The 202123-nt window shown below is 64.7% G+C and carries 169 protein-coding genes and 2 pseudogenes; 109 read left to right on the forward strand and 62 right to left on the reverse strand.

What is annotated here, in order from left to right; genetic code table 11:
* Nucleotides 1-76 precede the first annotated feature (76 nt).
* From KVP70_RS20450 to KVP70_RS20490, 9 genes are all read left to right on the forward strand, one after another.
* The gene (locus KVP70_RS20450) at nt 77-565 is read left to right on the forward strand and encodes a nitrous oxide reductase accessory protein NosL (RefSeq protein WP_229224964.1); all 489 of its coding nucleotides are present in this window, start codon (nt 77-79) and stop codon (nt 563-565) included.
* A 167-nt stretch (nt 566-732) separates the two neighbouring features.
* On the forward strand, nt 733-4446 hold the full coding sequence (locus KVP70_RS20455; RefSeq protein WP_217944016.1) for a nitrate reductase subunit alpha: 3714 nt from the start codon (nt 733-735) through the stop codon (nt 4444-4446).
* Nucleotides 4443-5999, forward strand: a complete 1557-nt coding sequence (narH, locus tag KVP70_RS20460; RefSeq protein ID WP_217944017.1) for a nitrate reductase subunit beta — start codon at nt 4443-4445, stop codon at nt 5997-5999. Before KVP70_RS20455 ends, narH begins: the two co-directional genes overlap by 4 nt.
* Nucleotides 5992-6666, forward strand: coding sequence for a nitrate reductase molybdenum cofactor assembly chaperone (gene narJ / locus KVP70_RS20465; RefSeq protein ID WP_217944018.1), 675 nt, complete (start codon nt 5992-5994; stop codon nt 6664-6666). The genes narH and narJ overlap by 8 nt, the downstream gene beginning before the upstream one ends.
* 10 nt (nt 6667-6676) lie before the next feature.
* Nucleotides 6677-7360, forward strand: coding sequence for a respiratory nitrate reductase subunit gamma (gene narI, locus KVP70_RS20470; protein WP_217944019.1), 684 nt, complete (start codon nt 6677-6679; stop codon nt 7358-7360).
* A 10-nt stretch (nt 7361-7370) separates the two neighbouring features.
* The gene (locus tag KVP70_RS20475; RefSeq protein WP_217944020.1) at nt 7371-8117 is read left to right on the forward strand and encodes a peptidylprolyl isomerase; all 747 of its coding nucleotides are present in this window, start codon (nt 7371-7373) and stop codon (nt 8115-8117) included.
* A 332-nt stretch (nt 8118-8449) separates the two neighbouring features.
* Nucleotides 8450-9424, forward strand: coding sequence for a GTP 3',8-cyclase MoaA (moaA, locus tag KVP70_RS20480; RefSeq protein ID WP_217944021.1), 975 nt, complete (start codon nt 8450-8452; stop codon nt 9422-9424).
* Nucleotides 9425-9478: 54 nt separating this feature from the next.
* Nucleotides 9479-11410, forward strand: coding sequence for a type IV pili methyl-accepting chemotaxis transducer N-terminal domain-containing protein (locus KVP70_RS20485; protein ID WP_217944022.1), 1932 nt, complete (start codon nt 9479-9481; stop codon nt 11408-11410).
* A gap of 24 nt (nt 11411-11434) precedes the next feature.
* Nucleotides 11435-12100 carry a response regulator gene (locus tag KVP70_RS20490; protein ID WP_217944023.1) on the forward strand — a complete coding sequence of 222 codons (666 nt, stop codon included), beginning with the start codon at nt 11435-11437 and terminating at the stop codon, nt 12098-12100.
* 13 nt (nt 12101-12113) lie between these two features.
* Here KVP70_RS20490 and KVP70_RS20495 read toward each other — a convergent pair whose 3' ends face one another.
* Complete coding sequence (locus KVP70_RS20495; protein WP_229224965.1) at nt 12114-12398, reverse strand: heavy-metal-associated domain-containing protein; 285 nt, start codon at nt 12396-12398, stop codon at nt 12114-12116.
* 177 nt (nt 12399-12575) lie between these two features.
* On the opposite strand from KVP70_RS20495, the gene KVP70_RS20500 reads away from it, so the two are divergent.
* Entirely contained in the window at nt 12576-13781 is a 1206-nt protein-coding gene (locus KVP70_RS20500) for an NnrS family protein (protein WP_217944024.1), read from the forward strand.
* A 3-nt stretch (nt 13782-13784) separates the two neighbouring features.
* Here KVP70_RS20500 and KVP70_RS20505 read toward each other — a convergent pair whose 3' ends face one another.
* Nucleotides 13785-14528: an SDR family oxidoreductase gene (locus tag KVP70_RS20505; protein WP_217944025.1), complete on the reverse strand. Its 744-nt coding sequence runs from the start codon at nt 14526-14528 to the stop codon at nt 13785-13787.
* 100 nt (nt 14529-14628) lie between these two features.
* Between KVP70_RS20505 and KVP70_RS20510 the strand changes: the two genes are divergently transcribed.
* A complete protein-coding gene (locus KVP70_RS20510; RefSeq protein WP_217944026.1) occupies nt 14629-15531 on the forward strand; it encodes an AraC family transcriptional regulator in 903 nt (300 codons plus the stop codon).
* A gap of 14 nt (nt 15532-15545) precedes the next feature.
* Here the strand turns inward: KVP70_RS20510 and KVP70_RS20515 are convergent, their stop codons facing one another.
* Entirely contained in the window at nt 15546-15983 is a 438-nt protein-coding gene (locus KVP70_RS20515) for a universal stress protein (protein ID WP_217944027.1), read from the reverse strand.
* On the opposite strand from KVP70_RS20515, the gene KVP70_RS20520 reads away from it, so the two are divergent.
* From KVP70_RS20520 to KVP70_RS20530, 3 genes are read left to right on the forward strand one after another with little or no spacing between them, the layout of a single operon-like run.
* Entirely contained in the window at nt 15982-16122 is a 141-nt protein-coding gene (locus KVP70_RS20520) for a hypothetical protein (RefSeq protein WP_217944028.1), read from the forward strand. The genes KVP70_RS20515 and KVP70_RS20520 overlap by 2 nt on opposite strands.
* A 52-nt stretch (nt 16123-16174) precedes the next feature.
* Nucleotides 16175-16582, forward strand: a complete 408-nt coding sequence (locus KVP70_RS20525; protein ID WP_217944029.1) for a carboxypeptidase regulatory-like domain-containing protein — start codon at nt 16175-16177, stop codon at nt 16580-16582.
* Nucleotides 16579-17220: a nitroreductase family protein gene (locus KVP70_RS20530; RefSeq protein WP_217944030.1), complete on the forward strand. Its 642-nt coding sequence runs from the start codon at nt 16579-16581 to the stop codon at nt 17218-17220. Before KVP70_RS20525 ends, KVP70_RS20530 begins: the two co-directional genes overlap by 4 nt.
* Before the next feature lie 10 nt (nt 17221-17230).
* On the opposite strand, the gene KVP70_RS20535 is transcribed toward KVP70_RS20530, so the two are convergent.
* Nucleotides 17231-18502 carry a putative glycoside hydrolase gene (locus KVP70_RS20535; protein WP_217944031.1) on the reverse strand — a complete coding sequence of 424 codons (1272 nt, stop codon included), beginning with the start codon at nt 18500-18502 and terminating at the stop codon, nt 17231-17233.
* A gap of 295 nt (nt 18503-18797) precedes the next feature.
* On the opposite strand from KVP70_RS20535, the gene KVP70_RS20540 reads away from it, so the two are divergent.
* Nucleotides 18798-19235 carry a universal stress protein gene (locus tag KVP70_RS20540; protein ID WP_217944032.1) on the forward strand — a complete coding sequence of 146 codons (438 nt, stop codon included), beginning with the start codon at nt 18798-18800 and terminating at the stop codon, nt 19233-19235.
* A 13-nt stretch (nt 19236-19248) separates the two neighbouring features.
* Here the strand turns inward: KVP70_RS20540 and KVP70_RS20545 are convergent, their stop codons facing one another.
* From KVP70_RS20545 to KVP70_RS20555, 3 genes are read right to left on the reverse strand one after another with little or no spacing between them, the layout of a single operon-like run.
* Nucleotides 19249-20313 carry an MgtC/SapB family protein gene (locus KVP70_RS20545; RefSeq protein WP_217944033.1) on the reverse strand — a complete coding sequence of 355 codons (1065 nt, stop codon included), beginning with the start codon at nt 20311-20313 and terminating at the stop codon, nt 19249-19251.
* A gap of 12 nt (nt 20314-20325) precedes the next feature.
* Entirely contained in the window at nt 20326-22896 is a 2571-nt protein-coding gene (mgtA, locus tag KVP70_RS20550) for a magnesium-translocating P-type ATPase (protein WP_217944034.1), read from the reverse strand.
* Entirely contained in the window at nt 22893-23288 is a 396-nt protein-coding gene (locus KVP70_RS20555; RefSeq protein WP_217944035.1) for a TraR/DksA family transcriptional regulator, read from the reverse strand. Before KVP70_RS20555 ends, mgtA begins: the two co-directional genes overlap by 4 nt.
* Nucleotides 23289-23459: 171 nt before the next feature.
* On the opposite strand from KVP70_RS20555, the gene KVP70_RS20560 reads away from it, so the two are divergent.
* The 5 genes from KVP70_RS20560 (at nt 23460) to fnr (ending at nt 28457) form a co-directional block, all read left to right on the forward strand.
* A complete protein-coding gene (locus KVP70_RS20560) occupies nt 23460-24995 on the forward strand; it encodes a sensor histidine kinase (protein WP_229224966.1) in 1536 nt (511 codons plus the stop codon).
* On the forward strand, nt 24992-25405 hold the full coding sequence (locus KVP70_RS20565; protein ID WP_217944036.1) for a response regulator: 414 nt from the start codon (nt 24992-24994) through the stop codon (nt 25403-25405). The genes KVP70_RS20560 and KVP70_RS20565 overlap by 4 nt, the downstream gene beginning before the upstream one ends.
* A complete protein-coding gene (locus KVP70_RS20570) occupies nt 25402-26874 on the forward strand; it encodes a hybrid sensor histidine kinase/response regulator (protein WP_217944037.1) in 1473 nt (490 codons plus the stop codon). The genes KVP70_RS20565 and KVP70_RS20570 overlap by 4 nt, the downstream gene beginning before the upstream one ends.
* Nucleotides 26864-27502, forward strand: coding sequence for a response regulator (locus tag KVP70_RS20575; RefSeq protein ID WP_026335377.1), 639 nt, complete (start codon nt 26864-26866; stop codon nt 27500-27502). Before KVP70_RS20570 ends, KVP70_RS20575 begins: the two co-directional genes overlap by 11 nt.
* A gap of 154 nt (nt 27503-27656) precedes the next feature.
* The gene (gene fnr / locus KVP70_RS20580) at nt 27657-28457 is read left to right on the forward strand and encodes a fumarate/nitrate reduction transcriptional regulator Fnr (protein WP_255575848.1); all 801 of its coding nucleotides are present in this window, start codon (nt 27657-27659) and stop codon (nt 28455-28457) included.
* Between the two features lie 5 nt (nt 28458-28462).
* On the opposite strand, the gene KVP70_RS20585 is transcribed toward fnr, so the two are convergent.
* The 3 genes from KVP70_RS20585 to KVP70_RS20595 form a co-directional block, all read right to left on the reverse strand.
* Nucleotides 28463-28861, reverse strand: coding sequence for a TraR/DksA family transcriptional regulator (locus KVP70_RS20585; protein WP_217944038.1), 399 nt, complete (start codon nt 28859-28861; stop codon nt 28463-28465).
* 32 nt (nt 28862-28893) lie between these two features.
* Nucleotides 28894-29733 (reverse strand): universal stress protein, encoded by an 840-nt coding sequence (locus KVP70_RS20590; RefSeq protein WP_217944039.1) that lies wholly within the window; start codon nt 29731-29733, stop codon nt 28894-28896.
* 94 nt (nt 29734-29827) lie between these two features.
* Complete coding sequence (locus KVP70_RS20595; RefSeq protein ID WP_020706417.1) at nt 29828-30295, reverse strand: Lrp/AsnC family transcriptional regulator; 468 nt, start codon at nt 30293-30295, stop codon at nt 29828-29830.
* A 118-nt stretch (nt 30296-30413) separates the two neighbouring features.
* Here KVP70_RS20595 and KVP70_RS20600 point away from each other — a divergent pair, with 118 nt between their 5' ends.
* A complete protein-coding gene (locus tag KVP70_RS20600; RefSeq protein WP_217944040.1) occupies nt 30414-33944 on the forward strand; it encodes an indolepyruvate ferredoxin oxidoreductase family protein in 3531 nt (1176 codons plus the stop codon).
* Here KVP70_RS20600 and torT read toward each other — a convergent pair whose 3' ends face one another.
* A complete protein-coding gene (gene torT / locus KVP70_RS20605; RefSeq protein WP_229224967.1) occupies nt 33945-35087 on the reverse strand; it encodes a TMAO reductase system periplasmic protein TorT in 1143 nt (380 codons plus the stop codon).
* A gap of 170 nt (nt 35088-35257) precedes the next feature.
* On the opposite strand from torT, the gene KVP70_RS20610 reads away from it, so the two are divergent.
* The 9 genes from KVP70_RS20610 (at nt 35258) to KVP70_RS20650 (ending at nt 46664) form a co-directional block, all read left to right on the forward strand.
* Nucleotides 35258-37069, forward strand: coding sequence for a CIA30 family protein (locus tag KVP70_RS20610; RefSeq protein ID WP_229224968.1), 1812 nt, complete (start codon nt 35258-35260; stop codon nt 37067-37069).
* A 12-nt stretch (nt 37070-37081) separates the two neighbouring features.
* The gene (locus KVP70_RS20615) at nt 37082-38194 is read left to right on the forward strand and encodes a sensor histidine kinase (RefSeq protein ID WP_262311710.1); all 1113 of its coding nucleotides are present in this window, start codon (nt 37082-37084) and stop codon (nt 38192-38194) included.
* Nucleotides 38191-38802, forward strand: a complete 612-nt coding sequence (locus KVP70_RS20620) for a response regulator transcription factor (RefSeq protein WP_217944041.1) — start codon at nt 38191-38193, stop codon at nt 38800-38802. The genes KVP70_RS20615 and KVP70_RS20620 overlap by 4 nt, the downstream gene beginning before the upstream one ends.
* Before the next feature lie 37 nt (nt 38803-38839).
* Entirely contained in the window at nt 38840-39814 is a 975-nt protein-coding gene (locus KVP70_RS20625; RefSeq protein ID WP_217944042.1) for a ribonuclease T2 family protein, read from the forward strand.
* 147 nt (nt 39815-39961) lie between these two features.
* Complete coding sequence (locus KVP70_RS20630; RefSeq protein WP_217944043.1) at nt 39962-40174, forward strand: hypothetical protein; 213 nt, start codon at nt 39962-39964, stop codon at nt 40172-40174.
* Nucleotides 40175-40178: 4 nt separating this feature from the next.
* Nucleotides 40179-43877, forward strand: a complete 3699-nt coding sequence (locus KVP70_RS20635) for a response regulator (RefSeq protein WP_217944044.1) — start codon at nt 40179-40181, stop codon at nt 43875-43877.
* Nucleotides 43878-43887: 10 nt separating this feature from the next.
* Entirely contained in the window at nt 43888-44715 is an 828-nt protein-coding gene (locus KVP70_RS20640; RefSeq protein WP_217944045.1) for a CheR family methyltransferase, read from the forward strand.
* Nucleotides 44708-45316 carry a chemotaxis protein CheB gene (locus tag KVP70_RS20645; protein WP_217944046.1) on the forward strand — a complete coding sequence of 203 codons (609 nt, stop codon included), beginning with the start codon at nt 44708-44710 and terminating at the stop codon, nt 45314-45316. The genes KVP70_RS20640 and KVP70_RS20645 overlap by 8 nt, the downstream gene beginning before the upstream one ends.
* Nucleotides 45306-46664, forward strand: a complete 1359-nt coding sequence (locus tag KVP70_RS20650; protein WP_262311709.1) for an ATP-binding protein — start codon at nt 45306-45308, stop codon at nt 46662-46664. Before KVP70_RS20645 ends, KVP70_RS20650 begins: the two co-directional genes overlap by 11 nt.
* 9 nt (nt 46665-46673) lie before the next feature.
* Here the strand turns inward: KVP70_RS20650 and KVP70_RS20655 are convergent, their stop codons facing one another.
* Complete coding sequence (locus KVP70_RS20655; protein WP_217944047.1) at nt 46674-46964, reverse strand: hypothetical protein; 291 nt, start codon at nt 46962-46964, stop codon at nt 46674-46676.
* Nucleotides 46965-47255: 291 nt separating this feature from the next.
* Here KVP70_RS20655 and KVP70_RS20660 point away from each other — a divergent pair, with 291 nt between their 5' ends.
* Together KVP70_RS20660 and KVP70_RS20665 are read left to right on the forward strand one after the other, a co-directional pair.
* Nucleotides 47256-48086: a ParB N-terminal domain-containing protein gene (locus tag KVP70_RS20660; RefSeq protein WP_217944048.1), complete on the forward strand. Its 831-nt coding sequence runs from the start codon at nt 47256-47258 to the stop codon at nt 48084-48086.
* A gap of 32 nt (nt 48087-48118) precedes the next feature.
* Nucleotides 48119-50347, forward strand: coding sequence for an acylase (locus KVP70_RS20665; protein ID WP_217944049.1), 2229 nt, complete (start codon nt 48119-48121; stop codon nt 50345-50347).
* Here KVP70_RS20665 and KVP70_RS20670 read toward each other — a convergent pair.
* From KVP70_RS20670 to KVP70_RS20680, 3 genes are read right to left on the reverse strand one after another with little or no spacing between them, the layout of a single operon-like run.
* A complete protein-coding gene (locus KVP70_RS20670) occupies nt 50332-50868 on the reverse strand; it encodes an HNH endonuclease (RefSeq protein ID WP_217944050.1) in 537 nt (178 codons plus the stop codon). The two genes, KVP70_RS20665 and KVP70_RS20670, sit on opposite strands and share 16 nt — an antisense overlap.
* Before the next feature lie 40 nt (nt 50869-50908).
* Nucleotides 50909-52084, reverse strand: a complete 1176-nt coding sequence (locus KVP70_RS20675; RefSeq protein WP_217944191.1) for a trans-sulfuration enzyme family protein — start codon at nt 52082-52084, stop codon at nt 50909-50911.
* Nucleotides 52085-52095: 11 nt separating this feature from the next.
* Complete coding sequence (locus tag KVP70_RS20680) at nt 52096-53463, reverse strand: pyridoxal-phosphate dependent enzyme (protein ID WP_217944051.1); 1368 nt, start codon at nt 53461-53463, stop codon at nt 52096-52098.
* 218 nt (nt 53464-53681) lie between these two features.
* Here KVP70_RS20680 and KVP70_RS20685 point away from each other — a divergent pair, with 218 nt between their 5' ends.
* The 3 genes from KVP70_RS20685 (at nt 53682) to KVP70_RS20695 (ending at nt 57417) form a co-directional block, all read left to right on the forward strand.
* Complete coding sequence (locus tag KVP70_RS20685) at nt 53682-54242, forward strand: thymidine kinase (protein ID WP_217944052.1); 561 nt, start codon at nt 53682-53684, stop codon at nt 54240-54242.
* Nucleotides 54243-54266: 24 nt separating this feature from the next.
* Nucleotides 54267-55241 (forward strand): alpha/beta fold hydrolase, encoded by a 975-nt coding sequence (locus KVP70_RS20690; RefSeq protein WP_229224969.1) that lies wholly within the window; start codon nt 54267-54269, stop codon nt 55239-55241.
* Between the two features lie 94 nt (nt 55242-55335).
* Complete coding sequence (locus KVP70_RS20695; RefSeq protein WP_217944053.1) at nt 55336-57417, forward strand: carbohydrate-binding protein; 2082 nt, start codon at nt 55336-55338, stop codon at nt 57415-57417.
* Here KVP70_RS20695 and KVP70_RS20700 read toward each other — a convergent pair.
* Nucleotides 57389-58780: pseudogene (locus KVP70_RS20700) on the reverse strand (MFS transporter). The gene KVP70_RS20695 and the pseudogene KVP70_RS20700 overlap by 29 nt on opposite strands.
* Before the next feature lie 111 nt (nt 58781-58891).
* Here KVP70_RS20700 and KVP70_RS20705 point away from each other — a divergent pair.
* A complete protein-coding gene (locus KVP70_RS20705; RefSeq protein ID WP_217944054.1) occupies nt 58892-59443 on the forward strand; it encodes a hypothetical protein in 552 nt (183 codons plus the stop codon).
* Between the two features lie 16 nt (nt 59444-59459).
* Here the strand turns inward: KVP70_RS20705 and KVP70_RS20710 are convergent, their stop codons facing one another.
* The 3 genes from KVP70_RS20710 to KVP70_RS20720 form a co-directional block, all read right to left on the reverse strand.
* The gene (locus tag KVP70_RS20710) at nt 59460-59894 is read right to left on the reverse strand and encodes a copper chaperone PCu(A)C (RefSeq protein WP_217944055.1); all 435 of its coding nucleotides are present in this window, start codon (nt 59892-59894) and stop codon (nt 59460-59462) included.
* Nucleotides 59891-60517 (reverse strand): SCO family protein, encoded by a 627-nt coding sequence (locus KVP70_RS20715; protein WP_217944056.1) that lies wholly within the window; start codon nt 60515-60517, stop codon nt 59891-59893. Before KVP70_RS20715 ends, KVP70_RS20710 begins: the two co-directional genes overlap by 4 nt.
* Before the next feature lie 79 nt (nt 60518-60596).
* Entirely contained in the window at nt 60597-60959 is a 363-nt protein-coding gene (locus tag KVP70_RS20720; RefSeq protein ID WP_217944057.1) for a DUF2946 domain-containing protein, read from the reverse strand.
* Nucleotides 60960-61197: 238 nt separating this feature from the next.
* Between KVP70_RS20720 and KVP70_RS20725 the strand changes: the two genes are divergently transcribed.
* The 5 genes from KVP70_RS20725 (at nt 61198) to KVP70_RS20745 (ending at nt 70239) form a co-directional block, all read left to right on the forward strand.
* Entirely contained in the window at nt 61198-63456 is a 2259-nt protein-coding gene (locus KVP70_RS20725; protein WP_217944058.1) for a carboxy terminal-processing peptidase, read from the forward strand.
* Nucleotides 63457-63799: 343 nt separating this feature from the next.
* On the forward strand, nt 63800-65278 hold the full coding sequence (locus KVP70_RS20730) for a catalase (RefSeq protein ID WP_217944192.1): 1479 nt from the start codon (nt 63800-63802) through the stop codon (nt 65276-65278).
* A gap of 78 nt (nt 65279-65356) precedes the next feature.
* Nucleotides 65357-67507: a gluconolaconase gene (locus KVP70_RS20735; RefSeq protein WP_229224970.1), complete on the forward strand. Its 2151-nt coding sequence runs from the start codon at nt 65357-65359 to the stop codon at nt 67505-67507.
* Nucleotides 67508-67559: 52 nt separating this feature from the next.
* Entirely contained in the window at nt 67560-68444 is an 885-nt protein-coding gene (locus KVP70_RS20740) for a phosphatidate cytidylyltransferase (RefSeq protein WP_217944060.1), read from the forward strand.
* A gap of 1 nt (nt 68445) precedes the next feature.
* The gene (locus KVP70_RS20745) at nt 68446-70239 is read left to right on the forward strand and encodes a bifunctional alpha/beta hydrolase/class I SAM-dependent methyltransferase (RefSeq protein WP_217944061.1); all 1794 of its coding nucleotides are present in this window, start codon (nt 68446-68448) and stop codon (nt 70237-70239) included.
* Here the strand turns inward: KVP70_RS20745 and KVP70_RS20750 are convergent.
* Together KVP70_RS20750 and KVP70_RS20755 are read right to left on the reverse strand one after the other, a co-directional pair.
* Nucleotides 70190-70801, reverse strand: a complete 612-nt coding sequence (locus KVP70_RS20750) for a CDP-alcohol phosphatidyltransferase family protein (RefSeq protein WP_217944062.1) — start codon at nt 70799-70801, stop codon at nt 70190-70192. The genes KVP70_RS20745 and KVP70_RS20750 overlap by 50 nt on opposite strands.
* Entirely contained in the window at nt 70798-71985 is a 1188-nt protein-coding gene (locus KVP70_RS20755) for a phosphatase PAP2 family protein (RefSeq protein ID WP_217944063.1), read from the reverse strand. The genes KVP70_RS20750 and KVP70_RS20755 overlap by 4 nt, the downstream gene beginning before the upstream one ends.
* Before the next feature lie 41 nt (nt 71986-72026).
* Between KVP70_RS20755 and KVP70_RS20760 the strand changes: the two genes are divergently transcribed.
* From KVP70_RS20760 to KVP70_RS20785, 6 genes are all read left to right on the forward strand, one after another.
* Nucleotides 72027-73151 (forward strand): hypothetical protein, encoded by a 1125-nt coding sequence (locus KVP70_RS20760; protein ID WP_229224971.1) that lies wholly within the window; start codon nt 72027-72029, stop codon nt 73149-73151.
* Nucleotides 73148-73882, forward strand: coding sequence for an SDR family NAD(P)-dependent oxidoreductase (locus KVP70_RS20765; RefSeq protein WP_217944064.1), 735 nt, complete (start codon nt 73148-73150; stop codon nt 73880-73882). The genes KVP70_RS20760 and KVP70_RS20765 overlap by 4 nt, the downstream gene beginning before the upstream one ends.
* 318 nt (nt 73883-74200) lie before the next feature.
* Nucleotides 74201-76009 carry a glycoside hydrolase family 16 protein gene (locus KVP70_RS20770; protein WP_262311708.1) on the forward strand — a complete coding sequence of 603 codons (1809 nt, stop codon included), beginning with the start codon at nt 74201-74203 and terminating at the stop codon, nt 76007-76009.
* Nucleotides 76010-76228: 219 nt separating this feature from the next.
* Entirely contained in the window at nt 76229-77419 is a 1191-nt protein-coding gene (locus KVP70_RS20775) for an acyl-CoA dehydrogenase family protein (RefSeq protein ID WP_217944065.1), read from the forward strand.
* Nucleotides 77420-77428: 9 nt separating this feature from the next.
* Nucleotides 77429-78568, forward strand: coding sequence for an acyl-CoA dehydrogenase family protein (locus KVP70_RS20780; protein WP_217944066.1), 1140 nt, complete (start codon nt 77429-77431; stop codon nt 78566-78568).
* The gene (locus KVP70_RS20785) at nt 78568-79020 is read left to right on the forward strand and encodes a MaoC family dehydratase (protein WP_217944067.1); all 453 of its coding nucleotides are present in this window, start codon (nt 78568-78570) and stop codon (nt 79018-79020) included. Before KVP70_RS20780 ends, KVP70_RS20785 begins: the two co-directional genes overlap by 1 nt.
* 7 nt (nt 79021-79027) lie before the next feature.
* Here KVP70_RS20785 and KVP70_RS20790 read toward each other — a convergent pair whose 3' ends face one another.
* The 3 genes from KVP70_RS20790 to KVP70_RS20800 all read right to left on the reverse strand — a co-directional run bounded on the left by KVP70_RS20790 (nt 79028) and on the right by KVP70_RS20800 (nt 85705).
* A complete protein-coding gene (locus tag KVP70_RS20790) occupies nt 79028-79966 on the reverse strand; it encodes a diguanylate cyclase domain-containing protein (RefSeq protein ID WP_217944068.1) in 939 nt (312 codons plus the stop codon).
* Nucleotides 79963-84537, reverse strand: a complete 4575-nt coding sequence (locus KVP70_RS20795; RefSeq protein WP_262311707.1) for a PAS domain-containing protein — start codon at nt 84535-84537, stop codon at nt 79963-79965. The genes KVP70_RS20790 and KVP70_RS20795 overlap by 4 nt, the downstream gene beginning before the upstream one ends.
* Nucleotides 84538-84637: 100 nt before the next feature.
* On the reverse strand, nt 84638-85705 hold the full coding sequence (locus KVP70_RS20800; RefSeq protein ID WP_217944070.1) for a phosphotransferase: 1068 nt from the start codon (nt 85703-85705) through the stop codon (nt 84638-84640).
* 250 nt (nt 85706-85955) lie between these two features.
* On the opposite strand from KVP70_RS20800, the gene KVP70_RS20805 reads away from it, so the two are divergent.
* On the forward strand, nt 85956-87734 hold the full coding sequence (locus KVP70_RS20805) for a hypothetical protein (RefSeq protein ID WP_217944071.1): 1779 nt from the start codon (nt 85956-85958) through the stop codon (nt 87732-87734).
* Between the two features lie 23 nt (nt 87735-87757).
* On the opposite strand, the gene KVP70_RS20810 is transcribed toward KVP70_RS20805, so the two are convergent.
* The 14 genes from KVP70_RS20810 to KVP70_RS20875 all read right to left on the reverse strand — a co-directional run bounded on the left by KVP70_RS20810 (nt 87758) and on the right by KVP70_RS20875 (nt 101506).
* Complete coding sequence (locus tag KVP70_RS20810; protein ID WP_217944072.1) at nt 87758-88012, reverse strand: hypothetical protein; 255 nt, start codon at nt 88010-88012, stop codon at nt 87758-87760.
* Nucleotides 88012-88575: a prepilin-type N-terminal cleavage/methylation domain-containing protein gene (locus KVP70_RS20815; RefSeq protein WP_217944073.1), complete on the reverse strand. Its 564-nt coding sequence runs from the start codon at nt 88573-88575 to the stop codon at nt 88012-88014. The genes KVP70_RS20810 and KVP70_RS20815 overlap by 1 nt, the downstream gene beginning before the upstream one ends.
* Before the next feature lie 40 nt (nt 88576-88615).
* A complete protein-coding gene (locus KVP70_RS20820; RefSeq protein WP_217944074.1) occupies nt 88616-89338 on the reverse strand; it encodes a hypothetical protein in 723 nt (240 codons plus the stop codon).
* Between the two features lie 2 nt (nt 89339-89340).
* Nucleotides 89341-90117, reverse strand: coding sequence for an ABC transporter permease (locus KVP70_RS20825; RefSeq protein WP_217944075.1), 777 nt, complete (start codon nt 90115-90117; stop codon nt 89341-89343).
* Nucleotides 90114-90824, reverse strand: a complete 711-nt coding sequence (locus KVP70_RS20830) for a type II secretion system protein (RefSeq protein WP_217944076.1) — start codon at nt 90822-90824, stop codon at nt 90114-90116. Before KVP70_RS20830 ends, KVP70_RS20825 begins: the two co-directional genes overlap by 4 nt.
* Nucleotides 90814-91287, reverse strand: a complete 474-nt coding sequence (locus KVP70_RS20835) for a hypothetical protein (RefSeq protein WP_217944077.1) — start codon at nt 91285-91287, stop codon at nt 90814-90816. Before KVP70_RS20835 ends, KVP70_RS20830 begins: the two co-directional genes overlap by 11 nt.
* The gene (locus tag KVP70_RS20840; RefSeq protein WP_217944078.1) at nt 91284-91973 is read right to left on the reverse strand and encodes a hypothetical protein; all 690 of its coding nucleotides are present in this window, start codon (nt 91971-91973) and stop codon (nt 91284-91286) included. The genes KVP70_RS20835 and KVP70_RS20840 overlap by 4 nt, the downstream gene beginning before the upstream one ends.
* Nucleotides 91970-93538, reverse strand: coding sequence for a hypothetical protein (locus tag KVP70_RS20845; RefSeq protein WP_262311706.1), 1569 nt, complete (start codon nt 93536-93538; stop codon nt 91970-91972). Before KVP70_RS20845 ends, KVP70_RS20840 begins: the two co-directional genes overlap by 4 nt.
* A 7-nt stretch (nt 93539-93545) precedes the next feature.
* Nucleotides 93546-94748, reverse strand: a complete 1203-nt coding sequence (locus tag KVP70_RS20850) for a type II secretion system F family protein (protein WP_217944079.1) — start codon at nt 94746-94748, stop codon at nt 93546-93548.
* Complete coding sequence (locus KVP70_RS20855) at nt 94748-96475, reverse strand: GspE/PulE family protein (RefSeq protein ID WP_217944080.1); 1728 nt, start codon at nt 96473-96475, stop codon at nt 94748-94750. Before KVP70_RS20855 ends, KVP70_RS20850 begins: the two co-directional genes overlap by 1 nt.
* A 23-nt stretch (nt 96476-96498) precedes the next feature.
* Nucleotides 96499-97980, reverse strand: coding sequence for a tetratricopeptide repeat protein (locus KVP70_RS20860; RefSeq protein ID WP_229224972.1), 1482 nt, complete (start codon nt 97978-97980; stop codon nt 96499-96501).
* Complete coding sequence (mshL, locus tag KVP70_RS20865) at nt 97977-99806, reverse strand: pilus (MSHA type) biogenesis protein MshL (RefSeq protein WP_217944081.1); 1830 nt, start codon at nt 99804-99806, stop codon at nt 97977-97979. Before mshL (KVP70_RS20865) ends, KVP70_RS20860 begins: the two co-directional genes overlap by 4 nt.
* 63 nt (nt 99807-99869) lie before the next feature.
* Nucleotides 99870-100787: an ExeA family protein gene (locus tag KVP70_RS20870; RefSeq protein ID WP_217944082.1), complete on the reverse strand. Its 918-nt coding sequence runs from the start codon at nt 100785-100787 to the stop codon at nt 99870-99872.
* A gap of 2 nt (nt 100788-100789) precedes the next feature.
* Nucleotides 100790-101506, reverse strand: coding sequence for an ABC transporter ATP-binding protein (locus KVP70_RS20875; RefSeq protein WP_217944083.1), 717 nt, complete (start codon nt 101504-101506; stop codon nt 100790-100792).
* A 178-nt stretch (nt 101507-101684) separates the two neighbouring features.
* Here KVP70_RS20875 and KVP70_RS20880 point away from each other — a divergent pair, with 178 nt between their 5' ends.
* From KVP70_RS20880 to KVP70_RS20955, 16 genes are all read left to right on the forward strand, one after another.
* Nucleotides 101685-103391, forward strand: coding sequence for a GspE/PulE family protein (locus KVP70_RS20880; RefSeq protein ID WP_217944084.1), 1707 nt, complete (start codon nt 101685-101687; stop codon nt 103389-103391).
* Between the two features lies 1 nt (nt 103392).
* On the forward strand, nt 103393-104628 hold the full coding sequence (locus KVP70_RS20885) for a type II secretion system F family protein (protein ID WP_217944085.1): 1236 nt from the start codon (nt 103393-103395) through the stop codon (nt 104626-104628).
* Nucleotides 104628-105164, forward strand: a complete 537-nt coding sequence (locus KVP70_RS20890) for a type II secretion system protein (RefSeq protein ID WP_229224993.1) — start codon at nt 104628-104630, stop codon at nt 105162-105164. Before KVP70_RS20885 ends, KVP70_RS20890 begins: the two co-directional genes overlap by 1 nt.
* Nucleotides 105165-105232: 68 nt before the next feature.
* Nucleotides 105233-105682 carry a type II secretion system protein gene (locus KVP70_RS20895; RefSeq protein WP_217944086.1) on the forward strand — a complete coding sequence of 150 codons (450 nt, stop codon included), beginning with the start codon at nt 105233-105235 and terminating at the stop codon, nt 105680-105682.
* A gap of 33 nt (nt 105683-105715) precedes the next feature.
* Nucleotides 105716-106270, forward strand: coding sequence for a pilus assembly FimT family protein (locus tag KVP70_RS20900; RefSeq protein ID WP_217944087.1), 555 nt, complete (start codon nt 105716-105718; stop codon nt 106268-106270).
* Nucleotides 106260-106826, forward strand: a complete 567-nt coding sequence (locus KVP70_RS20905) for a type IV pilus modification PilV family protein (RefSeq protein ID WP_217944088.1) — start codon at nt 106260-106262, stop codon at nt 106824-106826. Before KVP70_RS20900 ends, KVP70_RS20905 begins: the two co-directional genes overlap by 11 nt.
* The gene (locus KVP70_RS20910; protein WP_217944089.1) at nt 106823-107653 is read left to right on the forward strand and encodes a PulJ/GspJ family protein; all 831 of its coding nucleotides are present in this window, start codon (nt 106823-106825) and stop codon (nt 107651-107653) included. Before KVP70_RS20905 ends, KVP70_RS20910 begins: the two co-directional genes overlap by 4 nt.
* A complete protein-coding gene (locus KVP70_RS20915) occupies nt 107650-108084 on the forward strand; it encodes an agglutinin biogenesis protein MshP (RefSeq protein ID WP_217944090.1) in 435 nt (144 codons plus the stop codon). The genes KVP70_RS20910 and KVP70_RS20915 overlap by 4 nt, the downstream gene beginning before the upstream one ends.
* Nucleotides 108085-108094: 10 nt before the next feature.
* On the forward strand, nt 108095-111244 hold the full coding sequence (locus tag KVP70_RS20920) for a DUF6701 domain-containing protein (RefSeq protein ID WP_217944091.1): 3150 nt from the start codon (nt 108095-108097) through the stop codon (nt 111242-111244).
* A gap of 148 nt (nt 111245-111392) precedes the next feature.
* Complete coding sequence (locus tag KVP70_RS20925) at nt 111393-112331, forward strand: type IV pilus biogenesis protein PilM (protein WP_217944092.1); 939 nt, start codon at nt 111393-111395, stop codon at nt 112329-112331.
* Nucleotides 112328-112993 (forward strand): PilN family protein, encoded by a 666-nt coding sequence (locus tag KVP70_RS20930; protein ID WP_217944093.1) that lies wholly within the window; start codon nt 112328-112330, stop codon nt 112991-112993. The genes KVP70_RS20925 and KVP70_RS20930 overlap by 4 nt, the downstream gene beginning before the upstream one ends.
* On the forward strand, nt 112990-113787 hold the full coding sequence (locus KVP70_RS20935) for a type II secretion system protein M (protein WP_217944094.1): 798 nt from the start codon (nt 112990-112992) through the stop codon (nt 113785-113787). Before KVP70_RS20930 ends, KVP70_RS20935 begins: the two co-directional genes overlap by 4 nt.
* Nucleotides 113772-114158: an MSHA biogenesis protein MshK gene (locus KVP70_RS20940; protein ID WP_229224973.1), complete on the forward strand. Its 387-nt coding sequence runs from the start codon at nt 113772-113774 to the stop codon at nt 114156-114158. Before KVP70_RS20935 ends, KVP70_RS20940 begins: the two co-directional genes overlap by 16 nt.
* Nucleotides 114155-115954, forward strand: coding sequence for a pilus (MSHA type) biogenesis protein MshL (mshL, locus tag KVP70_RS20945; RefSeq protein WP_217944095.1), 1800 nt, complete (start codon nt 114155-114157; stop codon nt 115952-115954). The genes KVP70_RS20940 and mshL (KVP70_RS20945) overlap by 4 nt, the downstream gene beginning before the upstream one ends.
* Nucleotides 115955-116848 (forward strand): ExeA family protein, encoded by an 894-nt coding sequence (locus KVP70_RS20950; protein ID WP_217944096.1) that lies wholly within the window; start codon nt 115955-115957, stop codon nt 116846-116848. It abuts the gene before it with no gap.
* A complete protein-coding gene (locus KVP70_RS20955) occupies nt 116845-117891 on the forward strand; it encodes a tetratricopeptide repeat protein (protein ID WP_229224974.1) in 1047 nt (348 codons plus the stop codon). The genes KVP70_RS20950 and KVP70_RS20955 overlap by 4 nt, the downstream gene beginning before the upstream one ends.
* On the opposite strand, the gene KVP70_RS20960 is transcribed toward KVP70_RS20955, so the two are convergent.
* The 3 genes from KVP70_RS20960 to KVP70_RS20970 all read right to left on the reverse strand — a co-directional run bounded on the left by KVP70_RS20960 (nt 117888) and on the right by KVP70_RS20970 (nt 120602).
* Nucleotides 117888-118877 (reverse strand): HD-GYP domain-containing protein, encoded by a 990-nt coding sequence (locus tag KVP70_RS20960; RefSeq protein WP_217944097.1) that lies wholly within the window; start codon nt 118875-118877, stop codon nt 117888-117890. The genes KVP70_RS20955 and KVP70_RS20960 overlap by 4 nt on opposite strands.
* Before the next feature lie 16 nt (nt 118878-118893).
* On the reverse strand, nt 118894-120084 hold the full coding sequence (locus tag KVP70_RS20965; RefSeq protein WP_217944098.1) for a pyridoxal phosphate-dependent aminotransferase: 1191 nt from the start codon (nt 120082-120084) through the stop codon (nt 118894-118896).
* A 68-nt stretch (nt 120085-120152) separates the two neighbouring features.
* Nucleotides 120153-120602, reverse strand: coding sequence for a putative toxin-antitoxin system toxin component, PIN family (locus KVP70_RS20970; protein ID WP_217944099.1), 450 nt, complete (start codon nt 120600-120602; stop codon nt 120153-120155).
* 35 nt (nt 120603-120637) lie between these two features.
* Between KVP70_RS20970 and yaaA the strand changes: the two genes are divergently transcribed.
* The gene (yaaA, locus tag KVP70_RS20975; RefSeq protein ID WP_217944100.1) at nt 120638-121405 is read left to right on the forward strand and encodes a peroxide stress protein YaaA; all 768 of its coding nucleotides are present in this window, start codon (nt 120638-120640) and stop codon (nt 121403-121405) included.
* A 145-nt stretch (nt 121406-121550) separates the two neighbouring features.
* Here the strand turns inward: yaaA and KVP70_RS20980 are convergent, their stop codons facing one another.
* Nucleotides 121551-122351 carry an outer membrane protein assembly factor BamD gene (locus KVP70_RS20980; RefSeq protein ID WP_070272506.1) on the reverse strand — a complete coding sequence of 267 codons (801 nt, stop codon included), beginning with the start codon at nt 122349-122351 and terminating at the stop codon, nt 121551-121553.
* A gap of 89 nt (nt 122352-122440) precedes the next feature.
* Here KVP70_RS20980 and KVP70_RS20985 point away from each other — a divergent pair, with 89 nt between their 5' ends.
* Both KVP70_RS20985 and pgeF read left to right on the forward strand, forming a co-directional pair.
* Nucleotides 122441-123472 (forward strand): RluA family pseudouridine synthase, encoded by a 1032-nt coding sequence (locus tag KVP70_RS20985; protein WP_229224975.1) that lies wholly within the window; start codon nt 122441-122443, stop codon nt 123470-123472.
* Complete coding sequence (gene pgeF / locus KVP70_RS20990; RefSeq protein ID WP_217944102.1) at nt 123472-124260, forward strand: peptidoglycan editing factor PgeF; 789 nt, start codon at nt 123472-123474, stop codon at nt 124258-124260. The genes KVP70_RS20985 and pgeF overlap by 1 nt, the downstream gene beginning before the upstream one ends.
* Before the next feature lie 17 nt (nt 124261-124277).
* On the opposite strand, the gene KVP70_RS20995 is transcribed toward pgeF, so the two are convergent.
* Nucleotides 124278-124502 (reverse strand): hypothetical protein, encoded by a 225-nt coding sequence (locus KVP70_RS20995; protein WP_217944103.1) that lies wholly within the window; start codon nt 124500-124502, stop codon nt 124278-124280.
* Nucleotides 124503-124548: 46 nt separating this feature from the next.
* Here KVP70_RS20995 and phaC point away from each other — a divergent pair, with 46 nt between their 5' ends.
* From phaC to KVP70_RS21035, 8 genes are all read left to right on the forward strand, one after another.
* Nucleotides 124549-126285 carry a class I poly(R)-hydroxyalkanoic acid synthase gene (gene phaC, locus KVP70_RS21000; protein WP_217944104.1) on the forward strand — a complete coding sequence of 579 codons (1737 nt, stop codon included), beginning with the start codon at nt 124549-124551 and terminating at the stop codon, nt 126283-126285.
* Between the two features lie 201 nt (nt 126286-126486).
* Complete coding sequence (phaR, locus tag KVP70_RS21005; RefSeq protein ID WP_020706485.1) at nt 126487-127050, forward strand: polyhydroxyalkanoate synthesis repressor PhaR; 564 nt, start codon at nt 126487-126489, stop codon at nt 127048-127050.
* A 172-nt stretch (nt 127051-127222) separates the two neighbouring features.
* Nucleotides 127223-128602, forward strand: coding sequence for a GH1 family beta-glucosidase (locus tag KVP70_RS21010; protein WP_217944106.1), 1380 nt, complete (start codon nt 127223-127225; stop codon nt 128600-128602).
* A 56-nt stretch (nt 128603-128658) separates the two neighbouring features.
* Nucleotides 128659-129900 carry an ABC transporter substrate-binding protein gene (locus KVP70_RS21015; protein ID WP_217944107.1) on the forward strand — a complete coding sequence of 414 codons (1242 nt, stop codon included), beginning with the start codon at nt 128659-128661 and terminating at the stop codon, nt 129898-129900.
* A gap of 3 nt (nt 129901-129903) precedes the next feature.
* Nucleotides 129904-130788, forward strand: a complete 885-nt coding sequence (locus KVP70_RS21020) for a carbohydrate ABC transporter permease (protein ID WP_217944110.1) — start codon at nt 129904-129906, stop codon at nt 130786-130788.
* A 32-nt stretch (nt 130789-130820) separates the two neighbouring features.
* Nucleotides 130821-131759: a carbohydrate ABC transporter permease gene (locus tag KVP70_RS21025; RefSeq protein WP_217944112.1), complete on the forward strand. Its 939-nt coding sequence runs from the start codon at nt 130821-130823 to the stop codon at nt 131757-131759.
* A gap of 2 nt (nt 131760-131761) precedes the next feature.
* Nucleotides 131762-132847, forward strand: a complete 1086-nt coding sequence (locus KVP70_RS21030; RefSeq protein WP_217944114.1) for an ABC transporter ATP-binding protein — start codon at nt 131762-131764, stop codon at nt 132845-132847.
* A 146-nt stretch (nt 132848-132993) separates the two neighbouring features.
* The gene (locus KVP70_RS21035) at nt 132994-135414 is read left to right on the forward strand and encodes a TonB-dependent receptor (protein ID WP_217944115.1); all 2421 of its coding nucleotides are present in this window, start codon (nt 132994-132996) and stop codon (nt 135412-135414) included.
* A gap of 30 nt (nt 135415-135444) precedes the next feature.
* Here KVP70_RS21035 and KVP70_RS21040 read toward each other — a convergent pair whose 3' ends face one another.
* Entirely contained in the window at nt 135445-136455 is a 1011-nt protein-coding gene (locus KVP70_RS21040; RefSeq protein ID WP_217944116.1) for a LacI family DNA-binding transcriptional regulator, read from the reverse strand.
* Nucleotides 136456-136595: 140 nt separating this feature from the next.
* Between KVP70_RS21040 and rimO the strand changes: the two genes are divergently transcribed.
* From rimO to hisC, 7 genes are all read left to right on the forward strand, one after another.
* Entirely contained in the window at nt 136596-137987 is a 1392-nt protein-coding gene (gene rimO, locus KVP70_RS21045; protein ID WP_116990945.1) for a 30S ribosomal protein S12 methylthiotransferase RimO, read from the forward strand.
* A 275-nt stretch (nt 137988-138262) separates the two neighbouring features.
* A complete protein-coding gene (locus KVP70_RS21050) occupies nt 138263-138604 on the forward strand; it encodes a hypothetical protein (protein ID WP_217944117.1) in 342 nt (113 codons plus the stop codon).
* Nucleotides 138605-138683: 79 nt separating this feature from the next.
* On the forward strand, nt 138684-139856 hold the full coding sequence (locus KVP70_RS21055; protein WP_217944118.1) for a radical SAM protein: 1173 nt from the start codon (nt 138684-138686) through the stop codon (nt 139854-139856).
* An 11-nt stretch (nt 139857-139867) separates the two neighbouring features.
* Nucleotides 139868-141196: an aKG-HExxH-type peptide beta-hydroxylase gene (locus tag KVP70_RS21060; RefSeq protein WP_217944119.1), complete on the forward strand. Its 1329-nt coding sequence runs from the start codon at nt 139868-139870 to the stop codon at nt 141194-141196.
* Nucleotides 141189-142127: an alpha/beta hydrolase gene (locus KVP70_RS21065; protein ID WP_217944120.1), complete on the forward strand. Its 939-nt coding sequence runs from the start codon at nt 141189-141191 to the stop codon at nt 142125-142127. Before KVP70_RS21060 ends, KVP70_RS21065 begins: the two co-directional genes overlap by 8 nt.
* Before the next feature lie 40 nt (nt 142128-142167).
* On the forward strand, nt 142168-143337 hold the full coding sequence (locus KVP70_RS21070) for a cystathionine beta-lyase (RefSeq protein ID WP_217944121.1): 1170 nt from the start codon (nt 142168-142170) through the stop codon (nt 143335-143337).
* Nucleotides 143334-144398, forward strand: a complete 1065-nt coding sequence (gene hisC, locus KVP70_RS21075; RefSeq protein ID WP_217944123.1) for a histidinol-phosphate transaminase — start codon at nt 143334-143336, stop codon at nt 144396-144398. The genes KVP70_RS21070 and hisC overlap by 4 nt, the downstream gene beginning before the upstream one ends.
* A gap of 8 nt (nt 144399-144406) precedes the next feature.
* Here the strand turns inward: hisC and KVP70_RS21080 are convergent, their stop codons facing one another.
* The 3 genes from KVP70_RS21080 to KVP70_RS21090 form a co-directional block, all read right to left on the reverse strand.
* Nucleotides 144407-144775: a DUF4870 family protein gene (locus KVP70_RS21080; RefSeq protein ID WP_217944125.1), complete on the reverse strand. Its 369-nt coding sequence runs from the start codon at nt 144773-144775 to the stop codon at nt 144407-144409.
* 124 nt (nt 144776-144899) lie between these two features.
* Nucleotides 144900-145790, reverse strand: coding sequence for an alpha/beta hydrolase family protein (locus KVP70_RS21085; RefSeq protein ID WP_217944126.1), 891 nt, complete (start codon nt 145788-145790; stop codon nt 144900-144902).
* A 10-nt stretch (nt 145791-145800) separates the two neighbouring features.
* Nucleotides 145801-146769, reverse strand: a complete 969-nt coding sequence (locus KVP70_RS21090; protein ID WP_217944127.1) for an AraC family transcriptional regulator — start codon at nt 146767-146769, stop codon at nt 145801-145803.
* Nucleotides 146770-146820: 51 nt separating this feature from the next.
* Between KVP70_RS21090 and KVP70_RS21095 the strand changes: the two genes are divergently transcribed.
* The 5 genes from KVP70_RS21095 (at nt 146821) to KVP70_RS21115 (ending at nt 149963) form a co-directional block, all read left to right on the forward strand.
* Nucleotides 146821-147297: a low molecular weight protein-tyrosine-phosphatase gene (locus tag KVP70_RS21095; RefSeq protein WP_332844085.1), complete on the forward strand. Its 477-nt coding sequence runs from the start codon at nt 146821-146823 to the stop codon at nt 147295-147297.
* 112 nt (nt 147298-147409) lie between these two features.
* Nucleotides 147410-148771, forward strand: coding sequence for a serine hydrolase (locus KVP70_RS21100; protein WP_229224976.1), 1362 nt, complete (start codon nt 147410-147412; stop codon nt 148769-148771).
* Between the two features lie 9 nt (nt 148772-148780).
* Nucleotides 148781-149230, forward strand: coding sequence for a nuclear transport factor 2 family protein (locus KVP70_RS21105; RefSeq protein ID WP_217944129.1), 450 nt, complete (start codon nt 148781-148783; stop codon nt 149228-149230).
* A gap of 7 nt (nt 149231-149237) precedes the next feature.
* Complete coding sequence (locus KVP70_RS21110) at nt 149238-149666, forward strand: GNAT family N-acetyltransferase (RefSeq protein WP_217944130.1); 429 nt, start codon at nt 149238-149240, stop codon at nt 149664-149666.
* Between the two features lie 15 nt (nt 149667-149681).
* Nucleotides 149682-149963: a hypothetical protein gene (locus KVP70_RS21115; protein ID WP_217944132.1), complete on the forward strand. Its 282-nt coding sequence runs from the start codon at nt 149682-149684 to the stop codon at nt 149961-149963.
* On the opposite strand, the pseudogene KVP70_RS21120 reads toward KVP70_RS21115, so the two are convergent.
* Together KVP70_RS21120 and KVP70_RS21125 are read right to left on the reverse strand one after the other, a co-directional pair.
* Nucleotides 149907-150188, reverse strand: a pseudogene (locus KVP70_RS21120) (helix-turn-helix domain-containing protein); the annotation flags it as partial. The gene KVP70_RS21115 and the pseudogene KVP70_RS21120 overlap by 57 nt on opposite strands.
* Before the next feature lie 61 nt (nt 150189-150249).
* Entirely contained in the window at nt 150250-150447 is a 198-nt protein-coding gene (locus tag KVP70_RS21125) for a hypothetical protein (protein ID WP_217944134.1), read from the reverse strand.
* Nucleotides 150448-150507: 60 nt separating this feature from the next.
* On the opposite strand from KVP70_RS21125, the gene KVP70_RS21130 reads away from it, so the two are divergent.
* The 4 genes from KVP70_RS21130 to KVP70_RS21145 all read left to right on the forward strand — a co-directional run bounded on the left by KVP70_RS21130 (nt 150508) and on the right by KVP70_RS21145 (nt 153557).
* Nucleotides 150508-151461 carry a reverse transcriptase domain-containing protein gene (locus tag KVP70_RS21130; RefSeq protein ID WP_217944135.1) on the forward strand — a complete coding sequence of 318 codons (954 nt, stop codon included), beginning with the start codon at nt 150508-150510 and terminating at the stop codon, nt 151459-151461.
* A gap of 15 nt (nt 151462-151476) precedes the next feature.
* A complete protein-coding gene (locus KVP70_RS21135) occupies nt 151477-152790 on the forward strand; it encodes an ATP-binding cassette domain-containing protein (RefSeq protein ID WP_217944136.1) in 1314 nt (437 codons plus the stop codon).
* A gap of 66 nt (nt 152791-152856) precedes the next feature.
* Nucleotides 152857-153099, forward strand: coding sequence for an NAD(P)H-dependent oxidoreductase (locus tag KVP70_RS21140; protein ID WP_217944137.1), 243 nt, complete (start codon nt 152857-152859; stop codon nt 153097-153099).
* Between the two features lie 128 nt (nt 153100-153227).
* On the forward strand, nt 153228-153557 hold the full coding sequence (locus tag KVP70_RS21145; RefSeq protein WP_217944138.1) for a DUF3471 domain-containing protein: 330 nt from the start codon (nt 153228-153230) through the stop codon (nt 153555-153557).
* Between the two features lie 15 nt (nt 153558-153572).
* Here KVP70_RS21145 and serB read toward each other — a convergent pair whose 3' ends face one another.
* From serB to KVP70_RS21160, 3 genes are all read right to left on the reverse strand, one after another.
* Nucleotides 153573-154415: a phosphoserine phosphatase SerB gene (gene serB / locus KVP70_RS21150; RefSeq protein ID WP_217944140.1), complete on the reverse strand. Its 843-nt coding sequence runs from the start codon at nt 154413-154415 to the stop codon at nt 153573-153575.
* 71 nt (nt 154416-154486) lie between these two features.
* A complete protein-coding gene (mfd, locus tag KVP70_RS21155) occupies nt 154487-157939 on the reverse strand; it encodes a transcription-repair coupling factor (RefSeq protein ID WP_229224977.1) in 3453 nt (1150 codons plus the stop codon).
* Nucleotides 157940-158031: 92 nt separating this feature from the next.
* Nucleotides 158032-158970, reverse strand: coding sequence for a 5'-nucleotidase (locus KVP70_RS21160; RefSeq protein WP_217944143.1), 939 nt, complete (start codon nt 158968-158970; stop codon nt 158032-158034).
* A gap of 209 nt (nt 158971-159179) precedes the next feature.
* Between KVP70_RS21160 and KVP70_RS21165 the strand changes: the two genes are divergently transcribed.
* Both KVP70_RS21165 and KVP70_RS21170 read left to right on the forward strand, forming a co-directional pair.
* Nucleotides 159180-160157 carry a choice-of-anchor A family protein gene (locus KVP70_RS21165; protein ID WP_217944144.1) on the forward strand — a complete coding sequence of 326 codons (978 nt, stop codon included), beginning with the start codon at nt 159180-159182 and terminating at the stop codon, nt 160155-160157.
* A gap of 120 nt (nt 160158-160277) precedes the next feature.
* Nucleotides 160278-161411, forward strand: a complete 1134-nt coding sequence (locus KVP70_RS21170; RefSeq protein WP_262311705.1) for a GGDEF domain-containing protein — start codon at nt 160278-160280, stop codon at nt 161409-161411.
* 16 nt (nt 161412-161427) lie between these two features.
* Here KVP70_RS21170 and KVP70_RS21175 read toward each other — a convergent pair whose 3' ends face one another.
* Nucleotides 161428-162018 (reverse strand): DUF4337 domain-containing protein, encoded by a 591-nt coding sequence (locus KVP70_RS21175; RefSeq protein WP_217944145.1) that lies wholly within the window; start codon nt 162016-162018, stop codon nt 161428-161430.
* A gap of 166 nt (nt 162019-162184) precedes the next feature.
* Between KVP70_RS21175 and KVP70_RS21180 the strand changes: the two genes are divergently transcribed.
* Both KVP70_RS21180 and KVP70_RS21185 read left to right on the forward strand, forming a co-directional pair.
* Nucleotides 162185-163942: a methyl-accepting chemotaxis protein gene (locus KVP70_RS21180; protein ID WP_217944147.1), complete on the forward strand. Its 1758-nt coding sequence runs from the start codon at nt 162185-162187 to the stop codon at nt 163940-163942.
* A gap of 136 nt (nt 163943-164078) precedes the next feature.
* A complete protein-coding gene (locus tag KVP70_RS21185; protein ID WP_217944149.1) occupies nt 164079-164603 on the forward strand; it encodes a hypothetical protein in 525 nt (174 codons plus the stop codon).
* Between the two features lie 2 nt (nt 164604-164605).
* Here KVP70_RS21185 and KVP70_RS21190 read toward each other — a convergent pair whose 3' ends face one another.
* Both KVP70_RS21190 and KVP70_RS21195 read right to left on the reverse strand, forming a co-directional pair.
* Complete coding sequence (locus KVP70_RS21190) at nt 164606-165523, reverse strand: lipase secretion chaperone (protein WP_217944151.1); 918 nt, start codon at nt 165521-165523, stop codon at nt 164606-164608.
* 10 nt (nt 165524-165533) lie between these two features.
* On the reverse strand, nt 165534-166448 hold the full coding sequence (locus KVP70_RS21195) for a lipase family alpha/beta hydrolase (protein ID WP_217944152.1): 915 nt from the start codon (nt 166446-166448) through the stop codon (nt 165534-165536).
* Nucleotides 166449-166624: 176 nt separating this feature from the next.
* On the opposite strand from KVP70_RS21195, the gene KVP70_RS21200 reads away from it, so the two are divergent.
* Entirely contained in the window at nt 166625-167305 is a 681-nt protein-coding gene (locus tag KVP70_RS21200; protein ID WP_229224978.1) for a TetR/AcrR family transcriptional regulator, read from the forward strand.
* A gap of 1 nt (nt 167306) precedes the next feature.
* Here the strand turns inward: KVP70_RS21200 and KVP70_RS21205 are convergent, their stop codons facing one another.
* Nucleotides 167307-169004: a tetratricopeptide repeat protein gene (locus KVP70_RS21205; RefSeq protein ID WP_217944153.1), complete on the reverse strand. Its 1698-nt coding sequence runs from the start codon at nt 169002-169004 to the stop codon at nt 167307-167309.
* Nucleotides 169005-169016: 12 nt separating this feature from the next.
* Nucleotides 169017-171353, reverse strand: a complete 2337-nt coding sequence (locus tag KVP70_RS21210; RefSeq protein ID WP_217944154.1) for a penicillin-binding protein 1A — start codon at nt 171351-171353, stop codon at nt 169017-169019.
* A gap of 175 nt (nt 171354-171528) precedes the next feature.
* On the opposite strand from KVP70_RS21210, the gene glpD reads away from it, so the two are divergent.
* Nucleotides 171529-173073 (forward strand): glycerol-3-phosphate dehydrogenase, encoded by a 1545-nt coding sequence (gene glpD, locus KVP70_RS21215; protein WP_217944156.1) that lies wholly within the window; start codon nt 171529-171531, stop codon nt 173071-173073.
* A gap of 61 nt (nt 173074-173134) precedes the next feature.
* Here the strand turns inward: glpD and KVP70_RS21220 are convergent, their stop codons facing one another.
* Nucleotides 173135-174634: a peptide MFS transporter gene (locus tag KVP70_RS21220; RefSeq protein ID WP_217944157.1), complete on the reverse strand. Its 1500-nt coding sequence runs from the start codon at nt 174632-174634 to the stop codon at nt 173135-173137.
* Nucleotides 174635-174901: 267 nt separating this feature from the next.
* Here KVP70_RS21220 and ppnN point away from each other — a divergent pair, with 267 nt between their 5' ends.
* Nucleotides 174902-176272: a nucleotide 5'-monophosphate nucleosidase PpnN gene (gene ppnN, locus KVP70_RS21225; RefSeq protein ID WP_217944158.1), complete on the forward strand. Its 1371-nt coding sequence runs from the start codon at nt 174902-174904 to the stop codon at nt 176270-176272.
* A 60-nt stretch (nt 176273-176332) separates the two neighbouring features.
* Here the strand turns inward: ppnN and KVP70_RS21230 are convergent, their stop codons facing one another.
* Complete coding sequence (locus tag KVP70_RS21230; RefSeq protein WP_217944159.1) at nt 176333-177106, reverse strand: substrate-binding periplasmic protein; 774 nt, start codon at nt 177104-177106, stop codon at nt 176333-176335.
* Between the two features lie 125 nt (nt 177107-177231).
* Between KVP70_RS21230 and KVP70_RS34365 the strand changes: the two genes are divergently transcribed.
* The 3 genes from KVP70_RS34365 to KVP70_RS21245 all read left to right on the forward strand — a co-directional run bounded on the left by KVP70_RS34365 (nt 177232) and on the right by KVP70_RS21245 (nt 183316).
* Nucleotides 177232-177408, forward strand: a complete 177-nt coding sequence (locus tag KVP70_RS34365) for an IS66 family transposase (protein WP_229224979.1) — start codon at nt 177232-177234, stop codon at nt 177406-177408.
* 813 nt (nt 177409-178221) lie between these two features.
* Entirely contained in the window at nt 178222-179283 is a 1062-nt protein-coding gene (locus KVP70_RS21240; RefSeq protein WP_217944160.1) for a hypothetical protein, read from the forward strand.
* A gap of 178 nt (nt 179284-179461) precedes the next feature.
* Nucleotides 179462-183316: a hypothetical protein gene (locus KVP70_RS21245; RefSeq protein ID WP_217944161.1), complete on the forward strand. Its 3855-nt coding sequence runs from the start codon at nt 179462-179464 to the stop codon at nt 183314-183316.
* A gap of 318 nt (nt 183317-183634) precedes the next feature.
* Here the strand turns inward: KVP70_RS21245 and lysS are convergent, their stop codons facing one another.
* The 3 genes from lysS to prfB all read right to left on the reverse strand — a co-directional run bounded on the left by lysS (nt 183635) and on the right by prfB (nt 186975).
* Entirely contained in the window at nt 183635-185164 is a 1530-nt protein-coding gene (lysS, locus tag KVP70_RS21250; RefSeq protein ID WP_217944162.1) for a lysine--tRNA ligase, read from the reverse strand.
* 26 nt (nt 185165-185190) lie between these two features.
* Nucleotides 185191-185871: an HAD family hydrolase gene (locus KVP70_RS21255; protein WP_217944164.1), complete on the reverse strand. Its 681-nt coding sequence runs from the start codon at nt 185869-185871 to the stop codon at nt 185191-185193.
* Nucleotides 185871-186975 (reverse strand): peptide chain release factor 2 gene (gene prfB / locus KVP70_RS21260; RefSeq protein ID WP_217944166.1). Its coding sequence is split into 2 segments (ribosomal slippage): nt 185871-186893 and nt 186895-186975, totalling 1104 coding nucleotides; the frame shifts between segments, so codons are not numbered across the junction. Before prfB ends, KVP70_RS21255 begins: the two co-directional genes overlap by 1 nt.
* 267 nt (nt 186976-187242) lie before the next feature.
* Here prfB and KVP70_RS21265 point away from each other — a divergent pair.
* The 8 genes from KVP70_RS21265 to KVP70_RS21300 form a co-directional block, all read left to right on the forward strand.
* Complete coding sequence (locus KVP70_RS21265; protein ID WP_217944167.1) at nt 187243-189258, forward strand: bifunctional 2',3'-cyclic-nucleotide 2'-phosphodiesterase/3'-nucleotidase; 2016 nt, start codon at nt 187243-187245, stop codon at nt 189256-189258.
* Nucleotides 189259-189269: 11 nt separating this feature from the next.
* On the forward strand, nt 189270-189794 hold the full coding sequence (locus KVP70_RS21270) for a tetratricopeptide repeat protein (RefSeq protein ID WP_217944168.1): 525 nt from the start codon (nt 189270-189272) through the stop codon (nt 189792-189794).
* Nucleotides 189795-190013: 219 nt separating this feature from the next.
* Nucleotides 190014-191171 (forward strand): ABC transporter substrate-binding protein, encoded by a 1158-nt coding sequence (locus KVP70_RS21275; RefSeq protein ID WP_217944170.1) that lies wholly within the window; start codon nt 190014-190016, stop codon nt 191169-191171.
* 79 nt (nt 191172-191250) lie between these two features.
* Complete coding sequence (locus KVP70_RS21280; protein WP_008447933.1) at nt 191251-192141, forward strand: branched-chain amino acid ABC transporter permease; 891 nt, start codon at nt 191251-191253, stop codon at nt 192139-192141.
* 3 nt (nt 192142-192144) lie between these two features.
* Entirely contained in the window at nt 192145-194094 is a 1950-nt protein-coding gene (locus KVP70_RS21285) for a branched-chain amino acid ABC transporter ATP-binding protein/permease (RefSeq protein ID WP_217944172.1), read from the forward strand.
* 12 nt (nt 194095-194106) lie between these two features.
* Entirely contained in the window at nt 194107-194835 is a 729-nt protein-coding gene (locus tag KVP70_RS21290; protein ID WP_217944174.1) for an ABC transporter ATP-binding protein, read from the forward strand.
* 102 nt (nt 194836-194937) lie between these two features.
* On the forward strand, nt 194938-196641 hold the full coding sequence (locus KVP70_RS21295) for a ShlB/FhaC/HecB family hemolysin secretion/activation protein (RefSeq protein ID WP_217944175.1): 1704 nt from the start codon (nt 194938-194940) through the stop codon (nt 196639-196641).
* 93 nt (nt 196642-196734) lie between these two features.
* Nucleotides 196735-202123: two-partner secretion domain-containing protein (locus tag KVP70_RS21300; RefSeq protein WP_229224981.1), on the forward strand; the 5389-nt coding region annotated here is incomplete at its 3' end.

Raw genomic sequence — 202123 nt, forward strand, 5'->3', positions numbered from 1 at the left:
GTCATGGACCGGCGCGCCGGCCGCGACGAATAATGGTCGTGCGACCCAAGCCGGGGCCGCGTTGAAAGGAAGCCTTATGCGTATCAATCTGAACTACCATCCCGCCTGCCGCGTGGCGCTGGCGCTGCTCACCGCCGTCGCCACCGGCGCCCTGTGGCACAACTACGGCCCGGCCGATGCGATCTCGTGGGCGCCGCCGCCCGATGCGCGCTGCGATGCGCCGCCCCCGCTGGCCGGCTACCCTGGCCGCGAGATTGCCGGGCAAATCCGCTACGACAGCGGGCTGGTGCTGCGTTTCTGCAGCCTGGACGCCATGTTCGCCCAGCTGGGCGCGATGGAGCATCCCGGCCTGGTGCGCAATGTGTACGTGCGCGACGGCGACGGCCGCTGGCTGGCGGCCAGCGAAGCGCGCTACGTCCGCCACACGGGCGCTGACCGCCGCGCGGCGGCGACGCTGCAAGCCTATGCCGGCGGCAAGGCCTCGCCGGCGCCCGGCGCCCGGGTGCTCGACTACCAGCAATTGCTGACCGTCTGCGCCAGCCGCGAATGCTACCGCGCACAGTGAACTAGTCACTTCGGCATAGTCCGCCTAGTCCTTCTCACGCCGCCCGGCCACCATCTTGCCGATTCCCACCAGGCTCTGCGCTGCTTAGACTGCAATCATCGTCGAGTCCATGCATGTTGCATGCGACCGCATGCCCGGCTAGCGCCGGGTGCAAGTTAGGAGGCAGCATGAGTCACTTTCTGGATCGCCTGAAGTTCTTCAATAAAACGGTATCGACCTTCTCCGACGGCCATGGCGCCGTCGTGCACGAGGACCGCACCTGGGAAAACGCCTATCGCCAGCGCTGGCAGCATGACAAGATCGTGCGCTCCACGCACGGCGTCAACTGCACCGGCTCCTGCAGCTGGAAGGTGTATGTGAAGAACGGGCTGATTACCTGGGAAACCCAGCAGACCGATTATCCGCGCACCCGTCCCGACCTGCCCAACCACGAGCCGCGCGGCTGCCCGCGCGGCGCCAGCTATTCGTGGTACGTATATTCGGCGCAGCGCGTCAAGTACCCGATGGTGCGCGGCCGCCTGATGGAAATGTGGCGCGAGGCGCGCAAGACCATGGACCCGGTCACGGCCTGGGACTACATCAGCCAGAACCCGGAACGCGCCGCGCTGTACAAGTCGGTGCGCGGCCTGGGCGGCTTCGTGCGCGCCACCTGGGACGAGAGCAACGAGATGATCGCCGCCGCCAACGCGCTGACGATCAAGAAATACGGCCCGGACCGCATCGTCGGTTTCTCGCCGATCCCCGCCATGTCGATGGTCAGCTACGCGGCCGGCACCCGCTACCTGTCGCTGATCGGCGGCGTGGCGCTGAGCTTCTACGACTGGTACTGCGACCTGCCGCCGGCCAGCCCGCAGGTGTGGGGCGAGCAGACCGACGTGCCGGAATCGGCCGACTGGTACAACTCGACCTACCTGATGGTGTGGGGCTCGAACGTGCCGATGACGCGCACGCCGGACGCCCACTTCTACACCGAGGTGCGCTACAAGGGCACCAAGACGGTGGCGGTGTCGTCCGACTTCGGCGAGATGGCCAAGTTCGGCGACATCTGGCTGGCGCCCAAGCAGGGCACCGACGCCGCGCTGGCGATGGCCATGGGCCACGTGATCCTGAAGGAATACCACGCGCAGCACCAGTCCAAATATTTCAAGGAATATGCCAAGCAGTACACCGACTTCCCGATGCTGGTGCTGCTGAAAGAGCAGAACGGCACCCTGGCGCCGGAATACTTCCTGCGCGCCTCGCAGCTGGACAACAAGCTCGACGAAACCAACAACCCCGACTGGAAAACCCTGGTCATCGACGAAACCAGCGGCCGCATCGTCGCGCCGGCCGGTTCGATCGGCTTCCGCTGGGGCGAGGCCGGCAAGTGGAACCTGGAAATGAAGGAGGGCGGCAATAACGCCCCGGTCGATCCGCAGCTGTCGCTGATCGGCGCCAGCGATGAAGTGGTGGCGGTCGGCTTCCCTTACTTCGGCGGCAAGGACGCCAGCGATATGCTGATGCGCAACGTGCCGGTCAAGCGCCTCCAGCTGGCCGACGGCAGCAGCGCGCTGGTCGCCACCGTGTTCGACCTGACCATGGCCAACTACGGCATCGACCGTGGCCTTGGCGGCGGCAATGTCGCCACCAGCTACGAGGACGACGTCCCCTACACCCCGGCCTGGCAGGTCAAGCACACCGGCGTCAAGGCCGCCGACGTGGTCACCGTGGCGCGCCAGTTCGCCGAGAACGCCGACCAGACCCGTGGCAAGAGCATGGTCATCGTCGGCGCCGCGCTGAACCACTGGTACCACATGGACATGACCTATCGCGGCATCATCAACATGCTGATGATGTGCGGCTGCGTCGGCCAGTCGGGCGGCGGCTGGGCGCACTACGTGGGCCAGGAAAAGCTGCGTCCGCAAACCGGCTGGACGCCGCTGGCGTTCGCCCAGGACTGGAACCGTCCGATGCGCCAGATGAACGGCACCTCGTTCTTCTACGCCCACACCAGCCAGTGGCGCCACGAAAAACTGCACACCGAGGAAATCTCCTCGCCCACCGCCGGCCCCGACGTCGCGCCGATGACGCTGCTGGACTACAACGCCAAGGCCGAGCGCATGGGCTGGCTGCCGTCGGCGCCGCAGCTGCAAACCAATCCGCTGGAGGTGACGCGCGCCGCCGCCGCGGCCGGCATGAGCGCGGTCGACTACGCGGTCGGCCAGATCAAGGACAAGAAACTCGAGTTCTCCTGCGACGATCCGGACAATCCGGCCAACTTCCCGCGCAATATGTTCGTCTGGCGCTCCAACATCCTGGGCAGCTCGGGCAAGGGCCACGAGTACTTCCTCAAGTATTTGCTGGGCACGCAGAACGCGCTGATGAGCAACGAGGACGATTGCATCAAGCCGCGCGACGTCAAGGTGCGTCCGGCCGCAGAAGGCAAGCTGGACCTGCTGGTGGTGCTGGACTTCCGCATGTCGACCACCTGCCTGTACGGCGACATCGTGCTGCCGACCGCCACCTGGTACGAGAAGGACGACCTGAACACGTCCGACATGCACCCCTTCATCCACCCGCTGTCGGAAGCGGTGCAGCCGCTGTGGCAATCGCGTTCGGACTGGGAAATCTACAAGGGCATCGCCAAGAAGTTCGAGGAAATCGGCGGCGCCTACCTGGGCACGCAACAAGATCTGGTGCTGACCCCGCTGATGCACGACACCCCAGGCGAACTGGGCCAGCCGTTCGACCCGAAAGACTGGCGCGCCGGCGAATGCGAGCCGATCCCCGGCAAGACCATGCCGAACTTCACCGTGGTCGAGCGCGACTACACGCAGATCTACCAGAAGTTCACCTCGATCGGCCCGCTGCTGGAAAAACTGGGCAACGGCGGCAAGGGCATAGGCTGGAAGACCGGCCACGAGGTCGAGGTACTGCGCGGCATCAACCGCACGGTGACCGCGCCCGGCATCGCCCACGGCCAGCCACGGCTGGACACCGCCATCGACGCGGCCGAGATGATCCTGTCGCTGGCGCCGGAAACCAACGGCCACGTGGCGGTCAAGGCCTGGGAGGCGCTGTCGGTGATCACCGGCCGCGACCACACCCACCTGGCGCTGCCGCGCGAGCACGACAGCATCCGCTTCCGCGACGTGCAGGCGCAGCCGCGCAAGATCATTTCCTCGCCGACCTGGTCGGGCCTGGAATCGGAAGAGGTCAGCTACAACGCCTGCTACACCAATGTGCACGAACTGATCCCCTGGCGCACGCTGACCGGCCGCCAGCAGTTCTACCAGGATCACCGCTGGATGCGCGATTTTGGCGAGGGCCTGTGCGTGTACAAGCCGGCCATCAACACCAAGACCACGGCGGCGATGCTGGGCGCCCATCCGAACGGCAACAAGGAGCTGGCGCTGAACTTCATCACGCCGCACCAGAAGTGGGGCATCCACTCGACCTACTCGGACAATCTGCGCATGCTGACCCTGTCGCGCGGCGGCCCTCACGTGTGGCTGTCGGAGACCGACGCCCAGGCGGCCGGCATCGTCGACAACGACTGGATCGAGGTGTTCAACGTCAACGGCACGCTGACCGCGCGCGCCGTCGTCAGCCAGCGGGTGCCGGAGGGCATGACCATGATGTATCACGCCCAGGAAAAGATCATCAACGTGCCTGGCGCCGAGATGTCCGGCAAGCGCGGCGGCATCCACAACTCGGTGACGCGCGCCGTCACCAAGCCGACCCACATGATAGGCGGCTACGCGCAGCTATCGTGGGGCTTCAACTACTACGGCACGGTCGGCTCCAACCGCGATGAATTCGTATTGGTGCGCAAGATGAACAAGGTCGACTGGCTGGAAGGTCCGTTGAAGGAAGCAACTGGGAAGGAGAACTTGGCATGAAAATTCGCGCACAAATCGGCATGGTGCTGAACCTGGACAAATGCATCGGCTGCCACACCTGCTCGGTCACCTGCAAGAACGTGTGGACCAGCCGCGACGGTGTCGAGTACGCCTGGTTCAACAACGTCGAGACCAAGCCCGGCATCGGCTATCCGAAGCACTGGGAAAACCAGGACAAGTGGAACGGCGGCTGGCGCCGCACCGACGCCGGCAAGATCGAGCCGCGCCAGGGCAGCCGGCTGAAGATCCTGGCGCAGATTTTCGCCAATCCCAACCTGCCGCAGATCGACGAGTACTACGAACCGTTCACCTACGACTACGAGCGCCTGCAGAACGCGCCGCTGTCGGAAACGCCGCCGACCGCGCGGCCGATCTCGGTGTTGACCGGCAAGAAGATGGAAAAGATCGAGTGGGGCCCGAACTGGGAGGACGACCTGGGCGGCGAATTCGCCCAGCGCAGCCAGGACACGCTGTTCAACAACATGCAGAAGGAAATGTACGGCACCTTCGAGAATACCTTCATGATGTATTTGCCGCGCCTGTGCGAGCATTGCCTCAATCCGACCTGCGTCGCCTCCTGCCCGTCGGGCTCGGTGTACAAGCGCGAGGACGACGGCATCGTGCTGATCGACCAGGACAAGTGCCGTGGCTGGCGCATGTGCATCTCCGGTTGCCCGTACAAGAAGATCTACTACAACTGGTCGTCCGGCAAGGCCGAGAAGTGCACCTTCTGCTACCCGCGCATCGAAGCGGGCCAGCCGACGGTGTGCTCGGAAACCTGCGTCGGCCGCATCCGCTACCTCGGCGTGCTGCTGTATGACGCCGACAAGATCGAGCAGGCGGCCTCGGTGGCCGACCCGCGCGACCTGTATCCGTCGCAACTTGGCCTGTTCCTCGATCCGCACGACCCGGCCATTATTGAAGAAGCGCGGCGCCAGGGCATCCCGGATTCGTGGCTGGAATCGGCCAAGCGTTCGCCGGTGTACAAGATGGCGGTCGACTGGAAGGTGGCGTTCCCGCTGCATCCTGAATATCGCACCTTGCCGATGGTGTGGTACATCCCGCCGCTGTCGCCGATCCAGGCCGCCGCCGAATCGGGCCGCATGGGCAAGAACGGCATCCTGCCGGACACTGCCAGCCTGCGCATTCCGGTGCAATACCTGGCCAACCTGCTGACGGCGGGCGACCAGCAGCCGGTGATACGCGCGCTGGACCGCATGCTGGCCATGCGCGCCTATATGCGCAGCAAGCATGTGGCCGGCACGCCGGACTACGACGTGCTGCAACAGGTCGGACTGGAGCCGGAGATGGTGGAGGACATGTACCACATCATGGCCATCGCCAACTACGAGGACCGCTTCGTGATCCCGAGCAGCCACAAGGAAATGGCGGAGGACAGCTTCAACGAGAAGGGCAGTTGCGGCTTCAGTTTCGGCAACGGTTGCTCGGACGGCGTCAGCGACACCAGCCTGTTCGGCAAACGCAAGCACGGCTCGGAGATCTTCATGTCGATGCCGAAGTCCCGCAAGAAAAAGGAGAACCTCGATGTCTGAGTTCGATACCGCAGGCCACGGCTATTGCATGCTGTCGGCCCTGCTGCAATACCCTGAGCCCGAGCTGCTGGCCGAACTGCCGCAGCTGGAGCGCTATTTGCAGAACACGCTACCGCGCTGGCACGGCGCGCTGGCCGAGCTGCTGGCGCATCTGCGCCGCACGCCGCTGATCGACCTGCAGCAGCAGTATGTGATGACGTTCGACCGCAACCCGTCGCATTCGCTGCACCTGTTCGAGCATATCCACGGCGAGTCGCGCGACCGCGGCCAGGCCATGGTCGACCTGCTGGCCGAGTACAGCAAGCACGGCCTGCAAATGGTCGGCAACGACCTGCCGGACTACGTGCCGCTGTTCCTGGAGTTCCTGTCGCAGCTGGAAGCGGACGAGGCCGAGCGCATGCTGGGCGACGCCATCCACGTGCTGGCCTTCGTCGGCCGCAAGCTGCGCGCCAACGGCAGCCCGTATGCCTGCCTGTTCGACCTGCTGCAGACCCTGACGCCGGTGCAGGCCGAGGAACTGAGCGAACCACCGGTGCGCGACATGGACGAGGCGCTGGAAACCTTCGGCCCCGGCGCCGACGGCATCGAACCGCTGCTGGCGCCGGCCATGGGCGGCGTCCATCCGGTGAATTTCTATCCCAAGGCGGCGGCGCCGCAGCGTCATTGAGGAGTATCACATGAACTATCTACATCAATTTGTGTTCGGCATCTATCCGTACATCGCGCTGGCGATCTTCCTGGTGGGCAGCCTGATCCGCTTCGACCGCGAGCAATACAGCTGGAAGTCGGAATCGAGCCAGACGCTGCACAACGGCATGCTGCGCCTGGGCAGCCCGCTGTTCCACATTGGCGTGCTGGGCCTGTTCTTCGGCCACCTGGCCGGCCTGCTGACCCCGGTGTGGGTGTGGGACACGCTGGGCGTGAGCCACGGCGCCAAGCAGCTGGTGGCGATGGTGGCCGGCGGCGTGATGGGCTCGCTGTGCCTGGTCGGCCTGCTGATGCTGCTGGCGCGCCGCCTGGGCAACGAGCGGGTGCGCGCCCGCAGCACCTTCCGCGACAAGCTGGTGCTGGTGTGGCTGCTGGCCACTCTGCTGTTGGGCCTGACCTCGATCTTCGCCTCGGCCTCGCACATGGACGGCCACGTGATGGTCCAGTTGATGACCTGGGCGCAGCACGTGGTCACCCTGCGCGGCGACGCCGCCGGCTTCATCGTCGACGCGCCGCTGGTGTTCCAGCTGCACCTGTTCATGGGCATGTCGCTGTTCGCGATCTTCCCGTTCACCCGCCTGGTGCATGTATGGAGCGGCTTTGGCGCCGTCACCTACCTGAGCCGCGCTTATCAACTGGTGCGTTCGCGCTAAGGAGACCATCATGGGTATCGCGGTCAACGGCGTCGACATCGACGACAGCGCCATCGCGGCGGAATTGCCGCACCAGGCGCAGGCGGCCAATCCGCTGCGCCAGGCGGTGCACGAGGTGGTGCTGCGCACCGTATTGCTGCAGGAGGCGGAGCGGCTGGGCATTGCCGGCGTCGACGACGACCAGCGCATCGAGGCCCTGTTCGCGCAGGAAGTCACGGTGCCGGACACGGACGAGGCCAGCTGCCAGCGCTATTACCAGAGCCAGCAGCAGCGCTTCCGCAGCGGCGACCTGGTCGAGGCGCGCCACATCCTGTTCCAGGTGACGCCGGCGGCGCCGCTGGAGCTGCTGCGCCAGACGGCCGAGCTGATCCTGGCAGAGCTGCAGGCGCGGCCGCAGCGTTTCGAGGAGCTGGCGCGCCAGTACTCGAACTGTCCGTCGGGCGCGGTCGGCGGCAGCCTGGGGCAGGTGGCGCGCGGCCAATGCGTGCCGGAATTCGACGAGCTGCTGTTCCGCCTGCAAGCGGGCGAGCTGGCCGGACGGCTGCTGGAAACCCGCTTCGGCCTGCACATCGTGCAAGCCCGGCGGCGCGTGAACGGCGCCGTGGTGCCGTTCGCCGCGGTGCAGGCGCAGATCGCCGACGAGCTGCGCCGCCAGTCCTGGCAGCGCGCCTTGCACCAATACCTGCACATCCTGGTCGGCCGCGCCGACATCGCCGGGGTGGAGCTGGACGGCGCACAGTCGCCGCTGGTGCAATAAGGGCCGTTCGGACCGGGCGGGGCCGCGCATTGGGCAGGGCATGGGCGTGCCCCTGCGCGGTCATTGTGGCATTCCTTCGATTTTCTCCCCTATTTTTTTCGGTTTTCCCCAATTTAGGCCGGCAATTCCGGAAATAGCCCAATGCTTGAAAAAGCAGGGCAAAATCGAAGAGAAAATCGGGGCTTTGCCACAAGGAGCGGGGAGGTGCACCCCATGTGCATACTCCTCGGACACTAGTCCTTTCGAACTAGGCCGGCTAAGCCGTCATGCGCAGTGGCAGGACGCTTTCCGGCCGCTACAATGGACTCACCAATCATGACAGGAGAGCGACGATGTTAAGCGACCGTTTTGGTCGATCGATCGACTATCTGCGGGTGTCGGTCACGGATCGCTGCGACCTGCGCTGCACCTACTGCATGCCCAAGGATTTCAAGGGTTACGAAGACCCGCCCGACTGGCTCTCTTTTGACGAGATCGAGCGGGTGGTGGCAGCCTTCGCCCGCCTGGGCACCACGCGCGTGCGCCTGACCGGCGGCGAGCCGCTGACCCGCCGCAACCTGCCGCAACTGGCGACCCGCCTGTCCAGCCTGGAAGGCGTGCGCGACCTGTCGCTGTCGACCAACGGCACCCGGCTGGCGCGCCACGCCGAGGCGCTGGCCGCCTCCGGCATCAGCCGCGTCAACGTCAGCCTCGACACGCTGGACCGCGACTGCATGGCCGGCATCACCGGGCGCGACTGCCTGCCGGCGGTGCTGGACGGCCTGCAGGCGGCCAAGGCGGCCGGCCTGGCGCCGATCAAGATCAATATGGTGGCCATGCGCGGCGTCAACGACGCCGAGATCGAAACCATGGCGGCCTTCTGTATTGAACAACATTTCGTGCTGCGCCTGATCGAAGTCATGCCCATGGGCGAGACCGGCCGCAACACCTCCTACCTGAACCTGGCTCCGGTGCAGCAGCGGCTGGCCGAGAAGTTCCAGCTGGTGCCGCAGGCGCTGGAGCTGGGCGGCGGGCCGGCGCGCTACTGGTCCACGGCCGACGGCAGCGCCAGCATCGGCTATATCACGCCGCTGTCGCAGCATTTCTGCGCCACCTGCAACCGGGTGCGGCTGGCGGTGGACGGCACCCTGTACCTGTGCCTGGGCCAGGAGCAGCAATATCCGCTGGCGCCGCTGCTGCGCGGCGGCGCCAGCGACGCCGAACTGGAGCAGGCGATCCGGGAAGCGATCGAACTCAAGCCCCAGCAACACGATTTTGGGCGGGAACCGACCAAGATCGTGCGCTTCATGTCGCAAACGGGCGGCTAGGTGGACACGCCAGGCGTGTATACTCGGCCGTTGTCACCAATATCAGGAGTCGCCATGTTGAAGCCCGGACTGTTCGCCGGCTGGCAGAAACTGTCGACCCGCATCGTCGGCTTGTTACTGAGTTTTCTCGCGATCGCGCTGGTCGTGATCGGCTCGACCTTGCTGCTGTCCTGGCAGCTCGAGGGCAGCGCCGCCGCCATCAACGTGGCCGGCAGCCTGCGCATGGACAGCTATCGCCTGGCGCTGCTGGCCACGCAAATGGATGGCGGCGCCAACGGCGCGCAGCAGGTCGGCGAGCAGCTGCGGCGCATGGAGCGCACGCTGGAACTGTTGCGGCGCGGCGATCCGCAGCGGCCGCTGTTCCTGCCGCCGACCGCGGCCATCCACGGCGCCTACGCCGAGGTGATCCAGCAATGGCAGGCCGAGCTGGCGCCGCCGGTGCGCGGCCTGCTGGTGGCCGGCGTGCGCGACGGCGCGCAGATCAAACTGATCCAGCAACGCAGCGAACAGTTCGTGCTGCGCGTCGACCAGCTGGTGCACCGCATCGAGCGCGACAGTGAAACCCGCACCTTCTGGCTGCGCGCCTCGCAGCTGACCCTGCTGGCGCTGGCCCTGCTGGGCACGGTCAGCATCATCTACCTGCTGTTCGACATGATCGTGGCGCCGGTGACGCGGCTGCAGGGCGGCATCGAGCGCATGCGCGAGCGGGACTTCAGCGTACGGCTGGAAGTCGACAGCAACGACGAATTCGGCCAGCTGACGAACGGCTTCAACCAGATGGCCGACAAGCTGCAGGATTCCTACAACAACCTGGAGCAGCGGGTCCAGCTCAAGACCAGCGAGCTGGAATTGCAAAACCGCGAACTGGCGCTGCTGTACGACATCGCCTCCTTCCTGCAGCAGGCGCAGGCGGCCGAGCCGATGTGCCAGGGCTTTTTGCAGCGCATCAGCGAGTATTTCCGCGCCGACGGCGGCTCGGTGCGCATCCTGGACCCGCTGCGCGGCAATCTGCACATGCTGGTGCATCAGGGCATATCGGAGCAGCTGGTCGAGACCGAGCGCTGCCTGAAGGTGGGCGAGTGCCTGTGCGGCGAGGCGGTGGTCAGCAAGCTGGCGGTGATCCACGACCTGCGGCGGCGCGCCGACGGCCATACGCTGCAATGCCACCGCGAGGGTTTCGCGACGATTTCGATCTTCCACATTTTCGCGCAGCGCCAGCACATGGGCTTTTTCAACCTGCACTTCCGCGCGTCCACCACGTTCACGGCGGCCCAGACGGCGCTGCTGGAAACCCTGGGCCAGCTGCTCGGCACGGCGATCGAGAACCAGCGCCTGCAGGGCCGCGACCGCGAGCTGGCCATTTCGGAGGAGCGCAACCTGGTCGCGCAGGGCCTGCACGACAGCATCGCCCAGGGCCTGAACTTCCTGAACCTGCAGGTGCAGATGCTGGAGCAGTCGCTGCAGCGCCAGCGCATGGACGAGGTGGAGAGCATCGTGCCGGCCCTGCGCGCCGGCGTCGAGGAGAGCTACCAGGACGTGCGCGAGCTGTTGCACAACTTCCGCACGCGGCTGCAGGAAGGCAACCTGGTGACGTCGCTGGAGACGGTGGTCGACAAGTTCCGCCGCCAGAGCGGCATCGCGGTCGACTTCAGCGCCGATTCGGACGGCGCGCCGTTCCCGCGCGAGCATCAGCTGCAGCTGCTGTTCATCGTGCAGGAGGCGCTGTCGAACGTGCGCAAGCACGCCTCGGCCAGCCAGGTCTGGGTGCGGCTGACGGACGACCAGGACTTCACGCTCAGCGTCAAGGACAACGGCCACGGCTTCGACCCGGCCGCGCTGGAGACGCAGGGCGAGGCCCATGTCGGCGTCAACATCATGCGCGAGCGCGCCCAGCGCATCGCCGCGCAGTTGCAACTGCGCTCGGCGCCGGGCGCCGGCACCGAAGTGCTGCTGCGCCTGCCGCGCGCCCAGCGCCGCGCGGCTTAACCCCAACAAGAAAGGCTGGAGTAGATGGACAAGGAAGCAAATACGATCAGCGTGCTGCTGGTGGACGATCACACCCTGTTCCGCAGCGGCATACGCTCGCTGCTGCAGCGCCACCCGGAGTTTGTCGTGGTGGGCGAGGCGGCCGACGGTTTCGAGGGCGTCAAGCGGGCGCAGCAGTTTAAGCCGCAGGTGGTGCTGCTGGACCTGAACATGCCCGGGATGTCGGGCCTGGAAACGCTGGAACTGCTGCGCCAGGATTGCCCGGACAGCGCGGTGGTGATGCTGACCGTGTCGGAGGACGCGGAAGACCTGAGCGTGGCGCTGAAGGCGGGCGCCAGCGGCTATCTGCTGAAGAATATCGACACCGAATTCCTGGTGCGGGCGATCCGCCGCGCGGCGGCCGGCGAGACCGTGCTGGCCGAGTCGATGACGGCCAAGCTGGTGGCGCAGTTGCAGTCCGGCGCGGCGCCGGCGGTGGCCTCGGAACTCGACAAGCTGACCCCGCGCGAACGGGAGATCCTCGATTGCCTGGCCCGCGGCGAAAGCAACAAGGGCATCGCGCGCACGCTGGACCTGGCCGAAAGCACGGTCAAGATCCATGTGCAGAACGTGCTGAAAAAGCTCAAGCTGAGCAGCCGGGTGCAGGCGGCCGTGTACGCGGTCGAACACCGCATGCACAACGGCGCCTAAGGCGCCGCGCAGGTCAGCCGCCGCAGCAACCGCCGCAGCAGCCGCCGGCGTTGGCGGCCGTGGCGTCCGGCGCGGCTGGCGCCTCGGCCGGCTGGACGCTGGCGGGATAGCCGGCCAGCGACAGCGTGCGCATCAGCCGGTGTGGCGAGACGCGTGTTTCGTCGATGCGCGCGCGGGCCACGCGGTCGCGCAACGAGACGCGCACGTCGCTGACGCCGTCGATTTCGGCCAGCAGCTTGGCGATGGTGTCGGCACAGGCTTCGCCGTCCATGCCGTCGATGAGAAGTTCTGTTTGCATAGCATTCCTTTTGATGTTGAACCCGAATGAAAACCACAGCGACAGCCTAAGCCAAAGCGCGACGCAGGGCGAAGGCGATTTGGATTTTCTTGATCCAGATTATGCGAAACGGGCGCCGGGCTTCACGCCGCGCCATGCCGCGCCGACAATGGTGCGTACCCTTACAGGATGTAGATCATGAGCTTGCTTCACATTGAAGAACCCGCCGGCACGAGGTCCGCGTGGGACAGCAGCCACCCCTTGTGGGCCTTGGGCTTCCGGCCTTTCTATCTGGCGGCGGCGGTGTTTGCCGCGCTGGCGATACCGCTGTGGATGGCGCGCTACCTGGGCTGGTGGAGCGCGGACGTCGCGTCCTGGCTGCATGTGGGTTTCAACTGGCATATGCACGAGATGGTGTTCGGCATGGCGGCGGCGGTGGTGGTCGGCTTTCTCTACACCGCCGCCTTCGCCTGGACCGGTTCGTGGACGCCGGTGCGCGGCAAGCTGGCGGCGCTGGTGACCTTGTGGCTGATGGGCCGGCTGGCGATGCTGGCGGCGGCGCCGCTGGTGGGCGCGGCGATCGACTGGCTGTTCCTGCCGGCCGCGGCCTGGCCGTTGTGGCAGGTGCTGAGCAAGTCCGGCAACAAACGCAACTACTTCCTGGTGGGCCTGCTCGCGCTGATGGCGGTGGCCAACGGCGTGTTCCACGCCATCGCGCTGGGCTGGCTGGCGACCACGCCGATCGCGCCGGCGCAGGCGGCGATCCTGGTCATCGTGCTGATGGAGTCGGCCATCGGCACCCGCATCATTCCCATGTTCACCCGCAACGGCGCGCCGGGCAGCACGCCGCTGGTCCAGCCCAGGCTCGACCGCTGGTCGCTGGGCCTGATCGCCGGCTTCGCGCTGGCCTGGGTGGCCGTCGCGCCGGCCTGGCTGATCACGCCGCTCGGCGTGGCGGCGGCGGCGCTGGTGCTGCTGCGCCTGTGGCGCTGGCAGGCGCTGCGCACCGGCAGCTATCCGCTGCTGTGGATCATGCACCTGTCGTATGCGTGGATCGCCGCCGGCCTGCTGTTGCTGGTGCTGTCGCGCTGGCAAATGGTCAGCGCCAGCGCCGGCTTCCACGCGCTGACGGTGGGTTCGATGGCGGGCCTGATCCTGGGCATGATGACGCGCACCACGCTGGGCCACACCGGCCGGCCGCTGCGCGCGGGCAAGATGGAGACGGCGATGTTCGGCCTGATCCAGCTGAGCGCCCTGAGCCGTGTGCTGTCCGCGCTCGGCTGGGACTACGGCCCGGCCTTGCTGGCGCTCAGCGCGCTGTGCTGGACCGGCGCGTTTTGCCTGTATGTGCGCGTGTATGCGCCTTACCTGGCCAACCGCCGCCTGGACGGCAAGCCGGGCTGATCGTCAGTCCGGCACGAACAGGGCGACGGCGTCCGCTCCCGCCGCCTGGCGCGGCGGGCAGGCCGGATCGGTGGCGGCGCGCCACACCGCCTGCGCCACATCGTCCGCCTCGGTGATGGCGGACGACTGCGCCCAGTCGGCGAACACCTGCTGCGCCAGCGCGGCGTAGGCCTCGGGGATGGCGCCCTGCATGCGCGCCTGGGCGTTTTCGCCGAAGCGGGTAGAGGGCGCCCGTCCCGGCAGCACCAGATGCGTGCGCACGTTGAACTGCTGCAGTTCCAGCGCCAGCGATTCGGTGAAGGCGTTGACCGCCGCCTTGCTGGCCGTGTACACGGACAGCAGCGGCAGCGGCATCAAGGTCACGCTCGATGTCACGTTGACGATGACGCCGGCCTGGCGCTGGCGGAATTGCGGCAACACCGCCTGGCACATGGCGATGACGCCCAGGGTGTTGGTGGCGAACACCTCGCGGGCGCTGGCCATCGCCGTGCCTTCCAGCGCACCCAGCACGCCGATGCCGGCGTTGTTGACCAACACGTCGACCGGGCCGGCCGCTTCGATGGCCCGGCTTATGCTGTCCGCATCGGTGACGTCCAGGGCCAGCACGCGCAGCCGGGCCGAGGGCGGCAGCAGGTCCGCGCGCGGGGTGCGCATGGTGGCGACGACGTTCCAGTCGCGCGCCAGGAAGTAGCGGGCGGTTTCAAGGCCGAATCCGGATGAGCATCCGGTGATCAGTACGGTTTTCATGGGGAACTCCTGTAAATGGTGGGCAGTGGCGGCACTATAGCCAAGCGCCGCCGGACTCGCTGCAATCGAAAGTCCTAGTTTCATTCGCAGGAGTCCAGAAATGATTGATCCATTGACGGAGGTGGTCACGCTCCTCCAGCCGCGCGCCCGCCATTCGAAAGTGGTCAGCGGGGCCGGCGCCTGGCGCATCCACCGTGCCGAAGCCGGCCAGCCTTTCTATTGCGTCGTGCTCGATGGCGGCTGCCGCCTTACGCTGGACGGCCAGCCGGCCATGCTGCTGGAGCAGGGCGACTTCGTCCTGATTCCCGCGGCGCATGATTTCTGCATGGCGAGCATGGAGCCGACCAGCGCCGGCAGCGCCGACAGCGAACCGGTGGCGCTGCCGCATGGCGAGTTCCGGTTGGGCGCCCGGGACGTGCCGGCGCAGGTACGGCTGCTGGTGGGCCACTGCGCCTTCGGCTCGCCGGACGCGGCGTTGCTGGTGTCGCTGCTGCCGCAACTGCTGCATGTGCGTGGCGAGCGGCGGCTGTCGACCATCGTGCAACTGGCGGGCGAGGAATCGCGCGCGCAGCGCCCGGGGCGGGACGTCATCCTGGCCCATTTGCTGGAAGTGCTGCTGATCGAGGCGCTGCGTTCAACGGCCGTGACGGCCACGTCGCCGGGCCTGTTGCGCGGCCTGGCCGACGAACGGCTGGCGCCGGCGATCCGGCAGATGCATGAGAGCATGACCTCGCCCTGGACGGTCGCGCAGCTGGCCAAGGCGGCCGCGCTTTCGCGCTCGGCGTTCTTCGAGCGCTTCAGCCGCGCGCTGGGCGTGGCGCCGATGGAGTACCTGCTGCGCTGGCGCATGGCCAGCGCCAAACACTTGCTGCGGCGGGAAGCGGCGGGCGTGGCGGACGTGGCGCGGCGCGTCGGCTATGGCTCGGCCAGCGCCTTCAGCGTGGCGTTCACGCGCCATGTCGGCGTGGCGCCGGCGCGGTATGCGCGACAGCTCGCGGACTAGCGGCGCCGTCCGGGTCAGCGGAACACCAGCACCGGCATGGCCGCATGGGCCAGCACCCGCTGCGTCTGACTGCCCAGCAGCAGCCGTTGCAGGCCGCCGTGTCCGTGCGTGGCCATGAAGATCAGGTCGCACTTGTATTGCTGCGCCATGTCGACGATCTCATCGGACGGGCTGAACGAGGTGCTCACATGGGTGGTGCAGGGCACGCCCTTGGCGGCGGCCGCCGCGGCGATCTCCTGCACGTGCGCGTGCGCCAGCGCCTGCATGGCGTCGGCATACACCTGGACATCGATCACCGCGCCGAACTCCACGTAGGGCGAGTAGGGATAGGGTTCGGCGACCGACATGGCGACCAGGCTGGCGCCGAGCGTGCACGCCAGCTCGATGGCGGCGACGGCCGCCGCCTTGGACATTTCCGAGCCGTCGCTGGGCAATAAGATGGTCTTGAACATGGATGTTTTCCGCCGCGAGGGCATGGTGGTGGGCTATAGCAACACTATGGCCAGCGGCCCGGAAAAAATCCTTGATTCAGATCAAAAACTTCCCCGCGAACAATTGTTGGTTTTTTTGATTTGGGTCAGAAGCCGCTAGTGCTTTTATGGGCCGGGGCCACTATTGTTGTTGCATGACAAGGAGGAATGACATGAACAACGTGAGAAGTTGGCTACTGATACTGGCCCTGGGCTGCCAGGCCGGCGCGATGGCGGGCGACCTGGCCCAGCGCACGCCGCGAGGCCTCGATTACCTGAGCGGCGGCGTCGGCGAGGACGAGCGGCAGGCCATGCTGGCGGCCCGCGACGACTACAACCTGCGGATGACGTTTGCCACCAGGATCAGCGGCGAGTATCTGGCCGACGTCGCGCTGACCGTCTACGACCAGACCGGCACGCCGGTGGCCACCGCGACCTCGGACGGCCCCTGGTGCTATCTGAAACTGGACCCGGGCAGCTATCGGGTCGTGGCCACGATGCATGGCAAGCCATTGCAGCAGACGGTGGTGATCAAGCCGAACGGCGCGCGCGAGCTGTATTTTTACTGGGACCCGCAATGAGCGCCGCCAGCCACGGCGGCTTGCCGGCACTGCAATTGATCGCCCCCGAGGCGCTGGCGCTCGACGCCGAATTTTCACCGTTGAGCATGGCCCTGTTCAAGGTGCTGCTGCGGCGCCAGTCCAGCCGCGCGTTCGGCGCCGATGAACTGCCGCTGTACGCGCTGTCGCGCCTGCTGTGGGCGGCGTTCGGCATCAACCGGCCGGACCTGGGCTTGCGCACCGCGCCATCGGCCAACAACGGCCAGGAGATCGACATCTACGTGGCCATGCGCGCCGGGCTGTACCGCTTCGATGCGCAGCAGCTGGCCTTGTTGCCGGTCTTGGCCGAGGACGTCCGCGCCGCCACCGGCGGCCAGGACTTCGTCGCCGGCGCGCCCCTCAACCTGATTTATGTGGCCAGCCTCAAGGACGACAGCACGCGCCCGGAAGAGGAGCAGAAATTCTACGCCGCGCTGGACACCGGCTTCATCAGCCAGAACGTCTACCTGTTCTGCGCCGCCGAGGGCCTGGCCACCGTGGTGCGCGGCTGGGTCGACCGCCCGGCGCTGGCTGCCGTGATGGGGCTGGCGCCGCACCAGCACGTGGTGGCGGCGCAGACGGTGGGCTATCCGCCGCAGCGGGAACCGGCCCGGCAATGACGCCGGCGCCTCATTCGGCACGCTGCGCCGGCGCGGCGCAATCGTTGCCCTCGCATTGCAGGCCGCCGCTGGAATAGCGGTTACGCGGATTCCACAGCATCCAGCCGCTGGCCTGGGCCGCCGCAGCGCCGTCGATCTGCGCCTGCACCTCGGCGGCGCCGAACGGCCGGTGGTCGAAGGCGTAATCGCTGAAGTCCTGCAACCAGGGCCGGAAACGGGCGCCGTCCAGGCCGGTGCGCTGCCTGGCGCGCTGCAAGGAGCGGTACACGATGTCGTAGGGATGTTCGAGCGGATTGCGGTAGTTCGGGATGCCCCACTTGAAGCCGGACGGATACAGCATGGGGCAAATATAGTCGAGCGACTCGGCCAGGCGCTCGAGCTGCTGGCCGATCGCGGTGTCGTCGGTATTCCACAGCACGTAGCCGAAGATGTCGGCGGCGACGAACACATTGTAGGGCGCCAGGCGCGCCCGCGCCGCGCCGAGAAAGCCGCTGATCGCGTCGACCCGGCTGGCCTGGGTGCTGGGCTGGGCGTACTGCGCGCCGGGCGCGTCCGGGAAACGCACATAGTCGAACTGGATTTCGTCAAAGCCCAGCCGGGCCGCCTCTTCGGCGATGTCGAGGTTGTACTGCCACACTTCCTGGCGCGTGGGATCGACCCAGGACAGGTCTTCGCCGTCGCGCCACAGCTGTCCCTGGCGGTTCTTCAGCGCCAGGTCGGGCCGGGCGTTGGCCAGCGGATCGTCCTTGAACACCACGATCCTGGCGATCAGATAGATGTTCCGCTGGTGCAGCTGCGCGACCAGCGCCGGCATGTCCTTGACGGTGCGTACTTTCTGGGCGCCGATGCGCTCGGCCAGCGCGATGGTGCTGGCATAGGGAATCATGCCGCGGTCGCTCTTGACGTCGATCACCAGCGCGTTCAACTCGGTCTGCTTGACCAGCGCCAGCGCGGCCTCGCGCAGGGCGTCGCTGCCGATGCCGTAGGACGACAGGTACAGGGCCTTGGCCTGGAACGGCGCCAGTTCCAGCCGCAGCGCCGCGCCGTCGCCGGCGTAGGGCAGCTGCCGGCGCGCATAGCCGGGCGCCCGCACCGCCACGCTGGGTCCCGCCGCCGGCAGGTGGAAGTGGCCGGCCGCGTCGGTCTGCGTGCTGGCGCCGCCGGAGGTGACCGTGGCGCCGGCGATCGCGCCGTGGCCGGCCTGGCTGTAGACGACGCCGTCGATGGCCAGCGCCGGCGGCAGGGCCAGGGCGAGGGTGGCGGCAAGCAGAAGGTGGCGCATGGGGCGGTTTCCGGAAGTAATGGGTGGGGGCGGCGTTGCGTGCATCGAATGTAGCGGCAGAGCTTGTGGCGGCACAGGCGGCTGCTTGATCCAGGTCAAAATCGCATTCAATTTCGGCGCCGCTCGACGGTCCTGCGCCCGGCAGCGGCTATTTGTGGGGCCGTTTTGACTTGTATCAAAATCCGCTACTGACGCTGTCCCGGTTCGTTGCTACAGTGGTTCGGGAACCAAGGCGCGGTCGCCGGCGCGCCACCAATCAATGCACCGGCTTGTTTGACCCGCACAGGAAAATATCATGTTCAAACATTTTTTAATGCCGACCGATGGCTCGGCCATTTCCACCGCCATCCTGCGGCCCTGCATCCAGTTCGCCAAGGAATGCGGGGCGAGCATCACTGCGGTGCACGTGATCCCGGAATTCCATGTGCTGACCTACCAGGTCGAGATGCTGGAGGCCACGCGCGAACAGTTCCGGCAAGACAGCATCGCCCATGCCCAGCGCTATCTGGCGGAAATCGAACAATGCGCGCGCGAGCTCGGAGTGCCGTGCAAGACCCTGGCGCTGCACCACGAGCAGCCGTATGAGGCCATCATCCAGTCCGCGCGCGAGCAGGGTTGCGACCTGATCTGCATGGCCTCGCACGGCCGCCGTGGCGTCAAGGGCATGTTGCTTGGCAGTGAAACGCAGAAGGTGCTGACCCACAGCCAGATCCCGGTGCTGGTGTTCCGCTGACCGCGCGCCCGTTTCACAGGTAGGCCAGCAGCGACAGGATGGAACTGGTCGCCGCGTGCACATCCACCAATCCCACCAGCAAAGCGCCCAGCGTGGCCGCCGCCGTGCCCAGATAGGCATTGGCGTAGGCCATCAACGCGGTCGCGCCGCTCAGGATCACGGCGAACAGCAGCGCCTGCCGGATGCTGAACACGCGGCCGCCGCGCACGGCCGGCGCGGCCGGTTTGGCCACGGTGCGCATCAGCGCGGCCGACACCAGCACCGTGGCCAGCAGCGCGCAGGAGAGGGTGGGCGCGAGCTGCAGCAGCTGGCCCGGCGCGATGGTCAGCGTGACGACCACCAGCAGCAAATAGGTGGCCACGTTCGACAGCAGCGCGCCGACCGCGCACGCGCCCAGCAGCGCCGGTTCGCGCCGGTAGCGCTGCCCCATGGCGGCGGTGGCGGCGACGCTGGAGACGAAGCCCGAGGCCAGCCCCATCAGGGCCAGCCCCATGCGCGGGCCAGCCAGGCGCAAGGCGATATGGGCGCCGGCCTGCAAGGTCATCAGCAGCACCGCCAGGCCCCACAAGCGGCGCGGGTTGACGCCCAGCAGCCAGCCGTTGGCGGCGTCCGGCAACAGCGGCCAGATCACCAGCGCGGCGCCGGCCAGGATCAGGCCGTCGCGCAATTCGCCGCGCTTGAGCGTGACGCGGATGAAGTGGTGCAGCGGCGCGCGCAGGTTCAGCATGGTGGCCACCAGCACCGCCAGGCCGGCCGACAGGGCCGGATAGTCGACCGCGTTCACGCCCAGCAGAAAACTGAGGAACAGCGCCAGTTCGGTGACCATGCCGGCTTCATCGGCGCTGGCGCGGTAGTAGCTGATGACGCAGAACGATGCCACCAGCAGCGCCGCCATCAGGCTCAGCCTGAAGTCGATGAGCTGGGCCAGCGCGCCCGACAGCGCCACCAGCGCGAAGCTGTGCACGCCGGCCAGCGCATGGCCGCTGCCGCCGCCCTTGCGCCGCTCGCGCTCGATGCCGATCAGCGTGCCGCTGCCGAGGGCGGCGGCCAGTCCGATCACGTGGGCGCTGAGACTCATGGCCGCTCCCCGCTACAGCTGGCCATGGCGGCGCGCCAGCGACCGCTTGAGCAGCTGGGCCGACACCAGGTAGGCGGCGACGATGGCGGGCAGCGCCAGCCAGTAGCCGGCGGGCGGCGCCACGAAACCCAGCGCGCCGCCGGCGCCCGACAGCGGCAGCCACACGCCCAGCGCGCAGACCGCCAGCGTGGTGGCCAGCAGCGGCGTGCTGGGCTTGCTCTGCACGAAGGGGATCTTGCCGGTGCGCAGCACGTGCACCACCAGCGTCTGCGTCAGCAGCGATTCCAGGAACCAGCCGGACTGGAACAGCGCCGGCTGGCGGGCGGCGTCGAACAGATACCACAGCGCGCCGAAGGTCAGGTAGTCGAACAGGGAACTGAGCGGGCCGAGGTACAACATGCTGCGCCAGATATTGCCGATGTCCCAGCGGCGCGGCTGGCGCAGGTAGGCGGCGTCCACATGGTCGCTGGCGAGCGCGGTCTGCGAGACGTCGTACAGCAGGTTGTTGAGCAGGATCTGCACCGGCGCCATCGGCAGGAAGGGCAGCAGCACGCTGGCCCCCAGCACGCTGAGCATGTTGCCGAAATTGGAGCTGGCGCTCATGCGCAGGTATTTGCTGATGTTGCCGAACACCTTGCGCCCTTCGATCACGCCGTCCTTGAGCGCCATCAGGCTTTTTTGCAGCAGGATGATGTCGGCCGATTCCTTGGCGATGTCGACCGCGCTGTCGACCGAGACGCCGACGTCGGCCGCCTTCAGCGCGGCGCCGTCGTTGATGCCGTCGCCCAGGTAGCCGATCACGTGGCCGCGGCTTTGCAGCGCCCGGATCACGCGCGCCTTCTGCTGCGGCGCCATCTTGGCGAACACCGACACGCCTTCGGCGCGCAGCGCCAGCGCGGCGTCGTCGAGCGCGTCGATCTCGCTGCCCAGCATCACCTGTTGCACCGGCAGGCCGACGTGGCGGCAGACGCTGCGGGTGACCGTCTCGTTGTCGCCGGTCAGCACCTTGACCGCGACGCCGTAGTCGTTCAGCGCGCGGATGGCCTCGGCCGCGCTGTCCTTGGGCGGGTCGAGGAAGGCGATGTAGCCGAGCAGTAGCAGGTCGGCCTCGGCCGTGTTGTCGAGCGCCTGTTCGCCGGCCGTCAGTTCGCGGCAGGCCACGGCGATCACCCGGAAGCCGTCCTGGTTCAGGTCCTCCACCACCCGGCCCAGCGCGGCGCCGTGGTGGTCCTGCAGCGCGATCACGCCGGCGCCGGTCTCGGCGCGGTCGCACACGCCCAGCACTTCCTCCACCGCGCCCTTGCAGATCAGCACGCGGCTGCCGTCGCGCCGTTCGACCACCACCGACATGCGGCGCCGCTGGAAGTCGAACGGCAGCTCGTCGATCTTGCGGAAAGCGTGGTCGGCGTCCAGATGCTCGTGCACGTCGACATAATTGAGCACGGCCACGTCCAGCAGGTTTTTCAGGCCGGTCTGGTAGTAGCTGTTCAGGTAGGCGTACTCGGTGACCTTGGCCGAGTCGTGGCCTTCAATGTCGACATGGCGCTCCAGGATCACGCGGTCCTGGGTCAGCGTGCCGGTCTTGTCGGTGCACAGCACGTCCATCGCGCCGAAGTTCTGGATCGCGTTCAGGCGCTTGACGATCACCTGCTTGCCGGACATGGCCAGCGCGCCCTTGGCCAGGTTGATGGTGACGATCATCGGCAGCATTTCCGGCGCCAGCCCAACCGCCACCGCCACCGCGAACAGCAGCGCCTCCAGCCAGTCGCCCTTGCTGACGCCGTTGAGCACGAACACCAGCGGCATCATCACCAGCATCGCCCGCACCATCAGCCAGACGAACTGGTTGACGCCGCGGTCAAAGCTGGTCAGCTCGCGCGCGCCGGCCAGGTCGGCGGCGATCTGGCCGAAGCAGGTGTGGCGGCCGGTGGCCAGCACCAGCGCGCTGGCGCTGCCGCTGATCACGGTGCAGCCCATGTAGGCCAGATTGCCCAGCTCCAGCGCGGGCAGGCCGGACGCCGCCAGCGCCTGGCCGTGCTTTTCGACCGGCAGCGCCTCGCCGGTCAGCGCCGACTGGCTGAGGAACAGGTCGCGGCTGGACAGGATGCGCAAGTCGGCCGGGACCAGCGCGCCGGCCGACAGCTGGACGATGTCGCCCGGCACCAGCGCGGCCAGCGCCACCTCGGCCGGCGCGCCGTCGCGCAGCACGCTGGCGGTGGTGGCGACCATGCTGCGCAGGCGCTCGGCCGCCAGGTCGGAGCGGTGCTCCTGGACAAAGGCCAGCAACGAGGACAGCACCACCATGACCGCGATCACCACCGCGCCCCAGGCCTGGCCGGTGAGGAAATTGACCAGCGCCAGGGCCAGCAACAGCAGCGACAGCGGACTGGCCAGCAGCTTCAGGAAGCGCAGCGCGGCGTTGCCGCGGGCCTGGTGGGCGACCGCGTTCGGGCCGTGCTGCCGCAGGCGGACCTCCGCTTCCTGCGCCGTCAAGCCGCCGCTGCGGCTGGCCAGCATGGCCAGGACGGCGTCGGCCTCGGCCGCGGCGTAGGCCTGGAGGGCGGCTTGCCCGGTGGCGCTCACGGCGTCAGGCGCTTGCCGCGATGGAGGCGCTGCTCGTGCGCTTCCTGGCAGGGCAGGCAGTTCTGGGCGGTGGGCTGGACCCGCAGGCGCTCCGGCGCGATCGGCGCGCCGCAGCTCAGGCAGCGGCCGAAGCTGCCGTCCGCCAGGCGCGCGCAAGCGGCATCGAGGCTGCGCAGGGCGGCCAGCTCCTCGGCCAGCCGCGCCAGGTCGCAGCCGGGCAACTGCCGCAGCACGGCCGGGTCATCCAGCGTGGCCTTGCCGTCGAGAATGTTTGACGCCAGCGGCGGCGGCGCCGGCGCCAGGCGCCGTTGCAGCTGCGCTGCCAGTTCGGTGCGCTGGCGCTGCAGGCGCGTGGCCAGCCATTCCAGTTCGGGGGGGAGGGACGGATTCATGGCATCACTGTACGGCCACACCCCGGCGCCGTCTGTAGCGGCCGTTGATCCAGATCAAAATGCCCAAGAATACTAACGGGTGGCGCCGGCCACGGCGGCACCGATTGCCGATCTGGCATTTTTTTTTGTGTTCCGGGGCATTCAATCGTATGATTTGGGTCTGGATGCCGGATGGGCATCGTTTTACAGGACGCGCTGTTGAAAAATCTCGGGATTGAGGGCTTGAGCCTGGAGTGGTTGCTGGCGTCGGCCACCGACGCCATGCTGATCGTCGACCAGGGCGGCCACATCCTGCTGGCCAATCCGGCCCTGGAGCGCCTGTTCGGCTACGGCGCCGGCGAGATGCTGGGGCTGGCGCTGGAGGCGCTGGTGCCGGCCCGCTTCCACGGCGCCCACGTCGGCCAGCGGGACGACTACTTCGGCCAGCCGCGCGCGCGCGCGATGGGCGTGGGCGCCGAGCTGTTCGGACGCCACCGCGACGGCCGCGAGTTCGGCGTCGAGGTCAGCCTGTCGCCGCTGCGCACCTCGCAGGGCTTGGCGCTGGTGCTGGCCACGGTGCGCGACGTCACCGAGCGCAAGCTGGCCCAGCAGGCGCTGCAGGAAAGCGAGGCGCGCATGCGCGCCATCTTCGAGACCGCCGTCGACGCCATCATCACCATCGACGAGCAGGGCGTGCTGGAGCGGCTCAACCCGGCCGCCGAACGGCTGTTCGGCTACGCCGAGGCGGAGGTGGCCGGCCGCAACGTCTCGATGCTGATGCCGCAGCCGCACCGCCAGCTGCACGACGGCTACCTGGCGCACTACCGCGACACCGGCGAGAAGCGCATCATCGGCAAGGGTCGCGAGGTGGAAGGCTTGCGCAAGGACGGCAGCGTGTTCCCGATGGAACTGTCGGTGGTGGAGATGCAGCTGGGCGCGCGCCGCATGTTCACCGGCATGGTGCGCGACATTTCCGAGCGCAAGCGGGCCGAGCAGCACAACCGCCGCCTGATGCAGGAGATCAGCAGCGCCAACGAGGAATTGACCAACTTCGCCTACGTGGTGTCGCACGACCTGAAGGCGCCGCTGCGCGGCATCGGCTCGCTGGCCGACTGGCTGGCCACCGACTACGCCGAGCAGTTCAACGACGAGGGCAAGGAGCACATGCGGCTGCTGATCAACCGGGTGCACCGGATGAGCAGCCTGATCGACGGCATCCTGCAATACTCGCGCGTGGGCCGGGTGCGCGAGGCGCAGTCGGCGGTCGACCTGAACCAGCTGCTGGTGGACGTGGTGGACCTGCTGGCGCCGCCGCCGCGCTTCCGCATCACGGTGGCGCCGGCGCTGCCGACGGTGCAGATCGAGCCGACCCGCATCCAGCAAGTGTTCCACAACCTGATCTCCAACGCCATCAAGTACATGGACAAGCCGGACGGCGTGATCGAGATCGGCTGCGAGGACGACGGCAGCCATTGGCGCTTCAGCGTGCGCGACAACGGCCCCGGCATCGAGACCCGCCATTTCGAGCGCATCTTCCAGCTGTTCCAGACGCTGGCCTCGCGCGACCGGGTCGAGAGCACCGGCGTCGGCCTGGCGCTGGCCAAGAAAATCGTTGAAATGTACCAGGGACGGATCTGGCTTGAATCGCAGATGGGGCAGGGCTGCACCTTCTGGTTCACGCTGCCCAAGTCCGGCGCCCACTTATCCAGAACAGGAAACCCTGCATGAAAGTCATTAACAAACCCATCCTGCTGGTCGAGGACGACCACGTCGACATCATGACCATCAAGCGCGCGCTGAAGGAAATCCATGTCGGCAACGCGGTGGTCAGCATGGAGCATGGCGAGGCGGGACTGGAATACCTGCGCGATCCGACGCAGGAGCGGCCCTGCATCATCCTGCTGGACCTGAACATGCCGATCATGAACGGCATCGAGTTCCTGCAGCAGATCAAGCACGACGCGTCGCTGCGCCGCATTCCGGTGGTGGTGCTGACCACCTCCGAGGAACAGCAGGACAAGGTGCGCAGCTTCGACCTGGGCGTGGCCGGCTACATGGCCAAGCCGGTCGACTACCGCCGCTTCGTCGAGATGATGCGCTCGATCGACCTGTACTGGACCATCAGCGAGATGCCGTGAGTACCTCGCTGCGCGTGCTGATCGTGGAGGACGACGCGGTCGACCGTATGGCCTGCCGGCGCGCGTTCGCCGCCGCCGACGCCGGCTTCGATCTGCTGGAGGCCGATAGCGGCGAGCTGGGCCTGGAACTGGCGCGCAGCCAGCGTCCCGACTGCATCCTGCTCGACTACCATTTGCCCGACCTGACCGGGCTGGAGTTCCTGGCCCACCTGAACCAGGACGCCGCGCCGGGCACGCCGGTGATGATGCTGACCGGCGCCGACAGCGCCGCCGTGGCGGCCGAGGCGATGCGGCTCGGCGCGCGCGACTACCTGGTCAAGGACGTCGACGGCTACTACCTGGAACTGCTGCCGGGCGCGATCCACCGCATGCTGCGCGAGCAGCAGCTGCTCGACGACAAACGCCAGGTCGAGGCGCAGTTCCGCACCCTGGTCGAGCAGATGCAGGCGATCAGCTACATCGCCGAGCTGGGCGGCAGCGGCGCGCTGCGTTACATCAGTCCGCAGATCGGCCTGCTGGGCTACAGTCCGGCCGAATGGCTGGCCGACCCGGCGCTGCACGGCCGCCTGATGGACCCGGCGCAACGCGCAGCGACGCTGGCGGCACTGCAACAGAGCCGCCGCGACGGCAGCCCGCTGCACTTGGACTACCGGCTGCACGCGCGCGATGGCCGGGCGGTGTGGCTGCGTGACCAGGCCGAGCTGGTGCGCGACGAACAGGGCCAGCCGCTGTTCATGCAGGGCATCATGATCGACATCACCCAGATCAAGCTGGGCGAGCAAGCCTTGCTGGCCTCGCAGCAGGCGCTGCGCAGCCTGTCGGCGCACCAGGAGCAGATCAAGGAAAACGAGCGCAAGCGCATCGCCCAGGAAATCCACGACGAGCTGGGCGGGCTGCTGACCGGCATCAAGGCGTATATCGCGGTCAGCATCGAGCGCGCCGCGGCCGCCGCCGCGCCGGCCGAACCCTTGCTGGCCGAGGCGGCCGGGCTGGCCCAGGACGCGATCGATACGGTGCGGCGCGTGATCACCGACCTGCGGCCCAGCGTGCTCGACCAGTTGGGCGTGTGGGCCGCGCTGGAGTGGTACGCCGAACAGGTGGAGCGCCGCTCGGGCCTGCATTGCCAGTGCACGGTGGCCGCCGCCGCCGCCGAGCTGGAACTCGACGCCGGCCGCAGCACCATGCTGTTCCGCATCGCCCAGGAAGCGCTGACCAATGTGGTGCGGCATGCCGGCGCCAGCAACGCCGCGCTGCAGGTCGACTACGCCGACGGCGTGCTGGAGCTGCGCATCAGCGACGACGGCCAAGGCATCGAAGCCGAGCGCCTGCTCAACCGCGAGAGCTGGGGCATCCTCGGCATGCATGAACGCTGCCGTCATTTCGACGGCGAACTGAAAATTACCGGCCGGCCCGGCCAGGGCACCACCCTACAGCTGCGCCTGCCATTGGACGATCAACATGAGTACTAATCCCATCCGTGTATTGCTGGTCGACGACCACGCGATCGCGCGCAACGGCGTGCGTTTGATGCTGAGTTCGGCCGACGACATCCGCGTCGACGGCGAGGCCTGCAACGCGCAGGAGGCGCTGCAACTGGTCATGGCCCAGGAGTTTGACGTGGCGCTGCTCGACATCACCATGCCCGGCAAGAACGGCCTGGAGCTGCTCAAGCAGCTGCGCAGCGAGCGGCCCAAGCTGGCCGTGCTGATGCTGAGCACCTATTCGGAAGACATCTACGCGGTGCGCGCGCTCAAGCTGGGCGCGGCCGGCTACCTGATCAAGGACGCCCCGACCAGCACCCTGGTGGCGGCGGTGCGCAAGGCCGCTTCGGGCGGCAAGCACGTCAGCCCGGCCCTGCTGGAGAAGCTGGCCAGCCTGATCGGCGGCGGCGGCAACGCCGGCCACGACGCCCTGTCCAACCGCGAACTGGAGGTGCTCAAGCTGATCGCGGCCGGCGAATCGCTGGTGCGCATCGGTGAAACGCTGCACCTGAGCCCCAACACCGTGACCACCTACCGTTCCCGCATCCTGGAAAAAATGGGACTCGATAGCAATGCGGAACTGACCCGCTACGCCCTGGAACACGGGCTGATCTAGGTTTTGTAGGGCTTCCCCTACAGGTTTTTGTCGGCCGCCCCCTACGCGACAGAGCCGTGTAGCCCGATGTGCGGCAGCTCCGCCATCGTCGATACTGATCCCATACCAAAGCCGTCGCCACCATGCGGCGGCTAGCACAACAGGGAGCATCGGCATGACGACGACTATACGACTGGCCACATCCAACGACGCAGCGGGTGCAGGGCAGAGCAAATGCGGGATGTGCGGCTTCAAGAACCTGTGCCTGCCGCAGGGGCTCACCGACAGCGAGATCGGCCGGCTCGACAAGATCATCGGCCGCCGCCGCCGCGTTGAGCGCGACGAAAACCTGTGCCGCATGGAACAGCCTTTCCACAGCCTGTACGCGGTGCGCTTCGGCCACTTCAAGACCTCGCGCGTCAACCACAGCGGCCAGCAGCAGATCACCGGCTTCCAGATGGCGGGCGAACTGCTGGGCATGGACGCCATCGGCAACGGCCAGCACGCTTGCGGCGTGGTGGCGCTGGAAGACAGCGAAGTGTGCGAGATTCCCTTCGCCCGCCTGCAGGAACTGTTTGCCGAAGTGCCGCAGCTGCTGCGCCACTTCCACCGCATCATGAGCCAGGAAATCATGCGCGAGCAAAACGCCATGCTGTTCCTCGGTAATATGCGCGCCGAACAGCGTTTCGCCACCTTCCTGTTGAACCTGTCGACCCGCTATGCGGCGCGCGGCTACTCGCCTTCCAGCTTCCAGCTGCGTATGTCGCGCGAGGACATCGGCGATTACCTGGGCCTGACCATCGAAAGCATCAGCCGCCTGCTGTCGCGCTTCCGCGCCAGCGGCTGGATCGCGGTCGACAAGCGCGAACTGCGCATCCTCGACCACGCCAAGATGGAGGAACTGGCCACCGGCATCGTGCTGGCCGCCGCCGCGCCGGCCCGCGCCCAGATCTTCATGCAGGCCGCCCACGCCTAGTCCGATCAGCCGGCCGCGACCTGCGGCCGGGCGCCGCCGTGCTGTTCGGCCTCGGCCTGGCAGTCGCGGCACATCACGGCGTCGGGCTGCGCCTGCAGCCGTGCTTCTCCTATCGCTTCCCCGCACTGCGCGCACCGGCCGTAGCGGCCCTCGCGCAGGCGGGCCAGCGCGCCATCCACAGTACGCAATTCCGCCAGTTCGTGGTTGAGCAGCGCGATGTCGGTGTCGCTCAGCTGGCACGCTTCGGCCTCGTCGGCGCCGATCGCGTAGTTGTTGAACAGCGCCAGTTCCTGTTGCTCGTAGTTCTGGTGCAGGCGGTGCCGCAGCTGGAGCGCCAGTTCTTCGCGCCGCTGTTGCAGGCGGTCGCCCAATAACAGCAGGATGGTGGGGGTAAGGTGACTCATGGTGTGCTCCAGTTCAGGTGGGGGGTATCGGATCAGTGCGCCATCAGGACCGGCAGCGTCATGTCGTGCAGGACGCCACGGGTGGCGCCGCCCAGCATCCATTCGCGCAGGCGCCAGTGGCCGTAGCCACCCATCACCAGCAGGTCGGCGTTGACGTCGGACGCCAGCTCCAGCAGCGCCGCGCCGGCGTGGCGGCCGCCGTCCAGCCTGGCCAGGGTGACGTGGATGCCGTGCCGCGCCAGATTGCGGGCCAGCTCGGCGCCCGGCAGGTCGGCCTGGCGTCCGTGGCCGTCCGGTGACGGGCTGGGCACCAGCGTGACGCGGGCGGCGCGGCGCAACGCCGGCAGCGCGGCGCTCAAGGCGCGGATGGCCGCCACGCTGCCGTCCCAGCCCACCAGCACCTGTTGCCCGACCTGGTCGAACTGGCCGTTGTGGGGAACGATGAGCAGCGCGCGGGCGCTCTGGAACAGCACATCCCGCGGCAGCCGGTTCAGCAATTCGTCCGGCAGGCCCTGCGGGTCGCCCTGGCCCAGCACCAGCAGGTCGGCATAGGGGCTTTGCAGAATCAGGCCGTCGTCCACCGCGTCGTCCACCAGGCGGGCTTCAAAGGAATGCAAGCCCATGCGGCTGGCGCAGTCGGCGAACTGGGTCAGCGCCGCGTCGGCGCGGCTGTGCAGCAGGCGCTGGTCGAAGGGAAAGGGGGCGCCCAGCGGCGCGATCGAGCCGTCCGGCAGGGCGTGGCGCGATAAGCCGGTCATGGCGGCGCCGACCAGATGGGCGTCATGCGCCAGTGCCAGCTGGGCCGCCAGCCGGATGCGTTGCGCCGCCTGCGGCGAACCGTCGGCGTGCACGAGTATTGTTTTGTAAGACATGCTGCCTCCGTGATGGGTGCTACGGCATATGCAGCCATCCTAGAGAGATCAATGTGAAAATTGATTGATTCAGATCAAGCGCGGGCCAGTCAGCCTACAACGGCAGCGCCGTCTCGTACTTCACTTCGCGCAGCGCCACGCTGGTGTTGACCTGCGATACACCATTCAGCTTGACCAGCACATTGTGCAAGAAGTCGTGGTAGGCGTCCATGTCGGCCACGATCACCTTGACCATGTAGTCCGAACTGCCCGTGGTCTCGTAGCATTCCACCACCTCCGGCCGCAGGCGCATCGCCGCCTCGAACTGCTCGACCACCCCTTCCGCATGCCGCAGCAGCGAAATGTGCAGCAGGCACACCACCGACAAGCCCAGCTTGCGCCGGTCCACCAGCGCGGTGTAGCGGACGATGTAGCCGTTGTCCTCCAACTCCTTTTGCCGGCGCCAGCACGGGCTGGCCGACATGCCGATCTTCTCCGCCAGCTCGTTGGACGAGATCCTGCCGTTTTTCTGCAACTCGGCGAGGATTTTCACCGAGGCGGGATCGATAGACAAGTTTTTCATCATTTTGCTCGTTTTGGGAAAGATTTTCGCCATTTTAGCGCTCTGGAGCGACGAGATAGAAATAATTTTTCGCCCATGGGGACATATCCTTTCTCATCAAAAAATTATAAACGAGACCATGAACACCATGACCCTGCCCGTGCCATTCCTGGCCGATCCGCACTATGCGCTGGACGACAACCTGACCCGCGCCGAAGGCCGCGTGTTCCTGACCGGCACCCAGGCGCTGGTGCGCCTGCTGTGCATGCAAAAACTCAGCGACGAAGCGCGCCACCTCAAGACCGCCGGTTTCGTCAGCGGCTACCGCGGCTCGCCGCTGGGCGCCGTCGACCAGGAACTGTGGCGCGCCAAGGACCTGCTGCAAGGCCACCACATCGAATTCCTGCCGGCGATTAACGAAGAGCTGGGCGCGACCGCCGTCATGGGCTCGCAACAGGTCGAGGCCGATCCGACCCGCAAGGTCGACGGCGTGTTCGCCATGTGGTACGGCAAAGGGCCGGGCGTGGACCGCGCCGGCGACGCGCTCAAGCACGGCCACGTCTACGGCTCGTCGCCGACCGGCGGCGTGCTGGTGATCCTGGGCGACGACCACGGCTGCGTGTCGTCGTCGATGCCGCACCAGAGCGAGCAGGCGCTGATCGCCTGGAGCATGCCGGTGATTAATCCGGCCAATATTCAGGAGTACATGGAATTCGGCCTGTACGGCTTGGCCATGTCGCGCTATTCGGGCGCGTGGAGCGGCTTCAAGGCCATCTCCGAAACGGTGGAGGGCGGCGCGGTGGTCGAGCTGCCGCCGCTGCCGCAGTACGTCACGCCGACCGACTACGTGGCGCCGCCGGACGGCCTGCACAACCGCTGGCCCGACTTGCCAGGCCTGGCGCTGGAACAACGCGCCGCCGCCAAGCTGGAGGCGGTGCAGGCCTTCGCCCGCGCCAATTCCATCGACCGGCTGGTGGTGCCGGCGCCGCGCGCCACCATCGGCATCATCAGCGCCGGCAAGGCCTACCTCGATCTGCTGGAGGCGCTGGAGCGCATGGAACTGCCGTTGGAACGGCTGGAGCAACTGGGCGTGCGCCTGTACAAGCCGGGCCTGACCTATCCGCTTGAGCGCACCCGTTTGTCGGCCTTCGCCGCCGGCTTGAGCGAAATCCTGGTGGTGGAGGAGAAGGGCGCCGTGATCGAACAGCAGGTCAAGAACCTGTTCTACAACCTGCCGCAGGAGCAGCGTCCCATCGTCATCGGCAAGACCGACCGCCATGGCGATGCGCTGCTGTCGGCGCTGGGCGAGCTGCGGCCGTCGCGCATCGCGCCGGCGCTGGTGCAGTGGCTGGCGCCGAAGTTCGCGCAGCTGGACCTGGCGCGCATGCTGCCGGAGTTCTGCGCCGCCGAGCTGCTGTCGAACGGCGCCGATGGCGTCAAGCGCACGCCGTACTTCTGCTCCGGCTGCCCGCACAACACCTCCACCCGCGTGCCGGAAGGCAGCCGCGCGCTGGCCGGCATCGGCTGCCACTTCATGGCGACGTGGATGAAGCGCGACACCAACTACCTGGCGCAGATGGGCGGCGAGGGCGTGGCCTGGGTCGGCTCCTCGCGCTTCGTCGGCGAGCCGCACGTGTTCCAGAACCTGGGCGACGGCACCTACTACCATTCGGGATCGCTGGCGATACGGCAGGCGATCGCGGCCCGCACCAATATCACCTACAAGATCCTGTACAACGACGCGGTGGCGATGACCGGCGGCCAGCCGGTGGACGGCAGCCTGTCGGTGCCGCAGATCGTGCAGCAGGTCTGCAGCGAAGGCGCGAAGAAGGTCGTGGTGGTGACCGACGCGCCGGAAAATTACCAGGGCGTGAGCCTGCCGGAAGGCGTGAGCGTGCACCACCGCAGCGAGCTCGATGCGATGCAGCGCATGCTGCGCGAGATCGCCGGCGTGACGGTGCTGGTGTACGACCAGACCTGCGCCGCCGAGAAGCGCCGCCGCCGCAAGAAGAACAAGCCGGACAAGGTGGTCTTCCCCGACCCGGCGCGCCGCATGGTGGTCAATCCGGCCGTGTGCGAAGGCTGCGGCGATTGCGGCGTGCAGTCGAACTGCCTGTCCATCCTGCCGCTGGAGACGGAGCTGGGCCGCAAGCGCCAGATCGAGCAATCGTCCTGCAACAAGGACTACTCCTGCGTCGAAGGCTTCTGCCCGAGCTTTGTCTCGGTGCTGGGCGGCGCGCTGCGCAAGCCGGAAAGCGTGAAGCTGTCGCTGGCGGACCTGGAGCGGGCGCTGGCCGCCTATCCAACGCCGCCGCGCCATGCGCTGGCCAAGCCGTTCGAAATATTGGTGGCCGGCGTCGGCGGCACCGGCATCGTCACGGTCGGCGCCCTGATCTCGATGGCGGCGCACCTGGAAGGCAAGGGCGCTTCAACGCTGGACTTCATGGGCTTTGCGCAGAAGGGCGGCGCGGTGCTGTCGCATGTGCGGGTGGCGTCGTCGCCGGCGCGCCTGAACCAGGTGCGCATCGACCTGCGCCAGGCCGACGCGGTGTTCGCCTGCGATCTGGTGGTGGCCGCCATGCCGGACAGCCTGTCGGTCATGCGCCAAGGTCACACCAGGGTGGTGGCCAACGAGCGCGAAATCCCGACCGCCGATTTCACCCGCGAGCGCGACGCCTCGATCAACAAGGCCGGCCTGCTGGAGAAGCTGGCGGCATCGGCCGGCGCGGCCAACGTGCGGCAACTGGACGCGCAGGAAACCGCGCAGCGCTTCCTCGGCGATCCGATCGGCGGCAATATCCTGTTGATGGGCTTTGCCTGGCAACTGGGTCTGGTGCCGGTGGGCCTGGAGGCGCTGATGCGGGCGATAGAACTGAACGCCGTCGCCATCGACATGAACAAGCGCGCCTTTATGCTGGGCCGCCTGGCCGCCGCCGACCGCACGGCGCTGGACCGCCTGGCGCAGCCGTCGCAGCAGGTGATCCAGTTCGCCGCGCCGACGTCGCTGGCCGATATGGTGGCCTTCCGCGTCGACTGGCTGACCAGCTACCAGAACGCCGGCTACGCCCGCCGGTACGCGGACGCGGTGGCCGCCGTCGAACAACGCGAGATCGCGCTCGAAGGCAGCGGCTCGCGCAAGCAAGTGAGCAAGGCGGTGGCGCGCAACCTGTTCAAGGTCATGGCCTACAAGGACGAGTACGAGGTGGCGCGGCTGCATGCCGATCCGGCTTTCCGCGCGCAGATCGCCGCGCAGTTCGACGGCGACTACAAGCTGGCCTTCCATCTGGCGCCGCCGTTGCTGGCGCGCCGCAAGCCGGGTTCCGATGTGCCGGTCAAGATGCGCTTCGGCGGCTGGATGATGCCGGCCTTCGGCGTGCTGGCCAGGTTCAAGTCGCTGCGCGGCACACCGCTCGACGTGTTCGGCTACACGCAGGAGCGCAAGCGCGAACGCGCGCTGCGCGACCGCTACCTGGCGTTCGCCGCCGAACTGGCGGCCAGCCTGAAGGCCGACAACAAGGAGGCGGCGCTGAAACTGGCGCAGTTGCCGGACCAGGTGCGCGGCTACGGCCATGTGAAGCTGGCGGCGCTGGACCAGGCGGACGCGCAGTGGACCGAACTGGCGGCCCGCTTCCGCGCCGCCCGCGTGGTGGAACTGAAGCGGCAGGCCTGATCAGTTCTTGGCAGGGTCGTAGGACAGCACGACCTTGTAGCCTTCCGGCGCGATCGAGGTATCGAAAGGATAGCTGGCGAAGTTCTGCTGGTCGACCAGTCCGAGGTTGATCAGGATGGTGTGCGGCAGATCCTTGCCGCGCCCCTCCAGCAGGTTGACGGCCGCGTTGATCGCCACCCGCGCCTGGCTCACGCCCTTGGTGTCGGCGGCGGCGGCGATGTCGCCGCTGCGTACCATGCCGGCGATTTCGTCGGTCAGGTCGTAGGCCACCACGCGCAGCTTGCCGTTCAAGCCTGCCGCCTTCACCGGCTGGACCGCGGCCGGCGCGCAGCCGGTGCAGCCCAGCAGGTAATCGAGCTTGGCGCCGTGCTTGGCCAGCATCTGCGTCGCCAACTGCGTCTGCACCTTGCGGTCGCTGTCGCCGTAGCGGATGTCGACGATGTTGACCGGTATCCTGGCTTCCGCCGCGGCGATCCGCGTGCCGTCCACTTCCCCCTTGACCCAGCCGGCGCCCATCGGGCCTGGCAGCAGGCCGATGTTGACCGACTTCAGGCCGCGCTGCTGGGCGTCGCGCACCATCCAGCGGGTCGCTTCCATGCCCATCGCCCGCAGCGAGGTGGTGACCTTGATCGTCAGGTCGTCGCTGCGGCTGTCGTTGGCCAGTTCGAACACTGGTATGCCGGCGGCGCGCGCCTTGGCGATCGAGTTGTTATTGGCCGTCATGCCGATCGGCGAGATGACGATGGCGTCATACTTGGCCTCGATGGCGGCGTCCATCTGCCGCAACTGGCCATTCAGGTCGTCGTAGCCGGTGGCCGGCAGGATGTCGACGGCGACGCCCAGGCGGCGCGCCTCGCTGATGACGCCATAGCTGCAGCCGGCCCAATACGGGTCTTTCAGGTGCGGGAACAGGAAGGCGATGCGCCAGTGTTTGTTGGCCTTGGGCGCCATCGCATAGGTGCCCGGCACCACGCGGCCGCTGGCCAGCGCATCGTCGGCCGTGCCGTTGGCCTGCAGCGGGCGGAAAATCGACACCACCGGAACCGGCGCAAATTTGGCCGTCGGCGCCGCGACAACGGCCGGCGCCATGCACACAACCAACGCGCCCAGACAGGCGAATGTTCGTAAGCGAGGATTCAACATGCGGTGTTCTTCTTCCGTATCGGCGGAGGGGACTTGTTTAGTACAATTCTAACCGCATCGGCAGGGCGGCGGGGGATCTGACAATTGTCATGTCAATGTTGTGTCATTTGCTTCTGGTGGGCCAGGCGGTATCGCGTCACACTTGTCGTCATACCAACCCGGAGACCTCCATGAACCCTGTACTTTCGAAGATGCTGTTTGCCTGTGGCCTCGGCCTGTCCATCCCGGCGCTGGCCGATACCTGGCTGATACGCGACGCCCGCGTGTTCGACGGCGTAACGATGCACGCCAGGCGCTCGGTGCTGGTCAAGGACGACAAGATCGCCGACGCCGACTTCCACGGCGGCGCGCCAGCCGGCGCCCACATCGTCGACGGCGCCGGCCGCACACTGTTGCCAGGCCTGATCGACGCCCACGTCCATGCCTACCGCCACCTGGAACTGCCGCTGATGTTCGGCGTGACCACGCAGATCGACATGTTCACCGGCGTGGCGACGATGCAGCAGATCAGCGCCAGGATGCGCGGCAACGACAACCGCGACCAGGCCGACATGTATTCGGCCGGCACCCTGGCCACCGTGCCGGGCGGCCACGGCACCGAGTACGGCATGGCGATACCGACCCTGACCCGGCCCGATGAAGCCGAGGCCTTCGTCGACGCCCGCATCGCCGAGGGCTCGTATTTCATCAAGATCGTCATGGAGCCGGGCCGTCCCGGCCATGCGACGCCAACGCTGGACCTGGCGACGGTCAAGGCCCTGGTCGACGCGGCCCACTTGCGCGGCAAGCTGGCGGTGGTCCACGTCAGCAACCTGGCCGACGCCCGCGCCGCGCTGGAAGCGGGCGCCGATGGCCTGGTCCACCTGTTCAACGGCGAGCGCCTGAGCGACGCGGAGTTGGCCGGCTTCGTCAAGCTGGTGCGGCAGAAGCGCGCCTTCGTCATCCCGACCATGAGCGTGTTGGAGAGCATCGCCGGCATGCGCGAGGACGACGTGCTGGGCGACGCCGGCCTGGCCGCCTTGCTCACCAGGGAGCAGGCCGCGCCGCTGAAGGTCACTTACGGCAAGCAAGCCAATGCCGCGCTGATGGCGGCGCCGAACCAGGTGGTGGCGGCGCTGAACAAGGCCGGCGCGCCGCTGCTGGCCGGCACCGACGCCGGCAACTCCGGCACCCAGTACGGCATCAGCGTGCTGCACGAAATGGCCTCGCTGGTGCAGGCCGGCCTGACGCCGCGGCAGGCGCTGGCCGCCGCCACGTCGGCGCCGGCGCGCGCCTTCAAGCTGGCCGACCGTGGCCGCATCGCCAAGGGCTACAAGGCCGACCTGCTGCTGGTGGAGGGCGACGCCGGCAGCGATATCGGCGCGCTGCACCACATCGTCGAAGTGTGGAAGGACGGCGACGCCGTCAGCCCGCTGCGCCAGGTCCAGCTGGAGAAGGTGGCGCAGGAGCTGGCGCCGCGCACGCAGGCGCCGCTGACGCTGCCGGCCGGTGGCCGCATCAGCCAGTTCTCGGCCGATAAGCTGGCCAGCCCGTTCGGCATCGGCTGGATGCCGTCCACCGACCAATTCGCCGGCGGCAAATCGATCGTCGAGCTGAAAGTGGAGGAGGCTGGCGTGGACGGCCAGCGTGCGCTGGCGGTGACGGCGAAAGTGCAGCCCGGCTTTGCCTATCCGTGGGCCGGCCTGGCCTTCATGCCCGGCACGCAGATGATGCAGCCGGCCGACCTGCGCGGCGCCAAGGTGCTGCGCTTCCGCGTCAAGGGTGACGGCCAGCGCTACGGCGTCGGCATCCTGTCGAGCGGACTGCAGATTCCGGTCAGCCAGTCGTTCGAGACTTCAGGCGAGTGGAAAGAGGTGGTCTTGCCGTTCGATCGCTTCAAGGGCATAGACTTTGGCGCCGTGACCATGATAGCGTTCAACGCTGGGCCGAAATTGGGCGAATACCAGTTCCAGATCGCCGACGTGCGGCTGGTGAACGAATAAAAAAGGACGGAAGTGGGAATACTACGCAGCTTGAAGCGCGCGCTGGGGCGGCCGTGGGTGCCGCCCGCCATGGGCAAGGGACCGTATATGTGGGCCTGGTCGCTGCTGTTCATCGTGTGGAAGTATGCCTACGTCGGTCCCAGTCCGGCGGAGCTGGTGTGGCTGGTGCTGACCGTGCTGGCGTTCTTCCCGGTGTATTTCGCCAGCTTCTGGCGCAGCAATCTGCAAGTGGTGCCGCTGCTGCTGTTCGTGGTGCTGCTGGGGGTGTTGTGGGCGCCGCATAATGCCGGCGCCAGCACGTTCTTCATCTTCGCCAGCGCCATGTGCTCGCGCTTCGAGCGCCGCCACTACGCCTACCTGGCGATCGGCCTGGTGCTGCTGTGTGCCTGCCTGATGACGCCCTACGTCACGCTGAAGATCAACTTCCTGGTGCCGGCGCTGGTGGTCGGCGGTCCGGTCGGATTTGCCAGCATCATGGAGGAGAACATGCGGCGCTCGCGCGACCAGCTGCTGCGCAAGCAGGAGGAAGTGGCGCACATGGCCCGCATCGCCGAGCGCGAACGCATCTCGCGCGACCTGCACGATCTGCTGGGCCATACGCTGTCGATGATCACCCTGAAGGCCGAGCTGGCGGGCAAGCTGCTGGAACGCGATCCGCAGGCCTGCCGCAGCGAGATCCGGGACATCGAGCAGAGCGCGCGCAAGGCGCTGAGCGAGGTGCGCTCGGCGGTGACGGGCATCCGCCAGACCGGCTTCGCGCATGAGCTGGCGACGGCGCGCGCCAGCCTGGCGGCGGCCAATGTCGGCTTCACCGATCAGGTGCAGCCGTTCGTCTTGCCGGCCGCGCTGGAGAACGTGCTGTCGCTGGCGCTGCGCGAGGCGGTGACCAACATCCTGCGCCACGCCGACGCTTCCCATTGCGAGGTGCGGATGGCGCTGGAGTCGGGCATGGTGGTGCTGCGGGTGCGCGACAACGGCCGTGCGCTGGACGGCGGCGCGATCGTGCACGGCTCGGGCCTGAGCGGCATGAAGGAGCGCGTGGCCGCGCTGGGCGGACGGCTGGCGCTGCGCGCCGATCGCGGCCTGGCGCTGGAATTGAGTTTGCCGATGGGAGCGGCCGCATGACGATGATTAGCGTGGTGATCGCCGAAGACCAGGCGCTGGTGTTGGGGGCGCTGGCGGCGTTGTTGAAGCTGGAGGGCGACCTGGACGTGGTGGGCAAGGCCGCCAACGGCCAGGAGGCGCTGGCGCAATGCCTGGCGCTGCGGCCGGACATCCTGCTGACCGACATCGAGATGCCTTTGATGACCGGGCTGGAACTGGCCGCCGCGCTGGCCGGCCACAGCCTGCCGACGCGGGTGATGATCGTCACCACCTTCGCCCGCAGCGGTTATCTGCGCCGCGCGCTGGGCGCCGGCGTGCGCGGCTACCTGCTCAAGGATGCGCCGGCCGAGACGCTGGCGGCGGCGATCCGCACCGTACACGCGGGCGGGCGCGCCATCGCGCCGGAGCTGGCGCTGGAGAGCTGGAGCGGGCAGCAAGACCCGCTCAACGAGCGCGAACGGCAGGTGCTGCGGCTGGCGGGCGAGGGCCGCAGCAGTGGCGACATCGCGCGCCAGATCCACCTGTCCGAAGGCACGGTGCGCAACTATCTTTCCGACGCGATCAGCAAGCTCGACGCCGGCAACCGGGTCGAAGCGTTCCGCCTGGCCCGCGACGCCGGCTGGCTGTAATAGAATAGCGCGACTTTTCCCCACCTTTGGAGTTTCCATGCATCGTCACCTCGCAGCGTTGTTGCTGCTGGCCCTAGCCGCGTTCGACGCCGGCGCCAGCGAATCGGCCAGCGGTCAGTTCACCGCGACCCAGTCCTGCGAGGCGTTCGCGTCCTTCGCCAAGCGCACCAATCCGGGCGAGGTCAAGGTCGCGGCCGGCACCGCCTACACGGTGCGCGAGATCAACAAGGTCGACTACGACTGGCTGCGGGTCGACGTGCCGGGCGCCGCGCCGTCGCTGCGCTGGGTGCAGCGCAGCTGCGGCACGCCGGCGCTGGCCGAGCAGGCGCTCAAGGCGCCGTCCGGCGGCGGCGAGACCTGCGGCATCGCCAACCAGCAGGACAGCTATGTGCTGGCGATCACCTGGCAGCCCGGCTTCTGCGAACACGTGCCCTACAACGGCAAGAAGCCCGAGTGCGACGCCATGAACAGCGGCGCGCTGCCAGCGAAGACGCTGAGCCTGCACGGCCTGTGGCCCAACAAGAAGGAATGCGGCACCCGCTACGGCAGCTGCGACGGCGCGCCGTTCGCGCTGACCAAGGAAACCATCGACAAGGTGGCGCCGTGGATGCCCAATTTCTACTTCGAGCGCACCTTCGGCGCCTATGAATGGAACAAGCACGGCAAATGCCAGGCGCTGCCGCCGGACGAGTATTTCATCAAGGCGGTGTCGGCGGTGCGGGTGGTGAACGATTCCGAAGTGGGCAAGATCGTCCTGGACAACGCCGGCAAGAGCTTCCGCGTCGGCGAGTTCTTCGAGCGCGTCAAGGCGCGCTACGGCGACCGGGTGGCGGCCAGCATCACGCTGGTGTGCACCCAGCACAAATACCTGCAGGAGATCCGGGTGGCGCTGCCGCTGGACTTCAGCACCGGCGGCGAACTGCCGCAATTGGTCGGCAACGCCGCCGCCGTCGCGCCGCGCGAAATCGGCTGCGGCGACGAGGTCTACGTCGAAGCGGCGGGCCGAAACTAGCCGGCTGCCACGCATAAATCGCCGCCGCCCGCCACACTTGCGTCAAATATGTTCGTTGGCGCAAAGTAATACCCCTATAATTATTCGGAAATAACCGCGCCGGTGCGCGGGGCGGGCAGGCATCCATGTCCGCGCCGGGGAGGGGACATGAATGGCTGGCTGAATCGGCTTTTGCTGAGGCGAAAATTCTTCATGCTTGCGCTATTGGCGGCGCTGCCCTCGGCATTGTTCATCCTCGAAGCGTACCAGTCGGACCAGATCGCGCTGCGCGCCAACAGCGCGGACGATCGCGCCCGCGACTGGCCTTCGACGCCAACCTGGCGCGCCAGCGCATGCGGCTGGTGCTTGGCGGGAGGGTAGCAACGTGAGATCCTTGCTTGCGCACTCGATGTTCTGGAAACTGTTCGTGCCGATCGGCGCCTTGTTGCTGCTCAGCGCGCTGGCCGCGGCGGTCCTGCTGCCGCTGGTCATCCATCGCAACGCGGAACAGGAAGCCATCGTCGCCGGCCAGGAAACGGTGCGGCAGTTCCAATTGCTGCGCAAGTATTACACCGACAATGTGGTGTCCAAGGTGATGGCGGAGAGCAAGCTGCGGATTTCGTTCGACCATCTGGGGCGGCCCGACACCGTGCCGCTGCCGGCCACCATGATCCTCGACCTGAGCGCGCTGCTCAAGCAATCGGGCACCAGCCTGCGCCTGTACAGCCCCTATCCCTTCCCCAACCGGCGCGAGCGGGTGGTCGACCAGTTCGGGGAGGATGCCTGGACTTTTCTGCAGCGCAGTCCCGATCAGATCTTCACCCGCGTCGAGACCATCGCCGGCAAGACGGTGGTGCGGGTGGCGATGGCGGACCGTATGGTGGCCCAGGCCTGTGTCAGTTGCCACAACAGCTGGCCCGGCAGCCCGCGCACCAACTGGAAGCTGGGCGATGTGCGCGGTGTGCTGGAGGTCGATTCGAGCCGGCAACTGGCCAGCGGCCAGGCCATCGTCTACCAGGTGCTGACCGGGCTGGCGCTGATGTTGCTGCTGCTGGCGGTGTTCATCCGGCTCTTTTACCAGCGCAGCATCGCGCAACCGCTGTCGACGGCGCTCGACGCGGCGCGCGCGCTGAACGCCGGCAGCGCCGAGAAGGTCGAGGCGGTCGAGGCCATCGCCGGCGGCAACCTGGAGCGCGAGATCACGCTGGCCCGGCTGCCCGACATCGATCGGCGCGCCATTTCCTCCGACGAGGTGGGGCAGTTGCTGAGGTCGGTGTTCAGCATCGGCGAGGCCCAGCTGGCGCTCGATCATGCGATGCGCAAGATGAGCCTGTCCCTGCGCGCCAGCCGCGACGCCGAGCAGGCGCGCGACTGGCTCAAGAGCGGCCAGAACGAACTCAATGGGCTGATGCGCGGCGAGCAGGAGACCGCCTTGCTGGCCGAGAAAGTCTTGCGCTACCTGGCCACCCGCAGCGGCGCCGGCGTCGGCGCCTTCTTCCTGCACGACGAGCAGAGCCAGCAGTTGTACCTGGCGGCGGGCTACGCGCTGCCGGCCGGCATCGACATGGGCGCGCGCATCGCCAACGGCGGCGGCTTGCTGGGACAGGCGGTGCGGGAGCGCCGCGTCCTGCTGGTGGACGACGTGCCGGCCGGCTATCTGCCGGTGGGGTCGGCGCTGGGCCGCGCCGACCCTGGCAACCTGATGCTGGTGCCGCTGCTGCACGGCGATAACCTGGTCGGCGCCATCGAGCTGGCGGCTTTCCGCGCCTTCCGGCCGGCCGAGCTGGACTTGCTGGAATCGGTGCGCGAGGCGCTGGCGGTCGGCTTCGAGGTCAATCAATCGCGCCAGCGCACCAAGGGCTTGCTGGCCGAGACCGAGCAACAGGCCGAAGAGTTGCGGGTGCAGCAGGAAGAGCTGCAGCAAACCAACGAGGAGCTGGCCGAACGCGCCGACCTGCTGGAAGCCCAGCGCGAACAGCTGCGCCTCAAGCATGCCGAGCTGGAACAGGCCAGCCGCGACATGTGGCGCAAGGCCGAGGAGCTGCAAAAGGTCAGCGCCTACAAGAGCGAGTTCATGGCCAATATGTCGCACGAGCTGCGCACGCCGCTGAACAGCATGCTGATCCTGTCGGGGCTGCTCAAGGAGAACAAGGGCCAGACGCTCAGTCCCAAACAGGTGGAGTATGCCAGCACCATCAACGGCGCCGGCCAGGATTTGCTCAACCTGATCAACGATATCCTCGACCTGTCCAAGGTCGAGGCGGGCCAGGTGGAATTCAGCTACGAGCTGGTGGAGCCGTCCAGGCTGTGCGCGGAGCTGCAGGACCTGTTCCATTTGCAGGCCGAGCAGAAGGGCTTGCGCTTGCACACCGAGATCGCGCCGGATGTGCCGGCGCGGGTGCCGCTCGATGCGCAGCGCACCGCGCAGATCCTGAAGAACCTGATCGCCAACGCCATCAAGTTCACGCCCGGCGGCGAGGTGGGCCTGCGGGTGTCGCTGGCCGACGCGGCCGTCAATCCGCTGGGGCAGCCGGCCTTGTGCTGGGCCGTCAGCGACACCGGCATCGGCGTGCCGGCCAGCAAGCAGGACTTGATCTTTGAAGCGTTCAAGCAAGCCGACGGCGGCATCAGCCGGCAGTACGGCGGCACCGGGTTGGGGCTGTCGATCTCGCTGCAACTGGCGCGCAAGATGGGGGGCAGCCTGAGCATGCGCAGCGTCGAGGGACAGGGCAGCACCTTCATCTTGTGCCTGCCGCTGGCGGCGCCCGCCACGCCCGCTGGAGGCGGCGGGGACGCGGCGCCGTCCGTGCCGCCGCCGTCCGTGCCGCCGTCCGCGCCGGCGCCGATGGCCGCCATCGCGCCGCTGCCGCCGCAGGCGCTGGCCGACGACCGCGCCACGCTGGAGCCGGAGGCGCGTTGCATCCTGATTGTCGAGGACGACCGCAACTTCGCCGGCATCCTGATGGACTTCGTGCGCCAGCGCGGCTATGCCGCCCTGGTCGCGGTGGATGGCGCCGGCGGCGTCGCGCTGGCCCGGCACTACCTGCCCAGCGCCATCCTGCTGGACGTGATGCTGCCGGGCCTGGACGGCTGGGGCGTGATGCGCAGCCTGAAGGACAGCGCCGAGACGCGCCACATCCCGGTCCACTTCATCACCTGCCTGGAGGAGCGCCAGCGCGCCATGGAGATGGGGGCGATCGGCCTGGTCACCAAGCCGGTCAGCGCGGCCCAGCTGGACGAGGTGCTGGGCACGGTTGAAAGCGCGCTCGACCATTCGCTCAAGCAGCTGCTGATCGTCGAGGACAATCCGGCCGAGGCGGCCAGCCTGAAGGCCCTGCTGGGCGAGCGCGAGGTGGTGCTGACGGTCGCCGCCAGCGGCCGCGAGGCGATGGCGCTGCTGGCGGCCGGCCGCTACGATTGCATGGTGCTCGACCTGGGACTGGCCGACATGTCGGGTTTCGAGCTGCTCGAACACATCCAGGGCATGGAGCAGGCCCGCCGGATACCGGTCATCATCCATTCCGGCCGCGACCTGACGCGCGAGCAGGAACGCCAGTTGCAGCGCTATGCCGAGCGCATCATCATCAAGGGCGCCAAGAGTCCGGAGCGTTTGCTGAACGAGGTGACGCTGTTCCTGCACATGGTCGAGAGCAAGATGGAACCGTCCCGGCAGCGCATGATACGGGCCGCGATCGACAAGGAGGCCATGTTGGACGGCAAGACCGTGCTGATCGTCGACGACGACATGCGCAACATCTTCTCGCTCACCAGCCTGCTGTCCGAGAAGGGCATGCTGGTGCTGGAGGCCGACAACGGCCGCGAGGCGCTGCTGCGGCTCGACCAGCATCCCGCCGTCAGCGTGGTGCTGATGGATATCATGATGCCGGAGATGGACGGTTACGAGGCGATGCGCCGGATCCGCGCCGACCGCCGCTACGCCGCCTTGCCCATCATCGCGATGACGGCCAAGGTGATGCAGGGCGACCAGCAGAAATGCCTGGAGGCCGGCGCCAGCGATTACCTGGCCAAGCCGATCGACACCGACAAGCTGATGTCGCTGTTGCGGGTCTGGACCAGCCGCTAGGGACGCAGCCATGGACCCGGACGCCATCGAGGATGTGGAAATCGGCTTGCTGCTGCAGGGCGTGCGCCAGGTGTACGGCCACGACTTCGGCGGCTACGCGGAGGCCTCGTTCAAGCGCCGCCTGCGGCTGTGGCTGGCCAGCTCCGGCCATGCGACGTTTTCGCAGGCCCAGGCCCGGTTGCTGCGCGATCCCGCCTGCTTCGAGACGCTGCTGCAGGGGATCACCGTCAACGTGACGGAGATGTTCCGCGATCCGCCGTTTTTCCTGGCGCTGCGGCAAAAGGTGATCCCGTTCCTGCAGACCTATCCCTTCGTCAAGATCTGGCACGCCGGCTGCGCCAGCGGCGAGGAAGCGTATTCGATGGCGATCCTGCTGCAGGAATCCGGATTGGCCGGGCGCTACCGCATCTATGCGACCGACCTCAACGAGGCTGTCCTCAGGCGCGCGCGCGAGGGCATCTACCCGCTCAAGGCCATGCAGGCGGCCACCCGCAACTACCAGCTCAGCGGCGGCACGGCGTCGTTCGCGGACTACTACACGGCCTGCTACGACAACGCCATGCTGGCCTCCAGCCTGCGCGAGCATCTGGTTTTTGTCCAGCACAACCTGGTCACCGACAGCGACGTCGGCGAAATGAACCTGGTGTTGTGCCGCAACGTCATGATTTATTTCAAGGCGGAGCTCAAGGACCGCTGCCTGCGCCTGTTCGAGCATTGCCTGCAGCCGGGCGGTTTCCTGTGCCTGGGCATGAAGGAGCGGCTCGACGGCCGCCCGCAGGGCCGGCAGTACGAGCGCTTCGCTCCCCACCTGAGCATCTACCGCAAGCCCTATGCCTAAGCGCGCGCCATACCGGGCCATCGTGCTGGGCGTGTCGGCCGGCGGGGTCGGCGCGCTCAAGACGCTACTGGCGACGTTGCCGGCCGATCTGCCCTGGCCCTTGCTGATCGTGCAGCACATCTCGGCCGATTCGGACGGTTCCCTGGCCAGGGTGCTGGAGCAGGGCTGCGCGCTGCGCGTCAAGGAGGCCGAGGAGCGCGAGCGCATCGAGCCCGGCACGGTCTACCTGGCGCCGGCCAACTACCACCTGATGGTGGAGCGCGACGGCACGCTGGCGCTAAGCACGGACGCTGCCGTGAGTTACGCGCGGCCGTCGATCGATGTGTTGTTCGAGTCGGCGGCGCGCGCTTTCGGCCCGGCCCTGATCGGCGTAATATTGACTGGAGCAAACGCGGACGGCAGCCTGGGATTACGGGCGATCAAGGACAAGGGCGGGCTGGCCGTGGTGCAGGACCCGGCCGACGCCGCCAGCCCGAGCATGCCGCTGGCGGCGCTGGCGGCTGTGCGGGCCGATTATGTGGTGCCGCTGGCCGGCCTGGGGGCGCTGTTCCAGTCCCTGGCCGGCGCGCATGGACGCAAAGGAAAACACAGTGGACGCTAACAAGATTCCGGTGCTGATGGTCGATGACAGGCCCGAGAACCTGACGGCGCTCGCCGCCCTGTTGTCGGACATGGAGCTCGACCTGGAGCTGGTGGCCGCCAACTCCGGCAACGAGGCGCTGCGCCAGAGCCTGAAGTGCGATTTCGCCCTGATCCTGCTCGATGTCCAGATGCCCGACATGAACGGCCTGGAAACGGCCGCGCTGTTGCGCACCAATCCCAAGACCTGCCACTTGCCCATCATTTTTGTGACGGCCGGCATGAACGAGAAAAATCATCTGTTCAAGGGCTACGAATCCGGCGCGGTGGACTACCTGATCAAGCCGATCGAGCCGCTGGTGTTGCGCAGCAAGGTCAGGGTGTTCTGCGAGCTGTACGCCCAGCGCATGGAGATCGAATACCGCAAGGTCAACCTGGAAGGCATGGTGCGCGAGCGCACCGGCGAACTGTCGGCGCTGGCCGAGAACCTGGGGCAGGAATGCAAGGTGCGGCAAGCCACCGAGGCGGCGCTGAAGGAGAGCGAGCTGCGCCTGCGCCAGCTCAACGAGGACCTGGAGGGGCGGGTCGAACAACGAACCCTGGAGCTAAGGCGGGCGATGGACCAGATCGTCGAATCGGAAAAGCTCGCTTCGCTGGGGGGCATCGTGGCGGGCGTGGCGCATGAGCTCAACACGCCGATCGGCAATATCGTCATGATGGCCTCGGCGCTGGGCGACCGCCTCGCCGAGTTGTCGAAAACAGTGGTCGAGGGCACGCTGACCAAGAGCCTGCTGTTCGCCTCGGTGGACGAGTGCATCAACGCTAGCGCCATCCTGGTGCGCAGCGCGCAGCGGGCCGGGGAGTTGATCGACAGTTTCAAGAAGGTGGCGGTGGACCAGACCAGCCAGCGCCGCCGCGTGTTCGACTTGCGCGAGACGGTCAGCGACATCCTGCACACGCTGGGCACGGCGATGCGGCATGCGCAAGTGCGCGTGGATTTACGCATCCCGCCCGGCATCGAGATGGATGCCTACCCCGGCGACCTGGAACAGATTTTCAGCAATCTGATCATGAACTCGATCCGTCACGGCTTCGGCGCCGGCGGCGGCCACATCATGATCGATGCCCGGCAGCTGCAGCAGCAGGTCGAGATCATCTACCAGGACGACGGCGCCGGCATCGCGCCCGAGCTGCACCGCAAGGTGTTCGAGCCCTTCTATACCACCAAGCTGGGGCAGGGCGGTTCCGGCCTCGGCATGTTCATCGTCCACAACCTGGCACATGGCGTGCTCAAGGGGGACATCAAACTCGACAGCGCGTGCGGCAAGGGCGTCACCTTCACCCTGACCGTGCCCGCCGTCACGCCTTAGCCGGCAGCCTCAGGCGACCGGCACTTCCTTCAGGCCGCTCCAGGACAGCGTGGTTGCCTCGGTCACCAGCACCGAAGCGCCGGTCTGGATGGTTTCCGCCAGGCGGTGCACGCCGTCGCGCACTTCGTTGATGGTTTCCTTGCCGACGTAGGTGAAGGTGCCGGGCGGCAGGTGGTAGGCGCGGCCGTCGTCGGCCTTGATGCCGGCGGCGATATTATATTTCGACAATTCAATGCTGAAGCGCAGCATGGTATCGGGAGCGGCATCGGCAAAGGACACGTTAATTATGTAGTGGATCATAGTGAGGCCTTGATTGAGGAAGCATGAATCATGCAACAAGGCACGGGCAAAAGCAATCCTCCCCGTCCAGACGCGGAAAAGCCCCGAGCAGGCGGCAAACCTGTCGGGGCTTAGTGTCAATTGGCGGAGAAAGCTCGTTGACTGCGGAGAATAATAATGAAGATTTCTTAAGATTGCCTTAGTGAACATCCTGGCATGGGGCTTTGGCGGCGTGCGCAGATGGTGTAGCATGCTGGACGGCGATTTGGCCGGGCGCACTGGCGCCGGCCCACCGGTAATTCGAGGATAACTATGCAAATCAAAATCAACGACGTGTTGCGCGCCTACATCGAGCCGCTGACCGAGGCCGAATACGCGGCGCTGGAGCGCAGCATCCTGGTGGAAGGCTGCCGCGACGCGCTGGTGCTGTGGGAAGACGTGCTGGTCGACGGCCACAACCGCTACCAGATCTGCCAGCAGCACGGCATTCCGTTCAAGGTCACGGAAAACACCAGTTTCCGCAGCCTCGACGACGTCAAGCTGTGGATGATCGATAACAACCTGGGCCGCCGCAGCATTTCCGACTACCAGCGCGGCGTGCTGGCGCTGCGCAAGAAGGAGATCGTCACCGCCCGCGTGGTCGAGCTGGCCGCGCAGGCCGCCGCCGAGGACGCCGCCATCGCGCCGCCGGAAGGCGAGGAGCCCAAGGTCAAGCCGGCCGCCATGCCGCTGACCTCGCGCGAGGACATCGCCCGCGCCGCGCGCCTGAGCAGCGCCACCATCAGCCAGATCGAAAAAATCCAGAAGACGGCGACGCCGGAGCTGGTGGAGGCGGTCCGTTCGGGCACGATCTCGATCAACGCCGCCGCCACCGTGGCCTCGCTGCCGGAAGCCGACCAGGTGGCCGCGGTGGCCGGCGGCAAGAAGGAATTGCAGAAGGCCGCCAAGGAAGTGCGCGATCTGCGTGCCGCCTCGCGTCCCGCCAAGGAAGCCAAGGAGGGTGGCGGCGAGTACGGCCGGCCGCTGACCGAGGTCGACGAGCTGCGCGCCGAAAACGCCTCGCTGAAGGAAAAGAACGCGGCGCTGCGGGCGGAAATCACCGCGCTGCAACTGCGTATCTCGGAGCTGGTCGACGCCAGTTAAATTGTAGTTCCCCCACCGCCCGGAGTCTGTCGATGCGTTCAAGCTTAGCCCTGATGTGTTGTGTTGCCAGTGTTTCGACAGCTCCGGCGGTGGCGGCGCCGCCGGCGGCCAAGCCGGTTGCGGAAGCCGCGCGCCTGAAGGCGGCGGCCCAGCGCGTGACCATCCTGCGCGACAAGTGGGGCATCCCCCACGTCTACGGCAAGACCGACGCCGACGCCGTGTTCGGCCTGATGTACGCGCAGGCCGAGGACGACTTCAAGCGGGTCGAGCTCAACTACATCAACGCCATGGGCCGGCTGGCCGAGGTCGAGGGCGAGGCCGAGCTGTATCGCGACCTGCGCATGAAGCTGTTCATCAATCCGGCGGACTTGCAGGCGCAGTACGCCAAAAGCCCGGTGTGGCTGAAGCAGCTGATGGTGGCCTACGCCGACGGCTTGAACTACTACCTGGCCACGCATCCGGACGTGAAGCCGGCGCTGATCACCCGCTTCGAGCCGTGGATGGCGCTCAGCTTCAGCGAAGGCAGCATCGGTGGCGACATCGAATCGGTGGACCTGAAGCCGTTGCAGGAGCTGTACGCCAACGGCGCCAGGCTGCCGCTGGCGGCGCCGGTGCTGCTGTCGGCGCGCGACGACGGTATCGACCTGGACAAGGAGCCGGGCGGCTCCAACGGTTTCGCCATCGCCCCGGCGCTGAGCAAGGACGGCCACGCGCTGCTGCTGATTAATCCGCACACCTCGTTCTACTTCCGTCCCGAAGTGCAGGTGCACAGCGAGCAGGGCCTGAACGCCTACGGCGCCGTGACCTGGGGCCAGTTCTTCGTCTACCAGGGCTTCAACGACCGGCTGGGCTGGATGCACACCTCCGGCGGCGGCGACGTCATCGACGAATACCTGGAGACCATCAGCGAGAAGGACGGCCAGTTCTACTACCAGTACGGCCAGGAGCAGCGGGCGTTGAAGGCGGTCGACATCACGTTGCCGTACAAGACGGCGGCCGGCATGGCCAGCAAGGTGGTCAAGGTCTACTACAGCCACCACGGCCCCATCGTGCGCGCCAGGGACGGCAAGTGGATCGCCGTGCGGCTGATGAACGAGCCGTTGAAGGCGCTGACGCAATCCTATATCCGCACCAAGGCGCGCAGCTACAAGGACTTCTACAAGGCGATGGAGCTGCGCACCAATTCGTCCAACAACACCGTGTACGCGGACGCGGACGGCAATATCGCTTACTTCCACGGGAACTTCATTCCCAAGCGCGATCCCAGGTTCGATTGGAAGCATCCGGTCGACGGCAGCGATCCGGCTACCGAATGGCAAGGCCTGCATGCGGTGAAAGACACCATCACGCTGTTCAATCCGAAGAACGGCTGGATACAGAACACCAACAACTGGCCGTACACGGCGGCCGGCGCGTACAGTCCCAAGGCGCGCGACTATCCGGCCTATATGTCGATGAATCCCGAAAACCCGCGCGGCATCCACGCGGTGCGGGTGCTGGAGAACAGGAAGAGCTTCACACTCGACAGCCTGATCGCCAGCGCCTACGACACGCAGCTGCCGGCCTTCGAGCCGCTGCTGCCGCAGCTGTTCGCGGCGTGGGATGAGCTGCCGGCGGGCGATGCGCTCAAGGCCGGGCTGGCGCCGCAGATCGCCGCGCTGCGCGGCTGGGACATGCGTTACTCGCTGGCGTCGGTGCCGACGTCGCTGGCGATCTTCTGGGCGCAGGACCTGTCGGCCACCTACGGCGCGGCGGCCAAGGCACGTGAGGTGCTGGTGCTCGACTACATCCAGGCCGCGATCACGCCGCAGCAGCGCTTGCAGGCGCTGGAGCGCGCGTCGGCCAAGCTGGCGGCGGACTTCGGCACATGGCAGACGCCGTGGGGCGAGATCAATCGCTTCCAGCGCCTGACCGGCGACATCGTCCAGCCTTTCGACGACAGCAAGCACAGTTTGCCAGTGGCGTTCGCGTCAGCCAACTGGGGTTCGCTGGCCGCGTTCGGGCCAACTTCGGGCATGACGTCCAAGCCCAAGACCAAAAAAATCTACGGCGAGCGTGGCAACAGCTTCGTGGCGGCGGTGGAGTTCGGGCCGCGCATCAAGGCGCGCAGCATCCTGGCGGGCGGGGAGAGCGGCAATCCGGCCTCGCCGCATTTCAGCGACCAGGCCGCGATGTACGCGCGCGGGGAATTCAAGGACGTGTTGTTCTACAAGGCGGACGTGGAAAAGCACCTGGAACGCAAATATCACCCAGGCGACTGAGGCGCGCCGCCGGGTAGGGCGTCGCCGATGGTCTTCGCCGGAGCGGAGCGCGCTTCCGCTTCGGCCGCTGCCGCCGCCAGCGCTGCCGCGGCGGCCCGCGCCGCCGGCGAGGCATAGCGGGTCTGCGACGCCACTGGCGCCGGCGGTGGAGCTGACGCCACGACGGGCGGGGCTTCCGGCTCCTTGCTCCACGCCAGATTCTCGACCTTGTTGTTGCGCGGGTTGCCGTCCTTGTGGCGCACCCACTTCAAGCCCGATGGATTGGGCAGGTGCGCTTCGGCCACCAGCTCGTGCACCAGGAACTCGCCGGTGCGGTTGCCGTTGCGCAGCTTGACCATCAAGCCGTCCGGCGTCACCTTGGGCCGCAGCGCCGTCACCTTGGGGCCGCCGGAGGCCAGCACGCGGCCATCCTTCGACACCTTGTAGAAGTCGCTGCCGGGCACCGGCTTGGCGCTGGCCACGCCGAGCGAGTACAGCGCGCCGATGGCCAGTACGCCGATGATGATTAAGAGGAATTCCATGAGGTCTCGGGCTGATTACGCGATTCCCGGATACTAGCACCTAAATCGCATCGAGCGAACGGCGAATATCGGCCCTTAAGTCCTCTATATCCTCGATTCCCACCGACAGCCGTATCAGGCCGTCGCCGATGCCCAGCTTTGCGCGCGTCGCCGGCGGGATGGTGGCGTGCGTCATCAGGGCCGGATGCTCGATCAGGCTTTCGACCCCGCCCAGGCTTTCGGCCAGCGCGAACACCGAGCAGCATTCCAGGAAGCGGCGCGCGCCCGGCAGGTCGGTCTTCAGGTCGATCGAGATGATGCCGCCGAAGCCGTCCATCTGGCGCTTGGCCAGTTCGTGCTGCGGGTGCGATTCCAGGCCGGGGTAGTAGACCTTGCGCACTTGCGGCTGCTGCTCCAGCCAGCGCGCCAGCTCCAGCGCGCTGCGGCAGTGGCGTTCCATGCGGATCGCCAGCGTCTTCACGCCGCGCAGCGCCAGGAAGCTGTCGAACGGGCCGGCGATGGCGCCCACCGAGTTTTGCAGAAAGCCGACCTGCTCGCACCATTCCTTCTGGTGCGGCTCGCCGCCCACCACGGCGATGCCGCCGATGATGTCGGAGTGGCCGTTCAGGTACTTGGTGGTCGAATGGACCACGATGTCGAAGCCGTGTTCCAGCGGCCGCTGCACCATCGGGCTGGCGAAGGTGTTGTCGGCCACGGCGATGATGCCGCGCTCGCGGCAGATCCTGGCGATCGCCTTCAGGTCGGCCAGCTTGAGCATCGGGTTGGTCGGCGTTTCGACCCACACCATCCTGGTTTCCGGCTTGATCGCGGCCAGCAGGTTTTCCGGCTTGGTCAGGTCGACGTAGCTGAAGTCGTGGCCCGCGCTGCGCCGGCGCACCCGCTCGAACAGGCGGTAGGTGCCGCCGTACATGTCGTCGCCGGCGATGATGTGCGAGCCGGCGTCGGCCAGTTCCAGCACCGTCGAGATCGCCGCCAGGCCGGAGGCGAAGGCGAAACCCTGGGCGCCGCCCTCCAGGTCGGCCACGCAGCGCTCCAGCGCCCAGCGGGTGGGGTTGTGCGAGCGGCCGTAGTCCAGGCCCTTGTGTACGCCGGGGCTGTCCTGCACGAAGGTGGAGGTGGCGTAGATCGGCGGCATGATGGCGCCGGTCGACGGGTCGGGCGCCTGACCGGCGTGGATCACGCGGGTGGCCAGGGCGGCTTTGTTTTGCTTGTTCAGATGTTGGTCGCTCAAGATAAAGTCCTTCTCAGGTGGTTCAGCAAATCGAAGCGGGTGATCAGGCCGTAGAAGGCGTCGCCGTCGGCCACCACGGCGGTCAGGCCGCGGTCCAGGGTGCTGCGCAGCGCCTGCACGCTGGCGCTGGGGTGCAGCGTTTCAAGGCGCGACGTCATGGTGGCGCCGACCAGGCTGGAAAACTGTTCCGCATGGTTGTCGACCTTGAGCAGCAGGTCCGATTCATCGATGATGCCGACCAGCTTGCCGTTCTCCAGCACCGGCAGCTGCGCCAGGTCGGCGCTGCGCATGCGGTTGAAGGCGATCAGCAGGGTGTCGGCGGGGGAGACGCTGACGACGTCGCCCTCGTCGTAGCGGCGGCCGATCAGGTCGCGCAGGTCGTGCAGCGGTTCGCGCCGCAGCAGGCCCTGGTCGCGCATCCAGCCGTCGTTGTAGACCTTGGACAGGTAGCGGGTGCCGGTGTCGCAGACGAAGGTGACCACGCGCTTGGGCGTGGTTTGCTCGCGGCAGTACTTGAGCGCGGCGGCCAGCAAGGTGCCGGTCGACGAGCCGCCCAGGATGCCTTCGGCGCGCAGCAGGCTGCGGGCGCTGTCGAAGCTTTCCTGGTCGGTGATGGTGTAGGCCTTGCGCACGCCGCTCAGGTCGGCGATCGAGGGAATGAAGTCTTCGCCTATGCCTTCCACCGCCCACGAGCCGCTGGTGTCGGACACGTGACCGGTGTTGACGTACTCGGTCAGGATCGAGCCCTTGGGATCGGCCAGCACGAATTCCACGTGCGGCGCGGCCTTGCGGAAGTAGTTGCTCAGTCCGGTCAAGGTGCCGGACGAGCCGACGCCGACCACGATGGCGTCGACCTCGTGGCCCATCTGGTCCCAGATCTCCGGGCCGGTGGTGGTTTCGTGCGCCAGCGGATTGGCCGGGTTGTTGAACTGGTCGGCGAGGAAGGAGCCCGGCAGCTCGCGCGCCAGGCGGGCGGCGTAGTCCTGGTAGTACTCGGGGTGGCCCTTGCCGACGTCGGAACGGGTGGTGCGCACTTCGGCGCCCAGCGCTTTCAGGTGCAGCACTTTTTCGGTCGACATCTTGTCCGGCACCACCAGCAGCACACGGTAGCCCTTGAGTCGGCCGACCAGCGCCAGGCCCAGTCCGGTGTTGCCGGCGGTGGCCTCGATGATGGTGCCGCCCGGTTTCAGCCGGCCGTCGGCCTCGGCCGCTTCGATGATGGACAGGCCGATGCGATCCTTGATCGAACCACCGGGGTTCTGCGATTCGAGCTTGAGGAACAGCTGGCAGGGGCCGGTGTCCAGGCGCGTGACCTGGACCAGTGGTGTGTTGCCGATGAGCTTAAACAATGCGGGGGTAGGCATGCGGTTCTCCTTGCGAACTGTGGGCACGGACGAATTGTGTTCGCTCGTGCTTTTTTGTAAAGAGCGGATGGTAGGCCGCTCTGTAGGCGCTGGAAAGGAATGTTTCCGAGTTTGTATATGCGAAAAAAATACCGGATTTACACTGCTGCTGGAAAAGCAAGTATGCTCCTTTTTCTGAAGGGGCGGTTTATAATCCCGCACTTCAAAAAGGGGTAGTAGTGGCTAAACTTTATTTCCGTTATTCTGCGATGAACGCAGGAAAATCCACTGCGATGCTGCAAGTGGCGCACAATTATGAAGAGCAGGGCCAGCAGGTGCGCCTGTTCACCGCCGCCATCGACAACCGTTACGGCGTGGGTCAGGTGACGTCGCGGCTGGGACCGCAGCGGCAGACGGAAGTGTTCGACGCCGGCACCAACTTCCTTGACCTGATCGACCAGAAGATCGCCTGCCTGTTGATCGACGAGGCGCAGTTCCTCAGCACGGTGCAGGTGCAGCAGTTGCACCAGCTGGCGCAGGTGCGCGGCATTCCCGTGATCACCTACGGCCTGCGCACGGACTTCCGCGGCGAGCCATTCCCCGGTTCGGCCTACCTGCTGGCGCTGTCCGACGATATTGAAGAGTTGAAGAATATTTGCAGTTGCGGCAAGAAGGCGACCATGAATATCCGGGTCGACCAGGATGGCAAGCGTATGAAGGAAGGCGAGCAGATCAGCATCGGCGGCAATGAGAGTTATCGCCAGGCTTGCGGGCGTTGCTTTTACACGGACAGTCATTAAACGTTAAAACCGGGAGTGCGGGCGATGTCGTTGAATTTGACCGATGTGCCTGCGCTGGATAACCGGCGCGTCAAGACCAGCGCCGAGGATGTGCTGATCGACCGCGTCGTGCCCGGCGAGATCCTGGTGATCGCCTTCGGCTTCGTGTCGTGGGAAACGCGGCCGGAGTTCGATTTCTTCGGCCGCTTGAAAAAGCTGGAGCAGGCCAGCGGACGCCATCTGAACAAGATCCTGGTGCGCGATTCCGGCAACAGTTGGTATCACCGCAGCATCGCTGGCCTGGGCGCGCACCCCGACGACACGGTGGCGCGGCTGCGGGCGCTGATCGCCGCGATCAAGCCGAGCAAGGTGGTCGCCATCGGGCAGTCGATGGGGGCTTACGCGGCCGTCATGTTTGGCCTGCTGCTCGACGTGCAGCAGGTGATCGCTTTCGGGCCGCTGTCCTTCCTCGATGTGCGACAGGCGCTGCTTTACAACGACCGTCGCTGGATCGCGGTGATGCGCGCGCTGCAACAGAATCCGCCGGCTTCGGGCTACTACGACCTGGCGGCGTTGCGGCGGGACAGGGCAGGCGGGCAGACCCATTTGCATATCGCGTTCGGCACCAAACCCGATCAACCCAACTCCACCGAGTCGGTCAACCTCGATGCGATGCATGCGCACCGGCTGGCGGCCGTGGGCAATTGCACGCTGTATCCGTTTCCGTATTCGGGCCACACGGTGGTGCAGCACTTGATCGACACCAAGCGGCTCAACGCGCTGCTGGCCGTCATCATCACCGGCGCCGAGCTGACTCCCGAGCCGGCAGCCATTGCGCCAGCGTTGCGGGCCTGGCTGGCAGAGAGCCTCAAGCTGGGCAGCACGCCGGTGGAACTGATCGACATCCTTCAGCAGCACGGTTTTTCGTACGACAGCAGCGTGGCGGCGGTGGCAGGCCCGCATGAGCACGCCGCGCACGACAACACATCGGGATTGACCTTCACAACCATCGTGGTATAGTTTTTGTACAAATTTGGTAACGTTTCCATTCTAATGTGGAAGCGCTTCCATATCTGTGCTGCGGTCCTTCATCACAAAAACCAATGGAGACTACATGAAGACGACACTGCATTACCGCGTCAAATGGTTGCTGGCCCTGGCGGGCTTGGCCGTCGCTGGCGCGGGCCACGCGCAAACCGCCTTGCCGGGCAAGCTGGAGGCGGAAAGCTACACCAGCATGACCGGCGTCGCGCTGGAAGCCACCACCGACACCGGCGGCGGCAGCGACGTCGGCTGGATCGACGCCAACGACAGCATGACCTACTCGGTCAACCCCGGCAGCGCCGGTTGGTACAACGTGCAGTACCGCGTGGCCTCGGCCACCGGCGGCGGGCAGGTGGTGCTGGCGCAAAACGGCAAGGCCATCGGCGAAACCACAACGCTGCCCAACACCGGCGGCTGGCAGAACTGGACCACCGTCAGCGCGCACGTGTTCCTGGCGGCAGGTCCGCAGAGCCTGACGGTGCAGGCGCGCGCCGGCGGCTTCAACCTCAACTGGATCAACTTCTCACCCGAGACCACCGGCGTGACGCTGCCGGCGATACGGCAGAACGGCAAGTTCTGGGTCGACAACGCCGGCAACCGCGTCAACCTGCGCGGCGTCAACCTGGGCAACTGGCTGGCGCTGGAAATGTGGATGATGAATAGCAACCTGTCCAACAACGGCGCCGGCATCGGCGACCAGTGCCATCTGGAGTCGGCGCTGTCGGGCCGCTTCGGCGCGGCGGAGAAGGAGCGGCTGATGTCGGTGTTCCGCGACAGCTGGATCAGCGGCCGCGACTTCGACCTGATGAAGGGCATGGGCATGAACGTGGTGCGCCTGCCTTTCCTGTACAGCCTGATCGAGGATGACGCCCATCCGTACACGCTGCGCCCCGACGCCTGGAAATACCTGGACTACGCCATCAACGAGGCCGAGAAGCGCGGCATGTACGTGATCCTCGACCTGCACGGCGCGGCCGGCGGCCAGGCGGCGGCCAGCGAGCAGCACGACGGCTGCGCCGGCGCGGCGGAAATGTGGACCAACACCACCTACCGCGACCGCACCAAATGGCTGTGGGACATGATCGCCAGCCGCTACAAGAACCGCAGCTCGGTCGCGGCCTACGACCTGCTCAACGAGCCGTGGGGCACCGACGCCACCACGCTTGCCAACTTTGCCTATGAGCTGTTCAACGTGGTGCGGGCCAAGGACGCCAACCACGTGATCCTGCTGCCTGGCCACAATTCCGGCATCGACGCCTATGGCAATCCGAACACGCGCGGCCTGAGCAACGTGGCGTTCTGGATGCACTTCTATCCCGGCCTGTGGGGATGGAACGAAGTGCAGGGCGCCACCGCCCAGGCCAATATGCATGCGACCTGGCTGCACTGCAATGCCAGCGGCACCGGCGAGAGCTGCGACTGGAACAACAAGCTGACCGCGCTGAACACGCCGTTCCTGATCGGCGAATTCCAGCCGTGGACGCTGACCGGCAGCTACGGCGGCCAGATCACCCGCAAGACCTACGACATCTACAATATGTATGGCTGGGCCGCGACCAGCTGGGCGTACAAGACGGTCAGCTACGGCGGCTCGAATGGCGATACGAACTCATGGGGCTGGGGCCTGGTCAGCAACAGCAGCAACGGCGGCGGCTTCGGCGCGCTGGACGTGGGCAGCGCCACCAACGCCGCCATCGAAAGCTACTTCCGCGGCTTCGGCACGCAGGCGCTGGTGCGCAACGAAAGCATCGCCTACTGGATGAACTGGAAGGCCGAGGCGGGCCAGCGCATCGAGGCCGAGATGTTCAGCAACCATAGCGGCATGCGCATGGAGACCACCACCGACACCGGCGGCGGCTTCAATGTCGGCAACATCGACACCAACGACTGGATGAGCTATCCGATCAACGTGCCAAAGACGGGCGGGTACAACCTGCAATTCCGCGTGGCCAGTCCGAACAACGGCGGCCAGCTGGTGCTGAGCAAGAACGCCACCGACCTGGCCGCGCTGGCGGTGCCCAACACCGGCGGCTGGCAGAACTGGACCACCATCACCGGCACGGTCTACCTGACGGCGGGCCAGCAAGACCTGGCGATCTTCGCCCGCGCCGGCGGCTGGAACATCAACTGGTGGTCGTTGACGGCGCAGTAGCGCTCGCGGCCGGTGCCGCGCCGCCGATGCGGCGCAGCACCGGCGTCTTGAACTCGAAGCGCTTGATCTCGCCGACCATCAGCACGTAGCACAGCACGGTGACGGCGGCGTTGGCGCCGACGAATACCAGCGCGCCGGCGAACGATCCGGTCTGCTGCAGGATGTAGCCGATGACGATCGGCGTGGTGATGCCGGCCGTGTTGCCGAAGGTATTGAACAGCGCGCCGCTCATGCCGCCCGCTTCCTTGGGCGAGGTATCGGCCACCACGGCCCAGCCGAGCGCGCCGATGCCCTTGCCGAAGAAGGCCAGCTACATCACCAGCACCACCAGCCAGTCGGCGTCGACGTAGTTACAGACGATCATAGCCATCGCCAGCAGCATGCCGCCGACGATGGGCGTCTTGCGCGCCATCGACAGCGAGGTGCCGGACTTGATCATGCGGTCCGAAATCACGCCGCCCAGCACGCCGCCGAGGAAGCCCGCCACCGCCGGCAGCGCGGCCACGAAGCCGGCCTTCAGGATCGTCATGTGGCGTTCGGTGACCAGGTAGACCGGGAACCAGGTCAGGAAGAAGTAGGTCAGCGTGTTGATACAGTACTGGCCGATGTAGACGCCCAGCAGCATGCGGTTGCCCAGCAGCTGGCGGATGCACGACCAGGTGTCGAGCTCGGTGGTGGCGACCGCCTTGTCCTTGCTTTCCAAATCCACCAGCGCGCCGCCGGCCTCGATGTAGGCCAGCTCGGCGGCGTTGATGCCAGGGTGGTCCTTCGGGCCGTAGACCGTCTTGCGCCAGATGAAGGCCATGACGATGCCCAGCCCGCCCATCACATAGAACACGCTTTCCCAGCCGAAGCTGTGGACCAGCCAGCCCATCAGTGGCGCGAACAGCACCGTGGCGAAATACTGGGCCGAGTTGAAGATGGCCGCCGCCGTGCCGCGTTCGGCGGTCGGGAACCAGGCCGAGGCCAGCCGGCTGTTGCCGGGGAAGGAGGGCGCTTCGGCGGCGCCGATCAGCAGGCGCAGGCAGAACAGCGTGGTCACAGCGGCGGCGCCGGTCAGGAAGCCGACGGTGCCCATCAACATGGTGAAACTGGACCACAGGAAGATGCTGAGAAAATAGGTGCGCTTGGAGCCGAAGCGGTCCAGCAGCCAGCCGCCCGGCAGCTGCGCCAGCACATAGGACCAGGCGAAGGCTGAAAACACAAAGCCCATCTGCACCGGCGACAGGCCGAGCAGCTTCTTCAGTTCCGGCCCGGCGATGGCGATGGTGGCGCGGTCGGCGTAGTTGATAGTGGTGACGGCGAACAGGATGGCGAGTATCAGCCAGCGTACCCGGCTCGCTTTTGTTGGATGCGGTGTCATGCGGTCTCCTTGCTATGGTGGTTTTTAAGCGATCATAACTTAGATGTCAGACATCGTACAACTATATTGTGCGCAATTGACGCCGCCCCGCCGCCGTGCGACGATGCGGCCATGAGCAGCCTGTTTGAATGTAGTACGCTCGCGCCGGCGTGGTTATGCCATCACCGCGACATTCTGTTGTACCTGGCGCCGTCGCTAGTGCTGGCGCTGCTGATCCGTGCCTTGTCGGCCCGGCATCCTTTCTTTTTTCTGTTCACCGTCGCCGGCACCATTTGCCACGAGCTGGCGCACTTCGTCGCCGGCCTGGTCACGTATGCGCGGCCGGCCGCCTTCACCGTCATACCGCGCCGGGTCGGGCAGGGTTGGGAGCTGGGATCGGTGCGCTTGACGCGGGTGCGCTGGTACAACGCGGCGCCGTCCGCGCTGGCGCCGTTTGTAGTGGTGCTGCTGCCGTTCGTGGTGGCGTGGTGGCGTACCCGGACCGGGCTGAATTTCCAGTGGATCGACCTGGCGCTGGCGTTTGCCGTGGCGCCGCAGTTCCTGGCCTGCTGGCCGTCGACGGTCGACTGGAAGATATCGCTGCGCTCCTGGCCTTACCTGCTGATCGCCGGCTTGCTGTGGTGGGCGGTGCCTTACTGGTGGCCGTTGCTGAACTCGATCTGACGGCCACCGGCCGCGCTTAGTGCTGGTGCGCGCTGTTCAATGCTTTGACGACGGCATCGACCGCCACCTTGCTGCGGACCTTGTTCGCGTCCTCAAACTCCAGCGTCAGCGGAACCTTGGCGCCGTCGGCCAGCGGTTGCGTCAACTGCATCAGCATCAAGTGATAGCCGCCGGGGGCGAGCTTGACCACCTGGCCTGCAGGTAGCGCCAGGCCATCGATCTGGCGCATGCTCATCATGTCGTTCACCATTTTCATCTCATGCACCTCGACCACGCCGGCCGCCGGCGAGCTGGCGCCGACCAGGCGGCTGTCCTTCACCGAGGTCAGCGTCATGAAGGCGCCGGTGGCTTTTTGCGAGGCCACGGTGCCGCGCACCCAGGCCTCGTTGACGGTGACTTGCGCAAAGGCGGGCAGGGCGGCGAGGAGCATCAGGTAGATCATGCGTTTCATGAGAATAATCCTTTCAGGAAGCTGGTTTCTTTTTTAGGTTGCATCAGTGTGCGCAGATCGGCTGCGCATTGCTGGGCGGTTTGTTCGTGCTTGAAGGCGAGGCGGATCTTGCCGGTGGCGTCGAACACATAGGTGATGGCCGTGTGGTCCATCGTGTAGGAACTGCCGCTGGGGACTTTGCGATAGAATATCTTGAAGTCCTTGGCCGCCTTGGCGGTTTGCGCCGCGTCGCCGCGCAGGCCGACAAAGGCCGGATCGAAGGCGCGCATGTATTCGGCCAGCAGCGCGGCGCTGTCGCGCTCCGGATCGACGGTGACGAAGACCACTTGCAGCTTGTCGCCATCGGCGCCCAGCAGCTTCTTGACCTCGACCGCGCGCGACAAGGCGGTCGGGCAGACGTCCGGGCATTGTGTGAAGCCGAAGAACAGCAGCACGTATTTGCCCTTGTAGTCTTGCAGCGAGGCGGGCTTGCCGTCGCCGTAGGACAGGCGGAAGTCCGGACCGATGCTGCTGCCGGTGATGTCGATGCCGGTGTAGGCCGGCGGCGCGGCATGCGCGGCCAACGGCAATGCGGCCGCAGTGGCCGTCGCGGCCAGCGCGGTAAGTAGGGTACGGCGTTGCATGGTTAATCCTGTGAGTCGTTGATCAGGCGCACGCCAGCCGTCGCCGGAGGGGCGCGGCTGCATGCGGTTTACAGGGACGTCAGGACAGGGCGGGCGGTCCGCGCGGCTGCGCGCTCGACCAGTTGAACAGCGGGGTGGGGGATTGGTAGTGCAGTGCCGGATAGGCGTCGTGGCCGCGCAGCACGGCGAGCAGGCTGGCCGGCGCCGGCGGTGGCGCGTAGGTGTCGGCATGGGTGGCGCAGAACACGCAGTGCTTGAGCGCGTGCGTCGACGTGTCGCCCGGCGCCGGCTTGGCCGGCGTGGCGCTGCAAACCTCCACCGCCAGCGGATCGCGCGCCAGCGTGGCCATCGCATGGCCGATCGCCGGGGCGAGCAGGTTCAGCAATATCGCAATGCATACGATCAGGCTGTGGCCGCGCCGGTGCTTCAGAAATTTACCCATGCCGGAATTATAGGGCAAATAATTAACTTCCATCCGCAACGGATATGCCATTAGTTTCTTCGCGGAAATCAATGTGGCGATGAAAGTGCGGCGGGCGCCATTTCAGTCCTGCTTAAGCTTGGGCAGGGACACTGCAAACTCCCAGCGCCGCAGGGCAGCCTATCCTGTAGAATGGAACGGCAGGCAGGAGCACTGCGCGCGACGATTAATTGATAACACTACGTTTCGGAGTAAGCCGATGAAGAAGCAAATACTGTTAGTGGCCGTGTTGGCGGCGCTGTCAGTGCAGGCCGGCGCGGCCGTGCCAGAAAAAGCGGCGGCGGAGACCGTACTCAAACCCCAGCCGGGCCAAGCCCAGGCGGCCGTCTGGGCCTCGCGGGTTCTGACCAAACTGCATTACAAATCCACTCCGTTAGACGATGCGATGTCGGAAAAGATCTTCGACCGCTATTTCAAATCGCTGGATTCGGAAAAACTATTCTTCACCCAGGCCGACCTCGACCAGTACGCCATCGTGCGCACCCGCCTGGATGACGCCATCACCGGCGAGAACCTCAGCGTGCCGTTCGCCATCTACAACCAGTACCAGCAGCGCTTCAACGAGCGCATCGCCTACGCCCGCGAACTGCTCAAGACCAAGCCCGATTTCTCGCTCGACGAGAGCTACCAGTACGACCGCGAGAAGGCAGAGTGGGTCAAGAGCGACGCTGAAATGAAGGAACTGTGGCGCAAGCGCGTCAAGAACGACTGGCTGCGCCTGAAGCTGGCCGGCAAGGACGACAAGGGCATCCGCGACACGCTCGACAAGCGCTACGAGAACTACGTCAGCCGCTCGCGCAAGCTGACCAATGAAGACGTGTTCCAGATCTTCATGAACGCCTACGCCATGTCGATCGAGCCGCACACCAACTACCTGGGCCCGCGCGCGGCGGAAAACTTCGACATCGCCATGCGCCTGTCGCTCGAAGGCATCGGCTGCGTGCTGCAAACCCGTGACGAATACACGGTGGTGCGCGAAGTCGTGCCGGGCAGCCCGGCCGGACTGTCGGGCAAGATCAAGGTCGGCGACAAGATCCTCGGCGTGGCCAAGGACGACAAATCGCCGATGACCGAAGTGCTGGGCTGGCGCATCGACGACGTGGTCGCGCTGATCCGCGGCCCGAAAGACTCCACCGTGCGCCTGGACATCCAGCCGGTCGACGCCGGCGTCGACGGCAAGCACACCACCATCTCGCTGGTGCGCAAGAAGATCAGCATGGAAGAGCAGTCGGCCAAGAAGTCCATCCTGGAAGTCAAGGACGGCACGGCCAAGCGCCGCATCGGCGTGATCTCGCTGCCGACCTTCTACCAGGACTTCGAAGCCAGCCGCAAGGGCGACAAGGAGTACAAGAGCGCCACCCGCGACGTGGCTCGCCTGTTGGGCGAGCTGAAGAAGGAAAAAGTCGACAACGTACTGATCGACCTGCGCAACAACGGCGGCGGCTCGCTGTCCGAGGCGGTGCAGCTGACCGGCCTGTTCATCGACAAGGGCCCGGTGGTGCAGCAGCGCACCGGCGACAACAAGATCGAAGTCGAAAGCGACACCAACGCCGGCATGGCCTGGGACGGTCCGCTGGGCGTGCTGATCAACCGCGGTTCGGCCTCGGCCTCCGAGATCTTCGCGGCAGCGATCCAGGACTACGGCCGTGGCGTCATCATCGGCGAGCCGAGCTTCGGCAAGGGCACGGTGCAAACCATCTTCGGCCTGGACCGCTTCGCCCAGAACGACAAGGTGCACTACGGCGAGCTGAAGATGACCATCGCCCAGTTCTTCCGCATCAACGGCGGCACCACGCAGCTGCGCGGCGTCACGCCGGACATCAAGCTGCCGACCATGGGCGATTCGGACACCTTCGGCGAATCGAGCTACGACAATGCCTTGCCGTGGACCTCGATCGCGCCGGCGCCGTACATCCCGACCGGCGACCTGAAGGACATCCTGCCGCTGCTGGACAAGAAGCACGAGGCGCGCGTGGCCAAGGACAAGGACTTCCAGTACCTGTCCGAGGACATCGCCCTGGTGAAGAAGCAGCGCAAGGACAACCTGATCTCGCTCAACGAGACCCTGCGCCGCAAGGAGCGTGACACCCAGGAAGCACGCGCCAAGCTGCGCGAGGCGCGTCTGCTGTCGACCACCCTGGGCGCGGACGATCCGGTGCTGCTGCCTGATCCGAAGGACGCGTTGAACAAGGCGATCTCCGCCAAGCCGGCCAACGGCAAGGCGGCGCCATCGCCGAAAGTGGCGGCGGTCAAGGGCGCGCTGCGCACCGACGACGGCCTGCAAGGCGACGAGCGCTCGCTGACGGCCGAGCTGGACGCGGAAAAAGCCGCCAAGGCCGCCAAGGACGTGCTGCTGAACGAAGCGGTCCACATCCTGGCCGACGAGGTGGGCTTCCTGAAAACCGACACCCGCATGGCCTCGCGCGTGCTGCCGTACGCGGTGGACGCCAGCAAATAAGCTGTCGCTCCCGATTAAGCCCCGTGTAGTTTGCGGGGCTTTTTTTCGAGTTATTCACAGCGGAAATCACTGCTATTGCCAATATAAATTGGATCTATATGCCGCGATGCAGCATCATTCACCTGTCTCCTCTATCTCCTCCAAGGAAATAGACTTAGCCCGCTCCCGCAGCGGGCTTTTTTTTGGTCTTTGCGGTTGAAATAACTATCGATTTAATAGTATTAATTAAGTATACCAATGGTCGTGTCCGGAATATAGTGATTAAACCTCAACTGTTCCAGGAGACACCAGAATGTATCCAACTCAAACCCCGGCCCGCATCTTGCTGCTGGCTTTGCCTTTGATGGCTGGCGCCGCCGTCGCCGGTACCACGCTGACGCGCGACAACGGCGCCCCGGTCGGCGACAACCAGAACTCCCAAACGGCCGGCCCCAACGGTCCGGTACTGCTGCAGGATGTACAGCTGATCCAGAAGCTGCAACGCTTCGACCGCGAACGGGCGCCGGAGCGGGTGGTGCATGCGCGCGGCACCGGCGCCTACGGCGTGTTCGTGGCGGAGCAGGACCTGTCCGCGCTGACCCGCGCCGCCGTGTTCCGTCCGGGCACGCAGACGCCGGTGTTCGTGCGCTTTTCCAGCGTCATCCACGGCAACCACTCGCCGGAAACGCTGCGCGATCCGCGCGGCTTCGGCACCAAGTTCTACACCAGCGAGGGGAACTGGGATTTGGTCGGCAACAACCTGCCGGTGTTCTTCATCCGCGACGCCATCAAGTTCCCGGACATGGTGCATTCGCTCAAGCCTGCGCCCGACAGCAATATCCAGGACCCGAACCGTTACTTCGATTTCTTCTCGCACCAGCCGGAAGCGACCCATATGCTGACGCGCGTGTATTCGGACTTCGGCACGCCGGCCAGCTACCGCGAAATGGACGGCAACAGCGTGCACGCCTATAAATTCGTCAACACCCAGGGCCAGGTCCACTACGTGAAATTCCATTGGAAGAGCCTGCAAGGCCAGAAGACCCTGAGCGCCAAGGAGGCGACGGCCATCCAGGCCACCGATTTCAACCACTTGACCCGCGACCTGATCGGCGCCATCCAGCAAGGCAAGTTCCCGCGCTGGGAGCTGTACATCCAGACGCTGACGCCGGCGCAACTGGCGGCGCTGGACTTCGACGGGCTGGACGCGACCAAGACCTGGCCGGGCGTGCCGGAAGTGAAGGTGGGCAGCATGACGCTGAACAAGAACCCGGACAATGTGTTCCTGGAAACCGAGCAGTCGGCGCTGGCGCCGTCCAACCTGGTGCCCGGCATCGAGGCGTCCGAGGACCGCCTGCTGCAGGGCCGCCTGTTCTCGTATGCCGACACCCAGCTGCACCGGATCGGCGCCAACGCCCTGCAATTGCCGGTCAACCGTCCGCGCAACGTGGCCGCCAACTACAACCAGGATGGCGCGCAGAACGGCGGCAGCCGCAAAGGCGACGTGAACTACCAGCCGAGCGAGCACGCGGAGCTGGCCGACGATGCGCAATACAAGTCCAGCCAGCTGCCCTTGAGCGGCGCCACCCAGCAGGCCCGCATCGCCAGGACGCAGAATTTCAAGCAGGCCGGGGAGTTCTATCGATCGCTGAGTGCGCCGCAGCAGGCCAACCTGGTCGCCAACCTGGCGGGCGACCTGGGGCAGGTGAAGGATGAGAGCGTGAAATACACCATGCTGTCCTACTTCCAGAAAGCCGACGCCGGCTATGGCCGCGCGCTGGCCGCCGCGCTGCGGGCGGATGACGCCCGCGTCGCGCAACTGGCGGGCCAGCTGCGCGACTGACGCGGCGCTTGCCGGTAGCCGCCGCCCCGAAGATCGGTTAAGATATTTTCTTTCGATCAACGTTTAGGCGTGCGCAACATGACTCCTACCCAATTCAAGTTAATCGCCGCCGCCCTGGCCCTGGGTGGCGCCTTGGGCGGGGGCGGGGCGGCCTACTTCCTGACCCACCGGCCCGGCGCCGACACCGGCGCCGAGGTGGCGCGGCCGTCGGCCTTGAAGGGCACGCAGCCGCACTGGCGCGCGCGCGTCACCGCCATCGCCGGCGACGGCATGCCGGGCGCGAACAACGGCCGCGGCCGCGGCGCCCGTTTCGCCGACCCGTTCGGCGTGGTCGTGGACGGCGCCGGCAACCTGTATGTGGCCGACGGCGGCAACAACAACAGCATCCGCAAGATCGCCCAGGACGGCGCCACCACCACCCTGGCCGGCGCGGTCGAAGGCTATGCGGAAGGGGCGGGCAAGGCGGCCGCCTTCCACACCCCGTCCGGCCTGGCGATCGACGCCGCCGGCAACCTCTACGTGGCCGACACCGGCAACAACGCCATCCGCAAGGTCACGCCCGACGGCGTGGTCAGCACGCTGGCCGGCGACGGCCTGCCGGGCGACAAGGACGGCCGTGGCGCGGCCGCCCAGTTCAACGGCCCGGTCGGCGTCGCGGTGGACGCCGCCGGCGTGGTCTACGTGGCCGACACCTACAACGACCGCATCCGCCGCATCGCCGCCAACGGCGAGGTCACCACCATCGCCGGCGGCGGCCGCGCGGGCGATGCCGACGGCGCCGGCGCGCAAGCGCTGTTCAGCACGCCCACCGGCCTGGCGCTCAGCGCCGCCGGCGAGCTGTACATCGCCGACACCGGCAACCACGCGATCCGCAAGCTGGCCAAGGATGGCAGCGTCAGCACCGTGGTCCAGGCCAAGGACGGCTCGGTGTCGCCGCTGCTGCAATCGCCGGTCGGGCTGGCGATGACGCCGGACGGCTACCTCTACGTGAGCAGCAACGCCCACGGCCGCCTGGCGCAGGTCACCCCGGCCGGCGAAGTGCTGACGCTGGAAGACGCCGACCACCCGCCGCAACCGGGCTACGGCTCCGACGGCAGCGTGCGCTTCTACGCACCGCGCGGCCTGGCGCTGGCCAGGGACGGCTCGCTGTTCGTCACCGACGCCGCCACCTTCCGCCTGCACCACGTGGCCCTGGCGCTGGCCGGCGAACCGGCCGCGCCGGAGCTGCCCTTGTCCGGCACGCCGGCCCACGGCGCCACGATGCTGTGGCCGGTCAAGCCGCAGGACAAGCCGCACGAAGTGGTCGGCCTGATGGGCGAGGTGCGCGGCAACTTCGACGGCGAAAGCCGCGACCATTTCCATTCCGGGCTCGACGTCCAGGCCGCCATCGGCACGCCGGTGCTGGCCGTCACCGCCGGCAAGATCAGCGATCCCAGCGCCAGCTGGGGCTACGGCGAACTGTCCGAAGGCGTGGCGCTCGATGGCCTGCAATACATCCACCTGCGCGTCGGCCGCGGCGCCAACGACAAGCCGCTCGATCCGCGCTTCCAGTTGTTGAAGGATGAAAAAGGCGTGCCGTCCGCCGTGCGCGTCAAGCGCGGCACCCGTTTCCTGGTGGGCGAAACGCTGGGCACCGTCAACCGCATGGCGCACGTGCACCTGGACTACAAGCCGAACGGCGACGCCCTCAATCCGCTGACGCTGCCCTTCATCGACCTGGAAGACACGATCGCGCCGCAGATCCAGTCCATCGCGCTGGCCGACAGCAGCGGCAAGCTGCTCAAGGAGAAGGCCGACGGCCGCCTGCTCGTCCCGCGCGCCTTGGGCGAAGTGCAGATCGTGGTCGACGCCTTCGACCAGATGAACGGCAACCAGGCGCGCCGCCGCCTCGGCTTGTACAAGCTGGGCTACCAGCTGCTGAACGCCGACGGCGAGATCATCCCCGGCATGGAAGAGCCGCTGATCACCCAGCTGTACGACCGCCTGCCGCGCAACCGCGACGCGGTCAAGCTGGCCTACGCTGCCACCAGCGGCATCACCGTCCACGGCGCGGCGGAAACGCGCTTTTCCTACGCCATCAACAACACGCTCATCCACGGCAAGCTGACGCCGGGCGGCTGGAAGGTCGGCGCCCTCGGCCCCGGCAACTACACGCTGCGCATCACGGCCGAGGACTACGCCGGCAACGCCGCCAGCAAGGGGCGCGATCTGTTGATCACCGTAGACTGAGCTACTTTCAGGAAAACGCTATACAATTGCCTTAAAAATAATTGAGGCATTTATGCAATTGCTGTTTCCGTTGCTGGGCTCGGAGATCCTGACCGCGCTCGCCATGCTGTATCTGATGCTGGGCATGGCGTCGCTGGGCGTCGGCGTCAAGCTGCGCGCGCGGCCGCACAGCCAGTTGCGGGCGCAGGTCAACGCCTGGTGGTGGATCTTCCCGGTGGTCACCGTCAGCCTGCTGCTGCACCCGCTGGGCGCCACGCTGCTGGCGGCGCTGATCGGCCTGCTGGCCTTGCGCGAGCTGGCGCCGTTCGGCGCGCGCGGCTTCGCGCTGCCGGCCGCCGCCGTGTTCGGCAGCGCGCTATTCCTGCCTTCGACTGTGGCGCTGGTGGCGCTGCCGGCGGCCATCGCGGTGGCCGGCGCAATCTTCTGGCGCGGCCGCAGCCGGCCAGCGCTGGTTTGGCTGCTGTGGCTGGTGCTGTGCTACAGCTGCCGCTTCCTGCCGCTCTACGACAGCCTGCCGCTGGAGCCGCATCTGCGGCTGGCGTGGCTGTTCTACCTCTACGTGCTGACCGCGCTGAACGACGTCGCGCAATTCATCAGCGGCACCATCTTCGGCCGCCACCGCATCGCGCCCGGCATCAGCCCCAATAAAACCTGGCAGGGACTGGCCGGCGGCGTGATGGTCACCAGCGCGCTGTCGCTGACGCTGGGCCGCCACCTGCACCTGGCCGACGCCGCGCATCTGGCGGGCTTCGCCTTGCTGCTGTCGCTGGGCGGCTTCTGCGGCGACCTGATGTTCTCGGCCGCCAAGCGGGTGCTGGGCGTCAAGGATTTCTCGCAACTGATACCCGGCCACGGCGGCATCCTCGATCGCGTTGACAGCCTGGTCGTCACTGCGCCGCTGCTGTATTTCCTCATCACTCATCTCCTGGGAAACTAAAATGAAAGCTGAACGCTCACTGGCCTGGCGCACCACCGAATCGGGCTTCGACTGCAACGACGGTGTGCGCCTGTTCTACCGCGCCTGGCAGCCCATGTCGCCGCGTGAGGATGGACCGCAGCGCGCGCTGGTGTTCCTGCATCGCGGCCATGAGCATTCGGGGCGCATCCAGCCGCTGGTGGAGCAGTTCGGCTACACCCAGGACTGGGCCTTCGCCTGGGACGCGCGCGGCCACGGCTACTCGCCCGGCGAGCGCGGCGACGCCCCCAGCTTCGAGGCGCTGGTCGAGGACTTCGACACCTTCATCGCCCACATCGTCGCCACGCACGGCATCGCGCCGGAGAACATCCTGGTGGTGGCCAACAGCGTCGGCGCGGTGATCGCCGCCACCTGGCTGCACGACTACGCGCCGCGCGTGCGCGGCGTCATCATGGCGGCCGCCGCGTTCGACATCAACTTGTACGTGCCGCTGGCCAAGCCGGCGCTGCGTTTCGCCCGCCGCTTCAAGCCGGAGCTGTTCGTGACCAGCTACATCCGCCCCGGCATGCTGACCCACTCGGCGCAGGAGGCGGCCGCCTACGCCGCCGATCCGCTGATCGCCAAAGCCATCTCCGCCTGCGTGCTGCTGGGCCTTGCCGATACCGCCAAGCGCATCGTGCGGGACGCCGCCGCCATCGATACGCCGGTGCTGATGCTCACCGCCGGCAAGGATTACGTGGTCAAGGAAGGCCCGCAGCAGGACTTTTACCAGCGCCTGTCGTCGCCGCTGAAGCGCTACATGCACCTGCCGGACGCCTTCCACGCGCTGTTCTACGAGCAGGACACCAGCGTGGCGCTGGAGGCCAGCCGCCAGTTCGTCGAGCAATGCTTTGAGCGCGCGCCGCTGGCGCCGTCGCACTACCTGGGCGCCGACTGCGACAGCCACAGCGCCCGCCAGTATGCGGCGCTGCAGGCGGGCCAGAGCTGCGGCCCGCTGGCCAAGGCCTGGTTCGGCATGCAGCGGGTGATGTTGGGCATGATGGGGCCAATCAGCAACGGCATGAAGATCGGCTTGCAGCACGGCTTCGATTCCGGCGCCTCGCTCGATTATGTGTACCGCAACCAGGCCGGCGGCAGCTTCCTGTTCGGCGGCATCATGGACCGCGGCTATCTGGACGCGGTGGGCTGGCGCGGCATCCGCCTGCGCAAGCGCCAGTTGCAGCAGATGCTGGGCGAACGCATCGCCGCCCATGACGGCAAGGCGCCGCTGCGGATACTGGATGTGGCCTGCGGCTCCGGCCGTTACGTGCTGGAGACGATCAAGCGCTATCAGGACCGCGACATCGACGTCACGCTGCGCGACTACACCCAGCACAACCTGGACCAGGCGCGCGTGCTGGCGCAGCAGCTGCAACTGCGCGCCAGCATCGACTACCAGCTGCGCGACGCCTTCAGCGCCGACAGCTACCGCGCGGAGGAGGGCGAGTACGATATCGTGATCGTCTCCGGCCTGTACGAATTGTTCAGCGAGAACGCGCCGGTGGCGGCGTCGCTGCAAGGCATCGCCCGCGTGCTGCGCGCCGGCGGCCACCTGATCTACACCGGCCAGCCGTGGCACCCGCAGCTGGACATGATCGCGCTGACCCTGACCAGCCACCAGGGCAAGCCGTGGCAGATGCGTCCGCGTCCGCAGGCGGAGATGGATGGCCTGGTGGCGCATGCGGGCTGCCGCAAGATCGCCACCCGCATCGGGCTGGAGGGGATCTTTACGGTGTCGCTGGCGCAGAAGCCCGCAGCGCCTGCCGCAGGCGATTGACGACGGTCCACGCCGACAGGGCGATCACCAGCGCCAGGACGCCGTGCAGCAGCAGGGGAGCGGCGCCCCAGGCGATCAGCAGGCCGAGCAGGCCGAACCAGAAGGCGCGGTCGCTCTTGCCCATCGGCCCGTCGAAGCGGCGCGCCGCGCCCACGCTGAGCGCCAGCACGCCGGCAAACTCCGCCAGCAGCGCGGCCGCCACGGCCAGCACCACCAGCGGCGCGTGCAGCACCAGCATGAAGGGCAGGTATAGCGCCACGTCCGAGACCTGGTCGCAGATCTCGTTGAGCAGGGTGCCGAGGCGGGTCTTCTGGCCGGTGGCGTTGGCCAGCATGCCGTCGATGGCGTTGAGCGCCATGCGCAGCAGCAGGAAGCCGGCCAGGCCCGCCCACAGGCCGGCGCGCTGCGGCTGCATCGCCAGCGCCGCGCCATAGACCACCGACAGCAGCATCGTCGCCAGCGTGATCTGGTTCGGCGTGACGCGGCAGCGCACCAGCGCGCGCATCAACGGTTGCAGCAGTTGCTGGAATTGGGGTTTCAACTGGTAGATCGAAAAACTCATTGCTGGTGCAGCTCCTTGTAAAGTTGGGCGATTTGGCGGCTGCGCCGGTAGCCCATGGCGCAGTGCAGGTAAATGGCGCGGCCCTGCGCCGCATGGGCGCTGATGGCTGCGAGGATGGGGCGGGCCGATTGCGCATCCGGCGCCTGCAGGTCCAGCAGCGGAAAGTGATGGTAGCTGCGGCCACGCAGCACATGCGTCTCGCTCAGTTCATTGGACAGGTCGATGACGGCGCAATCGGCCGGCAGTTGCGCCGCCTCGGCCTCGGTCAGGCGGCGGCCCACCCACAGGCCTTCGCTATGGCGCACGAACGGCGGCCGATGGCGTTCATGCCAGCGTACCAGTTGCCAGGTCAGCAGGTAGCCGCACAGGTAGGGCGCGTACAACAGCCAGATCCACAAGGGATAACGGCCGTCGCGCTTGTGCAGGAAGGCCGCGTGGTGGAGATAGTAGGCGCGCGCCACCAGCAGCAGGCTGGCGCACAGGTATAGCCACGCCAGGGCGCCCTGCGCGAACCACGCCAGCGCCGCCAACCCCGCCAGCACCGTGTAGCAGAACGCCACCGGCTTGCGGACATCGCCATCGGACGGCAGCAGATGCAGCGCCAGGGCGCCCAGCACGGCGCCGCCGGCGACATCGAGCGCATGGTGCTGGTAGGTGAACACTGTACTCAGCGCCACCAGCAGCAGCCACGCGGCCAGCGCGGCGCGCGCGAGCGTCGAGTTGAAGGCGGTGCGCAGCGCCGCCCAGAAGATCAGGCAGTAGGCCACGTGCAGCGACGGCAGCTGGTTGTAGGGCCGGTCCATCGCCGCCAGCTGCGCGAACAGCCAGGCGGGCAGCGCGTCGTCGACGGCGGGTCGCGGCAGCGAGAAGCGCAGCGGCCAGGCGGCGAACACCAAGCAGGCGACGACGGTGGCAAACGCCACCCGGCGGCTCAGCGCCGACAGGCCGGCGCGGTCGCGCACCAGCAGGAAGCTCAGCACGAAGAACAGGCCGGACGTCATGTACGGCAGCACCATCCACGGCAGGAAGGGCAGCGCCGACTCCCACGCCATCGCGACGTTGCCGACGTCCTGGTGGCGTTGCGCCAGGTAGTGGGTCAGCGGGTAGCAGACGCCGAACAGCGCGCCGTTCAGCGCAAGCTGGGTCACGCGTTGCTGCATGCTCGGCACGGCGTCCCGGTTCATTGTCGTGCTGTCCTTGTGAAAAATGATGTAATTGAGGCATTATGTCACGCATGACCCAAGCCGCGCGACGCCAACCAGACCCACGCTACCAACGATGCATGGTGCTGGCCGGAGGCGGCTTCCGCTTCGGCTACTACCTCGGCATGCACGCGGCGGCCATCGACGCCGGCCAGGAGCCGGACCTGCTGCTGGCCACCTGCGGCGGTTCGGTGGCGGGCGCCATCATCCGCAACCTGCCGGACAGCGCGGCGCGCAAAGCCTGGTTGGCGTCGCCGCAGATGTACGCATTTTTCAGCAGCCTGCGCTCCGGCTCGCGCGCCACGCCGCTGCGGGCGGTCACCAGCATCGCGCTGCGGCGCTTGAATGGTGCGAGGGCGGCGCATATTCCAGACCTGTACAACGACTACCTGTTCGAGATTCCGCCGGTGCTGCCGTTGCCGCCGGAGCCCGCGCTTGCCTCCGCGTGCGCGCCGGCGCTGGCCATCCTGGGCGGCAGGCTGCTGTTTGGTCCCGGTGAAGTAGGGCAGTTGCGGCAAGGGCGCGCCATTTATCGCGTCACCTTGTTTGGCGATGCGCGCACCGCCGCGTTGGCGGCCGGCCAGCCATCGGCCATCGGCCGCGATGGCTGGACCAACGCGGTCGCGCACGAGCTGGAGATCGACACAGCAATGTCGCTGGCCGACGCCGCCCGCATCTCGATTGCCGACATGGTCTACTTCCGCTGCCAGTCCGCCGGCGGCGCCGACTACACCGGCGGCGTGATCGACCTGTTCCCGATCGAGCTGGCGCAGTGCCTGGCGCAGCACATCAGCATGGAGATGAAACAGTCCTACGACCAGTTCACCGCGATTCCCGCCTTGCGCTCGGTGTTCGGCTTTGACGCCAACCAGCGCCTGCGCCATGTGCACGGCCAGTCGGTCGACGTGTGGATCGATACGTCCGACGTCAGCGTGGCCTTGCGCGGCACCGGTGTCCAGAAGCGCATCGCGTGGCGGCACAACCGCGTGCAACTGGTGGCGCCGGCCAGCTACGAACAATACGTGGCCGACGTGGAAACCCAATGGCTATATGGCTATCGGCGCGCGCAGGAGGCCTACGAGCTGGCCGCGCAAGGCCGCCGCGCCGCCATGCGCAACGAGGATAAGCACAACAAGGCCGCGACATGAACGTCATGATCATCGGCGGCACCAGCGGCATCGGCCTGGGGCTGGCGCAGCACTACTGGCGGCAGGGCGCGCGCGTGGCCATCTGCGGGCGGCATCCGCGCAAGCTGGATGGTTCGCCGCTGCTGGGGGAGGAGCGCGTCAGCGTCCACGTGTGCGATATCGCCGACCGCGCGGCGGTGGCGCGCACGGTGGCCCTGGTGGCGGCCGATGGCCTGGACCTGTTGATCGTCACCGCCGGCCAGTACACCGACGCCGCCGCGATCGCGCGCGATCCCGCCTGCTCCTTGCCGGTGTTGCGGGTGAACGTGGGCGGTCTCGATCACGCCTTCAGCGCCGCCGCCGAGGCGATGATGGCGCGCGGGCAGGGACGGCTGGTGGCGGTGGCCTCCATCGCCGGCTTGCAGCAAGACTATCCGGGCGGCTCGCTGTACAGTGCCAGCAAGCGCGCCGCCATCGCCATCTGCGACGCCTACCGCAAGGCGTTGGCGCCGTTCGGTATCGGCGTGACGGTGATCGTCCCCGGCTATGTCGACACCGCGCGCCTGCGCGAACTCAATAACGGCGACGCCAGCCGCAAGCCCTTCCTGATGTCCGAGCAGGAAGCGGTGCGGCGCATCGCCGCCGCCATCGCCCGGCGCGACGAGTGCTGCGTCTTCCCTTGGCAGATGCATGCGCTGGTGCGCCTCTTCAACGCGCTGCCGTTGTGGCTGAGGCGTACGCGCAAGAAATAGCAGTGTGAACTTGCACACGGTTGCGCAGCATCGTTGACAAAAAATATTAATCAGAATATATTTTGAACATGGAATTGGAATCGTTTCCAATTCTAATCAGCGACACAGTCCGGGCCACGACCCGGTCGGCACGGAGACTGCAACAGCAAGCGAAACGCCTCGTAGCGAAGGCGCCCCTGCGCCCATTTTTTTGCTGAGCCGCACCTCGCTCCATGCTCCCTGACCGCGAACGGAATAGCCGGCGTTGCCGGCGAAGGTGCGAACCGGACGGCCGTCCGGTTCGAAATGAGGAAGTATGGATACGAGGAGTCATACATTGTGAATAAACAGAAATTCGTTCTGTCCGCCGTTGCCGCCGGGATTTTGATGGCGTACGGCACGCAGGTGTCGGCCAGTGTCACCAGTCCCGTCATCGGGCCCTTGCTGTGGTCCGAGGAATTCAACGGCGCTACGCTCAACACCACGTTGTGGACGGCGGTGGACGGCAACGGCTGCCAGATCAACCTGTGCGGCTACGGCAACCAGGAGCTGGAGTACTACAGCCCCAACAACGTCGCCATCGCCAACGTGCCGTTCGAGCCGAACACGCGGGCGCTGGCGATCAAGGCGCAGAACCAGACGGTGGGCAGCAACGTTTTCACTTCCGGAAAAATCGGCTCCTTCGGCAAGGTGCAGGTACAGTACGGTATGGTCGAGATCCGCATGTCGACGCCGCAGCTGGGCATCGGCCTGTGGCCGGCCGCGTGGATGTTGGGTGTGAGTCCGCAGACCTGGCCGCGCAACGGCGAGATCGACATCATCGAGATGGGCCACAAGGCCAGCAGCCGCGCGGCGGCCGGCACGCCGACGCCGGGGATCGACAACTTCGTCGGCTCCAACGTCATCACCTGGCAGCAGGCCGCCTGCGTGCCGGGCAATGAAAGCTGCGCCGCCTCGACCGCGTGGCAGACCAAGAACTGGTACACGCCGAACCAGTCGCTGGCGAACCGCTTCGTCATCTACCGTTTGTACTGGACCGACACGCAGATGCGTTTCACGGTGGTCGACAACGGTGTCGAGTACGACATGTACAACAATCCGCTGCCGGTCAACTCGACCGCATTGCAATCGCCGTTCTACCTGTTGTTCAACCTGGCAGTCGGCGGCAACTTCACCGACGCGGCGACGCCGGGGCAGGTGACGGCGCCGCTGCCGGGCACCATGTATGTCGACTATGTGCGTGTGTACCAGCTGGACGGCAAAGGGACGGTCAAGCTGGGCAGCCAGAGCACGCCGGAGGTGGGCAAGTTCGGCGTGTTCACCGACAACACCGTGGTCAACAACAAGCTGCAGGCCGGCACCAGTTCGGACATATTTGTATGGAACAATGCCTCGGTCACGCAGGGCAACCTGCCGCCGTATGAAGGCAGCAACGTGATGGCGTGGAGCTTCAACACGCCGGGCCAGTGGTTCGGCGGCAGCGTGGAGTCGCGCCAGGCGCGGGACATGAGCAACTTCCGCAACGGCAGCATGAAGCTGAAGATCAAGATCCCGGCCAACGTTGCCTTCACGGTGGGCGTGCAGGACACCTACACCAACCAGAACGCGGTCAAGTTCGCGGCCAACGCCACCACGTATGGCCTGGTGCGCAATGGCGACTGGGGCACGGCGACCATCCCGGTGGCCGACCTGGCCGGCAGCAAGATCGCCTTGCAGTCGATGCTGGACCTGTTCCAGATCGCCAGCGACGGCGCCGCACTGCCAAGCTCGGCGTTCCAGATGGCGATCGACGACATTGTCTGGGATACCGGCGTGCCGACACCTACACCAACGCCGACACCAACGCCAACGCCCACGCCAACGCCAACGCCAACGCCGACGCCAACCCCAACCCCAACACCGGCCGCGCAACAAACCAGCGCGACGATGTTGAAGTTCTCGCTCGCTTCCAGCAGTTGGGCGGACGTGCACTACAGCGTCAACGCCGGTGGCCAGCTGAACGTGCGGATGACGCAGAACGCCGGCATCAACAGCTACACCGCGAGCGGCCTGAAGATCGGCGACGTGGTGAACTACAGCTTCACCTACTGGGACACGGCGCATAACTACGCCGTCGACACCGCGCAGCAAAGCTACACCATGAAATAAACCAACCTGGGGTCAAGTCTGACATTCGGACACGAGTTCAACCGTAGCGGCATGCTACTGCTGAGTTTGTGTCCGAATGTCAGACTTGACCCCCGTGGGTTTTGGAAATGACGCCATTCTGTCGCCCTTTAAAAATGCCACAATGCCAGGCAGGATATCGAGTACAATTATTTGAACGATCGTGCTTTTTTAGCGGGGTCACAAGAATATGGAGACAGCATGGATTTGAACTACTCGGCGGCGGATCTGGCGTTTCGGGATACGGTGCGCGCCTTTCTCGACGCGAACCTGCCCAGCGATTTGCAGAAGAAGGTCCGCAATCACCTGCGCCTGAGCCGCCAGGATTATGTGCGCTGGCACCAGATCGTCGCCAAACAGGGCTGGGCCGCCCCGGCCTGGCCGGTCGAGCACGGCGGTCCGGGCTGGAGCGCCACCCAGCGCCACATCTGGGAGGAAGAGTGCGCCCGCGCCGGCACCCCGCCCATCCTGCCGTTCGGCGTCAACATGGTGGCGCCGGTCATCATGGCCTTCGGTAACGAGGCGCAGAAGGCCCACTATCTGCCGCGCATCCTCAGCTGCGAGGATTGGTGGTGCCAGGGCTATTCCGAGCCCGGCTCCGGTTCCGACCTGGCTTCGCTGAAGACCACCGCCGAACGTTCCGGCGACCACTACGTCGTCAACGGCCAGAAGACCTGGACCACCCTGGCCCAGCACGCCGACATGATCTTCTGCCTGGTGCGCACCGATACCACCGTGCGCAAGCAGGAGGGCATCTCCTTCCTGCTGATCGACATGAAGACGCCGGGCATCACCGTGCGCCCCATCATCATGCTCGACGAGGACCACGAGGTGAACGAGGTCTTCTTCGACAACGTCCAGGTGCCGGTGCAGAACCTGATCGGCCAGGAAAACAAGGGCTGGACCTACGCCAAGTACCTGCTGGGCCACGAGCGCACCGGCATCGCGGCGGTCGGCCGCTCCAAGCGCGAGCTGCTGTTCCTGAAGAAGATCGCCTCCGAGCACTACAAGCACGGCAAGCCGTTGCTGCAGGACCCGGTCTACGCCGCCAAGGTGGCCAGTCTCGAAATCGAATTGATGGCGCTGGAAACCACGGTGCTGCGCGTGATCACGCGCGAATCGCACGCGCCGGGACCGGAGGCCTCGCTGCTGAAGGTGCGCGGCTCGGAGATCCAGCAACTGCTGACCGAGCTGATGGTCGAGGCCCTGGGCCCGGACGCGCTGCCGTTCGACACCGACTACCTCGAGGGCAAGGCCGACCACGCCGTCACCGGCGACGACGCCGCCGCGCCACTGGCCGGCTACTACTTCAATTTCCGCAAGACGTCGATCTACGGCGGCTCGAACGAGATTCAGAAAAACATCATCACCCAGATGATCCTGGGACTGTAAGGGGCAGCGATGGATTTTAATTTGAAAGAAGAACAGCAGCAGTTCGCCGACGCGCTGCGCCGCTGGGTAGCCAAGGATTACGGCTTCGACGTGCGCCAGCGCATCGTCCATTCGCCAAGCGGCGTGTCGGACCTGGCCTGGAGCACGCTGGTGGAACTGGGCATGACGGCCTTGCCGGTGCCGGAAGAGCAGGGCGGCTTCAACGGCAGCGCGGTCGACCTGTGGGTGGTGATGCAGGAGATCGGCCGCGGCCTGGTGGTCGAGCCTTACTTCGCCACCGTGTGGGGCGCGCAATTCCTCAAGCTGGCCGGCAACCAGCACCACCTGCTGGAAGACGTCGCCAGCGGCGAACTGAAGCTGGCCTGCGCGCTGGGCGAGAAGCACGCGCGCCATGAGCTGTCGGACATCAAGACCATCGCCAGCATCAACGGCGAAGGCTACCGCATCGACGGCAGCAAGACCGTGGTGATCCACGGCGCCCAGGCCGGCGCGCTGATCGTCTCGGCCCGCAGCGCCGGCGCCCAGCGCGACACAAACGGCATCAGCCTGTTCGTGGTGCCGGCCGACACGCCGGGCGTCATCGTGCGTGACTACCGCACCGTCGACGGCCAGCGCGCCGCCACGGTGCAGTTCAGCCACGTGGCGGTGCCGGCCTCGGCGCTGCTGTGCAAGCTGGGCGGCGGCTGGGACATGCTCGACGAGGCGGCCGACTACGGCGCCAGCCTGCTGTGCGCGGAGGCGGTGGGCGCGATGGATGCGCTGTTCGCCGCCACGCTGGACTACCTGAAGACGCGCAAGCAGTTCGGCACGCCGATCGGCGGCTTCCAGGCGCTGCAGCACCGCATGGCCGACATGTACATCCACCTCGAGCAGGCCCGTTCGATGGCGATGCTGGCGGCCGCCCGCATGTCCTGCGGCGACCCCGAGGAACGCCGGCGCGTGGTGTCGGCGGCCAAGGTGCGGGTGGGGCAGGCGTCCAAGTTCCTCGGCCAGCAGGCGGTGCAACTGCACGGCGGCATGGGCGTGACCGACGAACTGCCGGCCGCGCACCACTTCAAGCGCCTGGCGATGATCGAGGTGAGCCTGGGCGATGTCGACCATCACCTGGAGCGCTTCATCGCCCAGCGCGGCTTCCAGCAGCATTCCTGATGCGCAGCTTCGCCAACCTGGCGGCCATGAAGGCCGAGATCGGCAACGAGGTGGCGGTGTCGGACTGGGTGGACATCACCCAGGCGCGCATCGACCTGTTCGCCGACGCCACCGGTGACCACCAGTGGATCCACACCGACGCCGAACGGGCGGCGCGCGAATCGCCCTACGGCGCCACGGTGGCGCACGGCTTCCTGACGCTGGCGCTGCTGCCGGCGCTGCTGGTCAATGCGCTGCACATGGTGGACATGACGATGGGCCTGAACTACGGCCTGAACAAGGTGCGCTTTCCGGCCCCGGTGCCGGTCGGCAGCCGGCTGCGGGCGCGGCTGACCATCGCCGCGATCGACGATATCGCCGACGGCGCCCAGGTCCTGTGGGGCGTGGTGATCGAGCGCGAAGGCGGCGACAAGCCGGTCTGCGTGGCCGAGTTCGTGATGCGGCGCTACTGAGGCCGGCCTAGGCCGCGCCGGGCCCGAGCGTGCTGGTGCAGTGGCGGTTGCGGCCGCCCTGCTTGGCGAGATACAGCTGGCTGTCGGCCTCGCGTATCAGGGTGCTGCTGTCGAGGTTGTCCAGCGGCGGCAGCGCCGTGCACACCCCCAGGCTGGCCGAAACGTGCGGCGCGCTCGGCGAGGCGGCGTGCGGAAGCTGCAGCCGGCGCACCTCGTCGAGGATGCGGCGCGCCACCACCTCGGCGCCTTCCGGCCCCTCCTGCGGCAGCAGCAGGATGAATTCCTCGCCGCCGTAGCGGGCCAGCAAATCCTGCGGCCGCGCGGCGCAGCCCGCCATGGCCGCGCTCACCTGTTGCAGGCACAGGTCGCCCGCCTGGTGGCCGTAATGATCGTTGTAGAGCTTGAAGTGGTCGATGTCGATCATGATCACCGACAGCGGCAGGCCGGCGCGCGCACAGCGGCGCCACTCGGCCTCGAGCGCGTCGTTGAAGCTGCGGCGGTTGGCCACGCCGGTCAGGCCGTCGGTCATGCTCAGTTCGCGCATGGCGTCGGCCTGGCGCTTGATGGTCAGCTGGCTGCGCACGCGCGCGCGCACCACCGCCACGTTGAAGGGCTTGCTGATGAAGTCGACCGCGCCCGCCTCCAGCGCGCGGGTTTCGTCTTCCGGCTGGCTCAGCGCGGTGACGAAGATCACCGGGATGTCCTGCAGCCGCGGCGAGCCGCGCAGCGCCGCGCACACCGCGTAGCCGTCCATGCCGGGCATCACCGCGTCCAGCAGGATCAGGTCGGGTTGCTGCGCGAGCGCCACTTCCAGCGCCTTTTCGCCGTCCAGCGCGAACAGCACGTCGTGCTCGTCACGCAGGGCGTGATGCAGGATCTGGATGTTCTCCATGGCGTCGTCGACCACGAGTATGCGTCCATTCCTGGCCAGGTTGGTCCAGCTCATGCACTGTCCTTTCGTTGCAACATATCGGCCACCATTTTTTGCGCAACGGTGAAATTGAGCGTCTCGACCGCTTCCGCCAGCGCATCCGCCTGCGCCGTTGCCGCCAGTGCCGGGCGCAGTGCCCGGAAGTGTTCCAAAGCTTTCAAGTTGTTATTCTGAAGCAAACACTGTAACTCCGCCAGCTTTTGCGGTAAGTCGTGCGTCACAATGTTGCCTGGAGGAACATCCGGCGCCGCCAGCTGGCGCGCCGCCGCCGTCAGCCGCTGCAGCGCCGCCGCCAGCTGCTCCAGCGCGGCGTGCAGCGCGCCCGGCTCGGGGGCGGTGTGGTGCAGCAAGGCTTCGACGTTGGCGCTCAGGCCGGCGACCTGGATGGCGCCCAAGTTGGCGGCCACGCCGCGCAGCCGGTGCAGGCATTGCGCCGCCTGCTGGCGCTGGCCGGCCGCCAGCAGCGTCCGCACCTCGGCCACGGTGTCGCCCTGCGACTGTTCGAAGCGCTTGAGCAGCGCCACCAGCGCGTCGGCGTTGCCGCCCAGCCGCGCCAGCGCCGCGTCCAGGTCGACGCCGGGCAGCGCCGCCAGCGCCGCGGCGTTGCCGCCCAGCCGGGCCAGCGCGGCGGACGGCGGCGGCGCGGCGGCGGCGGGCGCCGGCGTGTCGCTGGCGGGTGCCGCCCCGGCCTGGCCGGGCACCAGCCGGGTCAGCACGGCGATCATTTCCTCGACGTCGATCGGCTTGGCCACGTGGGCGTTCATGCCGGCCTGGTCGGCGCGGCGGCGGTCGTCCTCCATCACGTTGGCGGTCATGGCGACGATCGGCAGCCGGGCCAGCGCGCCGCCGGCGGCGCGGATCGCCACCGTGGCGTCGTAGCCGTTGAGCACCGGCATCTGCACGTCCATCAACACCACGTCGCAGCGTTGCGGATCGGCCAGCAGCGCGTCGACCGCCAGCTGGCCGTTGGCCACCGTCTCGACGCTGGCGCCGGCGTGGTGCAACATGTATTGCGCCACCTCCTGGTTGATTTCATTGTCTTCCACCAGCAGCACGCGCATGCCGGCCAGCCGCGCGTGCAGCGGCGAATGCGCGCTGGGTGGGGCCATGCCGGCGTCGTGGTTGTCGCCGCCCAGCAAGGAGGCGACCCGCTCCAGCAGCCGCGCCGGGCTGACCGGCTTGGACAGCATGCCGGCCGCGCCCAGGCCGCTGCAGCGCTGGGCCTGGGCGGCGACCACGTGCTCGGACGCCATCAGCAGCACCGGCGGCAGCGGCTGGCCGGTGTGCAGCCAGTGCTGCAGCGGCGCGCCGTGCGGCGCCGGCAGTTCGCAGTCGAGCAGCATCAGGCCGTAGGGCTGGCCCAGCCGCTGGTGCTGGTGCAGCAGGGCCAGCGCGGCCGCGGCGTCGGCGGCGCCGCTGGCGACCCAGCCCAGGTGCTCGCAGGCGCGCTGCAAGGCCAGCCGCACGCTGGCGTTGTCGTCGGCGATCAACACCGTCAGGCCGGCGGCGAGCGGCGCCGCGGCGGCCGCGGCGCCGCATTCGAGCGGGCAGGTGAACAGGAATTCCGAACCGACGCCGGCTTCGCTGCTGACCTCGATCGCGCCGCCCATCATGTCGGCCAGCTGGCGGCAGATCGCCAGCCCCAGGCCGGCGCCGCCGAACTGGCGGCTGGTGCTGTTGTCGGCCTGCGAGAAGGCGCCGAAGATGTGGGCCTGCTGTTCCGGCGAAATGCCGATGCCGGTGTCGCGCACGCGGAACTCCACCAGCATGGCGCGCATGGCCGGCGCGCCAGGCTGTTCCGGGGCGATGGCGCCGGGCGCCGGCCGCACTTGCAGCACCACCTCGCCGCGCTCGGTGAACTTGATGGCGTTGCCGATCAGGTTGAGCAGCACCTGTTGCAGCCGCATCGGGTCGCCCGCCAGTTCGGCCGGCAGGCGCGGGTCGATGTCGTAGACCAGCTCGATGCCCTTGTCGCTGGCGCTGCCGCTGACCAGCACGCTGATGCTGCTGAGCACGCGCTCCAGGCTGAAGCTGGCGTGCTCGAGCACCAGCTGGCCCGCCTCCACCCGCGAGAAGTCCAGCACGTCGTTGACCAGGCCCAGCAGCGATTGCGTGGCCAGCTGGATCTTGTCCAGGTAGGCGCGCTCGCGCGGCGCCAGCCCGGCTTCCTCCAGCAGCCGCGCCAGGCCGATGATGGCGTTCATCGGTGTGCGGATCTCGTGGCTCATATTGGCCAGGAATTCGCTCTTGACGCGGCTGGCGGCCTCGGCGCGGTCGCGCGCCAGCACCAGCTCCTCGTTCAATTCCTGCAGGTGCAGCTCGGTTTCCTTGAGCTCGCTGACGTCGGACACCAGCACGAAGAAGCCGCCGACCCGGCCGTCCTGGCCGAGATCCGGAATGTAGTTGACCCAGGTGTGGCTGAGCTCGCCCGACGGCCAGCGCAGCTGGTCGGCAAAGGCCTGCGGCTGGCCGGCCAGCGCGCCCTGCACATAGGGCGCGCTGACGGTGTACTGGGCCGCGCCGAGCACCTCGGGCATCAGCGCGTCCTGCATCTGCGCGGCGCTGCGGCCGTGCCATTCGAGGAAGTAGCGGTTGGCGAAGCGGCAGCGCAGGCCGGCGTCCCAGTAGGCCACCATGCCGGGCAGGTTGTCGGTCACGGTGCGCACGAAGTGCTCGCTCTGCGCCAGCCGTTCCACGGTGGCGCGCAGCGCCTCCTTGGCGGCCTTGCGCTCGGTGATGTCGAGCGAGATGCCCAGCACGTGGGTGGCGGCGCCGTGCTCGTCGCGCAGCGCCACCTTGCGGGTGGTCAGGAAGCGGGTCTGGCCGCAGGCGTCGGTGATCGGCTCCTCGGCGATCTCGGTCACCTCGCCGTGGGCCGAGGCCAGCACCCGGCGGTCGGCGGCGGTGAAGAAGTCGGCCTGGGCGGTGGGCACCAGGTCGTAGTCGCTCTTGCCGATGAAGTCCTCGCCGTTGGGACGGCCGAACATCTGCGCGCCGTGGCGGTTGAACAGCTCGTAGCGCAGGTCGGCCGCGCGTTTCAGGAAGATCATCGCCGGCATGTTTTCCAGCATCGAACCGAGCAAATGGCGCGAGCGCCGCAGTTCGGCCTCGGTCCGTTTCAGCTCGCTCACGTCCATCAGCAGCGCGGTGATGCCGATGATGCGGCCGTCGGTGCCGAACTGCGGGTAGTAGCTCAGCACCCAGTGGCACAGTTGCTGGGGCGAGGCGGCCGGATAACCCGAGCGCTGCAGCCCGGTCAGCGGCCGCCCGCTGTCGAGCACGGCGCGGTAGTCGGCCAGCACGCCGCGCCGCACCTCGGGGTCGGGGATCATCTCGCCGACGTGGCGGCCCAGGTGGGCGATCACCGGCTGGTCGTTGAGCGCGGCCAGGTAGTCGTTGAGGCGGACGAAGCGCAGTTCGCTGTCGACATAGCTGAGCCCGACCGGCGCGGTGGCGTACAGGGTTTCGAGCTGGGCGCGGTTTTTTTCCAGCTGGGCGGTGCGCTCGGCCACCAGCTGTTCCAGCTGCGCCTTGCTGCGGCGCAGGTCGCCCTCCAGCGCCAGGAAGGCCAGGCCGACCTCGTTCGCTTCGCGGAAGGTCGGCGCGCCCAGCGTGAACGGGCTGCCGCTGGCCAGCGCCCGGGCCGGCCCGACCAGTGCGCGCACCGAGCCGGCGATGCGGCCGCCGACCCACCAGGCCAGCGCAAGGCCGGCCAGCAGCAGCGCCGTCATGGTCAGCGAGATGGTGGTGGCGGCGCCCAGCAATTCGTGCAGGGCCTGGTCCTGCGGGGTGGCGATGGCGACCGTGACGCGGCTGACCGGCGCCCGGCTGAAGCCGAAATAAATCGGCGTGCCGTCGGCGGTCTCGGTCGACAGCAGGGCTTCGCCGGATGCGCGCAGCTGGGCCCGCATCGCCTCACCGGTGCTGCGCGTCAGCAGCTGGCGCGGACCGCCGGCCTGGGCCACGAACTGGCCGTCGGCGTCGTACAGGGTCATGGCCTGGTGGCGGCCGATTTTCTCGTCGCGCAGGATGTGGGCCAGGCGCTCGGGCTTGAGCAGCGCGGTCAGGGAGTAGCTGAGGCGGTTGTCGAGCATGACCGGAATGTCGATCGCCAGCAGGCCCTGGCCGTCGATGGTGAGCATCGACAGTTGCGGCCGCGCTTGCGCGTACAGCAGCGCCAGGCGGCGGCGGTTGTCGCCGCTGCTGAAGCTGGCCGGCAAGTCCGGGCCGAGATGCAGCGCGACGGTGCCGGCGGCGTCGCTGAGCAGGAAGTGGGCGACCGGGAATTGCGGGCCGAGCAGGGTGGCGGCCTGGGTCCGCAGCGCCGCCAGGTCGCCGCTGCGCAGGCTGGGCGCGGCGGCCAGCGCGCGGATCGCGCTGTCGGCCTGCAGCAGGTCGCGGTCGATGGCGGCGGCCACCAGCCGGGCCGACTGCCGGGTGTCTTCCATCAGGGTGTCGCGCTCGCGCTGGTAGAACTGGCCGAGCACGGCGCAAAAACCGACCACCGTCGGCAACGCGCAAGCCAGCACCAGCAGCGCGATCTGCGAGCGGATGGAGGGCAGGCGTGAGCGTTGTGATTCTGGCACGTAGTGGACCCCGGCGGCGGCGGCCGGCATGGCGCCGGCAGCACGATAGTAGCTGACGCGGGCCGTTTCAGAAAGCGATTTTGTCCTCCACCAGCAAGGTTCAGATCGGCTTGCCACAGGCGTAGCTCCAGGCCAGCTCGGCCATGGGGCGCGCCATGCGGCCCGATTCCAGCGCCTGGGCGCTGGCGGCCGTGCCGTCGACATGGCGCTTCATGATGCCCTGCATGATGCTGGCCAGGCGGAACATATTGAAGGCCAGGTAGAAATTGAAGTCCTCCAGCCGGATGGTCTTGCCGGTGCGCGCGGCATAGCGGGCGATGTAGTCCTGCTGCGAGGGGATGCCCAGCGCCGCCAGGTCCAGCCCGGCGATGCCGCGGAACTGGCCGGGCTCGATGTGCCAGCTCATGCAGTGGTAGGAGAAGTCGGCGAACGGGTGGCCCAGGGTCGACAGCTCCCAGTCCAGCACGGCCAGGATGCGCGGCTCGCTCGGGTGGAACAGCAGGTTGTCGAGGCGGAAGTCGCCGTGCACGATGGCCGTGTCTTCGCCCGGCGGAATGTTGTGGGGCAGCCAGGCGATCAGCTGGTCCATCGCGGCGATCGATTCGGTCTGCGCGGCCAGGTATTGCTTGCTCCAGCGCTCGATCTGGCGCGCGAAGTAGTTGCCCGGCTTGCCGTAGTCGGCCAGGCCGATGGCGGCGTAGTCCACCGTGTGCAGCTGGGCGATCACGCGGTTCATCTCGTCGTAGATGGCGGCGCGTTCGGCCGCCGTCATGCCGGGCAGGGCCTGGTCCCACAGCACCCGGCCCTCGACGAATTCCATCACGTAGAAGGCGCGCCCGATCACCGCCTCGTCGGTGCACAGCGCATATTGGCGGGCGGCCGGGAAGCCGTGCCGGCTCAGGGCGTCCATCACGCGGTACTCGCGCTCGATCGCGTGCGCCGACGCCAGCAGCTTGGCGGCCGGCGCCGGCTTGGTGCGCAACACATAGTGCTGGCCGCCGATGCTGAGCTTGTAGGTGGGGTTGGACTGGCCGCCCTTGAACTGCTCCACGCCCAGCGCGCCGTCCGGGTAGCCGGCCACGTGCTGGCGCAGATAGGCGTCCAGCGCCGCCACGTCGAACTGGTGGCGCGCCGACACCGCCTTGGTGCCGATGAATTCTTCGAACATGCTGTCTCCCGCGTTGTAGGTATCAGCTATTCTAGCCGAATAATAGTACGTGCGTGCTTTTTATATTGATTGTGCAGCGGAGGGAGAGAGGCGGCTACGCCGGCCGGCAATTTCGCATCGTTTTCTAGTAGGCAAAAGAATTTAGGGAGCGCACCGTTGCATTTGTTAAAATGACATTTTTTGCGTTGTTTGAGATGGAGCAATCGAGCATAAAGTCCCTATCGTTGACTTTGAATTTATCTGAGGAAATATGGAATACGCTTTGGCGCTCATTTTTGACAAGCAATCGGTAGTGGATATATTTGGTCTGCCAGATAATCGTCGCGCTTGGTACGCGGGCAGGTTGAGCTACGATCTTTGCTTACTTTTCTCATCTGTCGCCGAAGTTGCCTTGCTAGTGGATGCTTGGGACGGTCCTGATGATCCTGCGGCACTTCTTACACCGACAGAGTTCGCCACATTGGTCCGGCTTCTCTGTCGAGGGCCAGGAGCGATGAGTATCCAGGAAATGATAGATGTCAAGACGTGCTTGAGTCCGCTGACTCCTGTTAAGGCGCGCGATACCCTCGTGAGATTCGTGCAGGGGCCGCATGCAATCGCACCGAAGAAAGCGGCAGAATTAATCAAAAGGGTTTGTGTGGAAACCATTGGGATAAATGGTACGCAATTCGATGCAGTATGTGTCAAGCTGTGCGCGCAGTTGGATCCGAGGCCGGTCATAGATTTCTTGTCCGTGCCTCCTATTCGCAATTTTGATCATCCAGAGACATGGGACAGTAAAGTTGCTTATGGCATTGTCAGTAGATTGTGCATGACGGAGAATGCTGCGGGTAATTTGGACCACAGCGATTTTTTTGCATTGATAGCTTGGTGGCGCGTGGGCGGTGCCGGAGCGGGAGCCGGTAAGTTGACCCTCATCCAGATGGGGACGCTGATCGATCGTTTGCGTCCGAGTCCAGCGACGATGGCAACCGGGGCCCTGGCGAGTGTTTTGACGGGACGTGAGATCAAGCTGATGACGGAGCGCTATGTCTTGCGCGGGGAAGGCTATCCGATGCACATGCATGCGCTCGTGACGCACTTGGCAAATTCCCGCGTCGGGGCGAAGCAGATGCATGACATCTTGATCGCAATGTTTCCAGCTGAGAATCCGAATATAAGACGGGCAAGTTGGTTGGCCCAGGTGCTTGAAAGATCACTCTACGGTGGCACGCAATTTGGGGTACAGCTCAAACTGGCCATCGACGCCTTGGTCTCAAGCAGCGATATTGGCAAGGCGCTGGACAAGATGTTTACCCGAAATATTCCAGAAAAAGACGCAGGTTTTTTGTTGTTCATTCTTTCTAAAGTCACCGGCAGTAAGGCAGTGCGATTCGGGAGGTTTCTGGATGAGATACCGATGGTTAGCGGGGGAAATATTTCACTGGACGTCATCGCCCCTCTGACGTCCTTTGTACGGTTTGGCCGCGCGCCCTTTGGGCCGGGGGCAGCCGGTGGAACATTTCCCTTGGGGCTGTTGCCTCTCGATGCGGCTCCGGTTGCGCATGCTGCAACCCCTGTTGCTCCAGTTCCCACCAACAATGGTAGTCGTCTGGCTTGGCACGAAAATGTTAATGGACGGACTGTAAATTTATATGAGAAGGATGTCAGACATGCGTTGAATGGTCATACTTATGCTCATTGTGACTTTCAGGAACGAATTGATCGTATCGTCCCAAAGATAGATTTCTGGGGCGTCCAGATGACCCAGCAAGCTGTCGTGGATTTGATCGTCGCATTGGGCCCTGCCGGGCTGGCTGTAGTATTGAGCAGTCGCCCCAAGCAGGGGGTATATCACGAGGGAACTATCGAAAGCCTGAACATTGGCATCGACGCCTCCAAGCCAGCTGTGAGAGCTGGCCTCAGAATAACGGAGCCTGCCATCACGCACATTTCGCCGCGGACCAGCAGTACCCACCAGGTTAAGACTTCCGTGTTGAAGGCGATTAGCCATTTGTTTGATTCCGCCCCCGTTGTCCTTCCGGGTTGATCATACGTCGATAAGGCGCGATTTCAAACGCTGACTTTCAGGATGAAGACATAGACTTGCAGCACGCCGGCAGCGAGCATGAAGCAGAAGGTGGCCGGCTTGATTTCCTTACGCTTCCAAAAGGCGTTAAACAGCAGCACGGCGGCAAAGGCCAGCGTGGTGCCCACGCTCCAAAAGCCATCCTGCACCCGACCCGAGGCGAAATAACCGGCGCACAGCACCAGGCAGGCGGTCGCCAGCAGCAGGTTGAGGATCTGCAGTCCGGGCAGCCTCCGCATCAGAAGAACAGGGCGGTGCGCTGGATGACCGTGCCGTTGTTGCTGTAGGCGGCGGTGGCGCGCACCGAGCCGGTGTTGTATTTGCCGTCGTCGAGCTTGCTGTCGACCTGCTCGGCGAAGGAGTCGGGCAGGTTGTCGAGCCGCACACCGTTGCCGCCGCGGCCGCCGACCACGTCGTTGTAGATGTAGACCGCGCCGCCTTGCGCGCTGGTCATGAAGTCGGTGGTGCCGTTGAACGAGCCAGTGATGAAGCCGGCCAGCGCCAGGTGCTGCGGCGCCAGCTGGTATTCGGCGATCTGGCCGTCGCCGTTGCCGTTGCCGGTGGCGCCGGGCGCGTGGGTGGTGCCCTGCGGATCGTCGCCCGGCAGCGCGCGGAACTTGTCCTGGTAGGCGTTGACGGCCGCCGTCAGCGAGGTCGATTGCTGGATGATGTTCTTGACGCGGGCGCTGTCGATCAAGCCCTGTCCCTTGAGCACGCCGCCCAGCAGCAGGCCGATGATGACCAGCACAATGGCGATCTCGACCAGGGTAAAGCCGCGTTGGCGCAGTTGGATGGCAGGCATGGTGTTCCTTTCTTGTAATGACGCTATCTTACAACAATGCTCAGCGCTTGGGGGCGGGCGGAGGGCCCAGCCGGTCCAGCCGCCGGGCCAGGAATCGCAGCTCGTGCGGATCGGTGATCAGGCCGTCGTGCAGCAGGCCGCCGATCAGCGCGCGGGCGCTGTCGAGTTCGTTCATGTCCTCGGCCATGAACACTTCCAGCTCGCGCGCCCAGGCCGGCACACGGGGGCCGGTGGCGCGCAGCCGGATCGCCTGCGCGTAGCGGCGCGCCAGCGGCAGGTCGTGCAGCCGGTGGCGCGCCACCAGCGCCGCGTGCGCCAGCCACGGCCAGCGCCGGTCGGGGTCTTCGGCGAAGCGGGCATAGACGAACTCGAGCATCAGCCGGCTGCGCGCCGGGTCGCTGACCGCGCCGTACACCTCGCTGGCCGCCAGCAGTGGATACTGGCTGCGCGGATCGAGCTCCAGCGCCCGCTGCAGCCAGGCCGCCAGCCGGCCGTAGTCCAGCGCGCGCCAGGCCAGGCTGACGCCGGCCTGCTCGTCGTAGCCCTGCACATACAGCATGGTGGCGCGCGACAGCGCGGCCGGCTCGCCCAGGCTGGCCAGCTGCAGCGCCACCAGCGGCGGCGGCGGCGGCAGGTCTTGCGCGCGCGCGCGCGGCGCCGGCCGGCCACCCTGCCACAGCAGTTGCAGCAGCAGCGCCGCCGCCAGCAGCAGCGGCACGGCGCGCGGCACCGAGGACAGCGGCCTGAGGGCGGTGGCGGCCATGCTCAGAAATTCTTGCGGTACAGGTCGAACAGCGCGGCCAGCGCCAGCAGCGCCACATAGATGGCGGTCTGCGCCGCCACCGCCAGCAGTGCGGCGGCGTTGCCGTCGTGGTACACCAGCCAGCTGCTGCGGGTGAACTGGTCGAGGTGGGGCAGTAGCAGCGCCAGCAGGTCGACGCCGGCGCCCAGCGCCCGCTGCAGCGGGCCGTCGTCCTGGCGGGGGCCGTGGCCGAGCAGCTGCAGCGTGCCGATCACGCGCGCCAGCAGGTAGAAGGCGCAGGCGGCCGCCAGCGCCGGCAGCGCCTGGTTCAAGGTCAGCATGCACAGCACGCAGAAGGCCGCCACGATCCAGCATTCGCACAGCAGCGACGCGGCCCACAGCGCGGCCTGCGGCAGCGGCGCGCACAGCAGGCCGAGGGCGCCAAACAGCAGCGCCGGCGCCAGCGCCAGCGCGCCGAAGCCGGCCAGCTTGCCGGCCAGGTAAACGGCGCGCGGCTGCGGCAGCGCCAGCAGCAGTTCCAGGCCCTTGTCGGCCGCCTCGCGCGCCATGCTGGTGACGACGAAGCCGGCCACCACGCACACCGCCGCCAGCCGCAGCAGCGCGCCCAGCAGCGCCGCCTGCAGTTGCACGCCCTCGGTCAGCGCCAGCCGCCCGAGGAAGCCGCCCAGCGCGAGCGCGGCCAGCGCCGTCGCCAGCAGCAGCCACGGCAGGCGGTTGCGCAGCCCTTCGAGCAGGGTGTAGCGGGCGATGGTCAGCGCGGCCGGCAGCATCGGCGTCATGGCAGGCGCTGCGCCGCCACCATGCGGTTGTACAGGATGTTGGGCGAGATCCACAGGACGATGTCGTCGTAGGCGCCGCCCGGCGCGCGCGGGTCGTCGCTGGCGTCGCGGCTGACCAGCGTGGTGCCGCTGCGCAGATTGGTCTTCTCGTCGTCGTTGCCGGCGCCGCCGTCGGCCAGGCGGGTGTGCTGGTCGCTGGTGGCGCCGTAGCCGTTGCGGCCGAACGAAATCAGGGCGGCCGGCACGTCGTGGTTGTCGGTCAGCGGCGTGATCCGGCCCTGGCTGTCGCGCGTGACGACGGTGATGTCGCGCGCCGTCTTGAGCGTAAACAACAGCACGCTGTCGCTGAAGGCCGGCGTGACGGTGTAGCCGAGGATGCGGTTCCAGCCGTCCAGCCGCCCCACGCCCAGCGTGGTCCACGGCAGGTAGCCGTAGCGCTTGTTGCAGGCGCTGCCGGTGCGGTCCTCCAGGCCGTTGACGGCGGAGATGGCGGGGCAGGGCAGGTAGCCGTTGCGCAGCGCGTAGCCGAACAGGGCTTCGCGCGCCAGCTCCATGGCCTGGCGGGTCTCGTTGCCCTTCTTTTGCTCCAGCTGGGAACTGAGGGGCGCGATCATGCCGCCGATCAGCAGGCCGACGATCACCAGCACGATCGAAATTTCCACCAGCGTAAAACCGCGCTGGCCGCGCGCGCGCAGACTAGGGTTCATTGACATCCTTGATGCGGCCCTCGCCGAGGTCGTAGCGCTGGCCGGGCTTGAGCACGATGCGCTTGCCGGAAGGCAGCGTCACCGTCAGCGCGCTGCCGCCGCGGTTGGCGAAGTGGTTTTGCGCGCCGCGCTGCGGCACGTTGTTGAGCCAGACGGTGCTGTCCCCGCTGCTGCTGCGCAGCACGCCGTTCATGACCAGCGTTGGCGGCGGCGGCGGCGGCGCGGCCGGCGCTGCGCCGGCCGGCGCCTGGGCGGCCGGCGGCGTGCCGGCCGCGCCGAAGGCGGCCTCGGCCTCGGCGCCGGTCTGCGGCATCAGCGCGGCGCTGCTGCCGCGATGGCTTTCCATCTCGGCCCGTTCGGCCGGCGTGGCGAACAGCCGGCCCAGTGCCGGCGGCGCCGCCGCCGCCGCCGGCAGCGCCAGCCAGGCAGCCAGCAGCACGGCCACGCGCAGGCGCGCGCTCATGGCGCCCTCCTGCGCGTGGCCGGCGCCGGCTCGGCCTTGGGCGCGGTGTCGAGCGTGATCCAGTTCAGCGTGCAGTCGGCGCCCAGCGTGGGGCCGCCGACGGCGCCGGCGGCGCGGCCCAGGCGCTTGATGGCGCAATCCTGCACCGCGAAGAAACTGCGCAGGCGCAGGTCGTCGAGGAAATTGAACAAGTCCATTTCGTGTAGCAAGTCCATATGCAGCCGCATGCGGCTGCCGTGCAGCTGGTAGTCGCCCAGGTCGAGCGCCGATTCGAGCCGCACCACCTGCTGCGGCTCGATCTCGTAGCTCAGCGGCAGCAGCTTGCGCCGCTCCTGCGACTGGCGGATGATGTCGACCCATTCCAGGCGCCGCTCGGCGCCGATCAGGCCGCGGTCGCGCAGTTCGATGTAGCGCGGCTGGAAATTGCGGATGTCGCGCTTCTCGTTGTCGACGTGGGCGAAGCGCGCATAGGCGACGTCGCGCGTGCGCTGGGCCTGCTCGAGGCGCTCGTCGGCCTCGCCCAGCTTCCAGCCGCTCACCAGCAGCGCCGTCAGGCTGATGGTGACGCAGGCGACGGCCACCAGCACGGCGGTGCGGATCAGCGCGAACTCGGCCACCCAGTAGGGCAGCGCGATGGTGGCCTTGGTCTTGCTCTTGCTTTTGCCGGGGACGGGATGGGCGCTCATGGATTCCACACCAGGTTGAGGGAGAATTTGGCGCGCGCCTCGACCGTGGCCGGGCCGGCCTTGCCGCTCAGCTTGACCGACGAACGGGTGTCGAGCGGCGGCTTGTCGATCGCCACCGTCAGGTGCGGCTGGCGCGCCAGCTGCTGGGCGAAATGGTTCATGCTGTCGACCGCGCCGCGGTAGTCGTCCTGGTCGGCGACGATTTCGGCCTCCACCAGCAGCGCCTGCGGCGGCCGGCCGGGGATGCCGGCCAGCAGCGACGAGATCGGCACGGCCTGGGTCTCGTCCTGGCCGGCGGCCGGCACCGCGCCGGGCAGGCTGACCTTCCAGTCCAGCTGCAGCAGGCGGATCTGCGGCGACTGCTCCAGCGCGGCGCTGACCATGGCCACCATGTCCAGCGGCGACGGCGCCTGCGTGGCCAGCATGCGCTCGACGTTGACCGCGGCCCGCATATTGGCGGTGCTGGTCACGCGCGGCGGCATGGCCGCCATCACGGCGCGGTAGCGCTGGTCGTACTGGCCGGCCTCGGCCAGCAGGCGCGCGCTGGCGGCGTCGGCGGTCTGGGTCTGCCACAGGTTGGCGCCCAGCCACACCAGGCTGCACAGGCCGAGCGCGGCGCTGGCGACGTACAAGGTCAGCCGGGTGCGCCACAGCAGGTAGTAGCGCCGCATGGCGCCCAGCGCGTAGTGGCCGGCCGGGGCCTGACGGCCGAGCTGGGCCAGCAGCATGGGCTCGGCCACGCGCGCGCCCAGTTCGGCCACCGCGCTGTCGTCGCTGCGCAAGCCCATGGCGTTGGCGGCGGCGCGCAGCGCGATGAAGCGGAACGCCGTCTCCGGGCCGTTGGCGCATTGCGCGCTGAGCGCCGCCGTGGCGGCGGCCGGCGCCAGCACCACCGCGTGCAGCACCGCGCCGCGCCCGAGCAGGCGCACGCTGTTGAGGAACTGCTGCGTCTTGGCGGTCTCGGCGCCGATGTCGATCGGCCGGTTGTCGCGGTCGATGGCCGGCGTCAGCCGCGAGAATTTCAGCTGGCCGTGCTGGAAGTAGCTCTGGCGCCAGCCGGCGCTGTGCTGGGTGATCAGCAGCAGGTGCTCGTCGCGCAGGCCCAGCTTGCGCAACAGCTCCGCGCTCAGCAGGGTGGTGGTGTAGAGCCCGGCCAGCGGCATCTTCAGCTGTTCCAGCGCCCTGACCCAGGGCTGCACCGCGGCCACATTGGTCAGCGCCGCCAGCAGCACGATGTCGTCGCGCCGGCCGCCGCTCTCGCGCCCCTGCACCTCGGCGTGGCGGTAGGGGGTTTCGCGGTATTGCTGCAGCAGCCGGCGCTGCAGCAGTTTGCGGCCGCCGGCGCCGCCCACGTGGGGCAGCTGCACGCGCTGGAAATCCTCCTCGATCAGGTCGGCCAGCAGATAGGCCGGCAGCACGCCGTGGCTGTCGACATAGTCGAGGAAGCGCTCGACGCCGGCGTGGTCGTTGCTGAACAGTTCGCCGCCCGACAGGCGCCCGCCCTGCCACAGGTAGGCGCACAGCTGGTCGCCGCTCAGATAGAATAAGTGTTTGCTAATTAGCACGGCCGCCTCAGGTTCGGATCTTGCTGATCGTGTCGTAAATCGGCCCCATCACCGAGAGCATGATCCAGCCCACCATCAGGCCCAGGATCACGGTCATCGCGGGTTCTATCATGGTCTGCACCTTCTCGATCATCTCCTTGACTTCGCGGTTGTAGAAGTAGCTGACGTTGTGCAGCGCGCCGTCCAGCGCGCCGGTGGCCTCGCCCACCTTGAGCATGCGGATCACCAGCGGCGGGAAGATGCCGGTGATCTGGAACGCCGCCGTGATGCCCTGGCCCTCGGAGATCAGCTGCGCCGCGCGGCGCAGCCCGGCCGCGATCACGCGGTTGCCGACGATGCCCTCGGACAGGTGTATGCATTCGAGCACGGTGATGCCGGAGCCGTACATCATGGCGAAGAAGGTGGCGAAGCGGGCCAGGATGATCTTGTGCAGCACCGGGCCGATCATCCAGATGCGCAGCGTCAGGCCGTCGGCGTGGTAGCGCGCCTGCTCGCTGCGCGCCAGCCAGGCGCGCCCGCCGAACCAGGCGATCAGCGGCAGCGCCACCAGCACATACCAGTAGTTGATGAAGATGTCGGAGACGAAGATCAGCGCGCGCGTGTGCAGCGGCAGGGTGTTGCCCATGTTCTTGACGAAGGAGGTCAGCTGCGGCACCAGGTAGATCATCAGGAAGAAGGTGACGGCGACCACGAAGGTGCCGACGGCGGCCGGGTACATGACGATCTTCTTGGTCTGCGAGGCCAGTTCGTCCTGCCACTTCAGGCTGTCCGACAGGTTCTTGAACACCTCGGCCAGCTTGCCGCTCTGCTCGCCGGCGGTGATCAGGCTGACGAAGGTCAGGTCGAACACTTCCGGATAGGCCGCCAGCGCCGCCGACAGCTGCTGGCCGCCCTCGATGTTCTCGATCAGGCCGGTGATCATTTCGCGGAAGCGTGGATGGTCGATGCTCTCGCGCAGGTCGTTCAAGCCGTCCAGGATGGGCACGCCGGCCCCGGTCAGCTGCTCCATGTGGAAGCAGAAGTTGATCAGGTCGCGCCGCGTGATCAGGCGCTTGAGCGCCAGCACCCGGGTGCGCGTGGCGCGGCACTCGATCAGGTCCAGGCCCATGCGGTGCAGCCGCAGCTCCAGGTCCGGCTCGTTGGCGGCGTCCATATTGCCCGGCTGGATCTGGCCGGTGGCGTCCATCGCGCGGTAGTAGTATTGGGCCATCAGGCGGGCCGCTCGCTCGGCTGTTCGGTCAGGCGCTCGGTCAGGTCGACCACGCGGCCCACTTCCTCCAGCGTGGTCACGCCCTCGAGCACGCGCCGCACGCCGTCGTCGATCAAGGTGTGGAAGGCGCCGGCGGCGGCGGCCGTCTTCAGTTCGCGGGTCGAGGCGCGGCGCGCCACCAGTTCGTCCAGTGCCGGCGTCATCTTGAGCAGTTCGATGATCGCCAGCCGCCCCTTGTAGCCCTGGTGGCCGCAGGCTTCGCAGCCGACCGCGTGGTACAGCGTCTGCGCCGGGGCGGACGGGTCCAGGCCCAGCAGGCGGCGCTCGACGCCGTCGGCCTCGTGCGGCGCGCGGCAGGCCAGGCACAGCTTGCGCACCAGGCGCTGGGCGATGATGCCGATCACGTTGCCGGCCATGATGTCGGGCACCACGCCGATGTCGAGCAAGCGCGGGATGGCGCCGATGGCCGAGTTGGTGTGCAGCGTCGAATACACCTGGTGGCCGGTCATCGCCGCCGAGAAGGCCATCTCGGCGGTCTCGCGGTCGCGGATCTCGCCCACCAGGATGATGTCCGGGTCCTGCCGCATCATCGAGCGGATGCCGTCGGCAAAGCCCATCTTGGCCGCCTCGTTGACGGCGGTCTGGCGTATCATGTTCATCGGGTATTCGACCGGGTCCTCCAGCGTCATGATGTTGACGCTCTCGGTGTTGATGTGGTTGAGGATCGAATACAGGGTGGTGGTCTTGCCCGAGCCGGTCGGGCCGGTCACCAGGATCACGCCGTCGGGACGGGCGATCATCAGCTTGAGCAGGCTGAGCTCGTTCTCGCCCAGGCCCAGGCCGTCGAGCGGGACGATGCCCTTCTGCCGGTCCAGCACCCGCAGCACGAAGTTCTCGCCGTGCGTGGTGGCCTGGGCCGAGGCGCGGAAATCGATCTGGCGGCCGGAGAACTTGATCGAGATGCGGCCGTCCTGCGGCGCCCGGGTCTCGGCGATGTTCATGCCGCTCATCACCTTCAGGCGCACCGCCATCGCCGGCCAGTAGGACTTGTGCAGGCTGCGGATCTGGCGCAGGATGCCGTCGATGCGGTAGCGGATGCGCAGGAACGATTGCTCCGGCTCGAAGTGCAAATCGGAGGCGCCGTTCTGCACCGCGTCGGCCAGGATGGCGTCGATCAGGCGCACCACCGGCTGGCTGTACTCGTCCGAGGTGCCGCCCAGGCTGGCGTAATTGACTTCGCCCGTTTCGATCTCGTGCAGGATGCCGTCAATCGACAACTCGAAGCCGTAGAACTGGTCGATGGCGCGCTGGATGTCGGACTCGTTCACCAGCAGCGGGCTGATGGTGATGCCCTTGACCAGCATGGCGCTGATCTGGTCCAGCGCGACGATGTTGCTGGTGTCCGACATGGCCAGGATCAGGTTGTCGGTGTCGCGCTCGTAGACGATGGGGAACACGTGGTAGCGCTTGGCCACGTCCTTGGGGATCAGCTTGAGGGCGATCGCGTCCACCACCAGGCTGGTCAGGTCGGCGCTCTGCTGGTTGAGGTTTTCCGACAGCGCCATGCGCACCGTGGCCTCGGTCACGAAGCCGAGCGTGATCAGCAGTTTCCCCAGCGGCTCGCTGCTGCGCTTTTGTTCGATCAGGGCGATGCGCAGCTGGTCCTCGCTGATCACGCCTTTCTGGATCAGCAGCTTGCCGAGTGGGAGTTTTGCTTGTTCTGCCATGGATCTGTTCTCTCGCTGCCGGCTCAGCGCGCGCCGGCGGTCAATTCATGCATGCGGGTGCGCAGCGCGCCGCGGTCGAAGGCGGCCGCGTGGCTCTGCGCCAGCGCCAGCGCGCGCTGGTAATAGCCCAGCGCCAGCTTGCCCTGGTTCAGCCGGTCCAGGCCGATGGCCAGGTTGTAGGCGTAGTCCGGATTGTCCGGCGCCGCGCTGAAGGCGCGGAAATAGGCTTGCTGGGCCTCGGACCAGCGGCCCTGCTGGGCGTACAGATTGCCCAGCGCGAACTGGGCCGGCGCGGCGTCCGGATTGGCGGCCAGGATGGCCTTGAGGCGCAGCTCGTTCTGGCCGGGGTCGCCCTGGCGCAGGCCCACCAGGCCGGCCACGGCGGCGGTGTCGTTGGGATCGAGCTCGAGCAGGCGCAGATAGTGGCCGGCGGCGCTCTGGCTCTGGCCGGCGCGCGCGGCCAGCGCGGCCAGGCCGAGCAGGGCGTCGCGGCTGTTCGGGTCCTGGCGCAGCGCGGCCTCGTATTGCTGCTGGGCGGCGGACAGGTCGCCGTTGTTGAGCGACTGGTAGGCGCCGTTCAGCGCCGGCGCCAGCGGCGAGGCCTGCACCGCGCGCGCCACCTTGATCTCGCTGTTGTCGGGCGCGGCCAGCGGCGGCAGCCGTTCGGGCTGCGGCGTGTTCTGCTGGGCCTGGATCGCCTGCTGGGTGGCGGCCAGTTGTTGTTCGGTTTGGGCCAGCCGGCGTTCCAGGTCGTCGCGCGCGGCGTCGCGCTTGGCGGGCTGGGCCAGCAGCGGATCGGCGGCGTCGGCCGCCGCGCCCTGGCCGTCGGGCGCGGCCCGCACCAGCTGGGCCGGCGTGGCGCCGGTGGCGCCGGGCGGCGGCATCGGCACCGGCGGCAGGCGCGCACCCGCGCCCGGCGCCACCATCGCCTGCCAATAGTAATAGCCGAAGCCGGCGACGATCAGCAGCAGCGCCGCGACCAGGCCGATCAGGCGCAGCCGCGCCGGATCGATGCCGGCCGGCTCGACCGCCTCGGCGGCGGCGCGCGCGCGCGCGGCGCCGCGCGGCTTGCCGGCTTTCTCGGGTTTGTCGGGCTTGTCCTGTTTTTCGACGTGCTCGGCGCGCGGCTGCGCCTTGGCGGCCGGCTTGGCCGCCGTTGGGGCCGGCGCCGGGGTCGGCGTCGGCGCATGCAGCGGGGCTGCCGCGGCCGGGTCGGGCGCCAGGTCCAGCGTCAGGCCGGCCGGCTGGTGGTCGCTGGCGGCGGGCAGCGGATCGGGCGTCGGGCGCGGCGTCAGGCTGGTGGCCGGCGCCATCGGCTCCAGGCTCAGGCCGGCCAGCGGGTCGAGGTTGAGCTGCGGCTCCGCGCGGGCCGGCGCCTGCGCCGCGTCCGGCGTCAGCGCCAGGATGGCGTCGAACGCTTCCGACGGCTTGCCGCCGTCGTCTTCGCTGGCCGAACCTTGTTTGGCGCGTTCGGCCTTCTTCAGCGCCTGCATTAGTAGACTCATGATCCGTTCGCCTTGGCGTTGGGGGCGGATGCCGGGGCCGGCACCGGGTAGGGCGCCTTGTCGGGCACTTCGCCCGGCAGCATGTAGCGGTAGTCCTTGTAGTCGCCGTTGACGCTGGCGTCCTTGACCACCACCGGCCGCATGAAGATCACCAGCTCGGTCTTGGTGGCGGTCTCGTTGCGGTGGGCGAACAGGTTGCCCAGCAGCGGCACGCTGCTCAGGCCGGGCATGCCGTCCCTGGCGTTGTCGACCGAGTCCTGCATCAGGCCGCCCATGACGGCGATCTGGCCGCTCGACACCTTCATCAGCGATTCCAGCTCGCGCGCCTGGATCACCGGCACCTGGCTCTCGACCTTGGCGTCGGCCAGCGCCGGATTGGGGTCCTTGACGTAGCCGACGATGCGGGTGATGGTGGGGCGCACGTTGAGCGTGACTTCGTCGCTGTCGGAAATCTGCGGCGTCACGCTCATGACGAAGCCCACCGGCACCGTCTCCAGGTGCGACTCGTAGGTGGCTTGCGAGATCGGCGTGCCGTTCTGGCCCAGCACCGCCGGCGTCACCTTGATCGAGAAGAAGACGTTGTTGTCGACCACCTTGAGCAGCGCGGTCTGGTTGTTGAGCACGCTGATCTTGGGGCTGGACAGCACTTTGACCTTGCCGAACGATTCGAGCAGCTCGATGGTCGCGGCGATATTGCCCAGGCGGCTGGTCGGGTTGGTGTAGTTCAGCAGGAACACGCCGGGATTGGTGGCGGTGGGGATGGTGACCTGGCCCAGCGCGCCCTGGTTGAGCTTGAGGCCGCCCTTGGCCAGCGATTGCCAGTTGATGCCCTGCTGGTACTGGTCGCTCAGCCGCACTTCGATGATGGTGGCCTCGATCAGCACCTGGCGCTTGGCCGCGCCCAGCACGATGTCGAGGAATTCGCGGATCTTGGCATGCTGGCGGCCGGTCGCGCGCACGGCGATCAGGCCGCCCTCGGCGTTGACGATGACCGACGAGCCGTTCTGGGCGCTGGCCGCGCGCGCGCCGAAGCTGCCGGGGTCGACCGGCGCCGCCAGGCCGTTTTGCGGCGACGCGGCGGCGGCCAGCCCGGCCAGCGGGTCGACCGGGTTGTCGGCCAGGTTGGAGGCGCGCAGCATGTCGCGGATATTCTTTTCCAGGCTGTACCAGAAGTTGTTGTCGGAACGGTTGTTGACCACGGTGGTCGAGTTGTTGCTGCCGTTGCCGTTGGCGCCGTTGTTGGCCGGCGCCGGGGTCGGGTTCTGCTGCTGGGCGCCGGCGGCGGTGGCGGCCTGCGGATTGGCGGCGACGCCGCTGCTGCCGCCGCCGCCGGTGGTCGAGATCTGGGTAGCGATGTTGACGCTGCTGCTGGTGCTGCGCGCGATGTTGACGTAGTCGACCTTGTAGTTGCGCCATTCCGGCGTGTCCGGCAACACCGTCAAGGTGCCGCCGTTGATTTCATAACGCAGGTCGACCTGGCGCTGGATGCGGTTCAGCAGCTGCGGCAGGGTCTGGTCCAGCGCGTTGAGCGTGACGCTGCCCTCGATGCCGGGATGGATGTCGATGTTCAGGCCGGCGTCGCGCGCCAGCGCGAACAGCAGCGACTGCACCGGCACCTTGTGTACCGTCACGCTATAGGTTTCGACCTTGGCGGCGGCGGCCGGCGGCGGCAGCGCCGCGCTCTGCTGCACCGGTTCGGGGATGGAGCCGGTGGCGCGCGGCGCTTCCGTGATGTGGGTCGGCGAGATGGGCAGGGTATGGGTCGCACACGCGCTCAGCAACACGCTGCACACCATGGGGACGATGGGGGAGGCGAGTTTTTTCATTATTTCTTTCCGGCCCAGGGGGAATGCAGGATGTTGTGTATTTGCAATATGGACACCATGATCTTACAAATTCGGTGCCACCGCAAGGATGGCGCCGTAAATTGCCCAAATTAGCAGGGCCGCGCAGGCCCCCACAGCAACAGCGTGCAAAGGGAAAGCCTGGCGCCAGCTGCGCCGGCGGAAGGCCGATTCGCGGATCGCCTGGCGCGCATGGTGGGCGCTGACGACGGTGGCGTCGGCCGCGTAGGCGGCCAGCAGGGCCTTGTCGGCCAGGATGTTGATGCGGCGGACGATGCCTTCGGAGCGCTCGGCGATCAACTTCGCGGCGGCCGGGCTGAACACGGCGGGGCCGTCGTGGCCGGCCGCGCGCAGGCGGAAGGCGAGGAACTCGCCGACCAGCGCCGGCGCCAGCGCCGGCACCTCGAAGCTGTGGGTGATGCGCTCTTTTAACTGGCGCATGCTGGCCAGCGCCAGGTGCGCATCGAGCTCCGGTTGGCCGAACAGCACGATTTGCAGCAGCTTGCTGCGCGCCGTCTCCAGGTTGGTCAGCAGGCGGATCGCCTCGAGCGTGTCGAGCGGCATGGCCTGGGCTTCCTCGACCAGCAGCACCACCTGGCGGCCCTGGCTGTGGCGCGCGATCAGGTCGGCCTGCAGCCGGCGCTGGACCTCGTCGACCCGCAGGCCGCGGCCGTCGATGCCCAGTTCGGCGGCGATGGCGTACTGCACTTCCTGCGGGTCGAGGTTGGGATTGACCAGGTAGATCACGTCGACATGGGGCGGCAGCTGACGCTCCAGCATGCGGCACAGCATGGTCTTGCCGGTCCCCACCTCGCCGGTCACCTTGACGATGCCTTCGCCGTGGCAGACCGCATACAGCAGGGCTTGCAGGATTTCACCACGGGTGTTGCCGGCGTAGAAAAAGGCCGGATTGGGCGTGATGCCGAACGGCGTTTCACGCAGGCCGAAGTGGGATTGGTACATGTTCAAGCGATGCAAGCCAGGAAGGCTTGCTCCAGGTTGGCCGCGCCGTAGCGGCTGCGGCATTCGGCCGGCGAGCCGGCAAAGCGGATGCGGCCTTCGTGCAGGATGGCCATGCGGTCGCACAGCTCGTCGACGTCGGCCAGCATGTGCGAGGTCAAGAACAGCGTGCAGCCTTCCTGGTGCAGGCGGCGCAGCTGCTGCTTGAGCAGCGCGCGCGCTTTCGGGTCGAGCCCGCTCATCGGTTCGTCCAGCACATACAGCGGCTTGCGCGCCAGCAGGCAGGCGGCCAGGCCGAGCTTTTGCGTCATGCCTTTGGAATAGCCGCGCACCGTGCGCTTGAGCGCGTCCGGGTCCAGGTCCAGCGCCGCCAGCATGGCGCGCACGGCGGCCGGATCATAGGCCAGGCCCTGCAAGGTCAGCAGGTAGTGGATGAAATCGGCGCCGGTCAGATAGTAGGGAGGGGTGAAGCGTTCCGGCAGGAAGCCCAGCGGCTGGCGGCTGGACGGCCGCTGGTGCGGCTGGCCGAAGATGTCGATGGCGCCGCCGTCGAGGGCGCAGAAATCCAGCAGGCACTTGATCAGGCTGGTCTTGCCGGCGCCGTTCACGCCCACCAGGCCGAAGCATTCCCCCGCTTGCAGTTCCAGGTCCACGCCCTGCAACACGCTGGCCTGGCCATAGCGTTTGACGACGTGCTGAAAGCGCAGGGCAGGGACGGTCATGGAAGGTGGTGGCTTTGCTTTGTACTATGGGGCCGGGAAACGAACGACACTTTAGCGCATTCGTGCGAAGAAAGCGACACCCTGTCGCGCACGGCGCACGATGACTGTCGCAAGCACCGGGTTCTGCACTAGAATGGCCGCACGCTGACAGTCGGGCAGAGATCACAAGGAGCGGGGCATGGCAAGGCCAGAGAAAGTGCGGCTTGGGGAAATTTTGGTGCAGCAGAAGCTGCTGTCGGAGGAACAACTGGGCCTGGCCTTGGCCGAGCAAAAGCGCAGCGGGCGCAAGCTGGGCCGCGTGTTCATCGAAAACGGCTATGTCACCGAGGAACAGATCGCCGGCGCGCTGGCGCGCCAGCTCAACATCCCCTACCTGAACCTGAAGTTCTTCAACGTCAATCCCGAGATCGTCCGCCTGCTGCCGGAAACCCAGGCCCGCCGCTTCCGCGCGCTGGTGCTGGAGGACCGGCGCGGCGCGCTGCTGGTCGGCATGTCCGATCCGACCGACCTGTTCGCCTACGACGAGATCGTGCGCATCGTCAAGCAGCCGATCGAACTGGCGGTGGTCAACGAGACCGAGGTGCTGGGCGTGATCGACCGCATCTACCGCCGCACCGAGGATATCTCCGACCTGGCGCGCGAGCTGGAGCAGGACCTCGGCGACGCCTCGGTCGACTTCGGCGCGCTGGCGGCGGCCAACGCCAACCTGGAAGAGGCGCCCATCGTCAAACTGCTGCAGTCGGTGTTCGACGACGCCAGCCAGGTGCGCGCCTCGGACATTCACATCGAGCCGCAGGAAGGCCGGCTGCAGATCCGCTTCCGCATCGACGGCGTGCTGCACCTGCAGACCGAGGCCGACATCAAGATCGCGCCGTCGCTGGCGCTGCGCCTGAAGCTGATGTCCGACCTCGACATCTCGGAAAAGCGGCTGCCGCAGGACGGCCGCTTCGCCGTGCGCGTGAAGAACCAGCGCATCGACGTGCGTATCTCCACCATGCCGACCCAGTACGGCGAATCGGTGGTGATGCGTCTGCTCAGCCAGAGCAACACCCAGCTGCGGCTGGACGCGATCGGCATGCCCAAGGCCGTCCTGGACAAATTCCGCGCCATCGTCCAGCGGCCCAACGGCCTGGTGCTGGTGACCGGGCCGACCGGCTGCGGCAAGACCACCACCTTGTACTGCGCGCTGGCCGAGCTCAATTCGGTGGAGAAAAAGCTGATCACGGTGGAAGACCCGGTCGAGTACCGGCTGCCCGGCATCAACCAGGTGCAGGTCAACGACAAGATCGAGCTGAGCTTCGCGCGCGTGCTGCGTTCGGCGCTGCGGCAAGACCCGGACATCGTGCTGGTGGGTGAGATGCGCGACCAGGAAACGGCCCAGATCGGCTTGCGCGCCGCCATGACCGGACACTTGGTATTATCGACCCTGCACACCAACGACGCGGCCAGCACGCCGCTGCGCCTGATGGACATGGGCGTGCCGCGCTACATGGTGGGTAGTTCGCTGCAAGCGGTGCTGGCGCAGCGGCTGGTGCGGGTGATCTGCGAAAGCTGCACCACGCCGTATGAGCTGACGCCGACCGAACACGAGTGGCTGCGCATGGAACTGCACGACAAGGTGGACAAGGCGCGCTACTTCCATGGCAAGGGTTGTTCGCATTGCAATGGCATGGGCTATCGCGGCCGTACCGGCGTGTACGAGCTGCTGGAGATGACGCGCGACGTGGTCGATGCCGCCAACGACCCCGATCCCTCGCATTTCCTGCGCACGGCGGCGGCGCAGATGGCGGGCGAGACCCTGCGCCGGCATGCGGTGGCGCTGGTGATCCAGGGCCGCACCACGGTGGCCGAGGCGATGCGCATCAGTAACCAGACGGAGGATTGACGTGCCGTTCTATGCCTACAAGGCGCGCGGCGCGCGCGGAGAGTTGATGCAGGGCGTGCTGGAGGCGGCCGACAGCAACGCCGTGGCCAACCACCTGAGCGGCGCCGGCGCCATTCCGGTCGAGATCGCGCTGACCAACAAGGCCGCCACCGGCACCGCCGGCGGCGAGGCTTGGTGGGTCAAGCTGTTCGAGAAAAAGGTGACGTCGATGGATGTGCAGTTGTTCAGCCGCCAGATGTACACGCTGCTCAAGTCCGGCGTGCCCATCATGCGCGGCCTGGCCGGTTTGCAGGAATCGGCGATCAGCAAGGCGTTCGGCAAGGTGCTCAAGGACCTGCGCGAATCGCTCGACGCCGGCCGCGAACTGTCGGCGGCGATGCGGCGCCATCCCGCCGTGTTCAACGACTTCTACCTGTCGATGGTGCGGGTGGGCGAGATGACCGGCCGCCTGGAGGAAGTGTTCCTGCGCCTGTTCGACCACCTGGAGTTCGACCGCGAAATGCGCGCCCGCGTCAAGAGCGCCACCCGCTATCCGATCTTCGTCATCGTCGCCATGGTCATCGCGATGGTGATCGTCAACATCTTCGTGATTCCGCAGTTCGTCAAGGTGTTCGAGAGCTTCCATGCCCAATTGCCGCTGATGACGCGCCTGCTGATCGGCAGTTCCCACTTCACCGTCAACTACTGGCCGCAGCTGCTGGTGGCCGCCGGTGGCGCGGTGTTCGGTTTCCGCTACTGGGTCAACACCAGCGCCGGCCGCTTCCTGTGGGACCGCCACAAGCTCAAATTCCCCATCGCCGGCAAGATCATCCACAAAGCTACGATGGCGCGCTTTGCCCGCAGCTTCTCGCTGTCGAGCCGCAGCGGCGTGCCCATTGTGCAGGCGCTGACGGTGGTGTCGCAGACGGTCGACAATGCCTACCTGTGCTCGCGTGTCGAGCAGATGCGCGACGGCGTCGAACGCGGCGACAGCATCCTGCGCACCTCGATGGCGGCCAAGGTGTTCACGCCGGTGGTGCTGCAAATGATCGCGGTCGGCGAGGAGTCCGGTTCGCTGGATGACTTGATGGACGAGATCGCCCAGATGTATGAGCGCGAGGTCGACTACGAACTGAAAACGCTGGCCGCGCAGATCGAGCCCATCCTGATCACCTTCCTCGGCGTGCTGGTGCTGGTGCTGGCGCTGGGCATCTTCGTGCCGATCTGGGACCTGGGCAAAGTGGCGTTGCCGCATTGATGGCGCGCCGGGCATTCAGCAGTGTTGTGCGGCCACAACGAAGGCGGGCTGCGGGCTTCACGCTGTTCGAGTTCGCCGTGGTGGCCTGCATTTTCGGCCTGCTGATGATGGTGGCACTGGAGCGGGTGGCGTATTACCGCCGCGCCGGCGACGAGGCGGGCGTGCAGGCCTTGGTGACGAATATGCGTAGCGCCTTGTCCGGCAAGGTCATGGCCTTGCAGGCGCAGGGCAGGGAACAGGACATCGCGGCGCTGGCCGGCGCCAATCCGGTGGCCTGGCTGGAGCGCCCGCCGGACAACTATGTCGGCGAATTGAGGCCGGACGCGGCCAAAAGTGTTAAAGCTGGCAACTGGTATTTTGATCTGGAGCAACAAAAGCTGAAATTCGTGAGGGGCGCGCAAGAGAATTTGTTAAATGGTGCCTCAAAGAATATTTGTTTCAAGGTAGAATCACTGCGCTTGCCCTCAAAAAACGCCAACGCAGGGCGCCCGCCGGGAGGAAATCCCGGCGTCGCGCTGAACGAAGTCCCCGAATAATTGCCGCTGCCGCTATTTGCCGCAGGAAGGCGTTGATGAACTTTTCGTAGCCAGGTCTGGAGATTTATATGCAAACCCCACAAGCGAGCGTTTTCCGTAGCCGGTCACAACAAGGCGGTTTCACGCTGATCGAGCTGATTGTCGTGATCGTCATTCTGGGCATACTGGCCGCCACCGCGCTACCCAAATTTGCCAATCTGGGCGGCGACGCACGCATGGCCAAGATGAACGCCGCGCGCGCCGCCATCATCAGTGCGTCCAATATGTACCATGGCCGCTGGCTGGCGGCCGGTTCCCCCGCCGCCATCACCTTCGAAACGACTGTGGTTATGAACGCGACCGGTTTCCCGACCAACGCCGGCATGTTGGTCGGCGGTGGCGGCTTCGCCGATTACGACACCACGGCGTTTGCTACCACCGGCGTGCTGAGCGCCGACTCGGGGCATACCGGCTGCAGTGTCACCTATACCGAGGCGACCGGCACGGTGTCTGCCGCGCCCGCCGGCGACAGCTGCTAATCCACCGGCGATGACCGGGCGGGGAGTGGCGTGATGGCGCCGGCGCTGCGGCGATGCCCCCGGTCCACGGGGCCGGGCGGCTTCACGCTGGTCGAACTGATCACGGTCTTGGTGGTGGTCGGCATCATGGCCGGCGTGGCGGCGCCGCGTTTCTTCCAGCGCCAGGGCTTTGATGCGCGGGCCTACACCGACCAGTTGCGCGCCATGCTGCGCTACGGCCAGAAAATCGCCATCGCCCAGAGCCGCAATGTGTTCGTGCGCTTGAACGGCAATAGCGTGGCGCTGTGCTACGACCTGGCGTGTAGCCTTAACGCGCGTGTGACGGCGCCGGGCGGCGCCAACAGCGGCAGCAGCGTCACCCTGGCCAATTGCGGCGGCTCCGGCAACTGGGCGTGCGAAGGTGTGCCCAACGGCCTGGCGGTCTCGTCTGCCGCAGGTTTTTTCTTCGATCCCACCGGCCAACCGTTTGCCGGCACCGACGCGCCGCAAGCGTTGAACGCCACCTTCGCCGCGCTGACGGTGGCCGTCACCGGCGACGGCGTCACCCACAACGTCACCGTCACTCCGGTGACCGGCTATGTCTTTTAAGCCGGCCCGGCGCGCGCAATCGGGCGTGAGCCTGATTGAGCTGGTGATGTTCATCGTCATCGTCGGCATCGCGGTGGTGGGCGTGCTGCGGGTGTTCGACCTCGGCGCGCGCAACAGTCCCGACCCGATGCGGCGCAAGCAGGCGCTGGCCATCGCCGAAAGCATGATGGAGGAGGTCAGGCTGGCGCACTTCACTTTTTGCGACGGCAACGATCCGAAGGCCGAATTGCCGGAAACGCTGAGCACGGCCGACTGTGCGATCAAGGAAGGGATGGGCCAGGAGGCCAATAATAGCCGCCCGTTCGACAACGTCAACGATTACGGCGGCAGCTACACCAACGATGCCGCTGGTAATCCTTTCCCCGCGGGCTATACGGCCACCGTGGTGGTTGTCACCGATGGCACACTGGGCCCGGCGGGCGCGCAAATCGCCTCCGATGTGGCGCTGCCCGACAATATGAGAGTGCTGCGCATCACCGTCACCGTGCGACATAACGGCGACGACGACGTGGTGCTGGACGGCTACCGCACGCGCTATGCGCCGAGGTCGCTATGATCCGACGCCCACACGGCTTCACGCTGGTCGAAGTCATCATCGTCATGGTCGTCACGGGCATCCTGGCCGGCATGGTAGCGGTATTCCTCAAGACGCCGGTGCAGAGCTACATCGACATCGCCGCGCGCGGCGAGATGACCGACGTCGCCGACCTGACGCTGCGCCGCATGACGCGCGAGCTGCGGCTGGCGCTGCCCAACAGCGTGCTGGTTTCGGCCGACCGCAAGACCTTGCAGTTCCTGCTGACCAGGATAGGCGGCCGCTATATCGACGTAGGCGATGCGCCTCCGGCCGCACTGCTGCCGCTCGATTTCAGCCCGGCGGCCAATCTGTCGTTCAACATGGCCGGCGTCGCGCCCAGCGGCCGCCTGGGCGTCCAGGTCAACGACTGGATCGCCGTGTTCAACGTCGGCACGGCGCCGGCCGATGCCCGCACCTTCGGCAATATCGCGCGCGTGACGGCGGTCAACGGCACCCGCATCACCATGGCCAGCAATCCTTTCGCCACGCAGTCGCCGTCGATGCCGTCGCCGAGCAACCGCTTCCAGGTGGTGACCGGCACCGTCACCTATGTGTGCGCGCCATCGCCCGCCGGCGGCACGCTGACGCGCAATTTCACCAACCAGATCATCGGTCTGAACGGGCTGGGCGCACCGCCGTTCGGCGCGCCGGCGCTGCTGGCCAACCTGGTGACGTCCTGCGGCTTCGATTACACCGTGCTGGCCAACACCAACGCGGCGTTGGTCGGGGTGTCGCTGACGCTGTCCCGCAACAATGGCGAGAACATCACCCTGTCGCGCCAGGTTCACCTGGATAACACGCCATGACGCCGCGCCCGCTGCCGCGCCGGATCGCCGCCGGCTTCTCCATCGTCACCGCGCTGTTCCTGGTGGTGGTGCTGTCGGCGCTGGCCGTGGCGGTGATGAGCCTGACCACCGCCCAGCAGACCAGCTCGGCCTTGGATGTGCTGGGCGCGCGCGCCTACGAGGCGTCGCGCGCCGGCGTCGAGTACGGCCTGTATCAGCAGCAGATCAACGGCAGCTGCGTGGCGACCCGCAGCTTCCCGCTTGGCGCCACCTTGTCGAGCTTCACCGTCACCGTGCTGTGCACCGTCAACGCCACGCCCGGCATGGGCGCGAGCATGAACCAGACCACCGTCACGGCCACTGCCTGCAACCAGCCGGCCGGCGGCGTTTGTCCTAACCCCGCGCCCACCAGCCCGGATTATGTCCAGCGCACGGTCACGGCGCAGTTCTGAGGAGGCGGACATGCGAGCGATCTTCCAATTCCTGAACCCCGCGCCGCGCTGGCTGGCCGGTCTGCTGGCGCTGCTGTGCGGCCTGGCCGCCGCGCCGGCGCGCGCCGATGCGCCGATCACGCTGTTCAAGAGCTTTGCCGGCAACGTCAGCTTCACCGGCGCCCAGACCACGTTGCGCGCCAAGGACAACGACTCCGGCCCCTGCGAGCTCAAGAACGGCCAGCAGCATCTGCACCTGACCGACGTGCCGCACGGCGCCACCATCATCAGCGCCCAGCTGTATTGGGCCGGCTCCCACTCGATCCCTGACTACGACGTCAGCTTCGACGGCGACCCCGTGACAGCGCCCAGCAACCGCCGCTACACCTCGGCCACGGTGGGCTATGACTTCTTTGCCGGCGCGGTGGACGTGACCGCGCAGGTGGTGGCCAAGGGCAACGGCATTTACAAGATCGACGACCTGACCATCAACAATGGCAGTCCCTACTGCGCGGTGGAGGGCGTGCTGGGCGGCTTCCAGCTGCTGGTGGTGTATTCGGATCCCAGCGAGACGTTCCGGGTGCTCAACGTCTACGAAGGCTTCCAGTACATCCGCAATTCGGCCGTGACGCTGACCTTGGCCAACTTCAAGATCCCCACGCCGATCGGCGCCCTGACCGGCAAGATCGGCCACATCACGTGGGAGGGCGACGCCTCGCTGTCGGGTGGCGGCGAAATCCTGCGCTACAACAGCGTCGAGATGGTCGATGCGCTCAACCCGTCCGGCAACCAGTTCAACTCGGTTTCCAACATCGACGGCGACGACAAGTCCTACGGCATCGACTTCGACGCCTACACCGTCGCGTCGCCGACCATCAAGGCCGGCCAGACCTCGGCCCGCAGCGATTACCAGTCCGGCCAGGACCTGGTGCTGTTGAACGCCGAGGTGATCGCCGCGCCCAATGTGCCGGCCGCCGACCGCGCCATCTCGATGATCTTGCAGACGCCGTTGCAGCCTTCGCAGGTCAGCAACTACATCATCAGCGTGAGCAACAACGGCCCGCTGACCGAGGGCGGGCCGACCAAGGTGGTCGATGTGCTGCCGGCGGCGCTGATCTTTTCCAGCGCCACCGGCACCGGCTGGACCTGCGGCATGGCCGGACAGACGCTCACCTGCACCTACAGCGGCGCGATGGCGGCCGGCGTCACGCTGCCGCCGATCACGCTGCGGGTGACCACGGCGGCCGCAGCCAGCGGCCTGGTCACCAACAGCGCCACCGTCAGCGGCCAGTTGTTCGACTACTACGACGGCAACGACACCTCGACCGTCAGCTCGCTGGTGGGGGCGGCGGCTTTTACGCCGAGCTATATGTTCACCGACGGCCAGTGCGTGAACGGACTGGCCTTCGACGATCCCGGCCAGACTTGCAAGCTGGTCAACTTCACCGGCACGACCAACCTGGCCAACAAGGACATGCCGATGTACCTGACCTTCGTGGTCTCGGGGGTGCCGACGGCGCTGGCCAACACCGACAGCACCATCAAGCTCAAGTACGCGCTGTCCTGCCACGATCCGGCCCAGGACGCCGGCGTGCGCGCCACCTTCGGCGTGGTCGGCGGCTCGCCTGTCACGCTGCCGCTGTGCGCGCGTTCCGGCGCGCAGCCGGCGCAGAACTCGTCCACCTGGACCGCGCTCAATGACGTGGTCATGGTCGGAGGCAAAGCCAGCTCGAGCAGCCAGTACAACTTCCATTACGCCGACGTGGGCCGCATCGAATTCCTGGTCAGCGACAATACCGCTCGCCTCGGCACCAGCGGACCCTTTGTCGAACGTCCGGAGAAGCTGGTGCTGATCGCCCCGTCCAGCAACCACGCCAGCCTCCCGGCTTCGCTCAGCGATCCCAAATTCATCGCCGCCGGCACCGCGTTCCCGCTGACGGTCAGCGCGCTGATGTACAACGGCGTGCCGGCGCCCAACTTCGGCAAGGAAAGTACACCGGTCGTGGTCAGGCTGGCCGTGTTGGCTGCCAAGGACCAGGTCGGCGACCGCTTGGCCGACATGCTGTTCGACGGGCAGGGCGCCCCGAGGAATCCCGAGGCGGAACTGGTGTTGAATGGCAGCCTGGGCGCGTTCAGCGGCGGTAGCGCCACCGGCAGCGCGTTTTCTTATGCCGATGTCGGGGTGTTGGAAATCACGCCGCTGATCTCTGCGATTGATCCTGTCACCGGCAACAATATCAAGGGCAGCTATCTCAATACCGGCGACGTGGATTCGTTGCCGGTCAACGTCGGCCGCTTCGTGCCCGACCATTTCAACACCGCGATCGCTACGCCGCCCATGGCCTGCGATCCGGCCGGCATGACTTGCCCGGCCACCGTCGGCATGGCGTATTCGGGGCAGCCGTTCAATCTGACCGTCACCGCGATGAACCTGCAGGATCAGCCTACGGTCAACTACCGCGGCGCGCTGGCGCGCGCGGTGGCGCTGTCGGCCTGGTCGGCGGCGGGCAGCAGCACCACCGCCAATCCGCCGGCCAGTCCGTCCGGCGCGGCGATCAGCGCCAACGGCATCGCCGCCGGCAGCTTTGCCGCCACCACGCCAGGGGTGGCCAGTGCTTTGCCGGTTTACACGCTGCCACGGCCGTTCGTGGCGAGCGCGCCCTACGCCAACAACTGGGTGACGCCGACGCTGGTGTACCTGCGCGCCACCGAGACCGGCTCCCCGAACGACGGCGTCAGTTCGCTGCGCAGCGGCGCGGCCGAAGGCGGCGTGGCGGTTGTCGCGGGCCGCCTGTTTGTGCCGAACGCCTATGGTTCTTCTAGCCTGTCGGTAGCGCTGGCACTGGGCGCGCAGTACTACGGCCAGAGCACCGTCGGCGGCGCCACCGTGCTGGCCTGGCGCAACAACACCAGCGACAGCGTGACCACACTGACGTCGGCTACCAGCTTCCAATACGCGAGCTGCCTGCTGGCCTGCCCGGCGCTGGCGCCCAATTCGGCGCCGTCATTGACGATGAAGAACGGCAGCGCCACCGCCGCGCTGAAGGCCGGCAGCACCACCGGCAAGAGCGGCGCCAACGTCACCGTCGTCAATGGGCCGGTCTGGCTGCCGACCAGCCAGGGGCGGGTCACCTTCGGCGTTTATCGCAGCCCGGTGATTTTCTTGCGGGAAGTGTATTGAATCCGCGTCACTTTATTTGGGTTCCCTGCAATAAGAGGGCAAACTGGAGGCAAGGCCAGAAATTGGCACGGTAATGCAATGAAACTTGAATATAATCAACGATGTGCGGCGATGTTTGAATCTCGTGCTTAATCATTTGAGACAATCGATGGGTTTATTTGGAAAAGCGGAGAAGAAGAACGGCTGGCTGGCCATCGGCCTGACGGCGGACGGTGTGCAGGCGGCGGCGATCGAGCGCCGCAGCGGCGCCTTGCCGCGCGTGCTGCTGGCCGCTTCCTACCCCGGCCAGGCCGACCAGGCCGGCGCCAGCCTGGCGCGTCTGGGCAAGGAATTGCAGGCCGGCCGCTATCGCTGCACCACGCTGCTCGGCGCGGGCGGCTACCAGTTGCTGATGGTCGAGGCGCCCAATGTGCCGGAGGCGGAAATGAAGACCGCGCTGGGCTGGCGCGTCAAGGACATGATCGATTTCCCACTGGAGCAAGCCACCCTAGACATGGCGATGGTGCCGCAGGCCAGCGGCTCCAACCATGCGCGCCAGGCGTTCGCGGTGGCGGCCCGCAACAGCGTGCTGCAGCCCTACCAGCAGCTGTTCGCCGACAACAAGATCGCGCTGTCGGCCATCGACATCGGCGAGATGGCGCAGCGGAACATCTCGGCGCTGCTGGAACCGGAAGGGCGCGGGCTGGCGCTGCTGGCCTTCGACGCCGACGGCGGCCTGCTGACCGTCAGCTATCAAGCCGAACTCTATTTGGCGCGCCGCATCGACATCACCTTGAACCAGCTGCTCGATCCCGACCCGGAGCGCGTGCAGCATCTGCACGACCGCATCACGCTCGAACTGCAACGCTCGCTGGACCACTTCGAGCGGCAGTTCTCGTCCATCGCCGTGGCCAAGCTGATGCTGGCGCCGGTGGGCGAGGGCGCCTTGCGCACCTACCTCGCCACCAATCTGTACCTGCCGGTGGAACAGCTGGACCTGGCGAGCGTGCTGGACCTGGAGCAGGCGCCGCTGTTGCAAGATCCGGCGCAGCAGGCAGGCTTCCTGCGCACCCTGGGCGCGGCCTTGCGCGAGCAGGTGAGTGCATGAGCCAGCAAATCAATCTGTTCAACGCCGGCAGCCAGCGCAAGACCAATTATGCCGGTACGCCGGTGCTGGTGGCCGGCCTCGGCGCGCTGGCGCTGGTGTTGACCGGCGCCTCGCTGATGGCCAGGAGCGAGCTGGCGGCGTTGGAGAGCGAGGCGGCGACGGTCAAGGCCGGGCTGGACCGCGGCGAAGCGCGCAGGACCGCCTCCACCGCCGCCTTCGTGGCGCCGCGCAAGAGCGACGCATTGCAACAGGAACTGGACCAGGCCGGCGCGCAATACCGCAATCTGCAACAGGTGGCCGCGATCCTGGAGCAGGGACAACCGGGCGCGACGCGCGGCTATTCGGCTTACTTCCGCGCCTTCGCGCGGCGCGGCGTGGAAGGCTTGTGGCTGACCGGCGTGACCATCCAGGGCAGCGGCGACGCGATCGGCTTGCAGGGGCGGGCGCTCAAGGCCAGCCTGCTGCCGGGCTACCTGAGCGGTCTGGCCAGTGAGGCCGTATTGCGAGGCAAGAGCTTCGGCCAGCTGGAGATGAATGAACCCAAGCCTGCCGCCGAGGCAGCGGTGGCCGGTGGCGCGTCGGCGCCGGTGGCGCCGCGTTATGTGGAATTCAGCCTGCAGTCGGCCTCCGCCGGCGAGCACGGCAAGGTGGCGCAACCATGAAAGCCTACTGGATCAGATTCGATACCTGGCTGATGGCGCTGAACCAGCGTGAGCGCCTGATGGTGGTGGGCGCCACGGCGGCGATGCTGGCCTACCTGGTGTTCCAGCTGGTGCTCGACCCGGCCTACACGCGCCAGCGCGCGCTGCGCGCCGCCATGCAGCAGCAGCGGGTGCAGATCAGCGGCATCGATGCCGAACTGGCGCAGCTCGATGCGGCCTCGCGCCGTGACCCCGACCGCGAAGTGCGCGAGCGGCTGGCGGCGTTGCAGCAGCAAAGCGCCGACTTGCGCGGCAAGCTGCGCAGCGCGCAAAAAGGATTGGTCGCGCCGGACCGCATGGGGCCGTTGCTGCAGCAAATGGTGCAAGGCCACGGCAAGCTGCGCCTGGTGTCCTTGAAGACGTTGCCGCCGCAAGGCACGGTGGACGGCACCTTCGCCGCGCTGGACGCGCCTGAACCGGCGCCGGTGCGGCCGGCCGCTGCGCCGCAACCGACGCCGGCCGCCATCGCGCAGGCGGCAGCGGCCACGGCCAAGCAGCCGTCCGCCGGCGCCGCAGTCTCCAGCACGCCGGCCACCGCGCCGGCCGCGCCGACGCCGCTGCTGTATCGCCATGGCGTGCAACTGGTGCTGCAAGGCAGCTACCTGGAGATGATCGATTACCTCGAAGCACTGGAGGCCATGCCGACCCAGCTGTTGTGGGGCGCCGCCGCCCTCGACGCCGGACAATTTCCGCAAGCCCGGTTGACGCTGACCCTGTACACCCTGAGCCTGGACCAGAAATGGATAGCACTATGAACCGCCGGCTGACATGGCTGCTGCCGTTGCTGCTGCCGTTGCTGCTGGCGCTGCCGGCGTCCGCGCAGAAGCTGGCCGACCCGACCCGTCCCCCGGCCATGATGGCCGCGCCCGAAAGCGAGGCCGCAGTCGAGGGCGCCGTCGCTGCCGGACCGCGCCTGCAATCGATCCTGATCGGCCGCGCGCCCGGCGGCCGGCGGCTGGCGGTGATCGACGGCGCCACCGTGCGCACCGGCGCCAAGGTGGGCGACGCGGTGCTCGAACGCATCAACGACAACACGGTGGTCCTCCGCCGTGGCAAGCATCTGGAAACCCTGACCCTGTTTCCCAAACCGGCCGAGGCCGCTGACCCGACAGGGAAAAACAAATGAGCAAACGTAAACACTCCCTGCATCCACTGCTGCGATGGGCCGGCTTCCTGGGCGCGGCCGCCGCGCTGGCGGGCTGCCAGACGCAGGCGCCGCGCGACACCTACAACACCATCGATCAGCAGGTGCGCGACGCCGCCGCCAATGCCCGTGCCCAGCCCGCCAGTTCGGCGGCGGTGGAGGCGGCGCTGCTGCCGCCGCCGGCCGCGACCATGGCGGCCGAGCTGCCCAAGGCGCGCGCGGTGATGGAGGAGCGTTTCAATGTGTCCTTCAACCAGGTGCCGGTGCAGCAGTTCTACAATTCCATCGTGGCCGGCACACGCTACAACATGCTGATCCACCCGGACGTCAGCGGCACCGTGACCGCCAACCTGAAAGACGTGACGCTGTTCGAGGCGCTCGACGCGGTGCGCGAAATGTACGGCTACGACTACAAGGTGGAAGGCACGCGCATCTACATCCGGCCGCTGACGATGCAGACCCGTATCTTCCAGGTCAACTACCTGAGCGCTTCGCGCAAGGGCACCTCCAATGTGCGGGTGTCGTCGACGTCGGTCAACACGGTGGGTTCGGTGGTGTCCGGTCAGAGCGGCAACAGCGGCAGCAACGGCCAGAGCAACCAGCCGCAGCAGCAGGGGCAGGGCAACCAGCAGTACGCGATGGAAGACTCCAGCAACGTCAAGACCTCGTCGGCCACCGATTTTTGGACCGAGCTGAAGGAGGCGCTGGTGGCCCTGGTCGGCGGTGTCGGCGACGGCCGCAGCGTGGTGATCAGCCCGCAGTCGGGCGTGGTCGTGGTGCGCGCCTTGCCGGAGCAGCTGCGCAGCGTCGACCAGTATCTGAAGGCGACCCGCCTGGCCGTCGAGCGCCAGGTGATCCTGGAGGCCAAGATCCTCGAAGTCCAGCTCAACAGCGGCTTCCAGAGCGGCATCAACTGGGCCAGCTTCGCCTCGTTCGGCGGTGGCGGCAGCAATCGTTTGTCGGGCGGCTTCCTGGCGCCGGGCACCGGCCTGGCGCCGCTGCCGGCGAGCGGCGGCCAGCCGGCGGTGATCACCAGCGGCGGCACGGCGGGGATTTCGGCGATCACCGGTTCCGCGCTGGTGAGCGCCGCCAACAACGCCGGCTCGCTGTTCGGCCTGGCGTTCCAGACCAGTAATTTCGCCGCCATGATTTCCTTCCTGGAGTCGCAGGGTTCGGTGCACGTGCTGTCCAGCCCGCGCATCGCCACCATGAACAACCAGAAGGCCGTGCTCAAGATCGGCACCGACGAGTTCTATGTGACCGGGGTCAGCACCACCACCAACTCCAACGTCAGCGGCAACACCACCAGCCCGAACGTGACCTTGCAGCCGTTCTTCTCCGGCGTGGTGCTGGACGTGACGCCGCAGATCGACGACGAAGGCAACATCATGCTGCATGTGCATCCGTCGGTCAGCCAGGTGTCGACCGTGAACAAGGTCGTCAACCTGGGCAGTGCCGGCTCGCTGCAACTGCCGCTGGCGGCGTCGAGCACGTCGGAAATGGACAGCATGGTGCGCGGCCAGGACGGGCGCATCGTCGCCATCGGCGGCCTGATGCGCCAGTCCAGCGTAGACGACAACAGCCAGGCGCCCGGCATCAGCAGTGTGCCGGTGCTGGGCGCCTTGTTCCGCAACACCGAACGCAGCACGCAGAAGCGCGAGCTGGTGGTGTTGATCAAGCCCACCATCGTTGATGGCGCGGCCAGTTATGCACAGGACCTCGACGACGCCAGCCGCCGGGTCCAGCAACTGGCGCCGCCTGCGGGAGGACGCAAATAAATGTACCGGGCCCATTTCGGCTTGGGCGAGATGCCGTTCGGGATCACGCCTGACACCAGCTTCTTCTTCACCAGCCCGCATTCGCAGCAGGCGCTCAACACGCTGCTGGTGGCGGCGCGCAGTGGCGAGGGCTTCATCAAGATCACCGGCGAAGTCGGCACCGGCAAGACGTTGCTGTGCCGCAAATTCATGGCGACCTTGGGGCCGGGTTTTGTCACGGCCTACATCCCCAATCCCTACCTGGAGCCGCGCACGCTGATGCTGGCGTTGGCCGATGAGCTGGAACTGCCCCTGCAGCGCGACGTCGACCAGCACCAGTTGCTCAAGTCGCTGACGCTGCGGCTGATGGACCTGGCGCGCGAGGACAAGCAGGTGGTGATGTGCCTGGACGAGGCGCAGGCGATCCCGCTGGAAAGCCTGGAAGCCTTGCGCCTGCTGACCAACCTGGAAACCGAGAAGCGCAAGCTGCTGCAGATCGTGCTGTTCGGGCAGCCGGAACTGAACCAGCATTTGCAGACCAACTCGATCCGCCAGCTGGCGCAGCGCATCACTTTCCATTACCACCTGGGGCCGCTCAGCCGCGACGATCTGGAATATTATCTGGCCCACCGGCTGCGCGTGGCGGGCTATACCGGCAGCCGTTTGTTCAGTCGCAGCGCCATCGGCCGGCTGTTCAAGGCCAGCGGCGGCATACCGCGTTTGGTGAACATTATGGCAAACAAGTCGTTGATGCTATGCTTCGGCGAAGGCAAGCAGCAGGTGACGCGCCGCCATGTGGATATGGCGGCGGTCGACACCGTGCCGTCGAAGACGGGCTTGCATTGGCGATGGCTGGTGGCCGGCGTCAGTTTGCTGATCGCCGCGTGCGGCCTGACTTGGGCGTTGACGAAATGAGTTTGATTAATAAAATGTTGCAGGACCTGGATGCACGCGGCGGGGCGGGCGATGGCGCTTTGCGCCAGCAGCAGTTGCACGCGGTGGGTGGACAGGTGCGCGACAAGCGGCCGTTGGTGATCGGCGGCGTGCTGGTGCTGGCGACGGTGGTGGTGGGCGGCGGCTGGTATGGCTGGGAGTACTGGCAGGCCCATCGCGCGGCGGCAACGCCGATTGTCGTGGCTGCCGCGCCGGCCAAGGCACCGGCAGCGGCGCCCGCGCCCATAGTGGCGCCGGCTCAGGCAAGCGCGCCAGCGCCTGCCGCCGAGCAAGTATCGGCGGCTGTCAAGGTCGCCGCGATGCCGGAAGCGGCGCCGGCTGAAGTTGCGCCGCGCAAGCCCGTCGCAATACCGGCCGAACGCAAGCCGGCCCGCCAGGCGGCCCCGCGTGGCGCCGACGACACGGCCGGCGTCGGCACGATCACGCACGACATCAGTCCGCAGCAGATGGCGGAAAACACCTATCGCCGCGCGCTGGTGGCCTTGCAGGAAGGCCGCATCAGCGCCGCCTTGGCCGACCTCGACCGCGCGCTGGAAATCGATCCGCGCAACGAAGCGGCGCGCCAGACCAACATCAGCCTGCTGCTGGAACAAAAGCGCAACGATGACGCCGTGCGCCAGTTGCGTCTGGCGCTGGGCATCGATCCGCGCCAGCCCGGCCTGGCGATGGTGCTGGCGCGCCTGCAATTGGAGAAGGGCGGTCCGGCGCTGGAAACCTTGATGACGACCTTGCCGTACGCCGGCAACAGCGCCGAGTACCAGGCCTTCCTGGCCGGCGTGCTGCAGCGCGAGCAGCGTCACACCGAGGCGGCGCAATACTATCGTGAGGCGCTCAAGCTGGCGCCGCGCAACGGCGTGTGGTGGATGGGGCTGGGCATTTCGCTGCAAGCGGACATGCATCTGCCGGAAGCGCGCGAAGCCTATCGCCGCGCCCGCGCGTCGAACGGCCTGTCGCCGGAGCTGCAAGCCTTCATCGACCGCAAGATCGATTCCCTGTCGCGCTAGAGGCTGGCCTGCTGGCCCCAGATCTGCTTCATGCTGAAACGGATCGACGCCTCGTCTTCGCTCAAGGCCTCGGCTATCGTACCGGCCTCGTCGGCGGCGCTGCGCAGCGGGGCCGGTGACAACACCGCACCCGATGGATCGCGCAGGCAATGGATCAGCACACCACCGGCGCCACCCGGACGGCGACTGATCACGCCGATCTCTCCACTTTGCAATCGCACCAGCGCGCCCGGCGGGAAATCGCCCAGCTCGCGCTGGAACACCTGCACCAGCATGGCGTCGACCGGCGCCGCCTTGTCTTCGATCAGGTTGCGCAAGGCCAGGTTGGGCAGGATGGAACGGCGGTAATTGCGGGCCGACACCTGCGCGCAATAACGATCGGCCAGGCTCAGCAGCTTGGCGTTCTGCGTCACCTCGGGGCTGGCGACGCCGGCCGGATAACCGCTGCCTTCGTCGTTCTCATGGTGCAGCAGCACGCAGGAGATCCACTCGTCGTCCTGGATGCCGGCGCATTTGAGCATGTCCACGCTTTCCTCCGGATGGCGGCGGACAATGGACATTTCCTCGCTGGTCAGCGGGGTGTTCTTGTTCTGGAAGGTGTCGTTGTGGCGCAGCATGCCGACGTTCATCGTCAGCGCGGCGGCCGTCACGGTCAGCGTTTCGGTGGCGTTCTTGTTGAGGCTGCGGGCGATCACTACCACCACCACGGCCGTCTCGATGCAATGGCGCACCGCGTAGCTGCCGGCGATCTGGCACAGGAAGATGCAGGCCAGCGCGATGTCGGGATTGAGGTCGACCGCGTGGATCACGTCGCGCGCGATGTCGCGCAATTCGCTCTCGGCGTTGTGTTCGTTGCGCAGGTTTTGCAGCAGCCGCTCCAGCCGGCGGTTGGACTGGTTGAGCAAGTGCAGCACCGATGGCGGCGGCTCTGGTTCCGCGAACTCGCCCGCTGTGAGGGGCGCGTCTGCTTGGTTGGTATCGGCCATGATTCTTGTCCCCGAATTAAACTTTGCCCAGTCGCTCCAACGCGAGTGCCAGGGTCTCATCTTTTTTGGCAAAGCAGAAGCGGACGATGCCCGATTCCTTGCCCTGCTGGTAAAACGCCGATACCGGTATCGCCGCCACCTTGATCTCGGTGGTCAGCCACTCCGCAAACTGCGCTTCCGTTTGCGTTGAAATTTTGTCGTAGCGCACGCACTGGAAATAGGTGCCGTCGGCCGGCAGCAGTTCGAAGCGCGAGCCCTTCAGGCCGTTGCGGAACAGGTCGCGCTTGCGCTGATAGAAGGCCGGCAGATCCAGGTAGGGTTTGGGATCGCTCATGTAGCTGGCGATGCCGTGCTGCATGGGCGTGTTGACGCTGAAGACGTTGTACTGGTGCACCTTGCGGAACTCCGCCGACAACGCGGCCGGCGCGGCCACGTAGCCGATCTTCCAGCCGGTGACGTGGTAGGTCTTGCCGAAGCTGGAGACGACGAAGGCGCGCGCCGCCAGTTCCGGATGGCGGCACACCGATTCGTGGCGCTGGCGGTCGTAGACCATGTGTTCGTAGACTTCGTCCGACAGGATCAGCACGTCCGTGCCGCGCACGATGTCGGCCAGCGCGTCCAGGTCGGCCGCGCGCAGCACGCTGCCGGTGGGGTTGTGCGGGCTGTTGATGACGATCAGGCGGGTGTTGCCGTTGACCGCGGCCGCTACCTCGGACCATGGCACCGAATAGCCGTCGGCGCCGGCCTGCATCGGCACCAGCACCGGCACGCCGCCGGCCAGCGTAATGGCCGGCACGTAGCTATCGTAGCTCGGTTCGATGACGATCACCTCGTCGCCCGGATGCACGCAGCACAGGATGGCGGTGGTCAGCGCCTCGGTGGCGCCGGCGGTCACGGTGATGTCGGTGTTGACGTCGTACTGGTGGCCGTAGATGGCGGCGATCTTGTCGACGATGGCGTGGCGCAGCACCGGCGCGCCGGTCATCATCGGATATTGGTTGAAATCGGCCTGCATGGCGTCGTTGACGGCTTGCAGCAGGCTGCGCTCGCAGGAAAAATCAGGGAAACCCTGCCCCAGGTTGACGGCGTTCGCTTGCGCGGCCAGCACGGACATGCGGGTGAACACGGTGGTGCCGACGGCCGGCAGGCGGCTGGTCAAGGTCGGCGTGGTCGGCGTGCTGTTCGGCAGATTATTGCGGCTATTCATGGCGGCTGTAGAGTGGACAGATAGCCTATTCTAGCTCAGCGCGCCGGGTTTAGTGTGGTGAAAAAACCTTAACTTTCCGGGCTCCACGCCTCTGGCACGATGACTTTGAACATGCCGGCCTTGGCCAGCCGGCGGGCCAGTTTCAGCAGCGCCTTGTCCTTGGTGATGAGGATGGCGGCGTTGGCGTCGCGCGCCACTTCGAGGAACTTCTGGTCGTCCTTGTCGGTGCAGACCGGCAGGCGGATGCCGGACTCGGGCGGGGCGACCACGGTGATCAGCTGGTCAAAGCGGGCGGCGGCCAGCGGGCGGGAATCGTCGTCCAGCGGCAGGTGCTTGTAGTGCAGCACGATGTTGTACTCGTCGCGGCAATCGGAGCGGGTGATGGCTTCGACCGTGCCGTTTTCCAGCGCGGCCAGCAGCGCGGCCCAGCGCGGGTCCTTGAACACGAACAGGTCGAGGCAGACGTTGGTATCGATAACGATGCGCGTCGGTGTGAGTTTCTCTGGAACAGGTATCATGTGCTTAGTTCGTAAAAATGTTTATCTGGAATCTTATGCTGATAGTGCTTTCGCCTGCAAAAAGTCTCGACCTCGAGACCCCTCCGACCACCAAGTTGCACTCCCAACCTGATTTTCTCGACCACTCGGCCCAGCTGATAGCCCGCCTGCGCGAATTTTCGCCGGTGCAGATCGGCGAGCTGATGGACCTGTCCGACAACCTGTCGGCGCTCAACGTTGCCCGCTACGCAAGCTGGACCCACGACACCGCCGAAGGGCGCCAGGCCGTGATGGCCTTCAACGGCGACGTCTACGGCGGCCTGGACGCGCGCAGCCTCAAGCCGGTCCAGCTCGATTACGCGCAAGCGCGCATCCGCATCCTGTCCGGCCTGTACGGCATGTTGCGGCCGCTGGACCTGATCCACCCGCACCGGCTGGAAATGGGCACCCGCCTGGCCAATCCGCGCGGCAAGGACCTGTACGCCTTCTGGGGCGAGACCATCACCGAGGCGCTCAACCAGACCGCGGCCGAGCAGGGCGCCGAGACGCTGGTCAACCTGGCGTCCGAGGAATATTTCAAGTCGGTCAAGCCCAAGCTGCTGGACGTGCCGGTGATCACGCCGCAGTTCGAAGACTGGAAAAACGGCAAATACAAGATCATTTCGTTCTACGCCAAGCGCGCGCGTGGCCTGATGGCGCGTTTCGCCGCCGTCAAAGGCATCACCGATCCGCAGAAACTGAAGAAATTCAACGTCGACGGTTATGCCTTCGACAAGAAGGATTCGGACGACAAAACCTGGATTTTCCGCCGCCGGCTTGAATAAACCCACTGGGGTCAAGTCTGACATTCGGACACGAGCTCCGCCGTAGGCGCTGTTACGGCAGAGCTCGTGTCCGAATGTCAGACTTGACCCCGTTGTAAATAATAAAAAACCGGGACCTGGGTCCCGGTTTTTGTCAGCTTTTAACTTAGTTCCAGAGCTTCCACCAGTGACGTTCGGCTTTTTTGCCTTCGTCCAGGAACTTGCTGGCAGGGTAGTTCAGCTTGAACACGCGCATGGTGTCGTCGCGCAGTTCGGTCATGCCCAGCTTGTCGTAGCTGCGGATCATGATGAACAGCGCTTCTTCGATCGCCGGCGAGTCGCGGTAGTCGTTCATGATGCCCATGGCGCGGTTGGCCGCTGCCAGGTAGGCGCCGCGACGGTAGTAGTAACGCGCCACGTGAACTTCATACGAAGCCATCGCATTGATCAGATAACGCATACGATCCAGCGAATCCGGCGTATACTTGCTGTTTGGGAACTTGTCCACCAGCTGTTTGAAGGCCGCGTAAGCTTCGCGCGTGGCTTTCGGGTCGCGTTCGGTGGCATCCTGCTCGTAGATGAAGTTCAGGAAGCCGATCTGGTCGTTGAAGTTGATCAGGCCGCGCAGGTAGTACATGTAGTCGACGTTGGCGTGGTTCGGGTGCAGCTTGATGAAGCGCTCCACGGCTGCCAGCGCCTGGGCCTGGTCCTGGGATTTGTAGTAGGCGTAAGCGATCTGCATCTGCGCCTGCTGGGCGTAGGTGCCGAACGGATAGCTCGATTCCAGCTTCTCGTACAACTGAATTGCGCGTTCGTAGTGCTGGCCTTCCAGCTCTTCGCTCGCCTCCGAGTATAATTTCGTAGCGCTCCAACCTTTAGTCTCGTCGATTTTCTCCGAGAACAAACCGCAAGCGGACAAACTAAGCAGAACCAACGTTGCTGCGACTACTTTCAATTTTTTTTGCATATGTTTTGCAAGAAGCTGTTTAACCAAAGTTTTACAATAGGCTGATTATAGCCGATGGGAATGCTGTGATATTAACTCCAAAGCCGAATTTGGCCGAATCTTCCTCCGATCACGAATCCGACGCCGACCTGCTGCACCTCGAGGACGCGCAAGACGGTGATGTTGGCGAGGATGACGGTCTGGCTCCGATCCAACTGGAACTGACCCCCGAAGTCTGCGGCCAACGCCTGGACAAGGTGATTTCCCACCTGGTGCCGCAATTCTCGCGCGGCCGCCTGCAAATGTGGATCACCGACGGCTTCGTCACTGTCGATGGCAAACCGGCCAAAAGCACCAAGGACACCGTCTACGGCGACGAGAAGATCGTCATTCTGCCCCAACCGGCGCCGGAAGACGAGGCTTTTAAACCGGAACCGATGGAACTTAACATCGTTTACGAAGACGAGCACCTGATGGTCATCAACAAACCGGCCGGCCTGGTGGTCCATCCTGGCGCCGGCAACTGGTCCGGCACGCTGTTGAACGGCCTGCTGCACCACTGCCCGCAGCTGTCGGGCGTGCCGCGCGCCGGCATCGTCCACCGGCTGGACAAGGATACCAGCGGCCTGATGGTGGTCGGCAAGACCTTGCCGGCCCAGACCGACCTGGTGCGCCAGCTGGCCGCGCGCACCGTCAAGCGCGAGTATTTCGCCATCGTCTGGGGCATGCCGCGCATCAGCGGCACGATCGACTCGTCGATGGGCCGCCACCCGAAAGACCGCATCAAGATGGCGGTGTCGACCGGCATGGGCTCCAAGCCGGCCATCACCCACTACCAGGTGCTGGGCGGCGGCAAGCTGGGCGAAGGCCGTCCCGTGACCCTGGTTCAGTGCCGTCTGGAAACCGGCCGCACCCACCAGATTCGCGTCCACATGATGTCGATCGGTTTCCCGCTGGTGGGCGACACCACCTACGGCAAGCAGCACCTGGCCGACTATTTTCCGCGCCAGGCGCTGCAGGCGCGTCGCCTGGGGTTGGTGCATCCGGCCACCGGCGAGCAATGCGAGTGGACCGTGCCGCTGGCCGACGATTTTGCCGAGCTGCTGACGCGCGCCGGCATCGAGGTACCGGAAGGTATCTGATGTCGACGCCGTCACACTGGCTGGTCCCGCATTGGCCTGGCTTGCCAGGCAATGTGGGGGCGTTGTCGACCACGCGGCGGGGCGGCGTCAGCCCTGTGCCGTATGACGACGGCATGGGCGGCGGCGGCCTGAACCTGGGCACCCACGTCGGCGACCAGCCGCACAATGTGGCCCGCAACCGCGAAATCCTGTGTGCCTTGCTGCCGGGAAGGCCAGCCTGGCTGTCGCAGGTGCACGGCACGGCGGTGGTCGATGTGGCCCGGATCGGGCCGCAGGAGGTGCCGGAGGCGGACGCCAGTTTCTCGTCCGCGCCGGGCAAGCCCTGCGTCATCATGACGGCCGACTGCCTGCCGGTGCTGTTCTGCGATGTCGAAGGCAAGACCGTGGCGGCCGCGCACGCGGGCTGGCGCGGATTGGCCGCCGGCGTGCTGGAACATACTGTGGAATCGATGCGCGCGGCCGGCGCCGGCGAGCTGATGGCCTGGATGGGCCCGGCGATCGGCGCCTACCAGTTCGAGGTCGGCAATGAGGTGAAGCAAGCTTTCCTCAACGGTGCGGTCGACGCATCCGGCGTGCGCCACGTGGAAGCGGCGTTTACCCCGGTAGCCGGCAAGCCGGGCAAGTACCTGGCCGATATCTACGCGCTGGCGCGCTACGTGCTGCATCGGGCAGGGGTGATGCAGGTGCATGGCGGCGAGTTCTGCACCGTGTCCAATTCCGGCCGCTTTTACTCCTACCGGCGCGACGGCGTCACCGGCCGGCAGGCGGCGCTGATCTGGATCAAATGAATCGACGCGGCGCTGGCTTAGTCTTCGGCTGCGGTTTGGGCCGCGGCTTGACGGGCCTCGTGTGCCGCCAATTCGGCCGCGCGGCGCCGGGCTTTGCGCTTGCCGGTGCCCGAGATGTAAATCAACGTGCTCAAGGGCAGCACGCAGTAGAACAAAAACGTTACAATTCCCGCAACGACGGTGGGCTCGGTCAGAGCCATCAGTCCGACCACGTAGATCCAAGCAATAGCAACAATCAGCATCAGCAGCCCAGTTAAAGATATTTAAACTATTTTTAGGGAATCAAACATGAATTTGCCAGATCCTCAAGCCATTGCCAACGCCTGGATGTCGCAGATGAGCGACCCCGGTCAGTGGCAATCCTGGTTCAATATGGCGCCCACCACCGACGCCAATCCGCTGGCCGCCATGATGCAGGATGTGGGCGCCTCGGTGAAACCAGAGGCCATGGAGCAGCTGAAAAACCAGTATCTGCAAGATTTTGGCGATTTATGGCAGGAGTTCTTGTCCGGCAAGTCGCCCGATGTGGCCGACCGCCGCTTCACCTCGTCCGCCTGGCAGGGCAATCCCATGTCGTCGTTCAATGCGGCATCATACCTGCTCAACGCCAAATTCCTGAATGCCATGGTCGACACGGTCGACACCTCGAGCCAGCAAAAGCAGAAGATCCGCTTTGCCGTGCAGCAGATCATCGACGCCATGTCGCCGGCCAACTTCCTGGCCACCAATCCCGAAGCCCAGCAAAAGCTGATCGAAACCAAGGGCGAGAGCCTGACCAAGGGCCTGGCCAATATGCTGGCCGACATGAACAAGGGCCATATCTCGCTGTCGGACGAATCGGCGTTCGAGGTCGGCCGCAACCTGGCCACGACCGAGGGCACGGTGGTGTATGAAAATCCGCTGTTCCAGCTGATCCAGTACAAGCCGGCCACGGCCACGGTGCACCAGCGCCCGCTGCTGATGGTGCCGCCCTGCATCAACAAGTTCTACATCCTTGATTTGCAACCGGAAAACTCGTTGGTGCGCTTTGCGGTGGAGCAGGGCAACAGTGTGTTCCTGATCTCGTGGAGCAATCCCGACCAGTCGCTGGCTGGCACCACCTGGGACGATTATGTCGACCAGGGCGTGATCGAAGCGATCCATGTGGTGCAGGATATCAGCGGCCAGGACCAGATGAACATGCTGGGCTTCTGCGTCGGCGGCACGCTGGTGTCGACGGCGCTGGCGGTGCTGGCGGCGCGAGGCGAGAAGCCGGCCTCCAGCCTGACCCTGCTGACCACCTTCCTTGACTTTAGCGACACCGGCGTGCTGGACGTGTTTGTCGACGAAGCCCAGGTTTCGATGCGCGAGCAGCAGCTGAAGGGCGGCGGCCTGATGCCGGGCCGCGACCTGGCCAGCACCTTCTCCAGCCTGCGTCCGAACGACCTGGTGTGGAACTACGTGCAGTCCAACTACCTGAAGGGCAACGAACCGCCGCCGTTCGACCTGCTGTACTGGAACTCGGACAGCACCAATTTGCCGGGCCCGATGTTCTGCTGGTATCTGCGCAACACCTACCTGGAAAACCAGCTCAAGACCGGCAAGCTGAAAGTGGCGGGCCAGAAGGTCGACCTGAGCAGCATCGAGGCGCCGGCCTTCATCTACGGCTCGCGCGAAGACCACATCGTGCCGTGGATGTCGGCCTTCAGTTCGATGAACATCCTCAATCCGGGCAAGGTCAAGGCCAACCGTTTTGTGCTGGGCGCGTCCGGTCACATCGCTGGCGTGATCAACTCGGTCGCGAAGAACAAGCGCAGCTACTGGACCAACGACAAGCCGCTGGGCCGTGCCGCCGCCAAGCCGCAGGATGGCGAAGCATGGATGGCCGGCGCGACGGAAAACCCCGGCAGCTGGTGGCCGGAATGGGCCAAGTTCCTGGCCGAGCACGGCGGCAAAGACGTCAAGCCCAAGGCCAAGCCCGGCAATGCCCGCTACCAGGCCATCGAACCGGCCCCCGGCCGCTATGTGAAGGTACGTGCAGATTAATTTCAGCAGGGAAAAAGCATACTATTGTCTATCTGTAAATTTGGTTGCGTTGCAATAAAACCCAAAAGTTATATCAGATTGTGCAAGACATGCTTTTTCCCCTCTATAATAGAAAAAGTAGGCTAGTGGGAAAGCGGACCGAAGTTCGCTTTTTTTTCGAATTGTTAGAGTACGCGCTGCGGCGCAATAAGTGGACTTGTGATGAGTAGTGCGAAAAAAAATGCTGAACGCCTGATTAAGAAATATCCGAATCGCCGTCTGTACGACACGCAGACCAGTTCCTACATCACGCTGACCGACGTCAAGCAGCTGGTGCTGGACAATGAAGAATTCACCGTGGTCGACGCCAAGAGCAATGAAGACCTGAGCCGCAGCATCCTGCTGCAGATCATCCTGGAAGAAGAGGCCAGCGGCGCGCCGATGTTCTCCAGCGACGTGCTGGCGCAGATCATCCGCTTCTACGGCCACGCCATGCAGGGCATGATGGGTTCCTACCTGGAAAAGAACGTCCAGGCCTTCACCGACATCCAGCGCAAGTTCACCGGCACCACCGCCGGCGGCCTGGAAGGCAAGCCCTTCAGCCCGGAAATGTGGACCCAGTTCATGAACGTCCAGGGCCCGATGATGCAGGGCATGATGAACAACTACATCGACCAGAGCAAGAGCCTGTTCGTGCAGATGCAGGAACAGATGCAAAGCCAGAGCAAGAACATCTTCGGCACCTTCCCCTTCGTTCCGGGCGTGCCACCGACCGACAAGAAGTAATCCTTCACGGTCCGCAGCAGTCAAGACGGCACAGCCACCTCGGTCGCTGTGCCGTTTTTGTAGCCAAGTTACAAAAACTCCAGAATTTCGTTGACACCAGAATTTCTTCAGTAGTACTATCGACAACATCGGTGGAAGCGCTTCCACTTCACGCATAGACGAAGGAGTTGCTGTGGTAGTTGATGCATCAGTTGCACTGGAACAGACGTTCTCGCCGCCGGCCGATTCGGTCCTGTGGAACAAGGATTTCCTGCTGGGCGCCGCCACGGCGGCCTACCAGATCGAGGGCGCCGTCGCCGAAGACGGCCGCATTCCCTCGATCTGGGACACCTTCTCGGCCACGCCGGGCAAGACGCTGGCCGGCGACACCGGCGCCGTCGCCTGCGACCACTACCACCGCTGGCCGGAGGATATCGAACTGCTGGCCAGCCTGAACGTCGGCGCCTATCGCCTGTCGATCTCCTGGCCGCGCGTGATGACGCAAGACGGCCAGCCGAACCAACTGGGCATCGCCTTCTACCGCAAGCTGCTGACGGCGCTGCGCGCCAAGGGCCTGAAGACCTACGTCACGCTGTACCACTGGGATCTGCCGCAACACCTGGAAGACCAGGGCGGCTGGGTCAACCGTGACACCGCCTACCGCTTCGCCGAATACGCCGACATGATCAGCAAGGAGCTGGCCGGGCTGGTGGACGCCTGGGCCACGCTGAACGAGCCGTGGTGCTCGGCCATGCACGGCTACGGCACCGGCCACCACGCGCCGGGCAAGCAGGACGTGGTCTTCGCCACGCAGGCCATGCACCATCTGCTGCTGGGCCACGGCCTGGCGGTGGCGCACCTGCGGGCCAACGATCCGGCGGCGCAGGTGGGCATTGTCGCCAATGTCGGCCGGGGCACCAGCACCGGCGGCAGCGCCGCCGACCAGCGCGCGGCCTGGCTCTTTGAACTTCAGCACAACAACTGGGTGCTCGATCCGCTGCTGAAGAAGTCCTATCCATCGGCGCTGTGGGAACTGTGGCCGGGCGCCGAACCGCTGATGCTGGCCGGCGACATGGACATCATCGGCAGCAAGCTCGATTTCCTGGGCATCAATTACTACTTCCGCACCAACGTCGTCAGCGACGGCAAGCACGGTTATCACGAAGTGGACCTGGAGGGCGTGGAGCGCACGCAGATGGGCTGGGAGGTCTACCCGGACGGCCTGCGCCACCTGCTGGTCGGCTTCCACCGCGACTACCCGAACCTGCCGCCGATCTACATCACCGAAAACGGCATGGCCACCGACGATGAGGTGGTGGGCGGCGAAGTGGACGACCGCCAGCGCATCTCGTTCCTGAACCGTCACCTGGAGGCGGTGAACCAGGCGGTGAAGGCGGGCGTCGATGTGCGCGGCTACTTTATCTGGTCGCTGATGGACAATTTTGAATGGGCCTTCGGATACGAGCGTCGTTTCGGTATTATCCATGTCGACTACGCCACGCAAAAGCGCACGCTGAAGCGCAGCGCCAGGCTGGTGGCGCAATTTTTGGCCGAGAGATCCGCAAAAAGTTAGACATCCGGCAAAGCTATCCGAATAAAATGGGCGCTCGACGCCCACTGGGAGACAGAATGTTCAAGGCTTCAAAACTGGCGGGCGCCATCGCGCTTGCCGTGGCGGCATGCGGCGCAGCCCATGCACAAGCACCGTTGAAAGCGACGGTGATCCACTGGTGGACGTCGGGCGGCGAATCCCAGGCGGTCAAGCAGTTCGCGGACGTGTACAACAAGGCCGGCGGCCTGTGGATCGACAACGCCATCGCCGGCGCCGACCAGTCGCGCGCCACCACCATCAACCGCATCGTCGGCGGCAATGCGCCGACGGCCGCGCAGTTCAACACCTCCAAACAGTTCCGCGATTTCGTCGAACAGGGATTGCTGAACAACGTCGACGACGTGGCAGCCGCCGGCAAGTGGGACCAGATCATGCCGCCGTCGATCCTGGCCGCGATCAAGATCAACGGCCATTTCTACGCCGCGCCGGTGGACATCCATATGCCGGCCTGGTTCTTCTATTCCAAGGCCGCGTATAAAAAAGCCGGCATCACCAACGAGCCGCAGACCTGGGACGAGTTCCTGGCGCAGCTGGCCAAGTTGAAGGCTGCGGGCCTGGTGCCGCTGGCCTTCGGTGGCCAGGTATGGCAGGAGAAGATCACCTTCGACGCCATCTTCGCGATGGTGGGCGGCTCCGACTTGTACCTGAAGGTGTACCGCGACCGCGACCAGAAAGCCGTGATGTCGCCGGCCTTCAGGCAGGTGCTGGTCGACTTCAAGAAGCTCAAAGCCTTTGTGGATGCAGGCTCGCCGGGCCGCAACTGGAACGACGCGACGGCGATGGTCGTCAGCGGCAAGGCCGGTGTGCAGATCATGGGCGACTGGGCCAAGGGCGAGTTCTCGTCGGCCAAGCAAGTGGCGGGCAAGGACTTCGGCTGCTTCCCCGGCTTCGGCCCGAAAGCGCCATACATCGTCGCCGGCGATGCCTTCGTGTTCCCGAAAACCACGGACGCCAACGCCATCAAGGCGCAGAAGCTGCTGGCGACGGTGGTCACTTCTCCGGCCGCGCAGGTGGCCTTCAATTCGCGCAAGGGGGCGATCCCGATCCGTGGCGACGTCGATGAATCGACGCTCGACATCTGCGCCAAGCAGGGCCTGGCCATCATCAAGGACAAGAGCCGTCAGCTGCCGAACGCCGAAATGCTGGCGACGCCGGACACCACTGGCGCCTTGCAGGACGTGCTGACCAGCTACTGGAACAAGAACCAGTCGCCGGACGACGCGCAAAAAGCCTTTGCCCGCGCGCTGAAGGACCAATAAGCCATGGCCAAGAAGCGTCAAAGCGTTTCCATCGCCGCCTACATCGCCATGATCCCGATGGCCTTGACGGTGCTGCTGGCCTACCTGGGCACGATGTTGTGGACGGCCCGCGTGTCGGTCAGCAGCTCGCGCACCTTCCCGGCCAGCGACTTTGTCGGCGCCTCGCAGTACATCCGCTTGTTTAACAACGAGCGCTGGCTGCTGTCGCTGCAAAACGTCGCCGTGTACGGTGTGCTGTTCATCGCTGCCTGCCTGGTCATCGGCTTCCTGCTGGCGGTGTTCATCGACCAGAAGGTGATGGCTGAAGGCGCGCTGCGCACCATCTTCCTGTATCCGTATGCGATGTCATTCGTGGCCACGGGCCTGATCTGGCAGTGGATATTGAATCCCGAACTGGGCATCCAGGAAGTGCTGCACAAGCTGGGGTTCGCCGACGCCAAGTTCGACTGGATCGTCGACCAGGACATGGCGATCTACACCATCGTCATCGCCACCGTGTGGCAAGCCTCCGGGCTGGTGATGGCGCTGATGTTGTCCGGCCTGCGCGGCGTGGACGAGGAATTGTGGAAGGCCGCCCGCATCGACGGCATCCCACGCTGGCGCGTCTACGTCAGCATCGTGCTGCCAATGCTGGGGGCATCCGTCTCCACCGCCTTCGTGCTGCTGTTCGTCATGGTGGTGAAGGTGTTCGACTCGGTGGTCGCGATGACGCAGGGCGGTCCGGGCACGGCCAGCGAAGTGCCGGCCAAGTTCATCATGGATTACCTGTTCGGCCGCGCCAATATCGGTCTCGCTTCGGCTGCGTCGATCGTGCTGCTGTCCACGGTGCTGGCCATCGTCGCGCCGCTGTACTATGTGCGCAACCGCCGCGCGGCCAAGGGGGCATGATGGGACAGGTCGTCAAACTCGATAAGGCAGGAATGGAAAAAGCAGCAGGGCTGGCGCCGGGAGCCGCCGCCAACGACAGCACCGCAGGCGCGCCGCCGGCCATCAAGCCGCGCCGCAAGCTGGCGTGGACGCCGGCCCGCATCGGCGTCTACGGCTTCCTGATCGTGGCGGCGCTGTTCTTCCTGCTGCCGCTGTACGTGATGCTGGTGACGTCGGTCAAGCCGATGGAGGAGATCCGCCTCGGCACGCTGTTCGCGCTGCCGATGCATGCGACACTGGAGCCGTGGCTGCAGGCGTGGCAGTCGGCCTGTACAGGACTGGAATGCAACGGTATCCGCGGTGGCTTCTGGAACTCGGTCGCCATTGTGGTGCCGAGCACCATCCTGTCGATCGCCATCGGCGCGGTGAACGGCTATGCGCTGTCGTTCTGGCGGCCGCGCGGCGCGGGGCTGCTGTTCGCGATCCTGATGATGGGCGCCTTCATTCCGGTGCAGGTGATGGTGTATCCGCTGGTGCGCGTGCTGGCTGCGGTCAATCTGTTCAGCTCTTTGCCGGGCATTGTGCTGATCCACACCATCTTCGGCATGCCGGTGATGACGCTCTTGTTCCGCAACTACTACGCGGCGCTGCCGATGGAATTGTTCAAGGCCGCCCGTATCGACGGCGGCGGTTTCTGGCGCATCTTCTTGCAGCTGATGTTGCCGATGTCGACGCCGGTGATCGTGGTCGCCGTCATCATGCAGGTCACGGGCATCTGGAACGACTTCCTGCTTGGCCTGGTGTTCGCGGGCTCCGAACATTTGCCGATGACGGTCCAGCTGAACAACATCATCAACACCACCACCGGCGAGCGCCTGTACAACGTCAACATGGCTGCGACCATCCTGACGTCGGTCGTGCCGCTGGCTCTCTATTTCATTTCCGGCCGCTGGTTCGTGCGCGGCATCGCCTCCGGCGCTGTGAAGGGTTAAACATGTCTAACGTAGCTATTCGTAATCTGCAGATCCAGCTGGGCGGCAACAAGGTCATCGAGTCGTTGAACCTGGACGTGAAAGCAGGGGAGTTCGTGGTGCTGCTGGGCCCATCGGGCTGCGGAAAATCGACGCTGCTGCATTCCATCGCCGGCTTGATCGACACCACCTCCGGACAGATCGAAATCGGCGGCAAGGACATGACCTGGGCCGACCCGAAAGATCGCGGCATCGCGCTGGTGTTCCAGTCGTACGCGCTGTATCCGACCATGAACGTGGAGGCCAATATGTCCTTCGGGCTGCGCATCAACGGCACACCGAAGGCGGAAATCGCCCGTCGCGTCGCGCGCGCTTCGGACATGCTGCAACTGGGGCCGCTGTTGAAGCGCAAGCCGGCCAACCTGTCCGGCGGCCAGCGTCAGCGTGTGGCGATCGGACGCGCCATCGTGCGCGAAGCGGACGTGATGCTGTTCGACGAACCACTGTCGAACCTCGACGCCAAGCTGCGCACCGAACTGCGGCGCGAACTCAAACAGCTGCACAAACAGCTGGGCGCCACCATGATCTACGTGACCCACGACCAGGTCGAGGCAATGACGCTGGCGCAGCGCATGGCAGTGATGAAGGGCGGCGTGGTGCAGCAGTTCGATACTCCTGCCAACATCTACAGCGAGCCGGCTAACCTGTTCGTCGCCACCTTCCTTGGTTCGCCGGGCATGAACCTGTTCAAGGGCAGCCTGGAACAGGAGGGCGGACGCACCGTGTTCCGCAACGCACACATGTCCGTCGATGTGACGGATTATCCCTTCAAGCAGCAGCCAGCCAGCAAGCACGAATGTGTGCTGGGCGTGCGGCCTGAAGACATCGACGTCGGCAATTGCGACGGCGCTGAAAACGTGGTGTGCGCATCGGTCTCGCTGATCGAGGCGATGGGCGCGCACCGCGTGTTGTGGCTGGACTTTCACGGCACCCAGGTCGCGGGCATCGTGCAGGACCAGCAGCATCTGGAAACCGAGAAAGACATCAGCTTCTCGATCCGCACCAAGCGCATCTCACTTTTCGACGGGGCCAGCGAACAGCGGCTCTAAAACCGTTGGGGGTCAGTTCCGGGCCGCCACGGTATGGCCCGCCGCGTCGGTGCGTCTTGCGGTGGTACCGGTTCCACTCGTGTATAAACTGTCATAGAGAACAGGGCACGCCAACTTAATTGATGGAAGAAGCGAGGATAGACAAAATGAAGAAAACGATTTTAGCCTTGAGTATCGCGCAGATCGCGCAGTTCGCATTTGCCGGCGGCGCCCTGGCGCAGCAGGCCGCGCCGGTGGCGCAAGCGGGCGGCGAAGTGGAAAAGATCATCGTCACCGCCACCCGCCGCGACACGCTGGTGCAGGACACGCCGCTGGCGATCACCGCCTACACGCAGGACACGCTGGTCAACAACCAGGTCAAGGACCTGGCGACGATGACCGCCATGGTGCCTAGCCTGGTGGTGGAACCGCACAGCGATTCGGGCGGCGTGCACGTCTACATGCGCGGCGTCGGCTCGGCCAACCATACTGAGTTGGGCGATCCTGCCGTGGCGTTCTATGTCGATGGCATTTATGTGCCGCGCCCTCAAGGCGCGACGGCGCTGATGTATGACCTGAACCACGTCGAGGTCGCGCGCGGCCCCCAAGGTACGCTGAACGGCCGTAACTCGACCGCCGGCGCGGTCAACCTGGTGTCCGGCGCGCCCAGCACCGCCAAGACTTTCGGCTCCGCCAGCATCACGCTGGGCGACTACCATCATATCCAGGCCCAGGCCATGATGAACATCCCGCTCAGCGAGGACATCGCGTTGCGCATCGCAGCCATCAAGGACCAGCACGACGGCTACGTCGACTTCCTCAAAGGATCGAACGTCCAGCCGGGCACCAAAAAATACGGCGCCGGCGACCAGCAGGGCGCGCGCGCCTCGCTTCTGTGGAAGTTCTCGCCAGACCTGAAGGCCACCTTCATCGGCGATTACTACAGCGACACCGGCGCCGGCAACATCTACCTGTCGGCCGAACCGAAAGCTGGCCAGGACCTGCGTTCGGCGCTGATCGACACGCCGGGCACGCTGGACCAGTCCATCATCAGCGCCAAGGCCAAGGTTGAATGGCGTCCAATGGACGGCCTGGCTACGCAGTACCTGGGCGCGTGGAGCCGTTTGAAGCGCACCAACGGCAGCGATGCCGACGCCGGTTTCTACCCCGGCTTCAAGGCCGAGAACCGCACCGAGTGGAGCCAGTTCGACAGCGTCTCCAACGAGATCCAGCTGCGCTCCGATTCGGATTCGCCGCTGCAATGGGTGGGCGGCCTGTTCTTCTTCCGCGAGAAAAACAAGATCCGCTTCGACATCGACCGCAGCCAGATCTCGCAGGCGATGCTGGACCAGGATATCGCCAGCGGCAGCGTGATCTTCGTGCAGCCGACCGTCGGCCAGTATGCGTCGGCGATGTCCTTCATCCAGGGCGACCGCGAGCTGCATTCGAAAGCCGTGTTCGCGCAGGCCAGCTACGACATCGATCCGCTGTGGAAGGTCACCGGCGGCGCGCGCTACACCAAGGACCACAAATTCGACATCGGTGGCCAGAACTGGGCCTGCCCGAACTGGCCGGACAACGCGCCGCGCGGCACCGTCAACCTGACGCCGAACCAGATCGCGCAGCTGGTCACGCCGGGCGTCGGTACCATCAACACCCACAACATCGGCCCCGGTGGGGTGGTGAACCAGCAGACCTGCGGCAATACCTACGGCGACAACACGGCCGACCTGAAATACGGCCAGTCCACGTGGCTGGGCCGCGTCGAGTACAAGCCCACCAAGGACATCCTGACCTTCGCCTCGGTGACCACCGGCTTCCACTCGCCGGCCATCGGCGACGGCGGCGCCACCACCAAGCCGGAGAAGCTGACCAGCTATGAAGTGGGCTTCAAGTCGGATCTGTTCGACCGCAAGCTGTCGCTGAACCTGGACGCGTTCTGGATGAAGTACAAGGACAAGCTGGAATCGCAGGTGGTAAATAACACGCTGCAAAACTTCAACGCGGCCGGCGCCTCGGTGAAGGGTGTTGAAGCGGAATGGAGCTATCGTCCGACCAGCGCAGATCGCTTCAGCGGCAACGCCACGTGGCTGAAGGCGCGTTATGATGATTTCCTGTCCTGCGACGTGGATGCGGCGCGCGCCAACAACCAGGCTTGCGGCACTACCGCGCCGACCGTCAATGTCGGCGGCGCCGTGTTGAAGCACGCGCCGACGTTTGCGGCGACGCTGATGTACGAGCGTGACTTCGATACCGGCAAGGGCCGCATCACGCCGCGCGCCTCGGCGCACTACGAGGCGGAATCGTTTGTCGGTTCGGGCGCGTTCAATACCGATGTGCCGGGCCATCCGGGTGTGAAGCAGCAGAAGGCCTACACCACGCTGGACCTGAGCGTGCGCTACGAGCCGTTGAACAAGGCTTACACGGCGGAGCTGTTCGTCAACAACGCGACCGACAAGGCCGTGAAGTATGACGCCATCGAAGTCTGCACACAGGTTGGCGCGCCATGCCAGCCGACGCAGCAGATCTGGGCGGCGTACTACAACAACCCGCGCACTTTTGGCGGTCGTGTGTCGATGAAGTTCTAAAAGGAAGGCCGGCGGAGATGCCGGCCTTTTTTACGATTTGCGCGGAGCGACCGAGCCGCGCATCGTCACCGTGACGGGGAATTCGCGGACGATTTCATGCTGGGTGCCGTAGCACAGGTTGAGCAGCCAGCGCACGGCGTTCTGCGTCAACTGCTGCATCGGGATATGCACCGACGTCAGGCCCGGCGACGAGTACTCTGCCGAGTAGTCATCGTCATAACCGATCACGGAGACCTTTTCCGGCACGTTGATGCCGGCGCGATGGAAGCAGGACAGGGAGCCAACCGCCATTTCATCATTGGCGCAGAACAGCCCCGTGAACTTGAGGCCCTCGTTGATCAACTGCTGCGTGGCGCTGAAGCCGCCCTCGCGCGAGAAGTCCGACTCGATCAGCCGTACCGCCGAACGTTCGATGCCGCCGCGTTGCAGCTCGGCGAAGAAGCCGTCCAGGCGCTCCTTGTTGTCCGACGTGGAGGCCGGCCCCGAGATCACCGCCAGTTCGCGGTGCCCCGCTTGCAGCAAGGTCTGCGCCGCCAGTTCGCCGCCGTGGAAATGGTCGGGGCAGAACGAGGCATCTGGCAACTGCGGGCTGCGGCGGTTCAGGAAGGCCATCTTCGGATGCATTTTTTGCAGCGAGATCAGGTCCTCGTCATACAGGTCATGACCCAGCACCACGATGCCGTCGCAATCGCGGCCGATCAGGAACTTGACCGCTTCGACCGCCTCGTCGCGCGGCGAGTTGTCGCCGCAGCCGGTGGCGACGACCACATGCCGGCGCATGGCGCGTAGCTCGACGTCGGTCTGTTTGAGGATGGTGCCATAGTAGGCGCCGAAGAAGGAGGGCGTGAAGATGCCGATCATCCCCAGCGACTGCGCCGACAGCGAGCGGCCGATGGACGAGGGGCGGAAATTGAGTTGTTCGATCGCGGCCTGGACCTTCTTCATCGCCTCGGCCGATACCGGACCGGCGCCAGAAATGGCGCGCGATGCTGTCGACATGCCTACACCGGCGAGCACTGCGACATCTTTCAGCGTTGCCACGAATTCTCCTGAACTGGGGGATGGAAGCCGCGCCGATGCGGGCCACTGGGTTAGCCTCTATCCTATCATGATCTCCCTATGGGGAATGGGGTATAATGTTCGATTGCTCGTAATTTTCATGGCGTATAAAGCAACCTATCATGCAATCGCAACCACTCAATCGTCTCCCCAAGCCCGCAACCGGCGCACCTGCGCCTAAAGTCGGCTTCGTCTCGCTCGGCTGCCCTAAAGCGCTGGTCGACTCCGAACAGATCCTGACCCAGCTGCGTGCCGAAGGCTACGAGACTGCCAAGTCCTACGACGGCGCCGATCTGGTCATCGTCAACACCTGCGGCTTCATCGACGCCGCCGTGCAGGAGTCGCTCGACGCCATCGGCGAAGCGCTGGCCGAAAACGGCCGCGTGATCGTGACCGGTTGCCTGGGCGCGAAAAAAGACGCGGCCGGCGACGACATCATCATGAAGGTGCACCCGAAGGTGCTGGCCGTGACCGGCCCGCACGCGCTGGCCGAAGTGATGGACTCGGTCCACCTGCACCTGCCCAAGCCGCACGAGCCTTTCCTGGACCTGATCCCGGCGCAGGGCATCAAGCTGACGCCGAAGCACTACGCCTACCTGAAGATTTCCGAAGGCTGCAATCACCGCTGCTCGTTCTGCATCATCCCTTCGATGCGCGGCGACCTGGTCTCGCGTCCTATCGGTGAGCTGATGCTGGAAGCGGAGAACCTGTTCAAGTCCGGCGTCAAGGAACTGCTGGTGATTTCGCAGGACACCTCCGCCTACGGCGTCGACGTCAAGTTCCGCACCGGTTTCTGGAACGGCCGCCCGATCAAGACCCACATGACGCAGCTGATGGAAGCGCTGGGTGAGCTGGCCAAGTCCTACGGCGCCTGGGTGCGCATGCACTATGTGTATCCATACCCGCACGTCGACCAGGTGATCCCGATGATGGGCGAGCATATCCTGCCTTACCTGGACATCCCGATGCAGCACGCGCATCCCGATGTGCTGAAGCGCATGAAGCGTCCTGCCAGCGGCGAGAAGAACCTGGACCGCATCCTGGCATGGCGCGCGATGAACCCGAACCTGACCATCCGTTCGACCTTCATCGCCGGCTTCCCTGGCGAGACCGAGGCCGAATTCGAATACCTGCTGGACTTCCTGAAGGAAGCACAGATCGACCGCCTGGGTTGCTTTGCCTACTCGCCGGTCGAAGGCGCCACCGCCAACGAACTGGCCAATCCGGTGCCGGAAGAAGTGCGCGAAGAGCGCCGCGGCCGCGTGATGCTGCTGCAGGAAGAGATCTCGAAAGCGCGCCTGAAGGCCAAGGTCGGCACCACCGTGCGCGTGCTGATCGATGAAGTCAACCGCAGCGGCGGCGTAGGCCGCTCCAGCGCCGACGCGCCGGAAATTGACGGCGTGGTGTACGTCAAGCCGCCATACGAGCCGCACAAGAAGCTGGCCGTCGGCCAGTTCTTCGACGTCAAGATCACCACCTCCGACGCCCACGACCTGTGGGGCGAGGCGCAATAAAGCCAGTTGTCAACGGCATGAAAAGCAGACCGCGGAAACGTCGTCTGCTTTTTTTTGCGGAAGCGTCACGGATACGCCGGTGGCGAGCTCGGCGAGATGGGGACGCCTCGCAATGCCGGTCGCGCAGCGCGATGGCAGCGGTCGGGGACCACCTTCGTGCTATTTAGTTCGGCGGTGCGCATTGAGCTGGGTCGTTACGCCGCCCTTGATCGGTTTGATAATCCGGTAATGGCGCACAGCGTTTTCGCACAGTGCCACTACTTCAAGGAGGTTTTATGCCACGCGCACTCAAAGCGTTTTCGCAAGTTGAACCACGTGCAATTCAACTCGCCGTTCCGAAAAGTAACCAGTTCAAGCTCGATCTCGCTGGACTGCACTTGACCGAGGAGCAGTTGACCGCTGTGCGGAGCGAAGCGGTCAAGGCGGCCATGCTGGCGGCGGCAGGCTTGCTACGTGGGAACGGCAAGGGCAGCGTCTTGGAAGACTTTGGAACGTTTTCGACTTTCTCGACCTTTTCCACGTTCGGGTCGGGTGCCGCCTTCGGCGGGCGGCCGATGGACATCGTTGAAAATATTAACAATCCCATCATCGGCAAGGTCATCGGTCGCGTGGAATGAAGCGCCGCCCCCTCCAACAAGGGAGACATGGCCGGCGTCGCATCGAGCTCGCTTTCTCCCTTTTATGTGGAAAAATACCATGACCGCCAGCACACAACTTCCTCAGGAAGAAAAATCCGTTCCATTTACCACATACGTTGTTAAGGTTGTCAGCCGCTGCAATCTCAACTGTGAATACTGCTATATGTACAACCTGGCGGACCGCAGCTATCGCGATCAACCGGGGGTGATGCTGCCAGATACGACCAGAGCCATGTGTCTCAGGATAGCCTCGCATGCACGTCGGCATGGCGTGCCTTGGGTGCACATCATCCTGCATGGAGGCGAGCCGTTGATGATGGGAAGGGCGCGGCTCGCCGAGTGGGTCGGGCTGGTCCGCACGTCGCTTGGGGAAATCCTGGCGTCGTTCAGCATTCAGTCGAATGGCACGCTGATCGACGACGAGTGGATAGACTTGCTCGCAGAGCTGCAGGTTCGCATCGGCATCAGCGTCGACGGGCCGAAGGTTTATCACGATATGTACAGGGTGGACCACAAGGGACGCGGGTCGTTCGACAATGTGATCTCCGCCATCCGCACGCTCCAGATGCACCCGCGGGGCAGCGAAATATTTTCCTGCGTCATGTCGGTCGTGAATCCGGACATTCCTCCAAAGATGTTGTTCGAGTTCTGGCAATTCCTGGACGTGCCGGGCTTCGATCTCAGCCTTCCTCACGCCAACCATCTGCACCCACCCCGGCGCTCTCGCATGAGCTACGGCGAATGGCTGCGGGCGTTCTTCGACCTCTGGTTCGACCAGAACCGACCTGACCGCAGCGTCCGCTACTTCGAGAACATCCTGCGCATGCTGTTCGGCTATCCAGTGAGTACCGACAACATAGGCGGCAAACCGGTTGGTGTCGTCGTGGTGGAGACCGATGGCGGCATCGAACCAACCGATGCCTTTAAATGCTGCGAGGAAGGCGTGACCAAACTCGGATTGAATGTTCATACTGCGGAGTTCGACGACCTTTACGGAATCGCCCTGGTCGAGACACTCCAGCGCGGAACGCCGGGACTGTGCGCCAGCTGCCAGGCATGTGAGCTCAACGAGGTTTGCGGCGGCGGGTATATGCCGCACCGGTACAGCAGGGAGCGCGGCTTTGATAATCCGTCGATCTATTGCGACGACCTGCAAATGCTCATACGGCACATCCGCGGCCGTGTGCTCGACTCGCTGCCGCCGCAGATGCGTGAGGCGGTTTTGGCATAGGGAGAATGGCTATGTTGGTTGGTAATTTCTGTTTGCTGGGGCCGGAGCCGGAGCCAGCCTTTTCCTCGCGTATCCAGGATGCGGTGGTCGAGCGGCTGGCGGCGATGAGCCGCGAATCCATACTGATGCACGCGGCGGCAACAGCGGACTGTGACGCCATGGCCTGGCACGCCGTGCTGGAAGGCCTTGCGCCCGAGCGCCGCCGTGCGGTCATGCTGCACCCGACATTCCGATATTGGCTCCAAGGCATGCGCAGGAGTGTACGCACAGGTCCGGACAAAGCGAACGCGGAGTTTAGCTCCCATCTTCGTGATCTGATCTGGGCCGAGGCGGTTTTGGCGGGTTGCGCGCCATCGCCGGTGCAACTCGTCACGGATGACCGTGGAGGCGTGCGTTGTCCTTCGCGCGGCCGCCACATTGAGCTGGGGAGCGCGTATGTGAAACGAGCCGTGCAGGTCATTCCCTGCCAAGGCGAAATCTTGCTGCGCACCGAAGACGGCATGGAGCGACGCCTGCCCCATGCCGACCTTGCCTCGGCCGACATCGAAACCCCGTTACCGACCATCGAGGCGAACGGTTACGATCTGACGCTATACGACACGCTGGCACATGGACAAATTCAGGTAGGTAGTCGTGACGAGTGGCTCAGGGCTAAGCTGAGCGGCACTAACCAGCGCAACGACGGCATCGACTTTTACCAGGTGGACGACGAGCTTTACCCGACGGCGCCCCCGCTTGACACGCTTGCACTCGCCCTGCAACGCCTTCATGCCCATTGGCCGGAGGCGTACGCCGATCTGCGCCAGTTCGTGCAGGTGATCGTGCCTATTCGCACCCCGGTTGCAACACGGCTTAGTCTACCCGGTGCGAGCGAACCGCGGAATTGCGCTTTCACCGTCAGTTCACGTCAGGGGGCGATCTACGTCGGCAATGCCCAAGTCGATGAGACGATCGAAATGCTGCTGCATGAGTTTGCACACGTAAAGCTCAGGCAAATCCAGGCGATCGACCCGCTGCTGGAAGACCCGCTGGATGAGTCGATCAGGGTGCATGTACCCTGGCGAGCGGACAAACGACCCTTGCCAGGGGTAATGGAGGGGCTGTTTGTTTTCATGCACGTCGCTGAATCCGAGCTCAGGCGCGTGGCCTGCGGGGCGCATGCCTTGGCGCCGGTGCTGCAAAGGCGGCTTCAGGGCTTGCGGTTTGCCGCCTCCTGTTTGAAGTCCCATGCACGACTCACCGCCGCAGGCCAGGAGTTCCTGCAGTGGATGGACGCGTGGACTTCATCGCTGGATCGCCGCTACGCGCCGGCGATGCTCAGTCACTGCGTGGATGATTAATCAGGCATTGGCGCGATTGCTGCCGGAGCGGTTTGAACGCTACCATACCAGCGATAGTCTAGGCCGGCGGATTTCCTTTTTTGTTTCAAAGGAAACCACCGCGGGGGACTCCAGGCCGCTCGCGCTCTACATCCAGGGTTCGGGTTGCCACTCGGTTTTTAGGCGGCACGCTGATGGCGGGATCTTGGGCGGATATCACAACCTGCTGCTGGATTCCAGCCGGGGCGCAGTGCGTGTGTTGGTGGTCGAGAAACCTGGTGTGGTCTACCTCGATCCGGGTGGGCAAGGCGGCACGGCGATCGGTTGCCGACCGCGGTTTCTCCGCGAACACACGCTCGAGCGGTGGTCGCAAGCGATCCTTGCCGCGGTAGTGGCCGCGCGCCGGCTCGATCATGTGAGTCTCTCCAGGATGCTGGTGGTGGGACATTCCGAGGGAGGCATTGTCGCCGCGAAGATCGCCGCGCAGTTCGATGCGGTAACCCACCTTGCCTTGTTCGGCAGCAGTGGACCGACGCAGTTGTTCGACCTGCTGGAGAACGAGCGCGATGGCGAGTGCGCTTGCGCGGCACCGGACGCAGACCGCTGTGCGCTCATCCGTCATCAACTACATGCCATCCACAGCAAACCGGACAGCCCCACGCGATTCGCATGGGGCCATCCCTATCGCCGCTGGTCTTCTTTCCTGGCGACTTCGGTACTGGACGAGTCATTGCGCTCATCGGCGAAGGTGCGGATCGTGCATGGCCTGAGCGACACGGTCGTTCCCGCCAGCGCGGCAAAGCTGCTATTTGCCGAACTGCTCCGGCGAGGACGGGATGTGGTGAGCGATTTTCATGACTCGGCTGGACATAATCTGGCCACGCCCGGCAAGAATGGGCCGGAAGCGATGCTAGGCGCGTTCGACTCTACCGTGAAATGGTTTCTGGAATAGGTGTAAGCTGCGAGTTCGCACAAAATTTTATAATTTCAGCATGACCATCAAAAAATCCCCGCAGACCGCACTCGTACATACCGACTACCAGGCGCCGGAGGGCTTTGCCGCTTTCCCCGGCGCCATCCACCATGCCTCGACGGTGCTGTTCAAGAACGTGGCGGCCATGCGTTCGGGCGACTGGAAAGAGAAGAACGCCTATACCTACGGCCTGCACGGCACGCCGACCACCTTCACGCTGGAGGCGCGCCTGGCCGAGATCGAGGACGGCAAGTACTGCCTGCTTGCGCCGAGCGGCCTGGCGGCCATCGCGATGGTCGACTTCGCGCTGCTCAAATCCGGCGACGACCTGCTGTTGCCCGATAACGTCTACAACCCCAACCGCGAGCTGGGGCGCTGGCTGTCGGCCGATTACGGCATCACCGCGCGCTACTACGATCCGCTGATCGGCGAGGGCATCGCCGCGCTGATCCAGCCGAACACAAAGCTGATCTGGACCGAGGCGCCGGGTTCGGTGTCGATGGAGGTGCCGGACCTTCCGGCCATCTGCAAGGCGGCGCACGAGCGCGGTGTGGTGGTCGCGTTGGACAACACCTGGTCGGCCGGCCTGGCGCTGCGCGGCTTCGAGCTGGGCGTCGACATCATCATGCAGGCGCTGACCAAGTACCAGTCCGGCGGTTCGGATGTGCTGATGGGCGCCGTCATCACGCGCGATCCGGCATTACACGAAAAGCTCAGTCTCTCGCATATGCGGCTCGGCATGGGCGTCGGCGCGGATGACGCCTACCTGGTCTCGCGCGGCCTGCCGACCATGCGTCTGCGCTTCGACGCGCACGACGCGGCGGCGCGCAAGCTGGCCGCATGGCTGCAGGCTCGCCCGGAAATCACCAAGGTACTGCATCCGGCCTTCACCGATTGCCCCGGCCACGAGATCTGGAAGCGCGACTTCAGCGGCGCCGGCGGCTTGTTCTCGGTTCTGTTCGACGAGCGCTATACCGAGGAGCAGACCGACCGCTTCATCGACGCGCTCAAGTTCTTCAAGATCGGCTACAGCTGGGGCGGCGCGAACAGCCTGGTGATGCCATACCGTATCCAGCACATGCGCAAGGACTGGCATGACAAGGGCATCCTGGTGCGCTTCAACGTGGGCCTGGAGGACGTCAACGATTTGATCGCGGATATCGAGCGCGCACTGGGAGCGCTGCAATGAGCCGCTTCTGGAGTGATGTGGTCCACGGCCTGACGCCGTACACGCCGGGCGAACAGGTGCAGATGCCTGGCCTGGTGAAGCTCAACACCAACGAGAACCCCTACGGCCCGTCGCCCAAGGCGATAGCGGCGATGCAGGCGGCCGTCGGCGCCCAGCTGCGCAAGTATTCCGATCCCGGCAACGCCGTCGTGAAGGACGCCGTGGCGCGCCGCTTCGGCCTGGCGCGTGAGCAGGTCTTCATCGGCAACAGCTCGGACGAGGTCCTGGCGCATACCTTCCACGCCTTGCTCAAGCATGAGCTGCCGCTGCTTTGCCCGGACATCAGCTACAGTTTTTATCCGACCTATTGCAGCTTGTACGGCATTAAGGCGGTGCAGGTGCCGCTGAACGAGCGCTTTGAGATCGACGTCGCGGATTATCGGCAGCCGTGCGGCGCCATCATCATCGCCAATCCGAACGCGCCGACCGGCATCGCGCTGCCACTGGAGCGGATCGAGGCGCTGCTGGCGGATCATCCCGACCAGGTGGTGGTGGTCGACGAAGCCTACGTCGACTTCGGCGGACAAAGCGCCATTGCGCTGCTGGGCCGCCACGACAATCTGCTGGTGATCCAGACACTGTCCAAATCGCGTTCGCTGGCCGGGCTGCGGGTTGGTTATGCCGTCGGCCATCCCGACTTGATCGCGGGCCTGGAGCGCGTGAAGAACAGTTTTAACTGCTACCCCCTGGGGCAGGTGGCGCAGGCCGGCGCCGTGGCGGCGCTTGACGATCTGGCCCACATGGAGCAAACCTCGCAAGCTATCATCGCCACGCGCGCGTGGCTGGCCGCGCAGATGCGGGCGCTGGGCTTCGAGGTGCTGCCGTCGGCGGCCAATTTCATCTTCACCTGTCATCCTGGCCACGACGCGGCGCAGTTGGCCGCGTGCTTGCGCGAACGGGCGATCCTGGTGCGGCACTTCAAGCAGGCGCGTATCGAGCAGTTCCTGCGCATCTCCATCGGCACGGACGAGGAGTGCGCGAAGCTGGTCGATGCGCTGAAAGCGATACTGCCGTCGGCGTGACGTGCGAGCTAGCTGCTGATAGCGGCTGGCTCGTTACGGTTGAGGCGTTGGATGCCGACGATCAGGCGATAGGCCTTCCACAGCCAGGCGCCCAGCCAGACCAGGTAGGCCAGCGGAATGCCGATGATCGTGACAAACAGCAGCGCCCCAACGACGACCAACGCCACGTACCACCAGAACGAGCGGATCATCCAGCTGTGATGGCTGTAGACGAACGTGCCCTCGGTGGTAGGGCGTTGCAGGTAGTTGAGCGCCAGCGGAATGACGGAAAACAGGCCGAGTGAAAACAGGAAGCTCACCGCGTGCACGATATAGAGCCACCATGCGGTAGTCTTGGCCGATTCGAGGCGGCCGTCCAGAACCAGTTCTTGCGACATGATCAGTCCTTTGCTTGAATAATGGTTGCCAGTATAGCCACAGGGCAGCTTTCGCGGCGCACAGCGCCTGCCTTTCTTGCTGCGTGTGGCGCGCTCTCTCGTGTAGTGGATATTGCGAAAAATATCACATTTCGCCGGCGACGGCCAGCGTCCGCCGCAAAAATTCCGTGATGTCGGCAAACAGCTCCGGCTGGACGGCATCGCGGTCGAAGCCTGGCGGGTCTTGCGACGGCTTGAAGTTCGGCCGCGTCATCTCCGGCGGGAACTTGCTCATGAAGGCGAAGTGTCCGGCGCCTGCTATCTCGCGGTGCTCGACCAGCGCCGGATCGGCTACGCCATCGATGATTTTCCGTGCATGTTCGGCCGGTGTGATGTCGTCCTGTTCGCCGGTGCGCATCAGTATCGGCAAGCGCACCGTCCGCAGCGAACCGTCGATGAACCAGAACGTAGCGGGATTGAGCAGCACCAGCGCCCGCACGCGCGCGTCGGCTTGCACCGACACCGGCTGCGGCTGGCCGTCCCTGCTTTCGCGCGGGCCGGACCAGGGCTGGCCGCCGGCCACCGCCAGCGCCGTATAGCCGCCGATCGAATGGCCGATCACGGCGACGCCATCATCGGCGATGTGGTGTTTGAGGACGGGATCGGCCAGCGCCGCGTCGATGGCGAGCGTGATGTGGCGCGGCCGGTTGGCCAGGTTGGCGGCGGTGCCGGCCAGGCTGTTGTCGTGGCGCGTATTGCCGGTATGCGCGGGCAGCGCCACCACAAAGCCGGCCTGCACCAGGTGCCTGGCCATTTGCCGGTAGGCCCACGGGGTGCCGGCATTGCCGTGCGAGATCAGCACCAGCGGATGCGCGCCGGCGGCCGGCGGCGCATCCCTGGCGACATTCACGGTATAGGGCCCGAAGTGTTCGGCCGCTTCGACGCCGGCGGCGGGATAGAGCAGCGCCAGCGGCACCACCGCACCCTGCACCGCGTCTTCGATGTCGACCAGGCGACAACCACATACCTGAACCATGTTTTGCTCCTTACAGCGGTCGAACGGGAATGCAGATGTCAAACGTCATCGCACAGCTCTTCGGGTCCATCGCCTGGTCGGGCTGGAACATTTCGAAGCAAGGACGGTCGTCGCACTGCAAGCCGCTGGAAGGCAGCCAGTTGCGCGTCATCCAGGTCCAGGCGTCGCTGATCTCGGCGGGCTGTCCTTCGAAATGGGCGACGGCGTAACGGCCGCCGGGCAGGGTGGCGATGTCGGCCGAGCCGGTGGCGGTGAAGCTTTCCGGCACGGTGATGCAGGCATCGTAGCGGCACTTGTCGGGCGGCGTGATGCTCGGGTCGTCGTAGCTGACGCCGTAGCATACTTGCTGGTCCAGGCCGTGCGATTGTATCCATGGCGCCACCGTGCCGCGCCAGAAGGCGCCGATGCCGGGGCCGTAAGGGCCGAAGTGGCGATGATAGGCGACCCGCGCGGCGGGCAAATCAATCACTTTAACGTCCATGTTGAAATCTCCTGATTCGTGGTTGGAGATGTCATCGTCGCCGATGGCGGTTTGCGGCGTCTGATCGTAATTGCTCAACACCTGATCCAGATTGCTCTGCGCGCGGCGGTTGCCGCCCAGCGCTTGCGAGGCCAGCCGATCCTGGGTGTCGCGCCGCCACTCGGTCGGCGTGCAGCCGAACCTGAGCTTGAAGGCGCGCGCGAACGCCTCGCCCGAGCCGAAGCCGGTGGCCAGCGCCGTTTCCAGCACCGGTTCGGGCGGTGTGCAGCTCAGGCGGAACGCGGCTTTTTCCAGCCGCCGGCGGCGCGCGTAGTCGCCCAGGGTTTCACCCATCCACGACTGGAAGATGCGGTGAAAGTGGAAGCGCGAGAAGTTAGCGACGTCGGCCAGTTGGGCCAGTTCCAACGGCTGATCCAGATGGGCGTCGATGTAGTTCAGCACGCGGTTCATGCGCCGCGCATATTCGGCGCGCGGGGACTGGTCGTTGGGGAGGCTCATTTGTACTAAAACCGATAAAATACAACACTGTTGATTATATAAGGAGCGGGAGTGGCTGAGAAAACTTCGGTGCTGTTTGTCTGCATGGGCAATATCTGCCGCTCGCCGACGGCGGAGGGCGTGTTCCGCCATCGCGTCGAGGCGGCCGGCCTGGCGGACCGCTTCCTCATCGACTCCGCCGGCACCCACGGCTACCACGTCGGCGAACCGCCTGATGGGCGCTCGATGGAGCATGCCGCCAACCGCGGCTACGATTTGTCGGCGCAGCGATCGCGCAAGGTGACGGCCAGCGATTTCGAAACCTTCGATCATGTGCTGGCGATGGACCACGACAATCTGCGCCTGCTGGAGGCGGCGTGTCCGCCGCAGCACCGCCACAAACTGGGCCTGTTCATGGCGCATGCGCGCCGCAGCGCATCCGACGTGGTGCCCGATCCATACTACGGCGGCGGCCGCGGTTTCGACATGGTGCTGGACTATATCGAAGACGCCTCCGATGGCCTGATCGCCGCATTGAGCGAGAAATAAAGCGATTGCGAAAAAGATAAGTTGATGGCAGCATACGCCGGTTGATCGCCAATTGAGAGCGATCCGCATCGGGAGATAAAATATGTCACAACATCGCAATTGGATGCTGTCCATGGGCTTGGCTACGGCCGTGCTGCTGGGCGGCGCCGTGCAGGCGCAGGATCTGAAACGTCTTGAAACGCTGGTCGATAAGGCCGTCGTCCAGGATCATTTTTCCGGCGCGGTGCTGGTGGCCAAAGGGGACCAGGTCTTGCTGGACAAGGGTTACGGCTCCGCCAACCTGGAATGGAATATCCCCAATTCGCCGAGCACCAAGTTCCGCCTCGGCTCCGTGACCAAACAGTTCACGGCGGCCAGCGTGCTGCTGTTGCAGGAGCGCGGCAAGCTCGCCGTCTCCGATCCGGTCAGCAAATACCTCAGCGGCCTGCCTGCCGCGTGGAGCAAGGTGACGATTTTCCAGCTGTTGAACCACACTTCGGGCATCGCCAATTTCACGTCGACCAAGGAATACCAGGCGATCGAGCCGTTCACCAAGAAACCGGAGGAATCCGTGGCGCTGGTGCGCGACAAGCCGCTGGAGTTTGAATCCGGCTCCCGCTTCAACTACAGCAATACCGGCTACGTGCTGTTGGGCGCACTGATTGAAAAGGTCAGCGGCCAGACCTACGACGCCTTCGTGCGCCAGAATATTTTTGAGCCGCTCGGCATGAAGGACAGCGGCTACGACTGGAACGCCAACGTGCTGCCGAACCGCGCCGCCGGTTATGCGCGCGGCAAGAACGGCATGACCAACGCCGGCTTTATCAACATGAGCATCCCGCACGCCGCCGGCGCGCTGTACTCGACCACCGGCGACCTGCTGCGCTGGCAGCGCGGCCTGTATGAAGGCAAGCTGCTGTCGCCGGCGTCGCTGGCGGCGATGACAACCCCTTACCACTCCGGCTATGGATTCGGGCTGGGCATACAGCAGAAGGACGGCGGCAAGGAGGTGGGCCACGGCGGCGGCATCGAAGGTTTCGCCACCGAGGTGCATTACCGCATGGCCGACAAGATCAGCGTGATCGTGCTCAGTAATGTCGAAGGCAGCCAGCTCGATTCGTTGACCGCCGGGTTGACCGCCACCGCACGGGGCGCCACCTATGTGTTGCCGACGGAGCGCAAGGATATCGCCTTGCCGGCTGAGCAGATGGCAGCCATCGCCGGCACCTACACCATGCCGGACGGCCGCCGCCTGTGGCTGCGCACCAGTAACGGCGGCATGACGACCCAGTTGCAAGGCCAGGCGTCGCTGCCGATCTACGCCGAGTCGGCGGACAAGCTATTCCTGCGCAAGGTCGATGCGCAGCTGGCGCTGCACCGCGACGCGGCCGGCAAGGTGGTCGCGGTCACGCTGCTGCAAGGCGGTCACGATATGCGTATGCCGCGCGTGGACGAAGCGGCGCCTGCCGATGACAGCCCGGCCGCCGGCCAATAAGGAGACCGTATGAAATTCAAATCTGTTTTGCTGGCGACGATCGCGCTCGCCGCGGCGCAGCTGCATGCGCAGGAAAGCGCGCCGCAGCAGCTGCTCAAACTGGTGCAAAGCTATACCGAGGCGCAGCGCGATTTCGAACCATCGAAGATCGACGCCATCGTCACCCGCGACTTTTATGAGGTGTCGCCGCTCGGCGAGGTGGATCCGCGCGAGAAGGTGTTGGGCTTCTACCTGCCGGCCAACAAGCGTGAGGCGCCGACCATGGAGGTGTCCGAGCCGGCGGTCCAGGTGTTCGGCAACACCGGCACCGTGGTCGTCAAGCTGTCCGGCAGCGTGACCGTGAATGCGGAGAAGCGCAACTTCGCGCTGCGCGCCGGCTACGTCGCCGTGAACGAGGGCGGCAAGTGGAAGCTCGCTTCCGCGCAGTACACCGGCATCCGTCCCACCCAACCTCGATGATCAGGACATGAACGCACATATCGTCAAACTGGAAGAGTCGCCCGATGGCGGCGACATGCAGGCGCTGGTCAAAGGACTGACCGCCTACAACGCCGCGCAGGCCAACGGAGAAACCCCGAGCTACCTGGTTGCCACCGTCAAGGACGACGGCGGCAGGCTGGTTGGCGGCCTGCTTGGCGCCACCTATCTCGGATGGCTGCAGATCCAGGTGGTGTGGCTGGACGACAGTGTGCGCGGGCAGGGCTACGGCAGCGAGTTGATGGCGATCGCGGAGCGCGAGGGCGTGCGGCGCGGCGTACACAGTGCTTTCGTCGAGACGCTCAGCTTCCAGGCCTTGCCGTTCTATGAAAAGCTGGGCTACACAGTATTCAGCCGCCTTGCCGATTTCCCGCCGGGCGGAGCGCGCTATGCGCTGACCAAAAAGCTGGAAGGCTGACTTGATATGGACGATGTGACAATAAATGACATTGCTGGCTCCGCCTCGCCGGCGCAAGCGACGCTGGTAGTTGTGGGGCCGCAGGTGATCGAAGTCCTGGGTGCGCGCATGCAAACCGCCGACGAGCTGCTGGTGTTCCTGGCTGAGCACAAGATCGAGCGCATCGAGCTGGAGAGCGTACGCGACGACGAGCCGGATGGAGGGACGCCATTCTACGAAAGAATCGGCAAGGTCATTTATTCATCGACGCGCCGTGGCATCAAGATCGTGCGGGTCGACGGGACTTCCTTCGAGTAGGCGCCGCATGTCCCGCTGTGGCGGGGCGCCGAACAGGCGGGTGTATTCGCGGCTGAACTGCGACGCGCTCTCATTGCCCACGCGGACCGCCGCGCTGACGGCATCGATGTTTTCATTCAGCATCAATTGGCGCGCATCCTGCAGCCGCAGTTGCTTCAGGTACTGCAAGGAGCTCATGCCCGCCAACACGCGAAAGTGCTGGCGGAAGTTGGATGGACTCATATGCGTTCGAATCGAGTCGATTGCTTTTATGGCAGGCTAGAGTAGAATAGCGGCATGTCAGCGACTAGGAGCATCTCCAGTCTTGAGCCTGACCTCTATCGGGTATGATTAAGTTACGATTGTGCGTGTCCCAAGTTGGGGCACGCACATATTGTAAATTTTTCTCCCTATCACTTTCCCTCCTAAAACTTCCCAATTGTTGTGGCGTAAATTCCCGTTCATTTGAGTGAGCTGCTTCTTTAATTTTTTTGGCTTTTGCCATAGCCATCTTCGATTGACGTGAATTTGAGTTATAGTCGTACATCCCCATCGAACTACTACTATGAACGCAAAGCCCCTAAAAATCTTGTTTGAAGCCATGTATCATGGTAAGTACGATTTTCAAGATTTTCTTCAAGGTGATATCTGCAGTGACTTTGATATGTTCACTGTTGGCGAACGCACCATCTATCGGCCAAATAAAAAGTTAAAAACCTATCACAGCTTCATTAATCTTTTCGTTTTGGAAAAATTTCCTGTTAATGCGGAAGTGGTTTTTTCATATCGAAAAGGTGTTAATGTTTACGATGCCGTTTCGAAACATGCTTTCAGTAAACATTTTTTTCAGACTGATATTTCTAAATTTTTCCCAAGCATAGGTGTGGATTTGGTTAGAGATACATTTTTGCAAAATAAAAATTGTACGCCAGTATCTGATTTTGATACCTGTATTGAAAGAATCGTTGAGTTGGTAATGGTTGATGGGTTTCTGCCGGTTGGTTTTTCGACATCTCCATTGATAAGTAATGTGTGTTTATTTGGTTTTGATAATTTGGTGCAAAAATATTGCAGTGAGAATGGGATAATTTACACTCGTTACTCTGACGATTTGATTTTTTCCTCGTTGGAAAAGAGTAAATTAATTGGTATTTTTGAATTTCTCCAGAGGACAATGTTAGACCTATTTGGTGGATTAATTTCATTGAATATTTCAAAAACGAAATTCACTCATGCTGGTAGCAAGATAAAGCTACTTGGAATGGTAATTCTTCCAAATGGGAAAGTATCAGTCGATAAGAAATTTAAGGATAATATTGAGGTTCTACTTCATTTTTACGTTAAGAATCGTACTAAATTTTTCAATTTGGTCGAATCGGATTTAAAAGGTGGAATGGAAAAAATATCCGGCTATCTTAGTTATGTCAATACTGTTGATAAAGATTACCTCAACAAATTGAGGAAAAAATATGGTATGACCGTGGTTGATATGTTTCTTCACTATACGCCAAAAAAATAACCTATGAAACTAAGCGTGAAAATTCGAAATGTTCAGCATATTAAGTTGCTGGAGTTTTCAGTTGATCTGGAGAGAAATCAACTTATGGGAATTGTCGGCCGAAATGGTGTTGGAAAGACGACCTTAATGAAGGCAATTCAAAATCTTCGATCTGCCGACACGTTTTTGAAGACTTCGTCAGACCGCATTTTTTCGGAAGCTAGTGCAATTGAATATGAACTTGGCGATACACAAATTAATTTTATGTATGATGCCGCACTTGGTAGCCTGAACTCAAAGGGATCCATCTCAGACACGCTACGTGGTATTGTCGATGTCGAGCTTCCAATGCCTTTTGGGCAGCGATTTAATTTTTATCAAAGCATTAGCGATGCGGACTCGAAAATTAGGCAAGCGGTTGTGTTGCAAGACTACTCACGCCCTGTGGAATTAATCGAATTTTTGAATGAGATTTATAGCTCAAACAAGTTTGATGAATTGGTGGAAGTTCGGGTAAAAGGAATTCCGCATTACTGTATTATATTGCCAGATAATCGTTATATTCGGGAAGATTACTTAAGTTCTGGTGAGTTTTTCCTAATTAACCTCTATCGGAAGATTCAACTCCGTTGTAAACTTATTGCGATAGATGAAATTGATATTTCACTGGATGCTGCTGCTCAAGTGCATTTAATTGAAAAGTTACGTGAATTTTGCACAAAGTACGAGGTAAATGTTGTGTTTACGACGCACTCGTTGGCGATGATGCAGACTTTACTTGATGGCGAACTTTATCATATGCGAGAAGGTGTTGATGGAATTGAAGTGTTGCCCGAGTCATATGCTTATATTAAAAGTACGTTATTTGGTTTTCGAGGCTGGGATCGTTATGTACTGACAGAAGATAAAGTTCTAATGCGATTTTTGGAATATGTAATAAACCAGTTTTGTGGCGATGTTTTTTACGAGTATAAGATTATTTATATCGGTGCGGCTGGAAGTGTTGTTGACTTGATGAGACGGAACGAGCGCGAAGAGTTTTTCTCGAAGAAAGATCACGTCATTTCGGTTTTGGATGGTGATCAACGTGAAGAAAAATATGCTCAAGGCGATCGTATTTTATTTATTCCATTCGAAAGTGTGGAGAAGGAAATTTATAGCGATTATATGGATGGGAAGTTGAGGCTGTTGGGAAATTATGCAACCAATGATCCTAAGAAATTATTTGCGAAGTTTATTTCAATGAAAGTATTATCGGAATTGAAAATTTTTGATTATTTGTGTTCAAAGAATGAAGCTCAGGTCGTCGAATTTGCGGCACACCTCAAGGATTTCCTGTCTAGGAACTAGTGTTGACCAACGATGGCCGCCGCCGCGACGACGGCAGCAAGCAGTACGGCCGCGGCGGCAAGCTGCATGATATTCCTGACCTGGAACGCGCCCAAGGAAGCATTCGACGATCGGCGCCAGTCGCTGTTCGCAGGCAAGTCTGTGGATGACGTGCTGGTCTCGAATAGCGCCAACTACAAGTTCTGCGGCGCCGAAGTGCTTCCTGCCTTCTCATCTCACGACGTCATGAAGCAGGCCGATGTGGATGGCGACATCGCCCGTTTGCGCGCCCACCTGGCCGCCGTTGCCCGCCCATTCATCCCCGCATAACAACCGTTCGTCCGGCGGCAGCTACCGTCCGTCCGATGCTCCGTGCAAAAGCTTGTTTTTTGTCTAGAGTGTGGCTATTGCCATCCACATTGTGAGCGATGGCGATATCTACTTGGATTGGACATATCATGCGTACTTTTGTGTGGGCATTGCTGCTGGGCTGCTGCATTCCCGGCGTCGCGGGCGCGGCCGAGAAGCCGTTGCAGCAGACTGACTTGCAAGAATTTAAGGGGCAGTACGATCTGGCGGACGGCCGCACCTTGACGGTCACCCAGCACCGCAAGAAACTGTTTGTGCAGATGAATAACGGTCCGGAGGTCGAACTGGAGCCGGCCGGCAAGAGCGTATTCATCACCCGCTGGGGCGGGCTGCGCGTCGAGTTCGACCAGCGCGACAACGGCAACGTCGCCGGCGTTCGCCTGCTGGGGCCGGAACAGGTGGCACGCCGGCAGGATTGAGCCGGCGCCTGCTTGTCAGGTCAGCAGCGGAAGGATGCCGTCCAGGCCAACGAAGTTGAGCGCGACGTTGGCCTGCCCGCGCACCACCGGCTTGGCGCGGAACGCCACCGACATGCCCGAGATGCTCATCATCTTCAAGTCATTGGCGCCGTCGCCCATGACGATGGCTTGCGACGGCTCGATGCCCAGCTCCGCGCACACGCGTTCCACGGTGTTTTTCTTTTCCTCGGCATCGACGATGCCGCCCACCACGCGGCCGGTCAGGCGGCCGTCGACGATTTCCAGCTCGTTGGCGTGGGTGTAGTCCAGGCCCAGGCGCTCTTTCAACCGCGAGGTGAAGTAGGTGAAGCCGCCCGACACCAGCAGCGTTTTCAATCCAGCCTGCTGCACCGCCTTGAGCATCGCCTCGGCGCCCGGCGACAGCTGCAGCCGTTCCTCGTACACACGCTCCAGCGCCGATGCCTCCAGGCCCTCCAGCAGCGCCACGCGGCGCTTCAGGCTCTCGGAGAAATCGAGCTCGCCACGCATCGCCGCCTCGGTGATCTCGGACACTTGCGGCTTGAGGCCCTGCATGTCGGCGATTTCGTCGATGCATTCGATGGTGATCAGCGTCGAATCCATGTCCATCGCAACGAGCTTGAATTCGCTCATCTTGTGCATGCCGATGGAATAGGTGGCGTCCAGCTGGGCCGCCTGGGCCGCCACTTCGATGGTCTGGCGCAGCGCCGGCGAGAAGCTGATGCCTTCGCAGCGCAGCGCGCGTTCATTCAACCAGGTGATGTTCTTCGGCGCCGTCAGCGCCGCGATGCGTTCCAGTCTGGCCTTGCAGTCGTCCAACCCTTGCAGCACAAGATTCATAGTATTTTTTGCAGTCTTCATAAATGCGTATAGCGTTTTTTGGGCTAAGCGCCCAAGTTACGTGTTTAGACTCACGCGGTCAACTGTTTGATCGCACCTTTGATCTGGGCGACACGTGCCGCCAGGTCGGGCATGGAGACGGTGATCTTCAGTTTGTCCTGGCCATTGAGCTTGATCTGGCGGTTCTTCTGTATCAGCTCGATGATGCGCATCGGGTTGATCGGCGGCTTGGCCATGAACTGCAAGGTGGCCGCCTCGCCATGGGCGTCTATCTTGACGATGCCCACGGTTTTGGCGGCGATGCGCAGGCGGTGGGTTTCGATCAGGGCCTTGACGGGGTCCGGCAATTTGCCGAAACGGTCGATCATCTCTTCCTGCATGTCGTCGATCTTGTCCTGGACGTTGCAGTTGGCCATGCGCTTGTAAATAGATAGCCGTTCGTGCACATCGCCGCAGAAATCGGCCGGCAACAACGCCGGCACGTGCAGGTTGATCTCGGTGGTGGTGGCCAGCGGCGCCGCCAGGTCCGGCTCCTTGCCGGCCTTGAGCGAGCGTACCGCCTCGTTGAGCATGTCCGAGTACAGCTGGAAGCCGATCTCGGTCATCTCGCCGGACTGGTTGTCGCCCAGGACTTCGCCGGCGCCGCGGATCTCCAGGTCGTGCATCGCCAGATAGAAGCCGCTGCCCAGTTCTTCCATCTGCTGGATCGCGTCCAGGCGGCGCTGCGCCTGCTTGGTCAGCGATTGCACGTCGGTCACCAGCAGGTAGGCGTAGGCCTGGTGGTGCGAACGGCCGACCCGGCCGCGCAGCTGGTGCAGCTGCGCCAGGCCGAACTTGTCGGCGCGGTGCATGATGATGGTGTTCGCGGTCGGCACGTCGATGCCGGTTTCAATGATCGTGGTGCACAGCAGGATGTTGTAGCGCTGCGCCACGAAGTCGCGCATCACTTTTTCCAGGTCGCGTTCGTGCATCTGGCCGTGGGCGACGGCGATGCGCGCCTCCGGCAGCAACTCGGTCAGCATCGCCATGCGGTTCTGGATGGTCTCGACCTCGTTGTGCAGGAAGTAGACCTGGCCGCCGCGCTTCAATTCGCGCAGGCAGGCTTCGCGGATGATGGATTCACCCTCGCTGCGCACGAAGGTCTTGATCGCCAGGCGCTTTTGCGGCGCGGTGGCGATGACCGAGAAGTCGCGCAGGCCTTCCAGCGCCATGCCCAGCGTGCGCGGAATCGGCGTGGCGGTCAAGGTCAGCACGTCGACTTCGGCGCGCAGCGATTTCAGGGTTTCCTTCTGGCGCACGCCGAAACGGTGTTCCTCGTCGATGATGACCAGGCCCAGGCGGGTGAACTTGACGTCGTCCGACAGCAGTTTGTGGGTGCCGATGACGATGTCCAGCGTGCCGTCGGCCATGCCCTTGATCGCCTGCGTGATCTCCTTGCCGGTGCGGAAGCGTGACATTTCGGCGATGCGCACCGGCCAGTCGGCGAAGCGGTCGGCGAAGGTCTGCGCATGCTGTTCGGCCAGCAGCGTGGTCGGCGCCAGGATCGCCACCTGCTTGCCGCCCATGACGGCGATGAAGGCCGCGCGCAGCGCCACCTCGGTCTTGCCGAAACCGACGTCGCCGCACACCAGGCGGTCCATCGGCTTGCCGGAGGTCATATCCTTGATGACGTTGTTGATTGCTTCCTGCTGGTCGGGCGTTTCGTCGAAGCCGAAGCTGTCGGCGAAGCGCTCGTAGTCATGCGCCGAGTACTCGAACGAATGGCCCTGGCGCAGCGCGCGGCGGGCGTACAGATTCAATAGCTCGGCGGCGGTGTCGCGCACCTGTTCGGCGGCGCGGCGCTTGGCTTTTTCCCATGCGCCGGAACCCAGCGCGTGCAGCGGCGCGTCCTCCGGCGAGGCGCCGGAATAGCGCGAGATCACGTGCAGCTGCGAGACCGGCACATACAGCTTGGTGTCCTTGGCGTATTCCAGGTGCAGGAATTCGGTCTCGCCTTCGCCCAGATCCATGCTGGTCAGGCCCATGTAGCGCCCGATGCCGTGGTTGATGTGCACCACCGGATCGCCGATCTTCAGCTCCGACAGGTCGCGCACCATCGATTCGACCTGGGTGACGGCTTCCTGCTTCTTCTTGCCGACGCGGCGGCCGGAGCCGGCATACAGCTCGGTCTCGGTGATGAAAATCAGGTTCTCGTCGGGCGTTGACAGTTCGAAGCCGGCGTGCAGCGGGGCCACGCCCAGCATCAGCTTCGCAGCGGAGGTGGCGAAGCCCTCGTAGCCCTCGACCGGCGTCAGCGCCAGGTCGTATTCGGTGAAGTACTGCTGCAGCGTTTCGCGGCGGCCGTTGGTCTCGGCGCAGATCATCACGCGGCGGCCAGCCGGTAGCAGGTAGGCGCGCAGATTGGTCAGCGGGTCTTCGCTGTGGCGGTTGACGGCAATGTTGGGCACCGGCGCAGACAGCTCGGAGGCGCCAGCGTCGGCGTCCTTGGAGATCACCAGGCGGCCGTAGGGCTTGGCCAGCGTGAAGAACTGCTCGTCCGACAGGAACAAGGCTTCCGGCGCCATGATGGGGCGGTCGCGGTCGGACTTGAGGAAGCGGTAGCGCGAGCCGGTGTCGGTCCAGAAGCGCTTGATGGCGGCGTCGATGTCGCCCACCAGGGCCAGCGCCGCGCCCTGCGGCAGGTAGTCGAACAGCGTGGCCGTCTCTTCGAAGAACAGCGGCAGGTAGTACTCGATACCGGCCGAGGCGATGCCGCTCTTGATGTCCTTGTACACCACCGAGCGCGATGGGTCGCCCTCGAACTGTTCGCGCCAGCGGTTGCGGAAGGTGGTGCGCGCCGCTTCGTCCATCGGGAACTCGCGGCCGGGCAGCAGCCGCACCTCGTTGACCGGGTACAGCGAACGCTGGGTATCGGCGTCGAAGGTGCGGATGGTTTCGATGGTGTCGCCGAACAGGTCGAGCCGGTAGGGCAGGGCGGAGCCCATCGGGAACAGGTCGATCAGGCCGCCGCGCACCGAGTACTCGCCGGGCGACATCACCTGCGCCACGTTGGTGTAGCCGGCCAATGTCAGCTGCGCCTTCAGGCGCGCTTCATCGAGCGACTCGCCTTTTTTGAAGAAGAAGGTGTAGGCCGCCAGGAAGGACGGCGGCGCCATGCGCACCAGCGCGGTGGTGGCCGGCACCAGCATCACGTCGCACTGGCCGCTGGAGATTTCGTGCAGCGTGGCCAAGCGCTCGGACACCAGGTCCTGGTGCGGCGAGAAGGCGTCGTAGGGCAGGGTTTCCCAGTCCGGCAGCAAATGGCAGCGCAGCTGGTCGCCGCCGAACCATGGGATCTCGTCCAGCAGGCGTTGGCCGTCGCTGGCGTTGGCGACGATCACGGCCAGCATCTGGCCCTGGGATTTGAGTTCGAGCGCGGCAAGCGCCAATGCGTAGGCGTCCGACGACCCGTGCAGCGCAGGCAGGGCGAAGCGGGTGCCGGGTTTTGGTAGGGAGTTTTTTAAGACCAGGGACACAACACACATTCAACGGTTAAGGCGCACCGCCAGAGGGGCAATGCCGCTGCCGACATTATAGACGAAGCACCGCCGGCCCGCCGGTCTGCTCCCAACTCCGCTCACTCCGGCCTGGGCACCCGGTTGGCTATGCCGAACGGTACATGGACCATCGGTATGTTGCCGCCGGCCGACTTCAGGTGGCTGAGCTGGTCGTCGAAGAAGATATGCGGCTTGAAGATGCCCAGCACCCGGGCTTTTTCCATGCCGCCGAGGAAAAACGTCTCGTTGGCGGACACGCCCCAGCTCTTCAGCGTGGTGACCACCCGCTCGTGCGACGGCGCGCTGCGGGCGGTGATGATGGCGATGCGCAGGATGCGCTTATACGAGGGATCGCGGCGCTGGGCGCGCTCCTCCAGCCGCTGCATCAGCGACAGTTTCTGGAACAGGTCGGCCAGCGGGCCGGGCTGGTGGGGGATGGCGACCCGCTCGCGCTCGTGCGCATGGAACTCGTCGACATCGTTGTTGCGCTTGAAGACGGTCTCCGATTCGTCGTCGGCGATCACGCCGTCGAAGTCGAAGGCGACCCGCAATTCCTCGTCGTCGTCGTCCTCTGTACGCGAAGGCAGCACCAGGCCGGCCGGATAATTGGCCTCCAGCGCGTTGCGGACATCCTCCTCGTTGGCGCTCAGGAACAAAGAGGTATTGAAGGCCGGCAGGTAGTTGTATGGCGATTTGCCGGTGACGAAGCAGGCGCGCGAGATGTCCAGCCCGTAGTGGGCGATGGAATTCATCACCCGCAGCCCGGTTTCCGGTGAATTGCGCGACATCAGCACCACTTCCACCGGCGCCGACTGGGCGTAGTGCTTGTTGATGTTGAGGAAGCGGCGGATGAAGGGGAAGGCCACGCCCTTGCCGAGGATGACGTCGATATGCTGCTCCTGGTACTTGCGGTACTCCTCGGCGCCGCCTTCCAGGTAGATCTTGTGCGATTCGGTCAGGTCAAACAGCGCGCTGGAGGCGATGCCGATCACCAGTTTGTGCTCGATAGGATAGGCCATGGTCTTGTCGGTGGGTTGCTGAAGGTTGCTATATGCATCACTTTAACCGATACGCCCGTATGGCGTGCGGCATATTATTGGTACTGTATTGGTCATATAGTATGCATATTTTCATTATCAATTATGTTATTCTTGTTGTTAATGAGATATAATTCAGCCCTTGCTTGCGGGTTTCCTCCGTTTCTTAACGAACATACCAATTACATACCATGACCATTTCCACTCTGATGCACCGTATTTTGCCGCTGGTGCTGGGCGCGGCCGCCCTGTGCAGCGCCCAAGCCGCGGCGCCAAGTTTCAACCTGGGTCCGGCGTCGGACTTTAGCGCCTATTTCTATGGTAATGCCACCAACTTCACCGATATCGAAGGCCGCATGGCCGTCGGCGGCTACGCCATCACCTCGGGCGCATCGATAGGCTACCGCACCCCGTTCGGCGTGACCGCGCCCAGCCTGGTCGTGGGCAGCTACGTCCGCCTGAATGGCGGCGACATCTACGCCGCGCCGCTGAGCAATGTGGACACCAACGCCTCCATCGGCCCGATTACCGAATACACCAAGAATTACAATGGCTATGGCGTGTACGGCAGCACCAACGCGTCGTCGTCCTACCTGAATCTGCAGAAGGCCGATATTTCGACCTACACCGACTTTGGCGCTGCCAAGACCCAGCTGACCGCCTTGTCGAGCACGCTGAACAGCCAGGCCGCCAACGGCACGGTCAACTTCGCCAACGGCGGCATCGAACTGGTGGGCAACAACACGACCGGCCTGCAAGTGTTCAACGTCAACACCCGTAACCTGAGCAACCTGACGCTGAGCAACGTGAAAGACGGCGCCACCGTGGTCATCAACGTCACCGGCACCGGCGACGTGGTCTTCGGCGGCGGCCAGGACGGCCTGCTGGAGCACCTGCGCGCCAACGTGCTGTTCAACCTGAACGACGCCACCGACGTCAAGATCAACACCTTCGTCTGGGGCTCGGTGCTGGCCAACAACGGCGTGCTGTCCGGCGCCGGCCACCTGGAGGGCAGCGTGGTGGCCCGGGCCATGGTCAGCGCGGTCGAGATCGGCTACGAGCCGTTCAAGGGCTATGTCGCCACCCCGGTTCCTGAACCGGAAACCTATGCCATGTTGCTGGGCGGCCTGGCGCTGATGGGCGTGGTGGCACGCCGCCGCAAGGCCTGATCAAGGCCGGCGTCGCGAAAAAAGCTGCCTCGGCAGCTTTTTTTGTTTCTTTTTTGCATGTGCGATTGCCACTGGCCGTGCGCTGGGATACATTGAGGCATCCACCAGGCGGAATCCGGCGTGCTCAATCTCGACACTCTATTGTTGGTACAGGTCTGCGTCACGCTGTTGACGACGGCGCTGCTGGTCGCCTCCGCCTGCTACACCGGCAGCCCGCCCGAATTGCGCTGGTGGGCGCTGGGCAATCTGCTGGTGTCGGTCGGCCTGGCCATGACCAACCTCGACGGCTTGCCGGTCGTGCTGAGCATGGTGGTCGGCTACGGCGTGATCGCTTTCGGCCTGGGGCTGGTGTTGCGCGGCCTGCGCGTGCATTGTTCCGATACGCTGAGCTGGCGCGGCGTGGCCGTCATCACGGTGCTGGCGCTGCTGGTCTCCGCGTACTTCAGCTTGATCGTGCCCAGCTTGCGGGCGCGGTTGTGCTTCAGCGGTTTCTATTTTGCGTTGTTGAACTGGCTGTGCGCCGTCACCATCGCGCGCCACGGCGGCTGGCGCGGTGTGATTATCAGCGTGATCGGCTTTACCGTGCTGGGGCTGGCGCTGTTCCTGCGCGGCGTGCACATGCTGTTCCACGGCGACCCGGCCGACGTGCCCAGTTCGCTGGTGATGGGGGCGAGCATGCTGGTGATACCGCTGGCCCAGGTCTGCATCGCATTCGGGCTGATACTGATGGTGATGTGGCGCTACGCCGAACGGCTGCGGCGCCTGTCGACGCTCGATGCGCTGACCGGGGCGCTGAACCGGGCCGGCCTGGAAATCCACGGCAAGCGGGTGGCCCTGCGCGCGCAGCGCGGCCGCCGCAGCCTGGCCGTGATCATGATCGACGTCGACTTCTTCAAGACCATCAACGATACCTACGGCCATCCGGTCGGCGACGAGGTGCTGCGCCATCTGGCGGGGATACTGAAGCTGGAGTTGCGTCCCTACGACCTGCTGGCGCGCTTCGGCGGCGAGGAGTTCGTGCTGGTGCTGGACGGCTCCGATCTCGCGGCCGCGACCAAGGTGGCCGAGCGCCTGCGCGCGCGGATCGAGCTGGAACTGGTGGAGATCGATGCGCTGTCGGTGCGCTACACCGCCAGCGTCGGCGTGGTCTCCTCGGACCAGCATGGCTATGACTTGATCGCCCTGATCTCGGCCGGCGACGCCGCCATGTACGAGGCCAAGCGCACCGGCCGCAACCGCGTGATCGGCGGCTGAACGCCGGCCGCCGGCGTCAGGACAGCAGCGCGATCAGCGCCGCCGGGTGGAAGTCCCAGCCGGCCAGCCCCGATAAGCCCATCAGCACACCGAACGCGGTCGGCACCAGCGCCGCGAAGTACAACGCCCACAACTGGGTCAGCGCGGTGATCGCCAGCAGCGAGATGGCGATCGCCAGCAGCGCGTCCGACAGGTCGAACTGGTCGTCCCTGAAGTTGGCGGCGTCGTAGCTTTTCTGGTCCTGCTCGGCCTGGGCCTTGGCTTCGGCCTTTTTGCTGTTCTGGTCCTGGGCCACTTTCTCGTACTGCCTGATCGCTTCCTGATAGGCGGCCTGCTCGACCGCCGGCTTGCCCGCCGCGGCCAGGCGCAGCTGCACGACGGTCGACTTGGCGACTTCCTCGCGCACATTGCGGGCCTGGTAGAAGGCCCAGTGGTCGACCCGGTTGGCCTGCGCCTGCTGCATGCCCTGGTTGATGTTGTCGTCCTTGACCTTGCAGATGCCCATGAAGGTGGCCAGCAGCGCCACCGTGATGGCGACCGCGGCATTGAGCTTGCGGCCGCCGGCGGGGGTGTCGTTCCGGGTGTCGACGATGTCTAGTGGTTCCATGTTTGCTTGGGGTGGTGTAAAAGCCGCAAGCTTAACCTACATCTGTGCGCATGGCGCCACACACCGAACGAATCTGGTTGACGCTGACATGTACGGGCAGCATATTGTGCCTTGGGGGAATTGTCACACATTCTCTCGCCGATTTAACCACTTCAAGAGGTACTGGATGTTCAAGAATTTACTCATCAAGTGGAAGCTTGCCGTGCTGGTGGCGATCATGATGCTGGCGTTGCTGGTGGTGGGCGCGGCGGGCTACACCGGCATCGTCAAGGTGGGCGGCGCCGTCACCGAAATCGGCGTGGTGCGGCTGCCATCGATCCAGGGATTGCTGACGATGAGCGAGGGCCAGACGGCGGTGGCGGCGGCCACGCTGTACACGGCGGTCTACGAGAACGACTATCACTCGCAGGATAAATTCGGCGAAGCGCAGGAGCTGCGCAGGAAAGCCTGGGCCAATATCGATACCGGCTGGAAGCGTTACGAGCCGCTGCCGCAAACGGCCGAGGAAGCGGTGATGTGGAAGCAGTTCACCGGCGAATGGGCCGCGTGGAAAGCGGTGGACGACAAGATCGGCGCCATCGTCGGCGCCATGGCCGCCAACAAGGACGAGCAAAAGCAGAAGGACTTGTTTGTCGATTTCTATGCGCAGTATCAGCTGTCGCGGCCCTTGTTCCTGAAGGCCGAGGCGACGCTGATGAAGATAGAAAAACTCAACGAGGACATCGCGGCCACCAGTGTGGACGAGGGCGCGGCGGCGATCTCGCGCGCCGAATGGGCGATGGTGGCGTCCGGCGTGATCGCGGCGCTGGTGGCGATCGGCTGCGCGGCCTACATCACGGCGGCGATCACGACGCCGATCAATGAGGCGGTGCGCGTGGCGCAGACCGTGGCGTCGGGCGACCTGACCAGCCGGATCGAGGTCGGGACCACCGAGGAAACCGGCCAGCTGCTGCAGGCGCTCAAGGATATGAACGCCAGCCTGATACGCATCGTCGGCCAGGTGCGCGGCGGGACCGAGACGATAGCGGCGGCGTCGACGCAGATCGCCAGCGGCAACCTGGACCTGTCCTCGCGCACCGAGGAGCAGGCCAGTTCGCTGGAGGAGACCGCGTCGTCGATGGAGGAGCTGACATCGACCGTGCGGCAGAATGCGGACAACGCACGCCAAGCCAACCAGCTGGCGGCGTCGGCGTCCGGCGTGGCGGTGCGCGGCGGTGATGTGGTGTCGCGCGTGGTGGACACGATGGAGTCGATCAACGCCTCGTCGTCCAAGATCGTCGACATCATCAGCGTGATCGACGGCATCGCGTTCCAGACCAATATCCTGGCGCTGAACGCGGCGGTGGAGGCGGCGCGGGCGGGCGAGCAGGGACGCGGCTTCGCGGTGGTGGCGTCGGAGGTGCGCAACCTGGCGCAGCGTTCGGCCACGGCCGCCAAGGAGATCAAGGAATTGATCGGCGATTCGGTCGACAAGGTCGGCGCGGGCAGCCAGCTGGTGGCGGAGGCCGGGGCGACGATGGGCGAAATCGTCTCCAGCGTGCAGCGCGTGACCGACATCATGGGCGAGATCACGCTGGCGACGCAGGAGCAGAGCGTGGGCATCGATCAGATCAATATGGCGGTGGGCCAGATGGATACGGTGACGCAGCAGAACGCGGCGCTGGTGGAGGAAGCGGCAGCGGCGGCGGCCTCGCTGCAGGAACAGGCGGCTGCGCTGGCGGAAGTGGTCAGCGTGTTCAAGCTGGACCAGGCAGCGGCGCCGGGGCGACAGGCGATGGCGCGGCGGCAGACCCGCGTGGCGGCTGCGCCAGTGCGGGTTGCGATGGCGGCGCCGGCCGCGCGTCCGGCGTTGAAGGCCGCGGCGGCCAAGTCCCCGGTGCGCCAGTTGGCCACTGCGGCGGGCGACGACTGGGAAGCGTTCTAACAAAAAAGTAAGCCACTTTCTGGCGCAGCAGCAAAGTCTAGCGGCCCTCGGGCCGCTTTTTTTGATCTGACTCAATCGTAGCGGAGGTCGTCGATGCTACGTTTGCAGCTCGACCATGTAGCCACGAGGTGCGAACATGCCTTCCGTTGGTAATACCGATCCTATTGAAAATGTCCCCCATGCCGCCTATGATGGAAGAGCGGAAGTTCGCTTTGCTGCGATGGAAACACGGATCGCGGCAGTGGAGGTTGATGTGGCTGTGATACGGACAAGTTTTGCCACCCAAGATGACGTGCAGTCGCTGCGCGCGGAAATCCATGCGGCGACCGAACGCATCATGACGGTTTTATACGAGCACAAGCTGGAATTTACCATCGCGCTGGCGAAGCAGCGCGAAGACTTAACTGCGGCCCTTGCCAAGCAGCGCGAAGACTTGACTGCGGCCCTTACCAAGCAGCGCGAAGACTTGACTGCGGCCCTTACCAAGCAGCGCGAAGACTTGACTGCTGCCCTTACCATGCAACGGGAAGACTTGACCGCTTCCATGGTGGAGCAGCGGGTCGAACTTCACAAGACCCTGATGAGCCATACCTGGAAGCTTTACGGCTTTGCATCCTTGCTCATGGGCGGCGTCTATTTCATCGCGCGCTACGTACACTGAAATCATTCGTAAGCGGCGAGGCGCTTCCGTTCGTCGGCGGAGAAAATGGAGTCGCGCAGTTTCTGCAGCGAGGCCGGGTCCGCACCCGGAGCCAGCTGCTGGCTCTGCGCCAGATAGACGGCGATGCGGTGGCGCCAGTCGGCTTCCTCGATGTCGACGTCGGCCAGGCGGGCTGCCGCTTCCGGCGATAGCGCGGCGGAACGCAGACGGTAGATCTCGTTGTCGCCCATGCCTTGCGCACGCGCCTTCGCCACGGCTTCCTCAAGCCTCAGCACCTTGGTCGGGGCATCGCGTTCGTCGCGCGCCTGTTGCGGCATGCGCGCATCCAGCGCGGCGATACGCTCCTTGCGCTGCGCATCGGTCAAGCCTTTGTCGGCGTTGATTTCCAGCCGCGCCACCGCGTCCAGATCGTAAGCGTCGCTGGCGCTGAACAGTCCCTCGGCTTCGGCTACGGTGAAATACGAGCGGCGCAAACGCTGCATGGCCTCCAGCCGCAGACGCGCACCCTGCGCCACATCCAGCGTGGCGGGCAAGGCGCGTTCCTCGTCGACCAGCGCGCGCTTGTAGGCCAGGTAGGCGTCCAGCAGGCGCTTGGCCTGGGCCGCCGGCGCTGTGCTCAGGCGGCGATCCAGCTCGCGGCCGATCTCGACGCGGATCGCCTCCAGCGGTTTCTCGCCCAGTCCCGCCAGATAGTAGTCGAACAGGTAGGCCAGCTCCGCGTTGACGGTCAGCTTGTCGGCCGCGGTCTGGCGTACGTCGCCGTCGGGCCGCGTGCCGATCATCGATGGCACAAACGCAAAATAGTTGGGATCGGCGGCGCGCGCCCGTGGGGCCTCGCTGCGCGGCAGCGCCAGATACAGGCCGGCGCCGACCACGGCGGCCAGCGCGCCGAAGCGCAGCAGTTTCGCGTTTGTGCTCATCATGCGCTCCTTACAGTCCCAGTCCCTGCAGGCGATTGGCCTGCTGGCGGAAGATGGTCACCGGGCTGGTCTCGAACAGGTTGGTGATGCCCACCAGTTGATTCACCTCGTCCAGATGGTTCATCGCGTAGTCGTCGCGGATCACGCGGCCAAGATGGCTGGAGCAGCTGCTGACCAGGCCATCGTTCTTGGCGCCGTTGAAGGCGATCGCCGTCAGGGCCAGCACCGGATCGCTGACGTCCAGCAGATTGGTGTAGGGCTGGGCGCCGCTCCACGAGAAGTAGTACACGCCGCGCACCTGGTAGTCGCCCTCGCCGCAGGCCGACGTCGGCACGCCTTCGGGATGGCTGCTGTTGAAGGCCAGCGTGCCGGCGGTGCTCAGCGAGGTGGCCGCCGCGCGCGCGTTCTGCGGCAAGGTCGGGCTGCCGGACAGGAAGCTGATCAAGCCGGACACCGCGTTGGCCAGGCTGTAGGTCACGTCCGGCACCGCGCCGATCAGCACATCGGCCACGCGCGAACCCTTGTTGACGCCACCGACGCTGCTGACCGACGCCACCAGGTCCGGCCGCACCGACGCCACGTAACGCGCGGTGGGGCCGCCGTGGCTATGGCCGATCAGGTTGACTTTGGAGGCGCCGGTCGCGGCCAGGATCTGCTTGACCTGTACCAGCAACTGCTCGCCGCGCACCTCGGTGCTGTTGGCGGCCGACACCGACGTCACATACACATTGGCGCCGCCGCTGCGCAGCCCCGAAGCGATGCCGTAGAAGTAGTCGACCGGGCCGATGTTGTCGAAGCCGAACAGGCCGTGCACCAGCACGATCGGGTACTTGGTTTGCGTGTAACCGCTCGCCCAGGATGGCGCGGGCAGGGCGGTCAGGGCGATCAGGCAGAGTGCGAGGTACTTCCAGATGCGTTTTTTCATTGAAGTCTCCGATTGTATTTTGAGGTCCGGGTATTTCCCCGGTCAACAAAATGTAGCACCGCGCCGCTGGCCTTGCAGTCCGCACGCTAGGCCCTGGGAGCCAATCTGACGGGCCTCTGATCCCAGTTGTTTTCCTGCGCTATAATCGAGACCAAAACTCAAATAAAGAGACTACCTTGCCGTCGCGATTCGACTTCCAACAATTTCAGGGGATGACGCCGCTGGACGGCGTCAATATCTGGGCATATCTGCTCGATCACAACGCGGAACGCATCACCGTCAAGCGCCGCAAGCCGGCGCTGGAAAACCTGGAGCGGATCTTCCGCGCCACCTTCAAGCTGGCCAACGACGTCGGCTTCCGCGCCATGAACCTGCGCGACCTGTGCCAGGAGACCGGCCTGTCGATGGGCGGCTTGTACGGCTACATCAGCAACAAGGACCAGCTGGCGGAGATGATCGAGGACGTGGTGCGCTACGCCACCCAGGAGATGCCGCGCCTGTTCGATGACGTCACCGAGCCGCTCGACAAGCTGGAAGCGCTGATGCGCGCCTCGATCTATGTGTCCGAGATTCTGCAACCGTGGTTTTATTTCGTGTTCATGGATTCGCGGGTGCTGCAAACGGCGCAGCGCACCACGGCCAAGGAGTCGGAGCTGCATGTGCAGGCCTTGTTCGCCGGCGTGATCGCGCAGCTGCCGCACCGTCCGGCCGGCAGCCCGGAGCTGCAGGCGGCGCACATCATGGCGATGTTCCAGGACTGGTATGTGAAACGCTGGAAGTACCGGGCTGCCGATGTCAGCCCGGACCAGTTTGCAGATAGCGCCGTGCGCATGATGCGCGGCTACCTGGCTTCCTGATTCAGGCGCCGCTGGCCGGCGCCGGCGGCTGTGCCTTGACCCATGCCACCAATTGCCGCATGGCGGGCGCCGGGTCGTGCGCGTAGCGCTGTATGATCGTCTGGTAAATCGCCTGGACTTCCGCGCTCATCCCGCGGGCCGCCAGCAGCTTGGCGCGCGTAACGCAGCTGTCGGCGACCATGTACCGTATTTGCTCAACGTTGTCGTGCGCGTAGCGCTGTTCAAGATCGTCATATGCCTGCATGGCCAGGTCCTCCCGGGCCAGGTAACCCCAGAGCTGACCTTTCTTGAACACGCTGGAGGCGACATGCACGCGCAGCTTGGGGTCTTCATCCTGTCCGTAGCGCTGGTCTATTTCTGCAAAGACGGCAAGGGCCTGCTCTGCTTGTCCCAGCTTGAGCAGATTGGCGGTTTTATTCAACAGATCCATGGCGACGATTTCGCGCAGTGCGGGCGAGGGATCGTCAACAAAGCGCCGGTACAAATCATCGTTGGAGGCGATCGCCTCCGTGGCATGCTCCAGGTGAGAAAACAATAATCCGCGATTGAACAGCGCCCGCGCTAATTTCTCACGCACCGGCGGCGCCGGGTCGTCGCCGAATCGCCTGATAATTTCATCATAGACGGCGAGTCCTTCGGCAGTCTGGCCCACGGCCGTCAGCTTGCTGCCTTTGCCGATCAGGCCGCTCGCTATCTTTACGCGCAATCCGATGGCGGCCTGCGGGCCGGCATGGCGCGCAATGTGTTCCGAAGCGACTACCGCCTCATTGAATTTCCCCGCATCGACGAGCAACAGGCCCTGCTGGTGCAGCGCTTTTGCGACCAACTCGCGTAATGACGCCACTTCACTTGCGCCGAAACGCTGCGCGATTTCGCCCAAGGTGGCGATCGCGCCATCGAATTGCTGCAGGGTTTGCAGGCTGTGCGCCTTTCTGAGCAGGCAGAATGCCACCAGTTCCTGTTCCATCGTGGCGGCGTCATTCCGATGGCGTCGGACGATCTGGTCGCAATGGGCGATCTGCGCCTCCGGCCGCGCCAAGGCTTCCAGGCGCAGGCTCTTGTTGTTGAGCACATTGCACAACAATCTGCGGATCTCCAGCGAAGGATCTTCGCCAAAACGCACGGCGAATTCATCGTAAATAGCCAGTTCGTCTTCAAATTGGTTCAGGCGTCCCATGGCGACGGCCTTGTCCAGCAGGCAGGCTGCCACCAGGTGGCGTACCGCAGGGTAGGGTTCCCGGCCATAGCACTGATCGAATTCGACCAGAACGGCGACTTCGTCGTTGAAGCGGCCCAGATGTCTGAGCGTATGGCATTTCCTCAGCAAATTTTTTGCCACCATTTCGCCGAAGGGAGACGCTAGCGGAAAGCGCGCAAAGCGCCGCGCGATGTCGTCGAACATGCCCAATTGCTCGTCGAACCGCCCCAGGCTGCCCAGCAAGGCCTCCTTGTTGCACATGCTGCGGGCCAGCACGTCAAGCAGGCGATGTTCCGCACTGTCGCCGAAGCGGCGTATCAGGTCGTCGTAGATGGAAATTTCGTCATCGATCTTTCCTCCCTGTCCTAGCTTTACTGCCTGGCTAAATAAGTTCTGGGCAACCTGCAGATTCAACTCGGCGTCGGCCTGATCCGTTGCAGCGTTTGAGTTGAGCAGGGATCGCGCTGAGTCGCTTAATTTCTTCCAATGGCGTAGGGGCATGGTCGGTGAATTTTAGTTGTTCGGTGGCGGTGGCGTGGTACCGGCCGGCTGCGGCGCCACGTTCTCCGCACCCGGCGCCACGTCGTCCATGTCCAGCGTGTGGCGCGCGGCGTCGCCGGTGAACTCGTCGTACAGCCATTCGCCGTCGACCTGCGTCAACCCGGCCGGTACCTGGCGTTCCTGCGCCGGGCGGTTTTGCAGCGCCACCTTCATGTAGTCGATCCAGATCGGCAGCGCGACGCTGGAGCCGAACTCCTTGCCGCCCAACGATTTCGAGTCGTCGTAACCCATCCACGACACCGCCACGATGCCGCCGCCGTAGCCGGCGAACCAGCCGTCGACCGCGTCGCTGGAGGTGCCGGTCTTGCCGGCCAGGTCGGGGCGTCCCAGGCGGGCAACGGCGGCGCCGGTGCCGGTGCGCGTGACCTGGCGCAGCATGCTGTCGGTGACGAAGGCGTTGCGCGGATCGATGACGCGGGCGTCGTCCGGCAGCGTGGTGCGCGGCTTGGCCTCGGAAATGATCTTGCCGCTGCCGTCGACGATCTTGGCGATCAGGTAGGGTTCGACCGTGTAGCCGCCGTTGGCGAACACCGAGTACGCGCCCACCAGCTGCGCCGGCGTGACCGAGCCGGTGCCCAGCGCCATGGTCAGGTTCTTCGGATGCTTGGCCAGGTCGAAGCCGAACTTGCCCAGGTAGTTGTGCGTGTACGGCACCGTGATCGAGCGCAGGATGCGCACCGAGGCCACGTTCTTCGATTCGGCCAGCGCGGTGCGCATGGTGATCGGGCCGTCGAACTTGCCGTCGTCGTTTTTCGGGCTCCAGGCTTCGTTGCCGGTTTCGGCGCCGGTCAGGTCCAGCGGCACGTCGTTGATCAGGGTCGCCGGCGAGAAGCCTTTTTCCAGCGCCGCCGAATACACGAAGGGCTTGATCGAGGAACCCGGCTGGCGCCAGGCCTGTGTGACGTGATTGAACTTCTGCAGGTTGTAGTCGAAGCCGCCGACCATGGCGTGATAGCCGCCGCTGACCGAATCGATCGACACGAACGCCGCCGCCACCTGCGGCACCTGCGTGATGCTCCAGCCGTTCTTCTCCTGCATGATGCGGATCACCGCGCCGGGACGCAGGCGCACCGTGTCCTTGGCCTTGTCGGTCAATGCGTTGGCGGCCAGGCGCAGGCCGTCGCCGCTGATGGTGACCTCTTCGCCGAACGGGTTCTGCACCTTGACCGACTTGGCGCCCACTTCCAGCACCACGGCCGGGATCAGGCGGTCGCTGCCCGGGCGGCGCTGCAGCGCCTCTTCGATGACGTCGTCGCGCTCTTCCTCGCCGGACGGCAGCATGACGAAGGCTTCCGGGCCACGGTAGCCGTGGCGCTGGTCGTAGTTCAGCACATTGCGGCGCACCGATTCGTAGGCCGCGTTCTGGTCGGCCTTGAGGATGGTGGTGTAGACGCTGATGCCCTTGGTGTACGAGTCCTCCTTGAACTGGGCGTACACCACTTGGCGCGCCAGTTCGGCCACATATTCGGCGTGGGTGTCGAACTCCTGGCCGCGATGGCTCACGTGCAGCGTTTCGTGCAGCGCCTTCTGGTACTGGTCTTCGGTGATGTAGTTCAGGTCCCGCATCGACTTCAGCACCACGCGCTGGCGTTGCTTGGCGCGCTTGGGATTGACGGCCGGGTTGTGGCGGGCCGGATTCTGCGGCAGGCCGGCCAGCATGGCCATTTCGGCGATGTCGAGGTTCTTCAACGGCTTGCCGAAGTAGACCTGCGAGGCCGCGCCGAAGCCGAACGAACGCTGGCCGAGGTAGATCTGGTTCATATACAGTTCGAGGATCTGCTCCTTGCTGAGCGCCGCCTCGATCTTAAACGCCAGCATGACCTCATTGAGTTTGCGGCCGTAGAATTTTTCGCGGGTGAGGAAGAAGTTACGCGCCACCTGCATCGTGATGGTGGAGCCGCCCTGGCGCATGGCGCCGCCCAGGTTGGCGCGCGCGGCGCCCAGCGCGCGGCGCCAGTCGATGCCGTTATGCTCGTAGAAGCGCTTGTCCTCGATCGCCAGCACGGACTTCTTCATCATCTCCGGGATATCCTTGATCGGCACGAAGTCGCGGTGCTCCTCGCCGAATTCGCCGATCAGGGCGTTGTCGGCGGTGTAGATGCGCAGCGGGATCTTGGGCCGGTAATCGGTGATGACCTCCAGCGACGGCAGGTTGGGCGCCACATACAGCAGCATGTAGGCCAGCAGCAGGCCACCGGCGATCAGCGCGGCGACGCCGGCCACGATAAAGCCGCGGATGGCGTTGCGGCGGGTCAGCCATTTGGAGAAATTGATGGGCGAAGCAGTCAAGGCGTAGTCTCACGGTAGCAGCGGTAGGCGCGATTATAGACCAACAAAATTTGGGCACACTTAAACGAAAAGTGGCTTTTTATGCAAATTTGGTCGCTCACCCCTATGACTATTGGTGATTTTGTCGTAACGTAACAGTTATCTGAATAATTTTCGCTTTACAACCGGGGAAGACATGGCGGAACCGCAGCACACTCTCGATTGCGACATCCTGATCGTGGGAGGCGGCATCAACGGCGCCGGCATTGCGCGCGATGCGGCAGGGCGGGGCTTGTCGGTGGTGCTGTGCGAAAAGGACGACCTGGCCTCGCACACCTCGTCAGCCTCCACCAAGCTGATCCACGGCGGCCTGCGCTATCTGGAGTATTACGAGTTCAACCTGGTGCGCAAGGCGTTGATCGAGCGCGAGGTGCTGTTGCGCGCCGCGCCGCACATCATGTGGCCGCTGCGCTTCGTGATGCCGCACGCGCCCGGCCAGCGCCCGGCGCTGATGATACGGGCCGGACTGATGCTGTACGACCTGCTGGCCAAGCGCGAGCTGCTGCCCGCGTCGGCCGGCATCAACCTGCGCACGCATGCGGCGGGCAAGCCGCTCAAGCCCGCGTTCCAGCGCGGCTTTATCTATTCCGACGGCTGGGTGGACGACGCCCGGCTGGTGGTGCTGAACGCCATCGACGCCTGCGAAAAGGGCGCCACCATCCTGACCCAGACCGAGTGCAAGGGCTTGGCGCGCAAGGCGGACGGCTGGGAGGCGGATTTGCACAAGAGCGGCTGCGGCGATGTCCGCGTCAACGCGCGCTACGTGGTCAACGCGGCCGGGCCGTGGACCGCCAGCCTGCTGCATGCGACGCTGCCGAAAGAGGGCGGTGGCAACCTGCGCCTGATCAAGGGCAGCCATATCATCGTCAAGCGCATCTTCGAGCATGACAATGCCTACATCTTCCAGCACCCGGACGGCCGCATCGTGTTCGCGATTCCGTATGAGCGCGATTTCACGCTGATCGGCACCACCGACCTCGATTACCGCGGCGACGCCAACCAGGTCGCCATCAGCGAGGACGAGATCAGCTACCTGTGCGAACTGGCCAGCCAATACTTCGTCCAGCCCATCGTGCCGGCCGACGTGGTGTGGACCTATTCGGGCGTGCGGCCGCTGGTGGAGGACGGCGCCGACGCCAAGGCCGTCACGCGCGACTACCGGCTGGAGGTCGACAACGACGGCCCGCCGATGCTGAGCGTCTTCGGCGGCAAGATCACCACCTTCCGCAAACTGGCGGAGGAGGCGGTCGACCTGATCGCCAAGTCGCTGGGCAACCGCCACGGCGCCTGGACCCACAACGCCTGCCTGCCGGGCGGCGACCTGTATGGCGCCGAGCCGCAGAACCGATCGGTGCTGGAATTCGACACCTGGTTGCGCAACGTGCAGGGCCGCTACGGCTGGCTGCCGCCGTTGCTGGTGGCGCGTTACGCCCGCGCCTACGGCACCCGCATCCATACGCTGCTGGGCCAGAAGGAAAGCGTGGCCGCGATGGGCGAGGAGATCGCGCCGGGCCTGTATGAGGCGGAAGTGGAGTACCTGCGCCGCTACGAATGGGCGCGCAGCGCGCAGGACATCCTGTGGCGGCGCTCCAAGCTTGGCCTGCACCTGCCGCCAGACACCGGCGGGAAGCTGCAAGCCTGGCTGGCGGCGCACCCGTTCCAGTACAAGCAAGCGGCATAAAAAAAACCACCTGCACAGAGCGCGCTCTGGCAGGTGGTTTTTTAATTGTTGCGGAAAGCGCTTACTTCACGCCATGCATCAGCTTCTGGATCAGCGGTGCGATCAGGAACAGCAGCACGCCGGCGGCAGCCAGGGCGAAGAAGCCGTAGCTGTAGCCTACCAGCGCGGACGACACCGACATGCCGGTTTCGCCGCTGACGGCCGAAGCGAAGATGCCCGACAGGTTGTTGCCGATGCCGGTGGACAGGAACCAGCCGCCCATGCCCAGGCCAACCAGGCGGGTAGGCGCCAGCTTGGTCACCATCGACAGGCCGATAGGCGACAGGCACAGCTCACCGACCGATTGCAGCGTGTAGACCATGACCAGAGGCCAGAACGGGATCTTGTTGTCGGCATTGACCAGCATCGACAGCGCGAACATCAGCAGCGCGAAGGCGGCGCCGTTGAACAGCAGGCCCAGGCCGAATTTACGCGGAATCGATGGATTCTTGCTGCGCATGGCGACCCAGACGAAGGCGACGACCGGCGCGAAGCCGATGATGGCCAGCGAGTTAAAGATCTGGAACCAGGCCACGGGGAAGGTCCAGTTGAACATCTGGCGGTCGACGATCTTATCGGCCAGGAAGGTGAACGAGCTGCCTGCCTGTTCGAAGAACATCCAGAACATGATATTGAAGAAGAAGATCAGCAGCATGGCGATGACCTTGTCGCGGGCTACCTTGCCGTTCTTGATACCTTCGATCAGCAGCATCACCGACAGCAGGACGAACAGCACGGACAGCACCACTTGCAGGTTCTGCGCGCCGGCGGCCAGCAGGAAGTACACGACCGGGATCACGCACAGCGAGCCCAGTGCCACGTAGATCATGCGCTTCGGATCGGCGTTCGATGCGTCCGGTGCGCCGATGCCTTTCAGGTTGCGGCGGCCGATGAAGAACCACACCAGGGAGATCAGCATGCCGACGCCGGCGGACATGAACACCACTTTGTAAGCAGGCATGCCGTTGGTGCCGAAGATGGTCGCAGCCAGCCACTCGGTCAGCACCGGTGCGACCAGCGCGCCGGAGTTGATACCCATGTAGAAGATGGTGAAGCCGGAATCGCGGCGGGTGTCGGCGGCGCTATACAGCTTGCCGACCATGGTCGAGATGTTCGGCTTGAACATGCCATTGCCGACGATGATGGTGGCCAGTCCGAACTGGAACACCGTCTGGTCGGGGAAGGCGATCATGAACAGGCCGGCCGACATGAAGGTGGCGCCGATCAGGATCGAGCGCTGGTAGCCGAGTACGCGGTCGGCCACGTAGCCGCCGAACAGCGCGGCGGCATAGACCAGCGCCAGGTAGGAGCCGTAAATCAGGTTGGCAGGGGCCTCACCGGTGGCATCGCCGTTGTAGAACTGGGCGACGACGTAGAGCACCAGGGCCCAACGTATGCCGTAGAACGCGAAACGCTCCCAGAACTCGGTCATGAACAACATCCACAGCGGAGCAGGGTGACCCATGATCTGCTTGAATTCGGGAATAACGACTTCCGTATTGGTGGTGGTAGCACCGCTCATGCGGCTTCTCCTAATTTTATGATCTATGAAAAGTGTCTCAGGTTCCCTTATGGGGAGCCAAATTGGGCGCCATTTTAATCTACAAATCGCTCGGGCCGTGCATTTTGATGGCCGGCCTGCAAAGATATGTCTTTTGTGCTAATAAATATGCACAATCCTGCTATGGCAATCTCCACCCCAAAATGTGCCGGTTTGTCGTATATTGGCAGTGCAGGCTTACCTGTTATGCATCGAAATGCATCGAATTTGAATAAGGATTTTCGCATCATGGAACATGACGTTGTCGATACCCTGATTTCGCCCGAAGGCCAGTTGGAAGTCCTTTCGAAGGCGGAAGTGAACAAGCTGCTCGACACTAGCCAGGGCGGCCTCTATAACATCTTCCGCAATTGCGCACTGGCCGTGCTCAATTGCGGCAGCACTATCGACGATGGAAAGGAGCTGCTGGAACGGTACAAGTCATTTGAGATCAGCATTGTGCAGCGCGAGCGCGGCATCAAGCTCGATATCAAGGGAGCGCCGGCGATCGCCTTCGTCGACGGCAAAATGATCAAGGGCATCCACGAACACCTGTTCGCGGTGCTGCGCGATATTGTCTTCGTCAGCAACGAGGTGACGGACAATCCGAAGTTCGACATGGACAGCACCGAGGGCATCACCGATTCGGTGTTCCATATCCTGCGCAACGCCGGGGTGCTCAAGCCTATGCTCAATCCCAACCTGGTGGTGTGCTGGGGCGGGCATTCGATCAACCGCGCCGAGTATAACTACTCGAAGGAAGTCGGCTATCAAATGGGCTTGCGCGACCTGGACATCTGCACCGGCTGCGGTCCCGGCGCGATGAAGGGCCCGATGAAGGGCGCCACCATCGGCCACGCCAAGCAGCGCCTGCACAAGGGGCGCTACCTGGGCATCTCGGAGCCGGGCATCATCGCGGCCGAGTCGCCGAACCCGATCGTCAATGAACTGGTGATCATGCCCGATATCGAGAAGCGCCTGGAAGCGTTTGTGCGCTCGGGGCATGGCATCGTCGTGTTCCCTGGCGGCGCCGGCACGGCGGAGGAGATCCTTTATATATTGGGCATCCTGCTGCATCCGGATAATGCCGATATTCCGTTCCCGCTGGTGTTCACCGGACCGGAGACGTCGCGCGAGTACTTCGTGCAGATCAACCAGTTCATCCACGACACGCTGGGTCCCGAGGCGCAGCAGCGCTACAAGATCATCATCGATGATCCGGAACTGGTGGCGCGCGAGATGCAGGCCGGGATCAAGCAGGTGCGCGAGTTCCGCAAATCCCGCAGCGACGCCTACTACTTCAATTGGGGCCTGAAGATCGACCAGGAGTTCCAGCATCCGTTCGCGCCGACGCACGAGAACATGCGCAACCTGAGCCTGCACAAGAACCAGGAAGTGCATCTGCTGGCGGCCAATCTGCGCCGGGCGTTTTCGGGTGTGGTGGCGGGCAACGTCAAGGACGAGGGCATCCGAGCGATCGAGAAGTTCGGCCACTTTGAAATCCATGGCGACAAGGAGATCATGGGGCCGATGGACGAGCTGCTGGCATCCTTCGTGGCGCAGCATCGCATGAAACTGGCGGGCAAGCAGTACACGCCTTGCTATCGCGTGATCCAGTAACATCAGCCGGCGTCCGCGCGCAGCTGGTGCGGACGCCGTACAAATTCAGGTGACGATGACTTACTTCGCGATCTGTTCGGTGCGCGGCGCGTAGTTGTCGAAGCCATAGCTGCCGTAGATGCGCTTGACCGTGCCGTCGCGGTACATGGCGCGCAACAGCGTGTTGAGACGCGCCACCTCGTTGCCGTCCATGCCCTTGTTACAGGCCAGGTACATGTCGTAGTGGGCGAACGTCAGCACCGCCTCCATGCCGGTGATGCCCATTTCATCCATGATGTAGAGACCCGGCAGGCGTCCTTCCGACCACAATTGAATGCGCTGCATCTTCAGCTTGGGCGCGTTGGTGCGGTTGTAGGGAACCATGCTTAGGTTTAGCTGGTTCGCGCGCAGCAGCGGCACCATCGCGTCGCCGATGATGGTGCCGACCGTGTAGGGCCTGGCGTCCTCCAGGCTACTGAGATGGATATGGTCCTCGGCGCGTGCGTACATCACCCACTCGTTGCGGCCCACCGGTCCCACCCAGGCGAAGTTGGCCTCGCGTTCCGGCGTGCGGGCCATCGAGAACAGGCAGCTGTTGGCGTTCTTGGTGGTCAGCGCCATGGCCCGCGCCCACGGCATCAAGGCTGGTGCAGTGACGGCCAATTCGGCCCTTCGCATCAGCTCCAGGATGATGTCGGTGGACAGTCCGGTGGCGGCGCCGGTTTTCTTGTCGGCCCAGTTGAATGGCGGGTACTCTTCGGTGTAAAGCGTGAAAGTGTCGGTCGCCTGCGCAGCAGCGCATGCGACGAAAAGCAGCGCTGCGTGCAAGTAGAACAGCGCGATGCGACTAGCCATGTCGCTTCCTTTCTCTGAAGTAGTGACTTCTTCGGAAGGGTACTCGCTTTCCTCGGGCCGGTCGAGAAATACCGGGGGCTCCAGCAAGCGCCTTGGGAGGGAAGGGGGATATTCCCAATTGAAGCATGGTCCAAATCAAGGTATGGATTGCCTGTACGCCCGACCGCAAAGGCATCCATCTGCAGACCCATCTGGCCAAGTTTAAAGGGGTGCCGCAAGCCGATGCCTACGCCTGCTTCAACGCCTTTGTTCGAGGATGGCATGATCCGCGAAGCTGCGCGCCGGGCGTATGCGCGCTGTAAGTTCCACGATGTTGCGCGCGGCGCGACCGACCGCGCAGACCACCGAAGCGTCGCGCCGCATCGCCGAGCTTTATGCGATTGAGGGCGAGATCTGGGCCATGCTGGCTGACGAACGCAACAAAGTTCGGCAAGCGCGCTCGTGCCCACCGGGAACTCTGGCTGCGGACCACGCCCGACACCTCGTCGCGCAAGTCCGATATGGCGGCGGCGACCCTGTACGCGCTTAAACTCTTGGCGGCGCCATTGCGATTGATCAGTCTGCGGCCGAGCGCGCCTGGTGTGGCGTGGCCATCGGCCGACGCAGCTATCTGTTTGCCGGCGCCGACCTTTCTACATCGGTAAGATCATTGTCATATTTGCATGTAAAGCCTTTTGTTTGACATGTAAAGCCTTTTTATTGACATGTAAAGCTGGGGTATTTCGGCTTCCATGTATAAACAAGCGAAAATGATTTTTCTGCCATTGCGCTGGACTGCACGGGCTGCGCATCGACACACCTCCGCCTTCCGGCACATATGGATCTAGCTGCTCTCATTGGCACGGCGATTGCTAGATAGCTGTATCGGGTTCGCTGAAAATGAATCGGATAGCGGAATATATTTCCTATCTTTAATTGCTTTTGCATCGCCCTTTATTGGTCGACAAAATTGACGGAGACCAGAAACCATCTAAAAAAATGATTCGAAAGTGGTCGTACGTTGGCCCCTTTTGCAAGCCCCTGCTGTCAGATTAAGTCGGAATTGATACACCTAAGCTTAAGCCTATTTTTATTGCCATATCCGACCAAATCAGAGCCATTATTAGAGGATACCAATGTTTTTTCCTACAATTACACCAACAGCAAAAGATGTTCTCAAAGACTGCATTAATGAAAATACGGCGCAAGGGTTGGCGCCGGGAGACAAATTGCTCTTATGCCAGTTAATTGATGCGCTACCGGCATACCAGGATTCAACTTTTATGAACAATCACCGGGCGGCGATTGTGACTTTGATTCAAACCAGTTTGCCCGACCATCAGATTGCTCCCCAACCGTTGGACTCCGAAGATCAGGGAAATGTCACTTCTTCTTATATCTATACGGGAACTGCACGGGGATACTTAGACGCATTTTATCCGAACGTTTTTCCAAACGCGCCTTCGACTGCGCTGGCTGCAGCGCTCACTAGTCCTCCGGGTCTCCATGGCGTCTCACAACAATGGTGGTCGAATTTTAGCGTGACGGCGTTGACCGACGCGATTCGAATTGCCGGTGTGGCACAAGTCGATCTGGCAAAGTTGTCGGCCGATATGCAAGTCGCTAATGCTACGCTCATAGCCCTGTTGGCGCCGAGCTGCCTTTCTGTTCTGCAGAATGGATACAGCCCAACATCCATCACTATTAACGACATTCAATATACGCAACGGTCGCCTGCGATCGCTGCAACGCTTGCCGCTGCGATCGTAGACCAAGCGTTCATCGCCAATGCCAATGCAGCACTACAAGATCCTGGTTCAACACAGTCGGTGGTTTGGCTTCTTTTCATACTATGGCTGACCCTTGATGCGTTACAGGAACCCTTCGTTGATTCATGTATTACCGCTGCGATCAATGCTGGGCTTGAAGTGCCCAACCAGGTTGGCTTACCAACTGGCGGCAACATTGGGTGGTGGTACGGCGGCTACGTAGACTGGTTCCAGCCAATCACCGGTGCAGACATTGCGCCCGCGGCCACAGGTATCACCGCAAATATGCAGCAAACCGAAACGATCCACGCCACCGCCGGAGGATATAGCGGCGGTGGTACATATCCGGCTGTAACGGCGAACGGTTACTCATTAAGTTTTTGCAATTGGGGTGACTTAAATTGGTACAACCCTCAGTCGGCGGAGTGAGAAATCGCCGTTAGTCATGTCTGATGAATTCCTATAACCAAATAAATCGTAAACGATAAATTTTGCTATGAAAAATATATCTAAGTCTTGGAATCGCTCCCGTGCGCGGATGGTCGCGCCACCATCTTCTCCGATCCAGGTAATCAACTTGACGGTCTCTTCGCGACGGGAACGCAACATGGCGGAGCCGTCGCCAGCAACTATTATTTTGATAAGAGCGACACGGGGGGGCAACTCACAGGATCAACTTATCCTAGATCAAGTGCCTGTACCGCGCGAGATGTGGTCCTATGATGCAAACGATGGAGTGTTGACATGGCGTGGATTGTTCGGAGGCGGCCATTTACTCATCACTCATAACGGCAAGATCGCCATAGGCAATGTGAGGCTCGGAGTCGACCCTATTCCAGTATCAGCCGGTGAAACAGCTTCGTTCGACTGCGAAGTCGCGCCCGATTGTGGTATCGAGCTGGAGAGTAGTGGCAACCGTGTCACAAATATGCTGTGGGATAGAACCTCCAGTTCTTGGACCCAGGCGTCGTGGTCGACGACTAACCGCTTCAATTTGCAATATACGTACACAGCACCGATTTCTCCTGTCGACCCAGGATCTTTTACATTCCAATTTACGGACAACGATACTGTGCAGGAATGGCAACCCACGGATTCCGAAGTGTCCGCCTCGTTGTCACTATCTCCCGGGGCTGCGGGGATGGTATGGAATTTGCGTTTCCAATGTTTTGAAGATCCTCCAAAGTCTGCTTCGTCTGAAAGCATCGATACCGTGTTTCCTTATTGGATGATCGCTCAGGAGGATGCCGCCGCGAGTACGATTTCAGGCGCAATGCTAATTGACAATCCTAATGCCGAAACCGGGATGAAAATTGGTTTCCAAGGTGTCGCCAGTTCAAACAACGTGGCCGGATATTACCGGAGCGAGAGCAGCCCACAGCCGTTCGCAGTGTTTGGAGGAAAGCTCGTGGTTGCTGGAGCCACGATAGCAAGCTCTGTGCTATCGGGGCAGCGGCTATGTTGGTCGGGATTGTCTATCAGTGAACAGGCAGCAACGGGCCTACCCGAAAACGGCGCGCTTACCTTCCGGATAGACGGTCAGTTTGGTTCTACCCCTGCAATGGCTGTTCGGGTAGCTCGTCTTAACGGCTTGGCAGCGCTGCAATCGTTGAAAGCGCTTGAGCGTGTCGGGCCTGGCGTCGCGCAACATTTGTCGATGTTGGAGCAGGCCGTAAATGATACAAATCTGAACATTCAAAGCCTTCTGGCCATGACGCCTTATGCAAGAACGACGAAAGGCGACTGGTACGAAGCTGTTCAGCAAGCAGTAACAAACGACCTGAGTATGATCATGAACAGCTTCATTTCGAGCGACGCGTGGAACCTGATTTACCCTAACACTCCCCAACCCAGTTTGTCCGGATACCTTGCCACAATTGCTCAAACTCCAGTGGCTGGAGAGGACGTTGTAACGTGGTACCAGTCACTCGGCACAGCTGTACTGACCCAAGGCTTGTCTGGCGGCACCGATGACAACTGTAAGTACCTGAACGGTCCACGTTCCGCGCAGTGGCTGAGAACCGAAGTGGCTGCCTCCAAGGTGTATGCAGCGCACAGCCAGCTATTGTTTGCTTATCACTGGCAGGAGCAAAATGCCCTGACCGCTGAATTCTTGCAAGATCAAAACTCTGCGCCGCAAACGTATGTCGACCTTATTAATACGAAGGTAGCAGCGATGGTGACGGACATCAATACGAACGTCGCTGTTGATCCGGATCCAACGGTACCTGATCCGCGGCCAGCGATGATCGCAGACGCCAACGCCGTAGGTAAATATGCCGTCGACAATTGTCTCTACTGGGCATTCGGCTTTTACTATTACAACACCACATCGAATATCCTGGCAACACTAGCGTTCGCAATGAGCGATCCCGGCTCCACAGACGGTTCCATGTTGTCACGACTGTTCCAAACCAACGTGGCAGTTTTGACCGCGTTGGACCCATCTGGTACCTTTGCGCAGAAATACACGGACACCCTTAACGCGTTCTTGGCAACGAACATTCTTCCGAGTATGACTTCGTTGTCGTCGGATGGAAGTAGCGTCAGTATTATTGAGTTGTACTTGCACCAGTTTGTCACGAATAACCTAGCAAATGTCGATAGCGAGATCGCTGCCGTAGCCGCTCAACTGCAAGTATTACTCGCCGATAAAGACGCCGGCGCGATGCTAAAAGCGTCGATTGAAGTGATTGGCTCTCTATCCGGCAGCATTGACACCACATTGGCATTCCCGTATGTGGCAAAGAATTTTGTTAATTGGTTCCAGACAACATATCCGCGATTTGCAACTTGTTCCAAGTATTTCGCGTCGGTGCTTCTAGGCGGCATTGTGGCATTGAACGCCTTCAATTTGATTACTGGCTTTAAGAGCTGGGATAAATTGTCCGATGAGGAGCGTGCCCAATTAGTGACCAACGCCATCCAGTTGGGATTGCAGGTGCTGGCGGCGGTGGTTAAGCGGGGCGTTCGCCTGGAGATCGTTTTAACTACCGATGGCTTGTCTGCCGGGCAGCGTGCCGCATCAATTGCCAAAATTATTGCTGATGGCGAAGGAGGGGCGCTGGAAAATGCCTTGGTTCGGACCGGCAATGCCACAGCGCGGTGGCTTGGCAGCACTGAGGGCACGGCAATGATCGAAGTGTCCGTCGACGGCGCTGTAAATGCGGTGATGATCAACGGTGCAGACGCAGCTGTCGAAGATGCAACTTGGATCACCACGGCACTGGGGAAAAATTTGGACGAGTTCATAGCAACTCGAATTGGCCCCGTCTTCATCCTGGCCGGCATCGGTTACTCGCTCTATTCAATCATTGAAGGCGATAATGGCGTAGCCTTGGCCGGTGATATTTTAGGAATTGTCGGTGGCGCGTTTGCGCTCTTTGCGATCGCCGGAAACTGGGCTTTGGCATCCGGCGCGCTTGAAGGGCTGGATGTCTTGGCGGCATTTGTGCCATTCGCTGGACCGCTCGCGGTTTTGGCTGCGATTGCAGGTGTAGCTCTTATGATTTACGAGATGATGCAGCGCCCTCCTGATCCGGTAGCCGAATTCGTCGACAATTATGCGGCTCCTGCGGGGTTCAAAGTGAACAGTCAGGCCGGCGCTGTGGATTATGTAGCTCCCTTCGCTAACGTAGATGCCGCCAATACGATGATGATGGGATTTACATTCGGCGCGGCCAATCGTCTGCTTTCCTGCGGGTCAAACGGCATTCTCAGCTGGACGAGTCAAGCCACAAATTTACCGGACACGGTCTGGCAAGTCACCACCGACGGCAGCGGCTTCAGTCAAATTTTCACTTTGTGCCAAACACAAAGTGACGCATCGCCGGTAGTGATGTTTTTGAGTTTGATGAATGACGGAACGATTTGCTTTCAACCAAAAATTCCGCCGGCGGCTGCACCCACATTACCCTCGTCCACTCTGCATGCGCGCACAAGTGGCGCGGCCGATCCGGCGATTCAAACTCAAACATGGCAGTGCAACCCAGTTTCGGATTCAACATTAACTAGTGACGGTCATCTCTTTGCAATATCATTTACCGTCCAGTTTGCACTGCCTGACGCTCAGGGAAATTTTCAAGCGGGTTCGTCGCTGATGATTTCATCCGACGGCGTTACAGCGGGGGGCGGTATTGGGGCCGTCTTCGATCTGACTTTGTCCGGGATGGCGCCGAATTTCATGCAGATGCGTAATATTTCAGTCCTGCAAAATACCATCCCGGATAAAACAGAAACGTACGGCCCCATGTTTGGGGTGCAGCCCAGTACGCCGCTAAACTTCACGGCCACAGGAGCGTTGCCTGGCTTTATGAGCTTTGATAGCACCTCGTGTACGTTCTCGCCTAACGGAGGAACGTCGGGTGCAGGTGGCACGACTACGATTAACCTCGCCGCGATGAACTTGCTTGGTAGTCAAAATGTGGATTTTGCTATTTCTGTTGGCGCGGCGAGCGCTTAGTTGACCGGGGCTGTTGGCCCCGCTGCAATACCGACCCTGCGCACCAATCGAGAAATGCCCCGGGCGGGCGCTGCGCTTTTGAGTGGCAGATGTGGATAAGTAACCTAAATAAAGAAGGGGAATTCGTGGAGGGCATGGGCCGAAACAAATTCCCTTTTTTTCGGACTGGCTTAAATCAATGATGTAAACGATTTATCCTAGTATGTCGTTTAACTTCATTTTTCTTCCGATTTATTGTTGTAAATTATTGGATTGCGAAAGTTAGTTAACGTTATTCAGTGGCAAAAAAAAGCCGCTCAGCGAGCGGCTTTTGCTTGATTACTCTTCGCGGCGCAAGTGCGGGAACAGCAGCACGTCGCGGATGTTCGGCGAGTCGGTGATGATCATCATCAGGCGATCGATGCCGATGCCGCAACCGCCGGCCGGCGGCATGCCGTATTCCAGTGCGCGGATGTAGTCGGCGTCGTAGAACATCGCCTCTTCGTCGCCTGCATCCTTGGCCGCCACCTGCGACAGGAAGCGGGCCGACTGGTCTTCTGCATCGTTCAACTCGGAGAAGCCGTTGGCGATTTCGCGGCCGACCATGAACAGCTCGAAGCGCTCGGTGATGCCTTCGCGGGTATCCGAGGCACGGGCCAGCGGCGACACTTCGACCGGGTAGTCGATGATGTAGGTCGGTTCCCACAGCTGCGCTTCGGCGGTTTCCTCGAACAGCGCCAGTTGCAGCGCGCCCAGGCCGGCGGTGGCGAACGGCTTGACGCCGAACTTCAGCAGTTCCGTCTTGATGAACTCAGCGTCGTTCAGCTGCTCCGGCGTGTAGCCAGGCGCGTACTTGTTGATCGCATCGACGATGGTCAAGCGGTGGAACGGCTTGGCCAGATCCAGCTCGCGGCCGCCGTAGGTCAGCGTCGCGGTGCCGTGCGCGTCGATCGCCGCCTGGCGGATGATCGCTTCGGTGAAGTCCATCAGCCAGTGGTAATCGGTATAGGCCGCGTAGAATTCCATCATCGTGAATTCCGGATTGTGACGGACCGACACGCCTTCGTTGCGGAAGTTGCGGTTGATCTCGAACACGCGGTCGAAGCCGCCGACCACCAGGCGCTTCAGGTACAGTTCAGGCGCGATACGCAGGAACATCTGCATGTCCAGCGCGTTGTGGTGGGTGATGAAAGGCTTGGCCGCGGCGCCGCCAGGGATGGCGTGCAGCATCGGCGTTTCCACTTCCATGAACTCGTTCTTCTCCATGAAGCGGCGCATCGACGAAATCGCTGCGGTACGCGCCTTGAAGGTGCGGCGCGTTTCTTCGTTCATGATCAGGTCCACGTAGCGTTGGCGGTACTTGGTTTCCTGGTCGGCCAGGCCGTGGAATTTGTCCGGCAGCGGGCGCAGCGACTTGGTGATCAGGCGCAGTTCCGACACCTTGATCGTCAGTTCGTCGGTCTTGGTCTTGAACAGCGTGCCGACCACGCCCAGGATGTCGCCCAGGTCGTAGTGGTGCAGCGCGGCCATCGCAGCTTCGCCGGTCAGGTCCAGCGTGGCGTAGATCTGGATGCGGCCATCGGCCTTGGGGCCCGACGCATCCTGCAGCGTGGCGAAAGCGGCCTTCTTGCCGGCTTCGCGCTTGAGCATCATGCGGCCGGCCAGCACCACGGTCACCGGGTTGGCTTCCAGCTCTTCGCGCGACTTCTCACCGTACTGCACGTGCAGGTCGGCGGCTTTATGCTGAGGCTTGAAATCGTTCGGGAAGGCGACGCCTTGTTCGCGGATGGCGGCCAGCTTGGCGCGGCGCTCGGCGATGATCTTGTTTTCGTCGGGCGCTGCTGCTTGTTCTTGAAGATCCGTAGTCATGGTCTGTTCTTTTGTTGAGGTGATGATTAGTTAATTGCGGCGGCGAAGAGCTCTTCGACATCGAGCTCGCTGAAGTCGCGCACGACCGCGATGACGTTGTCGAATTCGGCGAACGCCTCGGCCGGCAGGGTGGTGGTCAGCACCACCGCGCGCATGCCGGCGCGGCGTGCCGCTTCCACCCCCAGCGGCGCGTCTTCGAACACGATGCTGTTGGCGGGCAGGGTGCCGCTGCGCTGGGCCGCCAGCAGGAACACGTCCGGCGCCGGCTTGCCGTGCGCGACATCGGCCGCGCCGGCGATGGCGTCGAACTGCTTGCGCAGGTCCAGGCCGTCGAGCGTGAAGTCGATGTTTTCGGTCGGCGCGGCGGTGGCCACGGCCAGCTTGACGCCTGCGCTTTTGGCGCGGGCGATGAAGGCTTCGAAGCCGTCGACCGCCGCCAGGTGCGGTGCGTACAGCTCGCGGTACAGCGACTCTTTCTCGAAATCGAGCGCGGCGCTTTCTTCCTTGGTCATCTGCTGGCCAAGATAGGTGTTCATGATTTCATGACTCTGGCGGCCGGCCGTGGCGCGGAAGAAGTCCTCGGCATCGACGTCATGGCCGCGACGGGCGAAGAAGGCCAGCCACGATTTGGTGTGGAAGGCCATGTTGTCGACGATGGTGCCGTCCATGTCGAAGATGAACGCGCGCTGCGAAGTCGAGAAGCTCATCAGACGCCTTGCTTCAGCGATGCCGAGATGAAGTCGTCCAGGTCGCCGTCCAGCACGCCCTTGGTGTTGCCGGTCTCGAAGTTGGTGCGCAAGTCCTTGATGCGGGACTGGTCCAGCACATAGGAGCGGATCTGGTGGCCCCAGCCGACGTCGGTCTTGGAGTCTTCCAGCTTCTGCTGCTCGCTCATGCGCTTGCGCAGTTCCATCTCGTACAGCTTCGCCTTCAGCATTTCCATCGCCTCGGCCTTGTTGCGGTGCTGCGAGCGGTCGTTCTGGCACTGGACCACGATGCCGGACGGGCCGTGCGTCAGACGCACCGCGGAGTCGGTTTTGTTAATGTGCTGACCACCGGCGCCGGAGGCGCGGTAGGTATCGATGCGCAGGTCGGCGGGGTTGATCTCGATGTCGATCGAGTCGTCCACTTCCGGGTACACAAACAGCGACGTGAACGAGGTATGGCGGCCATTGGCCGAATCGAACGGCGACTTGCGCACCAGGCGGTGTACGCCGGTCTCGGTGCGCAGGTAGCCGTAGGCGTAGTCGCCTTCGACCTTGATGGTGGCGGTCTTGATGCCGGCCACCTCGCCGTCGGATTGTTCCATGACTTCGACCTTGAAGCCCTTGCGTTCCGCGTAGCGCACGTACTGGCGCAGCAGCATCGACGCCCAGTCCTGGGCCTCGGTGCCGCCGGCGCCGGCCTGGATGTCGACGAAGCAGTTGTTCGGGTCCATCGGATTGTTGAACATCCGGCGGAACTCCATGCCCTCGATGACCTTGCGCACTTCCTCGGCGTCGACGATCAGCGCTTCGAGCGTGTCGTCGTCGCCTTCTTCCTTGGCCATGGCGAACAGGTCGCTCATGTCTTTGATGTCGGTGTCGGCCTTGGTCAGCGCGAAGACGATGGCTTCGAGCGATTTCTTTTCCTTGCCGAGATCCTGGGCCTTTTTCGGGTCGTTCCAGACCGTCGGGTCTTCCAGTTCTTCGTTTACTTGTTCGAGTTTCTCTGACTTTTTATCGAAGTCAAAGATACCTCCGTAGTTCGGCTTCGCGCGAGGTCATATCGGCGAGCAGGGCGGAGAGGGCGTTGATGCGTTCGGCTTCCATGTTTTCTTCTTTTCTAAGGCTGAAATCAAACCTTCGATTATACCCTAGCCGCGCCGCTCCTTCGCAGCTAAATAGCCAGTGTGGCGCTGGACGCGGACGCGATCGCTTGCGGTCCGCCCCGTCAGGCGCGAAATGCTGACTTTTTTACCACAAAAAGAATAAAATACGGTCTCTATGCCTTAAGTTGCTTGATGCAAGGAAATCCTCTGCGTATGATGTTGCGCATCGGTCCGTTGCCAAAAAGTCGCAACTTTAGATAATTTATCCATGCGTTCAGCGGTTTGCTGTATCTCCTTCGCGTTGCCCACCATGTTGCTCGGCTGTGCCGGTCTGCCGCAGGGCGCCCGGACGCCTGCGGGCGCCGAGGCCACGCTGGCGCTGCTGGAAACCACCGACCTGCACGCGACCGTGCTCAGTTACGACTACTACAAGCTCAAGGCCGATCCGTCGATCGGCTTCGAACGCACCGCGACCTTGATCAAACAGGCGCGCGCCGAATTTCCCAACAGTCTGCTGCTCGATAATGGCGACGCCATCCAGGGCACGGCGCTGGCCGACTACCAGGCGCTGGTCGCGCCGGTCGCTTGCGGCGAGACGCTGGCCATCTACAAGGCCATGAACCTGTTGGGTGTAGATGGCGGCGGCATCGGCAATCACGAATTCAATTACGGCCTGGCGTACCTGAACCAGGTCACCGCCAGCCATTTCGACGTGGACGGCGTGCCCGCCAACGCGCCGCGCTGCGCCGGGCCTCACTTCCCCATCGTGCTGGCCAATATCTACAGCGCCCGGACCAGGCAACCGTTGTTCGAGCCATACCGCATCCTCACACGGAAGATCAGCGCCACCGGGCCGGATGGCAAGCCGGTGACGGCGACGATCAAGGTCGGCATCATCGGCTTCGCGCCGACGGTGGTCATGTCCTGGGACCAGCATTGGCTGGAAGGTAAAGTCTATGCCGAGGGCGTGCGCGAAACGGCGCAGAAGTACATTCCGCAGATGCGCGCGCAGGGCGCGGACCTGGTGGTGGCGATCTCGCACGGCGGCCTCGATGGCGCGCCATACTCGCCGGAGATGGAAAACGCCAACTACTACCTGGCGCAAGTGCCGGGTGTGGACGCGATGATGATCGGCCACTCGCACCAGCCGTTCCCGGATGCGGCCAGCAAGGTGCCGGAATTCGGCCTGCCGAACGTGGACAAGGCCAAGGGCACCGTCTACGGCGTGCCCGCCGTGATGGCCAACCTGTGGGGCAAGCACCTGGGCGTGATCGGCCTGCGCCTCAAGTACGACGGCAAGGCCTGGGCGGTGGACAAGAGCCGCACCACGGTCGAGGTACGTTCGACCCGCAACGCCGACGGCAGCTACGTCGCCGCCGATCCGGCCGTCGCGCCGCTGGTGGCCGCTGAACACGAAGCCACCATCGGCTACGTGAAAACCCCGGTCGGCACCAGCGACTTCCGCATGACGACTTATTTCGCCGACGTCGGCGACATCAGCGCCATCGAGGTGGTGAACCAGGCGCAGACCGCCTACGTGCAGAACTACGTCAAGGCCAACCTGCCGCAGTACTCGGCGCTGCCGGTGCTGTCGATGGCGTCGCCGTTCAAGGCTGGTGCGGCCGGTGCGGGCGACTACACCGACGTCAAGGCCGGCGGCCTGGCGCTGAACAACGTGGCCGACCTGTATCTGTACCCGAACGCGCTGCACGTGGTGAAGGTGGCCGGCGCCGTCCTGAAAGCCTGGCTGGAAAAGGCGGCGGAGCGCTTCAACCGCATCGATCCGGCCAGCGGCGCGCAGCAGGAGCTGGTCAACACGGCCACCCCGGGATTCAACTTCGACATGCTGAGCAGCGCCGATGTCAGCTATCAGATCGACGTCACCAGGCCGGTCGGCCAGCGCATCACCGCCTTGCTGTTCAAGGGGGCGGCCATGGCGCCGACGCAGGAATTTCTGGTCGCGACCAATAACTACCGCGCCAGTGGTGGCGGCGCCTTCCCGGGGCTGGACGGCAGCAAGACCATACTGGCGTCGCCGGATGCCAGCCGCGATGTGCTGATCGCCTATATCCAGCAGCGCAAGAACGTCACCCGCGCCGGCAACGGCTCGACGCGCAGCTGGCGGTTCGCACCGGTGGCGACCAAGGGCGCGGTGGTGTTTCACTCCGCCCCCAATATGGTGGAACTGGCGAAGGAGGCGGGCCTGAAGGCAGTCTCGCAGATTAAAACGGACGATGGCGGCGGCAAGGGCCTGGCCCTGTACACCATCGATTTGTCGTTATGAGTGGAGGGCGCATGAAGCAGTTGCTGGCGGTGAGATTGATGACGATAGTGTTGGCGGCGGGCGCCGCAGGCGTCGTCGCGGCCGGGCCGGTCGACGACGCGCGCCACTACCTGCGCGGCGGTTCCGGCGCACCCGCCAACCTGCCGAAAGCATTTTCGATCTTCAGCGCCGCCGCCAAGGCCGGCGATCCGCTGGCGGCCTACTATCTGGGCATGATGTACCGGAACGGCATGGCGGTCGCGCGCGACACCAAGGCTGCGGCCCACTGGTTGCAGTTCGCCGCCAGCCGGCAGATGCCGGCCGCGATGTTCGCGCTGGCGAACCTGTATCTGAGCGGCGACGGCGTTAAGCGCGATGAGCAGGCTGCGCGCCGCCTCATAGAAAAAGCGGCGGATCTGGAGTATCCTGAAGCGGTGATGGCGATGGCCATCGGCCTGCGCGACGGCTCGATGGGCTTTGACCGCAACGAAGCGCTGTCCGAAACGCAGATGCGTTTCGCCAATCGCGCCCTGGCGCAGCGCACGTCCGGCATGTAGCGCTGGCCAAATTCCCGCCCATTTCTTACAGCCAGCTTACACGCGGCAGCCCCTTGGCGCCTTGCTGCGACGCCGCACATCTATCTGTTGCTGCTGCCGATCTACTAACCTACAATGCTCCATCGATGGTGCAGCTATCCAGCCGAGTTTCGCACGTAAGCAGCAAGTAAGCAGCACGTAAGCAGCTACTATAAAAACGTTGTAAACAGGAGATGACAGATGAATTTCAAGTTGAAAATGCTCGTTGCAGGCATGGCACTCGGTTTCTCGGCTTCCTCGATGGCGGCTGAACCCATCAAGATCGGCGTGGCCGGTCCATTCACCGGCGGTTCCGCGCCGATGGGCGTATCGATGCGCGACGGCGTCAAGCTGGCCGTGGCGGAGATCAACGCCAAGGGCGGCCTGCTGGGCCGCCAGATCCAGCTGATCGAACGCGACGACGAGGCCAAGAATGAGCGCGGCGTGCAGATCGCCCAGGAACTGATCAACAAAGAGAAGGTCACCGCCACCGTCGGCTACATCAACACCGGCGTGGCCCTGGCCTCGCAGCGCTTCTACCAGGAAGCCAAGATCCCGGTCATGAACAACGTCGCCACCGGCTCCATCGTCACCAAGCAGTTCGCCGACCAGCCTGAAAACTACATCTTCCGCAACTCGGCCAACGATACGATCCAGTCGCACATGATCGTGCAGGAAGCGATCGACACGCGCAAATTCAAGAAGGTCGCCATCCTGGCCGACTCCACCAACTACGGCCAGCTCGGTCGCGAGGACCTGGAAAAGGCGCTGGATAAAAAAGGCATCAAGGCCGTCGCCGTCGAAAAATACAATCTGAAGGACGTCGACATGACGGCCCAGCTGCTCAAGGCCAAGCAGGCCGGCGCCGATGTGGTGCTGACCTACGGTATCGGCCCGGAGCTGGCGCAGATCGCCAACGGCATGGAAAAACTGGGCTGGAAAGTGCCGCTGATCGGCAGCTGGACGCTGTCGATGGCGAACTTCATCGACAACGCCGGCAAGAACGGCAACGGCACCCGCATGCCGCAGACCTTCATCCAGGAGCCGACCACGCCCAAGCGCAAAGCCTTCATCGACGCTTATGTGAAGGCCTACCATCCACCTGGCGACCGCATGCCGTCGCCGGTGTCGGCGGCGCAGGGCTACGATTCGATCTACCTGCTGGCGGCCGCCATCAAGCAGGCAGGTTCCACCGAAGGTCCGAAGGTCAAGGCCGCGCTGGAAAGCCTGAACGAGAAGGTTGACGGCGTCGTCACCACCTACAGCAAGCCGTTCAGCAAAGACAACCACGAAGCGATCACCGCCGACATCACCGTCTTCGGTGAAGTCAAGGACGGCAAAGTAGTGCCGGTCAAGTAAGCTCGCGCCGCATTGGTACCGGCCAGTCTTGAGGATTCAAGCCTGGCCTTTTTCTTGTCGTCCTACAGTGGTGGTCATCATGGAAATCTTCCTGCAACTGGCATTCAGCGGCATCGCGCTCGGCATGATCTACGCCGTCATCGCGTTCGGCTATCAGCTCACCTTCGCCACTTCCGGCACGCTTAACTTTGGCCAGGGGGAGTCGCTGATGCTGGGCGCACTGGTCGGGCTTAGCCTGGTCGGCACCATCCACGGCGGGCCTTACATGAGCTACCTGCTGATGATCCCCCTGGTGATCGTGTTCGGCGCGCTGCAGGGCATGTTCGTCGAATGGATAGGCGTGCGGCCGGCGATCAAGATCAAGTCGGAATTCGGCTGGATCATGTCGACCATCGCGCTGGCCATCATTTTCAAGAACGTGGCCGAGAATATCTGGGGCAAGGACGACCTGACCTTCCCGTCGCCGCTGAGCTCCACGCCGTTCCAGGTGCTGGGTGCGAACGTGCAGCCGATGCAGGTGGCGGTGATCGTCGGCGCGCTGGCGATCATGGCGGCGGTGGAGATATTCAACCGCAAATCGATCTACGGCAAGGCCGTGGTGGCCACCGCCAACGACCGCGACGCGGCGGGCCTGATGGGAATCAACACCCGCATGGTGATCACCTTCTCGTACGCGCTGTCGTCGGCCACGGCGGCATTCGCCGGCGTGCTGGTGGCGCCGCTGACGCTGACCGGCGCGACGATGGGCGCCTCGCTGGGCCTGAAGGCGTTCGCGGTGGCCATCATCGGTGGCCTGACCTCGGGCGTGGGCGCGATCGTCGGTGGCCTGATACTGGGCATCGCCGAGACCACCACCGGCTACTACATCTCGACCGGCTACAAGGAAGTACCGGGATTGCTCCTGCTCCTGCTGGTACTGGCGATCAAGCCGTCCGGCCTGTTCGGCAAAGCCGCCATCAAAAAGGTCTGATCCATGAACAAGAAACTCCTCGCGGCGAGCGTATTGGGACTGGCGGCGCTGGTGCTGTATCCGGTGCTGATCCCGAATCCGTACTACATCCATTTGTTTGAAACGATACTGATCTACGCCATCCTGCTGTTCGGGCTGGACATCGTGGTCGGCTACACGGGGCAGGTATCGCTGGGCCATGCGGGCCTGTTCGGCATCGGCTCCTACGCCACTGGCGTGATGGTGTTCAAGCTTGGCGCGCCGTTCTGGATCGCGATCCCGGCCAGCGTGGCCGGCGCCGCGGTGTTCGGCGCCATCCTCGCGCTGCCGGCCTTGCGCGTTACCGGCCCGTACCTGGCGATGGTGACGCTGGCCTTCGGCACCATCATCCAGATCCTGATCAACGAGATGACCTTCCTCACCGAAGGCCCGATGGGCATCAAGATCGGCAAGCCCACCATCATCGGCCAAAAGCTCGGTGAAGTCGGCTACTACTACATGGTGGCGGCGCTGATGGTGCTGTCGCTGATCGTCGTGCACCGCATATTGAAATCGAACCTGGGCCGGGCCTTCGAGGCGCTGCGAGACAGCCCGATCGCCTCCGACTGCATGGGCGTTTCGGTGTATCGCTACAAGGTCTACGCCTTCATCATCAGCGCCGGTTTCGCGGGCCTGGCCGGCAGCCTGTATGCGTATTCGGAAGAGTATATCTCGCCCAACACCTACAACTTCGAGCTGACCATTCTGTTCCTGCTGGCGGTGATCATGGGCGGCCGCAAGACTCGTTCCGGTTCGCTGATCGGCGCGATGATCGTGGTGATGCTGCCTAGCCTGTTGGCCGATATTGAGCTGTTCCGCAAGATCGCCACCGCCGCCGCGGTGCTGGGCGTGATCGGCTCGGCCTTCATGCTGGCGAAAAAACGCTCGACGCCGCGCGACGTGTTGATACCGCTGGTCGCCACCATCGGCATGGCGGCGTTCTCGTACAAGCTGGAAAACATCGTCGACTGGCGCCTGACGGTGTTCGGTCTGATGACGCTGTTCGTGGTCTACTATCTGCAGGACGGCATTGTTGGCTTCCTGTTCAGCCTTGTCGGCAAAGGTGCGGTGCACGCGAAGGCGGTGGCGGCCAGCGGCGTCGAGCCGTTCTCGCGGGCCAAGGGTGGCAATGCCGGCGACACGCTGCTCAGCGTGGAGCAGATACTGATGCAGTTCGGCGGCCTGAAGGCGCTCAACCAGGTGGACCTGAACGTGCTGCAGGGCGCCGTGCACGGCCTGATCGGCCCCAACGGCTCGGGCAAGAGCACGATGATGAATGTGCTGACCGGGATCTACAAGCCGACCGCCGGCAAGGTGTCGTTCGCGGGTGCGGTGATCTCCGGCCGCACGCCGTCCGAGATCGCGCTGGGCGGCGTGGCGCGCACTTTCCAGAACGTGCAGCTGTTCGGCGAGATGACCGCGACCGAGAACGTGCTGGTTGGCCTGCACAACACCTTCGCCTCCAACGTGCTGGATGTGATGCTGCAAACGCCGCGCTACAAGCGCGAGGAAAGCGCAGCGCGCGAACGTGCCGCCAGCATCCTGGAGTTTGTTGGCCTGTCGGACTTGGCCAACGAAGAGGCGCGCAACCTCCCATATGGCAAACAGCGCCTGCTGGAAATCGGCCGCGCGCTCGGCCTCAGTCCGCGCCTGCTGCTGCTCGACGAGCCGGCGGCCGGCTTGACCGCGCCGGACATCAAGGAGCTGATGGCGATCATCCGCAAGATCCGCGACCACGGCATCACCATCATCCTGATCGAGCACCACATGGACGTGGTGATGGCATTGTCCGACACGGTGACGGTGCTGGACTTCGGCCAGAAGATCGCCGAAGGCAAGCCGGCCGCCGTGCGGAGCGATCCCAAGGTGATCGAGGCCTACCTGGGCGGCAGCGGCGAAGAACACGGTGGCACCAAAGCGCCTGCGGCGCATTAACGAGGACAGCACATGCTATCGATTACCAATCTGCACGCGTCGTACGGCAAAGTCGAAGTCCTGCACGGTATCTCGCTGGAGGTCCCGAAGGGCAAGCTGGTCACGCTGATCGGCTCCAACGGCGCCGGCAAGACCACCACCATGCGCGCCATCTCCGGCATGCTCAAGCCCAGGGACGGCAAGGTCACGCTGGCCGGCAAGGACATCACCGGCGCCGATTCTCACATGATCGCGCGCGCCGGCCTGGCCCATTCGCCGGAAGGGCGGCGCGTGTTCGCTTCGATGACGGTCACGGACAACCTGCTGCTGGGCGCCTTCCCGCGCTTCACGCGCGCGCGGCCCAAGGGCGACATCAAGCACGACCTGGAAAAGGCGCTGGAGCTGTTCCCGCGCCTGAAGGAACGCCAGCACCAGCTGGCTGGCACGTTGTCCGGCGGCGAGCAGCAGATGCTGGCGATGGCGCGCGCCGTCATGCTCAATCCGGAAGTGATCCTGCTCGACGAGCCGTCGATGGGCCTGGCGCCCATCCTGGTGGAGGAAGTGTTCCGCATCATCCAGCGCCTGAAATCCGAAGGCGTGACGATGCTGCTGGTGGAGCAGTTCGCCGCCGCCGCGCTCAACGTGGCCGACTACGGCTACGTGCTGGAAAATGGCACGATCTCGGTCCATGGCCCGGCCGAGAGCCTGAAGACCGATCCGAAAGTGATCGCGGCCTACCTCGGCGGCGGGCAAGGGCACTAAGAAACTATCAGAATAAAAGTTATATATTTTAAAATAAATTAATTGCCATACGGAAACTCGATAGATATAATTTGCAACTGTTGAGTTTTTGTAAGGCAATAAATGCAACAAAAAAGCAGTCGGTTGCGCGGCGCGGTACTGCTGTGCAGCCTGGTCCACTACGGCGCGTACGGCCAGAGCCAAGCCGAGATCGCGGCGCAACAAATCCAGCGTCAGCAACAAAAGGAGCGGGCACAGAACGAGCAGGCCGAGGAGCAGCGGCCCGCCGTGCGGCTGTCTCGCGAGCCGGTCCAGGCCGCGGCCGGCTATCCGCTGAATGAGACCCCGTGCTTGCCGATCCGCCACGTTGCCCTGCAGGGCGACCAGGCGGCGCGCTTCGCCTGGGCGCTGGACGCGGCCGCCGATGCCGCCGGTCTGTGCCTGGGCAGTGGCGGCGTCAACGCCGTGATCGGCAAGGTGCAGAACGCGCTGATCGCGGCCGGCTACGTCACCACCCGCGTGCTGGCCGCGCCGCAGGACTTGCGCGGCGGCGAGCTGCAACTGGTGCTGGTGCCGGGCCGCATCCGCGCGATCCGTTACGCCGCGCCGGCGGCCGGCGCCAGCAACGACCGCGCCTCCTGGCGCACCGCGCTGCCGGCCCGGCCCGGCGACCTGCTCAACCTGCGCGACATCGAGCAGGCGCTGGAAAACCTCAAGCGCGTGCCGACCGCCGAGGCCGATATCGAAATCGTGCCCGGCGAGCAACCCGGCGAAAGCGACCTGCTGATCAAGTGGCGCCAGGCGCTGCCGGTGCGCCTGAGCCTGTCCGCCGACGACAGCGGCAGCGACTCCACCGGCAAATACCAGGGCGGCGCCACGCTGTCGCTGGACAATCTGCTGGGCTGGCAGGAGCTGGCCTATGTCAGCGTCACCCGCGACCTGTCCGGTGTCGGCGCGGGCCGCGCCCATGGCACCCGCAACTACGCGCTGCACTATTCGATGCCGGCCGGGTATTGGCTGTTCTCGCTCAACGCCAGCCGCTACCGCTACTACCAGGGCATCGCCGGCGCCAACCAGACCTATGTGTACAGCGGCACCAGCGGCAATCTGGAGTTCAAGGCCGCGCGCGTGCTGTATCGTGACGCCGCCCGCAAGACCACCGCCGCGCTGCGCCTGTACCGCCGCCGCAGCAACAACTTCATCGACGATACCGAAGTGCAGGTGCAGCGCCGCCAGATGGGCGGCCACGAGCTGGGTCTGTCGCACAAGGAATTCCTCGGCGACGCCACGCTGGACGCCAACCTGCTCTACAAGCGCGGCTCCCATCTGTTCGGCACCTTGCCGGCGCCCGAGGAGCAGTTCGACGACGGCACCGCGCGGCCCACCATCGTCAATGCCGACGCCACGCTGACGCTGCCGTTCGCGCTGCGTTCGGTCAAGCTGCAATACCAGGCCAACTGGCGCGCGCAATGGAACCGCTCGACGCTGATCCCGCAGGACCGCTTCGCCATCGGCGGACGCTACACGGTGCGCGGTTTCGACGGCGAGGCCAGCCTGTCGGCCGAGCGTGGCTGGCTGCTGCGGAATGACCTCGGCTGGTCGATCAACGAGCGAACCCAGCTGTACCTGGGCCTGGACTATGGCCAGGTCGCGGGGCCGCACGCCGCCGCGCTGGCGGGCACCAGCCTGGCCGGCGGCGCGCTCGGCTGGCGCGGCCAGTTCGGCGGCGCCCAGATCGATCTCTTCATCGGGCGGCCTATCCGCAAGCCCGAGCATTTCCGTACCGCCCCCAGTGCCGGCGGTTTCAACGTCAACTATCAGTATTAAATTTTTTTGCTGGCCTCAACCCCGCCGGCGGAAGGACCCGCAATGAACACGCACTGCTACCGTATCGTCTTCAACAAAGCCCGAGGCCTCTGCATGGCCGTACAGGAAACCGCCCGCAGCAGCGGCAAGGGCGCGGGGCAGGCGGGCCCGGCGGGGACTGCGGCGGTGGGTGGCCGGCAAGGCGGCATGGCGACGCGCTTGCGCAGCCTGGCCCGCGCGCTGCTCGGTGCGTTTGGCGGGACGGCCTTGCTGGCCGGACTGGCCTCGGCGCAGATCATTGCCGATCCGAACGCGGCTGGGCGCCAGCAGGCCACGGTGCTCAACGCGGCCAACGGCGTGTTGCAGGTCAACGTGCAGACGCCGAGCGCGGCGGGCGTGTCGCGCAACGTCTACAGCCGCTTCGATGTGCCCAAGACGGGCGCCGTGCTGAACAACTCGCGCACCGCCGTGCAGAGCCAACTGGGCGGCTGGATCGACGCCAATCCGTGGATGGAGCGAGGCAGCGCGCGGGTGATCCTGAACGAAGTGAACTCCAACGATCCGAGCCAGTTGCGCGGCTATATCGAGGTGGCCGGATCGCGCGCGGAAATGGTGATCGCCAATCCGGCCGGCATCGTGGTCGACGGCGCCGGCTTCATCAACGTCAGCCGCGCCACGCTGACCACCGGCAAGCCCTTGCTGGACGACACCGATGGCGCGCTGCGCGGCTACGCGGTGCGGGGCGGCATGATCAGCATCGGCGGCGCGGGCCTGGACGCGCGGCAGACCGACTACACGGCCCTGATCGCGCGCTCGGTGCAGCTGAACGCCGGCTTGTGGGCGCAACAGTTGGAGGTGACGACCGGCGTCAACGACGTCGCCCTGGCCGCCGGCGGCGCGGCGACCCCGGTGCTGTCCGGCGGCGCGGCGCCTCGTTATGGCATCGATGCCTCGCAGCTGGGCGGCATGTATGCCAACAAGATCACGCTGGTCGGCACCGAGGCCGGTGTCGGCGTGCGCAATGCCGGCGCGCTGGGCGCGGCGGCGGGCGAGCTGGTCGTCACCACCGAGGGCAGGCTGGAAAATACCGGCAGCCTGGCGGCCAGCCTGGCTTTGTCGGCCACGGCGCGGGATGGCATGGTCAACAGCGGCGCCATCTCCGCTGGCGGCACGCTGGCGCTGAACACGCCGGCGGCGGTGGCGAACAGCGGTACCCTCAGCGGCACGGCCGGCCTGCAGTTGGCGGCCGCCAGCCTGGGCAACAGCAATCTGATCAGCAGCGCCGGCCGCGCGGTGCTGGCGGTGCAGGGGGATGTCGAGAACGGCGGCGGCGTGATCCAGGCGCAAAGCCTGGCGCTGCGCAGCACCGGCGGCGGCATCAATAACCAGTCGGGCAAGATACTGCAGAGTGGAGCGGTGGCGCTGGATGTGGTGGCGGCCAGCCTGCATAATGTGGGCGGCGGGCAGGTCGGCGCTGCGCCGGCCGCCGCAATCGCGGATGGCGCGGGCAACGGCGGCACCAGCAACGGTGGTGCGGGCGTCGGCACGGGCACGGGCACGGGCGGCGACAGCGGCGCAGGCAGCGGCAACGCAGGCGGCACCGGGAGTGGCACCGGCACCGGCACCGGCACCGATGGCGGCGGCGCCAACACCGATGGCGGCGGCGCCAACACCGGCACCACGCCGCCCGTGCCCGTCGTGCCGGGCTTCGTCCATGTGGCCGGCGCGATCAACAACGATGGCGGTCAGATCCTCTCCGGCAGCGGCATCGCACTGACGGCAGGCGCGCTCGACAACATAGCTAGCCAGATGAACCTGTCGTCGCTGACGGTCCATGGCGGTGCGTTCAACAACCGCGCCGGACAACTGAACGTGCAGCGCGGCGCCAGCATCCACGGCACCACCCTCGACAATCATGCGGGCCAGCTGGTCATCGGCGGCAACGCCGACCTCCAGGTCCAGGGCGTGGACAATGGCAGCGGCTGGTTGACGGCAGGCGGCGACCTGGCACTGAGCAGCGGCGCCATCGTCAACCGCGACGGCAAGCTGGTCTCAAGCGCGCGCGCAAGCATCGCCGCCACTGGCGCGGTAGACAACCACAACGGCCAGATCCAGGCGGTGCGTGGCCTGGCGCTCGACGCCAGCGGAAAACTGGACAACCAGTCCGGCGCCATCGAAGCCATCGGTGCTACCGGCGCCCTGCGTGTGCGCGCCGGCGAGATCGACAGCAACCATGGCCGCATCGTCAATGCCGGCAACGGCGCCAGCGACATCGGCGCTGCCGGCAATTTGCTGAACACCGGCGTCATCGGCGCGAACGGCGCGTTGACGGTTGCCGCGCGGACCATGCAGAACCAAAGCGGCGGCACCGTCCAGGCGGCAGGCAGCCTGGCCCTGGCCGTCAGCAAACAACTGGACAACCTGGGTGGCATCACCAGCGGCGCCGCGCTCGATTTCAACGAAAGCGCCGCGACGTTGAACAATGGCGGACAGATGGCGGCCGGCGGCGACATCCACATCGCCGTGCTGCATGCTGGCAATGACGGTGGCCAGATCGGCACCGCAGCCGCTTCCGGCGCCAGCCTGGCGCTCAGCGCGGCCGATATCAGCAATCGCGGCGGCAGCCTGTTGGCCGACCGCGACGTCGGCATCACCGCCTCGAAAGGCGACCTGGACAACAGTAAAGGCTTGATCCACGGCCAGCGCGATGCCACCATCAATGCCGCGCAAACCTTGCTCAACCAGGGCGGCGTGATCGAAACGGTCAGCGCCGGCAGCAAACTCAGCCTTGACACCGGCGCCATCCAGAACCGGAGCGGCCGTATCGTCAACGCCGGTGGCGGCGACAGCTTGGTCGCCGCCGCCGGCGCCATCGTCAGCGACGGACTGATCGGCGGCAACGGCAAGCTCGCGATGACGGCCGCCACCGTGAGCAACGGCGGCACGCTGTCCAGTGGCGGGGCATTCAACCTGGCCGTCAGCCAGCAGCTCGACAACGCCGGCCTGATCAGCAGCGCCGGCGCGCTGGACCTGGGCACCGCCAAGGCCGACATGCGCAACACCGGCCAGATGGTCGCTGCGGGCGACATCAATGTGCAGGCGCACAAGGTCGCCAATGCCGGGCAGATCGCTACGTCGGCCGGTTCCGCCAGCGGCATCACCCTGCACGGCACGGCGTTGGATAACCGTGGTGGCGGCATCGTCGCCGGCGGCGCCGTCGATATCCAGCTGGACGGTGCGCTCAACAACAACAACGGCACCGTGCAGGCTGGCCGGGACCTGACCATCGCCGCCACGGACACGTTGAACAACAGCGCCGGCGTTATCGAGGCGATGGGCAGTACCAGCCGCATGCAACTCAATGCCGGAGCTATCGGCAATGCCGGCGGCCGCATCGCCAACGTCGGTAGCGGCGATACCGGCATCACGTCGGAAGCTGATCTCCAGAATACCGGCCTGATCGCAGGCAATGGCGACGTCAAGGTAAGGGCTGATACCGTGCACAACGGCCAGGGCGGCGCGCTCACGTCGGGCAAGGACATGACGCTGGCGGTGGAGCAACTGCTGCGGAATGACGGCACGATCCAGAGCGGCGCCTCGCTGGTGTTCAGCAAGACCACAGGCAACGTCGGCAACAGCGGTTCCATCATCGCCAACGGCGGCTTGCTCATCAAGGCAGGCAAGCTGGTCAACGATAGCGGCCAGATCGCCACCACCCTTGCGAGCGGCGGCGATCTCGACATAGAAAGCCAACAGCTGGGCAACCACAACGGCCGCATTCTTGCCGCTGGCAGCGCCGATCTCCAGGTGGGCGGCGCGGTGGACAACCGCTTCGGCGTGATCCAGGGCGGGCAGAATTTGACGCTGAGCGCCGGCGGCGCGTTCAACAACGGTAACGGCGCCGCCGAGGCGCTGGGCGCCGAGGGCCGGTTGTCGGTGCAAGCCAACGGCATCGACAACACCTCTGGCAGCATCGTCGGCGCGGGCCGCAACGGCGCCAGCGTCGGCAGCGCCAGCTATGTCTTGAACGGCGGCCGCATCGCCGCCAGCGACAAGCTGGACTTGAGCGCGCTATCGGTCAGCAACCGCGCTGGCGCCAGCATCCTGGCGGGCGCGGGCCTCGGCCTGTCGGTGCGCGACCTGCTGGACAACCACGGCACGGTCAGCAGCAACGGACTGATGAACTTCGGCTTGACCACGGCCACCGTCAACAACGATGCGTGGATCGTTTCCAACGGCGGCATCAATCTGGCCGCAGGCGTGTTGAACAACGATAAAGGATTGATTTCGACGGTCAGGCAGTCGCAGTCGGACCTTGATATTAGCGCCGGCAGCGCCAGCAACCAGGGCGGCGCCATCGTAGCCGACCGCAACGCCACGCTGACCGTCGACGGCGCGCTGAACAATACTTCGGGCAGCATCCAGGCCGGCAAGGATTTGCAGACCACGGCCGGCGCCGCGCTGAACAACACCCACGGCTTGATGGAAGCGGTCGGCGCGGCCAGCGCGTTGAAGGTGCTGGCCGCTTCCATCGATAACACGGACGGCCGCGTCGTCAACGTCGGCACCGGCGCCAGCGGCGTAGTCGCGCAGGGCGTGATACTGAACGGTGGCCAGATCGCCGGCAATGGCGATCTGGCAGTGGCGGCAAAGACCTTGCAGAACAACGCCAGCGCCACCATCTCCGCAGGCAAGAACCTGGCGTTGGGCGTAAGCCAGCAGCTGGATAACCTGGGCGCCATCAGCAGCATCGGCAGGCTGGACTTTACACAGACAACGGTCGCGGTGCGTAACAGCGGCAGTATCGTCGCCGGCAGCGCAGCGACGATCAGCGCCGGCGTTTTCAACAATGATGGCGGCCAATTGGCCACGGTGCGCGGCTCCGGTTCCAACATCGCGCTCCACGCGCAGAGCCTGAGCAACCGCGGCGGCGTGATCCAGTCCGACCGCAATCTGACGGTGGGCCTTGCCTACGCGGCGGACAATACGCACGGTTCCATCCAGGCCAGGCGGGATCTGCGATTCGCGGCGGGCGCGGCCCTGAACAACAACAGCGGCGTCATGGAGGCGATCGGCGCCGCCAGCGCACTGCGCGTGCAGGCTGCTTCCATCGATAACACGGCAGGCCGCATCGTCAACGTCGGCAGTGCGGCGGCAATTGTCTCGGCCCAAGGGGCCATCATCAACAGCGGCCTGATCGCCGGCAATGGCAGCCTGGACCTGGCGGCTGGCAGCCTGCAGAACCAGGCCGCAGGCGCGGTGTCGTCCGGTCTGGCGCTGGACTTGGCCGTTACGCAGCAATTGGACAACCAGGGCACGATCACCAGCGGCGGCAAGCTCGAGTTCAGCAAGACCACGGCCATCGTCAACAACAGTGGCCAGATCGTCTCGGCCGGACAGGCGACCATCGCCGCCGGCAGCCTGAACAACGATGGCGGCCAGATCGCCACGCTGAAGGACAGCGGCGCCAGCATCGTCATCGCCAGCCAGAGCATGAGCAACC

The sequence above is a fragment of the Duganella violaceipulchra genome (assembly GCF_019166075.1).
In the GTDB taxonomy this organism is placed as follows: Bacteria; Pseudomonadota; Gammaproteobacteria; order Burkholderiales; family Burkholderiaceae_D; genus Rugamonas; species Rugamonas violaceipulchra.

Coding starts and splice junctions, on each gene's coding strand:
- KVP70_RS20450 (WP_229224964.1), top strand. CDS start 77: ATGCGTATCAATCTGAACTACCATCCCGCCTGCCGCGTGGCGCTGGCG.
- KVP70_RS20455 (WP_217944016.1), top strand. CDS start 733: ATGAGTCACTTTCTGGATCGCCTGAAGTTCTTCAATAAAACGGTATCG.
- narH (WP_217944017.1), top strand. CDS start 4,443: ATGAAAATTCGCGCACAAATCGGCATGGTGCTGAACCTGGACAAATGC.
- narJ (WP_217944018.1), top strand. CDS start 5,992: ATGTCTGAGTTCGATACCGCAGGCCACGGCTATTGCATGCTGTCGGCC.
- narI (WP_217944019.1), top strand. CDS start 6,677: ATGAACTATCTACATCAATTTGTGTTCGGCATCTATCCGTACATCGCG.
- KVP70_RS20475 (WP_217944020.1), top strand. CDS start 7,371: ATGGGTATCGCGGTCAACGGCGTCGACATCGACGACAGCGCCATCGCG.
- moaA (WP_217944021.1), top strand. CDS start 8,450: ATGTTAAGCGACCGTTTTGGTCGATCGATCGACTATCTGCGGGTGTCG.
- KVP70_RS20485 (WP_217944022.1), top strand. CDS start 9,479: ATGTTGAAGCCCGGACTGTTCGCCGGCTGGCAGAAACTGTCGACCCGC.
- KVP70_RS20490 (WP_217944023.1), top strand. CDS start 11,435: ATGGACAAGGAAGCAAATACGATCAGCGTGCTGCTGGTGGACGATCAC.
- KVP70_RS20495 (WP_229224965.1), bottom strand. CDS start 12,398: ATGCAAACAGAACTTCTCATCGACGGCATGGACGGCGAAGCCTGTGCC.
- KVP70_RS20500 (WP_217944024.1), top strand. CDS start 12,576: ATGAGCTTGCTTCACATTGAAGAACCCGCCGGCACGAGGTCCGCGTGG.
- KVP70_RS20505 (WP_217944025.1), bottom strand. CDS start 14,528: ATGAAAACCGTACTGATCACCGGATGCTCATCCGGATTCGGCCTTGAA.
- KVP70_RS20510 (WP_217944026.1), top strand. CDS start 14,629: ATGATTGATCCATTGACGGAGGTGGTCACGCTCCTCCAGCCGCGCGCC.
- KVP70_RS20520 (WP_217944028.1), top strand. CDS start 15,982: ATGGATGTTTTCCGCCGCGAGGGCATGGTGGTGGGCTATAGCAACACT.
- KVP70_RS20515 (WP_217944027.1), bottom strand. CDS start 15,983: ATGTTCAAGACCATCTTATTGCCCAGCGACGGCTCGGAAATGTCCAAG.
- KVP70_RS20525 (WP_217944029.1), top strand. CDS start 16,175: ATGAACAACGTGAGAAGTTGGCTACTGATACTGGCCCTGGGCTGCCAG.
- KVP70_RS20530 (WP_217944030.1), top strand. CDS start 16,579: ATGAGCGCCGCCAGCCACGGCGGCTTGCCGGCACTGCAATTGATCGCC.
- KVP70_RS20535 (WP_217944031.1), bottom strand. CDS start 18,502: ATGCGCCACCTTCTGCTTGCCGCCACCCTCGCCCTGGCCCTGCCGCCG.
- KVP70_RS20540 (WP_217944032.1), top strand. CDS start 18,798: ATGTTCAAACATTTTTTAATGCCGACCGATGGCTCGGCCATTTCCACC.
- KVP70_RS20545 (WP_217944033.1), bottom strand. CDS start 20,313: ATGAGTCTCAGCGCCCACGTGATCGGACTGGCCGCCGCCCTCGGCAGC.
- KVP70_RS20555 (WP_217944035.1), bottom strand. CDS start 23,288: ATGAATCCGTCCCTCCCCCCCGAACTGGAATGGCTGGCCACGCGCCTG.
- KVP70_RS20560 (WP_229224966.1), top strand. CDS start 23,460: ATGGGCATCGTTTTACAGGACGCGCTGTTGAAAAATCTCGGGATTGAG.
- KVP70_RS20565 (WP_217944036.1), top strand. CDS start 24,992: ATGAAAGTCATTAACAAACCCATCCTGCTGGTCGAGGACGACCACGTC.
- KVP70_RS20575 (WP_026335377.1), top strand. CDS start 26,864: ATGAGTACTAATCCCATCCGTGTATTGCTGGTCGACGACCACGCGATC.
- fnr (WP_255575848.1), top strand. CDS start 27,657: ATGACGACGACTATACGACTGGCCACATCCAACGACGCAGCGGGTGCA.
- KVP70_RS20585 (WP_217944038.1), bottom strand. CDS start 28,861: ATGAGTCACCTTACCCCCACCATCCTGCTGTTATTGGGCGACCGCCTG.
- KVP70_RS20590 (WP_217944039.1), bottom strand. CDS start 29,733: ATGTCTTACAAAACAATACTCGTGCACGCCGACGGTTCGCCGCAGGCG.
- KVP70_RS20595 (WP_020706417.1), bottom strand. CDS start 30,295: ATGAAAAACTTGTCTATCGATCCCGCCTCGGTGAAAATCCTCGCCGAG.
- KVP70_RS20600 (WP_217944040.1), top strand. CDS start 30,414: ATGAACACCATGACCCTGCCCGTGCCATTCCTGGCCGATCCGCACTAT.
- torT (WP_229224967.1), bottom strand. CDS start 35,087: ATGTTGAATCCTCGCTTACGAACATTCGCCTGTCTGGGCGCGTTGGTT.
- KVP70_RS20610 (WP_229224968.1), top strand. CDS start 35,258: ATGAACCCTGTACTTTCGAAGATGCTGTTTGCCTGTGGCCTCGGCCTG.
- KVP70_RS20620 (WP_217944041.1), top strand. CDS start 38,191: ATGACGATGATTAGCGTGGTGATCGCCGAAGACCAGGCGCTGGTGTTG.
- KVP70_RS20625 (WP_217944042.1), top strand. CDS start 38,840: ATGCATCGTCACCTCGCAGCGTTGTTGCTGCTGGCCCTAGCCGCGTTC.
- KVP70_RS20630 (WP_217944043.1), top strand. CDS start 39,962: ATGAATGGCTGGCTGAATCGGCTTTTGCTGAGGCGAAAATTCTTCATG.
- KVP70_RS20640 (WP_217944045.1), top strand. CDS start 43,888: ATGGACCCGGACGCCATCGAGGATGTGGAAATCGGCTTGCTGCTGCAG.
- KVP70_RS20645 (WP_217944046.1), top strand. CDS start 44,708: ATGCCTAAGCGCGCGCCATACCGGGCCATCGTGCTGGGCGTGTCGGCC.
- KVP70_RS20655 (WP_217944047.1), bottom strand. CDS start 46,964: ATGATCCACTACATAATTAACGTGTCCTTTGCCGATGCCGCTCCCGAT.
- KVP70_RS20660 (WP_217944048.1), top strand. CDS start 47,256: ATGCAAATCAAAATCAACGACGTGTTGCGCGCCTACATCGAGCCGCTG.
- KVP70_RS20665 (WP_217944049.1), top strand. CDS start 48,119: ATGCGTTCAAGCTTAGCCCTGATGTGTTGTGTTGCCAGTGTTTCGACA.
- KVP70_RS20670 (WP_217944050.1), bottom strand. CDS start 50,868: ATGGAATTCCTCTTAATCATCATCGGCGTACTGGCCATCGGCGCGCTG.
- KVP70_RS20680 (WP_217944051.1), bottom strand. CDS start 53,463: ATGCCTACCCCCGCATTGTTTAAGCTCATCGGCAACACACCACTGGTC.
- KVP70_RS20690 (WP_229224969.1), top strand. CDS start 54,267: ATGTCGTTGAATTTGACCGATGTGCCTGCGCTGGATAACCGGCGCGTC.
- KVP70_RS20695 (WP_217944053.1), top strand. CDS start 55,336: ATGAAGACGACACTGCATTACCGCGTCAAATGGTTGCTGGCCCTGGCG.
- KVP70_RS20705 (WP_217944054.1), top strand. CDS start 58,892: ATGAGCAGCCTGTTTGAATGTAGTACGCTCGCGCCGGCGTGGTTATGC.
- KVP70_RS20710 (WP_217944055.1), bottom strand. CDS start 59,894: ATGAAACGCATGATCTACCTGATGCTCCTCGCCGCCCTGCCCGCCTTT.
- KVP70_RS20715 (WP_217944056.1), bottom strand. CDS start 60,517: ATGCAACGCCGTACCCTACTTACCGCGCTGGCCGCGACGGCCACTGCG.
- KVP70_RS20720 (WP_217944057.1), bottom strand. CDS start 60,959: ATGGGTAAATTTCTGAAGCACCGGCGCGGCCACAGCCTGATCGTATGC.
- KVP70_RS20725 (WP_217944058.1), top strand. CDS start 61,198: ATGAAGAAGCAAATACTGTTAGTGGCCGTGTTGGCGGCGCTGTCAGTG.
- KVP70_RS20730 (WP_217944192.1), top strand. CDS start 63,800: ATGGCTGGCGCCGCCGTCGCCGGTACCACGCTGACGCGCGACAACGGC.
- KVP70_RS20735 (WP_229224970.1), top strand. CDS start 65,357: ATGACTCCTACCCAATTCAAGTTAATCGCCGCCGCCCTGGCCCTGGGT.
- KVP70_RS20740 (WP_217944060.1), top strand. CDS start 67,560: ATGCAATTGCTGTTTCCGTTGCTGGGCTCGGAGATCCTGACCGCGCTC.
- KVP70_RS20745 (WP_217944061.1), top strand. CDS start 68,446: ATGAAAGCTGAACGCTCACTGGCCTGGCGCACCACCGAATCGGGCTTC.
- KVP70_RS20750 (WP_217944062.1), bottom strand. CDS start 70,801: ATGAGTTTTTCGATCTACCAGTTGAAACCCCAATTCCAGCAACTGCTG.
- KVP70_RS20755 (WP_217944063.1), bottom strand. CDS start 71,985: ATGAACCGGGACGCCGTGCCGAGCATGCAGCAACGCGTGACCCAGCTT.
- KVP70_RS20760 (WP_229224971.1), top strand. CDS start 72,027: ATGTCACGCATGACCCAAGCCGCGCGACGCCAACCAGACCCACGCTAC.
- KVP70_RS20765 (WP_217944064.1), top strand. CDS start 73,148: ATGAACGTCATGATCATCGGCGGCACCAGCGGCATCGGCCTGGGGCTG.
- KVP70_RS20775 (WP_217944065.1), top strand. CDS start 76,229: ATGGATTTGAACTACTCGGCGGCGGATCTGGCGTTTCGGGATACGGTG.
- KVP70_RS20780 (WP_217944066.1), top strand. CDS start 77,429: ATGGATTTTAATTTGAAAGAAGAACAGCAGCAGTTCGCCGACGCGCTG.
- KVP70_RS20785 (WP_217944067.1), top strand. CDS start 78,568: ATGCGCAGCTTCGCCAACCTGGCGGCCATGAAGGCCGAGATCGGCAAC.
- KVP70_RS20790 (WP_217944068.1), bottom strand. CDS start 79,966: ATGAGCTGGACCAACCTGGCCAGGAATGGACGCATACTCGTGGTCGAC.
- KVP70_RS20800 (WP_217944070.1), bottom strand. CDS start 85,705: ATGTTCGAAGAATTCATCGGCACCAAGGCGGTGTCGGCGCGCCACCAG.
- KVP70_RS20805 (WP_217944071.1), top strand. CDS start 85,956: ATGGAATACGCTTTGGCGCTCATTTTTGACAAGCAATCGGTAGTGGAT.
- KVP70_RS20810 (WP_217944072.1), bottom strand. CDS start 88,012: ATGCGGAGGCTGCCCGGACTGCAGATCCTCAACCTGCTGCTGGCGACC.
- KVP70_RS20815 (WP_217944073.1), bottom strand. CDS start 88,575: ATGCCTGCCATCCAACTGCGCCAACGCGGCTTTACCCTGGTCGAGATC.
- KVP70_RS20820 (WP_217944074.1), bottom strand. CDS start 89,338: ATGGCCGCCACCGCCCTCAGGCCGCTGTCCTCGGTGCCGCGCGCCGTG.
- KVP70_RS20825 (WP_217944075.1), bottom strand. CDS start 90,117: ATGACGCCGATGCTGCCGGCCGCGCTGACCATCGCCCGCTACACCCTG.
- KVP70_RS20830 (WP_217944076.1), bottom strand. CDS start 90,824: ATGAACCCTAGTCTGCGCGCGCGCGGCCAGCGCGGTTTTACGCTGGTG.
- KVP70_RS20835 (WP_217944077.1), bottom strand. CDS start 91,287: ATGAGCGCGCGCCTGCGCGTGGCCGTGCTGCTGGCTGCCTGGCTGGCG.
- KVP70_RS20840 (WP_217944078.1), bottom strand. CDS start 91,973: ATGAGCGCCCATCCCGTCCCCGGCAAAAGCAAGAGCAAGACCAAGGCC.
- KVP70_RS20850 (WP_217944079.1), bottom strand. CDS start 94,748: ATGGCCCAATACTACTACCGCGCGATGGACGCCACCGGCCAGATCCAG.
- KVP70_RS20855 (WP_217944080.1), bottom strand. CDS start 96,475: ATGGCAGAACAAGCAAAACTCCCACTCGGCAAGCTGCTGATCCAGAAA.
- KVP70_RS20860 (WP_229224972.1), bottom strand. CDS start 97,980: ATGAGTCTACTAATGCAGGCGCTGAAGAAGGCCGAACGCGCCAAACAA.
- mshL (WP_217944081.1), bottom strand. CDS start 99,806: ATGAAAAAACTCGCCTCCCCCATCGTCCCCATGGTGTGCAGCGTGTTG.
- KVP70_RS20870 (WP_217944082.1), bottom strand. CDS start 100,787: ATGTACCAATCCCACTTCGGCCTGCGTGAAACGCCGTTCGGCATCACG.
- KVP70_RS20875 (WP_217944083.1), bottom strand. CDS start 101,506: ATGACCGTCCCTGCCCTGCGCTTTCAGCACGTCGTCAAACGCTATGGC.
- KVP70_RS20880 (WP_217944084.1), top strand. CDS start 101,685: ATGGCAAGGCCAGAGAAAGTGCGGCTTGGGGAAATTTTGGTGCAGCAG.
- KVP70_RS20890 (WP_229224993.1), top strand. CDS start 104,628: ATGGCGCGCCGGGCATTCAGCAGTGTTGTGCGGCCACAACGAAGGCGG.
- KVP70_RS20895 (WP_217944086.1), top strand. CDS start 105,233: ATGCAAACCCCACAAGCGAGCGTTTTCCGTAGCCGGTCACAACAAGGC.
- KVP70_RS20900 (WP_217944087.1), top strand. CDS start 105,716: ATGGCGCCGGCGCTGCGGCGATGCCCCCGGTCCACGGGGCCGGGCGGC.
- KVP70_RS20905 (WP_217944088.1), top strand. CDS start 106,260: ATGTCTTTTAAGCCGGCCCGGCGCGCGCAATCGGGCGTGAGCCTGATT.
- KVP70_RS20910 (WP_217944089.1), top strand. CDS start 106,823: ATGATCCGACGCCCACACGGCTTCACGCTGGTCGAAGTCATCATCGTC.
- KVP70_RS20915 (WP_217944090.1), top strand. CDS start 107,650: ATGACGCCGCGCCCGCTGCCGCGCCGGATCGCCGCCGGCTTCTCCATC.
- KVP70_RS20920 (WP_217944091.1), top strand. CDS start 108,095: ATGCGAGCGATCTTCCAATTCCTGAACCCCGCGCCGCGCTGGCTGGCC.
- KVP70_RS20925 (WP_217944092.1), top strand. CDS start 111,393: ATGGGTTTATTTGGAAAAGCGGAGAAGAAGAACGGCTGGCTGGCCATC.
- KVP70_RS20930 (WP_217944093.1), top strand. CDS start 112,328: ATGAGCCAGCAAATCAATCTGTTCAACGCCGGCAGCCAGCGCAAGACC.
- KVP70_RS20935 (WP_217944094.1), top strand. CDS start 112,990: ATGAAAGCCTACTGGATCAGATTCGATACCTGGCTGATGGCGCTGAAC.
- KVP70_RS20940 (WP_229224973.1), top strand. CDS start 113,772: ATGGATAGCACTATGAACCGCCGGCTGACATGGCTGCTGCCGTTGCTG.
- mshL (WP_217944095.1), top strand. CDS start 114,155: ATGAGCAAACGTAAACACTCCCTGCATCCACTGCTGCGATGGGCCGGC.
- KVP70_RS20950 (WP_217944096.1), top strand. CDS start 115,955: ATGTACCGGGCCCATTTCGGCTTGGGCGAGATGCCGTTCGGGATCACG.
- KVP70_RS20955 (WP_229224974.1), top strand. CDS start 116,845: ATGAGTTTGATTAATAAAATGTTGCAGGACCTGGATGCACGCGGCGGG.
- KVP70_RS20960 (WP_217944097.1), bottom strand. CDS start 118,877: ATGGCCGATACCAACCAAGCAGACGCGCCCCTCACAGCGGGCGAGTTC.
- KVP70_RS20965 (WP_217944098.1), bottom strand. CDS start 120,084: ATGAATAGCCGCAATAATCTGCCGAACAGCACGCCGACCACGCCGACC.
- KVP70_RS20970 (WP_217944099.1), bottom strand. CDS start 120,602: ATGATACCTGTTCCAGAGAAACTCACACCGACGCGCATCGTTATCGAT.
- yaaA (WP_217944100.1), top strand. CDS start 120,638: ATGCTGATAGTGCTTTCGCCTGCAAAAAGTCTCGACCTCGAGACCCCT.
- KVP70_RS20980 (WP_070272506.1), bottom strand. CDS start 122,351: ATGCAAAAAAAATTGAAAGTAGTCGCAGCAACGTTGGTTCTGCTTAGT.
- pgeF (WP_217944102.1), top strand. CDS start 123,472: ATGTCGACGCCGTCACACTGGCTGGTCCCGCATTGGCCTGGCTTGCCA.
- KVP70_RS20995 (WP_217944103.1), bottom strand. CDS start 124,502: ATGCTGATTGTTGCTATTGCTTGGATCTACGTGGTCGGACTGATGGCT.
- phaC (WP_217944104.1), top strand. CDS start 124,549: ATGAATTTGCCAGATCCTCAAGCCATTGCCAACGCCTGGATGTCGCAG.
- phaR (WP_020706485.1), top strand. CDS start 126,487: ATGAGTAGTGCGAAAAAAAATGCTGAACGCCTGATTAAGAAATATCCG.
- KVP70_RS21015 (WP_217944107.1), top strand. CDS start 128,659: ATGTTCAAGGCTTCAAAACTGGCGGGCGCCATCGCGCTTGCCGTGGCG.
- KVP70_RS21020 (WP_217944110.1), top strand. CDS start 129,904: ATGGCCAAGAAGCGTCAAAGCGTTTCCATCGCCGCCTACATCGCCATG.
- KVP70_RS21025 (WP_217944112.1), top strand. CDS start 130,821: ATGGAAAAAGCAGCAGGGCTGGCGCCGGGAGCCGCCGCCAACGACAGC.
- KVP70_RS21030 (WP_217944114.1), top strand. CDS start 131,762: ATGTCTAACGTAGCTATTCGTAATCTGCAGATCCAGCTGGGCGGCAAC.
- KVP70_RS21035 (WP_217944115.1), top strand. CDS start 132,994: ATGAAGAAAACGATTTTAGCCTTGAGTATCGCGCAGATCGCGCAGTTC.
- rimO (WP_116990945.1), top strand. CDS start 136,596: ATGCAATCGCAACCACTCAATCGTCTCCCCAAGCCCGCAACCGGCGCA.
- KVP70_RS21050 (WP_217944117.1), top strand. CDS start 138,263: ATGCCACGCGCACTCAAAGCGTTTTCGCAAGTTGAACCACGTGCAATT.
- KVP70_RS21055 (WP_217944118.1), top strand. CDS start 138,684: ATGACCGCCAGCACACAACTTCCTCAGGAAGAAAAATCCGTTCCATTT.
- KVP70_RS21060 (WP_217944119.1), top strand. CDS start 139,868: ATGTTGGTTGGTAATTTCTGTTTGCTGGGGCCGGAGCCGGAGCCAGCC.
- KVP70_RS21065 (WP_217944120.1), top strand. CDS start 141,189: ATGATTAATCAGGCATTGGCGCGATTGCTGCCGGAGCGGTTTGAACGC.
- KVP70_RS21070 (WP_217944121.1), top strand. CDS start 142,168: ATGACCATCAAAAAATCCCCGCAGACCGCACTCGTACATACCGACTAC.
- hisC (WP_217944123.1), top strand. CDS start 143,334: ATGAGCCGCTTCTGGAGTGATGTGGTCCACGGCCTGACGCCGTACACG.
- KVP70_RS21080 (WP_217944125.1), bottom strand. CDS start 144,775: ATGTCGCAAGAACTGGTTCTGGACGGCCGCCTCGAATCGGCCAAGACT.
- KVP70_RS21085 (WP_217944126.1), bottom strand. CDS start 145,790: ATGGTTCAGGTATGTGGTTGTCGCCTGGTCGACATCGAAGACGCGGTG.
- KVP70_RS21090 (WP_217944127.1), bottom strand. CDS start 146,769: ATGAGCCTCCCCAACGACCAGTCCCCGCGCGCCGAATATGCGCGGCGC.
- KVP70_RS21100 (WP_229224976.1), top strand. CDS start 147,410: ATGGGCTTGGCTACGGCCGTGCTGCTGGGCGGCGCCGTGCAGGCGCAG.
- KVP70_RS21105 (WP_217944129.1), top strand. CDS start 148,781: ATGAAATTCAAATCTGTTTTGCTGGCGACGATCGCGCTCGCCGCGGCG.
- KVP70_RS21110 (WP_217944130.1), top strand. CDS start 149,238: ATGAACGCACATATCGTCAAACTGGAAGAGTCGCCCGATGGCGGCGAC.
- KVP70_RS21125 (WP_217944134.1), bottom strand. CDS start 150,447: ATGGCAAAAGCCAAAAAAATTAAAGAAGCAGCTCACTCAAATGAACGG.
- KVP70_RS21130 (WP_217944135.1), top strand. CDS start 150,508: ATGAACGCAAAGCCCCTAAAAATCTTGTTTGAAGCCATGTATCATGGT.
- KVP70_RS21140 (WP_217944137.1), top strand. CDS start 152,857: ATGATATTCCTGACCTGGAACGCGCCCAAGGAAGCATTCGACGATCGG.
- KVP70_RS21145 (WP_217944138.1), top strand. CDS start 153,228: ATGCGTACTTTTGTGTGGGCATTGCTGCTGGGCTGCTGCATTCCCGGC.
- serB (WP_217944140.1), bottom strand. CDS start 154,415: ATGAATCTTGTGCTGCAAGGGTTGGACGACTGCAAGGCCAGACTGGAA.
- mfd (WP_229224977.1), bottom strand. CDS start 157,939: ATGTGTGTTGTGTCCCTGGTCTTAAAAAACTCCCTACCAAAACCCGGC.
- KVP70_RS21160 (WP_217944143.1), bottom strand. CDS start 158,970: ATGGCCTATCCTATCGAGCACAAACTGGTGATCGGCATCGCCTCCAGC.
- KVP70_RS21165 (WP_217944144.1), top strand. CDS start 159,180: ATGACCATTTCCACTCTGATGCACCGTATTTTGCCGCTGGTGCTGGGC.
- KVP70_RS21175 (WP_217944145.1), bottom strand. CDS start 162,018: ATGGAACCACTAGACATCGTCGACACCCGGAACGACACCCCCGCCGGC.
- KVP70_RS21180 (WP_217944147.1), top strand. CDS start 162,185: ATGTTCAAGAATTTACTCATCAAGTGGAAGCTTGCCGTGCTGGTGGCG.
- KVP70_RS21185 (WP_217944149.1), top strand. CDS start 164,079: ATGCCTTCCGTTGGTAATACCGATCCTATTGAAAATGTCCCCCATGCC.
- KVP70_RS21190 (WP_217944151.1), bottom strand. CDS start 165,523: ATGAGCACAAACGCGAAACTGCTGCGCTTCGGCGCGCTGGCCGCCGTG.
- KVP70_RS21195 (WP_217944152.1), bottom strand. CDS start 166,448: ATGAAAAAACGCATCTGGAAGTACCTCGCACTCTGCCTGATCGCCCTG.
- KVP70_RS21205 (WP_217944153.1), bottom strand. CDS start 169,004: ATGCCCCTACGCCATTGGAAGAAATTAAGCGACTCAGCGCGATCCCTG.
- glpD (WP_217944156.1), top strand. CDS start 171,529: ATGGCGGAACCGCAGCACACTCTCGATTGCGACATCCTGATCGTGGGA.
- KVP70_RS21220 (WP_217944157.1), bottom strand. CDS start 174,634: ATGAGCGGTGCTACCACCACCAATACGGAAGTCGTTATTCCCGAATTC.
- ppnN (WP_217944158.1), top strand. CDS start 174,902: ATGGAACATGACGTTGTCGATACCCTGATTTCGCCCGAAGGCCAGTTG.
- KVP70_RS21230 (WP_217944159.1), bottom strand. CDS start 177,106: ATGGCTAGTCGCATCGCGCTGTTCTACTTGCACGCAGCGCTGCTTTTC.
- KVP70_RS34365 (WP_229224979.1), top strand. CDS start 177,232: ATGGTCCAAATCAAGGTATGGATTGCCTGTACGCCCGACCGCAAAGGC.
- KVP70_RS21240 (WP_217944160.1), top strand. CDS start 178,222: ATGTTTTTTCCTACAATTACACCAACAGCAAAAGATGTTCTCAAAGAC.
- KVP70_RS21245 (WP_217944161.1), top strand. CDS start 179,462: ATGGCGGAGCCGTCGCCAGCAACTATTATTTTGATAAGAGCGACACGG.
- lysS (WP_217944162.1), bottom strand. CDS start 185,164: ATGACTACGGATCTTCAAGAACAAGCAGCAGCGCCCGACGAAAACAAG.
- KVP70_RS21255 (WP_217944164.1), bottom strand. CDS start 185,871: ATGAGCTTCTCGACTTCGCAGCGCGCGTTCATCTTCGACATGGACGGC.
- KVP70_RS21265 (WP_217944167.1), top strand. CDS start 187,243: ATGCGTTCAGCGGTTTGCTGTATCTCCTTCGCGTTGCCCACCATGTTG.
- KVP70_RS21270 (WP_217944168.1), top strand. CDS start 189,270: ATGAAGCAGTTGCTGGCGGTGAGATTGATGACGATAGTGTTGGCGGCG.
- KVP70_RS21275 (WP_217944170.1), top strand. CDS start 190,014: ATGAATTTCAAGTTGAAAATGCTCGTTGCAGGCATGGCACTCGGTTTC.
- KVP70_RS21280 (WP_008447933.1), top strand. CDS start 191,251: ATGGAAATCTTCCTGCAACTGGCATTCAGCGGCATCGCGCTCGGCATG.
- KVP70_RS21285 (WP_217944172.1), top strand. CDS start 192,145: ATGAACAAGAAACTCCTCGCGGCGAGCGTATTGGGACTGGCGGCGCTG.
- KVP70_RS21290 (WP_217944174.1), top strand. CDS start 194,107: ATGCTATCGATTACCAATCTGCACGCGTCGTACGGCAAAGTCGAAGTC.
- KVP70_RS21295 (WP_217944175.1), top strand. CDS start 194,938: ATGCAACAAAAAAGCAGTCGGTTGCGCGGCGCGGTACTGCTGTGCAGC.